The following is a 230686-nucleotide window of genomic DNA, read 5'->3' as shown; positions in this document are numbered from 1 at the left end:
CGACCGAGTTGCCCCTTGAGGACGAGGCTGCGTGCGGCATCCTGGTCGGTGCGGCCCGGGCGGCGCAGGACAGGCGAGTCCCGGTCGTCCCAGGACAGCCATCCGCCGTCCTGTTGCGCGATCCGCCCGAGGGGCTTGAGCAGTCCGGGTCCGTGGGCGTACACGTCGCCGGTCTTTCGGTCTATGTGGATTTCGATCTCGCTCGTATTGTCTGGCACGGCGCCCAGAGTAAGGCGTGGATGCTCGTTCCTCGGCCAACCGTCGGGTGGCTTGTGCACGCATCTGCCGCCAGCCGTTCCGTCTCCAGTCCCCCGCCGCACCACCTACCTCCGTGGTCCCGTCCGGTTCGCGCTCTGCCGCACTGGCGCCCCTGGCGTGCAGCCTCGACATATGGGGGCTGACGACGGTTTATCGCGGATCGACACGACGATGTTCACGTGCCCGCATTGCGGGCTGCCGCAGGAGCGGGTGGCGACACTGGACAACGACTGGGCGATGCTTGAGCCGGACATGGAGCCGCTCGCGCATACGGTGCCTGCGGAGCGCCGGTGGATCACCGTGGCGGACGGACGGGTGACGGTGTACGGGGTGTGTCCTCCGGTGGTGGAGCAGCGGTGCCGCATCGAGCATGAGCTGGCTTGCCCGGGGCGGGTGTTGCCGGACTTGTGGCCGTGGCTGACGTCGCTGCGGGAGGAGAACCGGCGGGCGTCAGAGCGACGGGATGAGCCAGAGCCGCCGACAATGCCTGCCGAGTTGCCGGCGACGGGTTGAGCTGGACGAGGGGCTCGCGCAGTGATGGTCGACCTTGTCTAGCGCGATTTGACTTGACTTGTCTATCCCGCCTAGACTTACACTCGTGAAGCACAGGGACCTGATCAAGAAGATCAGAGATGCAGCCAAGGCGAAGGGACTCTCCTTCGACAAGAAGCGGCAGAAGGGCAGCCACGAGTACTGGGTGTGCGGCTCAACCCCTGTGGTCATCCCCAAGCACAGCGAGGTGAACGAGATCACCTCCGAGGGAATCTGCAAGCATCTGGAAGAAGAGCTCGGAAAGGGGTGGTGGCGGTGAGTGCCTACCGCGTCACTGCACGACGCGTCGGCGAATGGTGGGCTCTTGAGGTGCCCGACCTTCCAGGAGTCTTCAGCCAGGCCAAACGCCTGGATCAGGCCGACGAATCCGCCCGCGAAGCGATCGCCGTCATGCTCGATGTAGAGCCTGAAGATGTGATCGTCGAGATCGAACCGGTACTACCCCAAGAGGCCAAGGACGTAGTGGCAGCTGCCAAGTCGGCGCAGCGAGAGGCACGCAAGGCGGCTGATCGCGAACGCGAGGCAATGCAGCGCGCTGCCGCAGTCCTCACAAAGCAGCTCAGCCAACGAGACGCCAGCCGCTTCCTCGGCGTCTCATTCCAGCGAGTCAATCAACTGCTCAAGTCGTACAGCCTGGCAGATCGCGGCCAGCCGGCACGCCGGAAAGCCACAGGCGGAAACGCAGCAAAGGCCCCTGGTCGCCCGAAGAACGAGCGGCGCACGAAGACTGCGGCGTAGCTAGACCACGCAAAAGAGCCCCACCCGACCGGGTGGGGCTTCGTCGTTTCGCAGCTACTCCTCAGTCCTCCTGCGCCGCGTGCAGCAGGCAGCCAGCAAGCCGCTTCAGTGCCCGGTCCGCGTTGGCGGGTACTTCGCGCATGTCTTCGTCGCCGCCCGCGGTGGCCACGTCAAGGAGGGCGCGGATGGGTGCCTGGAGTTCGAGCAGGGCTTCGCGGAGTTCGAGGATGACGTCCCGTGCGGTGGCGGCGTCGGCAGGTATGTCGGCGGCGTCGAGCCTGGCCGCGGCGGCACGGATCTGGGTGGCAAGTTCCTTGCTGAGGCGGATGTTGCGGGTCACTGCTGCTCCTTCTGCCGGTCGAGGTATGGCTTGAGCGCCGTGAGCACTGCGTCCACTCTCGTACCCCGTGAGCCCTGGAGGGCGGGCAGCCACTCCCCGGCTGGCGAAGGTAGCCGAGTGAGCGCTTCACAGCGCTTCAGCACGCGGTCCGGGCCACCGCCGTAGGCTCCGATCGTGGACTGGAAATGGACCGTGACGGCGGTGTTGTCCGTTGTGACCCTCGTACTCGGCGCATTGCTTAACCAGTGGACCGCCTCCAGGCTGGAGAAGGCGCAGCGGCGGCGGGAGCAAGAGCTCCGCGAGTTGGAACGCGCCCAGGCGCGACTGGATCGGCGCGAGGAATTTGAACTCGCTCACCTAAATGACCTGTACGCCGCCCTCGGCGAGCTTCAGGACGCGGCCTTGATCTACAAGGCTCATTTGGAATCTGAGTCTCTGCCCGAAGACCTTCGGGCAGCAGCCAGCAAGTTCAGCGAAGCCGACACGAAGGTAAAACGGCTCGGCGACCTCGTACTCGATGACGATGACCGGAAGCTCGTCGGCGACGCCCACGACGTTACTGTCCGCGCTTGCATGCCAGCAGCGCTGGGCGGCAGCGCCATCATGACCACCATGCACCAGGCGCGCTACCAACTCGGCCGGGCCCAGTACGCGGTAGCCGCCCGAATCCGAGAGGTCTACAAGACTGACGCCCCAGCGCTGCCCGCCAAGCCGGGGACGCACAACTAGCCGTCGCCCAGATGCTGCCGGGACGCACCTGCCGGGCAGGAGAGGCGTGCCAAGCGGGTGCCGTCAAGCCCGAAAAGTCGCAGGTCGAAGCCAGCACACCGCATGCTCTATGCGGTTAGGGGTGTCTTGAGGTCCGGGCCGCCCGTAGAGGGGGACAGGAGAATCTCGAATAGGCCTGCACCAGGCCAAGCGTGGCGGGAGGATCACGCCGTGATCCACTTTCTCAGCCTCGTCGGTACGACGATCCTCGGCTCGCTCCTCACATGGTTCGTGGCGACAGTCACCAGAAAGCGCGCGGAGGCGAAAGCAGAACGGGCTACCGTGCGGGCGCAGGCCGACGCGCTGATCGTCGCCGTCTCCGAGATACGCGCCATGGCCCACACCAGCAAGGCGCTATGGGGCAGTTGGCAGGAGATCGGCCGGACGTTTCTGCTGACCTTCGTGGCGGGCGCCGGCGGGCTGGCACGTACTGCCGCTGTCACTTCCTGGGACGACCGCGGAAAGCGGTTGGCCTTCTACGCCGGACTCGGCGCGGCAGCAGACATGATCGGCCTGGACCGGCGGGAGACCAAGCGCTTGGATGGTGCGCTGGCTCCGGCGATGACCCGGGTCATCGCCGCCGCCGCTCCGTTGCTCCGTCATCCTGATTCCCGGGTCGCCGAGGCCACGGAGAAGCTGTTCGCGGCCGTCACCGAGATCGAAGCCACGGAAGCCCTCGATACCGCGCTGAGCGAGTTCGGGCGCGCGGTCGTCCCAGCGACAACGGCGCCCCCACCCTGGTGGCGACGATTGAGGTCCGGAAGGAGCCGACAGGCCATCGGGAGCGCCCAAAGAGGACGCGCCGACTCGTAGCATCGCGACGGAAGATGCTGGCCCCGACCGCTCGCATACACCCCGACTCGGGCCGCATGTCACAAGACGGACACTCCGCCCCGCGTCCTTCCCGCTGCACGCCATGATGCCTCGTCAGCACTACCCCCGGGGGACTCATGCGCCGCACCACCGTTGCCCTGCTCGCCGCCGGCTCTCTCGCGCTCGCCGGCTGCTCCAGCTCGGGGGGCAGCAAGCCGCAGCCGACCGTCACCGTCACGAAGACGCCGCAGTTGTCCGCGGCCGAGCGGATGCAGAACTGCGTAGACGCCTGGGCGAAGGCCTACCACGCCGCCAAGGATCCGACCGAGACGCCCGCCCCGTGCAATGGCCTCTCCGAGGACGACCAGTTGAACGCTCAATTCAAGGGCCTCAACAAGCGCAACAGGGAGAACGTGCAGGCCGGGCAGGACTGCCTCGCCGATCCGACATGCACGAGCCTTCCGGTCCCGTAGACGCAACCCACTCTCGTCTGTACGCGAGGCATGCAGGTCGGGTCGCCGGTGGAGGCCCTACTGCGCGGAGGCGATGAGCGCGGTCACCGTCGGGCTGGCTGGTCGCAGGCCGGGATCCGCTATGGATCGCTACGCGTACTGTGCCGCTCACGTTCATCCGACTGGAGAGACATGCCCACTGCTGACTGGACACTTACGGCCGACGACGTCGTGGCCCTTCCTATCGACGATCTTGCACTTCGGGTACTGCGAGACGCCCTGCAGAACAACGAGTGGAACTACAGGAATTGGCTGCTTAGCGCTAAACAGCATGGCTACCGGGGCCGTAAGGACGCCGTGCAAGCACTCAGCGAAGCGTGGGCCTGGCTCATCAACCGCGGGCTAGTGGCCCCTGACATTGATCAGAGCGCCAATGAGGCTTTCTTCGTCAGTCGACAAGGACACGAGGCCCTGAATCGAGGGCTTCCGTGGATCCGTGCCGTCCAGAGGCTCGACATCCAAATGGTGCCTGTTCTCGAAGGAGCGGCACGTCCGCAGTATCTTCGCGGCGACTTCGAGGCCGCAGCCTTGATGGCAATGAAAGAGATCGAGGTCCGCGTGCGGGCGATGTCGGAGCTCCCGGCCGGTCTCGTGGGTACCGCGCTGATGCAGGCCGCTTTCAGGCCTGGGAAAGGAGATCAAGAGGGTGGTCCGCTCTCTGATCAGGACGCTGAAGGCGGTGAGGCGGTGGCCACAATGGAGCTCTTCAAGGGCGCCATCGGGCTCTTCAAGAACCCGGCCAGCCACCGACGGGTCGACTACACCGACCCCACAGAGGCGGCCGAGGTCGTTCTCCTTGCCGACCTGCTGATGCGGCTGCTCGACAAGATTGAAGCAAGCCGGGGCTGACCTGGGCATCTTGGCGCTACTCGGCCTTCGCGGCCTCGCAGTAGGCATCCCGGGCCGCTTCGTAGACAGCCTGGGCCTCGCGCTCTGCCTCCATGGCCTGAATCCACGCGGGAGAGATCGTAGGGACGGGTCCATTTCCAATGGGCCGCACCTCCCCGAGCTCCGCTCTCGTCTTCTCCGCACTGGTGGTGTACGCCTCAAGGGCAGTCAGGTACTTCTCTCGCAGTGCCTCAAGGTCAGCGACAGTCATGAGGGATCCCCTTCCGATTGAGCGGCGTGGTGCTATCTACCGCTATGCAACATCGCAGTCGAGCCGGGCGCGGGGCGACAGCCGTCCCGAGCGCCGACTGCTAGTTGAGCTTGTCCAGTGTGGCCTTGTACGCGGCGGCTTGAGTCGGTGTCAGGTAGTGCGACACCCTGACGAGAACAGGCCCACGCACGTAGTCGTACTCGGCCACCGCAGGCAGGGACTTCGCGATGGTCTGGATGTACTTGGCGCGTGCCTGAGCGCCGGACGGGTCCCCGAACACCTCGATGGCGCCGCCTCGTTCGACGTCGCCCTTGTCGGTGCCCTCGACGTCAGCCGCCTTGATGCGGGAGTCGGTGAACGTCACCTTCGACGTGTACTGGCCGGGCCGGCCGAGGAGATGATTCGGGTCATTCGCCGCGGTCACGGTCCCGGACAGTTTCGTCGTGGGTACTGCGTCGGCGAGTGCCTTGAATACGCCGGCGGCGTCCAACTTCTTGGATGCGGCCGGAGTCCCCACCGGGTCATCGGCGGTGACTACTGGCCGGGGTGTGCCACTACTGCAGGCCGCGGTCAGCAGAATGGCGGCGATAGGCAGGATGGTGCGGCGCACGAGGCTCCCCTAGGTGGTGCGGATATTGCGTGCGGCCACAGTGGCAGCCGTGCACGCAGTGCGTGCAGTCGTTGCCGGTCCGTGATGGCCCGTTCGGGTTCGTATCCCTACGCTGCCGCTCGTGAAGCACCTTCGAGACTCCCGCGCATGGGCCACAGTCATCACCATCATCGTTCTCGGGGCTGGCCCGGTCTGCCTGATCGGCATGGGCATCTGGGATTGGAAGCTGGGTCTGCACACGGAGGACCGGGTAGCCGTCGTCAACACCGTGATTGCCGCGGCCTCCTGGCTCCTCGTCGCAGTCGCCGGCGTTGTCGCCCTGCTCGCCTACCGCGACGCCAGTGGGCGCCCTGACCTCCACATCGAGATCACGTTCAACTTCAGCTTCCCGAACGAGCCCGTGTTCCTGGCAGGCGACGCCGTGACACCCGACCAGCACCGTCAAATTGAGGCCTTCAAGCAGGTATCGGCGACCGTCACGCTCAGCAACGCCAGCCTCTATGCGGCCAAGAACCCGGGCGTGCGCATCGAACTCGAAGGACTCAACGACATCGGCCAACAGTCCGGATGGCAGGACGAATGGGTCCACATGCTCGGGATCCACTCACTCCAATGGGAGGGCGGCACCGAAAACATCGTTCACGGCGAATGGTCACGCACGCTCCCGGCCCTGGACTTCACCGGCTTGACCGAGCTGGACCCCGGCAACGCCGCACTTGTCGTGACGCTGGTAGCCGACGGCGTTGCGCCCGCTCGCACCCGCATGCCGGTGCGCTTCCTCAACAGCGCCGAATACGACGCCTACAGCAGCGAACGGCTTGTCCGCCTCGGCGGAGATCCGCCAGCCACTGCCGCATGATGCGCACGCCGCACGGGCCTAGGGTGGGCGTCCTCAGCTGTTGTCTGGCCAGTCCTCCGGACCGCCACCGTCTCCTCGATCCCGGCACTGCGCAGAAAATCGGCACCCATCCGTGTGGGCGACGGCTACGAATGACGGGCGAGGGACAGGAAGCGGTGCCCTCACACGTCGCCCGGCTGCTGCCGGGACGCTCCAGCCGGGCGACGAGAGACAAGCCAAGCGTGTGCCATCAGGCCCGTAAAGCGCAGGTCCAAGCCGACGAACCACACCCTCTATGCGACTAGAGGCATGGCAAAGTTGCTGGTCAAATTACGGAGCATCACACCCAGTTGCCGCCATAGCATCCCTGGCATGAACAACGCGGACGCCGCTGCTCCTGAGCGGAACCCTTTCCTTGAGGCCGTCGGACGAGTGACCGTCGCCGGCGCGCACCTTGACCGCAGCCTGCACAGCCTTCTCGGGTCCATAGCCTTCGAGCCGACGCTGCTCGTGTACGCCAACGCCGCGAACACCGATCAACTGATCGACTTCTGCCGACTTGCCCTAACCGTGAGCACTATGGCTGACGCGGAAGCCGGGGAGATCACGGCATGCCTGAACCAGGCGAAGGCGCTGAAGAACAAGCGCAACACGATCGTGCACGCCATCTTCATGAGTGCCGGAGAGGGCGACGGCTACGAGGCGATGAAGCCCGCCCGCAAGACGTTGGGCCACTCCGTCACACCGCTCACGATCGAAGACATGGAGACTGTGGCCCAGCAAATCGAGGAGTTGCGGCACGAGTTGTTCCGGCTGGGCTGGAACGCCCGCTGCGCCCGGAGCGGTATGCCGCTCATGCCACCCCGAGGTGAGTCCGCTTAAGGAGCCAGGCCCGATCCGAGGCCCCTGACAGTCCCGAGCATCCTCAAGTCAGAGAGCTGGACGTTCGGGCCAGAGGCAGGAGCGCGTGTCGAGGTCGATGACTTCCTCCCACTCGGTGATCGGCACGGCCCGTTCGACGACGAACCACTCCTCCGGCGTCCCGTTCCACTGGTTAGGAACACTCGTCTTGCTCGGGTCGCTGGAGGCAAGCAGAGACCACTGCTCTTCCGGCCTCAAGTGCGAGGGCACCCAGTCGGGCCAGTAGTGCACCTCCGCATCGGGCACGCAGACGAGGATGCGGAGTCGCCGATCCCGCAAAGCCCACGGAAGTGCTTCGGGGTCGGGGTCGCGGCAGAGGTGAACGGTGGGCGGGCTGTTCCGGCGCTGCCACGTGGCGCGTATCTCGCCAGCCGCCAGGATGCCGTTCCAGTGCTCAGCGTCAGTGAAGTGGTACAGCAGCACGAGGCACACCCTACGTCGCACATTCGCGCCCCCGTTCGAGCTGTCAACCCGTCACGGATCAGAAGGGGGCTCGCCCCATGCCTTCGACGTCGATCAAGCCGTTCCGTCCGTTCGTCGTGACCCAATCGGCCGTGAAGCGGCCCTCCTGCCCATCCGACATGCGGAGTACAAGATCATCATTATCGTGCAGCGGGTAGAGGTCAGAACCATCGTCGGTGATTAGGGAGCCGGACCACACTTCGCCGAACTCCTCCGTGTAGTTCTTACTCAGCCGGGCGCGGACAGGTATCTCCGTCGAACCGGCAATGATGACCGCATCGTCTTCGCACAAGTTTGACATCATTCGCACATCATGCCGCTGAGTGCCCCGATTTACCCATCTCCTGGACGCACCGGTGCCCGGCCGCAATGAGGTACGACCGGGCACGGAGAGAACGCGTGAAGGTGACCGCATGGCCGGCGGATCCGTTCGCCAGCCCCACGGCCGCCCGACATGCGCCGCCCGCTCGGATTGGGAGCACGGACAGGGCCTTGGTCGGGCACCGGCGGCCGTGACAACCGCCGGAGGCTTCGTCAGTGGCGGCGCAGCTGGCGGACCAACTGGCAGAGAGCATCCGCAGCTTCCACGCGCCCCCGGTAGCCGGCCATGTACAGCCGGCGCCAGGCCATGCCTTCGGGCGAGTGGGTCAGCGCCTGCATCACACCCTCGAACACCTGCGGTGCCGTGGCCGGCTCGCCGAGACCCCGCGCGTGGTCGAACAGCGCCTCGCCGCGGCTGTCCATCTCGACGGCAACGGCGCTGAACGCGACCAACTCATCGGCGAGCGCGGCGAACCGGTCCACGAAGGCAGAGAGCTGCTCAAGGATCTCCGGCGTCGATCCGGTGTACGCGGCGGCCTCCTCGATGTGGGCGGCGCACTGCGCACGTACCCGCTCACGCACCCGCTCCGTCTCCGGGTTGACGGTGATGGCGTGCGTGATCTGCGAGGAGAGGGCGGCGGCGGTGGCGTCCCTGGCCGCTCCCTGCTCCTGCTCGGCGAACGCGGCGAGCTGCGCGGAGGCTTCGGCGAGACGCTCAACGGCCTCGCTGTAGGTGGGGGTGGCGGTGGTCATGGGGCAGTCCTTAGGTAGCAGTGGGAGGGAGCGGCGTGCGGGTGGTCAGCTGCCGTTCTCGCGCTGGTAGCGCACCTGGTCGCCGATCGTCCACTGCCGACGGCCCGCCAGGGCGTCCTGATAGTTGCGGTCCTCTTCGGCTTGGCGGGCCTGCTTGGCGATGGCGGCCTTGACGATGTCGGCCTGCAGCACGGCGACGGCCTGCGCCTTGGCCAGCTGCTCCGGCGAGGGGCGATATCGCACACGGCGCGGAGCGGGCGGGTTTGCCTGGCGGATCTCGTGCGCCTTGGTGATGCAGGCGGCAGCGTGCACCGACGTGTGGGCGTCGGCAGCCTTGACCATCCACTCCTGGGCCTGCTGCTCCGTCTCGTCACGGGGCGCGGCCTGGCAGATGATCCGGCCCATGTCCATGTAGCCGCGAGCCAGATCGGCGGGCGCGCTCTCGGCCTTCTTCCAGTAGTCGGCGGCCTGGTCGAGCCGGTCGAGGATTTCGTCTTCGTCTATTCGGGCGACGATGCCGGGCGGGATCCAGTCGGCCTGATGGCCGTACTTCTCGCGCATCTCCCCGGTGATCTGCCCCATCAGCCTGCCTTCCTAAGGTGGGTTCTGTCGGCCGTCCATGCCGCCACCGCGCCACCGTCGAGGACCCACTCGCCTCTGGGGCCCGACCGCGACGCTTGTACGTCGCCTCTGCGGGCCGCCCTTCGCAAGTACGAAGTGCTCAATCCAGTGAGCCGCGCAGCCTCTTGGACGCTCAGCCGTTCTGTCACCTCAGAAGATCCACCCTCGGAACCAGAAGCGGCGCACACGGTTCCGGAACCGGCCTCGACCAGCACCGACGCGCGGAACTCCTTCGCCACCTGGTGAATGTCCGCGACCACGTCCACCAGGTCGTGGGGGGCGGCACCGTCCCGCATGTGCAGATCCCGCAGGGCGCGCACCAGAACGCCGTCCAGCAGCGCGCAATCCCGCTCCGTCAGCAGCACCCCGCGCGGCACCGTCCGGGCCATCAGCCGCCGCCCTCGCCCCGGGCGGCCTCCCGCGCCACGCTCTCCCCGACGCTCCGCAGCATGGCCGCACCCAAGACCGGGGCGGTACCCACGGCGCCGGCCACGAGCAGGGTGAGTGTCGCCAGCGCCTCGTCCGCCGGGCAGCCGTCGAGAAGTTCAGCCTGCGACACCTCAAGTCCGGCGGCCTGCGCCGTGACCAGGGCGACCGCGGCCCGCAAACTGCGGATGGAGACGCTTCCCGAGCCCACGGCTAGGCACCGTCCCGCTCGGAGGCCGGCAGCGCGCGAAGCTGGCGGGCGAGCGCACCGCGCACCAACAGCTGCTGATCCGCGGACAGTCCGGCAGCCTGCAACGCTGCGGTCACCGCGGTGACCATCGTGTGCGCCTGCTGCTCACTGATCCGGGTCAGCCGCTCGTCGATGTTGAGCTTCGCGTAAGTCCCGAGGACCGTATTCGCCCGGTCCATCGCCCGCTCGTACAGCTGCACTTCCCCGCGGACCTGCTCCGCCGTCGCACCCCGGTACCGCGGACTCTTCACGTCGGCGAGCAGCTGTTCCATCAGGCCGAGCCACGCCATCACCCGGCCGGCGAACATCTTGTACGCCTCAAGAGGGTTGTCCACCGGAACGATCTCCGGCGCGACCTTCTCGAACAGGACCCGCGCCTTCACCTCCAGCGCCTCCCGCTCCGCCGCAACCGTCTGCGTCCGCGTCGACCCGCCATGCAGCTTGCACCGGCCCGTCCCCGGATGATCCGTCCCCCACCCCGGAGGCCGCTCGCACGTCCCTTCGGTCTGCCGTTTCTTCGCCCCGCACTTCGGCCGGTCATGACCATCACGGGCAGCAGGCCCGGTCATGACCTGTCCCCCGGTGCGGGCAGACCGAACGCCTCGGCGAGTGCCTGCTGTTCCATCTCGTCGAGGTCGCTTTCGGCGAGGACGCCGAGTGCGGCCACGGCGGCTTCGAGGAGGCGGCTTTGGGCTTCTGCCGTCTCGCCGCTGGACGCGGGATCGACGGCCGCGGACAGGTGGATGTCCGCCAGGGTCTCGGCGCCGACTTGCCGCAGTTGGCGGATGGGCTGCGGGCCGGGCACGTAGCCGAGTTCCCGCAGGGTGTTCGCCGCGGCCGTGGACGGGTCGTGGGGCTGATCGTCGGGGGCGCTCATGTGCTGGGCTCTTTCGGGCTGTTGGGGACGATGGCGTACCGGGTGCCGCACGGGCTTCGGCGCAGTCCGGCGTCGAGGTGCCTGTGGACACCGCCGCAGACCGGGCAGTCGACGAGCAGCTGTGTGCGGCCGGCGGTGACGAGGGGCCTGGCGGTCACCTCGGCGGGATGGTTCGGGGTCATGGGGGTTTCCAGGTGTTCAGGCGGCGGCCGGCATGATGCGGGGCCGCTCGGGGTGGACGCACCACAGCAGTTCGCACGACCGCACCGGGCAGCCGACGACGTCCATCTCGGCGCCGTTGACGGTGACGGTCGCGACGCGCTTCACGGTGCGCTGGACGCGGCATGCGGGGCATGGGGCTGCCCGGGTCAGGGCGCGCGGTTCGCGGGGCATGGGGTCCTCGGTGCGTTGCTGTTCGGCGTGGGCCTGGCGGTAGAGCTTCTGGGCATGTCTCTTGGCGACACCGGAGGCCCGTGCGGCGGCAAGTTCCTCGCGGCGCCGTTTCTGCTCCTCGGCCTTGCGGTGCGCGGCGGCTATTCGCGCGGCGACGGCCTGTTCGACGTGGGAGGTCATGACGACCCCCCATCGACGCGATAGGTCATGACGCTCTCTTCCTGGTGGATGCTGGACGGGTGGCCGGGCCCGAGTCCCGCGGGGCCGGCCGTTCGCGTGCGGGTCAGGTGGTGACGCCGGCGCTGGCGAGGAACTCGGCTCGCTTGACGGGGTCTTGCATCTCGCGGGCCGAGGCCACCCACACGTCGTGCATGCGAGGGGCGTCGTCCTGGTGGTCGGCGCACAGCGTGATCCGGAAGGTGCTGGTCTCGACGGGCCGTTGCTGGTCGATGGTGTTGCGGACGGCGACGACGCCGGGCTGCCCGCAGCTGCCGTTTTCGTGACTGCACTCGCCGGCGCTGACGGGGATGGTCTGCACGGTGTGTGTCGTGTTGCGGTCGTCGTAGAGCGGGATCGTGGCGATCGTCACGGGGTCTCCTTCGAGAGCTGGTCGGGGTGGTGGGTGGTGGGTTGTGGTGGGTTTTCCGAAACTCTCTACGCGTACAGGTATGGGGGATTAACGGAAAACCCACCACAACCCACCACCCCTAGCCGTTTATGCAGGTCAGGCGGCTTCGTCTTCCTTGTCCTCGGCATCGCCGGTGAGCATCAGGCCCACCCAAACCGCGCCGATCTTGCGCGACTTCTTCTCATAGCCGCGGGCCTTCATCGAGGCCGCGAACGACACCTCCGTGCCGATCTCCTCGGCACGGATCCCAGCGTCGTGGCACCACTTGGACCAAGCCGTGAAGAGCTCCCGCGCGCGCACCACGTTGTATGGCCCGGCGAGGGTCTGCTCGCCGAGGAATCGGCCGAGGCTGTCGCTCTCGTCGCGGTACTCCTGTGTTTTGACCATGACGGTTTGAGGGGGGTTGAGCCCGTGCCGCAGGTACTCCTGCCATCCGCGATATGCCCACGCGAGCACTGCGGGTGCCGCCTTCTTGAGGCGCTCGGGCAGGCTGCCGTCGCGCTCCTCGGGCGGGATCACGACGTCGAACGGAACGACCAACAGGCGGCGCCACACGGCGGGGTCGTCACCCGAGACGGCTGGCAGGTGGTTGGTGAGCATGACGAGCGTGTGTGACGGGTCGAAGGTGATCGGGTTCTTGTGCATGAGGTTCGCCTCGATCTGATCGCCGCCGACCAGTCGTTTCATGGTGGCCTCGGCGAACTTGCGTCCCTTCTCCGTCTCGGAGCAGAAGGCCAGACGGGCGCCGCGCAACCGCATCTTGAAGGCGCCGTGCCGCTCATGCTTGGACTCCATGAGGATCGCGGGGTCCACCTCGATGGCGTAGTCCCCGAAGGCGCTCATCACCGCGTCGCGCAGGGTGCCTTTGCCGTTGGCTCCGGTCCCGGTGAAGATCGGCATCACGTGTTCGGTGACCCTGCCCAACATCGCGTAGCCGAACAGCCGTTGCACGAAGTCCCGCACCTCGTCCTCGGGCAGGATCCGCTTGAGGAAGCTCTCCCATTCCTCGTCGGTCTCGTCGCCGAGCGGGGCGCCGGCGACCTTGGTGATCAGGTCCTCGCGGCGATTCTCGGTCGCCTCTCCCGTTCGGAGGTTGATGGTCCCGTCTGGGGTGTTGAACAGGTGCGGGTCGGCGTCCAGCGCCTTTGACGAGGTCGAGATCGGGGTGAGCGCCGAGGCGATCTTGAGCATGCCCTCGATGCCTGAGGCCGACTCCGACTTGCGGGCGTCCTGGTACAGCTCGTCGCGTTCGTCGCCGGTGAGTCCCGCCAGCTCGGCCAGGGCCGCCTTGACTGTCTCGACGGCCGCTTCGATATCGGCTCGCCTGTCATCCAGTTCCCAGCGCGCGCCATCCCACTGGTGCCAGCCGATTCCGTGCACGTGGCGCATACCGGTGCTGTGCTCGGCAACGAACCTCTCTGCCATGCGAAGGTGCCCGCGATGCCTGTTCCCGGCCAAGGGCGTCGGGACTGGAAGGCCGTTGTCCTCCAGAATCCGGCGCGCCTGCTCGTCGATGGACTGGTCGTTCACCGGGCGCTCCCCGTTCGATATGCAGAGGTGATCGTCTGTCGCGCTTCGGCCTCGCTGAGCCCGACCCCCACCGCTGCGTCAAGGAGCGCCGAGGCGACGTCCCGTCCCGCGAAGTCGGCCTCGTCGGCGCACTCGAACGCGCGGCAAGCTGCCCAGTAGAGACGGTTGTTGCGGTCGCCGTAGGAGGAGCTGAGGACGAACCGCAGGAGCCCCACGAGGCGCCCCCCTGCCTGCTTGGGTGACATCGGCGTGACCGTGGAACGCGGCGGCGGCACGGGCTGCTGTAGCGCGGCGAGGAGCCATTCGGGGGCGAACTCGGGGGGCTGGTCTGGGTCTTCGAGTTCGTAGATCACGCCCGTTGCGTGGACGCTGCCGACGCTGATCACGTAGGCATTCCCTGCGCGGACGTCGCCGTCGAACTTGCCCCGCAGGGAGCCGAGCCCGTTGCCGAACTTGGCGCCCGTCGGCGTCCAGTAGTAGTCGTGGGTGCCTTTGGCGGTCCGCACTCGCATGGTGGGTGTGTGGCCGTGGCCGAGCGCTTGGGCAGTGTCCTCGATGGCGCCAGGCCGGTCGGAGTCCACGACGAGCAGTCCGGCGCCGTCCGGCCCTGTGCAAGCGCCGACGAATACGCCGACGTTGCGCAACTGCCCGTCGAACCAGTTGAAGACCTGGCGTTCGTCGAGGGTGTGGGCCCGAGAGAAGGCGACGGTCGGGTGTTTGCCCCGGTCGGCGCATGTGGCTGCGTCGTGGCTGCGGCCCACGCCCGCGCATTGGGTCAGGCCGGGATGGTCGGCGGGGAAGACGACGAAGCCGTGGGATGTGAGCCACAGGGCGCCATCGAGTGACGTCTGCGAGGTGCTCACGCAGTCGCGCCGCAGTCGCGGTGAAAGCCCGGTTTGGCTCACTCTTCGTTCTCCGTGTTCATGGCGGCGATGACGCCGTCGGCGAGGTGGTTGATGTCGCTGATCCAGCGGCGGGCGCAGGCTCTGACGGCGCGACTGTTCGGCTGCTCCGCGAGGTGACCGCGGAGGCCGGCTGTCACGAATTCGCGCCGGGCCAGCTCCCGCATGTACTGCTCGCGGAGCCGGTCGTCTGCCGTGGTGTCCGGCCCTTCGCCGGGCCTGCGCTCTTGTACCTGCACGTCGTTGTCCGTTCGCGAGCGAGGCGGGAGGGTGCTCGTTTCCGAGCCGTCTCGCGAGCCGATGTGGTCTGGGTGGCCGCGCCCGTCGCCGGACGCGGCCGGGCCGGGTCAGGGGCTGCGTGGGTCGAGGGCGCCGAGCGGGCCGCGGCGGATCTGCTCGCGGGCGACTTCGGCGGATGTCAGCGGGCCCTCGGCGAGGATCACGTCGGTGAGGGATTCACCCGTGACCTGCGCTGTACCGTCCTCACCGATCCTGACGGCCTGGAATTCGTCGCCGAGTCCGGTCTCGACCATGATTCGGCGCAGCGCGGGCTGGGCGTTGGACATCAGCTCGTCGCCCCATGGCCCGTCGAGGGCGAGCATCAGCACCATCTGCCAGTTGCAGACGGGTACTTGGTGCCTGCTTCCGTCGGCGCAGTGGGTGGTGTACTCGTCGACGCGGGCGGGCCAGGTGCGGCCGCCTTCGCCCGCTTCGGCCTCGGCGATTTCCTCGTCCTTGAGCTGGTGCCACTGCTCGGCCGTGGCTCCTGTGATTTCCAGGGCCTCGTGGACGAAGTACCAGTCACCGTCTCCGTCGCGGGGGTCGGCGAGCACGGGGCGGAGGTTTCCGAGGCCCATGAAGCTGACGGGCTGGCGGATGTCGGCGAGGTGTCGGCTGTGGCGTTCGGCGAGGTCGCACACCGACAGCAGGGTGCGGGCGCGGTAGCGGGGCAGTCGGCCGGCGTCGCGATCGCGGCGTACTACGGCGCGGTAGGTCTTCGGGTCGGCGCCCGATGGCGTGGCGCCTGCTGGCGTTGGGGCCGTATCGTTGGCCATGGTGATGGATCCACTTCTGTGAAGCGAACGCCCTGGGTTCCGGTGGTACGAGGCCCGGGGCTTCGCGCTGTATGGGGTCTGTTGCTGGAGCCCCTCTCTCGTCGGTGCTGGAATCACCGGCGCGGGAGGGGCCGCTTCATGCAGCTTCGCTTCGGGGCTGGTCGAGGACGGGCGCGAAGACGTCGCGGAGTGCGACCTTCTCGGCGTCAGTGAGGGGTCCCCGAGCGCGAGCGGCGCGTTTGACGAAGTCGGCGATCGACTCCGCAGGTGCGGGGCGAAGCCAGAGGGTTCCGTCTTCGACCCACTCGTAGGCCTCTTCGTCAGGGGTGGGCGTTGGCGCCTGCATCAGGCGGCCTGCGCCGCGTTGCTGCCGATGCCGAGGAAGGCCAGCAGATCGGCGCGGCGGCATCGGTAGGCGTTGCCCACGCGGAGAACCGGGATCGGGTACTCGTCGCGTTTGGCAAGGGAGTAGCCGACGGTCCGGCCGAGGCCAATTGCCCGGTTCGTGTCTTCCAGGGGGATCGACACCGGAAGAGCGAGCACCTCGGCCTCCGACATGCCGCGAGTGGTCTTGGCGCGCCGGGTGCGGTGGGTCATGGAGCCTGCTCCAATCCAGGAGAGATGTTCCGCAGAGGTCGAAAATGCGGAGCTAATGTTCCGCTACGGTCAATCTAATAGTGGATGGCCCGGCATGAGCTGTCAAGGTCAGTTAGCCGCTGATACTGTTCCGCTGTGGAACAAGACCTTGACTGGAACCAGCGAATCGCCCACAGGGTCGGCCGGGAAGTGGCCCGTGCACGAGAGCGGCTCGTCGACGACCGTGGCCGCCGACTCAGCGCACAGGGCCTCGCGGACCGATGCGCCGAACTGGGGCACCCCCTCGACAGGTCGGTCATCGCCAAACTTGAGAAGGGGATCCGACAGACGGTGTCCGTCGCCGATCTCCTCGTCCTCGCCAAGGCCCTCGACCTGCCGCCGCTCGCACTGGTCTTCCCGGTCGGCTACGAAGAAGAGGCCGAGGTGCTGCCGGGGCGCAAGGAGCATCCGGTCACAGGGCTCCGCTGGGCCTCAGGGGAGGGCTTCCTGCCGGCAGAGGGTGAAGAAAACCGGCGCGCCGAATCCAACTGGGCCAAGACGGCAGTCGTCCGCGTCCGGCAATTCCTTCGGAACGAGGCCGTATGGCGGCGCACCAAGGGGCTGGCGCTTGATCAGCGGCTACGCGGCAACGAGGAGGCGGCGCGTGCAACCATGAGGCTGGCCGATCAGCAATGGGCCATGATCAACCAATGGCGCCAGGAAGCCGAGGCGTCCGGTCTCGTGATGACGCTGCCGCCACTGCATGGAGAAGTGATGAACTTCTTGATCGACCCCGAGAATCCCCGACCTAGCAGCTTCGACTAGCAGCAAGCCGCAATGAAGAGTTCCACTGCGATGAGCTACAGGGGAGGGCCCGCGCCATCACGGCGCGGGCCCTTTCCCGTCCCCGCCGCGAGAGATCCCTAGGGATCCCCCCTGGCTCCTGATAATCTTTATTCTCTGGAGTCAGAACAGGCCTGTAGCGAGGGGGAGTTCATGACCGACATCGAGCGGCGCCGGGAGCCGGGAGCCGTATCGAAAGACCGGCTCTCGCCCGAGGCGCAGGCAGCCCTCGCTGCCGGCCGCGCCGACTCGACCCGCCGCGCCTACCGAGAAGACCGCGAGGCGTACATCGCATGGTGCGCGACCCGAGGCGATCAGCCGGTGCCCGCCACCCAAGAACTGCTCATCGAGTACGCCACGCATCTCACGCTGACGCCCCGCCCGCGCACCGGGCGGCCGTCCGCCCCGAGTTCGATCGAGCGCATGCTGTCCGCCATCTCGACGATGCACGCCGAGTTGGAGCTGCCGAGGCCGGAGACGAAGGGCGCCCGCCTCGTCATCTCCGGGTACAAGGAGCGCCTGGCCAAGAGCAAGAGCCCCCGCGCCCGGCAGCAGCAGGCGAAGGCGGCTGTACCGTCCGCCCTGCGGCAGATGCTCGCCGTCCTCGACCGCGACACCCTGATCGGTAAGCGCGATGCCGCGATGCTGCTTCTCGGCTACGCGGGTGCGACCCGCTCGTCGGAACTGGTCGGCCTCGACATCGGTGACCTCGCCGAGTGCGAGGAGGGCTTCGAGGTGCAGATTTACAGGGCCAAAATGAAGGCCTTCACCGACACGGCCGTGCCCTACGGCAAGAATCCCGGCACGTGCCCCGTCCGCGCGCTTCGGGCCCTGATCGCCGCCATGCGGGAGGCCGGCCGTACCGAGGGGCCTCTATTCGTGCGCATCGACCGTCACGGCCGCATCGCCCCGCCGATGATGCGCCGCGGCAAGCCGATCGGCGACCCATCCGGCCGGCTCACCGCCGACGCGGCCTCGGATGTCATCGAGCGTCTGGCGGACGCCGCGGGCCTCGATGGGCGGTGGCGCGGCCACTCGCTACGCCGAGGGTTCGCGACCGCGGCCGTGCGGGGCGGCGCGACGATGGTCCGCACCGCCAGGCAGGGCGGATGGGCGGACAACTCGACGTCCCTGGCCCGCTACTACGAGGCGGGCGACCCGTGGGAGGACAACCCCGTCACCGGGCTGTGAGCGCGAAGGGTCCGCACTTGGCGCGGACCCTTTTCGTTTCGAATTCCGTTACGCCGCGGTGCGCGCCGGGTGGTTGTGTCCGGCGTCGTCGACCGCGCAGCCGAGCAGTAGCGCCGCCTCGTCGTCATCGAGGGCGAGCACGACGCACAGGGCCTGCGCCACAGCGAGGGATGGACACCGTGCGGAGTCCTCCAGCTTGGTGACATAGGCCCGCCGCACACCGGCGGCCGTGGCAACGGCGGACTGCGGCAGGCCCGCCCGTTCGCGAGCAGCGTGCAGCATCGGGCCGAGCGCGTCGGGCGGGGTACGCCTCTCTCGGATCATGGTCAACTCGGGCTCCACAGGTGCCGATTCGGAGGTACTGACTCCATTGTCCCCTCCGAATCCGCAGCCACACAGGCACCGAGACCGCCTACGCGGCGAGTTCCCGGCCGTGCCATCCGACGTCGATGGTGGTGTGGTCGAAGCCCGGCCCGCGGACCGAGGTCGGATGGATCCGCACCCGGAAGCTCAACGCTTCGAGCACTCGCCGCTTCCGCTGCACAGTCAGGGCCGGCCACTTCTCCCGCACCTGCTCGCCGATCAGCCCGTCGAGCGCGGTCAGGTCGACCGGCTGCAGCTTCTTTGCCTCCGCCTGCGCAGCCGTGATGTCGTCGGCCAGCTTCCGCGTGATCCGGTGCAGCTGCTCGCGGGTGATCCTGTCGGCCGCGTAGTCGTCGGCCGCCAGGCCCTGCCGGATCCGCAGCGCCTCGACCCGCTCCATCGCGGCCAAGGCGCCGGACCTGTCGCCGGCGAAGATGTCCGCGGCGGCCGGATCGGACAGCACCTCGACGACGATTCCGTCGATGTATCCGTTGAGGGCTTCCTCGTTGCGTCCGACGCAGCCCTTCCCGTCGCAGATGTAGGTGGGCTTCTTCGTGCCCCGCTTGGCGTTGCCCCGCAGGGCCACCCGGATCTGCTGGCCGCACGGCCCGCACGTCGCCACCTCGCCCCACGTCAGCAGGTGCTTCCGCTGCCCTGGGCTGGTGCTCGTCGCCTCGCCGCCGCTGAACATGTCCTCAAGCCGGGCGTGCTGCTCGATCGACAGCAGCGCCGGCCAGGCCGCCTTGTACTCGACGCCCTGGTGTATGCGGACGCCGATGTTGGCCTTCCGCAGGACCAGCTTCTTCACGCTGCCCTTGCCCCAGCGCCGGCCGTCTGCGCTCTGGAGGATGCTGCGCTTCTTCCGCTTCATGCCCGTCCCGGGGGCGGGCAGGTCCCGGTCGTTGAAGTCGTCCTCGACCGCCATCTGCGCCTCTCCGGACAGGAGTCGGCGGGCTGCTTCGCGGACGACCTTGGCCTGCTCGGGATGCTCGATGTCGTCGAAGCCGATGACCTTGCCGTCGTCGTCGTGCCGGTAGACGCGGCGCCAGCCGTAGGAGACGGGCCCGTTGGCGCGGCCTTCCTCGGCACGTTCGAGCGCGGCACGGGCAACGCGCTCGGACTTCACCTCGGATTCGGCGGTGTCGCTCTCGCCGAGGTTCGCCAGCTGCGAGCGGTCGCTGGCCTTGGCCATGTTGAAGTAGCCGCCGGACTCGAAGCCGACGAACGCCTTGACGCCCCGCAGGTCTTCGATGGCCTGCGCCCGCTCGACGCGCTGCCGCCACAGCCGGGAAGGGTGGTAGGCGCCGACGACGACCCGCACGCCCGGCTGTTGTGCGGCGGCGAGCGCGGCGGCCATCATCTTGTCGTACTCGGGACGCTCTTCCCCGCTGTGTGCAGAGCGGTCGTTCTCGATCCATTCGCCTGCGATCTCGCCGCCGATGTCCTCAAGGGCCCACCGGCGCAGATCCTTGATCTGCCGTGCGACGCCGCGCCGTTGGTCGAGAGGGTCTTCGCTGATCCGGGCATATAGGAAGACGAGGATGCGAAGCGCGGTGACGGTGGCGGCCATGTTCAAGTATTACCCGGCAAGTGCCTTTCGGATTCCCTGGCGGCGTGGGCAACACCCGCAAGGATCCAAAGGCGTTCGCGAGCCTGATCCACGACGTCGAGACGAAGATCTTCGGCACGCTCTCCGACGAGACCTGGGTCTACCCGGGGCACGGCAACGACACGACGCTGGGTGCCGAGCGCCCGCACCTGCCGGAGTGGCACGCGCGCGGGTGGTGAGGATCGGCCGGAGCGGTAAGCGTTCGGCGTGAACCGGTGCGTGCGCGCCCCGTGTGAATCCTTCGCACGCGCCGGTGTCCCACGCGCGCTCCCAACGCGCGTGGTTGCGCGGTCAACTGGAAGCAGCCCCGCTCAGGACGACGGCTCCTGCGCGGACGGGCCGCCGGTCCACCATTCCCCCGCCCTCGACCGGCGGCCCCGGCGAGCGGGCCGGAATCGGCGTCCCACAGGTGCTGTTCACAAGAGCGCAACAGGCGTTCCCACTATGCGGACAATCGGGGCTGTGACCTGGACAATCAGGACGTCTGACTGTCACTCTCCCGCCATGCACCTTGCCCCTCGCGTACTGCGACGCGCGATATCCGCCGCGACCATAGCCCTGCTCGCCACCGCCGTCGGCTGTGCTCCGCAGCCGGAGGAGAAGGCCTCCGACCAGGCCTCGGGTTCGACCGGGACCACCTGCGCCAAGGGCAAGTTGGCCACCCAGACCTCCGGCAAACTGACGATCGCGACGGACGAGCCGGCGTACGAGCCGTGGTTCGAGGACGACAAGCCCGCCAACGGCAAGGGCTTCGAGTCGGCGGTCGCGTACGCCGTCGCGAAGCAGCTCGGCTACGACAAGAGCGCCGTCGTCTGGCAGAGCGTCCCCTTCAACAAGGCCTTCGCGCCCGGCGTGAAGACCTTCGACTTCGACATCAACCAGGTGTCGATCAGCACCGAGCGCAAGAAGGCCGTCGACTTCTCGTCCGGCTACTACGACGTGCGGCAGGCCGTCATCGCGCTCAAGGGCAGCAAGGCCGCCAAGGCGACGAGCATCGCGGGTCTGAAGGGCCTCAAGCTGGGCGCCCAGGTCGGCACCACCAGCCTGAACTACATCAGCGACGTGGTGAAGCCGACGCAGCAGGAGGCCGCGTTCTCCAAGAACGACCAGGCCGTCTCCGCGCTCAAGAACGGCCAGGTCGACGCGATCGTCGTCGACCTGCCGACCGCCTTCTACATCACCTCGGCCGAGGTGACCAACGCCAAGATCGTCGGCCAGTTCGAGAACCAGGGCGGCACGCCCGAGCAGTTCGGGCTCGTCCTCGACAAGGGCAGCGACCTCACGTCGTGCGTCACGTCGGCCGTGGACGCCCTCCGCAAGGACGGCACGCTGGCCGCGCTGGAGAAGCAGTGGCTCTCCGACGCCGTCGACGCCCCAGTCCTCAAGTGACCGTGGTGAAGGACGAGTCGGGCCGGGAGGCCGCGGACGACAAGGGCGACATGCCCGGCGGGGGCGACGCGTACGTCCCCTCGCAGCGGCGTCTGGACCGCGAGCGGCACAAGCGCACGCGTGCCCGTCGCGCGACCGCGATCGCCGCGGTGTCGACTCTGATCACAGCCGTCGTCCTGTACGTGGTCGTGGTCAGCGCGCCGGGCTGGGAGCGCACCAAGGAGACCTTCTTCGACGGGCACTACGCGCGCGAGGCGTTCCCCAAGGTCCTCGAAGGGCTGTGGCTCAACGTCCGGCTGCTGCTGATCTGCGGCGTCCTGGTGCTGGTCCTGGGCATGCTGATCGCCATCGCGCGCACCCTGCGCGGGCCGGTCTTCTTCCCTCTGCGTGTGCTGGCGGCCGCGTACACGGACTTCTTCCGCGGACTGCCGCTGATCATCAACCTGATGATCGTGGTCTTCGGAGTACCCGCTCTGCGCCTCCAGGGCGTGACCGTCGACCCCGTATGGCTGGGCGGTGCGGCGCTGACACTCACCTACTCCGCGTACGTCGCCGAGGTGTTCCGTGCGGGCATCGAGTCCGTGCACCCCTCGCAGCGCGCCGCGGCCCGCTCGTTGGGTTTGAGCAACCGGCAGGCGCTGCGGCACGTTGTGCTCCCCCAGGCCGTACGCCGGCAGGTGCCGCCCTTGTTGAACGATCTGGTGTCCCTCCAGAAGGACACCGGGCTCGTGTCGATCGGCGGCGCGATCGACGCCGTACGGGCGTCCGACATCATCGCGCAGCGCGCCCTGAACTACACGCCGTACATCGTCGCGGGGCTCGTCTTCGTGGCGCTGACCATCCCGATGACCCGCTTCACGGACTGGGTGACCGCGCGGATGGACAAGCAGCGCGCCCAGGGAGGCACGACATGAGCACCGACACCACCTCACCCGTGCTGCGCATGGAGTCCGTCCGCAAGACCTTCGGTACGTCGGTCGTCCTGCGGGACGTCGACCTGGAGGTCCCGCAGCACACGGTGACCGCGCTGATCGGCGCCTCCGGCTCCGGCAAGTCGACGCTGCTGCGGTGCGCGAACCTCCTGGAGGACATCGACGACGGCGCGATCTGGCTGGACGGCGAGGAGATCACCGACCCGCGCGTCGACCCGGACGCGATACGGCGCCGTATCGGCGTGGTCTTCCAGGCGTACAACCTGTTCCCGCACATGACCGTCCTGGAGAACATCACCCTGGCCCCGCGCCGGGTGCACGGCGTGTCCCGTGCGGAGGCCGAGGCACACGCGCGTGAGCTGCTGGAGCGGCTCGGGCTCGGGGACAAGGCGGGCGCCTACCCGGACCGGCTGAGCGGTGGTCAGCAACAGCGGGTGGCGATCGTGCGTGCCCTGGCCGTACGTCCCCGGCTGCTGCTCTTCGACGAGATCACCGCCGCGCTCGACCCCGAGCTCGTCGGTGAAGTGCTCGCCGTGGTGCGGGACTTGAAGGACGAGGGCATGACCATGGTGCTGGCCACGCACGAGATGGGCTTCGCCCGGGAGGTCGCCGACCAGGTGTGTTTCCTGGACGGAGGCGTCGTCCTGGAGCGCGGCACGGCCCAGCAGATCTTCGGCGACCCGCAGCAGGAGCGCACACAGCGCTTCCTGCGACGGATCGTGGAGGCGGGCCGACTGTGACCGGCCGCCTGTGATGGGTCGTCTGTAACGGTTGGTCTGTAAGGGGCGGGCGCCAGGAGGCCGGTGCTTACGCGTCGGCCTTCCCCGCACCCGCCAGCGCGGCGACCCGCTCCACGCCGAACACGTACCCCTGCACACCGCACCCCGCGATGACTCCGTCGGCGCGCAGCGAGACGTACGAGTGGTGCCGGAAGGCCTCGCGCTGGTGGATGTTGGAGATGTGGACCTCCACCACCGGTAGCCCGTCACAGGTGTTGAGGGCATCCAGGATCGCGACCGATGTGTGCGAGTAGGCGGCCGGGTTGATCACGATGCCGCAGTGGTTCAAGCGTGCCTCGTGGATCCAGTCGACCAGTTCGCCCTCGTGGTTGGACTGCCGGAAGTCCACCGTGCCGCCGTGCCCGGCCGCCGCCTTGACGCACAGGGCCTCGACGTCGGCGAGCGTGTCGGAGCCGTAGATCTCCGGCTGACGCTGGCCGAGGAGGTTCAGGTTGGGGCCGTTGAGGATCATGATCGGGGCGTTGGCCAGGGTGCGGGGCACGGTTCCTCCGGTCCGTTCGGACATGTCGTTCGAGGCGGGGCCGCCGGTCGACGGCCACTGCTCGGACCCGGTTTATCACGCCACCTCCACACCTCCGCGCGCCCCCGTAACCGTTGCTCACTGTGGGTAGTTGACGCGGCATGCACGATGCACGCACCGTAAGGCCCCCGTCCATGCCGCGCCTCGCGGCCGCCTCGCTCGCCGGCACCGCGATCGAGTTCTACGACTTCTTCGTCTACGGCACGGCGGCGGCCCTGGTTCTCGGCCCCCTGTTCTTCCCGACGTTCTCGCCGGTGGCGGGGACGCTGGCCGCCTTCGGGACGTTCGGCGTGGGCTTCGTGGCGCGACCGCTGGGCTCGATCCTGTTCGGGCACTTCGGGGACCGGCGTGGACGACGGCCGGTCCTCGTCGCCTCCCTGCTGCTGACCGGTGCCTCGACGGTCGCGGTCGGCTGCGTCCCGTCGTACGGCTCGATCGGGGTGGCCGCTCCCGTGCTCCTCCTGGTGCTGCGTTTTCTGCAGGGGCTCGGGCTCGGCGGGGAGTGGGGCGGGGCGGTGCTGCTGACCGCCGAGCACGCGCCGGCCGGGCGGCGCGGACTGTGGTCGAGCTTTCCGCAGGCCGGGCCCGCGGTGGGGTTCCTGCTGGCCAACGGCGTGATGCTGGCGCTGTCGGCGACCCTGACGGACGCCCAGTTCGCGCAGTGGGGCTGGCGGGTGCCGTTCTGGGTGGCCGGGGTGCTGGCCCTCGGCGGGCTGTGGCTGCGCTCGTCGCTCACCGAGAGCCCCCGGTTCCTCGAAATCGACGACCACGCGCGTGTGCCGCTCGCCGAAGTCGTGCGCGGGCACTGGCGGTTGGTGCTGCTGACCGCCGGGGCGCTGTCGGTGGGGTACGCCATCTTCTACGCGGTCACGACGTGGTCCCTCGCCTACGGCACGGAGCGGCTCGGGGTGAGCCGTACCGTCATGCTGGCCTGCATCATGGCCGCCGTGGTGGTGAAGGGCTCGCTGACCCCGCTGGTGGCGCTGCTGAGCGACCGCTACGGGCGCCGTCCGCTGTGCCTGTTGGGGTGCGCGGCCGCCGCGCTGTGGATGTTCCCGATGGTCGCACTGCTCGCTACGGGAGCGCCGTTGCTGATGTTCCTCGGGTTCCTGGGGGCGCTGCTCGCGTTCGTGACGATGTTCGCCGTGCTCGGCGCGTATCTGCCGGAGCTGTACGAGCCGCGGGTGCGCTGCACGGGCGCCGCCGTGGGCTACAACCTGGGCGGCGTTCTCGGCGGCGCGCTCACCCCGATCGTGGCAACGGCACTCGCCGAGCACAGCGAGCGCGTGCCCTGGGGTGTGGGCGCCTATCTGACGGGGGTCGCCTTGTTCAGCCTGGGCTGCTTCGCGCTGCTGCCGGAGACCCGGCCGGTGGAGGTGGTGGCTGTGGAGACGGTCGCCGGGTAAGGGCTCGCGCGGCAGGGGACGTAAAGCTGCTGGCGAGGTACGGCAGCAAGGGACGTAAAGGTTTGCGCAAGCGTTTACGTCCCGTCCGGGCCGCCGCGCTTCACGGAATTCATCGCGTTGCGAAACCGCACACCCGGCGGGCGGGACGCCTCCCGCTACGGATTGATCGCCAGCTCCAAGTACGCCGCGAACAGCACCAGATGGACTCCACCCTGGAGCGGTGTCGCCCGGCCCGGCACCACCGTCAGCGAACTCACCACGATCGTCAGGGCGAGCAGCACCATGTGCGTGGAGCCGAGACCGAGGACGAGCGGCCCGGAGAGCCAGATGGACGCGAGGGCGACGGCGGGGATGGTGAGGCCGATGCTGGCCATCGCCGAGCCGAGGGCGAGGTTGAGGCTGGTCTGCACCCGGTCGCGGCGGGCGGAGCGCAGGGCGGCGATGGTCTCGGGGAGCAGCACGAGCAGCGCGATGATCACGCCGACGACGGCATGGTGCAGCCCGGCGGCCTCGACGCCGGACTCGATGGTCGGCGAGACACCCTTGGCCAGTCCGACCACGCCGATCAGGGCGAGGCCCAGCAGGCCCAGGCTGATCAGGGCGGTGCGGGCGGACGGCGCGTCCGCGTGGAGGTCCTTGGTGATCGTCTCGCCCTGGTGGGAGACGGGCAGGAAGTAGTCGCGGTGCCGCACGGTCTGCGTGGCCACGAAGAGGCCGTACAGGGCGAGTGAGGAGAGCGCGGCGAAGGTGAGCTGGGCGCCGGAGAACTCCGGGCCCGGCTTGCTGGTGGTGAAGGTCGGCAGGACCAGGCTGAGCGTGGCCAGGGTCGCCACGGTGGCGAGGGCGGCGCCGGTGCCCTCGGGGTTGAAGACCGCCGTGCCGTGGCGCAGCGAGGCGACGATGAGCACCAGGCCGACGATGCCGTTGCAGGTGATCATGACGGCCGCGAAGACGGTGTCCCTGGCGAGGGTCGAGCTCTTGTCGCCGCCGTCGGCCATCAGAGTGACGATCAGGGCGACCTCGATGATCGTCACGGCGACGGCGAGGACGAGGGAGCCGAAGGGTTCTCCGACCCGGTGGGCGATCACCTCGGCGTGGTGCACCGCGGCCAGCACGGCACCGGCGAGGACCACGGTCACCAGGGCGACGACCACGGCGGGCAGGTCCTTGCGCCCCCAGGTGAAGATCAGCAGAACGGCCGCGAGCACCGGTACGAGGGTCGTCCACCGGTTGGTGAGCGACCTGAGCCGAGTGATCATGAAGCGATCCTCGCAGAGGCGTACGGGCCCCGCATTCCGGCGGTGCGGGGCCCGTCCGGCGCTACTTGAACTCGGTCATGTCCAGTACGTCGCAGTCGGTGAACGACGGCGGCCTGGTACACAACGCGGCCATCCGCTCCGCCATTGTGCCGGTCTCGGGATCCTGGCTGTTGCGCATGGCGTCCTCGTACGAGTCGAACTCGATCACGACGAGGACATGGCCTGGATTGTTCCGGTCCCGCAGGACTAGGCGGTGCGTCGGCCCGCCGGCCCGGCCGGCCATCCGCTTGTCCGCCTCCTCGGCCACCGCCTGCATCTCGTCGAAGCGGTCGGTCTCGAAGTCGACGATCTGCACGAACTTCTTCGACACGTCCATGGATACCTCCACCCGGCCCTGGCGCTCCCGGACCGGTCGCGCTCGGTATCCAACGAAGCACCGGGAGCAGTGGTCGGCAATTCATCGTGCGGTGCTCCCGGTGATCGTTTCTCCTACGTCGGACGTGGTCAGGCGTCGATGCTGTCCTTCGGGGCGCCTTCGGTCCCCGTCCGCGCCGCCTCGGCCGCCGCCGTCCTCTTGTTGGCCATCAGACTGGTGATCGTGGTGACGATCAGGACCGCGCAGATCACACCCAGCGAGACCGGGATGGAGATCTCCGGGACATGGACGCCGGACTCGTGCAGCGCGTGCAGCACGAGCTTCACGCCGATGAACCCGAGGATGACCGACAGGCCGTAGCTGAGGTGGACCAGCTTCTTCAGCAGGCCGCCGATGAGGAAGTACAGCTGCCTGAGGCCCATCAGCGCGAACGCGTTGGCCGTGAACACGATGTACGGGTCCTGGGTCAGGCCGAAGATCGCGGGGATGGAGTCGAGGGCGAACAGCACGTCCGTCGTACCGATCGCGAGCATCACGACCAGCATCGGGGTCATGACCCGCTTGCCGTTCTCCCGGATCCACAGCTTGGTGCCGTGGTACCGGTCGGCCACGCCGAAGCGGCGCTCGGCGGCCTTGAGCAGCTTGTTCTCCTCGAACTCCTCTTCCTCCTCGTCGGCGCGGGCCTCCTGGATGAGCTTCCAGGCGGTCCAGATGAGGAAGGCGCCGAAGATGTAGAAGACCCACGCGAAGCTGGCGAGGATGGCCGCGCCGGCCGCGATGAAGATGGCCCGCAGGACCAGGGCTATGAGGACGCCGACGAGCAGCACCCGCTGCTGGTACTGCGAGGGCACGGCGAATTTCGCCATGATCAGGACGAAGACGAAGAGGTTGTCTACGCTCAGCGACTTCTCGGTGATGAAGCCGGCGAAGAACTCTCCGCCCGCCTGGCCGCCCCCGAAGAGGAGCAGGCCGAGTCCGAAGAGTCCGGCGAGGGCGATCCAGACGATCGTCCAGATTCCGGCTTCCTTGATCGACACGTCATGCGGCTTGCGGCCGATGAAGAAGTCGACCGCGATGAGGGCCGCCAGCCCCACGATGGTCAGGACCCACAGGGTCACGGAAACATCCACTACTGCTCCTCCGGCGGTATTAACGGCAAATGGTCAGCGTCGTCGCTACCGGAGGTCTCTTCCACCTTGGACGGGCGCCCAGGGCCGACGCCCCGGGATCTGGCCTGATCCGTATTGACGGGTACGCCGCAGCAGATAGGGAGTACTCCCCTCCGTACGGAAAAGCCTACCCCAACCACCAAGGAAAGGTAAAGCGATTGCCAAAGAAAGGATAAAAGCGCAGGTGGGAGCTCTTTACCTGAGCTTGGTGTGGGCCCTCGCGACCTCTGTCAGCACCTGTTGGAGCACCTGGCTGCCGGGCGGCACGAGCGAGGGCTCGTACGTCCAGGCGTGTCCGACCCACGGGTCGGCGAGGTGGTCGTCGGGCAGCGGAGTGAGTCGCATCAGCGAACGCCAGAGGGGGTCGAGCAACGGGCCGTAGCCCGCCGCGTCCTCGCGGTCCGCGACCATCATCAGATGGACGCCGACGCTCGGGCCCTCGTCGGCGAGGTAGCGCAGCTGGGTCACGGCCCGGTCGTCGAAGCCGTGCGGGAAGTCGTTGACGATCAGCAGTTGTTCGGCCGTGTCGAGGCCGGGCGGCAGCGAGTCGGCGGCGCCACCGCGCACCGCCATCTGCACCAGGTCCACCCGCTGCGTGAGCCGGGTCAGCACGTCGGTCACCCCGGCGGCGCCCACGGCGGGCGGCGCCGCGAGCACGCCGGTGTGCACCAGCGGGACCAGCGCCTGAGCCGCCGAACCGGCCGGGTCGATGACGTGCACGGCGAACTCGCCCGCCGGATAGACGGCGAGCAGCCGGGCCGCGTGCGCCACGGCCGTGTCCAGCGCGAGCCGCCGCAGTTCGTGCGAGTCGGTGAACGAGCCGTCGAGGGACTCCGCGCCACCGCTGTCGATCCACAGGCCGCGCTCCAACGGCAGCCGGACCAGCATCGGGACGCGCAGCTCGGGGCTCTCCGGGAGGTGGAGATCGCCGAGGCGCACGGCCATCGGGATCTCCATCGGGACGCGGTAACCGTGCCAGACGGGGTTGTCCCAGCCGGCGAACGCGGGCGGGAGCGCGGGTTCGACAACGTCGGACTCGGCGGCCAACTGGGCGAGGTCCCGGTCGAGGGCCGCCCGTGCCTGGTCGACGAGTTGGGCGTGCTTGGCCTGCGCCGCCTCGCGGGCCGCGTCCCCCTGACCGCCGATCCGGCTGCGCGGGTCGGACAGCGCCTGGTCGAGCTCCTTCTCCATGCGCGAGTCCGCGAAGTCGACCGCGCTGCGGTACGCGGCCATGGTGCGCGCCAGGTCCTCGAACATCCCCCACACCTGGTTGTACAGCCGCTCCTCCATCGACCACCCGGTCGCGTCCCCGGCAACAGGCCGCGCGGGCTGCCCGGGCGCAGCCGGGGGCGCGGTCGGCGCGGGCGACGGAGGCGCCCCGGTCTGCCGACGCGGGTGGCTGTAGTCGATCGGCCCGCCGGTGGCGGGGGTCGCGGGCTGGGTGGCGGCGGGGTCCGTGGGCGCGGCGGCGGAACCGGGGAATCCGGACTGCGGCGCTACGCCCCCCGGAGTGCCCTGCGCCCCGTACGGAGACGTCGGCTGCGGCGCTACGGCTCCGGGGGTGCCCTGTGTGGCAGGGCCGCTCCCCTCGGGGCCGAGGGCCGGTGTGGCCGCCTGGCGGGTGCGGTCGCCGTCCGGGGTGCGCGGTGGGGGTGCGGCCACGGAGCGGGCGAGGCCGTGAGCCACCGCTTCGTTGATGGTGCCCGCGAGGTGCGCGGCCTGGGGCAGGCCCTGGTCGGTGAGGAGTTCGGCGAGGCCACCCGCGTAGCCCTGGCCGACGGCGCGTACCTTCCAGGCGCCCTGCCTGCGGTACAACTCCAGGGCCACGACAGCGGATTCGGCGTCCAGGCCGGTGATCGTGTAGCTGGCGACCTCGGTGCCGTCGAGGCCGGTGACCGCGACGAAGGGCGCGGCGACGGCGCCGAAGCGGGCGGGCCCTTCGCCGCCGAGGGGCAGGGCGAGGAGGACGCTGACGCGGTGCACGGCCTCCGGCATGGCGCCCAGGTCGACCGCGAGGCGGTGGTCGGCGGCCGCCTGCTTGGAGACCTCCAGGCCGGGCAGGGTCGGGGTGCCCGGGTGGGCCACCCACTCGACGCCGTGGATCCTGCCGCGCTCGTCGCCGAGCGTGGCGGCGGCCACGACCGGCTGGCCTGCCGCGACCCGGATCTCCAGGCGCACTTGGGAGAGCGGGTGGTTCTGCCCTCGCACCAGCTCGGCTGCCATCGCTCGCGTCCCCCTGCTCAGCCGTGTCGTGTCGTGTGCGCCGGGCCGTCCTACAGGTGCGGCAGGATCGCCGGCATCAGGTCCTGGAAGGTGCGGCCGTTGGTCGGTGTGCCGAGGGCCGTCAGCGTCCAGCCCGAGCCGGTGCGGTGCACCTTCGCCATGATCTGGGCGGTGTACTGGCCGCCGCCCGCCAGCGTGTAGCGGGCCAGCTCCTGGCCGTTGGTCTCGTCGACCAGGCGGCAGAACGCGTTCTGCACCTCCTGGAAGGTCTGGCCCGTGAAGGAGTTCACGGTGAAGACGATCTGGTCGATGTGGACCGGCACGCGCGCGAGGTCGACGAGGATCGCCTCGTCGTCCCCGCCCTGGCCGACACCGCCGACGAGGTTGTCACCGGTGTGGCGCACGGAGCCGTCGTCGCTGACCAGGTGGCGGAAGAACACGACGTCGACGGGCTGCTTGTCTGCGAACAGCACGGCGGACGCGTCGAGGTCGATCTCCCGGGTGCGCGAGCCGAACAGGCCGCGCCGGGGTGCCGCCTGCCAGCCGAGACCCATGCGCACCGCGGTCAGGCCGGACCCGTCGTTCTTCTGCAGACTGATGGCCTGACCCTTGGTCATGTTGACCGTCACGGCTGTTCCCCTCTCGAACTGTCCCCTGTTGCCGCGGCATCCGCGGATGTTCAGAACCCTACGCAGCGCCACTGACAGTGCCGAACCCCGCATCGGACTTTGTGTCGGTCTTGCAACACAGAGCGCATACCCCGAGGTCCGGCGGTCCACCCGGGCGGTCAGGCCAGGCCGCCCTCCTTCATCTGACGCAGTTCCTTCTTCATCTCGTGGACCTCGTCGCGCAGCCGGGCCGCGACCTCGAACTGCAGGTCCGCGGCGGCGGCACGCATGCGTGCCGTCATCTCCTCGATCTGCTCGGCGAGTTCGGCCGCGGGACGGTCGGTCGGCACCGTGACCTGGGCCTTGCCCTTGGCGGACTTGGCGCTCTTCGCGGCCTTGCCTCCGAGCGCGGGCACGGGGGTCTTGGCGCCCTTGCCGTCCTTGGCCTTGCGGTAGCCCGAGCCGAGCAGCTGCTCCGTGTCGACGTCCTCGCGGGCGATCTGCGCGACGATGTCGTTGATCTTCTTGCGGAGCGGCTGGGGGTCGATGCCGCGCTCCGTGTTGTACGCGACCTGCTTCTCCCGGCGGCGGTTGGTCTCCTCGATGGCCTTCTCCATCGCCGGCGTGATCCGGTCGGCGTACATGTGGACCTGGCCGGAGACGTTGCGCGCCGCGCGGCCGATGGTCTGGATCAGGGAGGTGCCGGAGCGCAGGAAGCCCTCCTTGTCGGCGTCCAGGATGGCGACCAGGGACACCTCCGGCAGGTCGAGGCCCTCCCGGAGGAGGTTGATGCCGACCAGGACGTCGAACTCGCCGGAGCGCAGTTCGCGCAGCAACTCGATGCGGCGCAGGGTGTCGACGTCGCTGTGCAGGTAACGGACCTGGATGCCGAGCTCCAGGAAGTAGTCCGTGAGGTCCTCGGCCATCTTCTTGGTGAGCGTGGTGACCAGGACCCGCTCGTCCTTCTCGGTGCGCTTGCGGATCTCGTGCACCAGGTCGTCGATCTGGCCCTCGGTGGGCTTGACGACGACCTCGGGGTCGATGAGGCCGGTGGGGCGGATGATCTGCTCGACGGCGCCGTCCGCGCGCGAGAGCTCGTACTTGCCCGGCGTCGCCGACAGGTAGACGGTCTGGCCGATGCGCTTCTGGAACTCCTCCCACTTCAGGGGGCGGTTGTCCAGGGCGGAGGGCAGCCGGAAGCCGTGGTCGACGAGGGTGCGCTTGCGGGAGGCGTCGCCCTCGTACATGGCGCCGATCTGCGGGACCGTGTTGTGCGACTCGTCGATGACGAGCAGGAAGTCTTCCGGGAAGTAGTCGATCAGGGTGTTCGGCGCGGAGCCGGGCTCGCGGCCGTCGAAGTGCATCGAGTAGTTCTCGACGCCGGAGCAGGAGCCGATCTGGCGGAGCATCTCCAGGTCGTACGTGGTCCGCATGCGCAGGCGCTGGGCCTCCAGGAGCTTGCCCTGCTTCTCCATCTCGGCCAGCCGCTCGGCGAGTTCCTTCTCGATGTCGTTGACGGCCCGCTCCATGCGCTCGGGGCCGGCGATGTAGTGGGAGGCCGGGAAGACGTAGAGGTGCTCGTCCTCGCTGATGATCTCGCCGGTGAGCGGGTGGAGGGTGGAGAGTGCCTCGATCTCGTCGCCGAACATCTCGATGCGGACGGCCAGCTCTTCGTAGACCGGGAAGATCTCGATGGTGTCGCCGCGGACGCGGAAGGTGCCGCGGCTGAAGGCCACGTCGTTGCGTGTGTACTGGATGTCCACGAAGCGGCGCAGCAGCTGGTCGCGGTCGATCTCGTCGCCGACCTTGAGGGGGACCATGCGGTCCACGTACTCCTGCGGAGTACCGAGGCCGTAGATGCAGGAGACGGAGGCGACGACGATGACGTCGCGGCGGGTGAGCAGCGAGTTGGTCGCGGAGTGGCGCAGGCGCTCGACCTCCTCGTTGACCGAGGAGTCCTTCTCGATGTAGGTGTCCGACTGCGGGACGTAGGCCTCGGGCTGGTAGTAGTCGTAGTACGAGACGAAGTACTCGACGGCGTTGTTCGGCAGGAGCTCGCGGAACTCGTTGGCCAGCTGGGCGGCCAGGGTCTTGTTCGGCGCCATCACGAGGGTGGGGCGCTGGAGTTTCTCGATCATCCACGCGGTGGTGGCGGACTTGCCGGTGCCGGTCGCGCCCAGGAGGACGACGTCCTTCTCACCTGCCTCGACGCGTCGGGCCAGCTCGGCGATGGCCGCCGGCTGGTCGCCGCTGGGCTGGTAGGGGCTGACGACCTCGAAGGGCGCCACCGTACGTTCGATGTGAGAAACGGGCCGCATGGAACCAACCGTACGACCCACCACTGACAACGGGGTCGGATCAGCGGTTCTGCGGGGTGCGGGAGCGGCGGTGGCCGAGCTCGCGGGCGGCGCGGACGGGGGCGCGCCGGGGGTGCGGGACGAGGGCGCCGGCGGGGACGCCGGGCTTGTGCTCGACGGGGGCCTGGGCGGGCTTCCCCATGACCATCAGCGGGTCGAACATCACGACGACGCCGGCCAGGAGGAGGAAGGCGAGGGGACCGATCATCATGGGCGCGAGCAGGGAGGCGGCCGACACGCCGTCGGTGGTCGGGGCCGTGCCGTGGACGTGGACGCTGAGGGCGGCCATGCCGGTGTAGTGCATGCCGGCGACGGCGAGCCCCATGACGAGGCTCGCGCCCACGCTCCAGAGGAACCCGCGGACCTGTCCGGCGGCCCAGAGGGCGCTGATCGCGGCGACGACCGCTATGACGACGGACACGGCGACGGTGAAGGTGTTGTATTCGAGCTTTCCGTTGAGGCGCATGCCGGCCATGCCCAGGTAGTGCATCGAGGCGATGCCCAGGCCGGTGAGGGTGCCGCCGGTGAACAGCGCCGTCCCCTTCGCTCCCCTGTAGCCGACGATGAAGATCCCGACGCCCACCATGACGATGGCGACGGCGAGGCTCGCGAACGTCATCGGCTTGTCGTAGTGGACCGGTGTCTGGCGGACCGAGAACCCCATCATCGCGATGAAGTGCATCGTCCATATGCCGGAACCGATCGCCGCCGATCCCAGGGCGAGCCATCCGGGGCGCCAGGACTGGGCGACGAGCATCGATCTGGTGGTGCAGCGCAGGCCGAGGGCGCCGCCGAGGCACGCCATGAGGTAGGCCACCAGCGGTGTGACGAGTCCGTAGCTGAATCCGTCGACCGTGCCCTGCATGCGCAGTTGCCCTTCCGTCCTGTTCCATTCCGGAATTCCTGAAACGCGCCCAGCCCCAGGACCGCCGGAACGGTCAGGGTCGACGCAGAGAGTATGACCCCCACCGGAATGGTCGAACGATTTTCCGGCAAAGAAACACGGCCCTGCCCCAGTTGTGCGGCACCGGTGAGCGGACTTGGGCAACACCATTCATTCTGTGTCCATCCTGTACCCCACGGGTAGTGACGTTCCGCTGTCATCCTTGAGCCGTATGTGATCGCTCGATGCGAGGAGTACGCATGCACCTGCGCGCAGTTGCCGCCTCGACCACCGCGCTCCTGGGGGCCGCCGCCCTTCTGCTCCCCTCCCCCGCCGCCCTGGCCGGCGACGCCCCTGAGTGGCCCACGGTCGTCGCCCACCGAGGTGCGTCCTCCTATGCGCCCGAAAACACCCTGGCCTCCATCGACAAGGCGGCCCGGCTCGGCTTCCAGTGGGTCGAGAACGACGTCCAGCGCACCAAGGACGGCGAACTCGTCGTCATCCACGACGACAGCCTGAAGCGCACCACCGACGTCCAGAAGGTGTTCCCGGATCGAGCTCCCTGGAAGGTGAAGGACTTCACCGCCGCCGAGATCGCGCGCCTCGACGCGGGAAGCTGGTTCGGTCCCGCGTTCACAGGCACGCGCGTGCCCACGCTCACGCAGTACATGCGTGAGGTGGAGCACAACCACCAGAGCCTGCTCCTGGAGATCAAGAACCCCGAGCTGTACCCCGGCATCGAGCAGCAGACCCTGAAGCTCCTGGGCAACGAGGGGTGGCTGGACGAGGGACACCTCGACGACCGGCTGATCGTGCAGAGCTTCAGTGCGGACAGCATCCGCATCGTGCACGACCTGAAGCCCGCCATCAGGACCGCCTTCCTCGGGACACCCGCCGTGTCCGCCCTGCCGACGTACGCCACCTTCACCGACCTGATCAACCCGTCGTACGGCTCGATCTCGATGGGCTACGTCTCGGCCGTGCACGGGCACACGGGCCCGCACGGCCGTCCGATGGAGGTGTACGCCTGGACCGTCGACGACGCGCCCACGGCGTGGAAGGTCGCCGGGTACGGCGTGGACGGGCTCATCACGAACAAGCCGGACGTCGTGCGGTCCGCGCTGAACGGGTTCTGAGGCCGCTCGCGAGGCGTTGTCAGTGCCGGGTCGTACGGTGGGCGCATGGACAGCCATGGGCAGAACGAGCAGCGGGTGGTGTGGACCGTCGTCGGCACCGACATCGGTCCCCTGCTGCTGGCCGCGACACAGGACGGCCTGGTCAACGTCGTGTTCCACGCCACGGACGCGGTGCGCGACAAGACCCTCGACCGACTGGCGACCCGGCTGGGCACCGAGCCGGTCGAAGGGCCCGACTCCCCCTTGCTGGCCGAGGCGATACGTCAGTTCGAGGCCTACTTCGCCGGTGATCTGCGCGACTTCGAGCTGCCGCTCGACTGGTCCCTGATCTCCGGCTTCAACCGGCAGGTGCTGCGCGAGCTGGCGTCCGGTGTGCGGTACGGCTCGGTGGTCGGGTACGGCGATCTGGCCGGGCGGGTCGGGCAGCCGCTCGCGGCCCAGGCGGTGGGTGTGGCGATGGGGTCCAATCCGCTGCCGGTCGTCGTGCCGTGCCATCGGGTCGTCGAGAGCGACGGAGGGATCGGCGGGTTCGGAGGCGGTCTGGAGACGAAGCGGAAGCTGCTGGCGCTGGAGGGGGTGCTGCCCGAGCCGTTGTTCTGAGGGCTCGGGCGGACCGGGAATCGGGGGATGTCGTGCTGGTGAGGACCGGCTTCACGTGCGCGTGCGGCGACGGCGGTACCGGGTGCGCGCCGTGACCGCCGTCGAGGGGCGGGACGCACTGCCCGTCACCGCCGACCGGCTGCCCGCGCTGCGTCGCCGGGTGTCCGGTGTGCTGATCACGACCCAGATCCTGGGCGGGCTCGGTGTGGCCACCGGGATCGCGCTGGCCGCCGTACTGGCCAAGCAGGTCAGTGGGACCGAGTCGTTGTCGGGGCTGGCGCCCACGGCGACCGTGACGGGGACGGCGGTGCTGTCGATGCCGTTCGCGGCGCTGATGACGGCGCGTGGCCGGCGTCCCGGGCTGGTCCTCGGCTATCTGGTCGGGGCACTGGGAGCCGGGGTCGTGGTGCTCGCGGCGAGCATCGGGAGCTTTCCGCTGCTGCTGTGCGGCATGGCCGGGTTCGGGGCGGCCTCGTCGGCGAATCTGCAGTCCCGGTTCGCGGCCGCCGATCTGGCCGAGCCGGAGCAGCGGGGCCGGGCCATCTCCCATGTCGTGTGGGCGACGACCATAGGGGCGGTCCTCGGACCCAACATCGCCGCACCCGCGGGCCGTAGCGTCTCCGGGCTCGGGATACCCGCGGCGGCGGGGCCCTTTCTGTGGGCGGGCGGGATCTTCCTGGTCGCCGCGGTCGTGGTCGCCGTGATGCTGCGGCCCGATCCGTTGCTGACGGCGCGGGCGCTCGCGCCGGACGAGGACCGGTCGGCTGCCGCGCGGTCGCTGCGGGCCGGGTTCGCCGCCGTGGCGGCCTCACCGCGGGCGCGGCTGGCGCTGGTGACAGTGGCCGTTTCACACACGGCGATGGTGTCGGTGATGGCGATGACGCCGGTCGAGTTGGGGCACCACGGGGCGAGCATCGATCTGGTCGGGCTGGTGATCAGTGGGCACATCGCGGGGATGTACGCGTTCTCGCCGCTGATGGGGAGGCTGTCCGACCGGGTCGGGCGGCTGTCCGGGATAGGGCTCGCGGTGGGGCTGCTGGCCTGTGCCGCGTTCATCGCCGGTACGGCGGGCGGGAGTCACGGGCGGATCGCGCTGGGGCTGTTCGTGCTGGGCCTGGGCTGGTCGGCGGGGCTCGTCTCCGGCTCGGCGCTGCTCACGGACTCGGTACCGCAGCCCGCGCGGGCCGCCGCGCAGGGGCTGTCCGACCTCACCATGAACACCTCGGCGGGCATCGGCGGAGCGGTCGCCGGGCTGGTGGTCGCCGAGGCGAGTTACGGCTGGCTGAACCTCACCGCCGCCTGCCTGCTGATACCCCTGGCCGCGCTGGCCCTGTTCACCCGCTCCCGGAAGATCCCGGTTTCCGATGTCCCGCGAAGGGTGGCCGGGAGGCCCGGCCGGTAGCAGACTCCGCCGTGCGCGCGCACAGCCACTGGCATCCGGGGGATCGGAGCCGAAGGGACGGCGAACACGCATGAGTGGAAGCGGAAACAGGGCAGTCGCGTATCTCAAGCCGGGAGCGGTCGAGGTCAGGACCATCGACTACCCCACGCTTGAACTGCAGGACAGGCCGGGAGTCGCCCCCGCCAACGTCGGCCGCAAGGCCCGGCACGGGGTGATCCTGAAGGTGCTCGCCAGCAACATCTGTGGCAGCGACCAGCACATGGTGCGCGGTCGGACGACCGCGCCCGAGGGGCTGGTCCTCGGACACGAGATCACCGGAGAGGTCGTCGAACGGGGTCCGGACGTCGAGTTCATCGACGTGGGCGACATCGTCTCCGTGCCGTTCAACATCGCCTGCGGGCGGTGCCGCAACTGCAAGGAACGCAAGACCGGCATCTGCCTGAACGTCAACCCGGCCCGCCCGGGGGCGGCTTACGGCTATGTCGACATGGGCGGCTGGGTCGGCGGTCAGGCCGAGTACGCCATGGTCCCGTACGCGGACTTCAACCTGTTGAGGTTCCCGGACCGGGACGAGGCACGCGAGAAGCTGCTCGATCTGACCATGCTGTCGGACATCTTCCCGACCGGTTTCCACGGCGCGGTCACCGCGGGCGCCGGGGTCGGGTCCACGGTGTACGTCGCCGGGGCGGGCCCGGTCGGTCTGGCGGCGGCCGCATCCGCGCAGCTCCTGGGCGCCGCGGTCGTCATCGTCGGCGATCTGAACGCCGAACGCCTGGGCCAGGCAAGGAGTTTCGGCTGCGAGACCGTCGACGTCTCGCGCGGCGACATCGGGGAGCAGATCGCCGAGATCCTCGGCGAGCCCGAGGTGGACGCCGCGGTCGACGCGGTCGGCTTCGAGGCACGGGCACACGGCCCGGACGCCCCGGAGGCGCCGGCGACGGTCCTCAACTCGCTGATGGGCATCACGCGCGCGGGCGGTGCCCTGGGCATCCCCGGGCTGTACGTCACCGCCGACCCCGGCGGGGTCGACGAGGACGCGAAGAGCGGCACCCTGAAGGTGCGGCTCGGCCTCGGGTGGGCCAAGAGCCACGCGTTCACGACCGGTCAGTGCCCGGTGATGACGTACCACCGGAGCCTGATGATGGCGATCCTGCACGGGCGCGTGCACATTGCCAAGGCTGTCAACGCGACCCCGATCTCCTTGGAGGACGCACCGCGCGGCTACGCCGAGTTCGACCAGGGCGCCAGCCGTAAGTACGTGCTCGATCCGCACGGGACGCTGGCGGGTGTGAGCCCGGTCTGACGCACGGAAAGTGGGGGCCACGCACGCGTGGCCCCCTTTTTCCACGTCGGGTGGTGGTGTCCCCCACAGTCCGCGAGGGTTTGACCAGGCCCGGCACCCGCCAGGGATGAGGGAAGACCGAACGACAGGAGGCGCGTGGTGCTGGTGGTGTCCGAGGAAGTACGCGAGGCGATCGACGCGCGTCGACCCGTGGTGGCCCTGGAGTCGACGATCATCGCGCACGGGCTGCCGCGCCCGCGCAATCTCCAGGTGGCGCTGGAACTGGAGGCGGCGGTACGGCAGGAGGGCGCCGTACCCGCGACGATCGCCGTGCTGGACGGGCGGCCCCATGTCGGCCTGGACAAGGAGCAGTTGGAGCGGGTCGCCAACGAGGACGGGATCCGCAAGCTGGGCCACCGCGACCTGCCGCTCGCGGTGGCGGCGGGGGCCAGCGGGGCGACCACGGTGTCGGCCACGGCACTGCTGGCGGCGCGGGCGGGCATCCGGGTGTTCGCGACCGGGGGGCTCGGCGGGGTGCACCGGGAGTGGACGGTGACGCAAGACGAGTCCGCCGACCTGGGGCTGCTGGCGTCCACCCGGATCACGGTGGTGTGCGCGGGCGTGAAGTCGATCCTGGACGTGCCGGCGACCCTGCAGCGCCTGGAGACGCTGGGCGTGGCGGTCGCCGGGTACGGCACGGACCGCTTCCCCGGCTTCTACCTCTCCGACTCCGGGTATCCGGTGGACTGGACGCTGGAGACCCCCGAGCAGGTCGCGGCCGTGATGGGGGCGCAGGACGCGCTGGACGCCCCGGAGTCGACGCTGATCGTCGCCAACCCGGTGCCCGAGGACGAGCAGTTGGATCCCGGGCTGCACGCGCGTGTGCTCGCCGACGCGCTGCACGCGTGCGAGGCGGAGGGCGTCACCGGGCAGGCGGTCACCCCGTTCCTGCTCGGCTACCTGGTCGAGCACACCGACGGCGCCTCGCTGACCGCCAACCTGGCGGCGGTACGCGGCAACGTACGCCTGGCGGGGCGGATCGCGGCGGCCTGGGCCGAGGCGTGACGACCGAGCCGAACGGCGCGCTCCTGGTCGTCGGGGACGTCGTCACGGACGTCGTCGCCCGGCACCGGGGGCCGCTCGCCCCGGGCACGGACACCGCCGCCGCGATCCGCACCGTGCCGGGCGGCGCGGGCGCCAACGTGGCGTGCTGGGCGGCCCATTGGGGCTGTGCGGACGTACGGCTGCTCGGTCGCGTGGGTGCGGACGCGGCGGTGTGGCACGAGCGGGAGCTGGTCGCCTCCGGGGTGCAGCCCCGTCTCGTCGTCGACCCGGAGGCGGCCACGGGGACGGTGATCTGCCTGGTCGACACGGGGGCGTCGGCCGAGCGGACGTTCCTCACGGACAGCGGCGCGTCCCTTCGGCTCGATCCCGGCGACTGGTCGGACGCGCTGCTCGACGGCGTCGTACGGCTGCATCTGTCGGGCTATCTGCTGTTCTCGGAGCCGAGCCGGGCGCTGGTGGCCGTGGCGCTGGAGTCGGCACGCGCGCGTGGGGTGCCGGTGAGTCTGGATCCGGCGTCGGCGGGTTTCCTGGTGGAGCTGGGCGTGGACCGCTTCCTCACGCTCGTCGAGGGGGTGGACGTCCTGCTGCCGAGCCGTGACGAGGCATACCTGCTCACGGGGTTGCCCGATCCGGCGGACGCGGCGGCCAAGCTGAGCCGCCATGTCCCCCTGGTGGTCACCAAGCAGGGCGCCGAGGGAGCCCTGATCGCCCACTCCGGCACGGTCCACGCACGCGTATCGGCCGAGCCTGCCGTTCCCCTGGACACCACGGGTGCGGGGGATGCGTTCACGGGGGCGTTCCTCGCGACGCTGCTGACGGGCGCCGATCCCGAGGAAGCGGCGCGGGAGGGGTGCCGGGCGGGTGCTCGGGCCGTGGAACGGGTGGGAGGGCGGCCGCCTGGGCGGGGGTGAGGGGTGCGTGCGTCGGATGGTGGTGGGCGGAACAAGGACTGTCGACCGGCGCCAAGGGTACTGGGCGGAGGGTCAGCGGTGATTCGGCCAACGGCGCTGGATGCATGGCCAGTTGTGGACCGCCCGGCGATGTCGGGCGGAGGAGCGGCTGTACAGGGTTGACGGCCACCCGTGCCGAATGGCGGGCCCGCTTGCACCGGGCAGACACCCGCGGAGCCAGGCGAACGGCCGCCTCGACCGGGGCGCCTGCGGCCCCGAATACACAGCAGCTCCTACCGCACAGGCGACGACAGGGCCGAACGGAAGGGCACCCGATCCGGGCGAGCGGCGGAAGGGGCCGGGCCCACGGCACCCCGTCGGTGAAAGTCACCGGCGGCGCGCGCCGGACCGGCCGGAGACACACGCCTGACCGATCGTGAACGCGCGTCGAACCCATGAGGACCGGCGTCGAAGTCACCGGCGGCCGAGCCGACACCCAGCACTGGCGACCCAGCACTGACGACCCGGTACTGGCAACCCGGTACTGGCAACCCCGGTGCTGACTACCCCGCGCACCGGCAACGCGTCACCGCACCGGAAGCAGCCGCCTCCCCCGCCCGCCCACCATCAACTCCCGCCCCCGCCTACGCCTTCCGCCCCCACGCCGAGATCATCGGAGCCGTCGCCAGATCCATCGTGCCTGAGGCGACGTTGGCCAGGTGGCGGTCGATGTCCTCGTCCGTGGCGAGGCCCGCGGTGACGAGTTGGTCGCGGATCTGGCGGACCGTGGCGGACTCCAGCGCGGCGCAGGCCGGTGAGGTGACCGGGAAGTACGCGTCGGCCTCCACCCGGCGCAGGCCTGCCTCGCGGAGCAGGCGCGGGAGTCGGCGGCCGTAGGAGAGGTCGGCGCCGCGGTCCGCGAGGAGCTTGCGGAAGCCGTGGCGGAGGCGGTTGGCGAGTTGTTGCTCGGGGCCGTGTTCGTCGGGGCAGAGCAGGGGCTGGAGAGCGGGGTCCGCGTCCTCGATCAGGAGGCGGCCGCCGGAGCGCAGGGACTTGATCATCGAGTGCAACGCCCGTTCCCGGTCCGGCACATGGACGAGGACCAGCCGGGCGTGCACGAGGTCGAAGCCCTCCCCCGGCGGTTCCTCGGCGCCCACGTCATGGACGCGCACCTCGACCGGCGGGCGTGCGGCCGAGGCGACCTGCGAGGTGTCGATGTCGGTCGCGAGGACCTTTCCGGTCGGGCCCACCTTCTTGGCCAGCCAGGACACCACCGAGGTGCCGCCGACGCCGACCTCCCAGACGCGCCAGCCGGGTCCGACGCCGAACCCCTCCAGGTGCCGGAACGTCGTGGGGTCGAAGAGCGTGGCGAAGGCGTCGAAGCGCTGTCCCGCCTCGGACTGCCGGTTGTCGAGGAGATACCCGTCGGATCGCGTCATGCCGCGATCATCCCAGTTGCCCCGCTTGTCGACAGGGGGCGACGCTCCGGTTGTCGGGCGGGGCGAAACTCCGGTTCCGGCGCGGGCGAGGCTCCGGCCCACCGCACCCTTGTCGCGACCGTGCACCGGTTCGTCCACAGCCGGGAACAAAGCGGAGGATTCCGTTCCCACAGGCTTACCCACGGCTCACTTCGGCCTGGCAAACTGGCACGCCAAGGCGCAGAAATGCGATGTGAGGGGATCCACGCAAGGAGATCCGGATGTCCATGGCAGGGAATCTCAGGAAGGTCACGGGCCTCGGCAGGGTCGGCGGCCTCCGCAAGGTGGCGCGGCTGGCCCGGCGGCACCCGCGGGTCGACCTGAGCCACCATGCCCGGTCACCGCTGGGCTCCTCGGTGGTGAAGTGTGTCACGTATCAGGACGGCGTCCGTGTGCCGGTCGCCGGCGACCTGGTGGACACCGTCGAGCGGGTACGCAAGAAGGAGGACGGCTTCGTCTGGCTCGGCCTGCACGAGCCGACGAACGAGGAGTTCGCGGGCATCGCCGAGCTCTTCGACCTGCACCCGCTCGCGGTCGAGGACGCGATCGAGGCGCATCAGCGCCCGAAGGTGGAGCGCTACGGCGAGACGCTGTTCGCGGTGTTCAAGACGGTCTGCTACGTCGAGCACGAGAAGCTGACGGCGACGAGCGAGGTCGTGGACACCGGCGAGATCATGGTGTTCGTCGGCGCCGACTTCGTGATCACCGTGCGGCACGGGCGGCACGGCTCGCTGGGGCCGCTGCGCGAGGAGTTGGAGTCGAACCCGCGGCAGCTCGCCAAGGGACCGGCCGCGGTGCTGCACGCGATCGCGGACCATGTGGTCGACGACTACCTGAGCGTCACGGACTCGGTGCAGGCGGACATCGACCAGGTGGAGACGGACGTGTTCGCGGAGAACGGCGCGCGGGCGGACCCCGGCCGTATCTACCAACTCAAACGTGAACTCCTGGAGTTGAAGCGGGCGGTCGTCCCCCTCAGTCGCCCGCTGGAGGAACTCGCCACCCGGCCGATGCGGGTGATCGGACCGGAGATACAGGCCTACTTCCGGGATGTCTCCGACCACTTGCTGCGCGCGAAGGAGCAGATCGCGTCCTTCGACGAGCTGCTCAACTCGATTCTGCAGGCGCACCTCGCGCAGGTGACGGTCGCGCAGAACGAGGACATGCGGAAGATCACGGCGTGGGCCGCGGTGATCGCCGTACCGACGATGGTGTGCGGTGTGTACGGCATGAACTTCGACCACATGCCGGAGCTGCACTGGCGGTTCGGCTATCCCCTGGTCATCGGCGTCATATTCGTGTCCTGTCTGGCGCTGTACCGGGGCTTCCGGCGCAACGGCTGGCTGTGAACGGCAGCGGCAGCCGCTGAACCGGAAACGGTCCGGCGGTACAACGCCCGGAAACGGCCCGGCAGTTCGGCGCCCGGAACCGCCCGGCGGTTCAGCGCATGCCGCTGCGGGCGTAGACGCTCTCGACCCAGCCGGCGAGCTGTTCCTCCGTCAGATGCTGGGCCAGGTCGGCCTCGCTGATCATGCCGACGAGGCGCTTGTTCTCGATGACGGGGAGCCGGCGGATCTGGTGTCCCTGCATCTCCTGGAGCACCTCGCCGACATCGGCGCCGGAGTCGATCCAGCGGGGGGTGCCCTGGGCCATCTCGCCCGCGGTGATCTTGGCCGGGTCGTGGCCCATGGCCACACAGCCGACGACGATGTCCCGGTCGGTGAGGATGCCGCAGAGGCGTTCGTTCTCGTCGCTGATGGGCAGGGCTCCGACGCCCAGTTCGCGCATCAGCTGGGCGGCGCGGTCCAGGGTTTCGTGGGCGGGGATCCACTGGGCGCCCCGGTGCATGATGTCTCCGGCGGTGGTCATGTAGTACCTCCCGGTGCCGGACGGCCGGCGCGGCACAGAACGTTCCGCTAGTCCCGGCGCCCTACATTCTCGCCGCGCGGCCGGGTGAACGCACCCCGACGGTCACGACTTCCGGTGTGCCGACCGCGCCACCCCGGTCTCCGCAGGACCCACCGGGTCCGTGGATCAGCCGCTCCACGCCGGGTGACGTGGGTCGTCGGCCCGCACCAGGACGTCCGCCGTGCCGGCGGGGTCGGTCTCGTCCTCGTAGCGCTCGAAGGCGGGGAGGGTCCAGTGCTCGGGCTCGGGGGTACGGCGGCGCAGGGCGCCCGGTGAGAGGAGGACGTGGACGGTCAGGTCGAAGGGGAACCAGTGCCGGAGGAGGAGGGGGCCGTGCAGCAACAGGACGGCGCCGGGCGGGAGTTGGACGTAGGGGCTGCGGGTGGCCCGGTCGGCGACCGGGTCCCACAGGTCGGGCAGGACGCGGCCGTCGCCGTCCGGGTCGAGCGGGCCGAAGACCTCGCGCCACAGGGCACGGGTGTCGAACCAGCCGTCGTAGTACGACTCGACGTCCTGGCGCCCGTACTCCAGGCGCAGCGAGGCCGGGCGCAGGAACCCCTCGGTGCCGACGACGAGCGAGGGGCGGCCGCGGACGCGCAGCGCATCCGCGACGCGCTCGGCGAGCTCGCCGGGGTGGCCCGCCGGGGCGCCGTCGATGGCGACACGCGGCCAGGGGCTGCCGTCGGCCGGCTTCAGGTCGAGCAGACGCTCGGCGAGGAGGTCGCCGAGCCGGTCCCAGGTGATCGCTTCCAGTCGCACAGGGCCCATGATGCGGCAGGGCTCGATCAGGGTGTGTCGGGCCGGACCCCCCGGGGGGTCGGTGGGGCCCGGGTCGTGGCGGTACGGCGAGCCCGCCGCTGATGGGGCCCCGCTGTTTGTCCACGTGGCTGAACGGGTTGGTGCCGGGTACGCGGCGGGCTGCGCCGTACCGCCACGACCCGCTCCCGTCTCGTCGGCGGCTGCCGGCTTGTGGTCCATCCCGGGCGGTGGGCCGGTCGAGGGCGCACCGGGCGCCACCGCCTGGGAGGCGAGCGGGTGCCGGAGGGGGCGTCCGGGCTGTCGTACGCGGATCTGACGGAGGGGAGGTAGGAGAGAGATGCGCGGCCGGAGGGAATGCTTCTTCCATGGCTCGTATGGCACCGCTCGCTACTCCACCGGCCCGTGGTGGACCGCTCGTTGTCCAACCGCTCAGGAAGCGGCACTGTGCCGGGTGTCGTCGGGGGCCGTTGGCGTTGCTGGTTGTCGAGGGTGGTGTGCCGTGGTGTCTCGACTGTGTGGATCTCGGGCATCTGGTGTTCCTGTCGCGCGGCGACTCGGCGTTGACGCGTCGGGCGCGGGAGGAGAGCGCGCTGTCGGCGGTGGTGGTGCGGTTCGAACGGCGGCGGAGCCGGTACGAGCGGCAGGGTGTCCTCGTCGAGGAGGCGGGGCTCGCGCGGGCCGAGGAGCGGTGTCTCGCGGACGCGGAGGCGCGACGGCGGCGCCGGGCACGGGACGCGGTGCGGCGGGCCGCGGAGGACGTGCGGTTCACGGAGGCGTTCGCGGCGGAGATACGACGCCTGTTCCCGGGCTGCCCCGAGGCGCGGGCCCGGGCCGTCGCCGCGCATGCCTCGGTGCGGGGCAGCGGGCGGGTGGGGCGGAGTGCGGCGGGGCGGGCGTTGTCCGAGGGCGCGGTGGTCTCGGCGGTGGCGGCGTCCGTACGGCATGTGGACACGCCCTACGACCAGTTGCTGATGAGTGGGGTGCCGCGACATGAGGCGCGGCGGCGTATCTCGGTGGGGGTGGAGGGGGTGCTGCGGGAATGGCGGGAGGGCTGGGTTCGAACGGAGATGAGGGAGGAGGTGGAGGCGGATGTCCGGGCGACCGCGGAGGCCGGGTGAGGAGGTCGGCGGGGAACCCGGTCGCCCAGCACGCCGTCGTCACCCCGGACGGTGCCGTCACCGGCCCGGAGTGTGCCGTCACCGGCGGCCCGAAAGGCGTCGTCACCGGCCCGGAGTGTGCTGTCGTCGCCCCGGAGGGCCTCGTGGACGTCCGCTTATGCCCCGGCGATTCTCGGCCATGGTGACCCGGTCAGGGGCGGAGTTGACTTGTCCCGGTGGTCGGTGGTGGGCAGGATCTCGGCTCTACGGGCGGGAGTTGATGTCGGCATGATCGGTGAACCGTATGTGACCCTGACGGTTCTGGGCGTGCTCGTGACCGGGGTGATGGCCGGGGTCTTCTGCGCCTTCTCCGTGCTGGTCGTGCGGGGGCTGGCCGAGTTGCCGCCCGCGCAGGGGGTCGCCGCGATGAACGCGATCAACACGGCGGCGATGACGCCGGCCTTCATGCTGCTGTTCGCCGGTTCCGCGGTGGTGTGCGCGGTGATCGCCGTGGTGACGTTCGTGCTGTGGCCGGATCAGGGGACCGTGGAGCTGCTGCTGGGCAGCGCGCTGTATCTGTTCGGCGCGTTCGGGCTGACCCTCGTCGCGAACGTGCCCCGCAACGAGGCGCTGCTGAAGCTGGACCCGGGAACGCCGGAGGCCGCCGCGTACTGGCCGTCGTACGTGCGCGAGTGGACGATGTGGAATCACGTCCGCGCGATCGCCTCGGCCGCCGCCGCGCTGGTGTACATGCTGGCTCTCACCTGAGAGAAACCACATGATCACCTGAGCGGACGCTGGTGAGGGGCCGCGGAGCTGCCTGCGGGCCGCTCGAGAAAGCCGTCTCGTCCCACTCTGCGCGCCCGGCCCGGGGGCCTTATCGTGGCTGAAAGAGTGCCGCCCGATGACGCACGGCCTGTCGTACGCGGACGCAAGGAAGACGACCATGGCCGATCCCAAGGGTTTTATGACCACTCCGCGCGAGGAGTGGCCCCGCAGGCCCGTCGCGGAGCGCGTGCGGGACTGGGACGAGGTGTATGTCCCGGGCGCGCTGCTGCCGATCGTCACGAAGCAGGCCGACCGGTGCATGGACTGCGGTGTCCCGTTCTGCCACGACGCCTGCCCGCTCGGCAATCTGATCCCCGAGTGGAACGATCTGGTCAGCCGCGACGACTGGCGCGCGGCGGCCGACCGGCTGCACGCCACCAACAACTTCCCCGAGTTCACCGGGCGGTTGTGCCCGGCGCCGTGCGAGGCGGGGTGCGTGCTCGCCATCAACCAGCCCGCGGTCACCATCAAGAACGTCGAGGTCGCCATCGCCGACCGCGCCTGGGCCGACGGTTTCGCGCCACCTCGGCCACCGGACCGGCTGTCGGGGCGGACCGTCGCGGTGATCGGCTCCGGGCCCACCGGCCTCGCCGCGGCACAGCAGTTGACGCGCGCCGGGCACACGGTCGCCGTGTACGAGCGGGACGACCGGCTCGGCGGCCTGATGCGGTACGGCATCCCCGAGTTCAAGATGGAGAAACGGCATCTGGAACGGCGGCTCGAGCAGATGCGGGCCGAGGGCACCAAGTTCCGTACGTCGACGACGGTCGGGCGGGACATCGGGGCGGCCGAACTGCGGGCGCGCTACGACGCGGTGGTGATCGCCACGGGAGCCACGGCCTGGCGTGAACTGGACGTGCCGGGGCGGCAGTTGACCGGCGTCCATCAGGCGATGGAGTACCTGCCGCTCGCCAACCGGGTGTGCGAGGGCGACCTGGCGGCCTCTCCCCTGTCCGCCGCCGGGAAGCATGTCGTGATCGTGGGCGGTGGTGACACGGGAGCCGACTGCCTGGGTACGGCGGTGCGTGAAGGGGCCGCGTCCGTCACGCAGTTGGACATCTACGCCCAGCCGGACGCCGAGCGCGACGAGGACGCGGAGCCCTGGCCGACGTATCCGAAGATCTATCGGCTCTCGGCCGCGCACGAGGAGGCGCGGGACCTGGAGACGGCTCCGGCGGCGCACGCGGACGCGCGGATGTTCGCGGCGTCGACGCTCCACTTCGAGGGTGACGGCGACGGGCACGTGCGGTCCCTGCACCTGGTCGAAGTCGACGCGGAGCGGCGCCCGTTGGACGGTTCCGGGCGCGGCCTGCCCGCCGATCTCGTGCTGCTCGCCCTCGGCTTCTCCGGGCCCGACCGGGAGGACGGCCTCGTCGATCAACTGCGGTTGGCGATGGCGCCGCGCGGCACGATCACCCGGGACGCGGACTTCGCGACGAGTGCGCGCGGGGTGTTCGTCGCCGGGGACGCGGCGCGCGGGCAGTCGCTGATCGTGTGGGCGATCGCGGAGGGGCGGGCGGTGGCGGCGGCCGTCGACCGCTATCTGACGGGGAGTTCCCAACTCCCGGCCCCCATCGGGCCGTACGACCGCCCGATGACCGTGTGAGGCGGCGGAGGCGGGAGCGGCGAGGTGTCCCTGCTGCCGGATGAGCAGCCGTACGTCCGTGCTCACACCTGGGGATGAGGAGGGGCGTACTGCGCCGGTACGAGGCGTGGGGCGGGTTCTCCTCCCGGCTCACGAAATCGTTCGGAGGCGGGCCGGAAAGCGGCTTCCGGCCGACCTGTGGGCCAACTGCGGTGGGATCATCGGCGCAGGAGGCGAGTCGTGGTCGGCCCGGAGTGGGGTCGGGCGCGGCGGCGCCCCCATCCTTCGTTCCGTCGTCAGGCGCAGGGCCACCCCCGCGTGTCCCCCCTGTTGGCGGTCGGTCCTGGAGGGTGTTGATGACGACGCTCGACGAACGTCATGGCGAGGACGCGCGGGAGGCGGCGGGGGCGTACCGCCCGGACGCCGCCGTCCCCCTCGGTCAACTCACGGCGATACAGCCCCTGTTCGCCGGTTCCAAGGCGGCGAACCTGGCCCGCGCGGCCCGGGCCGGGCTGCCCGTGCTTCCCGGGTTCGTGATCCCCGAGGGCGCGGGCGACGACCCCGCCACCGTGCGCCGCGCCTGGCGGGACCTCTCCGAATCCGGTGCACTGCCCCTCGTCGTACGGTCCTCCTCACCGCAGGAGGACACCGAACAGTCCTCCCTGGCGGGGCAGTTCGCCTCCGTGCTCGATGTGCGCGGGTGGTCCGCCTTCTGTGCGGCCGTGCGGACCGTGCTCGATTCGGCGCACCGGCCCGACGGGTCCACCGCGCCGATGGCGGTGCTGGTGCAGCCGATGCTGACGGCTCGGGTCGGCGGGGTGATGTTCGGTGCCGACCCCGTCGAGGGGCGTGCCGACCGGATGCTGGTGAGCGCGGTGCGCGGCGGTCCGGACAGTCTGGTCAGCGGTGAACAGGCCGGTACCAACTACTGGTTGAGCCGACGAGGGCGACTGCTGCGCACCGATCCGCCGACCGCCGAGGCGCTGCTCACCCCCTCCGAGCTACGGCGGCTGGCCCGGCTCGCGCGCCGGGCGCGGCAGGTGTTCGGAGGGCCGCAGGACATCGAGTTCGGATTCGGGTTCGAAGAGGAAGGGGATCAAGTCGGGGTCGGGCGGCTGTGGTTGTTCCAGAGCCGGCCGATCACCGCCATGGCAGCGCGGCCGTCGCGCGGGGCTCGGTTGCTCGGGCCGGGGCCGGTCGCGGAGACACTGCCGGAGCAACTCCAGCCGCTGGAAGAGGACTTGTGGGTCACGCCGATGGCCCGCGGGCTGACCACCGCGCTCGACATCGCGGGCAGCGCGCCGCGTCGGCTGTTGCGGACGGTGCCCGTGGTCACGACGGTCGGCGGGTGGGCCGCGGCCGACCTACGGCTGCTCGGCGCGGCCCCGCCCAGACGCCGCTGGCTGGCCCTGCTCAACCCGGCGCCGGGAGCGCGGCGGCTCGGAGCGGCCTGGCGGGTCGGCCGGCTCACCGCGGCGCTGCCCGGGCTGTCCGCGGACCTCGTGGCGGACGTCGACCGCAGGCTCGCCCAGGTCCCGGCCCCCGGCGAACTACCCGGCCCCGACCTGGCCGCCCAACTCCGCTGGACCCGCGCCGCCTTGGTCTCCCTGCACGCCCAAGAGGCCCTCGCGGGCGCCCTGTTGCACGAGCCGCCCAAGTCCCGCACGGCAGCGGGGGCCGCCTTGACCGCCCTCGCGGAGACGCGGGCCCTCGACATCCCGGACGAGCAGGCAGCCGCCGCCGGCCCGATCATCCTGGCGCTCACGGCACCGAGCCTGCGGGGCCACGGGCGGGGGCGCTTGCCGCAGGACCCGGTGCCGGGTTCCGGAAACGCCGGCCCGGAACAGCGGCCGGTCGCGCCGCCCGAGCGGAGAACACCGGGCGCCCCTCCCGAGCGGCAGACACCGGATGCCCCTCCCGAGCGGCAGACACCGAACGCCCCACCCCGGCAACAGACACCGGCCGCCCGACCGAGCCGGGAGAACGACCCCGACGACCGGCCGCCGGAGTCCGCCCCCACACCGACACACGGCAGCAACGGCCCCTCTCCAACGCCCACACCCACGCCCACACCCTCACCTACACCCTCACCTACACCCGCACCCGCACCCGCACCCGCACCCGCACCCGCACCCGCACCAACGAACCACCGCTCCCCCATCCCCCTCACCGCCTCCCGCACCCCCTCCCTCCCACCCCGCGAATCCCTCCGCCTCCGTATCCGCTGGGTCCAAGAGCTCCAGGTACGCCTCGTGCGGGAGGCCGCGCGTCGGTTCGGCCCGGCCGCCGCGGACCGCGTAGGGCTGTTGCGCTGGCGGGAGTTGGCCGCCGTACTCGACGGTGAACCCCTGCCCGGCGATCTCCACGCGCGCGTGCCGCAGCCCGAGTCGCCGCCGTTGCCGGACGCCTTCCGGCTGGCGGCGGAGGGCACGGTGGTCGCCGAACGCACCGGCACCGGCGGCAAGGACGACGGCGACGGCCGGGGCGTGTCCGGTGGGCGGGCCGTCGGGACGGTCTGGGACGGGACCGGGCCGCGCCCCTCCGACGCCGTGCTCGTCGTCCGCACCCTCGACCCGTCGTTCGCCCCGCTCCTGCCCCAACTCACCGCGCTGGTCGCCCAGACCGGCAGCCCGTTGTCCCATCTCGCGGTGCTGGCCAGGGAGTTCGGGTTGCCTGCCGTGGTCGGCGCGACCGACGCGGTACGGCGCTTCCCACCCGGGTCACGCGTCACCGTCGACGGCACCACCGGCGACGTACGGACGGGCGAGGCGCGGACGAGTAACGAGCGGACGGAGGTCACCCGGTGAGACGCATCGCCTACGTCTTCGGAAGCCTGGCCGCCGCCGGAGCGGGGACCTACCTCGTCGTCTACCTGTACCGCTGGCAATGGCAGCGCGCCATCCTCTGCGGGATCCTCCTGCTGGTCGTCGAGGTGATGCTGCTCGGGATCGTGCTGCTGGCCCGGCTCACCCGGATCGAGGAACGGGTGAAGGAAAGCGACGCCAGGCAACGGGAGTTGACGGCACGTCAGGACGATGTGCTGGGTCGGCTGCGGCAGACGTCCGCCGAGCGCGACGGTGCCCGCTTCCGCTGGCTGGAGGACACCGCCGACCGTACGTACGTCTTCGTGCCCGTCCTCATGGTCACCGGGGTGCTGCTGTCCGGGCTGGCCTGGGTGGTCCAGCGGATCGCCTCCGCGACCGGGCGCCCGGCCGAACGGCGCCTCGCCGGACGACTGGCCGTCCTCGCCGTCCCCGAACCGGGCGCGGTGGTGGGTGAGTTGGAGGACCGGCCCGCGCTGGGCCGGCGTTCCAAGGGCCGCGTCGCCCGCACAGCCGTCGTCGGTGTCGTCGGGGCCGCGCTGCTCGCCGCACTGGTCGTCGGGCTCGCCGATCTCACCCAGACCCGGGAGCAGAGCGCGAGTGGTTCGGAAGCGACCTCGGTGCTCGTCCAAGTCGACGTGCGGGGCGGGGACATGACGGCCGAACGGCAGGCGCTCGCCGCGCAGCAGGTCTGGGAACGCTGCCGGGACTCCACCTCCGTGCCGCTGAACCACGCCACGCTCGGCAGCCTCGGCGACGGCATGTTCGCCGGGGTCGTACGGCCCGCGCTCGCCGAACACGACCGTATGCGGCTGCGCGGCTGCCTTGAGGACGCGGCCCTCGACCGCGCCCACCTCACTGTGATGGGCATGGGCGACACGGACGCGGACGACGACTGACCCGACGCGCAATCCGGACGTACGATGCCAAGGCGCCCCCGTCCCCGAGCACCCCGGGTCGCCCATGGCAACCGTTCTCACGCCCTCGCCCCAACTCCGCCTGCCCAGGCGCGCGATGAGACTTCTCCTCGTCGTCGCCCTCGGCTACCTCGCCCTGTGGGCCACCGGCGCGCTCGGCATCCTCGCGCTGTCGTACTGGGCACGCGAGGAGACCCCGCCACCACCGGGGACCCGTACCGTGCAGGGCATCCATCACTTCCAACCCGTCGACACCGAGGGGAAGTTGTGGCGAGGTGCCGCTCCCTCCCCCGGCGGCTACCGGGAGTTGGCCCGCCTAGGCTTCACCACGGTCGTGGATCTGCGGGCCGAGGACCTGAGTTCGGCGCAGCTCGCCGAACCGGGCAGGGCCGGCTTGGACGTCGTACGACTGCCCATTCGGGACGGGCAGACGCCAACTCCCGTGCAGGTGGGGCGGTTTCTCGATGTTGTCGCGGCGGCCGCCGGGCCGGTGTTCGTGCACTGCGGTGCGGGGGTGGGCCGTACGGGGACGATGGCGGCGGCGTATCTCGTGCGGACCGGGGAGGCGTCGTCGGCGCGGGCGGTCCGGCGGAATCTCGCCGTCGGGCCGCCGTCGATCGAGCAGATCTACTACGCGCTGAGCCTCGGCCCGGGCCCGGGCCGGCTGGAGCAACCGCCGTTGCCGGTGGTCGCCGTCAGCCGGCTGGTGGACGCGCCACGACGCATGCTGTCGTGGTTCTGAAGCCCGGCACCGGGCGGGGTCAGGGCTTGCGCCCCACCGCGCCGTAGCCGGGGATCGTGCCGTCGTCCTGGCCCGGCACCGGCTCGCCCAGCTCCGGGTGCCACCGGTCGACCACCGCCACCCCAGGCTCGACCAGGTCGAGGCCGGTGAAGAAACGGGCGAAGCCGGTGCGGGAGCGGAGGGTCAGGCTGATGCCCGCCGCCGTGAGCTTCTCGACCGCCGCCGTCGACTCCTCCGGGGTGAAGTCGGCGGTGGCGTGGGTCATCATCAGGTAGCTGCCGGTGGGGAGTTGGGACAGCAGGCCGTCGACCAGCTCGTGCGCGCCGTCCTCGTCGGGGACGAAGTGCAGCAGCGCGACGAGGGACAGGGCGACGGGCCGGGTGAGGTCGAGGACCGCTCGCGCGCCCTCGACGACGGCGTCGGGATCGCGCACGTCGGCCTGCACATACGCGGTCGCACCCTCGGGTGTGCCGTGCAGCAGGGCCGCCGAATGAGCCAGCACGACCGGGTCGTTGTCGCAGTAGACGACACGTGACTCGGGCGCGACGGCCTGCGCGACCTGGTGCAGGTTCGGCTCGGTCGGGATGCCCGTGCCGATGTCCAGGAACTGCCGTACGCCGTGCTCGGTGAGCCAGCGGGTGGCCCGGTGCATGAACGCGCGGTTGACACGTGCCATGACCGGCACCCTCGGGTCGAGGGCGAGCATCTGGCGGCCCATCTCCGCGTCGACGGGGTAGTTGTCCTTGCCGCCGAGGTACCAGTCGTACATGCGGGCGGGGTGGGGCCTGCTGGTGTCGATCTCGACGGTCTCGTCGATCCTGTCGGTGGGCCGCACGGTCATGGCGTGCTCCATAAGGTCGTACAGAGGATGGTGCGGCAATATGTGATCAAGTCAGTACCAAAATAAGGAGGTTCGGGAAGGAAAAAGCATTCAGCACAGGTCCGTCAGGAGAGCAGGAAATCCGCCTCGCCCGCTTTCGCCCCCTCGATGAAGGCCGTCATCTCGTCGGTCGTGTAGATCAGGGCCGGCCCGTCCGGGTCGGTGGACTGACGGACGGCGATCCGGCCGTCGGCGAGCTTCATCGCCTCCAGGCAGTTGCCGCCGTTGCCGCCGCTCCACGGCTTGTGCCAGCCTTCGCTTCCCAAGTCCCGCGCGGGCATGCCGTTGTAGACGCTCATACGCGGCTTGATGCGATCCATTCACAGCTCCTTGCGGAGATCCTTGAGGATCTCCTTCGTGCGATGTGCCGTAGCGGCCTGCGCCGCCATGCGGTCCATGACCTCGAGATGGGTCGCCACCTCTTCGCGCGCGTCCAGATAGACGGCGCCGGTCAGGTACTCGCTGTAGACCATGTCGGGCAGTTCTGACATGGCAAATCGGAACAGCACGAAGGGCCCGTACGTGCCCGGGTGCGGCCCCGAGGAGAACGGGGCGACCTGCAGGGTCACGTTGGGCAGCTTCGTGGCGTCGAGCAGTTTGTCGATCTGGGCCCGCATCACCTCCGGGCCGCCGACCGGGCGGCGCAGGGCGGTCTCGTCCATGACGACCCAGAAGCGGGGCGCGTCGGGACGGGTGAGCAGGTCCTGGCGCTGCATGCGCAGCGCGACATGGCGCTCGATGTCGTCGGGATCGGTCTGGCCGATGGCACCGGACTTCAGCACACCGCGCGCGTACTCCTCGGTCTGCATCAGCCCGGGCACGAAGTGCGGTTCGTACGACCGGATGAGCGCGGCCGCGCCCTCCAGGCTGACGTGCATCGAGAACCAGCCGGGCAGGATGTCGTGGAAGCGCTGCCACCAGCCGGGCCGGTTGGCCTCCTCGGCGAGCTGGACGAAGGCCTCGGCCTCCTCGTCGGAGACGCCGTAGGACTTCAGGAGGAGCTGGAGGTAGGGGATCTTGAGAGACACCTCCGCCATCTCCATGCGGCGGACCGTGGCGGGGGCGACGCGGAGGACGCGGGCGGCCTCCTCGCGCTTGAGTCCCGCGCGTTCCCGCAGGTCCAGCAGGCGCCGGCCGAGGACGACCTGGCCGACCGTCGGTGCGGACCGCGGCTCGCTCACGCTCCACCTCCACGAATGAGTACCGGGTAATGACCTGAGTGCCGACTGCTGAGTGACAAGTGCCGAGTAATGGGTTGAGTACGGACAGCGCATACGTCCGTACAGCCCGGCGAAAGGGTTCTCGCGGCCCGACGGACCGATCCCGGCGAACCGAATCCTGACAGCCCTGCGGCGCCATTCGAAGACTCATTCGAAGATCGGGACAGACCTCCGGAGATCCCAACTGGCGCCGCGCGACTTTCTGTTGCGAGCAGTGTGCCACGACCGTGCAGAGCGTCATACGGCACTCTGCATTTTTCATAGTGACACTTGCCAAGTGTTCACGGCGGGGCGATAGTGGCAAGCGTGATTCCGTCCGCGCCCTTAGGAACAGACGCCGCCGCAGGCCGCCTCGGTCTCGGTGCTGCTCCGGGAGCCGTCCCTGGTGGGGCCGCTGCCGAGCGCCGGTTCCGGTTCGAGCTGGCCGCACATCCGGGTTCCCCGGCCCAGGCGAGACGCCTGACGCGGGCCCGGCTGTCCGGCTGGTCCGTGTGCGAGGACACCTGCGACACGGCGGTTCTGGTCGTCTCCGAGCTGGTCACCAACGCGATCGTGCACACCGCGAGCAGCCACATAGTCTGCGAGCTCCACGATGGCGACGACCTGGTGCGGATAGCCGTCCGTGACGAGGGCTGCGCTCCCGGTGAGCCGCGCCCTTCCCCGCAGCGGCCCGATGAGGAGCACGGGAGGGGACTGCTTCTCATCGACGGGCTCTGCCGGGCCTGGGGCGCACAGGAACACGGACCCGGCCTGCTGGTCTGGGCCGACCTGCCTCGGCAGGCGGACCCGGCGCACGGCCACCACCCGGCCCCCGTCCACGACAGTTCCGTACCGCTCAACGACCTGGGTTGGGGCGCACGACCCAAGCCGGGTCCGTCGGGCGGTTCGGGCGACGAGGACGAGGCGACGGCACACTTCGGGGCATTCGAGGATCTGGGCGTATTTCCGGGGCGGGGGCATGGGGGTGCCTCCGGCAGCGGGCATGGGGGTGCCGGCGACTTCGGAGGTCTGGACCTCGGCGGCTTCGGGGGCCGGGAGCACGAAACCGGAGGTGGCCCTGCTCGTGGGTCCGCCTCCGGTACGCGGGGCCGGGAGGGCGCGGGCCACTTCGGGGGCCTCGGTCAGGAGACCACGGGTCTCTTCAGGGGCCGGGGACACCAGGACGCCGGCGACCTCCCGGACTCCGCGGAGACGGGGGAATCGGCCGGGTTCGTGGATTCCGGCGGGTTCGCGGATTCCCGTGGGCTCGGCGATTCCAGTGGCTTCGGCGACTTCGGTACGGGGGTCGAATGGGTGTGAGCGGCGGGTCTCGTCCCGGCCAGGTGCTCAGTCTCGACACGCTGGTCCGGCTGGGGCGTGCGCTGCACGGGCCCGGTGCGCCGCGCCGTCTGGCGGTCCCGGAGGGCATGACGGCGCCGCTCGGCTGTGACGCGGTGGCGGTGCCGGCGCGTTTCGGACCGCTGGTTCTGCCCCGGCTGCCGCGCGTCGGTTGTGTCTACGCCGACGAGGCGCACTGGTGGTGGATCGTTCCGTCCGACTCCGATTACGCGCTGGACTGGCCTGCGCCGGCGCGGTACACCACGGGGGCGTTGGTGCCGGACTCGCCTCGCGCGCCCGGTCTCATCCACAAGCCGGACGGGAAGCTGCCGTATACGCCGCCGATTCCGTTGTACCTGGCGGTGTGTCGGGTTACGGGGACTACGCCGTCCTGGTCGCGGCCCATCAGCGCGTAGCGCTCCGCGGGTTGAGCGGTTTTGTCTGCGGGTTCGGTGGGGGTTCTCCCCGCGGGTTCGGTGGAGTTTTGACTGCGGGTTCGGTAGGGGGTTCCCTGCGGGTTCGATGGAGTTTTGGCTGCGGGTTCGGTGGGGGCTGGTCGCGCAGTTCCCCGCGCCCCTTTGGGGCGCGATGCGCCCGGCCCGCGCGGCTGCGCCGCACATCGGCAGGGTCCCGCCTTGCTCTCGACGAGCGTCACCCCCTCCCCGCGCACAGCCACACTCCGACAAAACCCCGCCACGTTTTCGACGGGCGGCGCCCCCTCCCCGCGCCATCCCAACGCGGCGGAGCCGCGCACCCGCACGACCCCGCCCCTCCGCCTCCCGGCGTACGCCCGCGCGTCCCCGCCCCACCTTCCCGCGCTCTCCCCCGTACCCCTCCCACCCCGCGATAGTGGCCGTTCGTCCACGATCGGGGGAGGTCGGCGGTGGGGAGCAAGGGCAAGGGGGACTCGGGGCCGGGGGAGCCGTCCGCGTCGGAGCGGCTGCTCTTTGGTGGGCCCCTGCGGTACGACACGGGGTGGAGTCAGCACAACGACGCGTTTCTGGAGCTGAGCTTCCGGTCCATGGTGACGCGGTTGCCGGCGATGCTGAGGTCGAGTTTCCGGCTGGCCTGGCAGGCCGATCCGCGGGCCGCGCGGGTGGTGCTGGGCGCCGAGGCGTGCCGGGGTGCGACGCAGGCGGTGAGTCTGCTCGCGGTCAACAGCGTGCTGGGGCGGCTGATCACCGGCGGTCCCATCGCGGACCGGCTGCGCGGTGCCGTCCCCGCGCTGGTCACGATGGCCGCGGTGATGCTGGTGGGCGCGCTGCTGCGGGCCGCGTCGACGTACGCGACCGGGCGACTCGAACCGAAGGTGGAGCGGGTCGCCACCGAGCTGTATCTGGAGCGGGCGGCGGCCGTGGAGCTGGCCGCGATCGAGGACCACGCGTTCCACAAGCTGCTGGACACCGCGCAGTACGGCGCCATGTCGGCCCGCCGCATGATCTCGTACGCGACGAACGTCATGAACGCGCTGATCTCGCTGATCGCGGCGGCGGGCGTGCTGACCGCGCTGCACCCGGCGCTGCTCCCGCTGCTGGCGACGATGACGCTGCCGAGCGCGTGGGGCGCGCTGACGAACGCGCGGCGGCACTACGAGTCGTTCCACACCTGGGTGCAGCACGTCCGGGCCGGCCGTCTCATCGGTTCGCTGCTCACCGAGCCGGAGGCGGCCCCGGAGATCCGGGTGCACGGCGTCGGGCCGTTCCTGTTGCACCACTTCCACGAGATGTCGGAGAGCGCGGAGGCGGAACAGGCCCGGCTGGCCCGGCTCACGGCCCGCACGGGGCTGATCGCGGCGACCTGGACGGGCCTCGCGACGGCGGCGACGTACGCGACGCTGGGCGGGCTGCTGCTGTCCGGGGCGATGGCGCTCTCGGTGGCGGGTACGGCGGTGATCGCGATCCGCACCGGTTCCGCGAGCCTCGACACGCTCGTGCTTGCGGTGAACCAGCTGCACGAGGAGGCCCTGTTCGTGGGCGATCTGCAGAAGCTGTACGAGGAGGCGACCGAGTGGGCGATCCCGGTCGGCGGGGCGGCGCTGCCCGAGGAGCCGCGGGAGATCCGCTTCGAGAACGTCACGTTCAGCTATCCGGGCGAGGCCACCCACCCCGCGCTCGACGACGTCTCCCTCGCCCTCCCGCTCGGCCGGATCATCGCGCTGGTCGGCGAGAACGGTTCCGGCAAGACGACCCTGGTGAAGCTGCTGGCCGGGCTGTACCGCCCGGACCGGGGCCGGATCCTGTGGGACGGCGTCGATGCGGCCACAGCCGATCGGCAGCAACTGGCCGACCGGATCGCGATGGTGGCGCAGAACTTCAAGCGCTGGCCGTTCACCGCCCGCGTCAACGTGGCCGTCGGGCGGTCAGCGGCGCCGCTCACCGAGGAGCGGCTGACGGCTGCCGTCGCCGAGGCCGGTGCTCAGGACGTGGTCGCGGATCTGCCGCGCGGCCTGGACACGCTGCTGGCCCGCAACTTCAGCGGCGGGCACGAGCTGTCGGGCGGTCAGTGGCAGCGGCTCGGGATCGCGCGGGCCGCCTATCGCAGGGGCCGCATCCTGATCGTGGACGAGCCGACGGCGGCCCTCGACGCCCGGGCCGAGCTGGAGGTCTTCGAGAAGATCCGCGCACTGGCCGGCACCGGGCAGACGGTCGTGCTGATCACGCACCGGCTGGCGTCCGTACGCCACGCGGATCTGGTGCATGTGCTCGATCAGGGGCGGCTGGTGGAGTCCGGGACGCCCGACGAACTGCTCGCGAGCGGCGGGGTGTACGCGGAGCTGTACGCGCTCCAGGCGGACCAGTTCACGGCGAAGGTGCCCGCCCCGAAGGCGGGCTGACCTCTCAGGCGGCGACGTCCACGACGTCGCCGCTGCGCACGATGACCAGGAACGCGTCGGTCGCGATGTCCATGACGACCTCAGCCTGCAGGCCCTCCAGACGGCGCGCCTGCGCGAACTCCTCCGCCGGCCACGAGCCACGCGGCCCGCCGGCGGGAAAGCTCTCAAGCACCGTTCGCCCGTTCACCTTTTACCTCCCTGTCGTGCTGAACTCGCAGAGCTTCATGACGCCTCGCAGAGGAGACCGTCGTGAAGCCTCATAGAGTTAAACGCCGACAGTACGGTGAACGGCTCGCGAAGTGACGGTACTGAGACATAGTCGACACCCGGTCGCGTACTTTCCCCGCACTTTCCGTATCAGTCCTCGTACTCGTCGTGATAAAGCACGCGCGCGCTGCCGGCGGGCGCCCCCAGCGCAGACGCGCGCCCCTTCGGCTCCTCCCACTCCTCCTGCCGCCCCAGTGCGGTCAGGTCCAGGAAGGTGGTGGTCGAGCCGAGCCCGTCGAGCCCGCGCTCGTACGTCGAGTAGGTGTGGAACACCCGGTCGCGGTCCCGCAGGAAGCAACTGACACCGGGCCGCTCGACAGGTTCCCCGTCCCCGACGAACGTGACCTCGAAGTCCCAGTTGAAGTCCCCGCCGAAGGACGAGTACCAGGGCAGCGTCCACCCCATCCGCGCCTTGAACGGCAGGATCTTCGTGTACGGCGCCCTCGACACGGCGGCGAACGTGGTGCCGCGCGCCTTCAGGTGGGCGAGATGCCCGATCTGGTCGAGGAACGCCGAGCAGCTGCTGCAGCCCGCGTCCCACTCGGGCGCGAACATGAAGTGGTAGACGACGAGTTGGCCGCGCCCCTCGAAGAGGTCGAGCAGGGTGGCCTTCCCCTCGCCGCCCTCGAAGAGGTACTCCTTGTCGACCTCCACCATGGGCAGCCCGCGCCGCTCGGCGTTGAGCGCGTCCCGCGCGCGCGTGGCCGCCTTCTCCTTGACCAGCAGTTCCTCGCGCGCCGCGCGCCACTGCGCACGCGAGACGATCTCCGGAAGCGACATGGGGCCCTCCTGTGACAACGGTCCGTTGAGGGGTGGACCGGAGGGAGGACCGGAACTCATCGCCGCGTCGGAAAGTTTCTCGGAGAGATCTTCAGCGGGGGGCGGATGTTCAGAGGGATTTCGTCGCGTACGTCACCGGAAGCGCGAGCAGTCCCCGGGCACGCAGCGAAGGCCGCCACCGCACCTCGCTCTCCCCCACCCCCAACTCCAGCCGCGGGAACCGCTCCAGCAGCGCGGCCAGCGCGATCTCCGTCTCGGCACGGGCGAGCGGCGCCCCCAGGCAGTAGTGGATGCCGTGCCCGAGCGCGAGATGCCCGGAGGTGTCACGGGAGAGGTCGAGCCGGTCGGGCTCGGGGAAGCGCTCCGGGTCCCGGTTCGCGGCGGACGCGGACACCCACACTGTCTCACCGGCGGGGATGGCGACCCCGCCGATCGTGACGTCCTCGACGGGGAAACGCCGGATGGCGAGCAGCGCGGGCCCTTCGTACCGCAGGAACTCCTCTACGGCGGCCGGGAGTTGGGCGGGGTCCGCACGCAACGCGGCCAGCTGCTCGGGGTGTTGCAGCAGGGCGAGCACGGCGTTGCCGATGAGCTGGACGGTGTTCTCGTACCCGGCGAAGAGGATGAGGAAGGCGAGGGACATCAGCTCGTCCTCGCTGAGCCGGTCCCCTTCGTCGCGCACGACGATCAGGTCGGACAGAAGATCATCGCCGGGCTCTTCCCGTTTGTCGGCGAGGAGTTGGGTGAAGAAGCCGAGCATCGCGACGACCGCGTGCTTGCCGGCCTCGGGCGGTGTCCCGGGGGCGGGTGCGACGAGGGTGTCGGTCCACACCCGGAAGTCCCGCCGGTGCCGGTCGGACACGCCGAGCAGGTCGCAGATGACGGTGACCGGGAGGGGCGCGGCGTAGGAGGCGATGAGGTCGGTGTCGCCCGACTCGCCCAGCGCGTCGAGGAGTTGGTCGGCGGTGCGCCGGATCGGCGTACGGAGCTGCTCGGTTCGGCGCGGGGTGAACGCGCGGCCGACCAGGCGCCGGATGCGGGTATGGTCCGGCGGATCCATGTTGAGGAGGTTCGCGTCGAGCGCGGGCGGCAGCGAGAACCCCTGGTAAGTCCCGGCCGTGGCGTGCCTCTTGTCCAGCGAGAGCCGCGGATCTGCCAGCGCCGCCCGCACGTCGTCGTACCGGGTGACGAGCCAGGCGGGGGTGCCGTCGGGGCCGGCGATGCGGTGCACGGGGGCGCTGTCGCGCAGGCGCCGGTACACGTCGTACGGGTGGTCGAGAAGGCCGTCCGCGAGATCCATGGGAACAGCCTAGAGGCGCGGCTCAGGTGTCGTATTCCTGGATGCGACGGCCGTGACTCCGGTCGACGAGAGCCGGCAAACGCTCCTCCAACTCCCGTACGACAGCGGGCACATCGAGTGTGAGCAGCTCGCGGTCGCGCATGAGGACCCGGCCGTCGACGATCGTGGTGCGGACGTCGGCGGAACGGGCGCTGTGCACGAGGGTCGCTGCGAGGTCGTGCACGGGCCGGGTGTGCGGCCCGGTGAGGTCGACGAGGACGATGTCGGCCCGCCGCCCCGGCGCGATGCACCCGATCGAGTCCCCCAGCCCGACCGCCCGCGCACTCTGGAGGGTTGCGTGGTGCAGGGCTTGACGGGACGTCAGCCACCGCGGATCGCCTTCGACGGACTTCTGTACCAACGACGTGAGGGCCATCGACTCCCACACATCGAGGGAGTTGTTGGAGGCGGCACCGTCCGTGGCGAGCCCGACCGGCACGCCGATGGAACGCAGGGCGCGGATCGGAGTGGTGTCCGGCCAGGCGAACTTGAGGTATCCCCGGGGCGCGGTGGCCACCGCCGTACGGCCGCTCGCGCGCTCCAGGACCGGGAGGTCGCGGTCGATGATGCCGGTGCCGTGGGCGATGAGCAGGTCGGTGGCCAACAGGCCCGCACGGTCGAGGACTTCGACGGGGGTGACGCCGTGGCGGGCGAGGCTGGTGTCGGTCTGGTCGCGGTTCTCGGCGGCGTGGATGTGGACGGGGAGGCCGTGTTCCAGGGCGAGTCGGGCGGTGGCCGCGAGGTCGGCTTCGGTCACCGTGTAGGGGGCGTGCGGGGCGAGGGCGGTGGTGATGCGGCCGTCGGCCGTGCCCCGGTGCCGTAGCGCGAACTCCAGGGATTTCTCCCGGCCTTGAGGACCTTGGGAGGAGAAGTAGGCCTCGCCGAGGTGCGCGCGGATCCCGCACTCGGCGACGACCGCGGCGACCGTGTCCATCGAGAAGTAGTGGTCGGCGAAGCTGGTGACCCCGGCGCGGATCATCTCGGCGCAGGCGAGCCGCGCCCCCAACTCCACGTCTTTTTCAGTGAGGTTGGACTCGACGGGCCACACGACGTCGTTGAACCACTCCTCCGTGGGCAGGTCCTCGGCGAGCCCGCGCAACGCGACCATCGGCGCGTGGGTGTGGCAGTTGATCAGCCCCGGCAGGGCGATCTGCCCGCGCGCGTCGATGCGTTCGACGGCGGCGAGGCCGACCACGTCCGCCGCGCTTGTCACCGACTCGACGCGCCCGTCCCGTACGACGATCGCCGCGTCCTGTTCGAAGCCGATGCGCTCCTGGTCGTCGTGGACGAGGACGGTGCAGCCGGTGACGAGGAGATCGACGGGAGAGTGGCTCACACTCCCAACGTACGACGCCGTCCTCGCCTCGCGTGAGCCGAACCGCGCATCCCGGCGTGGCGCTGTCGCGAGCCGCCCCGGACCAGCACGCTTGCCTCACCGCCCAGGCTTCTGGCGCACGAACAAACCTTCACGACCAAGGCTTCTGGAAGGGGCCCGCATGCTCCTCGGCACCTGGAATCTGGAGAACCTGTTCCGTCCCGGCGGCCCGTCAGGCCCGAAGGACAAGGCCACCTACGAGACGAAGCTCGCCTCCCTCGCCGCAGTGATCACGGAACTGGACCCGGTACTGCTCGGCGTCCAGGAGGTCGGCGACCCGGCCGCTCTGGACGACCTGGCCGGGATGCTGGACGGCGAGTGGCACACCGCCACCTCCGCGCATCCGGACGTCCGGGGCATCCGGGTCGGCTTCCTCAGCCGTACGCAGCCGCGGGTCGTCGCCGACACGAACACGTTCCCGCCCCACCTGCGCCCGGTGCAGTCCGACGACTCGGGCGCCGAGGAACCGGGCGCGGGCCGGGGTTTCCTGGCGGTGGAGGTCACGACGGCGACCGGCCCGCTGACGGTGGCGGTCGCCCACCTGAAGTCGAAGCTGCTGACGTACCCGGGCGACCGTTTCTTCCCGCACGACGAGGGCGAACGGGCCCGCTACGGCGCCTACGCCCTCTACCGCAGGGCCGCCGAGGCGGCGACCCTGCGCGCGCTGGCCGACGAACTCCTCGCCGGTGAGGGCCGTACCCGGGACGTGGCCGTGCTCGGCGACATGAACGACGAGGTGCAGGCCGCGACCACCCAGATCCTGCTCGGCCCGCCGGGTTCGGAGATCGGCACGCCCGGCTACGACCGCGCCGACCAGGGCGACGCGGTCCGCCTGTGGGACGTGGCCCCGCTGATCCCGGCCGACCAGCGCTACTCCCGGATCAACTCCGGGCGCCGCGAGCTGATCGACCACCTCCTCCTCAGCCATCACCTGGTCCACCGGGTGGCGGCGGCGGGGACGGGACTGCCGGGTGAGGGAGCTCCTCAACTCCCGTCGGTGGGACCGGATCCGGCGAAACGGCGGGAGGCACCGGGGTCGGACCACGCGCCGGTGTGGGTGCGGATGAACTGACCGAGCCGGTCCAAGTACCTAGACGGCGATGGTCAGTTCGATCGCACGCAGCCCGACCCGGCCCCGCCCCCGCTCGAACTCCTCCAGCAGCTGGGTGAGTTGCTCAATGTGGCGGGACGTGAGCCGTCCCGTGTCATCGAGATGGACGGCGCAGGCAGTGGTCGTATCGACGAGCCGTTCGAGGACGGCCGCGACCTCGTCCGTGCCCTCGGTGTGCCGGGCGAGGGCGGGGAGTTCGGCGGCGGAGACGGCGATGGCGCCGCGGGCCTCGGCGAGGGTGCGATAGGCCTCGCGGCGCAGGGTCCAGCGTTCGGCGCGGTCGTCGGACTCGCTCAGGACGTGCACGAGGTAGGCGTGCGCGGCGACGCCCGCGGCCCCGAGCCGGGCGCGTACGCCCCCGCCGCGCTCCCCCGGCATCGGCAGATGCCCGACGATCAGCACGATCGCGCAGGCCAGCAGCGTCTCCCCGATCCGGCCGGCGGAGGCCTGCGGTTCCCCGCCCACCATCACCAGGGACAGCACCAGAACGGTGACGACGGCGGTCTGCGCGGCGAAGTGCCGGGTGGCGACCGGAATGAGCGCACCGCTGAGCGCCACCAGCGCGACCAGCCCTTCGGGCCGGGGCAGCACGGCGGCGAACCCGGCGAAGACCAGCGCCCCCAGCACGGTCCCCGCCGCCCGGCTCAGCGCCCGCGAGGCGAGCGGCCCGAGGTCGGGCTTGACGAGGAACACGGCGGTGGCGGGCAGCCAGTACCAGTGCTCGTGCTGCCCGTACCAGCGGGCCTGATGCAGTGCCTGGGCGACGGCGACACTGGCCCCGAAGCACAGAGCCACCCGCAGCCCGTACTCCCTCCCTCCGGCCCCAAAGGCCTTACGGAGCAGATCAGTTGGCGTACGCCGACGCGTGTGCAGACTCGATTCGCTCCCCTCCGCCTGGTCGAAGGCGTCGGCGGCGTGCAGCAGGGCGTCGTCGAGGGCGCGCAGCGCGGGCGCGGAACGGTTGGGCGCGGGCAACGGCCCGGTGGGCGCGTTGTCCCGCACGGCGGCGGCGAGCCGACGCGGCCCCTCCCCCGCCCGGGCGGACACCGCCTCCCCGGCCCAGGCGATCGCGGTCGCGGCCTCGGCGAGCGGCAGCGCGGCGGCGTACTGTCCGTGCAGCCGCCGCTCGGCCGACGAACTGGCGTACCGCCGCAGCCGCGGCCCGGCGAGCGCGTCCTGCGCGTGATCGAGCGCGGCGGTCAGCGCGGCGCGCCGCCCCGTCGCCTCCGGCCCACCGCTGGCGTCGAGCAGCGCGGCGATCGCGTCGTACACGGCGGCTATGGCGTGCCGCTCGCCGTCGAACCGGTAGTCACCGGCGATGGCCCCGGGCGTGGGCAGCGCGAGCCGCAGCAGGACCAGCCAGGCGGCCCCGGCGAGGAAGGCGAGGGCCCGCTGCCATCCCGGTTCGGGCAGGGGCATGCCGGCGCCGATGGCGGAGGCGACAAGCAATTGCGTACCGGCACCGGAAGCGACGGGCCCGATGGCACTGAAACCGCCGGCGACCAGCCCGATCCCGGTGAAGAGAAGCGTCAGCACGACAGCCCCGACATGGGCCCCGGCGTACGTCCCGATCAGCAGCCCCGCCGCACCCGCGAGCGCGGGCCCGCCCAGCCGCTTGACCGAGGCCCGCCGGCTGCCGGGCCGGTCGTTGATCCCGGCGAGCATCGCCCCGAGCGCGGCCAGCACCCCGAGAGACGTCCGCCCCACGAGCACGGCCACCGTCAGCAACGGCCCGGCGGCCAGCGCCCCGCGCGTGACCGCGCTCCAGGGAACCGGCCCGCGCTGGGCACGGAGCGTGTGGGCGAGCCAGGGCGGAAGCGAGAACGCGGCGGTACGACGGGACACAGGGCTCCTGTCCTGACGAGGGCGGGGTGTGCCTTCGGGCGACGGTGGCCGGGGCGGTAGCTGGAGCGGGTGCTGAAGCCGGTGCGGGCGGCTGGGGTGGTAGCCGTGGTGTCCACGGTAGTTCGCGACCTTGTGCGGAACGGGCCGCGCGCATTTCGGCGGTGTGAAGGTTGGCCGTAAAGCCGCTTTCTTTATGAACGCAACGCCGAGAACAGCGCCCCCACGTCGGAAACCGCACGGTCGAGCACATCCGGTCCGGGGCGCAGCCCGGCCACGATCCCGTCGACCGACCGCAGCCCGGTCCGCTCCAGCAACCGCTTCTCGTTCGTCACCCACTCCCCCCCGCCCCGCCAGCACCGCGTGCCCGGCCTGTACGGCGGCCACGGCGATCGCACCGGCGACCTCGGTGAGCCGCCCCTTCGGGACGTGGTTGGCCCGCGCGTACGCGAGGGTGGCATCGGCGGTGCCGTGCCAACGCTCGGCGGCGGAGTGCCGCAGCTTCGCGGGATAGCCGTCCGGGCGGGGCAGTTCGCCTCGCAGGACCCGGTTGATCGCCAGCTCCGCGACCACCAAGTAGCTGGGAATCCCGGCGAGATGGAACAGCAACGGCTCCACCCGGAAGCGCCCCTCCTCCGCCTCCGCCAACTCCCGCTCCACCACGTCGAGATCGCGATAGTGCACGTCGACGTGCCGCCCCTCGACGGTCAACCAGGCACCCCCGTTGAAGACCCCGCCACCCCAACCGCCGACCTCGGAGACCTCGCCGTCCCACCCGAGGTCGCGGAGGCCGGAGGGGTCGAAGGGCCCGCGGTAGTAGACCGCCAAGTCCCAGTCGCTGTCGGGGCGTTGAGTGCCCTGGGCGCGGGAGCCACCGAGGGCTACGGCCTGGACGGTGGGGAGCGTGGCGAGGCGGTCGGCGGTGGCGTCGAGGAACTCCGCGTCGTCGGTGGACGTGGGCGTGGGCACGGCTGCGGCTCCAACTGGTCGGCCGGGGGCGGGAATCGCCGGAAGCGTACGCAGGGAGCGGGCAGGCCGCCACGCGTTAAGGCGCGCCCCTTCGCCCCGGCGCCCCGCATTGCCGCGCCGCCCCTCAGCCCGTCGCCGCCATCCCGAAGTCCGCCCCCGAGATACCGCCCAGCGCCTCCGCGATGCGCCGCAACGGCTCACGCAGGGCGGTCAGTTCGGTACGCATCGGCTCGGCCTGCGGCCAGGCGACCTCGTGGTCGAGGGGGGCCGTGCCCGCCGGGCAGCGCGCTTCGTAGGCGGCGAGGCGGGGGTGCCAGGTGCTGGTGAAGGGGCGGATGGTGTCGTTGATGAGTGTGTAGGCGAGGCTCTGGACGGTCGGTGCGCCGGAGCCGCGTTCGAGGCCGATGCTGTACGTGTGCAGCGTCCCGCGCGTGAAGTCGATCAGTGACTTCAGGGACGCCAGCGCCTCGCGCAGACTGCCCGTGCCCGGTGCCAGTTCCTGCACCCCGATCCGGGTGACCAGTTCGACCTGGATGTCGAAGGCGGCCATCCGCTCCGATTCACTGGGTGCTGCCATGGGTGCCTCCCTCCGGCTGCCGGGGAAGGTCAGCGTAACCGGGTCGCGGCGGCCGCACAGGGTCCGCAGGGCCGCGTGCCGCAGGGACTCGGTGCGGGCGGGCGCCGGGTCGTGGTGGTGCCACGCGTGCAGGGTGACCGGGTGGAGCCGCCAGCCGCCGTCGGCCACCGGCGCCAGCAGGCTGCGCACCCGCAGTTCGCCGACGCCGTTCCCGGCCCGCCGGGCGGCGACGGCCCTGGGCACCCGGTCGACGGCGGCGAGCACACGTTCCGCGTCCTCCACCGTCAGCGGCAACGGGTGCAGTACCGCGGCGCAGCGCAGGACGTCGGCGGCCTCCGCCGTGTCCACGTCCCGTACGAGGGCGCCGGTCACGTCCGTCCCGGCGAGCGTGTCGAGAAGCGAACCCCCACGCGCGTGCAGCCGGTCGTACAGTTCGCGCGGATGATGCCCGGCCCGGATCGCGCGCCCCAGAAGCCCGAGGGCGAGCGGATGACCTTCGACCGCCTCGGCCAGTGCCTCGTCTCCGCCGACGAGCACGCGCGCGTGAAGGGCGTCGAGCGGTTCGAGGTCTACGGGGGTGCCGATTCCGGCGTAGGCGCGGCTGCGCAGGGTGAAGACGGTGCGGCCGAGCGGGTGGGGTGCCGCCATCGCGGCGATGTCGCGGGCGGTGAGCCGATCGGCGGGGACGGAGTCGACGATCCACAGGAACGGTCCGTCGGCGCCGACGGGAGTGACGTCGGAGTCGGAAAGGGCCCGCACGGAGTCGTCGTAGGCCTGCCCGCTCACCCAGAAGACACCGCCCGGGTAGGCCGCCTCGAAGCGGAGGGCGTACTCCTGGGCGAGCGCGGACTTGCCGATGCCGGCCATGCCGCGGATCTGTACGGCGCGCGGGGCGTCGCGGCCGGTGACGAGGGGCGCGGAGTGGGCGTGCAGGGCGGAGTGCACCTGCCAGAGCTCGGAGAGACGGCCCAGGAAGTCGAGGCGCGGCTCCGGGGAGCCCAACAGCCAGCGTCGTACGGCACGTTCCTGGATGGCCATCGGGCCGTCGAGGCGGGCGACGTGCTCGCGTACGTCGGCCACCAGGGCGGCGGGGTCGTCGGCCGAGGCGTGCCGGGCGTCGCGGAGTTCGACGGGGTGGATGTGGTCGGAGGTCGGCTCGGGGTTGACGACCATGACGCGGCCGCGTGGATCGCCCTCCGCCAGGCCCGCCAGATAGGCCGTGGTCAACTCCCACTGGCAGGCCTCGCGTTCGGGGTAGCCGGTGGAGTAGTAGGCGAGCAGCGCCTTGGAGCGGGCCAGTTCGCGCCGGATGGTGTCGCTGATACCGGCGAAGGAGGCGACCCCGGTCTCGTCGGTGAACACCTCGAGCCCGCCGTCGCGCAGCACCTGCACGAGCGGTCGGACCCGCTCCACGTCACCGCGGCTGTAGCTGAGGAAGACATCCCACACGACGGCTTACCCTACTGTGGGTACCGGGGAGGTCGATCATGAGACACAGGCAGCGCAGGCGGCGGGGTCCGGGCGGTCCGTCACAGATCACGGCCAGGCTGACGATCCCGTTCGTCGGCGAGATCTCCGGCACCTGGGAACCTGCCGACGCGGAGCGCAGCGCGGCCTGGGAGCTGTACCTGCAGCTCGTCACCCGCGTGTCGGTCGAGGAACTCGCCGCCGACGAGGGCTTCCTGCGCGAGGCGCTGTCCTCCTTCTACACGTTCTTCGGCACCACCCGTGACATCCTCCACCGCCACGGGCCCCAGATCGCCCCGCCCGTACCCCCTGGTCACGTCAGCTTCGCCGTCCTCGCGGTCACCGTCCTCAACCGTGTCCTGCGCCCCCTCCTCGCGACCTGGCATCCCCGCCTCGCCGCCTACGAGTCCCAGCGGCCCGAAGGGCGCGATCCGGTGGCGTGGGAGCGGGAGTGGGAACACGCGGACGCCCTGCGCGGTGCGATCGCGGAGGTGCGGGGTGTGCTGCGGTCGTTGGCTCGGACCTTGCAGGAGGTGGCCGAGGTCGGCGACCTCATCGACCTGCCGGCACCGCGCGCTCCCGAGGACGCGGCGACAGGGGCGAATCGGGGCACCCCCCCCCCGGCGGTTCAAACAGGTCCTGATGCTTCGAACGCCCCTGACGCTCCTGACGCTTCCGGAGTCTGAGGTCGCTCTCGCCGCGTGAGGCCGTCGGGCCGATTGTCAGTGGTGTGCGCTTCACTGGAGTGGTCACTGAGAGTCACCACGGGGGAGCGGGCGATGGCAGCGCACGAGACGCATGAGAGTGGGCAGGAGCGGGAGCAGGGGCGGGACGCGGAGGGCGGCGGCGACGCGCATGCCGCTCGTACGCATCTCTCGGCCGCCGGGTTGCGCGCTCGGGGATGGACGGCCGGGATGGTGCGTCAACTGCTCGGTGAACCCGATCTGTTGCGGGTCAATCCGCATTCCCGGGCGGCTCCGCGGATCCGGCTGTACCGCGTCGAGCGGGTCGAGGCCGCCGAACGGAGTGGGGAGTTCCGGGCCGTTTCGGCGGCTGCCGCGCGGAGGTCGGCCGCGGCGCGGGGCGCCGCTCGGCGCAGGCGGCGGGAGGTGCTGACGCGGATCGCGGCCGAACCGATCGACGTGCCGCGGCTGGCTCCGCACGAGTTGGCGGCGCTGGCCGTCGAGCACCGCGATCGGCGGGACGAGGGGCGCGTGTACGAGCGGCGGGAGTTGCCGCCGGAGGGTGCCGTCGTGCTCGATCGGTGGAAGGTCGACTACCTGCTGCACCAACTTGCCCGCTACGACGAGTTGTTGAGCGGGCTGCACGGGAGTGCCGGGCAGGTCGCGGCCGAGGAGTTGCTCCGGCGGCGGGTCTACGCGACCATCGCCGAGGCGTACCCGTTCCTTGCACGGGAGTGCGAACGCCAATTGTCTGGCGGAAATTCGGATGCGGGCGCCTCGTCCATGTGATCGGCTGACGCCCGCACTGCGCCGACCGCCGACCGCCAACTGCCTGCCGGCGGTGGCCGATCGACCGATCTCTGGGAGACCCCGTGCTCGAACGCGTCACCGTCCCCGCCCTCTTCCCGCCGCCCACCTACTCCCACGCCACCGTCGTCGAGGCCGGTACGAAGCTCGCCTTTCTCGCCGGGGCGGTTCCGCTCGACGTCGACGGCAAGGTGGTCGGTATGGGGGACGCGGTGCGGCAGGCCGAGCAGGTGGTGGTGAATCTCGGGGAGCAACTACGGGCGGTCGGGAGCGACTTGGGGCATGTCGTCGCGACGGACGTGTACGTCGTGAGCAGCGAGCCCTCGGTCTTGTCCGCCGTGTGGGAGGTGGTCGAGGCGTCCGGGCTCAGTGCGGGGCCGCATTCGTCCACGCTCATCGGCGTGGCCTGCCTCGGGTACACCGGGCAGCTCGTGGAGATCACGGCGACCGCCGTCGTACCGGAAGAAGCGCCGGCAGAGGAAGAGGTGGCGCAGTCGTGAATCCCGACTCCGAGGTCGTCGTCACGCTGCGGCGGGCGGCCGCACCCGATGCGCGCCCCGCCGCCGACGTGTGGCTGCGTTCGTTCGCCGCCGCGCTGCCGACCGTTGTCAGTCCACGGTCCGCCGACGACGTGCGGGACTACTTCCGGGACGTCGTCGTGCCGTTGCGGGAGATCTGGGTGGCCGATGCGGGGGACGGCGGTGGGATCGTCGGGCTGATGGTGATCAACGGGGATGAGGTGTCGCAGCTGTATCTCGAACCCGACTGGCGTGGGCGGGGGCTCGGGGACCGGTTCGTCGGGCTCGCGAAGGAGCGGAGCCCGGGGGGCCTGGAGCTGTGGACGTTCCAGGTGAACAAGCCGGCGCATCGGTTCTACGAGCGGCACGGCTTCGTCGCCGTCGAGTTCACGGACGGCAGCGGCAACGAGGAGCGGGAGCCGGACGTTCGGTATGTCTGGGAACCCAAGCCGTAAGCCACGAGCCCTGAGCCCTGAGCCCTGAGCCACAAGTCGTGAGTCAGGGGCGGGCGTTGCGGGCCAGTTCGAGGGCGTTCGACGGCCACCACTGGCCTGCCGCCGGGCCGCCTCGGCAGGTGCCGTCGGACTCGCCGGGGCGTTTGATCCACAGGTAGGCGTCGAGGAGGGGGTTGTCCGTGCGGGTCGTCGGCGGGGTGCCGAGGGCGCGGCCGGGTGGATTGCACCACGCGTCGGTGCCGGTGCCGGTGTAGGGGCCGTTGCCGTTGCGGCTGGTGTCGATGACGTAGTGCTTGCCGGCGAGGTCTTTGGAGAGCTGGTCGCCGTACGTCGAACTCGCCTTGTTCGTTTGGTAGTTGGAGACGTTCAGGGCGACGCCGTCAGCTCGGTCGACCCCGGACGCCTTGAGCGCGGCGACCAGTCGCCAGGCCTCGGGGATCCAACTGGAGTTGCCGGCGTCGACGTAGACGTGGGTGTTCGGTTGGCGTTTGAGGCGGTCCACGGCGTGGGCGAGCAGGGAGTAGCGCTCGCTCGGCGTGACCCGGGTGCAGCCGGCGACCACCTGGGCGACCGCGTCCGGTTCGACGATCACATAGGCGCCCCGGTCGCCGAGGGCGGTCGCGAACTCGTCGATCCAGGTGCGGTAGGCGGCCGCGGTGGGGGCACCGCCGAGGGAGTACTGGCCGCAGTCCCGGTTCGGGATGTAGTACGCCACGAGCACGGCGGTGCGGCCGGCCTGGGCGGCGGCGGTGGTGCGGGCGCGGACGACCGGGCCGGGGTCGGGTCCGTTGAGCCACTCGGCCTCGGGCCTCGCGGCGATGCGGTCCATCAGCGTGGCGTCGGCTGTCCGGCCGGCCTCGCGCCAGGTGGCTGCCTGCTGGGCGGCCCGGGAGTCGGGGGCGGTCCAGAACGGTTCCGGTACGTCGCGTGTCGCCCCGGCGCAGCAGAATCCTGCGAGGAGGGTGGCGAGGACGGCTCGGCGTACCGGGGTGGGCAAGGTGACTCCGTTCTCGCCGCGGGTGGGAACTGGGCGGCGGCTTGTCCTTCCCGGAGTCTGCGGGGCGCCCTGGGTTGGTCCAGCACGTGACTTGGCAGGGCGGGGGAAGATCACCCCGACGGGGGTGCGGTGCGGCGGGGGGTGCGGCGCGATAGGGGTGCGGCGCGATAGGGGGTGCCGGGATCTGTCGTTGCGCGGCTGCTGCGCCGTCGTGGCTGGTCGCGCAGTTCCCCGCGCCCCTTAAAAGCGCCTCAGCTGGGCCGGGCTTCAGGGATGCGGGGGCAACGTTCCAAGGGGCGCGAGGTAGTGCCTTTGAGGGGCGCGGGGAACTGCGCGAGCAACCCCCATCCACCCGCACTCCGAACTCAAACCGGCAGCCCCACCCCCGTCAGGACCGCCGCCCCCACCCCCTCCGCTTAACCACCGGCCTCGCAAAACTCCCCACCCTGCTTGTCCTCAGCCCCAACCCCACCAACGACTCCGCAAGCTTCACCGCCGCCCCCACCCCGTCCACCACCGGCAACCCCAGCTTCTCCCCCACCACCCGCTGCAACCCCGTCATCCCGGCACACCCCAGCACCAACACCTCGGCCCCCGCCGCACACACCCGTTCCGCCGCCGCGAGGAACGCCGCCTCCGTGCGGGCCTCGTCGCCGCCCAGGTCGAGGACGCTCAGCCCGGTGCCGACCACCGCCGCACAGTTCCGGCCCACCCCCGCCAGCTCAAGGCTGTCCTCGATCTGCCCGCAGGACCGTTCCAGCGTGGTGACGACCCCGTACCGTCGGCCCAGCAGACAGGCCAGGTGGGCGGCCGCCTCGGTGATGTCGACGACCGGTACGTCCACCAACTCCCGGACGCCTTCCCGCCCGTGCTCCCCGAAGCCGGCCATGACGACGGCGTCGTACGCAGGGCCCTCGTACGTCCGGAGGAGGTCCATGACGGCCGCCGCCGACAGGTAGCTGTCCAGCCAGCCCTCCGCCGACTCGGGGCCCCACGCCGGGGTCAGGCCGGTCACGGCGGTGCCCGGGCCTGCGGCGGCCCGGGCACCTCGTACGATCTCCTCGGTCATCTCCTGCGTGGTGTTGCAGTTGGTGACGACGATGCGCACGCGGGTCAGACCTCCAGCGGCTCGGGAGCGGGCGCGGCGGCGGCCCGGTCGGTGCGGCAGATCAGTACGTACAGGCCCGCGCCCAGTGCCGTACCGATGAACCACGAGTACGGGGCCACATCGCTGAACGTCTTCACCAGCGCGAGCACCGCCGCGACCCCCGCCGAGGGCAGAAACGCCCACAGGGCCTTGGGGTTGACGCCCTTCCGGTAGTAGTAGCGGGAGCCGGGGGTCGCGTCGAAGAGTTCCTGTACGTCGACCCGGCCGCGCTTCACCCAGTAGTAGTCGACCATGATCACGCCGAACAGCGGGCCCAGGAAGGCACCGAGGCCGCCGAGGAAGTAGTTGACGACGGTCGGGTTCGAGAAGAGGTTCCACGGGGTCACGACCAGCGCCGCCACCGTGCTGATCATGCCGCCGATCCTGAACGTGATCTTCTGCGGCCAGACGTTGGCGAGGTCGTACGCGGGTGAGACGAAGTTGGCGACGATGTTGACGCCCATGGTGGCGACGGCGAACGTGAAGGCGCCCAGCACCATCACCCAGGTGTTGCCGACCTTGGCCACCAACTCCGCCGGATCCGTGATGGCTTGGCCCCAGACCTCCAGCGAACCGGCCGTCACGATCACCGAAACGACCACGAACGCCGTGGAGTTGATGGGCAGGCCCCAGAAGTTGCCGCGACGGACGGTCTTGTAGTCCGGCGCGAAGCGGGAGAAGTCGCAGAAGTTGAGCATCAGCGTGCCGTACGTCGCGAGGATCAAGCCGATCGCGCCGAACCACTGCCGCCACTGCTCGCCGAACGAGACCGGGTGCGGGGTCGAGGTGAGCGAGATCGACCAACCCGCCTTCGCCAGCACCCAGATGGCCAGCGCGATCATCACCAGCCAGATCGCGGGACCGCAGAAGTCCTGGAACTTCCGTACGGATTCCATGCCCTGACTGATGATCACCGCCTGGATCAGCCACAGCGACACGAAGGAGACCCAGCCGAGGGCGTCAAGTCCCAGGAAGGAGTGGTGAGTCCAGGACTCCAGGCCCGGCCAGGCCGCCAGCAGCATCACGTTGACGGCGACGGACGCGAGGTAGGTCTGGATGCCGTACCACATGATGGCGATCACGGCCCGGATGAGCGCCGGGATGTTGGCGCCCCACACGCCGAAGCTGATGCGGCTGACGACCGGGAACGGGACGCCGTGCGCCTGCCCGATCCGCCCCATCCAGTTCATGCCGACGTAGATGAGCACGAAGCCGACGAGCAGGGAGGTGAAGACCTGCCAGACGTTCATGCCGAGGACCAACAGGCCTGCGGCGAACGTGTAGTTGCCGAGGTTGTGGACGTCGGACATCCACATGGCGAAGAGGTCGAAGACCTTCCAGTTCCGCTTGTCGGCGGGGGCGAGGTCTTCGTTGGTGAGCCGGGGGTCGGGGACGAACGCTGGTGTGCCGGTGGCTTCGGCACTGTCGGCGAGGGACACGGGGCCTCCAGGGCGAGGGGACGAAAGGGGCGGGAGGGGCGGACAGGACGGCTTCCGGTGTCGTTTGGTATACCAAACTGCCGTCATAGTCCTCCCGTCAACCGTTCCGACCGATGTCTCCGTTGTTAACGCTCCGTAAAACACCCCCGGAGTCGGCGAAGATAAACCCCATGAGCTCCATGTCAGCGAAGATCGAACCCCTCGGAGCGGTGCGCGAGCGCGTCCTGGCCACCCTGCGGCAGGACGTCATCGCCGGTCGCCTCCGCCCCGGTGACCGGCTGGTCGAGCGCGAGCTCGCCGAGCGGTTCGGCGTCTCCCGGGTGCCGGTCCGCGAGGCGATCCGCGCGCTGGTCGCCGAGGGGTTCGTCCACTTCGAGACCCCGCGCCGCACGGTCGTACGCCGTCTCACCCCGAACGACGTGCAGGAGCTCTTCGAACTGCGCGAGGCCCTGGAGGTCTACGCGGCCGGGCTCGCCGCGTCCCGCGCGACCCCGGAGGAACTGGCCGAGGTGGAGGAACTCCTCGACCGCGCGGCCGCCGCGACCGAGGCGGGGGACGCCGAGGTGATCACGGACATCAACAGCCGCCTGCACGACAGCATCGTGACGATGGCGGGCAACACGCTGCTGACCGCCGCCCTGGAACCCGTCGCCGGCCGCCTGCGCTGGATGACCCGACGGAACGAGGAGTGGCCCCAACTCCTCGTGGAACACCGTGAGTTGTACGAGGCGATCGCATCCGGCGACCCGGACCGCGCCCGCGCGCACGCACTGGCCCACGTGCGGACCAACCACCGTTCCACGGTCCGGCATCTGTTCGGGGACGACGCGCAGCCGTAGGCGGAGGGAGTGAACGTGGTCAGCAGACGTGGCCTGTTGGGCGGAGCCGCCGCCTTCGTGGGGGTCGGGACGATGACTGACGTGGGGATGGCCGTGGCGGACGTGGCGCTGGACACCCCGTTCACGCCGGTCGGCACTCCGCATCTGGCGCAGGCCGAGCAACTGGTGGGATATCAGCGGCTGTTGGCGGCCGGGTATCTGGTGGACGGGCTGGCGGGGCACTGGCCGCTGGACGGCTCGGGCGCGGACCGTTCCGGCCACGAGCACCCCGTCACGCTCGGCTCCGGCTCCGGCGCGACCTGGTCGGCGCTGCGCGCGGGCGGCGAGCTGAGTCTCGACGGCACGTCCGGGGCGTACGCCGCCACGGACTCCGTCCTGGACACGACCGCCCCCTTCACCGTCTCCGCGTGGGTGCGCCTGGCGAGCGACGCCGACCCGGCCACCATGTACACGGCGGTGAGCCAGGACGGCTCGACGACCAGCCGCTTCCTCCTCCAGTACGACAACACCGTCTCCACCTGGGCCTTCAAGGTCCGCAGCGAGGACCAGACGACCAAGGTGTCCGCCGTCGCCACGTCACCGGTAGGTCTCGGCATCTGGACCCATCTGACCGGCCTCTGGGACGGCACACAGATCCGGCTGTACGTCGACGGGCAGGCGCAGGGCAGCGCCGCGACCACCCTGTCCTGGGTCGCGCCCGGCGGCTTCTCCATCGGCCGGGCCCGCTTCGACGGCGCGCCCGTCAACCGCTTCAAGGGCGCGATCGACGACGTCCGCGCGTACGCCCGCGCCCTCACCGCCGACGAGATCGCCCTGGTCAGCGGCCGTACGGCCCGCCTGAACAACGTCTACCGGACGGACCCGGGCGCCACCCTCACCTGGGGCACGCCCGACGACCCGGCGAGCTGGGTCGCCCGCGCCCGCTGCGCGTCCTTCGTCACCGGCGTCCTCAGGCACACCTACGGCTGGGCGGGCGACGACTACTTCCTCCAGTACTTCCAGGAGAAGGTCCCGGAGGCCGCCGACTACTGCGCCGCCTTCCTGAACGGCACCGCCGGCCCCCGCTTCCGGCGCGTCCGCAAGGTCGCCGACCTCCAGCCGGGCGACATCATCGCCGTCGATTACAACGGCAGCGACCCCGACAACACCGGCCACATCGTCATGGTCCGCGAGGTCAAGGGCGTCTTCAGCGGCACCGCCGACTTCACCGGCGAGACGCAGTACGCCGTCGAGATCATCGACTGCACCTCCGACCCGCACGGCGTCTACGCCCTGACCAACTACCCCAAGTACCCGGACACCCGCATGGTCGGCAACGTCACCGGCGAGAACCTCCAGGGCGTCGGCATCGGCCACATGATGTTCTACGCCTCCGACACCACGGGCGAGTTCTCGCGGTACCGGTGGAGCGTCAACTCGTCGAAGAGCACCGGGACTTACGACGTGACGGCACGGCCGGTGGCGGCGGCGCGGGTCGGCTGACCAACTGGTCCGGCGGCGGGCGTACTCGGCCGTCGCCGCCACCAGCGCCTCCGCGAGACCGGGCACGCTCGCGTTGTGCCCGACGGTTCGCTCTCCGGACACGGGCCCATCCCGCAACCAACCCTGACTTCACTACGACACCGGCGCCCCTGACCTCGCTACGGCGCTGTCGGCAGCCCTGCCGCCCCGGCCGCCGTGCGCAGTACGTCCCGCAGCATCGCGGGGGTGAGTTTGCCGGTGAAGGTGTTGCGCTGGCTGACGTGGAAGCAGCCGAAGAGGTCGAGGCCGTCGAGAGAGACCCGGGCGCCGTGCCCGAACGCGGGCCGTGGGCGCGGGACTTGCCGGCCCGCCGCCGCGAACGCGGGCAGCGCCGCCTGCCAGCCGAAGGCGCCGAGGACGACGACGGCCCTCAACGTCGGCCGCAGCAGGGTGAGTTCGTCGACGAGCCAGGAACGGCAGGTGTCGCGCTCCTCGGGGGTGGGCTTGTTGGCGGGCGGGGCGCAGCGCACCGGTGAGGTGATGCGGACGCCGTACAGCTCCAGGCCGTCGTCGGCGCTCACGGCGGTCGGCTGCGAGGCGAGGCCGACGTCGTAGAGGGCCTCGTACAGGACGTCTCCGGAACGGTCACCGGTGAACATGCGGCCGGTGCGGTTGGCGCCGTGCGCGGCCGGGGCGAGGCCGATGATCAGGAGCGACGCGTCGGCGGGGCCGAAGCCGGGTACCGGGCGGCCCCAGTACGTCCAGTCGGCGAAGGCGGCGCGTTTGGTGCGGGCGACCTCCTCGCGCCAGGCGACCAGGCGGGGGCAGGCCCGGCAGCCGGTGATCCGCCGGTCGAGGTCGGACAGGTTCATCCCCTCACCGTACGGTCCGGATGAGGAACGCGACGGTCCGGGTGAGGATCGCGACGGCTCACGTGAAGACCGCACCGAATGCCACGAACCCGCAGATCATCAGGAACAGCAGCGCCAGCAACGGCCATACGAACCGCAGGTACTTGTCGTAGCCGACCTTCGCCAGCGCCACCCCGCCGATGGTGACGGCGGTCGTCGGCACCCAGAGGTTCATCCAGCCGCTGGCGGCCTGCCAGGCGGTGACGACGACCGCGCGGGAGACGCCGGCGAAGTCGGCGAGCGGGGCGAGGATCGGCATGGCGAGGGTCGCGTGGCCGGAGGTGGAGGGGATCAGGAAGGCCAGCGGCAGGTTCACGACGAAGACGATGATCGCGAAGACACCGGAGGAGGTGCCCTTCACGATGCCCTCGATGGAGTGCAGCACGGTGTCCGTGATCTTCGAGTTGTTCATGATGACGGTGACCCCGCGCGCCAGCACGATCACCAGCGCCGGCGAGATGAAGTCGGCGGCACCCTGGATGATCATCGAGCTGAGCTTCTGCTCCCCCATCCGCGCCACCAGCCCGATCAACACGGCCGCGCACAGGAACAGCGCCGCCAACTGCGGGAAGGACCAGCCGAGTTCGAAGCCGTACGGTTTCGCGTCCGCGTCGCCGGTGAGCGCGCTCGCCCACGGCACCACCGAGAAGATCATGAAGGCGAAGACGAGGCCCATGGTGATCAGAACCGCCTTGTGGAGCCCGGTGAGTCGGGGTTCTTCGGCGGATTCCGGAACGTCCTCCTGGTTGTTGTCCCGGTCGCCGGGCAGGAACCCGGTGATCGACCGCTCCGGGTTGCGCTGCACGCGGCGCGCGTACCGGATGACGTACGCCACCGTCACCGCCGTCAGCACCACCCACATCACGAACCGCAGCACGATGCCGTCGCCGAGCGAGATGTCCGCGGCGGAGGAGGCGACGCCGGTCGCGAAGGGGTTCACCGTGGAGCAGAGCACGCCGATCCCGGCGCCGAGGATGATCGTGCCGACGGCGACCATCCGGTCGTAGCCGAGTGCCAGCATCAGCGGCACGATCAGACCGTAGAAACCGAGGGTCTCCTCGGCGAAGCCCTCGACCGTGCCGAGGACCGAGAAGACCACCATGATCCCGGCGATGAGCAACGCGCCGCGGTCGCGCAGCCGGTGGGCGAGCCGGCCGATGCCCCGGTCGAGGGCGCCGGTCGCGAACACCACGGTGATGAACGCCCCGATGGCGAGCACGAACAGGAACACGCCCGCGCTGCCGTACAGTTCACCGGCCAGGTCCGGGCCGACCTGGCCGGTCTTCTCGTCCTGGACACCGTAGAGACCGTTGACGGGCGCGAGGAACAGGTCGTTGAGCCGGTCGACGAAACTCTGGCCGGAGTCGACGCGGTGGTAAGTGCCTTGGATCGGGGCGCCGGAGGCGTTGCGGTCGTACTGCCCGGACGGGACGAGGAACGCGAGCAGCCACACGGCGATGGTGACGACCGCGAGGACGGTCAGCGCGCTGGGGAAGGTGAACTTCGGCTTGTGCGGCGGCTGTTGGGTGGTCTGCCGGCTGTCGGTGTCACTCATACGACCTCCGCCGCCCCGTCCTGACCACGGCTCCGGAAGTCGGCCGCGTATCGCTCGACGAACGCGCACATCGCGACGACCGTGTTCCGCAACTCCGAGAACAGCACGCGTTCGTTGGGCGCGTGCAGATTGCACATGCTGTCCTGCGCGCCGAAGAGCAGCACCTCGGCGTTGGGCGCGGCCCGCGCGAGCCCGTTGACCAGCGGGATCGAGCCTCCCGTAGCGACGTACGACGGCTCGGCACCCCACGCCTCCTTGAGCGCGGCGAGGGCGGCACGGTAGGCGGGCCCGCCGGTCGCGGCCTCGTAACCAGGGCCGGTGTCGCCCGGGGTGACGGTGAGCGGAACACCGAAGGGCGTAAGGGAGTTGAGGTGATCGACAAGCCGCGCCTGCGCCTCGTGGGGGTCCTGGAGCGGGTGAAAACGAAGGTTGAGCTTGGCCCGCGCGTACGGCACGACCGCCGAGGCCGCGTGATCGACACCGGGCGCGTCCAGCCCGATGACGGTGATCGCCGGCCCGCTCCACAACCGCTCCCCGAGACTCCCGGTCCCGACGAGCGGCACCCCGTCCCGCACACCGGCCAGCTCGCGGAACTCCTCCTCCGTGTAAGTCGCCCCGCCCCACTCCTCCCGCCGCAACCCTTCCACGGCCACATCACCGTGCACGTCGTGCAGCGTCGCCAGCGCCTTGAGCAGCACGAGCAGCGCGTCGGGGGCAGCACCGCCGAACTCCCCACTGTGACGCGGCTCTTCAAGAGTCCGCACCTCTACGAACACCTCGGCCGCCCCGCGAAGCCCGGTGGTCAGGGTCGGGGTGCCGGGGCGGAGATTGCCGAGGTCGGCGATGACCATGGCATCGCAGGCGAAGCGGTCGGCGTCGGTCGGCGGATAGGTGTCGAAGGGGCTGCCGTACTCCTCCTGTCCCTCGAACACGATCTTCACGCCGACCGGCGGCCGCCCCTCGTACGCGCGCAGCATCCCGAGGTGCGCGATCACGTTCGACTTGTCGTCCGCGATACCGCGCGCCCGCAACCCGCCCTCCACGGCGGTCGGCTCGAAGGGCGACGAGTGCCACAACTCCTCGTCCCCGGGCGGCTGGACGTCGTAGTGGGAGTAGAGAAGAACGGTCGGGACGTCGGGGTTCGGCGGCGGAATCTCCGCGAAGATCACCGGCGCGGTGCCGGGCAGATCGATCCGCTCGATGTGCTCGACACCGGCCCCGCGCAACAACCCGACGAGCAGCTCGTGCGCCTCCTGCACCGGCTCGGCCGGAAACCCGGGAAACGCCACGGAGGGAATCGCGGCGAGCCGCACGAGGTCGGCCCGCAGCCCGTCCATCAGCGCGTCGACCTTCGCTGCCCTGTCCTCCACGTCCGACCCCTCGTCTCTACCCCGGCTGCGGCCGCTACGACCTCGGGAAACAGCCTCTGCGGTACGGCGTGGGGGTGCATCCGGGGTGGGCCAAGGGGGGTGGTGGGCGGGGTGCTGGACAGGGGGCGGAGGTTGAGGGCCGGGGCTGGGCGTGGTGGTTGAGGGAAGGCAAGGGGCGCAAGCCGCGGGGAGCCCCCTCAGGTCGGCGGCCGAATCCCGCCGGAGCCTCCCGCCCTGAGGTACTAAAGTCGGGGCATGGCTTCCGAGGGTGCGGACGAGACCGACGGCGAGAACGGAACCGGCGCGACCACGACGAGCCGGAACACCGACGCGCCCCAGAGCCCGGCGGACGAGTCACAGAGCGATGCCGTGGCCGCAGCCAAGGCCGCCGGTCCCGCCGGCGGTGCGGGCGTCCGCGTCGACAGTTGGATCTGGTCCGTCCGTCTGGTCAAGACCCGTTCCATGGGCGCCGCCGCCTGCAAGGGCGGCCACGTCCGGGTCAACGGTGAGCGGGTGAAGCCCGCCCACTCCGTCCACGTCGGCGACGAGGTGCGCCTCCGCCACGAGGGCCGCGAGCGCGTCGTCATCGTGAAGCAGGTCATCCGCAAACGGGTCGGACCTCCGGTCGCCGCCCAGTGCTACGTGGACAACTCCCCGCCGCCCCCGCCCCGCGAAGCCGTCGCCCCGGCCGGCATCCGCGACCGCGGCACCGGCCGCCCCACGAAACGCGACCGCCGCGACCTTGAACGCCTGCGCGGCGTCCCCGGCGCCAGCCCCGACCCCGCCGCCGCTCCCGACACCCACCGTGACCGGGACACCCGTCGCGACGCACGCCGCAGTACCCGACGCGACCCGCAACGGTGACATCCGACCCCAGCCACGCCACCGCTCCCGATATCGCCCACGACCACGACGACACCCACCGCGCCTCGCACCGCAGCACACACCGCGACCCGCAACGATGACATCCGGCCCGGGCCCCTCGGCCCACCGGATGTCACCGTCACCCCGTGCTCAGCCATAGCGACAGCCACAGCCGTCGCTGTTATCCGTACCGCACGGATCACGCCCGTCGTCGTACCACTCGCAGCAACTCCGCGTTCTGCCCCCGCCGTGCCCAGGCGATCAGGGCGAGCGGAATGATCAGGATCAACGGTGTCGCCGCGTTCACACCGTGGAACACCGTCATCTGCACGACGAACGCGCCCACCATCAGCGCACTGAGCGCCGTCGCCGCCACCGACTGCAGCAGCGGGACCAACAGCCCGACCGCACCGGCCAGTTCGAGCGCTCCGATGGTGTACATGGCGCCGCTGCCCCAGCCGATCTTGTCGAAGGACTCCACGGCCGACGAGTTCGCGATCAGCTTCGGCAGCGCACTCGCGACGCCGTAGAACAGGGCGAGCAGCACCTGGAGGGCGCGCAGCGCGATGCGGGCACGACGGCCGCGCGTGGTCGCGGACTCGGCGACGACGACGGTACGGGAGGTGGCGGAAGCGGCGGTCTCGGACATGAGGTTCTCCTGTGGGAAGCGGTCCGTGTTGCTGTCACAGGGGTAGACCGGACCTCGTCCTCGAACTCATCGCCGCCGCACGGGATTTCCTCCGCTAGTCGGTCGCGTCCGCCACCGCCCTCACCCATATCCGGTCCGGTGTCAGATAGCTGTCCACCGTCAGTCCCGCCTCCGCCAGCGCCTCCTCGAACTGGTCCTGCGTCAACGGCCGGGACAGGAACGTCTGGGTCCAGACCGCGTCCGGGAACACATACTCCGCACGCACCGAGTCGACCCCGTCCCCGACCGGCTCCGCCGACACCATCCGCACGGTGAAGCCACTGGGGTCGATCCGCTCGCGCGGCAGGTTCGTGTGGTAATCCTCGCCCTCCCGCTGGATCAGCACGCGGCCGCCCGGCGCGACATGCCGCACGCAGGTCCGCAGAAGCCCCCGCCGCACCTCGATGTCCCCGGCGTGCACCAGGAACGACGCGAGCATCACCACGTCGAAGGTCTCGCCCAGATCGAGGTTCTCGATCGGGCTGCATATCGTGCGCGCGCCCTTGACCCGCTCCAGCATCTCGGCGGATTCGTCGACCGCCGTGACCGTGAAGCCGCGCTCCAGGAGGGGGTGGGTCATCCGCCCCACCCCGCTGCCCAACTCCAGGATGCGGGCGCCCGGCGGCACGGCCGCGGCGATGATGTCCGGCTCCTGACCGATCGACAGCCGCGAGTACAGCTCGACCGCGCAGCCGTCCGGAGTGATCGCCCCGGGTCCTGTCCCCTCGTACCCCTCACGCATTTCGATTCGCATGCCCGTCCAACGGTCCGCGTCCGCACGCCCGTTCCCGACTCGCACTGGTTCACCCGTACGAGTCAATTCCCTTCAGGCAGGCAACTGTTGGCGGCTGTCGGAGGTCGGAGCCGGGATCAGAGCGGAAACCACCCGTGCCCGAGGTACCAGTGGCCGCCTGCCCGCAGATGATCCCCGACGGCCCGCTCCACGGACGTACGCCTCGGCAGGCTCTCCACCGCCAGGTCGGGATGCCCGAAGACGAACTGCACCGGCTCGGTGTCGGCCGGCTCCGTGTCCTCGCGGATCACCCGGAACCGTTCCTGGAAGCGGACGATGTTGGACTCGGCGGAGAGGTACCGCTTCAGCTGTGGGTCGAGCAGCCAGGAGTGGCAGGTCGCGACCTCGTGGCGCTCCTCGGGGAAGTGCCGGGCGAAGAACGCGCGGGCCGGCTCCAGCGAGCGCTCGCACGCGGCCGGCGTGAGCGGCCCGGAGAAGTCGGGGATGTGCAGGTTGAGGCAGGGCGTCCCGGGCTCCACGTCCAGCCCCGCCTCCGTGAGCGCCTTCGCGCTGCGCTCGCCGAGCCGTGCCCGTTCGAACTGCAGCCGCCCCAGCTGGTACAGCTCGCCGCGGAAGTGCGGGACGAGCCACTGCGGGAACGGCAGCCCTGCCCCGCCGAACCGCTTGTGGTGCACCGCGATGTTGCGTCCCAGGTCGGCGAGGGTGCGCCGGGAGACGTCGGCGGGGATGCCGCGTTCGCGGTGGTACGCGCGCGTGGCGGGCAGCGCGGCGACGAACACGTACACAGGGAAATACGCGCGGATCTCGGGCGGGGCCTCGGGCAGCCGGGCCAGGAGCAGCTCGGTGAGCCGGGTCCAGTGGCCGTGCTCCCCGATGTCCTTGACCAGTTCACCGACGCACTCCTCCAGGAGCCGCGTCGCGTCGGTGTCCCGCGTCAACACCCGGCGCAGTCGCACCAGTTCGTTGATGTCCTCATGGGGTACGGCGAGGTCGAGCAGGACCTCGGGCAGTTCGTCGGCGTCCGGCAGCACGATGCGCTTCCCCTCCCTGTGGAGCCTTCTGGAGCCCTGTGGAGAACGTCCGAGCCGAAGAGTACGTTGCAAGGAGGAGTAGTGATCCCGATGCGTACAGGCAGTGAGCCGACAACCGCGCGCAGTCCGCTGCGGACGCGGTTCTGGCTGAGCGTGTGGGGGCTGGTCTGGACGATCTTCGGCACGGTGGCGTTCGCGATCGCGGGCCGCCCGGGGTGGGCGGCGGCCTGCGCGGTGCTGTGGCTGATCGTCACGATCGACATGACCATGATCCTCAGACACATGCGCCAGGGCCCGCACTACCAGCCGGGCCCGGACGTCCCGCCGTACCGGCCACCGGAGCACCGCCACCCCTGACGTGCACGAGCGCGCTCCGGAGGCGTGCGGCTACTCCTCGAACCGGGCCGCCTTCAGGTACTGCGGTTTCGGGTCGAGCGCGGCGGCCAGCCGGAAGTGGCGCTTGGCCTGGTCGGCACGGCCCTGTCGCTCGTAGGTGCGGGCGAGCGCGAAGTGCGCGAAGGCGTTGTCCGGCTCGCGCTCCAGGACGATGGTGAACTCCAGCTCGGCCGGCCGCAGTTGCGCGGCCGCGAAGAAGGCACGCGCGCGCAGCAGGCGCGCTGCCGTGTTCTCCGGGTGCGCGTCGATGACGCGGTCGAGCAGCTTCACCGCGCCCCGCGGGTCCCGCGCGTCGAGCAGTTGCTCGGCGGCGCGGAAGTCGATGACATGCGTCTCCGGAGTACGTCCGGTCGTTCCGCTGTTCTCGGGCACGGCAAAGTCCTTCCCTCACTCGGACGTTTCAACGCCCGCAGAAAGGGCCGCTATTCCTGAGGGGGCTGCTGGGGCGCGTGCGCCCTGCGCACGAGTTCGGCCCATACGTCCCGCACGCGCCGCTCCAGCGCCTCCAGGGGTACGTCGTTGTCGATGACGATGTCCGCGATGGCGAGCCGTTTCTCGCGCGTCGCCTGGGCGGCCATACGCGCGCGTGCGTCGTCCTCGCTCATCCCCCGCAGCCGGACCAGCCGGTCGAGCTGGGTCTCGGGGCTCGCGTCGACGACGATCACCAGGTCGTAGAGCGCGGTGAGGGCGTTCTCGGCGAGGAGGGGGACGTCGTGGATCACTACGGAGTCGTCGGCCGCGGCCGTTTCGAGCTCGCGGGACCGCCTGCCGACCAGGGGGTGGACGATCTCGTTGAGGACGGCCAGCTTCTCGGGGTCGGCGAAGACGATGGAGCCCAGTTTCGGCCGGTCCAGGGCGCCGTCCTCGCCGAGCACGTCCTCCCCGAAGGCCTCGACGACCGCCGCGAGCCCGGGGGTTCCGGGCGCGACGACCTCGCGCGCGATGCGGTCGGCGTCGATCAGCACGGCGCCGTACCCCACGAGCAGCCGTGACACTTCACTCTTACCGGCACCGATGCCCCCGGTGAGGCCGACCTTCAGCATGGACCGAAGCCTACGGCCTGTCACCGACAGGGCACGCGGTGACCGGCGGCAACCGCCCTCGCGCTAGTTGTCGCCCTCGCGCTCCGCCAGGAAGCGCTCGAACTCCTGCCCGATCTCGTCCGCCGAAGGGATCTCGACCGGCTCGGCGAGCATGTTGCCGCGGCTCTCGGCGCCCGCGGCGGCGTCGTACTGGTGCTCCAGGCCCTGGACGAGCGCCACGAGCTCCTCGTCGCCCTCCTGGATCTGGCGGTCGATCTCGGTCTGGGTGCGGTGGGCCTCGGTGCGCAAGGAGTGCGCGATGCCCGGCAGGACCAGTCCGGTGCCCGCCGTGATGGCCTCCAGGACGGTCAGAGCCGCGTCCGGGTACGGGGACCGGGCGATGTAGTGCGGGACGTGCGCGGCGACGCCCAGGACGTCGTGACCGGCCTCCATGAGGCGGTACTCGACGAGCGCCTCGGCGCTGCCGGGGACCTGCGCCTCGTCGAAGGGGCTGCGGTGGCCCGGGACGAGGTCGTTCCGGTTGCCGTGCGGGGTGACGCCGACGGGCCGGGTGTGCGGGACGCCCATGGGGATGCCGTGGAAGTTCACGGACAGGCGGACGCCGAGCCGCTCCACGATCTGCTGGACGGCCGCGGCGAAGCGCTCCCACTCCACGTCCGGCTCGGGGCCGGAGAGGAGCAGGAAGGGGGCTCCGGTGGCGTCCTGGACCAGTCGTACGTCCAGGGTGGGCTCTTCGTAGTCGGTCCAGCGGTCCCGCTTGAAGGTGAGCAGCGGGCGGCGGGCGCGGTAGTCGACGAGCCGGTCGTGGTCGAAGCTGGCCACGAGCTGGTGGGGCAATGTATCGAGCAGACGTTCGACGATCTGGTCGCCGGTCTCGCCCGCGTCGATGTATCCGTCGAAGTGGTAGAGCATGACAAGACCGGCCGACTCCTGTGCGAGCGCCATGTCGACGACTGCCAGGCCCTTCGGCTCCCATGCGTACAAACCCTGCGGATCAAGCACAGTGACCGCTCCTCCTCGTGTTCGTACTGCACAACGCCCTCCAGGGCATGGGCATTCCCGCCCATGCCCCTGATCAGGCACCTCTTACTGGCTTTTCATGCGCCGCTCCCCTGTGTCACCAGGTGGGCGTCCACGTCATGCGGACAGCACGCGCGCGTGGAGTGCGGTCACGGCCTTGCGGGCGGAGGAGAACGCGCCGTGCTGCCAGGCGTCGGTGTAGCTGAGCCAGTCGCCGGCGAAGTAGACGCGTCCGGTGGGGTCGTTGAGCGGCTTGTAGCGGGCGTCGTCGGGGCCACCCGGGGTGTCGTGCCACGCGGCCTCCAGGTGGGGCGTCTGACGCCAGTGGTGGGAGAAGGACGATGCCAGTTCGCTGCGGTACTTCTCGCCGTAGATCTTCACGCCCACGGCCACCGCCCGCTCTTCCCGCCCCTTGGGGGTGAGCTTCGCGTACGAGTCCGCGTCGTCGTCGTAGTTGTAGTACCCGATCAGGACGCCCCGCTCACCGTGGAATCCGTAAGAAGGGTGCCAGATGTGGGTGACGTCCTGGTCGGTCTCGGTGATACCGCCGTAGATCCGGTGGTCCAGCTCCCACCAACGGGACTTGTACTCCAGGCCGATCTTCGCGGCGGACGAGGGCGTGATCGCCTCCAGCGCGGTCTGGACGCCGGTGCCGAGGTTGTGCGGGATCTTGGAAAGGATGTTGGGCGGCAGGGCGCCGACGCAGTAGTCGGCCTCGATCACCTTCGTACGGCCGCCCTGGGTGTAGGTGACGGAAACGCCACTCCCCTTGTCGGTGATTTTCGAGACGGCCGCTCCGGTACGGATGCGGTGCGCGCCGATCGCCCGGGTGAGGGCCTTCGGTATCTGGTCCATGCCACCGACCGGCTGGAACATCAACATGGCCTGGTCGAAGCCGAATTCGAAGGAGAAGTAGCGGCCGACACCGCTGGCGAACACTTCGGAGGCCGTGGGCACGTCCCCGAGCAGCACACCAGGAGTACCCGCGGCGGCCGGAATGGTCGAGTACCCGCGGAAGTCACCGCCTCCATAGGTGAGTTTGTCCCCGAGCTCGCCCCAGCCCTTGAGGAACTCGACGAGCCTCTCCTGGTCGGTGGCGGTCAACTCCTTGTCCAGGGCGCCCTTGTCGGTGGCCTTGGCGAGCAACTCCGAGACATAGCCGTAGACATCGGCTTTGGCGGTGCGGTAGCGCTCGGGCTTGGTCATGCCGGTGGACTCGTTGTAGATGTACGCGTCCGCGTTGACGTTGGTGAACACCTGGATGGGGACGCCGAGTTCACGGCAGTAGTCGAGAGTGATCATCCACTGCGGGATCCGCGCGGGGCCGCAGTTCATGTAGTGCCCGTCGGCGAAACGGGCGGTCTGCCGGTTGCCGTACAGGTCGGTCGTCGTATCCCCACCCCGGACGGTGAAGTTACGGCCGCCGGTACGGTCCCTGGCCTCCAGGATCGTACAGTCGTAGCCGGCCTTGCCCAGTTCGTACGCCGTGGTCAGTCCGGCGATGCCACCGCCGACGATGACGACCTTCGCCGCGCCGCGTCCGGTGAGGTGGAAGTCGCTCGCGGTCAGGGCGCGGAAGGGCTGTTCCCGCTGGGCGGCCTGTGCGGTGGGAGCGAGTCCGAGGGCCCCCATGGTGGCGAACATCGTGCCCGCGCCACCGGTGAGACCCACGTTCCGTAGAAATGCACGTCGGCTCTGGTTCCTTGCCATGGTCCGGCTCCCCTTCTCCGATCATGAATGACCGAGGCAGGGTCCCAACAGCCGGTTACGGCACGGCAGTTACTGATGTATCCCACACGTTTCTACAAGGCCGGGGAAAAGCGCCCCTTGGGGGCGCCCCCAAGGGGCGCGGGGAACTGCGCGACCAGCCACATGCGGCCCGCACCCGAAACACGACTGAGGGACCGCACCCCGAAAGGTACGGCCCCTCAATCAAGAGCTAGTGCTCAGTGGGCGTTCAGCTCTGCCCACCCGCCAGCTTCTCACGCAGCGCAGCAAGCGCCTCGTCGGACGCCAGCGCGCCAGACGTGTCCGCACCCTCGGAGGAGTACGAACCGCCGCCGCCACCACCGGCCGCGGCCGGAGCCGCACCCGCCGTGTCGACGCCCTCGGCCGCCGCCTGGGCGTCGGCCTCGCGGGACTTGATGACCTGCGCCTGGTGCTGCTCGAAGCGCTGCTGCGCCTCGGCGTACTGGGTCTCCCACACCTCACGCTGGGACTCGAAGCCCTCGAGCCAGTCGTTGGTCTCGGGGTCGAAGCCCTCGGGGTAGATGTAGTTGCCCTGGTCGTCGTACGACGCGGCCATGCCGTACAGCGTCGGGTCGAAGTCGACCGTCGCCGGGTCGGCACCGAAGGCCTCGTTGGCCTGCTTCAGCGAGAGGCTGATGCGGCGACGCTCGAGGTCGATGTCGATGACCTTGACGAAGATCTCGTCGTTGACCTGGACGACCTGCTCCGGGATCTCCACGTGGCGCTCGGCCAGCTCGGAGATGTGCACCAGACCCTCGATGCCCTCGTCCACGCGGACGAACGCACCGAACGGAACCAGCTTCGTGACCTTTCCGGGCACGACCTGGCCGATCTGGTGGGTGCGGGCGAACTGCTGCCACGGGTCTTCCTGGGTCGCCTTCAGCGACAGGGAGACGCGCTCGCGGTCCATGTCGACGTCGAGGACCTCGACGGTGACTTCCTGGCCGACCTCGACAACCTCGGAGGGGTGGTCGATGTGCTTCCAGGACAGCTCGGAGACGTGGACCAGACCGTCGACGCCACCCAGGTCCACGAAGGCACCGAAGTTGACGATCGAGGAAACCACGCCGGAGCGGACCTGACCCTTCTGGAGGGTCGTGAGGAACGTCTGGCGGACCTCGGACTGGGTCTGCTCCAGCCAGGCACGGCGGGACAGGACCACGTTGTTGCGGTTCTTGTCCAGCTCGATGATCTTGGCCTCGAGCTCCTTGCCCACGTAGGGCTGGAGGTCGCGGACACGGCGCATCTCGACGAGAGAAGCCGGCAGGAAGCCACGGAGGCCGATGTCGAGGATGAGTCCACCCTTGACGACCTCGATGACGGTACCGGTGACGATGCCGTCCTCTTCCTTGATCTTCTCGATGGTGCCCCAGGCGCGCTCGTACTGGGCGCGCTTCTTCGAGAGGATCAGGCGGCCTTCCTTGTCCTCCTTCTGGAGAACAAGGGCTTCGATCTCGTCGCCGACCTTGACGACCTCGTTCGGGTCGACGTCGTGCTTGATCGAGAGCTCGCGGCTCGGGATGACACCTTCGGTCTTGTAACCGATGTCGAGCAGGACCTCGTCCCGGTCGACCTTCACGATGACGCCGTCGACGATGTCGCCGTCGTTGAAGTACTTGATCGTCTCGTCGATCGCGGCGAGGAAGGCTTCCTCGTTACCGATGTCGTTGACCGCTACCTGCGGGGTGGTGGCGGTGGTCTCGGTGCTGCTCGTCATGTGGGAAAGGGCTCCGGTACGGACATTGAAGTCGTAGGTACTGCTCACGCCGAGAGCCTTTTTCGCTTCGCTCTGCAGAAGGCCGGACAGCCAAGGAAGCGCCAGTCCAGAACACCATGGTGTCCGGTTGGCGCCTCGAAAACCGAGGGGACATACATACAGATGCGAGCGCAACCTGCTACGTCTGAGGTGCGCAGGCCCGCAGCGCAACTTGTAGCATACGGGGGCAGCCAGGCAGGGTCAATGCGCGAAGGCGCACACCCGGGGCGGATCGCCGCATACCCGGCACAAAACGTGTCCCGCGAGGCCACGCAGGCCTGAACCACCCCTTCAGTGACGCCGCCGGGGACAGCCGCACCGTAGAGGTGACGGAAGAGTACGACGAGGGAGCCGATCATCCAAGAGCCCGATGCGTTCGAGCCGGAAGCCACCCGACGTGACGCCGACGTCACCGAGAGTTCCCGGGCCAACCGGGGCTGGTGGGACCGGAACGCGGACGACTACCAGGTCGAACACGGCACGTTCCTCGGCGACGACCGCTTCGTGTGGGGCCCCGAGGGCCTCGACGAGGTGGAGGCCGAACTCCTCGGCCCGCCCGAGGAACTGAAGGGCAAGGACGTCCTGGAGATCGGCGCCGGCGCGGCCCAGTGCTCGCGTTGGCTGACCGCCCAGGGTGCCCGCCCGGTCGCCCTGGACCTCTCCCACCGCCAGCTCCAGCACGCGCTGCGGATCGGCGGATCGTTCCCTCTGGTGTGTGCCGACGCCGGCGCGCTGCCCTTCGCGGACGAGTCCTTCGACCTGGCCTGCTCGGCGTACGGCGCGCTGCCGTTCGTCGCCGACCCGGTGCTGGTGCTCCGCGAGGTGCGCCGGGTGCTGCGGCCCGGCGGCCGGTTCGTCTTCTCCACCACGCACCCGATCCGCTGGGCGTTCCCCGACGAACCGGGCCCCGAAGGCCTGACGGTCTCCGCCTCCTACTTCGACCGCACTCCGTACGTCGAGCAGGCCGACGACGGCAGCGCGGTCTACGTGGAGCACCACCGCACCCTCGGTGACCGCGTCCGGGACATCGTGGCGGCGGACCTGCGCCTGGTGGACCTGGTCGAGCCGGAGTGGCCGTCCTGGAACACGGCCGAGTGGGGCGGCTGGTCGCCCCTGCGCGGCAACCTCATCCCCGGGACGACGATCTTCGTGTGCGAACGCGACCGGTAAAACCGCTTAGGGGCTGAACGGAACGCGGGCACGCGCGCGTAGAGGTCGTTCCGCACGGCGTACGACACTGGGGTCGTGATCCGCTACGACGCCCTCGACGCGCTGCCCGTCCGCAGTGCCCTGCCCGGACTTGACGCCGCCCTGGAGGCGGGCGGTGCGGCCGTGCTCGTCGCGCCGCCCGGCACCGGCAAGACGACGCTGGTGCCGCTCGCGCTGGCCGGGCTGCTCGGCGAGGGGAACGAGGGTCCCGCGCGGCGGGTGGTCGTCGCCGAGCCGCGGCGGATCGCGGCGCGCGCGGCGGCCCGGCGCATGGCGTGGCTGCTGGGCGAGAAGGTCGGCGAGAGCGTCGGCTACACCGTGCGCGGCGAGCGAATCGTCGGACGGCACGCACGCGTGGAGGTCGTCACGACCGGAGTGCTGCTCCAACGGCTGCAACGGGACCAGGAGTTGGCGGGCGTCGACGCCGTGATCCTGGACGAGTGCCATGAGCGGCACCTGGACGCGGACACGGTGGCCGCCTTCCTGGTCGACGTACGGGAGGCCCTGCGGCCCGAGTTGCGGCTGGTCGCGGCGTCCGCGACCACCGACGCGCAGGGCTGGGCCCGGCTGCTGGGCGATGCGCCGGTGGTCGAGGCGGAGGGTGTCGCGTACCCGGTGGAGGTCGTCTGGACGCCTCCGGTAGGTCCCGTACGGCCGCCGCACGGGATGCGCGTGGACCCGGCGCTGCTCACCCACGTGGCGTCGACGGTACGGCGGGCGTTGGGCGAGCGGGACGGGGACGTGCTGTGCTTCCTGCCCGGGGTCGGGGAAATCGCGCGTGTGGCCGGGCAGTTGGGCGACCTGGGCGGGACCGAGGTGCTCCAGGTGCACGGACGGGCGCCGGCCGCCGTGCAGGACGCGGTGCTGTCGCCCGGGGCGCGGCGGCGGGTGGTGCTCGCGACGTCCGTGGCGGAGTCCTCGCTGACGATTCCCGGTGTACGGGTGGTCGTCGACTCGGGGTTGGCGCGGGAGCCGCGGGTCGATCACGCGCGCGGGCTGAGCGCGTTGGCGACGGTTCGGGCGTCACAGGCGGCCGGGCGGCAGCGGGCGGGGCGAGCCGGGCGTGAGGCACCGGGGGCGGTGTACCGGTGCTGGGCCGAGGCCGAGGATTCCCGTCTGCCGCGTTTTCCGGCGCCGGAGATCAAGGTGGCCGATCTGACGGCGTTCGCCCTGCAGGCGGCGTGCTGGGGGGATCCTGGGGCGTCGGGGCTGGCGTTGCTGGACGCGCCGCCCTCCGGGGCGATGGCTGCGGCGCGGGGGGTTCTGGCGGCCGTGGGTGCCGTCGACTCGGGTGGGCGTGCGACTGCTCGGGGTGTGCAGTTGGCTCGGCTGGGGCTGCATCCGCGGCTGGGGCGGGCCCTGTTGGACACGGGGGCGGCGGGCGCCGAGGTTGTCGCGCTGCTGAGCGAGGAGGCGCCGCGGGCGTACGGCGATGATCTTGCCGGGGCTTTGCGGAGTGCCCGGCGTGGAGGGGACGCCTATGCGGGGCGTTGGCGTGCGGAGGTTCGGCGGCTGCGGGCCGTGGGGGCAGAAATTTCCCGCCCACCCACCCGTTACGGCCCTCAAGAAGTGGACGTCACAAGCGATGACCGTGCCGTCGGACTCGTCGCCGCCCTCGCCTACCCCGAACGCGTCGCCAAAGCCGACGGTGGTTCCTACCTCCTCGTCTCCGGCACCCGTGCCGAAGTCGGCGAAGCCAGTGCCCTGCGCGGGGCGCCCTGGATCGCTGTCGCCGTGGCCGACCGGCCGATCGGCAAGGGGCACGCACGCGTGCAGCTCGGCGCCGTGGTCGACGAGGACATCGCCCGGTTCGCGGCCGGGGCGCTGCTCAGCGAGGTGGACGAGGTCCACTGGGCCGGCGGCGATGTCGTGGCCCGGCGCGTCGAGCGGCTCGGGGCCGTCGAGTTGGCGGTGCGGCCTTTGAAGAACGCCGACCCCGTTGCCGTACGGGATGCGCTTGTTGAAGGGCTGCGGCAGGAAGGGTTCGGGCTGTTGCGGTGGTCCGCGGATGCCCAAGTGCTGCGGCAGCGGCTGGCGTTCCTGCATGTGAATGTCGGGGAGCCTTGGCCCGACGTGTCCGACGATGCGCTCCACGCGCGTGTGGACGAGTGGTTGGAGCCGGAGTTGGGGCGGGCGCGGCGGCGGGGGGATCTGGGGCGGATCGAGGCGGGGCAGGGGCTGCGGCGGTTGTTGCCGTGGGCCTCGGGGGACGCGGGACGGTTGGACGAGTTGACTCCGGAGCGGTTGCTCGTGCCGAGTGGGTCCAGGATCCGGATCGACTACGGGAATCCCGAACAGCCCGTGCTCGCCGTGAAGTTGCAGGAGATGTTCGGACTGCACGAGTCGCCGACCGTCGCCGGGGTGCCCGTGCTCGTGCATCTCCTCTCCCCCGCCGGGCGGCCCGCCGCCGTCACCGCCGATCTCGCTTCCTTCTGGAAGGACGGCTACAAGGGCGTGCGGGCCGAGTTGCGGGGGCGGTACCCGAAGCATCCGTGGCCGGAGGATCCGGCAAGCGCCGAGGCCACGCGGTTCACCAACGCGCGGCTCAGGCGGTGACCGGTTCGGGTTCGTGGATCTCGGTGGGGGCGGGGTCTCCGGGGCGCCTGCTGCGGGCCTCCAGGTAGAGGGAGAGGGCCAGCAGGAGCAGGCCGAGGGTCAGGAAGCCCCAGGGGAGGTAGGAGACCATCAGCAGGACGAGGGTGCGGTTGGACTTCACCAGGGCGACGGTGTGCTTGATGTAGTCCTCGCGCATCTTCACGTCGCCGGCGAACGCCGTCACCTTGTCCCGGCCCCCCAGGAGGGTGCCGCCGCGCAGCTCCTCCTTGTGGATCTCCTCGCCGTAGACCGGTGCCCCGGTGACGGGTTCGACCCAGAACTTGCGGACCGTGGTGTACCAGCGGGTGGTGCCCGTCTTGGCGACGGACTCCGGGGTGATGCCCTTCACGGGCATGGTCTTGGGGAAGGGGACCTTGGTCCAGGGGATGGTCTGCTCGAAGTAGTAGACCTTGACGCCGCGGAAGTTCTGGGTGCCCTTGTAGTGGATGGGGTTGGTGGTGCGGGTCTGCGCGTCGAAGTACTCGTAGTCCCGTTTCTGCGTCAGGAACGGCCACTTGAACTCGATGCCGTCCCGTTTCACCGGGTCGCCGTCGACCATCTCGCCGGTGGCGTGGACGGGGTCCTGGGTGTGCGCGTCGAAGATGTACCGCTCCGGGATGGAGGAGACCATCTTGCCGTCGGGGCCCTGGACGTAGGACAGACCGTCCCAGACGACGACGTCCCGGCCGGCCGTCTTGTCGATCTTCTTGGCGGCTTCGACGTTGCCCTTGAGGGTCTGCACGATGGTGACCTTGGGGACCGTCTTGGCCTGCATGGTGCCGTAGTCGAGGAGGGTGGCGTTCTTCGCCTCCAGGACCATGTCCTGGTACTGGTTCGCCGGGATCTTGGCCAGGCGCGGGAAGGCGTACCAGCGCAGCAGCGGGGACAGCGCCGTGAAGAACACGGCGAGGGCGAGCAGGATCAGGCTGGCCTTGCGGCGCATCTCGGCCTCCATCCCAGGGAGTCAAACGCTTGCGCAAGCGTTTACGGGTGCGCGGGCACCGTCGTCAGCAGCGGTTTCGGGGAGGTCTTCCCCATCGGTGAGCCCATCGCGGTGATGGTCAGGACCAGCGCGAACGCGAGCACGAGTCCGGTCGCGGCGGCGATCAGGGCACGCATGCCGGGCCTCCCGACAGACAGAAACCGAATGGATTCAGGAACTGATAGGTCGTCAGGTCGGGCACCGTAGCAACGCGCGGGCGAGATGAGAACACGTTGCACACGCATGACGTAGGGACACGACGAAGGCGCCCACCCGCCGAAGCGGAGGGCGCCCTCGTCCTACGGTCGTGCGGCCGGACTACGCGCTCGGTGACGCGGACGGGCTCGGGCTCGCGCTCGCGCTCGGGCTGGACGACGAGGTGTCTGCCGCCGTCACGGTCAGTTCGACCGTGAGGGTCGCGCCGCCCGTGGTGGTGATGCGGAGCAGGAAGGTGCCGGTGGTGTCGTCGGCGTACAGCTTCGGCAGCTTCAGGAGACCGTCGGCATCCGTGGCCAGGCCCGTGAGGGTGCGTACGGTCTTGCCGTCCGCGTCCTTGAAGTAGGGGCCCTTGTCGTTCTCGGTGGCGTCGTCGGCGGCCTTGATGAGGGTCGCGGTGGCGGCGACCTTGTCGGCGACCGCGCCGTTCTCCGTGGCCTTCACCTCGACCTGGTCGGCGAACTCGCCGCCCGCCGTGCAGGTCAGCGCCGTGGTGCTGGTGCGGACGAGGGTGTCGGCGACGCGGGGCGTGACGCTGGCCCCGTAGTCGAGACCGGCGATCGTGCGGCCGACGACGGTCGCGCGGACGGTGAAGTCACCGGTCGTCTCGCCGGCTTGGAGGGCAGGGGCGACGGCCACACCGGAGGCGTTGGTGTTCACCGCGGCGACCTTCTCGCCGCCGACGAACGTGGCGTCCGTGGTCCCGACGATCGTGAACCGGATCCTGACCTTGGCGACGGTCTTGCCCGCCGAGGTCTCGGCCTTGGTGCTGATCTTCTTGCTGAACTGGTCGCCCGCGACCGCCGTGAGCTTCGCCGTGCCCGCGTCCGCGAGCTTGGCCACCGTGTCGGTGGGGGTCGGCGTGGGCGTGGGCGTCGGGGTGGGGGTCTGCGTCGGGGTGCCCGGCGTGGAAGGGGTCGACGGAGTGCTCGGCGTGGAAGGGGTCGACGGGGTGCTCGGAGTCGACGACGAGGGCGAAGTCGTAGGAGTGGACGGGGAGTTGTCGTCGCTGCGGCCCGACGGGACTGTGCCCGTGCCGTCCGGGACCGAGTGGGTGCCCTTGCGGTAGTACTCCAGCCAGGACAGGACCGTGTTCAGGTAGTCCGTCGAGTTGTTGTAGCTGAGGATCGCGCTGCGCAGGCCCGCGTCGGTCGACAGGTTCCAGTCGTTGCGGCACAGGTAGTGGCCGGCGGCGAGTGCGGCGTCGTAGACGTTGTTGGGGTCCTTGACCCCGTCGCCGTTGCCGTCGCGTCCCGCCCAGGCCCAGGTGGACGGGATGAACTGCATGGGTCCGACGGCCTGGTCGTACGTGCTGTTGCCGTCGTACAGACCGTGGTCGGTGTCCTTGATGAGCGCGAAGCCGTTGCCGTCGAGCGCGGGGCCGAGGATCTTGGAGGTCGTGGTGCCGTCCGCGTCGACCTGGCCGCCGCGGGCCTGGCCGGACTCCACCTTGCCGATGGCGGCGAGGAGTTGCCAGGGCAGGTTGCAGCCGGGCTTGGAGGAGGCGAGTTCGGTCTCGGCCTTCTTGTAGGCGTCGAGGACGGTCGCCGGGATGCCGGCCTCGGCCTCGCCCACCGAGACCGGGGTCCCTATGGACGGCGACTGGCTGTCGCTCGGGCTCGGGACGGGGCTGCTCAGGGGCGGGAGGTCCGTGTAGTACGGCGAGTCTCCGGTGGCGCTGTGGTCGGTGCTCCCGTCGGGCGTCGCCTGGCCGGTGGCGAGCGTTCTGTGGCCGCCGGTCACCGCCGGAGCCTGGGACGCGGACAGTGCCGCGACCGCTGCCGCGGCCACCGCCGTCGTCGCCGCACCCTTGCGCAGCCGCCTGCCGAAATGCGCCGTCATGGAGTGAACCCCTCCCAGGGACGCCCGAGCGCCCGTCTTTGTCTGTTGCCTCTGCGCCTGTTGTGACGATCGACCCGCGTCACAGGTTGCCCTCGCGATGCTTTTCGGTTGTTCTGTACGCTTGTTCCGCTCTTCCGTTCGACCGCGTTCCCCCTGCGCGGGGACCCAGGCGACCCTACGACAACTTGCTTTGCACGGGCACCCGTTCGTGACCGTTATTCACCGCCTGGCCATATGCCGATGTCTCCTACGGGGAGCCCCGTTGCCGTTCACCTTGAGTCATGCCGCCGCCGTACTGCCCGCCGTGCGCGGCGACGGACGGGGGCGCGGGCGTCTCGTACCGGCGGTGCTGGTGGCGGGTTCCTTCGCTCCCGACATGACGTACTACGCGGCGAGTGCGGTCCCCGGGGCGATGGAGTTCGGTGAGGTCACGCACTCCTTCCCGGGCGTCTTCACGGTCGACGTCGCGATCACCTGGGCGACGGTCGGCCTGTGGCTGCTCCTGCGCGAGCCCCTGGTGGCCCTGCTCCCGCGCGCCCGCCAGGCCCGGACGGCGACCCTGTTGCGCTGCGGCGCTCCACGCGCGCGTGCGACCCCGTCACTGGCCGCGTGGTGGTACGTCTCGGCGGTGCTCGGCGGCCTGACCCACGTCGTCTGGGACGCGTTCACGCACCACGACCGGTGGGGCGTACGGCTGTTCCCCGTCCTCGACCGGGAGTTGGGCGGCAGGCCGCTGTTCTCGGCCCTGCAGTACGGCAGTTCGGCGCTCGGCGCGCTGCTGATCACGGCCTTCGTGGTACGTGCGCTACGACGGGTTCCGGCCACCGAGCCGGTGGGGGTGCCCGAGCTGTCGGTACGGGACCGGTGGGCGGCCGGAGTCGTCCTGGCCGCCTGCGCCCTGACCGCGGCGGCGGAACGGGCGTCGACCTGGTGGGCCTACTGGGGCTCGACGGCAACCCCCTGGGACCTGATCCCGACCCTGTGCTTCGGCGCGGGGGCGGGACTGGTTCTGGGCGTGCTCCTTTACGCGGTCGGCGTCCGCGTGTGGCGCCCGGCGACGGCCGGGGTGCCTGGAGATCCGGACGGGGTCAGCGCGGAGCGGGACCGTAGCGCCGGCTCACGCTGAGCATGACCAGGGGGCGGCGGAGGGCCGAGGGGACGCGGTCACGCCGAGCCGTCCGGCGGGGTCGCGATGAACACCGTCATGGTGTGCGCGGAGGGTGACCTCGGGATCCGGGTGAGGACGAGGTCCAGGTAGCTGCGCCCCAGCTCGGCCCAGAGCCGCCAGACGGCGGTGCCGGTGGGGGTGGTCGCGGGTCCCTGGGGATGTCTGGCCTGTTCTCGGGGGTCTACGGCCGTGTCGTCCCGGAACGTGAGGCGGCGCCGGAGGCCTGCGGCCGTGTGCCGGACGGCCATCGCGAGGTCGGCGGGGATGCGGGCGGTGCTTGCGCCGGCCGCGAAGGCCGGAACCGGCGGTCGAAGCGCACCCTGGGCGGCAGCGGCACCCGCTGCCTGCGCCTGAGCCGTCCGGCGGTGAAGCGTGCGTATACCCATGCCCGCATCCTTACGGTCACCGGAGCCGGGAGGCGCTTCCGCGGGGGCCACGCGAGTGACGGGCCCTCCGGGGGTTGGGCGGGGGTTGTGCGGGGGTTTCTGTGGCCGGGGCGGGTGTGTGCCGGGCGGGGTGGGGTGCGGGGCGGGTGCCTTGCGGGGCGACCGAGGGAGGGGTGTGCGCTGGCTGAGGTGGGAAGCGGTGTGGGTGCCCTGCGGGGCGGCCCAGGAGGGGGTGTGCCCTGGCCCAGGTGCGATGCCGCGCGGGTGCCCTGCGGGGCGGCCCGGGAGAGGGTCTGCGCCGGCTGAGGCGGGAAGCGGTGCGGGCGGCCTGGGAGGGGCGGGGGTGGGGTCGGCACCGCCGGGACGGGTTGTGGTGGGTGCTCGCCGTTGCGGCGGGAATCTCTTGCGGGGCGGATCTCAGAACCGGGGCAGGTGCTGCGGTGCCGGCAGGCATGTCGTGGTGGGCGTTCGCGGCATCGCGGCGGAGTTCTTGTGCGGGCCGGATCAAAGAACCCCGGGAAGGCACGGCGGTACCGGCGGCTGTGCCGTGGTGGGCGTTCGCGGCGGGATTTCGTACAGGGGGACTGCAAGGGCAGGGTCTACAGGCGGTGAGGGTGGACTGCAAGGGCGGGCCCCACAGTCGGTGGGGAGGGACGAAGGTGAGCCCAGGCGTCCGGGCTCTCCAGCGGCGCGGCACCTCTCTGCCGATCTTCCGCAGCCCGCCCCGGCAACACACCTCGGCCGACCCTCCACAGCCAGCCCCAGCGACATCCCGTAGCCACTCACGCGAGCCACGGTTCCCCGTCACCCACCCTCGCCGTGACTCACCGCAGCACGCCCCCAGCCGGGACTCGCCACCGCTCGCCACGCCAGCCGCAGAGCTCGCCGCCCACCACCCCGGCCGGCACGCACCCCGGCCTCTCCCAGACCGCCCGCAACCCATCCCACCCCGGCCGGCACACCCCACCCCCGGCCGGAGCGACCCCCCGCACAATCCCCGCTCAACCGCCGGAGGCTAGTGCGCGGCGGACTCCCAGTCCGGTCCCACTCCCACCGAGACGTCCAGCGGGGCCCGGAGGTGGACCGCGCCGGCCATCGCGTGGCGGACGAGTTCCTCTGTGGCCGCTCGTTCCCCTGGGGCGATCTCCAGGACGATTTCGTCGTGGACCTGGAGGAGCATGCGGGACTTGAGGTCGGCCTCGCGCAGGGCGGTGTCGACCTTGAGCATGGCCATCTTGACGATGTCCGCCGCGGTGCCCTGGATCGGGGCGTTGAGGGCCATGCGCTCGGCGGCCTCGCGGCGCTGGCGGTTGTCGCTGTTGAGGTCGGGGAGGTAGCGGCGACGGCCGAAGAGGGTCGCCGTGTAACCCGTCGCCCTCGCCTCGTCGACCGCGCGGCGCAGATAGTCCCGTACGCCGCCGAAGCGCTCGAAGTACGTGTCCATCAGGACCCGTGCTTCGCCCGCGTCGATGTTCAGCTGCTGGGAGAGGCCGAAGGCGGACAGGCCGTAGGCGAGGCCGTACGACATCGCCTTGATCTTGCGGCGCATCTCCGCGTCGACCGCGGAACCCTCGACCGAGAACACCTGGGAGGCGACCGTGGTGTGCAGGTCCTCGCCCGAGGTGAACGCCTCCAACAGGCCCTCGTCCTCGGAGAGATGGGCCATCACGCGGAGTTCGATCTGGCTGTAGTCCGCGGTCATGAGCGATTCGTAGCCTTCGCCCACCACGAAGCCCCTGCGGATCGCCCTGCCCTCGTCCGTGCGGACCGGGATGTTCTGCAGGTTCGGGTCCGTCGACGACAAACGACCCGTCGCCGCCACCGTCTGGTTGAACGTGGTGTGGATGCGGCCGTCCGTCGCGATCGTCTTGATCAGGCCCTCTACGGTGACGCGCAGTTTCGCCTGTTCGCGGTGGCGGAGCATGATGACCGGCAGTTCGTTCTCGGTCTGGTTGGCCAGCCAAGCAAGGGCGTCCGCGTCCGTCGTGTAGCCGGTCTTCGTCTTCTTCGTCTTGGGCAGGCCGAGTTCGCCGAAGAGGACTTCCTGGAGCTGCTTGGGCGAGCCGAGGTTGAACTCGTGCCCGGCCGCCGCGTGCGCCTCCTTCACCGCCTGCTGGACGGCGCCGGCGAACATCTGCTCCATGGCTTCGAGGTGGGCCTTGTCGGCCGCGATGCCGGAGCGCTCCAGGCGGGCCAGCAGGATCGAGGTGGGCAGCTCCATGTCACGCAGGAGGTCCGCCGCGCCGACCTCCTGGAGGCGCTCCCCGAAGGCGTCCCCGAGGTCGAGGATCGCGCGGGCCTGCACCATCAGGGCGTCCGCCTCGGCGCCGTCGTCCGCGCCGAAGGCCAGCTGACCGTCGGCCGTGGCGGCGGGGGCCAGTTCGCGGCCGAGGTACTCCAGGGACAGCGCGTCCAGGTCGAAGGAGCGGCGGCCGGGCTTGACCAGATAGGCGGCGAGCGCGGTGTCCATGGAGATGCCGGCGATCGTCCAGCCGTGCTCGGCGAAGACCCGCATCGCGCCCTTGGCGTTGTGGAACACCTTGGGGCGGTCGGCGTCGGACAGCCAGGCCGCGAACGCGTTCTCGTCGCTCTCGTCCAGCTCGGCGGGGTCGAACCAGGCGGCCGCTCCCCCGGCGGTGGCGAGCGCGACCTCGGTCACCGAACCCGAGCCGAGCGCCCAGGTGTCGACGGTGGCGACGCCGAGCGGCTCGGTACCGTAGTCGGCGAGCCAGCCGGTCAGTTCGCCGGTGCCGAGGACCGAGCCGTCGACTGCCACGCCGCTCTCGGCGGGCGGGGTCGCCTCGGCCTCCTCGTTGCCCGGGTCGACGGCCAACAGGCGCTCGCGCAGGGAGGGGTTGCGGATCTCCAGGGTGTCGAGAACCATCGCGAGGGCCGTGCGGTCGTACGGAGCGCGCTCCAGGTCGGTCACCGTCTTGGGCAGCTCGACGTCCTTGACCATCTCGGTCAGGCGGCGGTTGAGCTTGACGGCGTCCAGGTGGTCGCGGAGGTTCTGCCCGGCCTTGCCCTTGACCTCGTCGACGCGCTCCACCAACTCGTTAAACGAACCGAACTGGTTGATCCACTTCGCGGCGGTCTTCTCACCGACACCCGGGATGCCCGGGAGGTTGTCGGACGGGTCGCCGCGCAGTGCCGCGAAATCGGGGTACTGGGCGGGCGTCAACCCGTACTTCTCGACGACCTTCTCCGGAGTGAACCGGGTCAGCTCGGAGACGCCCTTCGTCGGGTACAGGACCGTGGTGTGGTCGGACACGAGCTGGAACGAGTCGCGGTCGCCGGTGACGATCAGCACGTCGAAGCCCTCGGCCTCGGCCTGGGTGGCGAGCGTGGCGATGACGTCGTCGGCCTCGAAGCCGTCGACCGCGAACCGGGACACGTGCATCGTGTCGAGCAGCTCGCCGATCAGCTCGACCTGGCCCTTGAACTCGTCCGGGGTCTTGGAGCGGTTCGCCTTGTACTCGGTGAACTCCTCGGAGCGCCAGGTCTTGCGGGACACGTCGAAGGCCACCGCGAAGTGTGTGGGCGCCTCGTCACGCAGGGTGTTGGCCAGCATCGACGCGAAGCCGTAGATCGCGTTCGTCGGCTGGCCCGTCGCGGTCGTGAAGTTCTCCGCGGGCAGCGCGAAGAACGCGCGGTAGGCCAGCGAGTGCCCGTCCATCAGCATCAGCCGTGGACGGTCTCCGCCGGAGGTGTTCCCGGAGGTCTTGTCGGTCTTCTTCGATGCTGTCTCTGCCACGACCCCGATCCTGCCACGCCCCACTGACAGTCGGAGTCACGGCCGCCGCGTCGGAGGTCACGGTCGCGACGGCGGGTTCGCACCAAGGGTGCCGGAACTCGCCGCCGCAGCAACGGGAGGAGCGGCCGAAATCGCCGTGACCCGCGGCTCGGAGGCGAATCCGAACCTCGGGGGTGAAGGCAGTCCGCGGAAGGCGAAGGCGGTGAGCCCGGTCGCGTCGCGGCAACGGTCGTAGGAGAACCCGTCTCCGTGACGGTCGTAGGAGAGAACCCGTCCCCGTGGCCGCCCCGTCACGTGCGCGTGGCAACGGCGCGCGTGACAACGGCCGGGGCATCAACCGCCTCGCCTCCGGCGAACACCGCTCTGAATCACACGCGCGTGGCAACGGCCCCGCGCGCGTGCCAGGGTCACCGTCGTCGCGACAGGGGACGCGGACTCGGGAGGACGCGTCCCAGCTCGCCCCCGTGCACACCGGACGGACGACCGACACCGCCCGCCGCCACACAGGCCGGCCGGGCGGCGGCACCCGCGGCGGCGAAGACCAGCCGGACCAGCGGCACCGGCCGCGACGAGGAGCCGGGCAGACCCACCCCGCGCCTCGGCCCCGCGCCCACGCCGGACCCCTCGTAGCCGCCGCCCGCCGAGAAGAAGCCGTTGCCCCGCCGCACATACGCCGGACCCCCGCTCGTCGCGACCTGGACCGAGGCCCGCCCCGCCTCACCCAGCGCACACACCGCACCCCCCGAATCCATAGATCCCACGAACCGACCTCGGCGTTGTCACTGCCCCGTGCGAGGATCGAAGGTGTAGCGCACATGTGCCAGTGAAGGAGGGCCCGCGATGGCCACGAAGCCGCCCAAGGGTGATCCCGTCCAGGACGCCCCGCAGGTCACCGAGCCGAAGCACGCCGCGGCCGGACTCCCGGCGATTGGGCACACGTTGCGCATCGCCCAGCAGCAGATGGGGGTCAGGCGCACCGCGTTGACGCTGCTGCGGGTCAATCAGAAGGACGGCTTCGACTGCCCGGGCTGCGCCTGGCCGGAGCCGGACCACCGGCACGCGGCGGAGTTCTGTGAGAACGGCGCGAAGGCGGTCGCCGAGGAGGCCACCCTGCGCCGGGTCACCCCGGAGTTCTTCGCGGCCCATCCGGTGGCCGACCTCGCGACCCGCAGCGGGTATTGGCTGGGGCAACAGGGGCGTCTGACGCATCCCATGTATCTCCCCGAAGGGGCCGAGCGCTACGAACCGGTCTCCTGGGAGCGTGCCTTCGACATCATCGCGGAGGAGATCGCCGCCCTCGGCTCCCCCGACGAGGCGCTGTTCTACACCTCGGGCCGCACCAGCAACGAGGCCGCGTTCCTGTACCAGTTGTTCGCAAGGGAGTTGGGCACCAACAACCTGCCCGACTGCTCCAACATGTGCCACGAGTCCAGTGGTTCGGCGCTGAACGAGACGATCGGCATCGGCAAGGGCAGCGTCCTCCTGGAGGACCTCTACCAGGCCGACCTGATCGTCGTCGCCGGCCAGAACCCGGGCACCAACCACCCGCGCATGCTCTCCGCCCTGGAGAAGGCCAAGGCCAACGGCGCGAAGATCATCAGCGTGAACCCGTTGCCCGAGGCGGGCCTGGAGAAGTTCAAGAACCCGCAGACCCCGCAGGGCATGCTCAAGGGCGCCGCCCTCACCGACCTGTTCCTGCAGATCCGCATCGGCGGCGACCAGGCCCTCTTCCGCCTCCTGAACAAGCTCATCCTCGAGACGGACGGCGCGGTCGACCAGCCTTTCATCGACGAACACACCCACGGCTACGAGGAGTTCGCCGCCGCCGCGCGGGACGCCGACTGGGACGAGACGCTCCTCGCCACCGGGCTGACCCGCCCGGAGATCGAGAAGGCCCTGGAGATGGTCCTCGCCTCCGAGCGCACCATCGTGTGCTGGGCGATGGGCCTCACGCAGCACAAGCACGCCGTCCCGACCATCCGCGAGGTCGTCAACTTCCTTCTGCTGCGCGGCAACATCGGCCGCCCCGGCGCCGGCGTGTGCCCGGTGCGCGGCCACAGCAACGTGCAGGGCGACCGCACTATGGGCATCTTCGAGCGCCCCGCACCCGCGTTCCTGGACGCCCTGGAGAAGGAGTTCGGCTTCGCCCCGCCGCGCGAGCACGGCTACGACGTCGTCGCCGCGATCCGCGCCCTGCGCGACGGCGCCGCGAAGGTCTTCTTCGCCATGGGCGGCAACTTCGTGTCCGCGTCCCCCGACACCGAGGTCACCGAGGCCGCCATGCGGCGCGCCAGCCTCACCGTGCACGTGTCGACGAAGCTCAACCGCTCGCACGCCGTCACGGGCGCGCGTGCCCTGATCCTGCCCTGCCTGGGCCGCACCGAGCGCGATCTCCAGGGCGGCGGTGAGCAGTTCGTGACCGTCGAGGACTCCATGGGCATGGTGCACGCCTCCCGCGGCCGCCTGGAGCCCGCGGGCGCCGAGCTGTTGTCGGAGCCGGCCATCGTGTGCCGCCTCGCCCGCCGTGTCCTCGGCGACCGATCCCGCACGCCCTGGGAGGAGTTCGAGAAGGACTACGCGACGATCCGCGACCGCATCGCGCGCGTGATCCCCGGCTTCGAGGACTTCAACGCGCGCGTGGCCCACCCCGGGGGCTTCGCCCTCCCGCACGCCCCGCGCGACGAACGCCGCTTCCCCACCGCCACCGGCAAGGCCAACTTCACCGCGGCTCCCGTCGAGTACCCCGAACTCCCGGAAGGGCGCCTGCTGTTGCAGACGCTGCGCTCGCACGACCAGTACAACACCACGATCTACGGCCTCGACGACCGCTACCGGGGCATCAAGAACGGCCGACGGGTCGTCATGGTCCACCCCGACGACGCCGCCCGGCTGGGGATCGCCGACGGGTCGTACGTCGATCTGGTCGGCGAGTGGAAGGACGGCGTGGAGCGGCGGGCGCCCGGTTTCCGCGTCGTTCACTATCCGACGGCCCGGGGCTGCGCGGCCGCCTACTACCCGGAGACGAACGTCCTGGTCCCCCTGGACGCCACCGCCGACACCAGCAACACCCCGGCCAGCAAGTCCGTCGTCGTACGTCTGGAACAATCGGCCACCGACTGAGCGTTCGCTCAGCCGACAGGCAGGTCCACCAGCCGGACGCAGGACGAACGGAGTCGGCCCCATGGGCGAGCAGCAGCACGGGAAGTTCCCGCAGGACGTCATCGACGAGTACTCGGCCCTCGGCGTCGATCTGGTCGCCCTCTTCTCCGCCGGGCACCTCGGCACCCGGATGGGCGTGGAGATCGTCGAGGCGTCCGCCGAGCGCGTCGTCGGCACCATGCCCGTCGAGGGGAACACCCAGCCGTACGGACTGCTGCACGGCGGCGCCTCCGCCGTCCTGGCCGAGACCCTCGGCTCGCTGGGGTCCATGCTGCACGGCGGCAGCACGAAGCTCGCCGTCGGCGTGGACCTCAACTGCACCCACCACCGCGGCGCCCGCTCCGGCCTCGTCACCGGCGTCGCCACCCCCGTCCACCGGGGCCGCTCGACGGCGACGTACGAGATCGTGATCAGTGACGAGGACGGGCGACGGGTGTGCACCGCGCGGCTGACCTGCATGCTGCGGGACCTGAAGCCGGGCGACCCGATCCCCGCGAACACCGCGAGCTGAATCTCCGCGCGCGCCGCGAACCGGCCCCGGACCGGCGGATCTTGACCCCGTCTTCCGCACCCCCGTCCACTCCCCTACCGTTTCCCCATGAGGCTGCCGGCATGAGCGGTATCGGGCCCGTCGAATCCGTCGACTCAGCGGAGAGAGACGGGAGTTACGAAGTCATCGGGGGTGACTCACCCCGCCTGGGCGACCATTGGCACACCCTGCCGCGGCGCACCCGCAGGGCCGTGCTCGCGGCGGGCACGGTCGCCGCCGTGGGCGTCGGAGCCGTCCTCCTGCCGCCCTTCCACGACGGGCGGCAGGAGAACCCCACCCCGCCCGTGCCGTGGCCCGCGAACATCACCGAATGGCGCTACACCGGGCTCGCCCAGACCACCGACACCCCCACCACGACCGGCTTCTTCCGCTTCGCCGTCACCGTGGACAGCGGACCCCCCGTCGCCATCCGGGTCACCGGCGCCGCCTTCGACGGGCTCACCGCCCAGGCCGTCCCCGCCCCGTCCTTCACCGTCCACACCGGGGCGACCCGCCGCGTCACGGTGGAGATATCGGTTTCCGACTGTTCGGGACTGCCCCTGAATGCGGACCTCGCCTTTCTGGACGTAACGCTGCGTAACACGCGCGCAATACAACACCACAGTTTCATCTTCGGCAGCGCCTACTCCAAGGACCTTTCCCAGCTCCTCCACAGGGCCTGCGGCACGACAAACGCCAGGCCAGGCCCACGGCCAAGCGGAAGTGCAGGTTCTCAAAATGTGGACCGCGGCTGAATTCCGCCAAACCGGCTGAGACCCACCCTCCACGATCCCCGCCAACCTGCACGTCATAACAAGAAAGTCACAAGCCAGCGCACGACGATGCCCATGCCTACAGACCGGGCTTAGAGTCACGGCCAGTCACCGCTCCATCGGGAGTTGGGTACCAGCGCAGCACCTTGCCGCTCCATACCGGGGCGACGGTGTCTGCGGAAAGGACTGATTGTGCGACAGCGTTCTTTGGTGATACTGACCTCCGTTCTCACGACCGGAGCTCTGACCCTCACCGCGTGCGGCTCCCGGGACAGCGGCAGCAAGAGCGACAGCGGGTCGACCACCCTGACCATCGGTGTCGACGCCCCCCTGTCCGGCGAGAACTCCACCACCGGCCTCGGCATCCAGTACGGCGTCCAGATCGCCGTCGACGACGCCAACAAGAACAACTGGGTCCCCGGCGTCAAGTTCAAGGTCAAGGCCCTGGACGACAAGGCCCAGCCCGCCACCGGCCAGTCCAACGCCACCGCCTTCACGGGCGACAAGAGCGTCGTCGGCGCCGTCGGCCCGCTGAACTCCGGCGTCGCCCAGTCGATGCAGCAGGTGTTCGCCTCGGCCAACATGGTCGAGATCTCCCCCTCGAACACCAACCCCGCCCTGACCCAGGGCAAGGACTGGCAGACCAGCAAGACGCGGCCGTACAAGACGTACTTCCGCACCGCCACCACCGACGCCCTGCAGGGTGCCTTCGCCGCCGACTACGCGTACAACGGCCTCAAGAAGAAGAAGGCCTTCGTCGTCGACGACAAGCAGACCTACGGCGCCGGCCTGGCCGGGATCTTCAACGGCGCCTTCAAGAAGCTCGGCGGCTCCATCGCGGGCACCGACCACGTCAACACCGGTGACACGGACTTCAGCACCCTCGTCACCAAGATCAAGAACTCCGGCGCCGACCTGCTCTACTACGGCGGCCAGTACGACGAGTCGGAGAAGATCACCAAGCAGCTCAAGGGCGCCGGCGTCAAAATCCCGCTGTTCGGCGGTGACGGCATGTTCGCCACCACCTACATCCAGACCGCCGGCAAGTCCGCCGAGGGTGACCTCGCCACCTCCGTCGGCGTCCCCGCGGACACCCTGCCCGCCGCCAAGGCGTTCATCGCGACCTACAAGGCCAAGGGCTACAAGGGTGACTACGGCGCCTACGGTGCCTACGCCTACGACGCCGCCAGCGCCATCATCAAGGCCGTGAAGGCCGTCAAGGACGGCAACAGCGACAAGCTGCCCTCCGGCGACGACCTCCGCTCCAAGGTCGTCACCGCCGTACAGAAGTCCGACTTCGAAGGCATCTCCGGCAAGGTCGCCTTCGACGAGTACGGCGACACCACGAACAAGCAGCTCACCGTCTACCAGGTCACCAACGGCGCCTGGAAGGCCGTGAAGACCGGCACCTTCAACGGCAGCTGACCTCGGTCGGCGCACACAGCACCACCGCACCACGGGCCGCGCGGAAGGAGGATCCCGACCGCGCGGCCCGTTGTCACACCCCCCCACCCCAGGCACGCGATCTGTGCACACGACCACCAGCGACAATGGAGGCCACGCGGTGAACACCCTGCCGCAGCAGCTGGCCAACGGGCTGCTCCTAGGCTCGATGTACGGGCTGATCGCCATCGGCTACACGATGGTGTACGGCATCGTCCAGCTCATCAACTTCGCGCACGGCGAGATCTTCATGACCGGCGCCTTCGGCGCCCTCACGGTCTACGCCTACATCCTGCCCGACGGCACCTCGATGGTGGTCGCCGTACCACTCATGCTGATCGGCGGCGGAATCGTCTCCGTCCTCGTCGCGGTAGGGGCCGAACGCTTCGCCTACCGCCCCCTGCGGCAAGCACCACGGCTGGCCCCCCTCATCACCGCCATCGGCCTCTCCCTGTCCCTCCAGGAGCTCGTCCGGAACTTCTACCCGGGCGCCGACAAGGCCCGCTCCTTCCCCAGCCTCGACGGCAACCACGACATCGGCTCCGTCACCATCTCCGACGCCGACATCTTCCTGGTCATCGCCGCCATCGTCTGCATGTCCGGCCTCGCCTGGTTCGTCCGCAAGAGCCGCACCGGCCGCGCCATGCAGGCCACGGCCCAGGACCCGGACACCGCGCAGCTCATGGGCATCGACACCAACCGCATCATCGTCATAGCGTTCGCCATCGGCGGCTTCTTCGCCGCCGTAGCAGCCGTCTCCTACGGCCTCAAGTACGGCAACATCGACTACCGCATGGGCTTCCTGATGGGCCTCAAGGCCTTCACCGCGGCCGTCATGGGCGGCATCGGCAACATCTACGGCGCCATGCTCGGCGGAGTCGTCCTCGGCGTGGCCGAGACCCTCGCCTCCGCCTACATCAGCAAGATCCCCGGCATGGAACAGCTCGGCGGCTCCAGCTGGGCCAACGTCTGGGCCTTCTGTCTCCTCATCCTCGTACTGCTGTTCAGGCCACAGGGCCTGCTCGGCGAACGCGTCGCGGACAGGGCGTGATCACATGACCGAGACGACCAAAACCCCGGCCACCCCGCCCGCCGACGACGCCACCCCCGCGCCCGGAGCACAACGCGGCATCATCCCGCTGCCCCTCGCAGCCGCCCGCGCCCTCCTCCTGGCCGGTGGCGTCCTCACCGCCGCCTCCACGTTCCTGCGCTGGACCTGGACCTCCGACTTCCCCGGCGACCTCACCGTCAACGGCTACCCCGGCGGCCTCCAGGTCCTCACCCTCGTCGCAGGCATCATCACCGCGCTCTTCGCCCTCTCCACCTACGGCGTCCGAGGACTCGGCTGGCTCCGGCCCGCCCGCAACAACGCACCCCTCGTCCTCACCGCCCTCGGCGGCTTCGCCGTCACCTGGTACACGGTCATCGCGATCGCCGCCGAACTCGGGGGCATCGTCAACTGGGAACCCGGCACCTACATCGCCGCCGTAGCCTCCCTGCTCCCCGTCATCGGCGCCCTCGCCCTCCCGCAGGACGCCACCGACACCACCAAGGAAGCGCTCAAGGCGTACATCGCCAAGGCCGACCGCATCCCGGCCCCCCAGGCCACCGCACCCTGGATCCAGCGACTCGTCATCACGATCGTCGCCGCCCTCGCCCTCACCGTCTTCGCCTACGGCATCGACGCCGAGGACGAACTCTTCGTCGGCTTCCTCATCGTCGTCGTCTTCACCGCCTGGGCCCTGCAGACCGCCGGCCTCTTCGACCGCTTCAGCCACCTCACGGCCAACAACCGCAGCTTCGCCCTCGCCATGGGCTTCGTCGCCGCGATCGGCTTCCCCTTCACCCAGACCAACGACCACTACGCCAACCTCGGCGTCAACATCCTCATCTTCGGCACCGTCGCCCTCGGCCTCAACATCGTCGTCGGCCTCGCCGGACTCCTCGACCTCGGCTACGTCGCCTTCCTCGGCGTCGGCGCCTACACCGCCGCCCTGGTCTCCGGCTCCGAGTTCTCCAAGTTCTCCGGCGTCCAGTTCCCCTTCTGGGCCGCCGCCCTCACCGGCGCCGCCGCATCGCTGGTCTTCGGCGTCCTCATCGGCGCCCCCACCCTGCGCCTGCGCGGCGACTACCTCGCCATCGTGACCCTCGGCTTCGGAGAGATCTTCCGCATCGCCGTCAACAACATGGACGGCGTCTCCGGCCCCGACATCACCAACGGCCCCAACGGCATCCCGTCCATCCCCGACCTGTCGTTCTTCGGCTTCAACTTCGGGGACACCCACGACATCGCCGGCTTCACCATCGGCCGCTTCGCCAACTACTACCTGCTGATGGTGGTGATCATGGCGCTCGTGGTCACGATCTACCGCCGCGCCTCCGACTCCCGCATCGGCCGCTCCTGGATCGCCATCCGCGAGGACGAGACCGCCGCCACCGCCATGGGCATCAACGGCTTCCGCGTCAAGCTCATCGCGTTCGCCCTCGGCGCCACCCTCGCCGGCCTCGCGGGCACCGTCAGCGCCCACGTCACCTACAGCGTGGTGCCCAACCCGTACCAGTTCGCCGGAGCGGCCCCGCCCAACTCCGCGTTCCTCCTGGCCGCCGTCGTCCTCGGCGGCATGGGCACCGTCTCCGGACCCTTCCTCGGCGCCGCCCTGCTCTACCTGCTCCCGGAGAAGCTCGTCGCCCTCCAGGACAAGTCGCTCCTCGCCTTCGGCATCGCGCTCATCCTCCTGATGCGCTTCCGCCCCGAAGGCATCATCCCCAACCGCCGACGCCAGCTCGAGTTCCACGAGACCGGCCAGCTCGACGTACCGGACACCACGACCCTGACCGACGAACCGGCCATCACCAAGGCAGGGGCGTAGAGAGCCATGACGACACCAGTACTCGAAGCCCGTGACGTCACCATGCGCTTCGGCGGCCTCACCGCCGTCCGCTCCGTCGACTTCACCGTCAACTCCGGCGAGATCGTAGGCCTCATCGGCCCCAACGGCGCCGGCAAGACCACCTTCTTCAACTGCCTCACCGGCCTCTACGTCCCCACCGAGGGCACGGTCTCCTACAAGGGCACGGTGCTACCGCCGAAGCCCCACCTGGTGACCATGGCCGGCATCGCCCGCACCTTCCAGAACATCCGCCTGTTCTCCAACATGACGGTCCTGGAAAACGTCCTCGTAGGCCGCCACACCCGCACCAAGGAAGGCCTCTGGTCGGCCCTCCTCCGCGGCCCCGGCTTCAAGAAGGCCGAAAAGGCGAGCGAAGAACGCGCCATGGAACTCCTGGAGTTCATCGGCCTCGCCCACAAGCGCGACCACCTGGCGAGGAACCTCCCCTACGGCGAGCAGCGCAAGCTGGAGATCGCCAGGGCGTTGGCATCCGAGCCCGGTCTCCTCCTCCTGGACGAGCCGACGGCCGGCATGAACCCCCAAGAGACCCGCGCCACCGAAGAGTTGGTCTTCGCCATCCGCGACAAGGGCATCGCCGTCCTCGTCATCGAGCACGACATGCGCTTCATCTTCAACCTCTGCGACCGCGTCGCCGTCCTCGTCCAGGGCGAGAAACTCGTCGAAGGCACCTCCGACGTCGTCCAGGCCGACGAACGCGTCGTAGCCGCCTACCTCGGCGAACCGTTCGAAGGCACCCCCGACGACACGGCACCCACAGCCGGGACCACGGAAGCGGAGAGCACCACCAGCACCAAGGGAGAAGCCCAGTGACCGCACTGCTAGAGGTCGAGGACCTCAGGGTCTCCTACGGCAAGATCGAAGCCGTCAAGGGCATCTCCTTCAGCGTCGAAGCCGGCCAGGTCGTCACCCTCATCGGCACCAACGGCGCCGGCAAGACCACGACCCTGCGCACCCTCTCGGGCCTGCTGCAGCCCTCGGGCGGCAAGATCACCTTCGACGGCAAGCCGCTCAACAGCGTCCCCGCCCACAAGATCGTCGCCCTCGGCCTGGCCCACTCCCCCGAAGGCCGGCACATCTTCCCCCGCCTCACGATCGCGGAGAACCTCCAACTCGGCGCCTTCCTCCGCAAGGACAACGCGGGCATCGAGAAGGACATCCAGCGCGCCTACGACCTCTTCCCCATCCTCGGAGAACGTCAGAAGCAGGCAGCGGGCACGCTGTCCGGCGGCGAGCAGCAGATGCTGGCGATGGGCCGCGCGCTCATGTCCCAGCCGAAGCTCCTGATGCTGGACGAGCCGTCCATGGGTCTCTCGCCGATCATGATGCAGAAGATCCTGGCGACGATCGTGGAGCTCAAGGCGTCAGGCACGACGATCCTCCTGGTCGAACAGAACGCCCAAGCGGCGTTGTCGCTGGCCGACCAGGGCCACGTCATGGAGGTCGGCAACATCGTCCTCTCCGGCACAGGCGAGGACCTCCTGCACGACGAGTCGGTACGGAAGGCGTACCTCGGCGAGGACTGAGGTCCCTGTCACCGTCTCCGTTTTCTACGACGAGGCCCGCGCCCCCGAAGCTGGGGGCGCGGGCCTCGTCGTGCGTACCGTCGCGGGGTGTCAGCCCTTCGAGGACTTCTTCTCATCGGCGTCCTGGATGACCGCCTCGGCGACCTGCTGCATGGACATACGACGGTCCATCGACGTCTTCTGGATCCACCGGAACGCGGCCGGCTCCGACAGCCCGTACTCGGTCTGCAGGATCGACTTCGCACGGTCGACCAGCTTGCGGGTCTCCAGACGGAGCGTGAGGTCGGCGACCTCCTGCTCCAGCTGCTTGAGCTCGGTGAAGCGGGACACCGCCATCTCGATCGCGGGCACGACGTCACTCTTGCTGAAGGGCTTCACGAGGTACGCCATCGCACCGGCGTCCCTCGCCCGCTCGACGAGGTCGCGCTGCGAGAAGGCGGTGAGCATCAGCACGGGCGCGATGCCCTCCTCGGCGATCTTCTCGGCCGCGGAGATACCGTCCAGCTTGGGCATCTTCACATCGAGGATCACGAGGTCGGGCTTGTGCTCACGGGCCAGCTCGACGGCCTGCTCACCATCACCGGCCTCACCGACGACGGTGTACCCCTCCTCCTCCAGCATCTCTTTGAGGTCGAGCCGGATCAGGGCCTCGTCCTCGGCGATGACGACACGGGTCGTCAGCGGAGGCACGTGCGACTTGTCGTCGTCGGGCGCGTCTACGGGCTGGGGCGACTCGGGGGCGGTCACGGGGGCTCCTCGTTCAGGGCACGGGGGTAGTGCTGACAAGAGCCTACCTAGCTGCGATAAGGTAGGGGCACAGCGGGAGACCGCTGACCTTGGTTTCAAAGGGGCCCCGGTAGTCCAGCGGTAGAGACAATGGATTCAAAACCCATCAAGCGTCGGTTCGAATCCGACTCGGGGCACTTTTCCTTCAAATCGAAGGCAAACATTTAAAGCGGAGGTTCACGTTCGCGTGAACCTCCGCTTTCTGCTGCGTGTCACGACGATCACTCTCACAGAGTGTGCACATGTACGACATCAGTACACGCAAGCGAGCACTCGCGCTGCTCGAACAGGGCCGCAGCCTCAACTCCGTAAGTCGCGAGACCGGCATCTCCCGCGCCACGATCCGCTCCTGGCAGGACCGACTCGAACCCCTGCCCAGCATCACGACTCCGGCCCCCGGGCCACCCGCCGACGATCAGGCCTACGCCTACCGCCTGGGCCTCTGTCTCGGCGACGGCTGCGTCAGCGCCCACCCTCGCGGCACCGGCACTACCTCGGGATCGCGTGCGCCGACACATGGCCCGGGCTCATCCAACTGTGCCGCGAGGCCATAGCGAAGGCGCGCCCGGGCATCGGCGTCTTCGCACTCCAGAAGGAGGGCTACGTGATGGTGACCAGCTACTACCGACACTGGCCCCATCTCTTCCCCCAGCACGGCCCCGGCAAGAAACACGATCGCCGCATCGCCCTCGAACCCTGGCAACAGGACATCGTCGACGCCCACCCCTGGGAGTTCATCCGGGGTCTCGTCCACTCCGACGGCTGCCGTATCACCAACTGGACGACTCGCCTCGTCGGCGGTGAGACAAAGCACTACGAATACCCCCGGTACTTCTTCACCAACCTGTCCACGCACATCAGGCAGCTCTACACCGACACCCTCGACAAGGTCGGCGTCAGCTGGAAGCAGGCGAACGCCCACAACATCTCCGTCGCCCGCAAAGCCTCAGTCGCCCTCATGGACACCCACGTAGGCCCCAAACACTGACCCCGCAACATGACACGTCCCAACCCACCCCCACCCCCTTTGTGACCTGCCCCAATTCCCCGCACGACCGTTGACCAGCACAAACCCCACCCGCGATGTTCGGCCGCATGACACCCCTGAACAGACGAGGTTTCGTCGCGGTCGCCGCCGGTGCCGACGCTGCAGCCGTAGCGATGAGCCCGGAGTCCGCCACAGCCCTGAGTCAGGAACAAAGCCCCACAAACATGAACGAACTCAATTTCTCCAATAAAGACGACTTCGCAGCCGCCGACAAGGGATTCATCGCCGCCCTGAAACCCGGCATCGTCAAGAACGCGGCCGGAGACACCATCCGGGACAACGACGCCTACGCCTTCCTCAAAGGCAGCGCTCCGAAAACGACCAACGCGAGCCTCTGGCGTATGTCTCAACTCACCCGGAAACAGGGCCTGTTCAAGGTAACCGACCGGATCTATCAGGTCCGCGGACTCGACCTCTCCAACATGACGATCGTCGAGGGCGACACCGGCGTGATCGTCATCGACCCGCTGATCTCAGCCGAAACCGCCGCCGCAGCACGGCAGTTGTACCGGGACCACGTCGCCGACAAAGAAGTGACCGGCCTCATCTACACGCATCCGCACGTCGATCACTACGGCGGCTGCCGAGGCGTCCTCCCGGACGGTGCCGGTGACGTACCGATCATCGCGCCCGAGGGTTTCATGGAGCACGCGGTCTCCGAGAACGTATACGCGGGGACGGCGATGACCCGCCGTTCCGTCTGCATGTGCGGCGCCCAGCTCCCCAAGAGCCCTGCCGCACAAGTCGGTTGTGGGCTCGGGCAGAACATCTCCACGGGGACGATCGGGCTCCTCGAACCCACCCGGTACGTCTCGACCACCGGGCAACGCCTCACCGTCGACGGCGTCGTCGTGGAGTTCCAGCTGACGCCGGGGACGGAGGCCCCCGCCGAGATGAACTTCCTGTTCCCGGACCTCCGTGCCGTCTGCATGGCCGAGAACGCCACCCACACGATGCACAACATCATCACGCTGCGCAGCGCCCAGGTCCGCGACGCCAAGCAGTGGGCCGCGTATCTGACCGAGTCGATCGGGCTCTACGGCGGCCAGGTCGACGTCGCGTTCGCGTCGCACCACTGGCCGACGTGGGGGAACGACGAGATCGTCGAACTCCTCGAAGCGCAGCGGGACTTGTATGCGTACATGCATGACCAGACCCTGCGGATGCTCAACTCCGGTCTCACCGCGCGCGAAATCGCGGAGGAGTTCCAACTGCCGCCCGCGCTAGCGGAAGTGTGGGCGAACCGGAGTTATTACGGGTCGATCAGCCATAACGTGAAGGGCATTTATCAGCGGTACATGGGCTGGTTCGACGGAAATCCGGCTCATCTCCGGGAGCATCCGCCGGTCGCGGAGGCGAAGCGTATGTCAAAGCGTTGGGCGGTCCGGAATCCGCCCTCGCGAAAGCCCGGGCATTCGTCCGTGACGGCGATCTCCGTTTCGCCGCCACTCTCCTCAACCATTGTGTATTCGCCGAGCCCGATCGGAAGAAGCCCAGGCAACTTCTCGCGCAGGTCTATGAAAAGCTGGCGTACGCGACGGAGAACGCGGTCTGGCGGAACTTCTATCTCACGGGTGCGATGGAGTTGCGGGACGGGGTGAAGGCACCTTCGTCCACCTCCGACAGCACCGACGCAAAAGCGGCTCTCTCCGTCGATCAGCTCATCGATGCCATGTCGGTGCGGATCGACGAGCCCAAGGCGTGGGATCTCGATCTCGCCATCGACTGGTATCTCCCGGGGCAGGGCACGTACTGGCATCTCCGGCTGAAGCACGGTGTGTTGACGCGTACGTCGGGTGCCTCGCCCAACCCCTCCGCCGGGCTGACGCTCACCATGAACAAGGTGCAGTTGCTGCAGCTGTTGGCCGGGAAGGGGTTGGGGGCGATCCAGATCTCGGGTGACGTCACTCTGCTCACCACGTTGTTCTCGGTGATCGTGGCTCCTGCGGCGGACTTCCCGATTGTCACGCCGTAGAAGCAACTCGGCTCCGTTTGGCGGTACTTGGCGCTACTTGGGGCTGTCGTCCTCGCCGACGTGGTGGACGCGGACGAGGTTGGTCGAGCCGGCGACTCCGGGGGGTGAGCCGGCCGTGATGACGACGATGTCGCCCTTCTGGCAGCGGCCGTACTTGAGGAGGAGTTCGTCGACCTGGTCGACCATCGCGTCGGTGGAGTCGACGTGGGGGCCGAGGATGGTCTCCACGCCCCAGGTGAGGGTGAGTTGGGCGCGGGTCGCCGGGTCGGGGGTGAAGGCCATGACCGGGATCGGCGAGCGGTAGCGGGAGAGACGGCGGACCGTGTCGCCGGACTGGGTGAAGGCCACCAGGAACTTCGCGCCGAGGAAGTCGCCCATCTCCGCTGCCGCTCGGGCCACCGCGCCGCCCTGGGTGCGGGGCTTGTTGCGTTCGGTCAGTGGGGGCAGGCCCTTGGCGAGGATGTCCTCCTCGGCCGCTTCGACGATGCGGGCCATGGTGGTGACGGTGGCGATGGGGTATTTGCCGACGCTGGTCTCGCCGGAGAGCATCACCGCGTCCGTGCCGTCGATGACCGCGTTCGCCACGTCGCTGGCCTCCGCGCGCGTGGGGCGGGAGTTCTCGATCATCGAGTCGAGCATCTGGGTGGCGACGATGACCGGTTTGGCGTTGCGCTTGGCCAGTTTGACGGCGCGCTTCTGGACGATCGGGACCTGTTCGAGGGGCATCTCCACGCCGAGGTCGCCGCGGGCCACCATGATGCCGTCGAAGGCCGCGACGATGTCGTCGATGGCCTCGACCGCCTGGGGTTTCTCGACCTTGGCGATGACGGGGAGGCGGTGGCCTTCCTCGTCCATGATGCGGTGGACGTCGTCGATGTCATTGCCGCTGCGGACGAAGGAGAGGGCGATGACGTCGAAGCCGGTGCGCAGGGCCCAGCGGAGGTCGTCCTCGTCCTTGTCGGAGAGGGCCGGGACGGACACGGCGACTCCGGGGAGGTTCAGGCCTTTGTGGTCGGAGACCATGCCGCCTTCGACGACCTTGGTGTGGACACGGGGGCCGTCGACGGCGGTGACTTCGAGGCAGACCTTGCCGTCGTCGACGAGGATGCGTTCGCCGGTGGTGACGTCGGTGGCGAGGCCGGCGTAGGTGGTGCCGCAGGTCTGGCGGTCGCCTTCGGCGCCTTCTTCGACGGTGATGGTGAAGGTGTCTCCGCGTTCAAGGAGTACGGGTCCTTCGGTGAAGCGGCCGAGTCGGATCTTCGGGCCTTGAAGGTCGGCGAGCATTCCGACGCTGCGGCCGGTCTCCTCGGAGGCCTTTCGGACGCGCTGGTAGCGCTCCTCGTGTTCGGCGTGGGTGCCGTGGCTGAGGTTGAAGCGGGCTACGTCCATTCCGGCTTCGACCAGGGCTTTGATCTGGTCGTACGAGTCGGTGGCGGGGCCCAATGTACAGACGATTTTTGCTCGGCGCATGGTTTGAGCCTAGGCCTTACCGACGGGTAGGGAATTGGCCGTGCATGACTACTCAACAACCTTTGGGTGAAGGGTTATTGACAAGGCTTGAATGTGCGGCGGGGTGCTCCAATGAGCGTTCGAATCGTCGAATTGCGGATGCATGTCAAAGGCGCGGGGGTGCCATCGTGAAGCGTGCGTTGACCTGGGCGTAGATGTGCTGCCGTTGGGGTTCGAGGTCGAGGGGGGCTGCGGTGGTGTCCTCGCCTCCGCCGCCGGCGAAGGACATGGAGCGCATGCGGGTCTGGGGGGCACCGTAGGTCTGGGCGTTCTCGGCGCCGATGTCGGCCAGTTCCACCAGTGCGGCGAGTGTCGTGCCGAGTGCTTCGGCGTATTCGCGGGCGCGTTGGACGGCTTCGTGGACGGCTTGCTGGCGGGCCTGGCGGTGGACGGGCGAGTCGGGGCGCAGGGCCCACCAGGGGCCGTCGACGCGGGTGAGGTCGAGGTCGGCGAGGCGGGTGGTGAGTTCGCCGAGGGCGGTGAAGTCGGTGAGTTCGGCGGTGATGTTGACCCTGCCGTGGTAGCGGTGGACGCGTTCGCCGCGGCCGTGCTTGGTGAGTTCGGGGGTGATGGAGAAGCCGCCGGTCTCGAGGCGTTCGACTGCTTCGCCGTAGCTTTTGACGAGGTCGAGGACGGTGGCGTTGCGGCGGGTGAGGTCGTCGAGGGCGGTGCGGCGGTCGGTGCCGCGGGCGGCGACGGTGATGCCGATGCGGGCGATCTCGGGGTCGACTTCGAGGCGGGCCTCGCCGCGGACGGCGATGCGGGGGGCGTCGGGGGTGCCGTAGGGGACGGGGGTTTGTTGGTCGTCCGGGGCAGGGGTGGTCATACGTCCCACTCTGTCAGGTGTGCCGCCTGGTGGTCATCAGATCGAAACCTGCGGGACCTGTCGCGTGCGGTAAGAAGCGAGTAAGAATCTACGCGCGTTGTTGACCGTTTCCCGAGGAGATCCAGAGATGCCCTTGAACCGTCGGAAGTTCCTGAAGAAGTCCGCTGTGACGGGCGCGGGGGTCGCGCTGGCCGGTGCGGCGGCGGCTCCGGCGGCGCAGGCCGCGGAGAAGAAGAAGCCGGGCAGGCACGCCAAGCGGTATTCGCTGACCGTGATGGGCACGACGGATCTGCACGGGCATGTCTTCAACTGGGACTACTTCAAGGACGCGGAGTACGCGGACGCCGCGGGCAACGCGATGGGTCTGGCGCGGGTCTCGACCCTCGTGAACCAGATCCGCGACGAGAAGGGCCGTCGCAACACGCTGCTGCTGGACGCGGGCGACACGATCCAGGGCACTCCGCTGACGTACTACTTCGCGAAGGTGGACCCGATCACCGCCAAGGGCGGTCCGGTGCACCCGATGGCGCAGGCGATGAACGCGATCGGGTACGACGCGGCGGCGCTGGGCAACCACGAGTTCAACTACGGCATCGAGACGCTGCGGAAGTTCGAGGACCAGTGCCGTTTCCCGCTGCTCGGGGCGAACGCGCTGGACGCGAAGACGCTGAAGCCCGCGTTCCCGCCGTACTTCATCAAGAGGTTCCAGGTGCCGGGCGCTCCGCCGGTCAAGGTCGCGGTCCTCGGGCTCACGAACCCGGGTATCGCGATCTGGGACAAGGCGTATGTGCAGGGGAAGTTGACGTTCCCGGGGCTTGAGGAGCAGGCGGCGAAGTGGGTGCCGAAGCTGCGGTCGATGGGCGCGGATGTCGTCGTGGTGTCGGCGCACTCCGGGTCGTCGGGGACGTCGTCGTACGGTGACCAGCTGCCGTACGTGGAGAACTCGGCGGCGCTCGTCGCGCAGCAGGTGCCCGGCATCGACGCGATCCTCGTGGGCCACGCGCACGTGGAGATCCCGGAGTTGAAGGTCACGAACAAGGCGACGGGGAAGACCGTCGTGCTGTCCGAACCGCTGTGCTACGCCGAGCGGTTGAGCGTGTTCGACTTCGAGTTGGTCTTCGAGAAGGGGCGTTGGTCCGTCGAGTCGGTGGCGGCCTCGCTGCGGGACGCGAAGACGGTCGCGGACGATCCGAAGATCACGCGGTTGCTGAAGGACGAGCACGCGCTGGTCGTGGAGTACGTCAACCAGGTGGTCGGTACGGCGACGGCGACGCTGACGACGGTCGACGCGCGGTACAAGGACGCGCCGATCATCGACCTGATCACCAAGGTCCAAGAAGACGTGGTGAAGGCCGCGTTGGCGGGTACGGCGTACGCCTCGCTGCCAGTGATCGCGCAGGCGTCGCCGTTCTCGCGGACGTCTCAGATCCCGGCGGGCAACGTGACGATCCGGGATCTGTCGGGTCTGTACGTGTACGACAACACGCTGGTGGCGAAGTTGCTGACGGGTGCTCAGGTGCGGGCGTATCTGGAGTACTCGGCGGAGTACTTCGTGCAGACGGCCGCCGACGCGGCCGTGGACACGGAGAAGTTGACGAACGCTGGTGGCCGTCCGGACTACAACTACGACTACGTGTCCGGGTTCTCGTACGACATCGACATCGCGCAGGCGGCCGGTTCGCGGATCAAGAACCTGACGTACAACGGGGCGGCGCTGGACGACGCGCAGCAGTTCGTGCTGGCGGTGAACAACTACCGGGCGAACGGCGGCGGTGCGTTCCCGCATGTGGCGTCGGCGACCGAGGTGTGGTCGGAGTCGACGGAGATCCGGACACGGATCGCGGAGTGGGTGACCGCGAAGGGCGTGCTGGATCCGGCCGACTTCGCCTCGGTGGACTGGAAGTTGACGCGGAACGGGACGCCGGTGTTCTGAACCGGTTCCTGAGCTCGTCTTCCGGGGCCCGGCGACTCTGGTCGCCGGGCCCCTTCTCAGCGTTCTACGAGCGGGGTGAGGGTGCGGGTGGCCTGGCGGGCCGTGGGGATCTGGGCCTGGGGGTCAAGTCCGAACGTGGTGAAGGCGGTTCGGCCGGGGAGGGGGTAAGGCTCCTTGCCCGTGAGGGAGTTGAGGATGGTGGCGCTGCGCCAGGCGGCGAGGCCCAGGTCGGGGGCGCCGACGCCGTGGGTGTGGAGTTCGGCGTTCTGGACGTAGACCTGGCAGCCGGAGCCGGTGACGGAGGGGTCGAGGACGAGCCTGAACTGGTCGTCGATGCGCGGGCGTTCGGCGCTGTCGCGGCGCAGGTAGGGGTCGAGTCCGGCGAGGATGCGGCCGAGGGGGCGTTCGCGGTAGCCGGTGGCGAGGACGACGGCGTCGGTGGTGAGGCGGGAGCGGGTGTTCTGCTGGAGGTGTTCCAGGTGGAGCTCGACCTTGGTGGTCGCGATGCGTCCTGCGGTGCGGACGCGGACGCCGGGGGTGAGGACGGCGTCGGGCCAACCGCCGTGCAGCGTACGGCGGTAGAGCTCGTCGTGGATGGCGGCGATGGTGTCGGCGTCGATGCCCTTGTGGAGTTGCCACTGCGAGGTGACGAGGCGGTCACGGACGGGTTCGGCGAGGGCGTGGAAGTAGCGGGTGTAGTCGGGGGTGAAGTGTTCCAGGCCGAGCTTGGAGTACTCCATGGGCGCGAACGCCTCGCTGCGGCCGATCCAGTGGAGTTTCTCGTGGCCTGCGGGGCGGTGGCGGAGCAGGTCGAGGAAGACCTCGGCGCCGGTCTGTCCCGAGCCGATGACGGTGATGTGCTCGGCGGCGAGAAACGTTTCGCGGTGGGCGAGGTAGTCGGCGGCGTGGATGACGGGGACGCCGGGGGCTTCGACGAGGGGCCTGAGCGGGTCGGGGACGTAGGGGGCGGTGCCGACGCCGAGGACGATGTTCTTGGTGTACGTCCGTCCGAGGGCTTCGGCTTCTCCGTCGCTGTCGAGCTGGGTGAAGTCGACCTCGAAGACGTCGCGTTCGGGGTTGAAGCGGACGGCGTCGACCTGGTGGCCGAAGTGGAGTCCGGGGAGGCTGTCGGCGACCCAGCGGCAGTAGGCGTCGTACTCGGCGCGCTGGATGTGGAAGCGCTCGGCGAAGTAGAAGGGGAAGAGGCGGTCGCGGGCCCTCAGATAGTTGAGGAAGGACCAGGGGCTGGCGGGGTCGGCGAGGGTCACCAGGTCGGCCAGGAAGGGGACTTGGACGGTGGCGCCGTCGATGAGCAGGCCGGGGTGCCAGTCGAAGCCGGGGCGCTGTTCGTAGAAGGCGGTGTCGAGTTCGGTGAGGGGGTGGGCGAGCGCGGCCAGCGAGAGGTTGGACGGTCCGATGCCGATGCCGACCAGGTCGCGGGGTGAATCGGGTTCGTGGTGTGGGGGGTTGGGGGTCTTGGGGTGACCCGTCGGGGGGTGGTTCATCGGGGGGTGTTTCCTTCCACCAGTTTCAGGAGGGCGGCCAGGTCGTCGGGCCGGGTGTGGGGGTTGAGGAGGGTGGCCTTGAGCCAGAGCCGGCCGTCGAGCGCGGCCCGGCCGAGGACGGCCCGTCCGTCGTGGAGGAGTCGGCGGCGTACGGCGGCCACGGCGTCGTCGGTGGCGTCGGCGGGCCGGAACAGGACGGTGCTGATGACGGGCGGGTCGTAGAGCTCGAAGCCGGGGTGGTCGCGGACCAGGGCTGCGAACTCCCGTGCGCGGGCGCAGACTTGGTCGACGAGGGTGCCGAGTCCGTTGCGGCCGAGGGTTTTCAGGGTGACGGCGAGCTTGAGGACGTCGGGGCGTCGGGTGGTGCGCATCGAGCGGCCGAGGAGGTCCGGGAGGCCGGCTTCGGTGTCGTCGTCGGCGTTGAGGTAGTCGGCGCGCTGGGTGAGGGCGGCGAGGTCGCGGGGCCGGCGTACGGCGAGGAGGCCGGCGGCGACGGGCTGCCAGCCGAGTTTGTGCAGGTCGAGGGTGACGGTGTGGGCACGGTCGAGGCCGGCGAGTTTGTCGCGGTGGCGGTCGCTGAAGGTGAGGCCTCCGCCGTAGGCGGCGTCGATGTGGAGGCGGGCGCCGTGCGCGGCGCACAGGCCGGCGATCTCGGGGAGCGGGTCGATGAGTCCGGCGTCGGTGGTGCCGGCGGTGGCGGCCACCAGGACGGAGCCGCGCGCTCCCGGGAGTGCGGTGAGGGCGCCGTCGAGGGCGGCGGGATCGAGGGTGCCGGTGGGGGCCGGGACGACGACGGGGTCGGGCAGGCCGAGGAGCCAGGCGGCGCGGGGCAGGGAGTGGTGGGCGTTGCTTCCGCAGACCAACTGCACGCTGCCGCCCTGGGCTTCGCGGGCGAGGAGCAGGGCGAGTTGGTTGGCTTCGGTGCCGCCGGTGGTGACGAGGGCGTCGGCGAGGCCGATCTCGTGGGCAAGGGTGCGGGTGACGAGGGCTTCGAGGGCGGAGGCGGCGGGGGCCTGGTCCCAGGAGTCGAGCGAGGGGTTGAGCGCGCTGACGGCGAGGTCGGCCGCGGCGGCGACGGCGAGCGGCGGGCAGTGCAGGTGCGCCGCGCACAGCGGGTCGGCGGGGTCGGCGGCGCCTTCCGCGAGGGCGTGCACGAGGGTGCGCAGGGCGTCGGGGTCGCCGTCGTCGGGGAGTACGTCCCCGACGGCGTCCCTGAGCCGGGCGGCGACGGCGTCGGGGCCGCCGGCGGGGAGCGGGCCGCCGCGGGCCCGGCGGCCGGTGCCGAGGGCGTCGAGGACGGTGTCGAGCAACGGCCGCAGGGCGTCGGGTCCTTCGGGGCCTGAGGCGAGGGGGGCGCTGCTCATGCTGTCCTCCGGGGCGCGTGGCAGGGGGAGTTCCAGCTTGTACCTGGATGAGTCGACGCGCCCGGGGTGAACAACGATCAGAACCCGAAAGTGTTGTGTGAGCGGAGTGGGAGGGTCAGCGGAAGTCGTCCGCGTGGTCCTTCGCCCAGGTGCTGAACGGGCGGGCCGGTACGCCGGTGATCTCCTCCACCGTGGTGGTGATCTCCGGGGTCGTGCCGACGCTCCCGCCGAAGGCCTTGAGGAGACCGGGGAGCATCTCCGGGGGTACGTGGGGGAAGAGTTCGGGGCCGACCTCGTCCACGGGGATCTCGGTGAAGCGCAGGTCGCGGCCGGTCGCGTGGCCGATCGCGGTGATCTGCTGGGCCGTGGTGACCGCTTCGGGGCCGGTGAGGCGGTGGGCCGCTCCCTCGTGGCCGGGGTCGAGGAGGGCGCGTTCGGCGACGGCGGCGATGTCGTCCTCGTGGATCGGTGCCGAGACGCCGTCGGCGAAGGGGCCGCGAACGGTGTCGCCCGCGCGGATCTGCGGGGCCCACTGGAGGGCGTTGGCCGCGAAGGCGTGGGGTCGCAGGACGGTCGCCGCCAGGCCGCTGTCGCGTACCTGTTGTTCGGCCCTGGCGTGCCAGATGTGGATGGGGTGGCTGGTGTCGGCACCCTCTCGGATGACTCCGGAGGAGAGCATGACGACGTGCCGGACACCGGCCGCGCGGGCCGCGTCGAGCAGTACCGGGATCGTCTCACCGGTGGCCTGGAGGTTCAGGAAGAGCTGGGTCGCGCCGCTGAACAGGGCAGCGGGGTCGTCGAGTTGGTGGCGGACGACCTCCGCCTGCTGCGGTAGTCCGGCCCGCTGGGGGTCGCGCGTCAGTGCCCGCACGGGCCGGCCCGCGGCGGTGAGGCGTGCCACCAGTGCGCGGCCGACGTTGCCAGTGGCGCCTGTCACTACGATCACGGGTTCCTCCTGGGGCTGACCGTCCTTGGCGGCATCGAGCCTAGGAAGGACGATCAGCCCGCCGCATCGTCGGCGGGGACGAGGTGTGCCCGGGACGGCGTAGGGCCCGGGTCCTACGCCTCCCGTACCCGCAACGCCCGTGCCAGGTCGTCGAGTTGGTCGACGAACTTGCGGCGCAGGGACGGGATGAGGTCGGCGTCGCGCAGGCACTCCTCGCCCAGGCGCAGGGTTTCGGCGTCGACGGCGTGGGTGGGGAAGGCCCAGCGGCCGGCGGCGTCGGCCATGGCGGGGCCCCGGCGGGTGGCGAGGGCTACCGCGTCCGTGAAGAAGCGGGGCACGTACTCCCGTACCAGGTCGGCCTGTTCGGGCTGCCAGAAGCCCTGGGCGGTGGCGGTGAAGAGGTAGTTGGAGAGGTCGTCCGTGGTGAACATCGCCTCCCATGCCGTGCGCTTGGCCTCGGGGTCGGGGAGGGCGGCCCGGCAGCGGGCGGCGCCCTCCTGGCCGGTGGCGGACGGGTCGCGCTCCAGCTCGGCGGCGATGGCGGGTTCGTCGGTGGCGCCGAGGACGGCGAGACGGGCCAGGACGCGCCAGCGCAGCTCGGGGTCCAGCTCCGGGCCGCCGGGGACGGTGCCTTCGGTGAGCCAGGCGGCGATGGTGTCGGGGTGGGCGGCGACGTCGATGAAGTGCCGTACGGCGATGAGGCGCAGGCCGGGGTTGGAGCCGTCCTCGGTGCGGCGGATGAGGTCGCGGCACAGGGCGGTGAGGGTGGCGAGGGCGACCGGGCGGGCCTCGGGGGTGAGGTAGCGGTCGGTGACCTGGGCGGAGGCGAAGGCGAGGACGCCCTGGACGAGGGCGAGGTCCGTCTCGTGCGGGAGGTGGGCGCGGGCGGCGTCCAGGTAGGCGGAGGCGGGGAGTTGGCCGTCGCGGACGGTGTCGCGCAGGGCGTTCCAGACGACCGCGCGGGTGAGGGGGTCGGGGAGGCCGGAGAGGCTGGTGCGGACGGTCTCGAAGGACTCGGGGTCGAAGCGCACCTTGGCGTAGGTGAGGTCGCCGTCGTTGAGGAGCAGCAACGCCGGGCGCTTGCCGAGGGGTTGGGGCTCGGTCTGCGGCACGTCGAGGTCGATGCGCTCGCGCAGGGTGAGGCGGCCGGTGTCGCCGGGGTCCTGGTCGTACAGGCCGACGGCGATGCGGTGCGGGCGGCTGCCCGCGCGGTCGACGGTCAGGGTGTACGTGCCGTCGTCGGCGCGGGTGACGGCCGGGGTGAGGGTGTCCACGCCCGTCGTGCTCAGCCACGCGTCCGCCCACGCGTGGACGTCGCGTTCGGTGCCGGAGGCGAGGGAGTCGATGAAGTCGGCGAGGGTGGCGTTGGCGAACTTGTGGCGGGCGAAGTGGGTGTTGATGCCGGCGAGGAAGTCCTTCTCGCCGAGCCAGGCCACCAACTGCCGTAGTGCGGAAGCCCCCTTGGCGTACGAGATGCCGTCGAAGTTGAGGAGGGCGGAGGCGGTGTCGTCGACGTTCTCCGGGGCCACGGGGTGGGTGGAGGGGCGCTGGTCGGCGTCGTAGCCCCAGGCCTTGCGGACGACGCCGAAGTCGGTCCAGGTGTCGGTGAAGCGGGTGGCCTCGGTGAGGGTCTGGTAGCCCATGTACTCGGCGAAGGACTCGTTCAGCCAGATGTCGTCCCACCACTGGAGGGTGACGAGGTCGCCGAACCACATGTGGGCCATCTCGTGGGCGATGACCATGCCGCGGGTCTGCCGCTCGGTGTCGGTGACGGCGGAGCGGTAGATGAACTCGTCGCGGAAGGTGACGAGGCCGGGGTTCTCCATGGCGCCCGCGTTGAACTCGGGGACGAAGGCCTGGTCGTAGGAGTCGAAGGGGTAGGGCTCCTCGAACTTCTCGTGGTAGCGGTCGTAGCACTGGCGGGTGATGTCGAGGATCTCCTCGGCGTCCGCGTCGAGGTGGGGGGCCAGGGAGCGGCGGCAGTGGATGCCGAAGGGCAGGCCGCGGTGTTCGGTGCGGACGGAGTGCCAGGGGCCGGCGGCGACGGCGACGAGGTAGGTGGAGATGAGCGGGGTGGGGGCGGCCTGCCAGCGGCCTTCGCCGAGGTGTTCGGTGATGCCGTTGGCGAGGACGGTCCAGCCTTCGGGGGCCGTGACGGTCAGGTCGAAGACGGACTTGAGGTCGGGCTGGTCGAAGGCGGCGAAGACGCGCTGGACGTCCTCCATGAAGAGCTGGGTGTAGACGTAGGTCTCGCTGTCGGTGGGGTCCGTGAAGCGGTGCATGCCCTCGCCGGTGCGGGAGTAGCGCATGCTCGCGTCGACGCGCAGTTCGTGCTCGCCCGCGGTGAGGCCGGGCAGCGGGAGCCGGTTCTCGACGAGGTGCTCGGGGTCGAGGGGGCGGCCGTCGAGGGTGACGGAGCGCAGCTCGGCGGGCTTGAGTTCGACGAAGGTGTCCGCGTCGGCACGAGCGGTGAACGCGATGACGGTGCGGGAGTCGAAGGTGTCCTCGCCCGTCGTCAGATCGAGTTCGATCGTGTAACGGTGGACGTCGAGGAGCCTGGCACGGGTCTGCGCTTCGTCGCGCGTCAGTACGGACATGCAGGACATGCTGCCTGATGGCACCGACATGGCACAGGGGTGGTTCCGTACGCGGCTTATGTCCGGTCGGGTGCGGGGGCGGGCGCAGGTGTGGGTGCGGTGTTCCGGTCGTCGCGCTGGTAGGGCACGCGCGCGTCCGGGTGGGGCAGGGCGGGGCGGGGTTCGTGCGGGTCCTTCAGGAGGGCTCGGAGTTCGCGGACCTCGCGTTCGAGGGCCTGGTGGCGCTGGTGGGCGTCGTAGAGGTAGCGGACCTTGGTGCGCAGGGCCCAGGGGTCGACGGGTTTCATGACGAGGTCGGCGACGCCGAGGGTGAAGGCGGCGGAGGTCGTCTCGGGGTCGGGGCCGAAGCCGGTGAGGAGGAGGACGGGGATGTGCTGGGTCTGCTCAAGGCGGCGCAGGTAGCGGACGACGTCCAGGCCGCCGACGCCAGGCATCCGCACGTCGAGCAGGAGGAGGCCGACCCTGCCGCGGAGCACCTGCTTGAGCGCCTCGTCGCCGCTGGTGGCGCGGGCGAGCCGGTGGCCCAGCGGGGCCAGGGCGCTCTCCAGCGCGTACAGCGTGTCCTCATGGTCGTCGACGATGAGGATCTCGGCATCCGACGGCATGGCCCGACGTCCCTCCCGCGTGGGACAACCAGCTTATGACGCAGGTGTTGACGGGGCGTGCCCGTCGGCTGACATGGAGTGCACAAGGAGCGCACAGCGCAGCATGGCCCCGAACTCGCCCCGCTGTCACGCCCCTTACCGGACGTGCGAGGTCAGTTCGCCGTGGGTGAACCGCCGTTCACGGCGTCCTCCGCGATGCGCTCGTGGTGGCGGATGACCTCGCCGATGATGAAATTGAGGAACTTCTCAGCGAACGCCGGGTCCAGCTTGGCGCTTTCGGCCAGCGCGCGGAGTCGTTCGATCTGGCGGGCCTCGCGGGCCGGGTCGGCGGGCGGCAGCCGGTGGGTGGCCTTGAGGACGCCGACCTGCTGGGTGGCCTTGAAGCGTTCGGCGAGCATGTGGACGACGGCGGCGTCGATGTTGTCGATGCTGTCGCGCAGCCGGGCGAGCTCCTCGCGCACGGCGGGGTCGACGTCACCGGTTCCGTTGGTGCTGGTGGTCATGGGCGACAACCCTACGTGGCGTGCGGGCACTCGGTGTTCGGGCCCTGTGTGGCGTGCGGCCGCTTGAGGAGCGGGGCTGTGTGGTGTGGGGCCACGCGAGCGCCGGAACCACGTCGGCGCGCAGCCATCCGGCGCTCAGTCCTCCTGTCAACGGACCCATGTGGCGCGCAGCCACACGACCAGCAGCCCAGTGTGGCGCGCGATCACACGGTCGTCGGCCCTACGTGGCGTGCGGCCACTCGATGATGGGTGGATCGGCCGGATCGGGGACCTGGTCGCTCCAGCCGCCGGGGACGGTACGGCCCTGTTGGGCGCGGAAGCGGACGGGGGGCATGCCGACGCGGCGGGTGAACAGGCGGCTGAAGTAGGCGGGGTCGTCGTAGCCGACGCGGCGGGCGACGGCGGCGACGGGGAGTTCGGTGGCGGCGAGGAGTTCCTTGGCGCGGCCCAGGCGGATGCCGAGGAGGTAGTCCTTGGGGCTGCATCCGGCGCCCTGGCGGACGGCGGTGCGCAGCGCGGCGGGGGTCATGCCGTGCCGGGCCGCGTGGTCGGCGACGGTCAGCGGCAGGCAGGCGTCGCGGGCGAGGGCCTGGAGGACGGGGTCGCCGTCGGGGGCGAGGTCGGCGCGGGCGCGGCGCAGGGCGACCAGGAGTTCGTGGACGGCGGCGCCGGTCTCCACCTCCAGGAGGGGGTTTCCGCGCCGTGCGGCGCGCGCCATGCGCCCGATCACCGCACGGGGGCCGGCCGCGTCCGAGAGGGGCACCACGGGCCGTTCCGGCTCGATGTAGCCGAGTTCGGTGTACGTCGTCGTCGCGGGCCCGGTGAAGTCGACGAACCCCTCGTCCCAGCCGCCGCCGGGGTCGGGCGCGTAGTGGTGCGGCACGCCGGGGGTGAGCCACAGCAGCGCGGGCGCGGTGACGGTCGTACGGCGGCCGTCGGGGCTCAGGTACCAGCCGCCGCCCGCGCTGATCACGACGGCGACGTGGTGGTCGAGGGTGCGGGGCCCGACGGTGGGCAGGGCGCCGTACTGGAGGCCCACGCCGAGGCAGGCGAGGCCGAGGCGGTGGTGGGCCGGTGTGGGCGTGAAGAACCGCATCCAGGTGTGGTACATCGACGCCCCCTCACACGGTGCTCGGTCCGCTCGGTCCAAGTAGCGGTGATCTTTGTCCATGGACGTGATCGCCGCCAAGGGGAGAGAGTCGTCGGCATGAGTGAGTTCACCGTGGGCGACAGGGACTTTCTGCTGGACGGGCGGCCGGTGCGGCTGCTGTCCGGGGCACTGCACTACTTCCGGGTGCACGAGGCGAGCTGGGGGCACCGGCTGGCGATGCTGCGGGCGATGGGCCTCAACTGCGTGGAGACGTACGTCCCGTGGAACCTGCACGAGCCGGCGCCCGGGGACGTGAGGGACGTACAGGCGCTGGGCCGGTTCCTGGACGCGGCGCGGGAGGCGGGCCTGTGGGCGATCGTGCGCCCGGGGCCGTACATCTGCGCGGAGTGGGAGAACGGCGGCCTGCCGCACTGGCTGACGGGCGAACTGGGGGCACGCGCGCGTACGCGTGACGCACGCTTCCTGGGCCACCTGGAGCGCTGGTTCCGTCACCTGCTGCCGGAGATCGTGTCCCGCCAGCTCGACCGCGGCGGCCCGGTGATCATGGTGCAGATCGAGAACGAGTACGGGAGCTACGGCTCCGACGCGGTGTATCTGCGGCGCGTGGAGGAGTTGCTGCGGGACCAGGGGGTCACGGTCCCGCTGTTCACCTCGGACGGTCCCGAGGACTTCATGCTGGGCGGCGGCTCGGTCCCCGGTGTGCTCGCGACGGTGAATTTCGGGTCCCACGCGCGCGTGGCCTTCGAGACGCTGCGGCGGCACCAGCCTGATGGACCGCTGATGTGCATGGAGTTCTGGTGCGGCTGGTTCGACCACTGGGGCGGCGAGCACGTCGTCCGCGCTGCCGGGGACGCGGCGGACGCGCTGCGCGAGATCCTGGAGTGCGGCGCGTCGGTCAACCTCTACATGGCGCACGGAGGCACCAACTTCGCCGGCTGGGCGGGCGCCAACCGGGGCGGCGGCGCGCTGCACGAGGGCCCGCTGGAGCCCGATGTGACGTCGTACGACTACGACGCCCCGATCGACGAGTACGGGCGCCCCACGGACAAGTTCTGGCGCTTCCGCGAGGTGCTCGCCGCGTACGCGGACGGCCCGCTGCCCGAACTCCCGCCCGCACCGGTCGTGTTGGGCGGCCCGGCCGAGGTGAGCCTGACGGGCTGGGCGTCCCTGGCCGACGTACTGGAGGCACGCGGCGGGCCGGAGACGGCGGGTCCGGTGCCGCCGACCTTCGAGGAACTGGACGTGGACCGCGGAATCGTCCGCTACGAAGTGACCGTTCCGGGACCGCGCGCACCGTATCCGCTCACCGCGCGCGGGCTGCGGGACCTCGCGGTGGTGTACGTCGACGGGGAGCGGGCCGGGGTCCTCATGGAGGGCGACGAGCAGCTCAAGGAGCCCGTCGCCGGGCACGCGCGTGTGCAGCTGTGGGTGGAGTCCCTGGGGAGGGTCAATTACGGGCCGCGGCTCGGGGAGGCGAAGGGCATCACCGGGGGGTTGTTGCACGAACGGCAGTATCTGCACGACGTACGCGCGCGTGGGCTGCGGTTGGACGCGCTGGACTCGCTGGACGACGTCGAGCGGGTTCCGCTGCGGGAGCTGCCCCCGGACGGCTCCCGCGGGCTGTACCGGGGCAGTGTCGAGGTGCGCGGCGCCGGGGACGCCCTGCTCGAACTGCCGGGCTGGACACGGGGGTTCGCGTGGGTCAACGGGTTCAATCTGGGGCGGTACTGGTCGGAGGGGCCGCAACGGGAGTTGTACGTCCCCGGTGCCGTCCTGCGGGAGGGCGTGAACGAGGTGTGGGTGCTGGAGCTTCAAGAGGCGCCTCCCCTTTCGGAGTTGGCCCTCGCGCTGAAGAGCTGCTGAGGGATCACCGGGCGATGGGGGCGGACCCGATCTCGACCACCCGGGCCCAGCCGGGCGGTGTGTCCGGCACGTAGTCGGGGTTGTTCTCGGCGTACTCCCCGGTCTCGTAGCGGCGTGGGAAGAGGCCCACCACCGTGCGGCAGGGCGGTCGGGTGTCCGGCCAGCGGGTCTGCCCGTCGGTGAGGACCACGACCGCGTCGGGCGGTGGCTGGGTGCGCAGGGCCTTGGCGAAGCCGGTGCGCAGGTCCGTGCCGCCGCCGCCCAGCAACTCGATGCCCTCGGCGCGGCACAGCGGTTGGGCGACCCGCGCCGCCGCGTCGCAGGGCACCACGGTGACGAGGTCGCGGCGGCCGCCCACCGCCCGTGCGATCGCGGCGACTTCGAGGAGCGCGCTGCCCAACTCGGCGTCGCTGACCGACCCGGAGGTGTCGATGACCACGCACACCCGGGGCGGTCGGCGGCGCAGGCTCGGCAGCACGATGCCGGGCAGCGACACCGAGCGGCGCGAGGGCCTGCCGTAGGTGTAGTCCTCGCCGGCTCCGGGCGCGGAGACCGCCGAGCGGATCGCCGCGCCGAGCAACTGCCGCCAGGGCTGCGGCGGATGGAACGCCTCCTCCGCCCACCGCCGCCACCCGCTGGGGGCGCTGCCGGGGCGGCCGGTGATGCCCTGCGCCACGCGGAAGCGGACGGCGTCGCGCTGCTGCTCGCTGAGTCCGTGCGCGCCGTCCGCGCCCAGGTCCCACTCCCGGTCGAGCCCGTCGGCGCCGCTGCCGCAGTCCAGCCAGGCCAAGTCCTGGGTGCGCGCCCCCAGTTGGAACCAGCGCAGGTAGTCCTCCATCAGGTTCCCGACGGGCAGCCCCAACAACCCCGGCTGGACGGCGCCTTCGGGGGTGACGAGGCCGTCGCCGAACGCGTCGTCGTTGATCTCGAAGTCGGCGGCGATGTTCATCCGCAAGCGCTCCCCCGGGCCGGTCAGTCCGCGCTCGCGGGCGACACGGTCGCTGCGGCCGTGGTGGTCGCGGAGGAGGTGCGAGACCTCGTGGACCCAGACACCGGCCAGGTCCTCGACGGACATGCGGTCCACGAAACCGGGTGAGACGTAGCAGCGCCAGTGCCGGTCGACGGCCATCGTCGGTACGTGCCGGGACTCGACCGTGTGGAGGGCGAAGAGGGCCGTGGCGAGGTAGGGGCGGACGCGGGCCGCGTAGAGGCGGGCGGCGAAGAGCTTGTCGAGGTCGAGGGCGCCCGCCCCCTTGGCCGCGGAGGTGTTCATCGGCCGCCCTTCGTGGCCGCGGCGGCGCGGTCCGCCCGCTGCGACAGGGAGACCACTCCGGCGAGTCGCTCGATGGACGCGGGTACGTCCCAGTCCTCGCGGCGCAGCGAGGCGAGGGTGGTCGCGGGGACGACGACCAGGTCAGGGGCGCCGGTCTCCAGCGCCCGGACCAGCAGCGCCCATGCCGCGTCCCAGCGGGCCCGGCCGGGACGGTTGCGGACCGCGGCCACCACACCGTCGAGCACGGCCTGCCGCAGATCCCCGCGCTCGGGCAGCTCGCCGGCCGTCGGGTTGGCGAGGAAGATCTCGGGGTCGGGAAGGTCCATCCGGTCCACACTGGCGAGCAGTTCCAGCCCGGGACCGTCCCCCACCGTGCCCCTGACCAGCAGGGACAGCACCTCCCGCGAGGAACCGGCCGCCGTCGCGAACGCGATCAGGCTCATCGCCATCTCCCAGCTCCGGGGCGAGGGCCAGGCGCCCCCGCGCCGCGTCTCGTTGCCGGGGAGTCGGTGGACGAGCTTGGGCCGCCCGGTGAGCAGCCCGCACACCGCGCGGCGCGCGAAGTCCACGGCCTCGGGCAGCTTCTCCGGGTCGAGCCGCGGCAGCGTCGCCCGCGGCCAGGTGCCACCGAGTCCGCGTACGACGACCTCGTGGTCGTGGGTCCACTGGAGGTGCACGAAGCGGTTCGCGAGCGGCGGGCTCAGCTCCCAGCCGTCGGCCGCCGAGGACCGCGGGTTGGCGGCGGCCACGATCCGCACCCCCGGCGGCAGCCGCAGCGCCCCGATCCGCCGCTCCAGCACCAGCCGCAGCAGCGCGGCCTGCACGGCGGGCGGCGCGGTGGACAACTCGTCCAGGAACAACAGCCCCTTGCCCGCCCGCACGAGTCGTACGGCCCAGTCCGGCGGGGCCATCGGAACGCCCTGCTCGGCCGGGTCGTCGCCCACGACGGGCAGCCCGGAGAAGTCGGACGGCTCGTGCACGCTGGCGATCACCGTGGTCAACGGCAGGTCCAGGGCGTCGGCGAGCTGCGTCAGGGCGGCCGTCTTCCCGATCCCCGGCTCGCCCCACAGCAGCACGGGCAGGTCGGCGGCCACGGACAGGGTCAGGGCCTCCAGCTGGATGTCGGGGCGCGGTTCGGTGGTGGTGTCGCGCAGGAGGGTCAACAGCTCCCCGGCGACGTCGAGTTGAGTGGGCGAGAGGGTGAGGTTGAGGGCGGCGTACAGCGTGCGTGTGGGCATGGCGGATCACCTTTGGGGTCGAGGCGGGACATGGGTGAGGGCGACTTCAGCGGTCGACTGCGGCGCCCGGTGCGGTCAGCGGGCGATGGTGTGGCGAGGGCGCCAGGCGGAAAGGCGCCGGACATGCGGGGACTGCGGGCCGAAGTGGCCTGTTCGCGGGCCGGGATCGGCCAGGCCCGCCCTGAACAGCCCGTACGCGAGCCGCCGTTCGGCCGCAGCCCGCAGTTCGTCCCGCAACGCGCCACCGCGCAGCACGGCCTCGGGCCCGAGCAGCCCTTCTACGACGGCCAGCGCACCGGCGGTGTCGCCGTGGACGAGCCGTTCGCTGACGCCGGTGAGGCAGTCAGGGCGGCGGTGGGCGTCGTCGATGGCCTGCAGGCAGGGCAACGGGGTACCGGTCAGCGCGACCAGCAGTTCCTCGCGCCCGATCTCGGCCGGATCGTGGTCCAGGGGCGCCAGTACGCCGTCCACGAGACCGATGCGGTGCAGGGCGCCCCGGCATTCGACCAGGTGCGGCTGGACCGCCCGGTCCGGCACCGGCGCGGAATCCTCCGGCGGCGGACGGTCCGGTACGAGCGCGGCGGCGACCAGCGGATGCAGCCGGCCGGCGTCGATCGCACCGGTGCGCAGCAGCTCCAGGTCGGGCAGGACCCAGGTCGCCGCGTCGGGCAGGACCGGTAGGGCGGCGGCACTGCCGTCCGTCGGCGCCGGTGCGAGCCGCAGGGTGTCCGCGACCGGATCGGGGGTCAGCGCGAGCCGGTGCCGGGAACCGAGCCGTACGACGACGGGACCGGGCGTCCGCCCCTCCGCGCGGAGCAGGATCGCCGCCTCGGCCGCCCACCGGTCGACGGCGCAGCGGAGCCCCTCCGGCACCGGCTCCGGCACCTCCAACTGGTGCGGAATTGCGGGCCGTTCGGCCCCGGACCGGGCCCGCAGCTCACCGCTCCTCCACGCGTCCCACAGATGCCGGTGCAGGTCGAGGCGGAACGAGCGGCTGGGCCGGGGATGGGGGTGCCGGCGGGCGTCGGCGTCACGGCGGGTGCCGTCCCACAGGGCGAGGCTGATCCGCTGGCCGCCGTCCGCCCAGGCCGGTGGTGTCCGGACCACCAGGTGCGGCGGGCCGGTGGCGTCGTCGCCGTAGCGAGCGAGGGCGATGGTCAGTCCCGGGCGCAGCAGGCCGTCCGGGGCGATCCTCGGGAGGTGCCAGCGGAGCAGGTCGGGGGCGAGTCGGCGGAGGTCGGCGCGGACGCGGGCGGCGAGTTCCCGGCCGTGGGCGCGCGCTACGGAACGCAGGTCGAGATCGATGTCGACCCGGGCGGCGGCGCAGGCGCCCGCCCAGTCGCCGACAGCGCGGCGGGCCGTAGCCGTCTCGATCATGGAGGGCGGCACGGCGAACTCGCGCACGCGCGGCCAGAAGGAACGTCGGGAATCCTCGTTCGCGGGGTGAAGGTGCATCAGCACTCACCTTGCGCGGACGGGACCCCCATTCTGTGAACAGAGTGAGTGGTCATCGCCGGGAGCATAACCGCCCCGTCCGCGATCTGCCAGGGAAATACGGGGGCGTGCTTCGGCGGGCACCGGCATAGAGTGGATGGGGGTTCAGGGCGTCTCTGGGGGTTGTGGACGTGGCGGACGACGGACCGGTCGAGCACGGCTACCCGCACCTCGCCACGGTGCGGGACGCCATCACCGCGCTCTACAAGCGGTTGTCCTACGACACCGTCCAGACGTTCGCGACCAGCGTGGCCCCCGTCGACGTGGCGTTCGGCGACACGGACGACCTGCACCTGGGCGCGCAGCGGGTGGCCCGCGAGATGGTCCGGCACTACCGGCTCCCCGATGCCCGGCCGATCATCAGTTTCCGTGAGATGACCCATGCGGCGAACGTCGAACTCACCGCCGGGCCCGAGTACTTCATCGAGTTGAACGACCGGTTCCGTACGCATCGGCGGGACATCGGCGCGGCTCTCGCGCACGAGGTCATGCACGTCTATCTGCACCGGCTCGACCTGTCCTTCCCGGGGACCCGCGAGAACGAGATCCTCACGGACACGGCGGCGACGTATCTGGGCGCGGGGTGGCTGCTGCTGGACGCGTACCGGGAGGACTCGGCGTCCTCGCAGAAGCTCGGTTATCTCACGCCGGAGGAGTTCGGGTACGTCCTCGCCAAGCGTGCCCTGGTCTTCGGCGAGGATCCCTCCGTGTGGTTCACCAGTCCGCAGGCCTACACGGCGTACGTCAAGGGAATGGCCCAGGCCCGGCGTGACGAGCAGCAGCCGCCGTTGACCGCGGCGGGGTGGGCCGGGCGGCGCCGGTACGCCCATGACCGCCGGCATGCACCCGGGCCGGTTTCTCAGTCAGGCGTGCCGTATGCCTTCAGCGGGGACCGGGGCGGCAGCCTTCGGGTGTCCTTCCCCTGCCCTACGTGTCATCAGCGGATCCGGGTGCCGGTGCGGGGGCGGGTACGGGCGAGGTGTTCGTTGTGCCGGACGGTGTTGGAGTGCGACACGTAAGTCCCTTTCACGTGACCGGCGTTGGAGCGCACACCCTGGGGGCTCCGCCCCCAGACCCCCGGCCTGTGCCCACCCACCACCCGTCTCGGTTGGCCAAGAAGTGGACGTACAGCCCTTCCCCTACGCCCCATACACCGCCCCCGGCACCCCCGCCTCCCCCAACAACTTCAGCAGCGTCTCCCCAACCTCCCCCACACCCCACCGCTCCCCCTTGTCCACACTCGGCCCCGCCCGCCACCCCTCCATCACAGTGATCCGCCCACCCTCAGCCTCGAAAACCCGCCCGGTAACCCCAGCGCTGGCCCCCGACCCCAGCCACACCACCACCGGCGACACGTTCTCCGGCGCCATCACATCGAACCCGGAGCCGGGCGCGGCCATGGTCTCCGCGAAGGCGTGTTCCGTCATGCGGGTCCGCGCCGCGGGGGCGATCGCGTTGACCTGGACTCCGTAGCGGGCGAGTTCGGCCGCCGCGACCAGGGTCAGGCCGATGATGCCGGCCTTGGCGGCGCTGTAGTTGCCCTGCCCGACAGAGCCCAACAACCCTGCCCCGCTACTGGTGTTGACGATCCGGGCGACGGGGGTGCGGCCGGCTTTCGTCTCCGCCCGCCAGTACGCCGCCGCATGCTTCAGGGGCAGGAAGTGCCCCTTCAGATGGACCCGCATCACCGCGTCCCAGTCGTCCTCGTCGAGGTTGACGAGCATCCGGTCGCGCAGGTAACCCGCGTTGTTGACAAGGGTGTCGAGCCGCCCGTAGGCCTCCAGCGCGGTCGCGATCAGCGACGCGGCACCGGCGGCCGTCGCGATGTCGGCGCCGTGGGCCACCGCCTCGCCGCCCGCCGCGCGGATCTCGGCGACCACCTGCGCGGCGGGGCTGTCAGGGTCGGGGGTGCCGTCGAGGCCGACGCCGAGGTCGTTGACGACGACCCGGGCACCCTCGGCGGCGAAGGCGAGGGCGTGGGCGCGGCCGAGCCCCCGCCCCGCGCCGGTGACGACGACGACCCGCCCGTCACAGATTCCGCTCATCTCGATCACCCTTCAACTCGCTTCCCTTTGTTGGCAGTTGCCGCGTCCAGGAACGCCGGCCGCTCCCCGCCCCCGTGGACGAGAAGACTCGCCCCGCTGATGTAGGCGGCCGCGTCGGAGGCGAGGAAGACCGCCGCCGCGCCGATGTCGAAGGGGGCGGCGAGGCGGCCGAGCGGGACGGTGCGGGAGACGGCCTCGATCGCGTCCTCGCCGCCGTAGTGGAGGTGGGCCAGCTCCGTGCGGACCATGCCGACGACGAGCGTGTTGACGCGGATGTCCGGCGCCCACTCCACGGCCATCGAACGCGCCAGGTTCTCCAGTCCGGCCTTGGCCGCCCCGTACGCCGCCGAACCGGGCGAGGGGCGGCTGCCGCTGACGCTGCCGATCATCACGATCGAGCCCTGGGCGCGCTTGAGGTGTTCGTACGCGGCGAGGGACGCGGTGAGCGGGGCGAGAAGGTTCAACTCGATGATCCGCGCGTGGCGTTCGGCCTCCGCGTCGACGAGTGGGCGGTACGGCGCGCCGCCCGCGTTGTTGACGAGCACGTCGAGTCGGGGCAGCGCGGCGAAGAACTCCCGTACGGCGTCCGGGTCGCGCAGGTCCAGGGGCCTGAACTCGGCTCCCTTGACCGGGTCTTCGGGCGGCCGGCGCGCGCAGGTCAGCACCTCGGCACCGGCCTCGACGAAGGCCCGTGCGATACCGGCGCCGACGCCTCGGGTGCCGCCGGTGACGAGGACGGTTCTGCCGGCGAATGGCTGGTCGTGCGAGTTGTCCACAGGGCCTCCCGCTCGGATTGTCCGGCTGCTAGCTTCGAAGCCTCGCACCTAACAAATGTTTGGTGGAAAGGTAGCTGATGCGTCCATGGGTGTCTCCACCTCAACCTCGACAAAGGCGATTTCCGTAGTCACGGTCGACTACCCGCCGGTGAACGCGCTGCCGGTGGACGGCTGGTTCGCCCTGGCCGACGCCGTGCGCACGGCCGGGCGCGACCCCGATGTGCACTGTGTGGTGCTGGCGGCCGAGGGGCGGGGGTTCAACGCGGGCGTGGACATCAAGGAGATACAGGCGCGGGGCCAGTCGGCCCTGGTCGGGGTGAACCGGGGCTGTTTCGAGGCGTTCGCGGCGGTCTACGAGTGCGAGGTGCCGGTCGTGGCGGCGGTGCAGGGGTTCTGCCTGGGCGGGGGCATCGGTCTTGTCGGCAACGCGGACGTGATCGTGGCGAGCGAGGACGCCACCTTCGGCCTGCCCGAGCTGGACCGGGGCGCCCTGGGTGCCGCCACGCATCTGGCCCGGCTGGTCCCCCAGCACCTGATGCGCGCCCTGTACTACACCTCGCGCACGGCGACGGCGGCCGAGCTGCACGCGCACGGCTCGGTGTGGCGGGTGGTACCACGCGCTGAACTCCTCCCGTCCGCCCTGGAGTTGGCGGCCGAGATAGCCGCCAAGGACGGCGAGCTGATCCGCCTCGCCAAGTCCGCGATCAACGGCATCGACCCCGTCGACGTCCGCCGCAGCTACCGCTTCGAACAGGGCTTCACCTTCGAGGCCAACGTCAGCGGCGTGGCCGACCGGGTCCGCGACACCTTCGGCACAGCAGAAACACCTTCGGTACAGCAGAGAGAGGAGGCGTAGGTGAGCGACAAGACGATGACGGCCGACGAGGTCGTCGCCCGGCTGCACAGCGGCATGACCCTCGGCATCGGCGGCTGGGGCTCACGCCGCAAACCCATGGCCCTGGTACGGGCGTTGCTCCGCTCGGACCTCACCGACCTCACCGTCGTCTCCTACGGCGGCCCGGACGTCGGCATGCTCGCGGCGGCCGGCCGCATCCGCAAGCTGGTGGCCGCCTTCGTCACGCTCGACTCGATCCCCCTCGAACCGCACTACCGCGCGGCACGCGAGAGCGGGGCGTTCGAGCTGACGGAGGTCGACGAGGCGATGTTCATGTGGGGGCTGCGCGCCGCCGCGAACCGGCTGCCGTTCCTTCCGGTGCGCGCGGGGATCGGCTCGGACGTCATGCGGGTCAACCCCGACCTGCGGACGGTGACTTCGCCGTACGACGACGGGGAGACGTTCGTCGCGATGCCCGCGCTGCGGCTGGACGCGGCCCTGGTGCACGTCAACCGCGCCGACCGGCTGGGCAACGGCCAGTACCTGGGCCCGGACCCGTACTTCGACGACCTGTTCTGCGAGGCGGCGGACGCGGCTTATGTCTCCTGCGAACGGATCGTGGACACGGCCGAGTTGACGAAGGAGGGACCTCCGCAGTCCCTCCTCGTCAAGCGTCTGAACGTGACCGGGGTCGTCGAGGCCCCGGGCGGTGCCCACTTCACGTCCTGCGCTCCCGACCACGCCAGGGACGAGGACTTCCAGCGGCTGTACGCGAGCACCCCCTGGGCGGAGTTCTCCGAGCGCTTCCTGTCCGGTGACGAACAGGCCTATGAGTCGGCGGTGCGGAACTGGCAGGAGGAGCAAGGGTGATGGACGTACTGCGCACGGACGCACGGCGTTCCGAGTACTGCGTGATCGCCTGTGCGGAGGCGTGGCGTGACGCCGGGGAGATCCTGGCCAGCCCGATGGGGTTCATCCCGTCCGTCGGCGCGCGGCTGGCCCGGCTCACGTTCTCGCCGGATCTCCTGCTGACCGACGGCGAGGCGATGCTCGTCCGCCCGGACGGGACACCGGAGGGCTGGTTGCCGTACCGGCAGCATCTGGCACTGGTGGCGAGCGGGCGGCGGCACGTGATGATGGGCGCGAGCCAGATCGACCGGTTCGGCAACCAGAACATCTCGTGCATCGGCGACTGGGCGCGGCCGAAGCGGCAGCTGCTCGGGGTGCGCGGGGCATCGATCAACACGCTGAACAATCCGACGAGTTACTGGGTGCCCCGGCACTCGCCCCGGGTGTTCGTGGAGAAGGTCGACATGGTGTGCGGGGTGGGGTACGACCGGGTCGCCGAGCACCCGGGGACGGCCCGCTTCCACCGCATCCCCCGGGTCGTCTCCGACCTCGGTGTCTTCGACTTCGCGACCCCCGACCACTCGATGCGGCTGGCCTCGCTGCATCCGGGGGTGAGCGTGGAGGAGGTACGGGAGGCGACGGGTTTCGAACTCGCCATCCCTGATGAGGTGCCGTCGACCCGCGAACCAACTCCGGACGAGTTGCGGCTGATCCGTGAGGTGATCGACCCGGCCGACACCCGGCGCAGAGAAGTGAGTTCGTGATGGAGACCGCGTTGACCCGGCTGGTCGGGGTCCGGCATCCGATCGTGCAGACGGGCATGGGGTGGGTGGCGGGACCGCGTCTGGTGTCGGCCACGGCGAACGCGGGGGCGCTGGGCATCCTGGCCTCCGCGACCATGACCACCGACCGGCTCCGGGACGCGATCCGCGAGGTCAGGTCCCGTACGCGGGAGCCCTTCGGGGTGAATCTGCACGCGGACGCGACCGACGCCGGCGACCGGGTGCGGATCATCATCGAGGAGGGCGTCCGGGTCGCGTCCTTCGCGCTCGCGCCGTCCGCCGAGCTGATCGCCGAGCTGAAAGAGGCGGGGGTGGTCGTGATCCCGTCGATCGGGGCGCGGCGGCACGCGGAGAAGGTCGCGGCGTGGGGCGCGGACGCGGTGATCGTGCAGGGCGGGGAGGGCGGCGGGCACACCGGGGAGGTGGCCACCACGGTGTTGTTGCCGCAGGTCGTGGACGCGGTGGACATACCGGTCATCGCGGCCGGCGGCTTCTTCGACGGGCGGGGTCTGGTCGCGGCGCTGGCCTACGGGGCGGCGGGCGTCGCCATGGGCACCCGGTTCCTCCTCACCTCGGACTCGACGGTCCCGGACGCGGTGAAGGCGGCGTATCTGGCGGCGACGGTCAAGGACGTGACCATCACGAGAGCGGTCGACGGCCTCCCGCACCGCATGCTCCGCACGGAACTGGTCGACGCCCTGGAGAACTCCGGCCGTACGAGAACCCTGTTCCAGGCGATACGCCGGGCGGCGGGCTTCCGCCGGCTGTCCGGCCTGACGTGGCGGCGGATGATCCGCGACGGCCTCGCCATGAAGCACGGCAAGGAGCTGACCTGGAGCCAGGTCCTGCTCGCCGCGAACACGCCGATGCTGCTGAAGGCGTCGATGGTGGACGGCCGCACGGACCTCGGGGTGATGGCCTCCGGGCAGGTCGCCGGGGTGATCGAGGACCTGCCGTCGTGCGCGGAACTGGTGGCACGGGTGATGAAGGAGGCCGAGGAGGTGGTGTGGACGCTGGTTCGGGCCGACTCCTGAACTCAGGGGGCGAGGGGGGCGGGGAGCGGGGGCGGGAGGGGGAGGGGGAGGGGGAGGGGGAGGGGGAGGGGGAGGGGCCCCCGGTGACAAACAGCCAGGACGTGGCCCCCGTCGATCAGAGCCGTTCGATGATCGTCACGTTGGCCTGGCCGCCGCCCTCGCACATGGTCTGGAGGCCGAACCGGCCGCCGGTGCGCTCCAGTTCGTGCAGGAGGGTGGTCATGAGTTTGACGCCGGTCGCGCCGAGGGGGTGGCCGAGGGCGATCGCGCCGCCGTTGACGTTGACCTTCTCCGGGTCCGCGCCCGTCTCCTTCAGCCACGCCAGGACGACCGGCGCGAAGGCCTCGTTGATCTCGACGAGGTCGATCGCGTCGATGGAGAGGCCGGTCTTCTTCAGGGCGTGGGCGGTTGCCGGGATGGGGGCCGAGAGCATACGGATCGGGTCCTCGCCCCGGACGGAGAGGTGGTGGACGCGGGCGCGGGGCGTCAACCCGTGTTCACGGACGGCCCGTTCCGAGGCGAGCAGCATCGCCGCCGCGCCGTCGGAGACCTGGGAGGAGCACGCGGCGGTGATGGTGCCGCCGTCGACGACCGGTTTCAGGCCGGCCATCTTCTCCAGCGAGGTGTCCCGGCGCGGGCCCTCGTCGACAGTCACCGCGCCGTAGGCCACCGTCTCCCGTTCGAAGCGGCCCTCGTCGATCGCGCGCAGGGCACGCCGGTGCGAGCGGAGGGCGAACTCCTCCTGGTCCTGCCTGCTGATGCCCCACTTCGCGGCGATCATCTCGGCCCCGGCGAACTGGTTCACCGGCCGCGTCCCGTACCGCGCCCGCCAGCCCTCGCTGCCCGCGAAGGGGCCCTCCGTGAGGCCGAGCGGTTCGGCGGCCTGGCGGGAGGCGAAGGCGATGGGGATGAGGGACATGTTCTGGACGCCGCCCGCGACGACGAGGTCCTGCGTGCCGGACAGCACGCCCTGCGCCGCGAAGTGCACGGCCTGCTGGGAGGAGCCGCACTGCCGGTCCACCGTCACGCCCGGCACCTCCTCGGGCAGCCCGGCCGCCAGCCAGGCGGTCCGCGCGATGTCCCCGGCCTGCGGCCCCACCGCGTCCAGACACCCGAAGACGACGTCCTCGACGGCGGCGGGATCGATCCCCGAGCGGGCGACCAGCTCCTTGAGGACATGCGCCCCGAGGTCGGCCGGGTGCACCCCGCTCAGCCCTCCCCGGCGCCGCCCGACGGGCGTACGGACCGCTTCGACGATATAGGCCTCGGCCATGTCAACTCCCCATACAGACCCGTGGGTTACGTGCGTACGGCGATCCCGTCCAGCACCATCGACAGGTACTGCCGGGCGATCTCCTCCGCGCTGTGCTGTCCGCCCGGCCGGTACCAGGACGCGGCGACCCACACCGTGTCCCGGACGAACCGGTAGGTGAGCCGGACGTCGAGGTCGGCCCGGAAGACCTGGGCGGCGACCCCGCGCTCCAGCGTGGACAGCCACGCCTTCTCGAACTTGCGCTGCGACTCGGCGAGGAACGCGAACCGCTCCTGCGCGACCAGGTGCTTGCTCTCCTTCTGGTAGATCGCGACGGCGGCGCGGTGCCGGTCGATCTCCCGGAAGGACTCGGTGACCAGGGCCCGCAGCGTCTCGCGCGGGTCCAACTCGGCGTCCAGGACGGTGTCGTAGCCGCCCCACAGTTCGTCGAGGAAGGTGCGCAGGATCTCCTCCAGCATCGATTCCTTGGAGTCGAAGTGGTAGTAGAGGCTGCCCGCGAGCATGCCCGCGTGGTCGGCGATCTTCCGTACGGTGGTGGCGTTGTACCCCTGCTCGGCGAAGACCTCGGCCGCCGTGTCGAGGAGTTCACGACGGCGGGCCGGAGCGGCGGTCACCGGGGGCTTCTTCTTGGTCGGCACGGACCCATTGTCGTGCCCCGGCCCGTGCCCCCTGTGCGGCCCCTCGCCCACGCTCTCGCGCCGCTAGGCATGCTGGCTGCTCACGGCCACGACCTCGCCGGTCATGTACGAGGAGTAGCCCGAGGCCAGGAACACGATCACGTTGGCCACCTCCCAGGGCTCCGCGTACCGCCCGAAGGCCTCGCGCGCGGTGAGTTCGGCCAGCAGCTCCGGCGTCGTCACCTTCACCAGGTGCGGGTGCATGGCGAGGCTCGGCGAGACCGCGTTGACGCGCACCCCGTACTCGGCGGCCTCGATCGCCGCGCACCGGGTCAGCGCCATCACGCCCGCCTTGGCCGCCGCGTAGTGCGCCTGCCCGGCCTGGGCGCGCCAGCCGACGACGGAGGCGTTGTTGACGATCACCCCACCACCCCCGCTCTCGCGCATCGCGCGCAGGGCCGCCCGGGTGCACCGGAACGTGCCGTTCAAGGTCACGTCCAACACCTTCGACCACTGCTCGTCGGTCATGTCGATGAGGTCCGAAGTCCCGCCCAGGCCGGCGTTGTTGACGACGACGTCGAGCCGCCCGTGCGCGGCGACGGCCGCGTCGAACAACCCCTGCACCTGCGCCTCGTCGGTGACATCGCACGGCAGCGCGGCGACCGCCTCCGCGCCGAACTCCCCTGCCAGCTCGGCCTCGTACTCCTTGAGTCGCCGTGCGTGCGCGTCGCTGATCAGCACGCGCGCGCCCTCTTCCAGGAAGCGGCGCGCGGTCGCGCCGCCGATGCCCGCGCCGGCGGCGGCGGTGACGACGGCGGTGCGTCCCTTAAGCAGCCCGTGCCCGGGGACGTATGCCGGAGTCTCGACGCCTGTCATGGGCCCACGCTAACCTACCAAACACTTGTTAGGGAAGGATGGGCGGTCAATGGACCTGGACTTCACGCCTGACCAGGAGGCGTTCCGCGCCGAGGCCCGCGCCTGGCTGCGCGCACACGTGCCGGCCGTGCCCCTCCCCTCCCTCGAGACCGAGGAGGGCTTCGCCGCGCACCGCGCGTGGGAGGCCCGACTCGCCGCGGACCGCTGGTCGGTGGTGTCCTGGCCCGAGGAGTACGGCGGCCGGGGTGTGGACATCGTGCGGTGGCTGGTCTTCGAGGAGGAGTACTACGCGGCGGGCGCACCGGGCCGGGTCGGCCAGAACGGCATCAACCTGCTCGCCCCGACCCTCTTCGACCACGGCACGCGTGAGCAACGCGCGCGCGTGCTGCCCTCGATGGCGACCGGCGAGGTGGTGTGGGCGCAGGCATGGTCGGAACCGGAGGCGGGTTCGGACCTCGCCTCCCTCACCTCACGGGCCGTGCGCACGGGCGGGGGGTGGCTGCTGAGCGGCCAGAAGACGTGGTCGTCGCGCGCGGCCTTCGCGGACCGCGCGTTCGGCCTGTTCCGCAGCGAGTTGGACACCCCGAGGCCCCATCAGGGCCTGACCTACCTGATGTTCGACCTGCGCGCCCCCGGCGTCACGGTCCGCCCGATCGGCCGCCTCGACGGCAAGCCCGCCTTCGCGGAACTGTTCCTGGACGAGGTGTTCGTCCCCGACGAGGACGTCATCGGCGAGCCGGGCCAGGGCTGGCGGGTCGCCATGTCGACCGCCGGCAACGAACGCGGGCTCACCCTCCGCTCCCCCGGCCGCTTCCTCGCCGCCGCCGACCGCCTCCTCAACCTCTGGCAGGCGCGAGGGAGTTCACCGGAGCTACGGGACCAGGTGGCCGACGCCGTGATCGGCGCCCGCGCCTACCAGCTCTTCACCTACGCCAACGCCTCCCGTTTCCTCGACGGCGAGTCCATCGGCCCGGAGTCCAGCCTGAACAAGGTCTTCTGGTCCGAGTACGACATCGCCCTGCACGAGACCGCCCTCGAACTACTCGGCGAGGAGGGCGAGTTGGCGGACACGGACTGGGCCGAGGGCTATGTCTTCTCCCTCGCGGGCCCCATCTACGCCGGTACGAACGAGATCCAGCGCGACATCATCGCCGAGCGCCTGCTCGGCCTGCCGAAGGGCCGCCGCTGATGCGCTTCCTCCTCGACCCCGAACAGCGGGCCTTCGCCGACTCGTTGAACGCGATGCTGACGGCGGCGGACACCCCGTCGGTCGTACGGGCATGGAGTCGCGGCGAGCATACGAGCGGGCGGGCATTGTGGCGCCGTATCGCGGAGGCCGGGGTGTTCGCGCTGGCGATACCGGAGGCGTACGAGGGGTTGGGACCCCGGCCCGTCGAACTCGCCGTGGCGTTCGTGGAGTTGGGGCGACACGCGGTTCCGGGACCGGTGGTGGAGACGGTCATGGCGGCCGCGCTGCTGGCCGAACCCGGCCCAGCCAAGCGCCTGTTGCCCGCGTTGGCCTCGGGTGAGGTGATGGCGACGGCGGCACCGGCGGGGTCGTACGCGCTGGACGGTGACGTGGCGACGACTCGCCTGGCCTGGGACGCCGACGGTCTGCGCAGCGCGCCCGGCCCCAGCGGACCGGTACGCGCGTCGCTGGACCCGGCGCGCCGCCTCACCCGTCTCCTCCCCGGCGGTGAACTCCTCACCCGGGAACCACCCTTGGCGCACGCCCTCACCTGGGCCCGTCTCGCCACCGCCGCCCAAGCCCTCGGTGTCGGGCTCGCGTTGCTCGACAGGACCGTCGCCTACGTCAGGCAGCGCACCCAATTCGGGGTGCCCGTCGGCTCGTTCCAGGCGGTCAAGCATCAACTGGCCGATGCGAAGATCGCGTTGGAGTTCGCGCGCCCGCTGCTCTTCGGCGCCGCGCTCACCATGACGGAGTCGGACGTGGCCGCGGCGAAGGTCACGGCGTGCGAGGCGGCGTACAGGACCGCCCGTACAGCGCTTCAGTTGCACGGCGCGATCGGGTACACCGCCGAGTACGACCTGTCGCTGTGGCTGACCAAGGCCCGTGCCCTGCGCATGAGTTGGGGCAGCCCGGACGAGTGCCGGGCCGCCGTGCTCAACGGCGTCAGTGGTGGTGGTCGCCGCTCGTGAGTTCCTTGTACTCCTCCGCCGTCGGCTTGGGGATACGGGCCTCGGGGCCGAACATCGCCTTCGCCAGCCGGGCCCGTACCCGCTGACCGCCCTTGACCTGCCGCTCGACGCCGTTCGCGTCGACGAGGGGGCCGATCGCGTACGGCTGTTCCTGTTCGTGCTGGGTGAGCCTGAACCGCTCGTCCGGGGTGAGGGGTTCGTGGACCTCGACGTACTCGCCGTGCGGCAGCATCTTGATGAGCCCGGACTCCCGGCCGTGCAACACCTTGTCCCGGTCCCGGCGTTGAAGCCCGAGGCAGACGCGTTTGGTGACCAGGAACGCGGCGACCGGCATGACGAAGAAGGAGATCCGCACGAACCAGGTGATCGCGTTGATGGAGAGATTCAGATGCGTGGCCACGACGTCGTTGCCGCCGCCGATCAGCAGCACTCCGTACAAGCTGAGCCAGGCCACCCCGAGCCCGGTGCGCACGGGCATGTTGCGCGGCCGGTCCAGGATGTGGTGTTCGCGTTTGTCGCCGGTGATCCAGGCCTCGATGAAGGGGTAGGCGCCGATGGCGGCGAGGATCAGCGGGAAGAGCGTGAAGGGGATGAAGACGCCCAACTCCAGTGTGTGGCCCCAGGCGTTGAGCTCCCATCCCGGCATCACCCGGATCAGCCCCTCGGAGAAGCCGAGGTACCAGTCCGGTTGGGCGCCGGTCGTCACCAGGTCCGGCCGGTACGGTCCGAAGGCCCACACGGGGTTGATGCTGGCGATCCCGCCCATGATGGCGAGGACGCCGAAGACGAGGAAGAAGAAGCCGCCCGCCTTGGCCATGTAGACAGGCAGGAACGGCATGCCGACCACGGACTTCTGGTTGTGGCCGGGCCCGGGATACATGGTGTGCTTGTGGTAGAAGACCAGGATCAGGTGCGCGACCACCAGGCCCAGCATGATCCCCGGCAGCAGCAGGACGTGGACCGGGAAGAGCCGCGAGATGATGTCGTGGCCCGGGAACTCCCCGCCGAACAGGAACATCGACATGTACGTGCCGACGATCGGCACGGACAGGATCGCGCCGTCCGCGAAGCGGATGCCGGTGCCGGACAGCAGGTCGTCGGGGAGCGAGTAGCCGGTCAGCCCGGTGATGATGCCGAGGAACAACAGGGTCCAGCCGAACACCCAGTTGATCTCGCGCGGCTTGCGGAACGCGCCGGTGAAGAACACCCGCATCATGTGGATGAGCATGCCGGCGATGAACACGACGGCCGCCCAGTGGTGGATCTGCCGGATCAGCAGCCCGCCGCGCACGTCGAAGCTGATGTCGAGCGTGGACTCGAACGCCCGGGTCATCGGGATGCCGTTCAACGGCGCGTACGAGCCGTGGTAGATGACCTCGACGCCGCTCGGTTCGAAGAACAGGGTGAGATAGATGCCGGTGAGGATCAGGATGATGAAGCTGTAGAGGCAGATCTCGCCCAGCATGAAGGACCAGTGATCCGGGAAGACCTTGCGCATATTGGACTTGGCGATCGCGTACAGCCCGAGTCGTCCGTCCGCCCAGTCGGCGAGCTTCTCCCCTTTGCCGGCCTCGCCCGGCCGTCCTGTGCCCACCGCTCCGTTCACCGATCGTGCGCCGTCCATACGTTGGCCGCCCTCCCCGTCGGATCACCCCACAGGGTGCCACGAGGTCCGGGCTAAGCCAACGGTGCGTCAGCGGGCAATGGCAGCCCGATCACGGCGGTACGACCCCGGGCGTGCAGCACCGCCTCCTCATCGCCCAACTGCACGGCGTCGTAAGGCCCGAGGGTCAGTCCACCCACCTCTGCGGTCCCGTCGAGTGCCACGACCAGGGTGCCCCCGCCCAGCCGCAACCGCCCCCGCACGACAGCCACTGTAGGAACAACAGCCGTAGAGACCGCGCCCCTGCGCCACATCACGTTGAGGTTGACGACGGGCCCGTCCAGCAGTCGGCAGTCGGTCGGTACGTCGCCTCTGAAGTCCCGTGGAACGTAACGGGTGTTGACCAGCCACCGTTCGCCGCCCACCGTGAGATCCATGCCCGCGCCCTCGACGACGGTCAGGGTGCGGTCGACCTCCGGGAAGGCCGAGAACGGTCCGTCCGCCGCGACCTTGGCGAGGCTCACCCGCCACGCGAAGTCGTCCATGCCCGAGCCCTCGGGCCAGGCGGCGATCTCGCGCGTGACACCGCCACCGTTCTTCCAGGGCACGGCAGTTCGCGCCGAGGCGGGCAGAGCCCGGATCACTGGACGAACCCCCGCTCCCGCGCCGTCGCCAGCCATTGCGGGAACTCGCCCACCAGCCGGTCGTAGAGCTCCGCGTCGGACATCTTCAGCGGATCCGAACCGGCGTGGAAGAAGCCCGCGTTGTCGATCTCCCGCTTCTGCGGCACCGCCAACTCGTCGAGTCTGCGCAGGAATTCGAACTGCTTGCTCTTCGCATCGCCGAAGCCGACGAACTGCCAGAACAGCGGGAGCTTGGCCGCCTTGCACAAGTACCGTTCCGCGGCGAGCTTGTTGATGGGTCCGCCGTCGGTCTGGAAGACGACGAGGGCGGGGTCCTTGGCGCCGCTGTCGAGGTAGTGGTCGATGACGGCGTCCATGGCCAGGTGGTAGCTGGTCTTGCCCATGTGCCCGAGCCCGGCCACGATCCGCTCGATCCGGCCCTGGTGGTCGGCGAGGGCGATGTCCGTGACGGCGTCGACGTCGGTCGAGAAGAATATGACCGGCACGGTCCCGTCGTCGTCGAGGTGCGCCGACAGGCCCAACACCCGGTCGGCCAGCGCCTGGACGCTGCCGTCCTTGTAGTACGGCTTCATGGAGCCCGAGTGGTCGACCACGAGATAGACGGCGGCCCGCTGCCCGTCCAGGCCGTGCTTGCGGAGCGAGACCCCGGCGCTCTTGTACAGGCTGACCAGCGCGGGCGCGGTCTCCTCGACCTTGCTGAGAGAGATCGCGGCCACGGAGGCTCCCTTCGGATCACGGCGAAAAGGCTGAGATTACGCCACGGCGGTGCCGCGGGAGCAATGTCCCCCCAACCCCGGAATAAGGGACGTAAGCCCACTTACGCTGGGCCCCATGAAACGCGCCGGCGTCCTGATGCTCGCCGCCGTGCCCGTCGCCATCGCCGCGACGGCCTACGGCTTCTCGTCCACCGCCCACACCGACCCGCGGACCGCGCACCCGTCCGCCGCGCCCGAACGCAGAGCGCCCGAGGGCCTGGCCGCGCCGGCCATGAAGAACCTCGCCCAGGAACTGGTGGCCAGCGCCGAGAACTCGACGCTGGACTGGCGCAGCGCGTACGGCTATGTGCAGGACATCGGCGACGGACAGGGTTACACCGCGGGCATCATCGGCTTCTGCACCGGCACCCACGACCTGCTCGTCCTGGTCGAGCACTACACCGCGGCCCACCCCGACAACGGCCTCGCCCGTTACCTCCCCGCCCTGCGCAAGGTCGACGGCACCAACTCCCACGAGGGCCTGGACCCCGGCTTCCCGGCCGCCTGGCGCGCCGAGGCGAAGGTCCCCGCCTTCCAGGCGGCGCAGGACGCGGAGCGCGACCGCATCTACTTCGACCCGGCGGTCAGCACCGCCAAGCGCGACGGGCTGGGCCCGCTCGGCCAGTTCATCTACTACGACGCGATCGTCTTCCACGGCCCGGGCACGGACGGTTTCTACGGCATCCGGGAACGCGCGATGCGGCAGGCGAAGACCCCGGCCGAAGGGGGCTCCGAGAAGGCCTACTTGAGCGCCTTCCTCGACATCCGGCGCGCCACCATGCGGGCCAAGCACCCCGGCATCGACACCACCCGCATCGACACGGCCCAGCGGAAGTTCCTGGAGGAGGGGAACCTGAGCCTGCGGACGCCGTTGGTGTGGAAGGTGTACGGGGAGACGTACAAGGTGCCGTAGGAGAGCGGGAGTTGGGCCCGGACATGCGGCGGCGCCTGCCGTGTCCGGTCGGGGACGAGGCAAGCGCCGTCGGGGGGTCCGAGGGGAGGTCCCCTCGGATGACCCGCCCGCACGCCTTTGTGCGGGACGTTTTTGATGGGCCGTCAGGCCCGTGACCTCTCAGACCATCAGTGCCCGGTCCGTCGGCCGGATCGGGGCCGGCAGCTCGCTGACGCCGGTCAGGAAGCGGTCGACTCCGCGGGCGGCCGAGCGGCCCTCCGCGATGGCCCAGACGATGAGGGACTGGCCGCGGCCCGCGTCACCGGCGACGAAGACGCCGGGGACGTTGGTCTGGAAGTCGGCGTCGCGGGCGATGTTGCCGCGCTCGTCGAGGCCCAGGGCGAACTGGTCGACCAGGCCGTTCTCGCGGTCCGTGCCGGTGAACCCCATGGCCAACGTGACCAGTTGGGCCGGGATCCTGCGCTCGGTGCCCGGCTTCTGGGTCAGCTTGCCGTCGACGAACTCGACCTCGACGAGGTGCAGCCACTGGACGTTGCCGTCCTCGTCGCCCTCGAAGTGGGTGGTGTTGACGGAGTAGACCCGCTCACCGCCCTCCTCGTGCGCGGAGGTCACCTTGTAGAGCATCGGGAAGGTCGGCCAGGGCTGCGCGACCGCGTTCCGCTCGTCGCCCGGGCGGGGCATGATCTCCAACTGCGTGACGGAGGCGGCCCCTTGGCGGTGTGCCGTACCGACGCAGTCGGCGCCGGTGTCGCCGCCGCCGATGACGACGACGTGCTTGCCCTCGGCCGAGACCGGGGCGGTGACGTAGTCGCCCTCCTGGACCTTGTTCGAGAGGGGCAGGTACTCCATCGCCTGGTAGACGCCGGTCAACTCCCGTCCGGGAACGGGGAGATCACGCGCGGTGGTGGAGCCGGCGGCGATGACGACCGCGTCGTAGCGCTTGCGCAGGTCGGTGGCCTTGAGGTCGACGCCGATCTCGATGCCGGTGCGGAAGCGGGTGCCCTCCGCGCGCATCTGCTCGATACGGCGGTTGATGTGCCGCTTCTCCATCTTGAACTCGGGGATGCCGTACCGGAGAAGGCCCCCGATGCGGTCCGCGCGCTCATAGACGGCGACGGTGTGGCCCGCCCGGGTGAGCTGCTGGGCGGCGGCGAGGCCCGCCGGACCCGAGCCGATGACCGCGACGGTCTTGCCGGAGAGGCGCTCGGGAGCCTGCGGGGCGACGTCGCCGGTCTCCCACGCCTTGTCGATGATGGAGACCTCGACGTTCTTGATGGTGACCGGCGGCTGGTTGATGCCCAGCACACAGGCCGCCTCGCACGGCGCGGGGCACAACCGCCCGGTGAACTCGGGGAAGTTGTTCGTCGCGTGGAGGCGCTCCGACGCGGCCGTCCAGTCCTCGCGGTAGGCGTAGTCGTTCCACTCGGGGATGAGGTTCCCCAGCGGACAGCCGTTGTGGCAGAACGGGATACCACAGTCCATGCAGCGGCCGGCCTGCTTGCCGATGATCGGCAGCAGCGAACCGGGGACGTAGACCTCGTTCCAGTCCTTCAACCGGACGTCCACGGGGCGGGACTTGGCGACCTCGCGCCCGTGGTTCAGAAAGCCCTTCGGGTCAGCCATTGATCGCCGCCTCCATCATCTTCTCGGTGATCTCGGTCTCGGAGAGACCCGCTTGCTCAGCGGCGTCCTTGGCGGCGAGCACTGCCTTGTAGGCGCTGGGGATGATCTTGCTGAAGCGCTCCACGGACACGGTCCACTCGGCGAGCAGCTTCTCGGCGACCGTGGAAGCGGTCTCCTCGGCGTGCCGGCGCACCACGTCGTGCAGCCACTGCTTGTCGGTGTCGTCCAACTCCTGGACGGCGCCCGCGTTTCCGACGTTCACGTTGTCGGGGTTCAGGTCGATGACGTAGGCGATGCCGCCGGACATGCCCGCCGCGAAGTTGCGGCCGGTCTCGCCCAGGACGACCGCCCGGCCGCCGGTCATGTACTCGCAGCCGTGGTCGCCCACGCCCTCGGAGACCACCGTGGCACCGGAGTTGCGGACACAGAACCGCTCACCGGTCCGGCCGCGCAGGAACAGTTCGCCGCCGGTCGCGCCGTAGGCGATGGTGTTGCCCGCGATGGTGGAGAACTCGGCGAGGTGGTCGGCGCCCCGGTCGGGACGGACGATGACCCGGCCGCCCGAAAGGCCCTTGCCCACATAGTCGTTGGCGTCGCCCTCCAGGCGCAGCGTGACACCGCGCGGGAGGAAGGCTCCGAAGGACTGGCCGGCCGAGCCGGTGAAGGTGATGTCGATGGTGTCGTCGGGCAGGCCCGCGCCGCCGAACTTCTTCGTCACCTCGTGGCCGAGCATCGTGCCGACCGTGCGGTTGATGTTGCGGATCGCGACCTGGGCGCGGACCGGCTGGGCGTCGGTGGCGCTGGATGCGGCCAGCGCGTCGGCGGCGAGCTTGATCAGCTCGTTGTCGAGCGCCTTCTCCAGGCCGTGGTCCTGCTTGATGACCTGGTGGAGGGCTGCGCCGTCCGGGAGTTCGGGGACGTAGAAGAGGGGGGCGAGGTCGAGGCCCTGCGCCTTCCAGTGGTCCACGGCCCGCTCGACGTCGAGCGTTCCGGCCTTGCCGACGGCTTCCTCGATGGTGCGGAAGCCCAGCTCGGCGAGGATCTCGCGGACCTCTTCGGCGATGAACTGGAAGAAGTTCACGACGTATTCGGCCTTGCCGGCGAACCGGTCGCGCAGCACCGGGTTCTGGGTGGCGATGCCGACCGGGCAGGTGTCGAGGTGGCAGACGCGCATCATGACGCAGCCGGAGACGACGAGCGGCGCGGTCGCGAAACCGAACTCCTCGGCGCCGAGCAGCGCGGCGATGACGACGTCACGGCCGGTCTTGAGCTGACCGTCGGTCTGCACGACGATCCGGTCGCGAAGTCCGTTGAGCAGCAAGGTCTGTTGGGTCTCGGCGAGGCCCAACTCCCAAGGTCCACCGGCGTGCTTCAACGACGTGAGAGGAGAAGCGCCCGTACCGCCGTCGTGGCCGGAGATGAGGACGACGTCCGCGTGCGCCTTGGAGACACCGGCAGCGACCGTGCCGACACCGACCTCGGAGACCAGCTTCACGTGGATCCGCGCCTGCGGGTTCGCGTTCTTCAGGTCGTGGATCAGCTGGGCGAGGTCTTCGATGGAGTAGATGTCGTGGTGCGGCGGCGGCGAGATGAGACCGACACCCGGCGTCGAGTGACGCGTCTTGGCGACCCACGGGTAGACCTTGTGGCCGGGCAGCTGGCCGCCCTCGCCGGGCTTGGCGCCCTGGGCCATCTTGATCTGGATGTCGTCCGCGTTGACCAGGTACTCGGAGGTGACGCCGAAGCGGCCGGAGGCGACCTGCTTGATGGCGCTGCGCCGGGCCGGGTCGTAGAGCCGGTCCGCGTCCTCGCCGCCCTCACCGGTGTTGGACTTGCCGCCCAGCTGGTTCATGGCGATGGCGAGGGTCTCGTGCGCCTCCAGGGAGATGGAGCCGTACGACATGGCACCGGTGGAGAAGCGCTTGACGATCTCGGAGACGGGCTCGACCTCGTCGATGGAGATCGAGGGCCGGTCCGACTTGAAGCCGAAGAGCCCGCGCAGCGTCATCAGCCGCTCGGACTGCTCGTTCACGCGGTCCGTGTACTTCTTGAAGATGTCGTAGCGGTTGGTCCGCGTCGAGTGCTGGAGGCGGAAGACCGTCTCCGGGTCGAACAGGTGCGGCTCGCCCTCGCGGCGCCACTGGTACTCGCCGCCTATGTCGAGGGCACGGTGCGCGGGCGCGATGCCGCTCGCGGGGTACGCCTTCGCGTGGCGGGCGGCGACCTCCTTGGCGATGACGTCGATGCCGACACCGCCGATCTTGGTGGCCGTACCGCTGAAGTAGCTGTTGACGAACTGCTCGTCCAGGCCGACCGCTTCGAAGACCTGGGCGCCCCGGTAGGAGGCGACGGTCGAGATGCCCATCTTCGACATGACCTTGAGGACGCCCTTGCCGAGCGCGTAGATCAGGTTGCGGATGGCCTGCTCGGCCTCGATGTCGGTGAGGAAGGTGCCCGCGCGGACGAGGTCCTCGACGGACTCCATCGCCAGGTACGGGTTGACGGCCGCGGCGCCGAAGCCGATGAGCAGGGCGACGTGGTGGACCTCGCGGACGTCACCGGCCTCGACCAGCAGGCCCACCTGGGTGCGCTGCTTGGTGCGGATGAGGTGGTGGTGGACGGCGGCGGTGAGCAGCAGCGAGGGGATCGGAGCGTGCTCGGCGTCGGAGTGCCGGTCCGAGAGGACGATGAGGCGGGCGCCGTTCTCGATCGCGGCGTCGGCCTCGGTGCAGATCTCGGCGAGACGGGCGGCGAGGGAGTCGCCGCCGCCGGAGACCCGGTAGAGGCCGGAGAGGGTCGCGGCCTTCATGCCGGGCATGTCGCCGTCGGCGTTGATGTGGATGAGCTTGGCCAGCTCGTCGTTGTCGATCACCGGGAAGGGCAGGGTGACGCTACGACAGGACGCGGCCGTCGGCTCCAGCAGGTTGCTCGCCGGGCCGAGGGACGAGCGCAGGGAGGTCACGAGCTCTTCCCTGATCGCGTCCAGCGGCGGGTTGGTGACCTGCGCGAACAGCTGGGTGAAGTAGTCGAAGAGCAGCCGCGGGCGGGCGGACAGCGCGGCGATCGGCGAGTCGGTGCCCATCGAACCGATCGGCTCCGCACCGGCCTTGGCCATCGGCGCGAGGATGACGCGCAGCTCCTCCTCGGTGTAGCCGAAGGTCTGCTGGCGGCGGGTGACCGAGGCGTGCGTGTGCACGATGTGCTCACGCTCGGGCAGGTCGGACAGCTCGATCTCACCGGCTTCGAGCCAGTCGGCGTACGGCTTCTCGGCGGCGAGGCCGGCCTTGATCTCGTCGTCCTCGATGATGCGGTGCTCGGCGGTGTCCACGAGGAACATGCGGCCGGGCTGGAGGCGGCCCTTGCGGACGACCTTCGCGGGGTCGATGTCGAGGACGCCGACCTCGGAGCCGAGGACGACGAGGCCCTCGTCGGTGACCCAGTAGCGGCCGGGGCGCAGGCCGTTGCGGTCGAGGACCGCGCCGACCTGGGTGCCGTCGGTGAAGGTGACACAGGCCGGGCCGTCCCAGGGCTCCATCATCGTGGCGTGGAACTGGTAGAAGGCACGGCGGGCCGGGTCCATGGAGTCGTGGTTCTCCCACGCCTCCGGGATCATCATCAGCACGGAGTGCGGCAGCGAACGCCCACCGAGGTGGAGCAGCTCCAGCACCTCGTCGAAGGACGCGGAGTCGGATGCCTCGGGCGTGCAGATCGGGAAGATCCGGTCGATCTTGTCCTGGTCGCCGAACAGGTCGGAGGCGATCTGGGACTCGCGGGCCGCCATCCAGTTGCGGTTGCCCTTGACCGTGTTGATCTCGCCGTTGTGCGCGACGAAGCGGTACGGGTGGGCGAGCGGCCACGACGGGAAGGTGTTCGTGGAGAACCGGGAGTGCACGAGGGAGATCGCGGAGGCGAAGCGCCGGTCGGACAGGTCCGGGAAGAAGGGCTCCAGCTGACCGGTGGTGAGCATGCCCTTGTAGACGATGGTCCGCGCGGAGAGCGACGGGAAGTAGACACCGGCCTCGCGCTCGGCGCGCTTGCGCAGCGCGAAGGCCTTGCGGTCGAGGTCGATGCCCTGGCTCTGCCCGTCGCTCACGAAGAGCTGACGGAACAGCGGCATGGTGGAGCGGGCCGTAGCACCGAGGAGTTCGGGCGCGGTCGGAACCTCGCGCCACCCGAGAACCGTGAGGCCTTCCTCTACGGCGATCGTCTCAACCTGCGAGACGGTCGCGTCGGCGCCGTCCTCGGGCAGGAAGGCGATGCCGACCGCGTATCCACCGGCGGCGGGGAGGTCGAATCCGGCCACCTCGCGGAAGAAGGCGTCCGGCACCTGGGACAGGATGCCCGCGCCGTCGCCGGAGTCGGGCTCGGCACCCGTCGCACCGCGGTGCTCCAGGTTGCGCAGCACGGTGAGCGCCTGCTCGACCAGCGCGTGGCTCGCCTCGCCGGTGAGGGTGGCCACGAAGCCGACGCCACAGGCGTCGTGCTCGTTGCGGGGGTCGTACATACCCTGCGCGGCAGGGCGAGCATCCATGAAGGACCAGTTCTGGCCATTCGCGGTGTGCTGGGACGGCTGGCGCGGCGTACGCATCGGCTCTCCCGTCGTCGTCGTGGCATATGCATGGGCATAGGGACGACGTTGGCCCTCTGCGGGTAAGCGCAAAATTTCGTGCAGGTTACATGATGGAACGGTTCTCGGGAACCGGATACTCCGTTCCAACATGCGGACGCCGCGGGGTCGCGGCGGTGCACCGCACAAGCGGTGAAGGTGAAGGGGACCAAAGCGGACAGATCGATGTCCGTCGGTCCATGGCAGAGGGAGCGTCGTAGCCCATCCCGCGGGTGCGCCGCGAGCGTCATTGCCCACAGCGCTTACGGCTCATGCCCAGTGGTTAAGCGTTCGAAACCAGCGAGTAACGGCTACTTATGCGACCCAACGCATAAGTGCGCGTCGAGCTATCCTACGACCGTTCCGAACAGGGTGCCCAGGGCGTACGTCACACCGGCCGCCGCGCCCCCCAGCGCGAGCTGCCGCAGCCCGCTGAACCACCAGGTCCGCGCGGTCACGCGGGCCACCACGGCACCGCACCCGAACAACCCGACGAGCGCGAGCAGCAGCGCCGGCCAGAGCGCGGTCGCCCCGAGCAGGAACGGCAGCAAGGGAAGCAGCGCGCCCAGCGCGAACGCCCCGAAGGACGAGACGGCGGCGACGAGCGGGGAGGGAAGATCACCGGGGTCGATCCCCAGCTCCTCCCGGGCATGTATCTCAAGGGCCTGCTCAGGATCACGGGACAACTGCCGGGCGACTTCACGGGCGAGCGCGGCCTCGACCCCACGACTCTCATAGAGGGCGGCGAGTTCGCCCTCCTCGTCCTCCGGGTGCTTGCGCAGCTCGCGCCGCTCGACTTCGAGCTCGGCCTCGACCAGCTCGCGCTGGGAGGCGACGGAGGTGTACTCGCCGGCCGCCATGGAGAAGGCACCGGCGGCGAGCCCGGCCAGCCCGGTGATGACCACGGTCTGATGACTGACGGCACCGCCGACGACACCGGTCATCAGGGCGAGGTTGGAGACGAGACCGTCCATCGCGCCGAACACCGCGGGGCGCAGCCAACCGCCGTTCACATCCCGGTGGGTGTGGTTGTCGCGGTGCGCCTCGTGGAGCGTCGCTTCGGTCTCGATGATGGCCATGCGGTGATCCCCCTGGAGGCTGAGAGTCAGCTGACGGATAGCTGACAAGCAGCTAAGGCGAGGCTAACTTTAGACAAGTTCCACTCTTTGACAACGCTCAACATACGCCTTTCATTTCCCGCCCTCCAGCAAGGAAAGGCTGCGCTAACCTGCGGGTTTACCCTCGAACGCTCATCCGTGACGGAGGCGGTTCAGATGTCGACCGGGTGACGCTGCGCTCCGTCAGGCTCTACCGAAGGCCTCCCGTGGGAGACATCCGCAAAGGGTTCCGCGCCCTGAGGCGCTCTGAGGGAACCCCGTAGGAGAGGCCGCGTATGGCATCGATCGCCTGCATTCCCCCGGTCCCGGCGCCCAAGAACGCCACCGAACTCCGCGAACGGGCGCGCGGCGCGCTGCTCGGCCTGGCGGTGGGAGACGCCCTCGGCGCACCGGCGGAAAACATGAAGCCGTCCGAGATCCGCGCCCGTTGGGGCCGCATCACGGGATACGTGGCCGAGAACCCGGCCGGCACGGACGACACGGAGTACGCGATCTTCTCCGGCCTCCTCCTGGCCCGCCACGGCTCGGCCCTCACGCCGACCCACGTGGAGGCGGCCTGGCACGAGTGGATCGCGGACCGGGACGAGGGCCCGTTCCGGGGCGCGGGCTTCAGCGAACGCGGCACCCTGGAGAACCTCCGCCGAGGCCTGGCCGCCCCCATCTCCGCACAACACCGCCACGCCTGGAGCGACGGCCTGGCCATGCGCGCGGCCCCCTTCGGCGTCTTCGCGGCAGGCCGCCCGGCGGAAGCGGCCCGTCTCGTCGCGATCGACGGTTCGGTGAGCCACGACGGTGAGGGCATCTACGGCGGCCAGGCGGTCGCGGCGGGCGTGGCGGCGGCGATGGCGGGAGCGCCGACGATCGCGGTAGTGGCATCAGCCCTTGCGGTGGTCCCCGACGACTCCTGGACGGCGCGCTCCCTCCGCCGAGCGGTGGCGGTGGCCCACCGGGGCGAACGAGCGGTCCGCTCCGCGGTGGTCATCGGCGGCTACCCCTGGACCGACCTGGCCCCGGAGGCGGTGGCCCTGGCCTTCGGCGCATACGCGGCGGCGGACGGCGACTTCACGGAGTCGGTCCTCACAGCGGTGAACATGGGCAGGGACGCGGATACGACGGCCGCGGTGGCGGGCGCCCTGGCGGGCGCGACCCGGGGCGCGTCGTCGATCCCGGCGGACTGGGCGTCGGCGATCGGCCCAGCCCGGGGGAGCTGCCTACCGGCGATGGCCGGCCACCATGTGCTGGACATCGCGGAGTTGCTGGTTCCGGGGGAGGGCGGGAAGTGGGGCCGCCAAGGGGAGTACGTGCTGGCCGCGGATGAGGACGAGGTACAGCTGTGAGCCACGACGAGACCGAGGGCAACGGGCCGGCACCGAGAGCGCATCGGATCGAACCTACGGTCACGGACAGCGAGTTCGCCGGTCAGGGGCTACCCGCACCCAACCTCCCACTCCACCCCGAGCCGCCCCAACTCGCCCCCACCGACAGCAAGTTCGCTCCACAGGAACCAACCGCAGCCGCCGACGGCGATCCCGCTCCGCAGGGGCTACCCGCACCCAACGTTCCACTCCGCCCCGAGCCGCTCCAACACACAGCGGCTGACGGCGAATCCGCCCTGCGGGAACCACCTGCGGCCGCCGACGGCGAACCCGCCCCACAGGGGCCACCCGCACCCGACGACGGAAGTCGCACGGGCGGTGCGGGTGGGGACAAAAGAGCCGATGGCGGAGCCGAGGCGAGGCGGATCGAGGGGCTGCTGCTCGGGCTCGCCGCAGGGGACGCCGCCGGTTGGCCGGCCGCACGGCACCGCGCCGCTCGCATGCCCGAGTGGACCCGCCGCCTCACCCGCGAGCTGGACACCTTCGCCGAACAGAACGCGACCACGACACTCCCCGTCCCCATTGCCCTGAACCAACCCCCCGAGCCCCTACGCCTCGGCCCCTCCGACGACGCCGAATGGGCAGCCTTCGCCGCAGAAGCCGTACTACGAGCCGGTGACGACACAGTCCTGGGCGACCTGAGCCGCGAACGCAGAACCCGCGCCGCCATCGACCTCACCTGGAACGCCATCGCGAGCGAGGTCGCCGCCGCAGCGGACCGCGCCCCCGAGGTCGAATCCGCCGTACTCCCCCTCCGCGCCCGCATCTCGGTACGGGCAGGCCTGGGAAACCTCGCCGCAGGCCTGCGCCCACCCGCAACCGGCCACGACAACCCCCACTACTTCGACGACGCGGCCTGCGTAAGAGCCTGCGTACTGGCCGTGGCACACCCCGGCGACCCCCAACGCGCCGCCGCCCTCGCCGAGTTCGACGCCCACTACACCCAGGACGGCGACGGAGTCCACGGCGCCAGAGCCATGGCGGCAGCCCTCTCCCTCGCCCTGGTCGGCGCGCCCGTGGACGAGTGCGTAGCAGCAGCCCTCGCCGAACTCCCCGAAGCCACGGAGATCGGCCGCAACGCCCGCCACGCACTGAAGTTGGCCCAGGACAGCGACAACGCCTTCGCCCTGATCCCCCTCCTGGAACACCAGATCGTCGACCACGTCTACAGCTACGGCATCGCAGCCGCCGAAACCGTCCCGGTGGCCCTCGCGTTGGCGACAGCCGCCCGCGGCCGTATCGCGGAAGCGGTCCCCGCCGCGGCCTGCCTCTCCCGCGTAGCCGACTCGGCCCCGGCCCTCGTAGGCGCCCTGACCGGAGCGCTCAGCGGCGGACAGGCGATCCCGGCAACCTGGCGGGACGCCTGCCGCACCCTCTCCGGCTGCGCCCTCCCCCGCCTCACCGGCACGGACCTCGTAGAACTCGCCGAACTCCTGGAAGCCACACAACCGCCCCCACCAGGAGGATGATTCGGTGCATGCCACCCAAAGAACTCAAAGACCCTAAAGAACTTAAACAAGCCACCCAAGCCAAAGCCGCAGAGACCGGCCTCGATGAAAGGATCACCGGAGCCCTGGTCGGCGCGGCGGTCGGCGACGCCCTCGGCGGCCCCGTCGAGGGCTACTCCCCCGACCAGATCCTCGAACGCCACGCCGGCCGCGTCCACGGCATCGTCGGCCCCTGGAACGGCGACGCCTGGCGCACGGCCCGCCCCATCGCCCCGTACCACAAGGGCGACGGCCACGTCACCGACGACACCTTGATGACCCACGCACTGGTACGGGTCTACGCCCGGGTCCGCGACCACCTCGACGCGTACGCCATCGCCGACCACCTCGTCCCGGACCTGATGCAAAACCCGCGCTGGATCCCGGAGTTGGAGGCGGAGGCCATCCCCCTCCAGCGCGTCTTCCTCGCGGAGAAATGGCTCGCGACCCGCCTCCACTACGGCCACGTCGACCCCCGGGAAGCCGGCGTCGGCAACATCGTCAACTGCGGTGCCGCGATGTACATGGCCCCGGTCGGCCTGGTCAACGCGGCCCATCCGGCGGGCGCTTACGCCGAGGCCCTCGACATCGCGGGCGCGCACCAGTCGTCGTACGGCCGAGAGGCAGCCGGTGTCTTCGCGGCGGCGGTGGCCGCGGCCTGTGTCCCGGGCGCGACCCCCGACTCGGTCGTGGCCGCCTGCCTCGCCCTGGCCAAGGACGGCACCCGCACCGCCATCGAGCAGGTCTGCGAAGTGGCCGCCCGTTACTCGGACTTCGAGTCGGCGCTGGTTCCGCTACGGGAGGCGATCACGCCGTACGACACGGTGGGCCCCGACTATCGCGCGCCCTCCCTGGACGCCCGCCGCCCCTCCCGCACCAAATCGATCGAGGAACTCCCCGTCGCCCTGGGCATGTTGGTGGTCTCCGGCGGCGACTACCGCCACGCGGTGCTGGGTTCGGTGAACTACGGCCGGGACTGCGACTCGATCGCGACGATGGCCGGTGCGGTGGCGGGCGCCCTGGGTTCCCCTGCCCCGCAGGACTGGTCGAAGACGGTCGCGGAAGCCAGCCGCCTGGACCTCTGGGAACCGGCGACCACCCTCACCGCCGTCACCCGCGAACTCTTCGAGCGCGATGTCCTCCGACGCCGGGCCCACGAGGCGGCGTTCACCGAGATCGGAGGGCTGAAGTGCTCCGACTGACCTGGGTCCAGCCGGAGGACCTGCTCGGCCACGAGCTGCGCCAGGCCACCCAGGACGGACGCGAACCGTCGGCGATCGCGGCACGGTGGCGGGCGGCGGGCGGTGCGGAGGCGCCGGAACGGGCGGGTTCATCGCCCCAACCTCCCACCCGTTACCTCCGGTTGCTCGCCGAGGACCTGCTGGACGAACTGGCCGACCTGCCCAGCTCGTTGGCGGACCAGGAACCCACCGACCTGGCACGCATCCGCGCCCTCTGCCCCAACTGGCCCACCCCACAAGCCACTTCCCCACCCCGCCCGGCCCGCTTCGAGGCCGCCTGGCTGGGGCGGGCCGTCGGCTGTCTCCTCGGCAAGCCCGTGGAGAAGCTCCCCCTCGACGGCATCCGCCAACTCGCCCGCGCCACCGGCAACTGGCCCCTCAACTCCTACTTCACCGCCCGGGGTGTCCCCGCCGAACTCCTCGCCGCACACCCCTGGAACCGCCGCTCCGCCCCCACCTCCCTCGCCGAGAACATCGACGGCATGCCCGAGGACGACGACCTCAACTACCCCCTGTTGAACCTCCTGTTGCTGCAGCGCCACGGCAAGGACTTCACCACCGCCGACGTGGCGAAGCTCTGGCTCGACGAACTCCCCGCAGGCCGCACCTTCACCGCCGAACGCATCGCCTACCGCAACCTCCTCACCGGCCTGGAACCCCCGCGAACGGCCCGCCACCGCAACCCGTTCCGCGAGTGGATCGGCGCCCTGATCCGCGCCGACGTGCACGGCTGGACCAACCCCGGAAACCCGGCCGCCGCTGCCGAACAGGCGCACCGCGACGCGGCGTTGACCCACACCGCGAACGGCGTCTACGCGGCGATGTTCACGGCCGCCGTCATCGCCACCGCGACCACCGGCACCCACGACATCCACGCCTGCCTGCGCACCGGCCTGACGGTCGTCCCGCCCGGCTCCCGCCTGGCCAAGGCGATCCAGCACGCCCTCCAACTGGCCCGGACACACCGGGACTTCGACGAGGTGGTGGACCAACTCCACGCCACCTACAGCGGAACCCACCACTGGGTCCACGCCATCCCGAACACCGCCCTGATCGCCGCCGCCCTCACCCACGCGGACGGCGACTTCGCCGGATCCATCTGCCGTGCGGTGTCCGGGGGTTGGGACACCGACTCGAACGGAGCGACGGTCGGCAGCATCGCCGCCCTCCTCTCGGACACCGCGCTCCCCGACCGCTGGACGACCCCGCTCAAGAACCGACTCGCCACCTCCGTAGGCGACTTCAACGGCATCGGCTTCGACACCCTCGCCCGGCTCACCCATCAGGAGACCGCCCGCCCATGACCCACATCGCCGTGCTCGGCAGCACGAACATGGACCTCGTCGCCTACGTCGCGAAGGCCCCGCAGCGCGGAGAGACCGTGACGGGACGGGAGTTCCGCACGATCCCCGGCGGCAAGGGCGCCAACCAGGCGATCGCCGCCGCCCACGCGGGCGCGACCGACGTCACGATCGTCGGCGCGGTCGGCAACGACGCCTACGGCGCCCAACTCCGCGCCACCTTCGAACACTCCGGCGTCGACACCGACCATCTGCGCACCGTCGAGGGCCCGTCCGGCACCGCGCACATCGTCGTGGACGACGAGGGCGGCAACGCGATCGTCGTGATCCCCGCCGCGAACGGCACCGTCGACCACCTCGCCCCCGGCGACGAGGCCACGATCGCCACGGCCGACGCCCTGCTCCTCCAGCTGGAGATCCCCCTCGCGGCGGTGATCGCGGGCGCGGAGGCGGCCCGCCGCCACGGCGTCCGTACGATTCTCACGCCCTCGCCCGCCCAACCCCTGCCGGCCGAACTCCTGGCCGCCGTAGACCTGTTGGTCCCCAACGAGCACGAGGCCACCGCCCTCACCGGCCGCACCGACCCGCGCGAGGCGGCGGCGGCCCTGCTCGACCAGGTGCCCGAGGTGATCGTCACCCTTGGTGCGGCGGGCAGTCTGTACGCGGCCCGGGGCACCGAGCCGTTCACCGTGCCCGCGCCCCGAGTGACCGCCGTGGACTCGACCGGCGCGGGCGACACCTTCGTCGGCGCACTGGCGGTCGCGCTCGCCGAAGGCCGCCCGATGCGCGACGCGCTGGCCTGGGCGGCAGCGGCGGCGGCGCTGTCCGTGCAGCGGCCCGGGGCTACGGCGTCGATGCCGTTCCGCGCGGAGATCGAGAAGCAGTACGCCTCATGACCGAGACGACGACCACAACTCCCCTGTCAGGGCTGCGCGTTCTCGACCTCGCGACACTCTTCGCCGGTCCCCTCGCCGCCACCATGCTCGGTGACTTCGGCGCCGAGGTCATCAAGGTCGAGCACCCGACCAGGCCCGACCCGTCCCGGGGCCACGGCCCGTCGAAGGACGGCATCGGCCTGTGGTGGAAACTCCTGGGCCGCAACAAGCGCGCGATCACCCTCGACCTGTCGAAGCCGGGCGGGCGCGACACCCTGCTCCGCCTCGCCGCGACCGCCGACGTGATCATCGAGAACTTCCGCCCCGGCACCCTGGAGAAATGGGACCTCGGCTGGGCCGAACTCTCCGCCGCGAACCCGAAGTTGGTGCTCGCCCGGGTCACCGCCTTCGGCCAGTTCGGGCCCTACGCCCACCGCCCGGGCTTCGGCACCCTCGCCGAGGCGATGAGCGGTTTCGCCGCGATCACCGGTGAACCGGACGCGCCCCCGACCCTCCCGCCGTTCGGCCTCGCCGACTCGATCGCGGGCCTGGCGACGGCGTACGCGGTGATGACGGCCCTCGCAGCCCGCGACCGCACGGGCGAGGGCCAGGTCGTCGACATGGCGATCATCGAACCGATCCTCACCGCGCTGGGCCCCCAACCGCTCTGGTACGACCAGCTCGGCCACGTCCAGCCGCGCACCGGCAACCGCTCCCAGAACAACGCCCCGCGCAACACCTACCGTACGGCGGACGGCAGTTGGGTCGCCGTCTCCACCTCGGCCCAGTCGATCGCCGAACGCGTGATGCGCCTGGTCGGCCGCCCGGAACTGATCGACGAACCGTGGTTCGCTACGGGCGCGGACCGGGCCCGGCACGCCGACGTCCTGGACGCGGCGGTCGGCGGCTGGATCGCAACACGCACCCGCACGGAGGTGCTGGCCGCCTTCGAGAAGGCGGAGGCGGCGGTCGCCCCGATCCAGGACGTACGGGACGTCATGGAGGACCCGCAGTACCAGGCCCTCGACACGATCACCACCGTCGACGACCCCGAACTCGGCCCCCTCCGCATGCAGAACGTCCTCTTCCGCCTCTCCGCCACCCCCGGAGCGATCCGCTGGACCGGCCGCCCCCACGGCGCCGACACGGACACGGTCCTGTCCGAACTCGGCCTGACCGAAGCCGAGTTGACCACGCTCCGCCAGGCGGGCGCCCTGTGACCCCGCACCCCCTGACCTGGCTCTACGTCCCCGGCGACCGCCCCCCGGTCGTCGCCAAGGCCCTCGCCGCCGGCGCGGACGTGGTCGTCGTGGACCTGGAGGACGCGGTCGCCCCGGACCGCAAGGAGTATGCCCGCGCGGCCACGGCGGAACTCCTCTCGGAGCCCCAACTCAACGTCCACGTCCGCGTGAACGCCCTCGACACCCCCTGGGCCGCCGACGACCTCCGCACCCTCGCACCCCTCCCGGGCGTATCGGGCCTACGGCTCCCGAAGGTGACATCGGCGGAGGAGGTGGTAGCCGTAGCGGAGAAGGCCGGCGGCCTCCCCCTGTACGCCCTGCTGGAAACGGCCCTCGGGATCGAGCGGGCCTTCTCGATCGCCGCCGCGCACTCCTCCGTGCACGGCATCGCGCTCGGGGAGGCGGATCTACGGGCCGACCTGGGCGTACGCGAGGACGCCGGCCTGGACTGGTCCCGCTCCCGGGTGATCGTCGCCGCCCGGGCCGCGGGGCTGGCCCCGCCGCCCCAGTCGGTCCACCCGGACATCCGCGACCTGGAGGGCCTTGCCGCCTCCTGCGCACACGGCCGCGCCCTGGGTTTCCTGGGTCGCACGGCCATCCACCCCCGCCAACTCCCCGTCATCGAGCAGGCTTACCTCCCCACCATCCAGGAGATCGAACAAGCCGAAACGATCATCAAGGCGGCTGCGGAGGAGGAAGGCGCCCAAGCGCTCCCGAACGGCCAGTTCATCGACGCGGCAGTGGTGACGGCAGCCCAGCGCACCTTGTCCCTGGCCCGCCGAACCTGAAAACAACGAGGGCGCCCCGTCGGACATGGGGCGCCCTCATCGTCGTAAAACCAGCCGTCAGCTCTTTTTCGCCGACTCGGGCTCGTCTTCCTTGACGTCTTCCGTCGCTTCCGCGGCGTCGTCCTCAGCCTCGGCCTTCGGCTCCTCCTCCGATGCCGCTGCACTGTCACCGTCGGTTTCACCGCCGGAGGCATCGGCCGGTGCGTCCGTGTCCGGTTCGACGACCTCTTCGCGGCCCGGGCGCTTCTTCGCCGAGATCACGAAGTAGAGGACCGCGAGCAGGAAGACGATCATCGCGGTCCAGTCGTTCAACCGCAGGCCCAGGAAGTGGTGGGCGTCATCGACGCGCATGTACTCGATCCAGCCGCGGCCGACGCAGTACGAGGCGACGTACAGCGCGAACGCCCGGCCGTGGCCCAGCTTGAAGCGGCGGTCGGCCCAGATGACGAGGAAGCCGACGCCGACGCACCACAGGGACTCGTACAGGAAGGTCGGGTGGTAGTAGCCGGGGACGCGGCCGTCCGTCGAGGACGTGATGTGCAGCGCCCAGGGGAGATGCGTCTCGCGGCCGTACAGCTCCTGGTTGAACCAGTTGCCCCAGCGGCCGATGGCCTGGGCGAAGGCGATGCCGGGGGCCAGCGCGTCGGCCCAGGCGGGCAGCGGGATGCCACGGCGGCGGCAGCCGATCCACGCGCCCACCGCGCCGAGCGCGATCGCGCCCCAGATGCCGAGGCCGCCCTGCCACACCTTGAAGGCGTCCACCCAGTCGCGGCCCTCGCTGAAGTACAGCTCGTAGTCCGTGATCACGTGGTACAGGCGGCCGCCGACGAGGCCGAACGGCACGGCCCAGACAGCGATGTCGGCCACCGTCCCGACCTTGCCGCCGCGGGCGACCCAGCGTTTGTTGCCGAGCCAGACGGCGACGAAGACGCCGATGATGATGCAGAACGCGTAACCGCGCAGCGGAATGGGGCCGAGGTGGATGACCCCGCGCGACGGGCTGGGAATGTAGGCAATGGTTTCCATGGCAGGGTTGACGCTACCGTGCCGGACCGCGACCTCGGCAAGCGGCCCGGCTACGGCTCCATAACGGGCCGGTATGAAAACCGGCCCGCCCGCTTACCCCTCGCTACCCCTTGTTCGCCGCCTGGACCAGCTGCTTCAGCTTCGCCGGGGTCATCGTCTGGTCCGCGTAGATGTTCTTGCCGTCGAAGAGGACGGTCGGGGTGCCGGTGAATCCGCCGGCCTGGAACGCGGCGGCGGACTTCAGGACCCAGCTGTCGTGCGTACCGCTGTTGACGCACTTCTGGAAGGCGGGCGTGTCGAGGCCCTTCACCTTGCCCGCCAGCTCGATCAGCTTGGCGTTGCTGGAGTAGGCGTCGTCCGTCTCCTTGGGCTGGTTCTCGTACAGCACGTCGTGGTAGTCGCGGAACTTTCCGGCGTCCTGGGCGCAGGCCGCCGCGTTGGCCGCGCGCTTGGAGCCGGTGCCGCCGAGGTTGCCGTCGATGATCGTGACCAGGTGGTACTGCACCTTGAGCTGCCCGGAGTCGGTCAGCTCGTGGATCGTCGAGCGGTACGCCGTCTCGAAGGCCTGGCAGGCCGGGCAGCGGAAGTCCTCCCACACCGTGAGCGTCGGCTTGGCGCTGTCCTTGCCGACCTGGATCGCCAGGCTGTCCTTGCCGGTCGCCCCCGAGGGTGCCACCAGGGGGCCCGCGCTGCTGCTGCCGCTGTCGTCCTTGCCGTGGTTCGCGGCGAGGACGCCGATCACCGTCGCCAGACCCAGCACGCAGACGACGCTGGCGGCCACGATCAGCGTGCGCCGCCGCCTCTCCGCGGTCTTCTGCTTCTCACGCTCGACCGCCAGCCGCTCGCGGGCGGTGCGCTTTCCGTCACGGTTCTTCTCGCTCACACCCCGCAGAACGAACCGGGGAGGCGCAGCGCGCCTCCCCGGTCCCAGGTCCACCCATACGAGGGACCAGGTGTTCTGTTATGCCGGTTGCTCCGTGACGCCCGGCGCTCTGTTACGCCTGTCCGCGCACGCCCTTCGCCAGCTCGCCCGCGAGTGCGCGGACCGCCTCGACGCCGGCCGCGTCGTCCGGCGCGTCCAGCATCCCCTTGACGAAGGCCGAGCCGACGATCACGCCGTCCGCGAAGCGGGCCACCTCGGCGGCCTGCCGGGCGTTCGAGACACCGAGTCCGACGCACACGGGCGTGTCGGTGGTGGCCCGGGTGCGTTCGACGAGGTCCTGCGCCTGCGCGCCGACCGACGCGCGGGTGCCGGTGACGCCCATGAGGGAGGCGGCGTAGACGAAGCCGGTGCCGACCTTGGTGATCTCGGCGAGGCGGGCGTCCTTGCTGCTGGGCGCGACCACGAAGACCGTGGCGAGCCCGTGCTTCTCGGCGTGCTCCCTCCACAGCCCCGCCTCCTGGACGGGCAGGTCGGGCAGGATGCACCCGGCGCCGCCCGCCTCGGCCAGCTCGGCGGTGAAGCGCTCGACGCCGTAGCGGTCGATGGGGTTCCAGTACGTCATGACGAGTACGGGCTTGCCGGTCGCCGTGTGCGCCTCGCGGACCGTGCGCATCACGTCCGCGATCTTGACGCCGCCGCGCAGGGCGATGTCGTCGGCGGTCTGGATGACGGGACCGTCGAGGACGGGGTCGCTGTGCGGGAGGCCCACCTCGACGATGTCCGCGCCGCCGTCGAAGGCCGCCTTGATCGCCTCGATGCCGCCGTCCACGGTCGGGAAGCCGGCCGGGAGGTAGGCGATGAGCGCGGCCCGTCCCTCGGCCTTCGCGGCGGCGAGGGTGTCGCTCAACAGCCGGATGTTGCCGCTCACTTGGCGTCCCCCTCGATCTCCGCGACGTCGGCCGCGTTGGCCGCGACTTCGGCATCGGTGTCGTACAGGCCGAAGTACCGCGCGGCCGTGTCCATGTCCTTGTCGCCGCGCCCGGACAGGTTGACGACGATCAGCCCGTCCTTGCCCAGCTCCCTGCCGACCTCCAGCGCGCCCGCCAAGGCGTGGGCACTCTCAATCGCCGGGATGATGCCCTCCGTACGCGACAGCAGGCGCAGGGCCTGCATGGCCGCGTCGTCGGTGACCGCGCGGTACTCGCCGCGACCGCTGTCCTTGAGGTAGGAGTGCTCGGGGCCGATGCCGGGATAGTCCAGTCCGGCCGAGATCGAGTACGGCTCGGTGATCTGGCCCTCCTCGTCCTGAAGGACGTAGGACCGCGAACCGTGCAGGATGCCGGGCTCGCCCGCGGTGAGGGTGGCCGCGTGCTCGCCCGTCTCGACGCCGTGTCCGGCGGGCTCGCAGCCGATGAGGCGTACGTCCGCGTCCGGGATGAAGGCGTGGAAGAGGCCGATGGCGTTCGAGCCGCCGCCGACGCACGCGATGGCCGCGTCGGGGAGGCGTCCGGCGCGCTCCAGGATCTGGCGGCGGGCCTCGACGCCGATCACGCGGTGGAAGTCGCGGACCATGGCGGGGAAGGGGTGCGGGCCCGCGACCGTGCCGAAGAGGTAGTGCGTGCGGTCGACGTTGGCGACCCAGTCGCGGAACGCCTCGTTGATCGCGTCCTTGAGGGTGCGGCTGCCGGACTTCACGGCGATGACCTCGGCGCCGAGCATGCGCATCCGGGCCACGTTCAGCGCTTGGCGTTGGGTGTCGATCTCGCCCATGTAGATGGTGCATTCGAGGCCGAACAGGGCGCAGGCGGTGGCGGTCGCGACGCCGTGCTGGCCGGCGCCGGTCTCCGCGATGACCCTGGTCTTGCCCATGCGCTTGGTGAGCAGGGCCTGACCGAGGACGTTGTTGATCTTGTGCGAACCGGTGTGGTTCAGGTCCTCGCGCTTGAGGAAGATCCTCGCGCCGCCCGCGTGCTCCGCGAAGCGGGGCACCTCGGTGAACGCGCTTGGCCTGCCGGTGTAGTTGAGGAGGAGGTCGTCCAACTCACGGGCGAACTCGGGGTCGTGCTTGGCCTTGTCGTACTCGACGGCTACCTCGTCCACGGCGGCGACGAGGGCCTCCGGGATGAACTTGCCGCCGAACGCGCCGAAGTAGCCCTCGGGGCTGGGGATTTGGCCGTCGGGGTCTGGGATGAAGAACTCGCTGGGCATGCGGAAACCTCACGGTGAGTGTGTGGGAAGACACTGAGCGCCGTGGGGCGGGGGGTTGTTAGTTGGCTGCGGGCCGGCCGTGGCTGGTCGCGCCCGCGCGGCGGTAGCCGCAAATCAAATACAGCCCCGCGCCCCTAAAGGCCTCGTGCCATCGCATGCCGTTCACTTGCCCCGGCTCGTCTCCGATGACATACCGCACCCTGCGGCCGTGCACCCGGCGTGCGGGCGCACGACAACCACGAGGACGGCAGCCGCGCGCCAAGCGGGCGTACCGATCCGTGGGTGTCAGGGTGAGAGTCATCGGAGCGAAGCCTAGCGGGTGATCAGCCGCGGCCGTGGCGGAGTGCGGGGTGTTCGCCCGCCGCCACCAGATCCGAGACCGCCGACTTCGGGTCGCGGCCGGTGACCAGGGACTCGCCGACGAGGACCGCGTCGGCGCCGGCGTTGGCGTAGGCGATGAGGTCGTGGGGGCCGCGGACGCCGGACTCGGCGATCTTGACGATGTGGGCCGGGATCTCGGGGGCGACGCGCTCGAAGGTGCCGCGGTCGACCTCGAGGGTCTTGAGGTTGCGGGCGTTGACGCCGATGATCTTCGCGCCGGCGTCGACCGCGCGGTCGACCTCGTCCTCGTCGTGGACCTCGACGATCGGCGTGAGGCCGATCGACTCGGCGCGCTCGATGAGGGACTCCAGGGCGGGCTGGTCCAGGGCCGCGACGATCAGCAGGGCGAGGTCGGCGCCGTAGGCCCGGGCCTCCCAGAGCTGGTACGACGTGACGATGAAGTCCTTGCGCAGAACCGGGATGTCCACCCGCGCGCGGACGGCCTCCAGGTCGGCCAGGGAGCCGCCGAAGCGGCGCTGTTCGGTGAGGACGGAGATGACGGCGGCGCCGCCCGCCTCGTAGTCCGCGGCGAGGCCCGCCGGGTCGGCGATCGCGGCCAGGGCCCCCTTGGAGGGACTGGAGCGCTTGACCTCGCAGATGACCTTGACGCCGTCGCCGCGCAGCGCGGCGACACCGTCCTTGGCAGCGGGAGCCTTCGCCGCGCGCTCCTTGAGCTCGTCGAGGCTGACGCGCGCCTGCCGTTCCGCCAGGTCGGCACGGACTCCGTCGATGATCTCGTCGAGCACACTCACGCGAGCGGCCCCCTTCCGGACGGTGGAAAAGCCATGGTCACATCTGACCTCGATGGTATCCGGAGGAAGGCGTAGGCCTCGCATCCGGTTGACGCCGGTCCCACTACCTGGACATGTGCCGGTTGATCAAGGATGTAGCCAGCCACCGAACGGCAGGTTCCGGACAACCGTGAAGACCAGCACCAACGCGCCCAGACCCCACAGCTGGACCCGGCCGAGTTCGATCCGCGCGGGCCGGCCGCGCGCCGCACGGACCACCCAGACGGTCCATACGACCGTGAAGGCCAGATAGCCCACTACGGCGATCGCGTTGTCCTGGAGCGCCGCCAGGAAGTCGCCGTGGATGAACTCGTGCGCGCTGCGCAGGCCACCGCAGCCGGGGCAGTACAGGCCGGTGAAGCGGTACAGGGGGCAGACGGGGTAGTGGCCCGGCTGATTCGGGTCGACCGCGCCGACGTAGGCGAAGGATCCGGCCACGGCCGCGAGGACGGCGGCGGGTACGGCGACGCGGTTCATCAGCACGGAGGCGGAACCGGGGGCGCGTGTCTTCGGCACGCTCTGGCTGTCGGCGTTCACGTCTCGCATTGTGCCCCCTGGCCCTTTCGTGCGGCACGCGCGCGTGAGGGGCGGTTCCCGGTGCCGGTGCACCAGGGCCGCCCCTCCACGAAGTGGTGGCTGACAGCCACGTCTCAGCTGTCGGCGTGCGCCGTCTTGCCGAGCAGCTCGGTCAGGTCCTGGGGACGGTCCTTGGGCATGCCCATTCCCATCGCGCTCATGACCCAGCCGACGATGCCGCCGACGACCGCGATGCCCATTCCGGCCCAGAAGCCGGCCGGCTGCGCCATCACCATGAAGGCGCCCGCGACCAGGAACCCGATGAAGACGATGGTCGTACCGGTCCAGGCGGCCAAAGTGTGACCGTGGCTGTTGCCCGCCATGACGTGCTCCTCGTTGCTGTGTACGTGTGTGAGCAGACGCTCACGCTTCATTGTTCCGCACGCGTGCGTGTGCAGTGCTTCGGGGTGGTCCCGCGCGCCGCGCGCTGAGTCGGCCCGGAGATGGCAGCTGCGGTTCGGCAGCGCCCTGTAAGGGGCGCGGGGAACTGCGCGACCAGCCACGACGGCGCCGCAGCCAACCGACGGCCCGGCGCGTCGCCTGCTCTCCCAGCGGAGCGCTTACGCGCCGGTGGGGTCCTCACCCCGGTCCAGGGCCTTCCAGATGTCCTCGGGGCGATCGGGGTCGACCACAGGGGCGCGGCGGGCCCGGGGGGCGCCGTTGCGTTCGTAGCGCCCGGACATAGCGGGCCAGCGCCGGCCGTAGAGGAGGGCGAGCAGACCGGCCAGCAGGATCAGACCGCCACCTACCGCAGCCACGTACGGCCACGCGGTGTGGTCGAAGGCGTGCACGACGGACGAGGTGTCGCCGGAGGCCTGCGCGGCCTTGTCGTCCAGCGCGGAGCTGTCGGTGGCGCCGAGGAGCGCCGCGGCGACGATGCCCGCGCCGGAGAGCGCGAGGAGGGCGGAGACCGCGAAGCGGCCCGTCCTGCGGACCGCGAAGACGGCGACGAGGGCGGCGAGGCCCACTATGGCGAGCGCCGCGGGCACGCCCGTGACGTCGCTGCCCTTGGCGGACAGCGGAAACGCGTCGCCGGCCACCGTCGCGGTCCCCATCGACCAGCGCTGACGGGTGGCCAGCAGGGCCACGGCCGCGCCGAGCGCACCGCTCAGCAGGGCCACGGCGAGGCTGCGGCGGCCGGCACGCGCGGGGCCTTCGCCTTCGGAACGGGGGTGAGGAACAGCAGCAGTCACGAGGTCCACTATCGCTCCAACCCCGGGCGAACCGTCACCCGGGGTTCATATGACCCTCGTCCTATTGCCCGAGCCGGTTCGCCGTGTGCACGGCGCGGAGGACCGCCGCCGCCTTGTTGCGGCACTCCTGGTCCTCCATCTCGGGGTCCGAGTCGGCGACGATGCCGGCGCCCGCCTGGACGTAGGCGGTGCCGTCGCGGAGCAGGGCCGTACGGATGGCGATGGCGGTGTCGGAGTCGCCCGCGAAGTCGAGGTAGCCGACGCAGCCGCCGTACAACCCCCTTCTGGACGGCTCCAGTTCGTCGATGATCTGCATCGCGCGGGGCTTGGGCGCGCCCGAGAGGGTGCCGGCGGGGAAGCAGGCCGTGAGGACGTCGAAGGCGGTACGGCCGGGAGCCACGCGGCCGGTCACCGTCGAGACGATGTGCATCACGTGGGAGTACCGCTCGACGGACATGAAGTCGACGACCTCGACCGAGCCGGGCTCGCAGACCCTGCCCAAATCGTTACGCCCGAGGTCGACCAGCATGAGGTGCTCGGCGCGTTCCTTGGGGTCGGCGAGGAGTTCGTCGGCGAGGGCCTGGTCCTCCTGCGGGGTCGCGCCGCGGTGCCGGGTGCCGGCGATCGGGTGGACCATCGCGCGGCCGTCCTCGACCTTGACCAGGGCTTCGGGAGACGAGCCCACGACGTCGAAGCCGTCGAAGCGGAACAGGTACATGTACGGCGACGGGTTGGTCGCCCTCAGCACCCGGTACACGTCCAACGCGCTTGCCGTGCACGGTGTTTCGAAGCGCTGGGAGGGGACGACCTGGAAGGCCTCGCCCGCGCGGATGCGCTCCTTGATGTCCTCGACGGCCTCCTTGAAGTCGGGGCCGCCCCACAGCGCGGTGTACTCGGGGAGCTCGGAGGGCGGGAGCTGGGCGGGCGGCTGGGCCACCGCGCGGGAGAGGTCCGCCTCCATGGCGTCGAGGCGGGCGATCGCGTCCGCGTGGGCCTCGTCGACGCCGGTGTCGAGGTCGTTGTGGTTGATCGCGTTGGCGATCAGCAGGACCGAGCCCTCCCAGTGGTCCATCACGGCGAGGTCGCTGGTGAGGAGCATGGTCAGCTCGGGGAGTTTCAGGTCGTCGCGCTCGCCGGGGCCGATCTTCTCCAGGCGGCGGACGATGTCGTAGCCGAGATAGCCGACCATGCCGCCGGTGAAGGGCGGCAGGCCCTCCTGGTGGGGGGTGTGCAGGGTCTCGATGGTGGCGCGCAGGGCGGCCAGGGGGTCGCCGTCGGCCGGGACGCCGACGGGCGGGGTGCCGAGCCAGTGGGCCTGGCCGTCGCGGGCGGTGAGGGTGGCGGCGCTGCGGACGCCCACGAACGAATAGCGGGACCAGGAGCGGCCGTTCTCCGCGGACTCCAGGAGGAAGGTGCCGGGGCGCTCCGCGGCCAGTTTGCGGTAGAGCGCGACCGGGGTGTCGCCGTCGGCGAGGAGCTTGCGGGTGACCGGAATGACGCGACGGTCGGTGGCCAGCTTGCGGAACGTCTCGAGGTCCATGGCGGCTGACCCTACTGATCCGAGGCGGGGGTGCTGGAATCAGCACCTTCTTCAAGAAGGCCTTCGTTGAGGTCTTCTTCGAGGTCTTCCTTGAGAAGCACGTCCGCGTCGAAGCAGGTGCGGTCGCCGGTGTGGCAGGCGGCGCCGACCTGGTCGACCTTCACGAGGACCGTGTCGGCGTCGCAGTCCAGGGCGACGGACCTGACGTGCTGGAAGTGGCCGGACGTGTCGCCCTTGACCCAGTACTCCTGGCGGCTGCGGGACCAGTACGTGCAGCGGCCCGTCGTCAGGGTGCGATGCAGCGCCTCGTCGTCCATCCAGCCGAGCATGAGCACCTCACCGGTGTCGTACTGCTGGGCGATCGCGGGGACGAGCCCGTCGGCGCTGCGCTTGAGGCGGGCGGCGATTTCGGGATCGAGGCTGCTGGGTGGGGGCGTGCTGGTCATGGGGCCATTGTGCCGCGCTCCACTGACAGTCCTGGCCGGGCGTCCACTGTGCGGACCCCGTGCACGGTCGTAGGCTGACGGTATGTCGACCTTCGCGAAGCGTGAACGACTTCTGCTCGCCGATCTCCTGGAGACCGCGGGCCCGGACGCCCCGACTCTCTGCGAGGGGTGGCGGACCCGTGATCTCGCCGCGCACGTGGTGGTGCGCGAGCGCCGCGCCGACGCCGCCGGCGGCATCATGATCAAGCAGCTCGCGCCGCGGCTGGAGCGGGTGATGACGGAGTTCGCGGCGAAGCCGTACGACGAGCTGATCCAGCTGATCCGTACGGGCCCGCCGCGCTTCTCGCCGTTCCAGCTCAAGCAGCTCGACGAGGCCTCCAACACGGTCGAGTTCTACGTCCACACGGAGGACGTACGGCGGGCGCAGCCGGAGTGGACGCCGCGCGAGCTGGACCCGGTGTTCCAGGACGCCCTGTGGTCGCGGCTCGAGCGCATGGCCCGGCTGATGGGCCGCAGCGCGCCGACCGGGCTGGTGCTGCGCCGCCCGGACGGCCAGACGGCGGTCGCCCACAAGGGGGCGCCGGTCGTGACGGTGACCGGTGAGCCCTCGGAGCTGCTGCTGTTCGCGCACGGGCGGCAGAGCGTGGCCAAGGTGGCGCTGGACGGCGACGAGAACGCGATCGCCAAGCTCCAGGAGGCCAAGCAGCTGGGGATCTGAGCCCCGCGGTTGCCAACAGGCCGGGTCAACCGGGCAGTTCGGCCCGCCGCAGCTCGCGGACGCACAGCGCGATGGCCCCGCCGAGACCGCAGACCACCGCGCTGACCACGAACACCGGGCCCGTGCCCCAGGCACCGATCGCCGCGGCCGACAGCGGCATGCTCAGCGGGGCGAAGCCGAGGCTGACCAGGCTGGACACGGCGGTGACCCGGCCGAGGTAGGCGGGGTCGGCCTGGGTCTGCAGCAGGGCCCCGCACATCGCGCCGCTGAGGCCGGCGAGCAGCCCGATGAGCAGGGCGACGCCGACCGCCCCGAGGACGCTCGGGACGAAGGCGAGGGCGCCGATGGCCACGGAGCCCGCGAGGCACGCCCAGCCGACGACGTGCCCGGCGTGCGGGAGCCGTCCCCGCACGGCCAGCAGCAGTGCCGCGGCCCCGGCGCCCGTCCCGAAGCCGGAGAGCACCCAGCCCATGCCCGACGCGCCCCACCCGCGCTCGTCCGCGAGCAGGGTCAGGCCCACGTTGAGCGGGCCCACGAAACCGAGGTCGCCGAGCGCGATGGCCAGCATCAGCGGGGCGAGGACGCGGTGGCCGCGGATGTAGCGGAGGCCGGCCCGAAGATCGTCGAGCGGGCTGGTCGCGCGGGCGTGGGCTGGGTGCTCTCCGGCTTCGGGGTCGACGGCGCCGACGACTCCTGCGCCGGGAGCCGTGCCACGACCGCCCGCGCCATCGCCCGCATCGGCGGTCCCGCCACGCGTGCAGGTCTCGTCGTCGGCGGGCAGTTCCCGTATCCGTACGGAGATCAGCAACGGCACCGACACCGCGATCAGGAGCCCGGCGAACGCGAACGCCGTCGCCGCGCCGCCGATCGCGACGCCCAGGCCGCCGAGCGGGGCGCCGACGATGCTCGCGAAGCGGATGCCGATTCCCCGCATGCCCTGCACGCGCGCGAGCTGGTCGCGGCTCGTCACGCGCGCGGGGAGTGCGCCCACCGCCGGCATGAACACCGCGTCGACCGTCCCGAACACCACGGCGAGCAGTGCCAGCGGCCACAGCCCCGGGCACGTCAGGAACAGCAGCGCGGCCACCGCCAGCACCGCCGCGCAGCGCACCGCGTCACTCCCGATGACGACCCTGCGCGGCCCGAACCGGTCGGCGACCACTCCCCCGCCCAGCATCAACAGAGCACGCGGCACGGCACTGACCGCCATCACGGCACCGGCCTGCGCGGGCGAGCCCTGCTGTACGGCCGCCCAGGACAGGGCGATGTAGTACACGCTGTCGCCGACCATCGAGGACGTGTAGGCCGCGAGCCAGCGCAGGACGTTGGGGTCGCGATGGGCGGGTCCATGGGTGACTGTGCCGGGGGTTATGAGGGTGCCGGTCACGGGAGATCGTCCTCTCAGGTGCGGAACGGGAAGCCGTACAGGTGGATGGCGACGTTCTCGCGGCCCTGGGTGTCACCCGCCGCTTCGGCGGCCCGCCCCCTGGCCTGGTACTTGTTGATCAGGGTGTCCAACTCGCCCTGGAGTCCAGCGAGTTCGGACGCGTTCAGACGCGGGAGGTACTCGCCCTCGAAGCCGGCTGAGCGCCACTCGTCGCTCCACGACTCGGACTCGTCGAGGTGGCGCCGGTAGAGGTCGACGCGCTGCTCCAGCAGGATCCGGGTGAGCGCGCCCTGGGCCGCGAGCTTCTCGGGGGCGTCCTTGACGTCCTCGTGCCGCACGGTCAGGCCCTCCGAGACCGGCCGCCACCAGCGCTCCCGGCCGTCCTCGCCCTGCCGCTCGGCCTCCTCGATGAGTCCGTGCTCGGCGAGCTTGCGCAGGTGGTAACTGACCAGCGACACGGCCTCGTCGACCTGGTCGGCCAGCTGCGAGGCGGTCGCGGTGCGGGCCACGTGCAGTGCCCGGTACAGCTTGATGCGCAGCGGGTGCGCGAACGCCTTGAGCGTCCCCAGATCGGTGATGGCACGGGTCTCTTTCGAGGTCATGCACCCCACGCTAGATGCGAAAGAAACGTTGCGCAACATATTTTGCGCAACTTCTCTTTCGCATCTCCCCACAAGTAAGCCCCGACCACCAGGCAGCCGGGGCTTACAACACATCTCAGAGGATCACCGCACCGGGTGACCCGCTTCCCGCAGCGCCTGCTTCACTTCCCCGATCCGCAGATCCCCGAAGTGGAAGACCGAAGCCGCCAGCACCGCATCCGCCCCCGCCGCCACCGCCGGCGGAAAGTCCGCGAGCTTGCCCGCGCCCCCGGAGGCGATGACCGGCACGGTCACGTGCTTGCGTACGGCCGCGATCATCTCCAGGTCGTAGCCGTCCTTCGTACCGTCCGCGTCCATCGAGTTGAGCAGGATCTCCCCCGCCCCCAACTCGGCCGCCCGGTGCGCCCATTCGACGGCGTCGATGCCGGTGCCCTGGCGACCGCCGTGGGTGGTCACCTCGAACGAACCCGACTCCGTACGCCGCGCGTCCACCGACAGGACCAGCACCTGCCGGCCGAACCGCTCCGCGATCTCCCGGATCAGCTCGGGGCGCGTGATCGCCGCCGTGTTGACGCCGACCTTGTCCGCGCCCGCCCGCAGCAGCTTGTCCACGTCCTCGGCCGTGCGGACGCCGCCGCCGACCGTGAGCGGGATGAAGACCTGCTCGGCGGTGCGGCGGACCACGTCGTACGTCGTCTCGCGGTTGCCGGAGGAGGCGGTGATGTCCAGGAAGGTCAACTCGTCGGCGCCCTCGGCGTCGTAGACCTTGGCCATCTCGACGGGGTCGCCCGCGTCGCGCAGGTTCTGGAAGTTGACGCCCTTGACGACCCGGCCGTTGTCCACGTCCAGGCAGGGGATGACTCGTACGGCGAGGGTCATGCGGACCCCCCGGCTTCCCCGGATTCCCCGGCTTCCCCGCCGGAGCGGTACGCCTCCACCTCGACCTCGACGACCAGGCTCGGGTCGACGAAGCCGGAGACGATGATCATCGAGGCAGCGGGGCGGATCGCGTCGAACAGCTCCTTGTGTGCGCGGCCCACGTCCTCGACGTCTCGGGCGTGGGTGATGTACATACGGGTGCGCACCACATCGGCGGGGCCGAGACCCAGTTGCTCCAGCGCCGAGAACGCGACGTTGAACGCGTTGACCGTCTGCTCGTAGGGACCGCCCCCGGCGATCTCGCCGTCCACTATCGACGTGCACCCGGAGACCAGCACCAGGCCGTTCGGCAGCTCCACCGCGCGGGAGTAGCCGAAGGCGTCCTCCCAGGGGGCGCCGGTCGCGACGCGTCGTAGCTCGGTCACCGGGCCACCGCCTCCAAGGCCTCTTCCAGGGTGAACGCCTTCGCGTACAGGGCCTTCCCGACGATGGAGCCCTCGACACCGAGGGGTACCAGCTCGGAGATGGCGCGGAGGTCGTCGAGCGACGACACGCCGCCGGAGGCCACGACCGGGCGGTCGGTCGCCGCGCAGACGTTGCGCAGCAGCTCCAGGTTGGGGCCCTGGAGGGTGCCGTCCTTGGCGATGTCGGTGACGACGTACCGGGCGCAACCCTCGGAGTTGAGGCGGTCCAGCGTCTCGTAGAGGTCGCCGCCGTCACGGGTCCAGCCACGTCCGCGCAGGGTCGTACCGCGTACGTCGAGGCCGACCGCGATCTTGTCGCCGTGCTCGGCGATCACCTTGGCGACCCACTCCGGGGTCTCCAGCGCGGCGGTGCCGAGGTTCACCCTGGTGCAGCCGGTGGCGAGGGCGGCGGCGAGGGTGTCGTCGTCGCGGATGCCGCCGGACAGCTCGACCTTGATGTCCATGGCGCCGGCGACCTCGGCGATGAGCTTGCGGTTGTCGCCGGTGCCGAAGGCGGCGTCCAGGTCGACGAGATGCAGCCACTCGGCGCCGGAGCTCTGCCAGGCGAGGGCGGCCTCCAGGGGGGAGCCGTAGGAGGTCTCGGTCCCGGACTCGCCGTGCACCAGGCGGACGGCCTGGCCGTCGCGGACGTCCACGGCGGGGAGGAGTTCGAGCTTCGAAGGCATCAGAGGGTTCCGATCCAGTTGTTCAGCAGCTGCGCTCCGGCGTCGCCGGACTTCTCGGGGTGGAACTGGGTGGCCCACAGGGCGCCGTTCTCCACGGCGGCCACGAAGGGCTTGCCGTGGGTCGACCAGGTCACCAGGGGGGCGCGCATCGCCGGGTTCACGACTTCGAGGGACCAGTCGTGGACGGCGTAGGAGTGCACGAAGTAGAAGCGCGCGTCCGCGTCGAGGCCCGCGAAGAGCTGGGAGCCCGCCGGGGTGTCCACGGTGTTCCAGCCCATGTGGGGCACGATCTCGGCCTGGAGCGGCTCGACCGAGCCGGGCCACTCGTCCAGGCCCTCGGTCTCGACGCCGTGCTCGATGCCGCGCGCGAACAGGATCTGCATGCCGACGCAGATGCCCATCACCGGGCGCCCGCCGGCCAGTCGACGCCCGACGATCCAGTCGCCGCGCGCCTCCTTGAGGCCCTGCATGCAGGCGGCGAAGGCGCCGACGCCGGGCACCAGCAGGCCGTCCGCGTTCATGGCCTTGTCGTAGTCACGCGTTATCTCGACCTCGGCACCCGTGCGCGCGAGGGCACGCTCGGCGGAACGGACGTTCCCGAAGCCGTAGTCGAAGACCACGACCTTCTTGGAGGCATTCCCTGCGCTCAACTCCACACCGCCAACCGCATGACCCCCGCGACCAGACACATCGCCGCGCCGATGGAAACCAACACGATGAGCTGACGCGGCATCTTCTGCTTGACGAAGGAGTAGACCCCGCCGAGGAGGAAGAGTCCGACGACGATCAGGAGGCTGGAGAGGCCGGTCACAGCGCGCCCTTCGTGGAGGGGAGGATGCCGGCCGCGCGCGGGTCGCGCTCGGAGGCGTAGCGCAGGGCGCGGGCGAGGGCTTTGAACTGGCACTCCACGATGTGGTGCGCGTTGCGCCCGTACGGCACGTGCACGTGCAGCGCGATCTGGGCCTGCGCGACGAAGGACTCCAGGATGTGCCGGGTCATCGTCGTGTCGTACTCGCCGATCATCGGCGCCATGTTCTCGGGCTCGGTGTGCACGAGGTACGGGCGGCCGGAGAGGTCGACGGTCACCTGGGCGAGGGACTCGTCCAGCGGGACCGTGCAGTTGCCGAAGCGGTAGATCCCTACCTTGTCGCCGAGCGCCTGCTTGAAGGCGGCGCCGAGCGCGAGGGCGGTGTCCTCGATGGTGTGGTGCGAGTCGATGTGCAGATCGCCCTCGGTCTTCACGGTGAGGTCGAACAGACCGTGCCGGCCGAGCTGGTCGAGCATGTGGTCGTAGAAGCCGACCCCTGTCGACACGTCGACCTTGCCGGCGCCGTCGAGATCGATCTCGACGACGACCGAGGTCTCCTTGGTCACCCGCTCCACACGTCCTACGCGGTTCATGCGTTCTGCTCCTTCATCAACTCACGGACCGCGTCGAGGAACGCGTCGTTCTCTTCGGGGGTTCCGGCGGAGACCCGCAGCCACCCCGGGATGCCGTTGTCCCGGACCAGGACGCCCTGGTCGAGGATCTTCTGCCAGGCGGTGTGCGAGTCCGCGAACCGCCCGAACTGCACGAAGTTCGCGTCGGACTCGACGACTTCACACCCGAGGGCCCTCAACTCGCCCACCAGCCGGTCCCGTTCGGACTTCAGCTGCTCGACATACCCCAGCAGTGTGTCGGTGTGCTCCAGGGCGGCCAGCGCGGTCGCCTGGGTCACGGCCGACAAGTGGTAGGGCAGCCGTACGAGTTGGACGGCGTCGACGACGGCCGGGTGCGCGGCGAGATAGCCGAGGCGGAGCCCAGCGGCCCCGAAGGCCTTCGACATCGTCCGCGAGACGACGAGATTCGGCCGACCTTCGAGCAGCGGCAGCAGCGAGTCGCCGTGGCTGAACTCGATGTACGCCTCGTCGACGATCACCATCGACGGCTTGGCGGCCTGCGCGGCCTCGTACAGCGCGAGGACCGTCTCGGGCGGAACGGCGTTGCCCGTGGGGTTGTTGGGGGTCGTGACGAACACGACGTCGGGCCGGTTCTCCGCGATCCACCGCTCGGCGGCCGGGAGGTCGATCGTGAAGTCCTCGTTGCGGGGACCCGCGATCCAGCCCGTCCCCGTGCCGCGCGCGATGAGCGCGTGCATCGAGTACGACGGCTCGAAGCCGATCGCCGTACGGCCGGGCCCGCCGAAGGTCTGGAGCAGTTGCTGGATGACCTCGTTCGAGCCGTTGGCCGCCCACACGTTCTCGACGCCGACCCGGTAACTCCCGGTCTTCGTCAGGTAGTTGGCCAGCTCGGTGCGCAGCTCTACGGCGTCCCGGTCCGGGTAGCGGTTGAGATCGCGGGCGGCTTCACGAACCCGCTCGGCGATGCGCTCGACCAGCGCCTCGGGCAGCGGGTAGGGGTTCTCGTTGGTGTTCAGCCGTACGGGGACGTCCAACTGGGGCGCGCCGTAAGGGGACTTGCCGCGCAGCTCGTCCCGTACGGGAAGATCGTCGATTCCGAAGCTCACTTGCCGGGCACCTTCCAACCGAACCTGGCCTTGACCGCCGCGCCGTGCGCGGGCAGGTCCTCCGCCTCCGCCAGCGTGACCACGTGATGCGCCACGTCGGCCAGCGCGTCCTTCGTGTAGTCGACGATGTGGATGCCGCGCAGGAAGGACTGCACGGAGAGCCCGGAGGAGTGGCAGGCGCAACCCCCGGTCGGCAGCACGTGGTTGGAGCCGGCCGCGTAGTCGCCCAACGACACGGGCGCCCAGGGTCCGACGAAGATCGCGCCCGCGTTCCGCACCCGGTCGGCCACGGCAGCCGCGTCCGCCGTCTGGATCTCCAGGTGCTCGGCGCCGTACGCGTCGACGACCCGCAGGCCCTCGTCGATGCCGTCGACGAGGACGATCGCGGACTGCCTGCCCGCCAGCGCCGGGGCGATCCGGTCCTCGATGTGCTTGGTGGCCGCGACCTGCGGTTCGAGTTCCTTCTCGACGGCGTCCGCGAGCGGCACGGAGTCCGTGACCAGGACGGCGGCGGCGAGCGGGTCGTGTTCGGCCTGGCTGATCAGGTCGGCGGCGACGTGCACCGGGTCGGCGGTGTCGTCCGCGAGGATCGCGATCTCGGTGGGACCGGCCTCGGTGTCGATGCCGATCTTGCCCGCGAAGTAGCGCTTGGCCGCGGCGACCCAGATGTTGCCGGGGCCCATGACCATGTTCGTGGGGGCACACGACTCGGTGCCGTACGCGAACATCGCGACGGCGGTCGCGCCACCGGCCGCGTACACCTCGTCGACGCCGAGCAGCGCGCAGGCGGCGAGGATCGTCGGGTGCGGCAGACCGTCGAAGTCGGCCTGCGCCGGGGAGGCGAGGGCGATCGACTCGACACCCGCCTCCTGCGCCGGAACGACGTTCATGACCACGGTCGACGGGTACACGGACCGCCCGCCGGGCGCGTACAGCCCCACCCGGTCCACCGGCACCCACTTCTCGGTGACCGTGCCGCCGGGCACGACCTGGGTGGTGTGCGTCGTACGGCGCTGCTCGCGGTGGACGAGCCGGGCGCGCCGGATGGACTCCTCCAGGGCCGCGCGCACCTCCGGGTCGAGCTGCTCCAGCGCGTCGCTGAGCGCCTGCGCCGAAACCCGTACCGATTCCAGCCGCACGCCGTCGAACTTCTCGGCGAAGTCGATCAGCGCCGCGTCGCCCCGATGATGCACGGCCTCGCAGATCGGACGCACCTTCTCCAGGGCGGCCGAGACGTCGAAGTCGGCTCGGGGCAGCAGGTCGCGCAGGGCGGGTCCCTCGGGGAGGGCGTCGCCGCGCAGATCGATTCGGGAGATCACGGGGCCAATTCTCTCAGACTGAGATCGGGCACCGTTCGCGTGTATCAATGGCTGATACAGAACGTGGCCGGAACCCGGAAGATCAGGGGGTGTGGGGGGTGTCCCCCCACAAAGCACAGTACGTCTAGTGTTCCGGGCGTCACGGAGCGGGCATGAACAGCTGTGCGAAACCCGTGAGTAGTCGAGAGGGATGAAAGAGCAGTGACCGAGGGTGCCGGCCTCCGCGCGGGGGATGTGCCGGACGATGCGACCGCCGCCGAGGCCGGCATGTGGCAGGCCTTCCGCAACGGCAGCGTGTACGACCTGAGCAGCGGCGACAGTGTCGTCGACGATCCGCACGGCGGACATCCGTGGGGCCCGGAGCGGACCGTACGGGCGCGGTTCGTGTGCTGGCTGCTCCTCGACGGACCGCCCGCCCTCTCCGGCCGGGTGGCCTCCCTGAAACTCACCGGCGTGCAGATCAGCGGCGTCCTGGACCTGGCGGGCGGCACCGTCACGCCGTACGTCGAGCTGAAGGGCTGCCGTTTCGAGCGGGAGGTGCTGCTGCCGGAGGCCCGCTTCCAGACCGTACGGCTGGTGGACTGCTCGGTGCCGCGGCTGGAGGCGGCGCGGGTACATACGGAGGGTGACCTGCATCTGCCGCGCTGCCGATTCCACAACGGTGTCCGGCTGACCGACGCGCACATCGGCACCGACCTGCTGCTGAACCAGGCGATCGTCTACCGGGACCGCACCGGGCGTTCGATCGCCGCCGACGGCATGACCGTGGGACAGGATCTGCAGGCCGAACTCCTCGAATCACACGGCGAGTTGAGCCTGCGCAGCGCCAAGGTCGGGGTCTCGCTGAGTCTGCGCGGGGCCCGGCTGGCGAACCCGTACAGCCGACTCGCCCTGAACGCGCCCCAGTTGACCGTGGGGCGCACCCTGTACCTCACCCCGGCGGGCGTCGGCGGTCCCTGGCTGAGCGGCACAACTCCCGCGCGCGGGACCCGGATTCAGCGTTTCTCGTGCCAGGGCGGGATGCGGCTGGACGACGGGCGGTTCGGGGACGCGGTGGATCTGGAGCGGGCCCGGTTCACGTTCACGGACGACCAGGAGCTGTCGCTGCTGCGCATCCAGGCGCCGGAGTTGCGCTTCCTCGGGGAGCGGCCGCAGCGCGGGAAGGTGGTGCTGTCGGGGGCGCGAGTGGTCAACCTCATTGACCGGGCGAGCAGTTGGCCGGGTCCTGGCAACCTGCACATGGGCGGCTTCGCGTACGAGAACCTCGTACCGCAGGGCCCGTTCCCGCTGGACGACCGCCTCGACTGGGTGGCCGCGGCGACCCCCGAGTACGCCCCGGAGCCGTACGAGCGGCTCGCGACCGTGCTGCGCAACGCCGGTGAGGACGAGGACGCGCGCGAGGTGCTGCTCGCCAAGCAGCGGCGGCGCCGGGAGAGCCTGCCGATCGCGGCCAAGGTGTGGGGGGTCGTGCAGGACTGGACGGTCGCCTACGGGTACCGGCCGGGCCGGGCCGCCGTATGGATGGCGGTGCTGTGGGCGGCGAGCTCGCTGGCCTTCGCGCACGCCGACCACGCGCCGGTGAACGGGAACGGGCATCCGCCGTGGAGCCCCGCCCTGTTCGCGCTGGACCTGCTGCTGCCGGTGATCGACCTGGGGCAGGCGGGCCAGTGGCAGCTGCACGGCGGCTGGCAGTGGCTGTCGGTGGCGCTGATCCTGCTGGGGTGGATCCTGGCGACGACGGTCGCGGCGGGCGCCACACGGCTGCTCAGACGCGGCTAGAGGGCCCCTCGGAAGCCCGCGCGCACAGCACTCGAACAGTTGAGCAACAGTCACCTTTTACCTGGGCTTGACCGAAGCGCGTACAACTTTCAGCCGGGTGGTCAAACGGTCTGGCGTACTCCGGATCGGCGGTCTTTCAATGGTCGACACCATGGCTCTGCTGCGCGCGTTCATCCGCACCGCCCGGATGGCAAGGAACACCTCGCGGCTCGCCGCCGGGCTGCCGGCCGACGACGAGGTCCTCCTCGACGCGCCCGACGACCGGCTCGGCCCCGCACTGGTCGCGGCCGGGCGCGGCGAGTACGGACCCGCCGCCGAACTGCTGGCCACCACCCGCGCCGCCGCCGAGTGGGAGGACCGCGACCGCCACACACGCCGGCTCGCCGCGTTCGCCCGCAGCCGCCCCGAGTGGCTGGACGACTGGTGCGCGGCCGCCCCGCGGAACCCGGACGCGCTCCTCCTCACGGCACAGCTGGCGATGGACCGCGGCTGGGAGTCGCCGGCCCGCGCCGAACTGCTCCGCGAGCTGAGCCCACTGATCACGGCGGCGGCCGAGGCCGAACCGCGCGACCCGGTGCCGTGGCGGATCGCGCTGGACCGGGCGCGGGGCACGAACGCCGGGCACGCCGAGTTCGAACGGCTGTGGGGCGAGGCGATCCGCCGCTCCCCGCACCACTACGGCTGCCATGTGGCCGCCCTCCAGTACCTGTCGGCGGCCTGCTGCGCACAGTGGGGCGACACGCCCCACACCGCCCGCTGCTCCCACCGCGAGTGCTTCGACTTCGCCGAACCGGCCGCACAGGACGCCCTCCCGGGCTCACTCGTCCAGGCCCTGCCGGTACGCGCGGCCTTCGCGTGCCTGACCGACGGCTGCGCTCCTACGGTCCCCCGCGCCCGCCTGGACGCGGCGGCCGACCTGGCGATCGCCCTCTCGGCCACGTACGCGGCGGCCGACCCGTGGCCCGCCGAGGTCCGCAACCTCCTGACCTACGTCCTCATCCGCCTGGAACGATGGACGGACGCGCTGGACCAGCTCCGCCTGATCGGCCCGTACGCCACGTCGTTCCCCTGGGACCGGATCTCGGACGACCCGCTGGGCCAGTTCCTCGAAATCCGGGACGGCGTACGCATAGCGGTGGCCTCGGACGTCCCCCTCGGCGGCCCCGTTCCCCCCGCCCTGCGGGCGATTCCGACCCAGCCGTGGGCGTTCGAGGACGCACCCGGGTATCCACGGAGTGAGCACGACGGACGTGCCCGCTCCGGCGACCATTAGGCTTTTGCGCCGTGACCACCGTCCGGCTGCCGCTCTTCCCCCTGAACTCTGTTCTGTTCCCGGGGCTCGTGCTTCCTCTGAACATTTTCGAGGAGCGCTATCGCGCCATGATGCGCGATCTGCTCAAGACCCCTGAGGAGGAATCGCGCCGATTCGCCGTCGTGGCCATCCGCGACGGCCACGAGGTGGCATCGACCGCCCCGGGCATGCCCGACCAGACGGCCGTGCCCGAACGCGGCCCCACGGCAGGCTTCGGCCCCGACCCGCTCAAGGCCTTCCACTCGGTGGGCTGCATCGCCGACGCGGCAACGATCCGCGAGCGCGCCGACGGCACCTTCGAGGTACTGGCGACGGGCACGACCCGCATGCGCCTGCTCTCCGTGGACGCCTCGGGCCCGTTCCTGACGGCCGAACTGGAGGAGCTGCCCGAGGAGAAGGGCGACGAGGCGGGCGCGCTGGCTGAGGGCGTGCTACGCGCGTTCCGCCAGTACCAGAAGCGCCTGGCGGGCGCCCGCGAACGCACCCTGTCCACGGGCGAGGCCGAGCTCCCCGACGAGCCGGCCGTGGTCTCGTACCTGGTCGCGGCGGCGATGATGCTGGACACGGCGACCAAACAACGCCTCCTCCAGGCCCCCGACACCGCCTCCCGCCTGCGCGACGAACTGAAACTCCTTCGCTCCGAGACGGCCATCATCCGTAACCTGCCGTCCCTACCGGCATCGGACCTGACCCGGGGCCCGACAAGCCTGAACTGAGGCGGAAGTTCCCTGATGGCCAAGAAGCAGAAACAGCAGCAGTCGGGCGGCACCCCGGCGACGGTCGCCCTGACGACCGCGGGGGTGCCGTACGAACTCCACGCCTACGACCACGACCCGTCCCACCCCTCCTACGGCGAGGAGGCGGCCGAGGCGATGGGCGTCTCCCCGGAGCGGGTCTTCAAAACCCTGCTGGCGGACGTGGACGGCGCCCTGACGGTCGCGGTCGTCCCGGTGGCAGGCCAACTGGACCTCAAGGCCCTCGCATCGGCGGTGGGCGGCAAACGCGCCACGATGGCCGACCCGACCCTCGCCGAACGCACCACGGGCTACGTCCGAGGCGGCATCTCCCCCCTGGGCCAACGCAAAAAACTCCGCACGGTCCTGGACGCCTCGGCCACCACCCACCCCACGATCTGCGTCTCGGCCGGCCGCCGCGGCCTGGAGGTGGAGCTCTCCCCCGATGACCTGAAAACCCTCACGAACGCGGTACTGGCTACCATCGGCCGTGCGTAGCCTCTCGACGCCGCGCCTGTCCTCGGTTAAGCACAAGGGGCATGTCGAAGAAAACGCGGAAACGAAAGTGGCGCGTACGGAAGCACAGGGCTAATCACGGGCGCAGGCCGGCGTAGACGTTTCCGGGGGGCCGCCACTCCTCAACACAGGCCGGCTGCATCCAGCCCGTCCGGCGTTTGAGGACGAGGCCGTTCAGGCCGAAGGGGGTCTGGGGGCGCAGCCCCCAGGCGGGGCGGAAGGGGCGGCAGCCCCTGGGGATGGGACGGGTAGGGGCGGCGGGGGCGAAAAAACCTAGGACAGAGGAGCCCCGTACCCATCCGTAGGCCCAACCCCCTGCTGCACATACCCCGGCTCAGGATCCCGAGGCCCGAACAACGCCGTCAGCCCCAGATGAACGACCAGCGCGGCAACCGGCCAGGCCAGCAACGCCCCCTTCGCCCCCAACTTCAGCGGCGCAGAAAACGTAACCCCCTTACCCGCAGCCTTCGCGTGGGCGAGCACATCCTTGGTCGGCCCGAACCACATCCCCAGCCGCCACGCGATGAACGAGGCGAGCAGCCCACCCAGGGTCAGCGCGGCGACCAGCGCCACTCCCCCACGCCGCCGCAGCAAAAAGACAACAAGCGCGCTCACGACCCCGAAAGCCACGGCAAGCAGAGTGAACGTTCCGTCCACCCCCACGGCCTGCTCACCCTCGGAGTCCTTGAGGTAGACGACCCAGCTCTTGTCGACCAGGTCCCCGACGAGCGGCACATGCGGCGCCAGCCACCACCACAGCACCCCGAGCAACACCCCACCGACCGCCGAGGCGACCGTGACGACGACGGCCTCGATCAGCTCGGTCTTGATGCCGGGCCCGTCCTGGCCGTAGGACGCTTCCTGCGGGGGATACGCGGGATACCCGGCACCAGAGGCACCCGGGTCGGCCGAGGCGCCGGGGGCACCCGAGGTGCCCGGGTCACCCGGCGGCTGCCACGCATCGTGCGGGGACTGGTCACGCGGCGGCGGAGGCGGAGTCAGCGGTGCGGTCACGATGCCATCGTGCCAGGCCCGGCTGTGCGGCGCGTCACCGGACGGCAGCCCGACGGTACGCCCAGGCGGCGACGGCCAGCGAAACGACCCCGACCCCGGCGCATACGGCGAGGTCACCGAGGACGAGCGCCCAGTCCGGATGCGCCGCGAAGGTCTGCGCGAACGCCTCCACGCCGTACGTCGAGGGCACCAGATCCCGCAGGAACCGCACCGCGTCGGGCATCCGATCAGCAGGCAGCACACCCAGCAACAAAGCCGCGGACATGCCCAACTGCCCGAGCAGCGTGGCGAGTTCAGGCCGAGGCGCCAGCAATCCCAGCGCCGCCCCGAGCCCCGCGAGCGCGGCGCCGGCGAGCGGGATCACCGCCGCCAGGATCCAGATGTTCCCCATCGGCAGTCCGAACAGCACGCATCCGAAGACGGCGGTGAGCGCGGTCCCCGGCACGGTGAAGGAGGCGTACGCCCCCGCCGCGCCCAGCACCACGGCCGCGGGCGGCACCGGCAGGGTGGCGTAGTGGTCGAGCCCGCCGCTGCCGCGCAGCTGCCCGAAGTACTGCGCGAGGAGGTTGAGCCCGACGTAGGCGACGACGAGCACGGACGAGCCGGCGACCACGAACCGGGCGTCGTGGCTGCCGCCGTCGACGACCCCGCGCATCATGATCAGGATGCCGACCGACTGGAAGGTCGCCACGAACAGTAGCGGGATCCGCGCGACCCGCGCCCGGGACAGCTGCGCCCGGTACACGGCGGCCATGGACGGCCACAGCCTGGCCTTCGGCCCCAGCTCGGCCGCGCCCGAGGCGGTGGCCTCCGGCACGGCCAGGGGGCCACTCGGCAGAACATCGGCGGATACGACACTCACGTCGCGCTGCTCCTCTCGACGCCGGAAGCCGGCCTGTCCCCTACGGATACAACGGCAGTCGCCCTGTCCCATACGGATACGACGGCCCGTGTACTCATGCCTTCACCAGCCCCTGCGCGTTTCCGCCCAGCGTCAGATACACGTCCTCCAGGCTGGGCGTGGCCAGGGTGAAGTCGTCCAGGGCGGCGAACGCGGCCCCGCCGGTCACCGTGGCAACGGCCACCCGGGCCTCCTCGGGGGCGAGCCTGAGCGTCCAGCGGCGGCCGGACTCGACGGCCCGGTCCCGCAGCGCGGCGACCTCCGGGACGTCCAGCGGCGGCTTCTCCCGCCACACCAGCTCGACCCGCACCTCGCCCGCGACCTGTTCCTTGAGCCCGGCGGGGGTGTCACAGGCGATGACCTTGCCCTGGTCGAGGACGGCGACCCGGTCGAGGACGGTCTCGGCCTCGATGACGTTGTGGGTGACGAGCAGCACGGTGGACCCGCGCTCGGCCCGGCGCCGGTCGACGGCGGACCACACGGCCCTGCGCGCCACCGGGTCCATCCCCGTGGTCGGCTCGTCGAGCACCAGCAGCGGCCGCTCCCCGACCAGCGCGGCGGCCACACACGCCAGCCGCCGCTGCCCGCCGGACAGCTTCTTGAGCGGCCGCCCGGCAATGGCCGTGAGCCCCAACTCGTCGAGTACGGCGTCCCGTTCGGCCCGTGCGTCGCGCAGATCCAGGCCGCGCAGCCGGGCGGTGGTCTCGGCGGCGAGCGACACGGTGAGTTCGTCGAGGGCGGAGGACTCCTGGCCGAGGTAGGCGAGGATCCGCGCGGCCCGCTCCGGGTGGCGGACGATGTCGTGGCCGAGGATCTCGACGCTGCCGGCGTCGGGCCGCATGAGCCCGGTCAGCTGGCGTACGAGGGTGGACTTGCCGGCGCCGTTCGGCCCGAGCAACCCGAAGATCTCGCCCCGGCGGATGTCGAGGGTGACGTCGTCGGTGGCCCGCACCTCGGGGGTGCCAGGCGCACCGCGCCGTCCGCGCACCGCCGGATAGGTCTTGCTGAGCCCGCGCACCGCGCACACGACATCATCACCGTGTCGAAGTGCCTGTCCCGCGCGCGTACTCACGGGACGAGACTACGGGGTCCGGGAGCCCTGCCCGTTCGCGGGTCGGTCGAGAACGGCATATCCGCCGGTAAAGACAATCCCGTCACAAGTCGGTTCGACAACCGGACCGACCGCGTCCGCTCACTCTCCGGCGGGCGCGTGCTCCGCGGCCGTCCGTACGTCGATCTCGCGCCAGAAACCGGCCCGGATCGCGTACCGGTCGTGCTCGTCGATCTGGTCGTCCTTGTGCGCGAGGAGGCCGAACCGGGCGGCGTAGCGCAGCAGTTCGCCGTCGATGCGGTGCGGGACGCGGGGGTACATCCCGGACAGTTTCTGCAGGTGGCTGCCGTGGTCGCCGAGGCGGCCCATCCAGCGGCGGGCGAAGACCTGGCCGACCTCGTACGGGTCGCCGCCGACCGTGGTGATGTCCTCCTCGCGGTCGGCCCAGCGCTGCTCGGCGGTGGTCAGCTGGGCCAGCGTCGGCATCGAGGCGACCTCGGGCGACTCGGCGGCGCCGCCCGGCCGGTCGACCCACCCTTTGTCGGAGGACCAGCGCAGGGTCGCGCTCGCGGGCTGCTGCGCGGGGGCGGCGGCACCGGGGGCCTTCAGGCTCGCCAGGTCCTTCGGGGTGGGCACGCCCTTGGGCGCGGGCACCCGCTCCTGCGTGCCGTTCTCCGAGCCGGCCTCGGCAGTCGCGTGCTCGCTCTCCTGGGCCGGCCGCTCGCGCGTGGCCGGCGCGGACTCGGGCAGCGGAGCGGACAGGATCGCGGCGATCTCCGGACGCGGCACGGGCGGCGGCGCGCACACCCCGCCGAGGTCCTTCGCCCGTACGGCCTTGGTGATCCAGGTCCGGTCCAGCACCCGCCGCTCGTCGGCCTCGGCGACCAGGTCCTCGGACTGGTTGTAGTCCCCGTCCGCGGCCTGCACGGCCCACAGGTGTACGGCGACGCCGTGCTCCTTGGCGGCCATCATGCCCGGCAGCAGATCGCCGTCACCGGTGACGAGCACGACGTCGGAGCAGGCGCGGTTGCGGGCCAGCTCGGTCAGCTCGGCGTGCATGGCGGCGTCGACACCCTTCTGCGCCCAGCGGCCGTCGCTGCGGGTCAGGGCGCCGAGGCGGACGGTCACGCGGGGCATCACGCGGAGCCTGCGGTGCTCGGGCTGCGGGACGCGGTCGGGGGCGCCGTCGAACCAGTAGATGCGTAGCAGGGGTCGTTCGGTGTCGGACTCGGCGCGCTCGCGCAGGCCCTGGATGAGGGCGGCGTGATCGACGGTGATCCTGGAACGCGAGGGCTCTCCGGCGAGGAGACTTGCTGCGGCCCCCAGCAGATACCCGGCGTCCACCAGGACGATGCAGCGGTCCACGCGACTCACCCTCTTCCCGGTCGGTTCACTTCGGGCTTGCTTCGAGTCTGCCCGACCGCGCAGGGGTTAACGGCCCGAACTCGATCTTCGGCGTGGCGTTTCGGGACTTCTCTCTCGTACCAACCATGTCACACACGGTAATTATCCGAAATGCGTTCTTCGTCAGGCTATGTGAATCTGGTCGCGGCCCTGGCCCCTAGATCCCCCTCAGGAGGCAGATCACCATGGCCAAGAACAAGAACCGTGACCGTAAGCAGCCGCAGTCGGAGCGCGCCCAGGAGCAGGCCACGTCGTCCTCGATGGAGGCACAGGCCGAGCAGCGCATATCCCAGGTGACACCCGGCGACATGGCCCGCAAGGGCAAGCAGAAGCGCTTCGGCCACAACTGAGGCCTGCTTTAAGGGTTGTTGAACGACTGAGGGGCGCATCCGTCGACGGATGCGCCCCTCAGTCCTGTCTGTACGCCTGGTGCTCAGCCCGCCAGGCAGGCCGCGCCGAGCAGCACCTTCAGGTCGCCGAACAGCGCCGGGTCGGGCTTCACCCGGTGCTTGTCCAGACGCAGGATCGTGGTCTTGGTCGGGCCCTGGAGCTTGATGCGGACCTCGCTGTCGCCCCGGTGGTGGCTGAGGATCTCACCGAGCCTGCTGACCATGGGCGGAGTGACCCTGGTCGCCGGGATGGTGAGGATCACGGGTGCGTTGGTGCCCACGTTCGACACGTCCGGGACCTGCATCTCCATCGCGACCAGGCGCGGCACGTCCTCGCGCTTGTCGAGGCGGCCCTTGACGAACACGATGGTGTCCTCGACGAGCTGGGTCGACACCAGCTGGTAGGACGCCGGGAAGAACATGCACTCGATGGAGCCCGCGAGGTCCTCGACGGTGGCGATCGCCCAGGCGTTGCCCTGCTTGGTCATCTTGCGCTGGAGGCCCGAGATGATGCCGCCGATGGTGACGACCGCGCCGTCCCCGTGCTCACCTCCGGTGAGCTGGGCGATGCCCGCGTCGGCCTTGTCGGACAGCACGTGCTCCAGGCCGAAGAGCGGGTGGTCGGAGACGTACAGACCGAGCATCTCCCGCTCCTGGGCGAGGAGATACGTCTTCTCCCACTCGTCGGTGGTGAACTCCACGTCGAGTCCGAAGCCGGGCTCGCTGGTGTCCTCCTCGCCCATACCGCCGAAGAGGTCGAACTGCCCCTCGGCCTCCTTGCGCTTGACCGCCACCACGTTGTCGATCATCGGCTCGAAGTGCGCGGTGAGGCCCTTGCGGGTGTGGCCCAGGGTGTCGAACGCACCGGCCTTGATGAGGGATTCGGTGGTGCGCTTGTTGCAGGCGGCGGCCTCGACCTTGTCCAGGTAGTCGGGGAAGGAGCCGTACTTCCCCTTCGCCTTGCGGGACCTGATGATCGAGTCGACCACGTTCGTGCCGACGTTGCGCACGGCCTCCAGGCCGAAGAGGATCACGTCGTCGCCCTGGGCGGCGAAGTTGTGCACCGACTCGTTGACGTTCGGCGGGAGCACCTTGATCTTCATGCGGCGGCACTCGTTCAGGTAGATCGCGGACTTGTCCTTGTCGTCCTTGACCGAGGTGAGCAGCGCCGCCATGTACTCGGCCGGGTAGTTGGCCTTCAGGTAGGCGGTCCAGTACGAGACCAGGCCGTACGCGGCGGAGTGCGCCTTGTTGAACGCGTAGCCGGCGAAGGGGACCAGGACGTCCCACAGGCCCTGGATCGCCTCGTCGCTGTAGCCGTTCTTCTTGGCGCCCGCCTGGAAGATGGTGAAGTTCTTCGCCAGCTCGTCGGGCTTCTTCTTGCCCATCACGCGGCGCAGGATGTCGGCCTCGCCGAGCGAGTACCCGGCGACGATCTGGGCGGCCTTCTGCACCTGCTCCTGGTACACGATCAGGCCGTAGGTCACCGCGAGGACCTCCTCGAGAGGCTCCTCCAGCTCCTTGTGGATCGGGGTGATCTCCTGGCGCTTGTTCTTGCGCTCGGCGTAGTTGATGTGCGAGTTCATGCCCATCGGGCCGGGGCGGTACAGGGCCGAGACGGCGGAGATGTCCTCGAAGTTGTCGGGCTGCATCTGGCGCAGCAGTGAGCGCATCGGGCCGCCGTCGAACTGGAAGACGCCCAACGTGTCGCCGCGGCAGAGGAGTTCGAAGGTCTTGGGGTCGTCCAGCGGGAGGGCGAGCATCTCCAGGTCGATGCCCTTGTTGGACTTCACCATCTTGATGGCGTCGTCCATGATCGTGAGGTTGCGCAGGCCCAGGAAGTCCATCTTCAGCAGGCCGAGCGACTCGCACTGCGGGTAGTCCCACTGCGTGATGGTCACGCCGTCGGTGTGCCGCACCCACACCGGTGCGTGGTCGACGATGGGCTCGCTGGACATGATGACGCCGGCGGCGTGCACGCCCATCTGCCGGACCAGGCCCTCGACGCCCTTGGCGGTGTCGATGACCTTCTTGACGTCCGGCTCGTTCTCGTACATCCCGCGGATCTCGCCCGCCTCGCCGTAGCGGGGGTGCTTGGGGTCGGTGATGCCGGAGAGGTCGATGCCCTTGCCGAGGACGTCGGCGGGCATCGCCTTGGTGAGCCGGTCGCCCATCGCGTACGGGTAGCCCAGCACGCGCGCGGAGTCCTTGATCGCGTTCTTGGCCTTGATCTTGCCGTAGGTGCCGATCATGGCGACCTTGTCGGCGCCGTACTTCTCCGTCACGTACCGGATCACCTCGACGCGCCGACGCTCGTCGAAGTCGATGTCGACATCGGGCATGGAGACGCGCTCGGGGTTGAGGAACCGCTCGAAGATCAGGCCGTGCGGGATCGGGTCGAGGTCGGTGATGCCCATGGCGTACGCGACGATCGAACCGGCCGCGGAACCACGGCCGGGGCCCACCGCGATGCCGTTGTTCTTCGCCCACATGATGAAGTCGGCGACGACAAGGAAGTAGCCCGGGAACCCCATCTGGATGATGACGTCCATCTCGTAGTCCGCCTGCTTCTGGCGGTCGTCGGGGATGCCGCCCGGGAAGCGGCGCTCCATGCCGCGGCGGACCTCCTCCTTGAACCAGGTGACCTCGGTGAAGCCGTCCGGGATGTCGAACTTCGGCATGAGGTTCTTCGCCTCGAACATGCCGGTGGTGTCGATCTGTTCGGCGACCAGGAGGGTGTTGCGGCAGCCCTCCTGCCAGGCGTCCGAGGAGTCCACGGCGTACATCTCGTCGGTGGACTTCAGGTAGTAGCCGGTGCCGTCGAAGCGGAAGCGGTCCGGGTCGGAGAGGTTCTTGCCGGTCTGGATGCAGAGCAGGGCGTCGTGCGCCACCGACTCGTGGGCGTACGTGTAGTGCGAGTCGTTGGTCACCAGGGGCGGGATGCCGAGCTTCTTGCCGATGTCCAACAGGCCGTCACGGACCCGGTGTTCGATCTCGATGCCGTGGTCCATCAGCTCCAGGAAGTACCGGTCCTTGCCGAAGATGTCCTGGTACTCGGCGGCCGCCTTCAGTGCCTCGTCGTACTGCCCGAGGCGCAGCCGGGTCTGGAGCTCACCCGAGGGACAGCCCGTGGAGGCGATGAGCCCCTCGGACCACTGGGAGATGGTCTCCTTGTCCATGCGCGGCCACTTCTGGAGCCAGCCCTCGGCGTACGCGTCCGAGGACAGCTTGAAGAGGTTGTGCAGGCCCGTCTTGTTCGCCGCCCAGATCGTCTTGTGGGTGTAACCACCGGAACCGGACACGTCGTCGCGCTTCTGGTGCGGCTGGCCCCACTGGATCTTGCGCTTGTTGCGCCGCGACTCGGGGGCGACGTACGCCTCGATGCCGATGATCGGCGTGACGCCCGCCTTCTTCGCCGTGTGGAAGAAGTCGTAGGCCCCGTGCAGGTTGCCGTGGTCGGACATCGCGATATGGGTCATGCCCATCTCGTTGCACGCGTCGAACATGTCCTTCAGCCGCGCGGCACCGTCCAGGAGCGAGTACTGGGTGTGGACATGCAGGTGCGTGAACGGCGGCTTTGACACGGCTTGGCCTCCAGGGATAACAGGGGAAACGATCGACAAAGAGCAGCGGACGGTCTGGGGGGACGAGACCGAATCCTATGCCTCGGGACTGACACACGGCGGGCACTCCCACGTACCTTCGAGCGTTGGAAGGTGACGACAGACCCGTCACATGTCACGCACCACCCGTACCAGGAGGCACAGAGCGATGTCGGTTCCGCAGCTCAACGACGAGCACCGCGGCGAGGAGATCCTTGCCGTCTTCGACACCGCCTTCGGCGAGCTCCTGGCCGCCGACCCGGCCGCGTTCCGCGTGAAGTTCCGGAAGATGGCAGCCTCGGCGTTCGCGTTCTACCGGGGCACGGCGTGCCTCTTCTACCACGACCTCGATGCCGAGAAGCGGGGCGGCCCGTACCTGGACGACCGCACCTCGCGTGTGTGGATCCACGGCGACCTGCACGCCGAGAACTTCGGCACGTACATGGACTCGAACGGCCGCCTGGTCTTCAACGTGAACGACTTCGACGAGGCCTACGTCGGCCCCTTCACCTGGGACCTCAAGCGCTTCGCCGCCTCCGTGGCCCTGATCGGGTACGCGAAGGCGCTCAGTGACGAGCAGATCACCGAGCTGGTGCAGGTCTACGCGGGCGCGTACCGCGAGCGGGTGCACGCGCTGGCGACCGGCGCGAAGAGCGACGAGGTGCCGCCGTTCACGCTGGACACGGCCGACGGCCCGCTGCTGGGCGCGCTGCGCACGGCCCGCTCGCTGACCCGCTTCGAGCTGCTGGACTCGATGACGGAGATCCGTGACTTCGAGCGCCGGTTCGCGCCGGGCGGCGGCTCCATCGAGCTGGACGCGGCGACCCGCTACAAGGTCCTCGCGGCCTTCGACGGCTACCTGGAGACGCTCCCCGAGTCCTCCCTGGACCGCCCCGACTCCTACCGCGTCAAGGACGTCGTCGGCCGCCGGGGCATCGGCATCGGCTCGGCCGGGCTGCCGTCGTACAACATCCTTCTGGAGGGCAACAGCGACGCCCTGGAGAACGATGTGGTGATCTACATCAAGCAGGCCCAGACGCCGGCCGTCTCGCGGCACATCACGGACGCGGGGATCCGGGACTACTTCCAGCACGAGGGCCACCGCACGGTGATCTCGCAGCGCGCCCTCCAGGCGCACGCGGACCCGTGGCTGGGCTGGACCGAGCTGGGCGGGACCGGGCAGCTGGTCGCCGAGGTGTCGCCGTACGCCGTGGACCTGGACTGGAGCGACATCGACGACCCGGAGGAGATCGCCGCCGTCGTCGCGGACCTCGGGCGGGCCACGGCGACGATGCACGCGGCGGCCGACGACCAGTCCGGCGAGTCCCTGGTGCCGTTCTCCACGGAGCGGGCCATCGACGCGGCGATCGCGGCCGACGAGGACGGCTTCGCGGGCGTGCTCGTCGACTTCGCGCACAGCTACGGCGCACGCGCGCGTGCCGACCACCAGACCTTCGTCGACCTGTTCCGCAACGGCCGGATTCCGGGTCTGTAACCATCCGTACGCTCACAGGAACCCTTTAGCGGTGCCTTACCGGAGCACGTGACAGACTCTCTCCGCTATGGACATATCCGGGATCCAGCTCAGGGCCGTACGCGCGGCGCTGTTCACGGCACTGGTCGTGACGCTCAGCACCGCGTCGCACGTGCTGCTGTCCCGGGTCCCGCTGCCGCTCGGCACGGTGGCGGCGATCGCCGCCACCGTGTTCGTGATCGCGTACGCGCTCGCGGGCCGCGAGCGCGGCTTCGGCCGGATCGCCGCACTGCTGATCCCGCTGGAGCTGGCCGCCGACACGGTCTTCACCACCGGCCAGCACGCCTGCTACGGCAGGGCGGGCGGCCCGGTCGCCGGACCGCTGCGCGCGGTCGGCCTGGACGTGCTGTGCAGCGGCGGCGACGTGGGCACCTCGCTGGCCCGCGTGACCGGCGATCCCCATCAGGCGGCGGCGCTGCTCACCCACACCGACGCCACCGCCGCCTGGCTGCTGCTCGGCGCGCACATCGGCGTGGGCCTCATGGCCGCCGCCTATCTGCGCCGCGGCGAGCGCGCGCTGTCCGAACTGCTGCGCGCGGCCACGGTGGTGGGCTTCCGCCCGCTGCTCCTGGCCGTCGCCGCGGTGTCGGCCCGACGCACCGCGCCGGTCCGCCGGCTGCCGCGCGTCACGCACCGCATGGCCACCGCCCGTGAGCGGCTCCTGGTGCACTCCCTGGGACGGCGTGGACCGCCGTGCTCGGTCCTGCCCGCGGTCTGAACACCCCACAGGTACCTGAGCACACATCAGTCCCCCACACGTATTCCGCGTACGACGTATACGCGTCCCATATGGAGATCACCAACATGAGCAAGCGGAACAGCGCGGCGGCGAAGACGGCGGCCCGTGAGCGGCTGCGCGCCGAGCGCGAGCGCCAGGCCAAGCGCGCCAAGGTCAGGCGGCAACTCATAGTCGCCGCCTCGGTCGTCGGCGTCCTCGCGATAGCCGGCGGCATCGGCTACGCGGTCGTACAGAACAACAAGCCCTCCTACTGGGAGTCGGCGAAGGACGACAAGCTCGTCAAGCCGGCCAACACCACCGGCACCAACGGCACGACGGTCGTCCTCGGCAAGAGCACCGCCAAGAAGACCCTGGTCATGTACGAGGACCCGCGCTGCCCGATCTGCGCCCAGTTCGAACAGACCGTCGGCTCGACGGTGAAGAGCGACTTCGACGCCGGCAAGTTCAAGATCCAGTACGTCGGCGCCACGTTCATCGACAACAAGGACAACGGCGAGGGCTCCAAGAACGCGCTGAGCGCCATGGGTGCCGCGCTGAACGTCAGCCCCGAGGCGTTCCTCGAGTACAAGACCGCGCTCTACTCGACGAAGTACCACCCGGACGAGACGACCGACAAGTTCAAGGACGACTCGTACCTGATCAAGGTCGCGAACACGGTCCCCGCCCTGAAGAACAACGCGGCCTTCCAGAAGGCCGTGAAGGCCGGCACCTACGACAAGTGGGCGCTGGACATGTCCGCGACGTTCGACAAGAGCGGGGTGACCGGCACCCCGACCCTGAAGATGGACGGCAAGACGCTGACCGGCTCGGACGGCACGAACGCGCCGATGACGGTGGCCGACTTCACCACGGCGATCACGGCGGCCCTCAAGGCCTGAGCCTTGTAGGACGCTGTTGCAAGACGCGCAGCCGAAGAGCGGGCGAACTTTTACGAGTTCGCCCGCTCTCGTTAATACTGATCAGTAACCTGGTCGCTCGTGACCAGTCGATACAGAGCACCCGAGAGCGTCAACTCGCCCTCCCCGCGCCGCCGTACGGTCGTCAAGGCCGCGGCCGCCACCGCCGTCCTGGCCGGCCCACTGATCGCCACGCTGCCCGCAGGGGCCGCCACCGACACCCCCTCCTTCCTGCACGGGATCGCCTCCGGGGACCCGCTCCCGGACGGCATCCTGCTGTGGACCCGGGTGACGCCCACCGCCGAGGCGGTCCCCGGCTCCGGGCTCGGCCCGGACACCGAGGTGAGTTGGACAGTCGCCACCGACAAGGCGTTCACGAACGTCGTCTCCCGGGGCTCCCTCACCGCGACCGCCGCCTCCGACCACACCGTGAAGGCCGACATCCGCGGCCTGGCACCGGCCACCGACTACTGGTTCCGCTTCTCGGCCGGCGGCACCGACTCCCCGGCGGCGCGCACCCGCACCGCGCCGGCGGCGGACGCGAGCGTGACCGGCCTGCGCTTCGGCGTCGTCACCTGCGCCAACTGGGAGGCCGGCTTCTTCTCGTCGTACCGCCATCTCGCGGCCCGCAACGACCTCGACGCGTGGCTGCACCTGGGTGACTACATCTACGAGTACAAGTCCGGCGAGTACGCGGCGCGCGGCACGGTCGTACGGCAGCACGCGCCCCTGAACGAGATCATCACGCTCGCCGACTACCGCACCCGGCACGGCAAGTACAAGACCGACCCGGATCTCCAGGCGCTGCACACCAAGGCACCGGTCATCGCGATCTGGGACGACCACGAGTTCGCCGACAACGCCTGGTCCGGCGGGGCGGTCAACCACACCGAGGGCGCCGAGGGCACCTGGACGGCCCGTCAAGCGGCCGCGAAACAGGCGTACTTCGAGTGGATGCCGGTCCGCCCGGCGATCGCGGGCACGACCTACCGCCGTCTGCGCTTCGGCAAGCTGGCGGACCTCTCGCTCCTCGACCTGCGCTCCTTCCGTTCGCAGCAGGCGAGTTCGGGCAGCGGTTCGGTCGACGACCCGGACCGTACGATCACGGGACGCGCCCAACTCGACTGGCTGAAGGCCGGGTTGAAGGCGTCGGACACCAAGTGGCGGCTGGTCGGCAACTCGGTGATGATCGCGCCGTTCGTCATCGGCTCGCTCACCGCCGACCTGCTCAAGCCGCTCGCCAAGCTGCTGGACCTGCCGCAGGACGGCATAGGCGTCAACACCGACCAGTGGGACGGCTACACCGACGACCGCCGTGAACTCCTCGCGCATCTGCGCTCGAACGCGATCGGCAACACGGTCTTCCTCACCGGCGACATCCACATGTCCTGGGCCAACGACGTACCGGTGGACGCCGGCACATACCCCCTGTCGCCGTCCGCGGCAACGGAGTTCGTGATCACTTCGGTCACCTCCGACAACCTCGACGACATCGTGAAGGTCCCCGAGGGCACGGTCTCCGCGCTCGCCGCACCGGTGATCCAGCTCGCCAACCGGCACGTGCACTGGGTCGACACGGACCGCCACGGCTACGGCGTCCTGGACATCACGGCCGACCGCGCGCAGATGGACTACTACGTCCTGTCCGACCGCACCTCGGCGACCGCGACCTCGTCCTGGGAGCGGTCGTACCGGACGCGGAGCGGCACGCAGAAGGTGGAGCGGACGTACGACCCGGTGTAGGCAAGGCTCTTCACCGGTGCAGGTAGGGCTTTAGAGGGTCTCCAGGAAGCCGAGGGCCACCCGCCAGGTGGCCTCGGCGGCCTCCTCGTCGTAGTCCGGGAGGTCGGGGTCGGTGTAGAGGTGGCCGGCTCCGGCGTACCGGTAGATCTCGACGTCCGCGCCGGCCTTGCCCATCTGCAGGTACCAGGAGCTGAGCCAGTCGTCGGTCTCGAACTGGTCGGGCTCGGCGACGTGCAGTTGCACCGGCAGGTCGTCGACGGAGGCATTGGCCGCGATGTCCGAGGTGCCGTGCAGGAGGAGCAGCCCGCGGGCCTTCTCGTCGCCGAGGGCGAGGGTCTGCGCGACGGAGGCGCCGAGCGAGAACCCGGCGTAGACGAGCCCGCGCTCGGAGTAAGGGGCGGCAGCCAGCACGGCCCGCTTGAGCACCTCGTCCTTGCCGATCCCGTCGTTGAAGGCCATGCCCTCCTCGACCGTCTCGAACGTATGCCCCTCGAAGAGGTCCGGGGTCCACACCTCGTGGCCCGCCGCGCGCAGCCGCTCGGCGGCGTCGCGCACCGCCGGCCGGAGACCGTACGTGGAGTGGAAGAGCATGATGTTCATGAAGCCATCGTGCCAGTACGGTCGGACACATGGAGAACGTACTGCGCCCGCTGATCGTCATCGGCGGCTCCGTCGTCCTCACGCTGCTCATCGGCTGGGTCACCGACCTGCTGCTGCGCAAGGCGGACGCCCGGCACGACGACACCACCCTGTGGGGCCTGCTGCGCCGAGGACGGGTCCCGTACCAGCTCGTACTCTGCGCGGCCTTCCTCAGAGCTTCCTACGACCAGGCACAGCTGCTGGAGGAACACCGGATCGGCATCGGTCAGACCCTGACCCTGGTGCTGATCGGCGCCACCGCGTGGCTGATGATCCGGGTCGCGGCGGCGATCGTGGAGTCGTCGTACGCCCGCTACGCCCGCGCCTCCCGCGACGCGGCCCGGGTCCGCCGGGTCCGGACCCAGGTGACGCTGATCACGCGGGTGGTGGCCGCGATCGTCGGCGTGGTGGCGGTCGCCGCGATGCTGCTGACGTTCCCCGCGATGCGCGCGGCCGGCGCGTCCCTGCTGGCCTCGGCGGGTGTCCTGGGCATCGTCGCCGGTGTCGCCGCGCAGTCGACCCTCGCCAACCTCTTCGCGGGACTGCAGATCGCCTTCGGCGACATGGTCCGCATCGGCGACACCGTGGTCGTGGACGGCGAGTGGGGCACGATCGAGGAGATCACCCTGACCTTCCTGACGGTCCGTACCTGGGACGAACGCCGGATCACCATGCCGGTGTCGTACTTCACGTCCAAACCCTTCGAGAACTGGTCCCGCGGCACCCCCCAGATGACCGGCATCGTCTATTTCCAGGTGGACCACTCGGCTCCGGTCGACGCGATGCGCACGCAGCTCCGCGAGATCCTCCGCGCCTGCCCCGCCTGGGACGGCCGCAGCTACGGCCTCGTCGTCACCGACACCACCCCGAACACCATGGAGGTCCGGGCCCTGGTCACGGCGAAGGACGCGGACGACATCTGGACGGTACGGGTCACCGTCCGCGAGCAGATGATCCGCTGGCTGTACGTGGAACACCCGTACGCGCTCCCTCGCGTGAACACGGCGGACGCGGCGCCGATCCCGGGGGAGGATCCGTCGCCGAACGGCGGGGGTGGGGCCCGCGCGGCGCATGAACCTCCGGGAGGTAACCGGGGGTGAGGGTTGGGCGGGGCAGGGCATGCCGGTCGGCTGACGGCCGTCGGCTACGGCCTGAATTGCCCACCCACGCACCACCCGTTCACCATCGATCGGGGGGTGGGCGTTTGCCATTGGGGTACGTCGCCGTCGGCGGCTGAGCGGCTCTGGAGCCTCAGCGTCCTTGCCGGGCAGGGCTGTTGATCGGGGTGGGGAAGCTGCGGGGTGATCGGGAGCGGCCGGGGGTGAGCGGAAGCAGCCGGGGGTGAGCGGCTCCGGGTACCTCAATGCCCATGCTGGGCAACGCCGTTGGACTGGGCGACCTTCGAAGAGACCGGGGCCCGGCTGCGGCTACGGCTGAACAGCTCCGGGCACCGTAACGCCCGCGTCGGGCGACACCGTTGAACCAGGCACCCTGGCACCCCTCGGGGCGACCGGGCCCCGGCCACGACCAAGCAACTCCGAACACCGTAACGCCCGCGCACAGCCCCGCCGTTGACTCGGACGACTTGTAAGGCGAGCGGAACCCGGCGGCCGACGAGGCCAGCCGGCCGAGGTCGCAACGCCCAGGCCCGGCAAGAACCCCTCCCCCACCCCGAACGCCCGGGCCCGAACGCCCGGCCCCGAGCCGAGGTCAGTGCCCGGTGCCTCAATCCCCGCACACGGCAACGCCGTTGACCGGAACCGAACCCGGGCCCATCAGCCCTAGCGCCTCAACGCCCGCGCTCAGCCCCGCCGTTGACCTGGATCACCTGGGAGGTGACGTGGCCCGCCGCTGGTGAGGCAAGCCAGTGCAAGGTCGCGGCGACATCCCCAGGGGTACCGGCCCGCCCGGTCGACGTGTCGTTGATGAGCCGTTCACGCCGGGCGGGATCGATCTGCGGCCCGAAGAACTCGGTGTCCTCGATGTACCCGGGCGCGACCACGTTCACGGTGATGCCGCGCGGGCCGAGATCCCGGGCCAGGTCATAGGCGTACGGATGCAACGCGGCCTTGGCCCCGCCGTACGCCCCGCTCCCCGAACCCCGGTACGCGGCGATGGAGCTCACGAACAGCACCCGCCCGCCCGGTTCCGCGAGCCGCGGCTTCAGCGCCTCGGTGAGCAGCGCGGCGCTCAGGGTGTTGATGCGGAAGTTGACGGTCCAGTCGTGCGCGACGCGGTCCAGCGGGTCACTGCTCGCGCTCCCCGGCTCCAACGCCCCGGTACCGCCCGCACCGTGCACCAGCACATCCACGGTGCCGAACTCCTCGGCGACGAACCGCCCGACCCCGCGCACCACTTCGGGCTCGCTCAAGTCCCCGGCGTACGTCAACGCCCCCGGCACCCCGGCCTTCTCCAACACCTCGCGTCGTCGCCCGAGGAGCAACACCCGATCCCCGTCAGCCGCGAAGGCATGCGCCGCCGCGAGCCCAATTCCCGTACCGCCACCACTGATTACGACGTTGCGAGCCATGGGACGAGCCTACAAAGAGGGCGAGGACAAACACGAGCCAATTCAACCGGTGGCCGCCAACGGCGCCGAGCCCCCACAGGAGACGTCCACCCTTCAATCGCCCGTAAACGGGCGGTGCACGGGTGGGCAAGCATTTCGACCCGCAGCCGCCAACGGCGCCCCGCCCCCACGACAAACGCCCACCCTCCAGCCCACGGTGAACGGGCGGTGCATGGGTGGGAGAGCACTCACCTCAAGCTACGAACATCCAGATGCCGAAGCACCCGGTCCACGATCTCCGGATCCGCCCCCGGCTCACTCCGCGCCGCCAGCACCTCATGCCGAGCCGCGCTCATCATCTCCCCCTGGATCCGCCGCATCCGCTTCACCCGCTTCACCCGCTTCTCGTACGCCTCCCGCCGTTCCCCGTCCCCCACCTCGGGAGAGATCCGCACCCCGATGTCGAACGCCCGCCGCAACAACTGCTCGGACACCTCCTCCGGCAGCTCCTCGACATCCTCGATCTCTCGCAGCCTCCGCTTCGCGGCCTTCGCCGCCCGCACCGCCAGCTCCTTCTCGAACGCCTTCTCGCTGTCGGTGTCGGCCCGCACACCGAGCCGCTTCACCAGCCACGGCAACGTGAGCCCCTGAAGCACCAGCGTCGCCATGATCACCCCGAACGCGATGAACACGATCTCGTCCCGGTCGGGGAACGCCGACCCGTCGTCCATGGTCAGTGGAATCGCCAGCGCCAGCGCCACGGACGCCACCCCCCGCATCCCCGCCCACCACATGATCACGGTCTCCCGCCAGGACGTCGGGATCTCCTCGTCGTAGTCCCGCTTGGCGTGCAGCCGTTTCGTCAGCCAGGTCGCCGGCAGCAACCACGCCAGCCGTACGACGACGACGACACCCACGATCGCCGCGGCCCAGCCGAGCATCTCGCCCCACCGCCCGGACGCCGTACGGATCGCGTTGTGCAGTTCGAGCCCGATGAGCCCGAACGCGACCCCGGTCACCAGCGTGTCCACCACGTCCCACACGGTCGCCCCGGCGAGCCGCGTCAGCACGTCGTCGGCACCGAGCGAGTACTCGGCCAGGAACAGCGCGGTGGTCAGCACGGCAAGCACCCCGGAACCGTGCAGCTCGTCGGCCAGGACGTACGAGGCGTACGGCACCAGCAGCGTCAGCCCGATCTGCAGGGTGGCGTCGTCGAGGGCCGACATCAGCTTGTTCGTGGCCCACCCCAGGGCCACTCCGACCGCCACGGCGACGACGGCGGACAGCACGAAGTCGAGCCCGGCGCGCCAGAACTCGAAGCTTCCGCTGACGGCCGCGGCGATCGCCACGTGGTACAGCACGATGGCCGTCACGTCGTTGAAGAGACCCTCGCCCTCCAGGATCGACACCAGCCGGCGCGGCAGTCCCAGCTGCCCGGCGACGGCGGTCGCGGCGACCGGATCGGGCGGCGCCACCAGCGCGCCGAGCGCGACGGCGGCCGCTATCGGCAGCCCCGGCACGATCGCGCTCGCGACGGCGGCCACGGCGAGGGTGGTGACGAACACCAGCGCCACGGCCAGCAGGAAGATGGGCCGGATGTTCGCGGTGAACTGCCGCCAGGAGGTGCGCCGTACGGCCGCGTACAGCAGCGGTGGCAGCAACAGGGGCAGGATCAGGTCGGGCGGGACGTTCACGTTCGGCACGAAGTCGGCCACCGCGAGGACTATCCCGAGGAGCGTCATGAGCACCGGCGCCGGCAGACCGAACCGGTCCCCCAGCGGGACGCTCACCACGGCCCCGAGCAACAGGACGAAAAGCAGGGCCAATTGATCCACGGTCAGGGCTCCGGCGGGATCTCGACGTTCAACTAGCGGACGCCCAAGCCTGCCATGCCGCCCACCCGACCAGCACTTTCGACGCCCGTCGGTTACAGAGCCCCTTACCGAGCCCGCTTACGGAGCCGGTGTCAGCGCACGCCGCATCGCCCGGTGCGGAATCCCGGCGTCCGGAAACTCCGGCCCGTACGCCTCGTACCCGAGCCGTTCGTAGAACCCCAGCGCATGCGTCTGCGCATGCAGGTCCACGGCGGCCAGCCCACGCGCGCGTGCCGCGTCCTCGATGGCCCGCACCAGCGCGACCCCGACCCCGAGCCCCCGCGCCTCCTTGGTCACGGCCAGCCGCCCCAGGGATCCCACAGCCGGATCCCCGCCGGTCTTCGCCGCGGCCGCCTCGCCGTACAACAGCCGCCCGGTCCCGAGCGGCGTCCCGTCCTCCCGCACGGCGAGAACATGCGTCGCCACGGCGTCGTAGTCGTCGTACTCGATCTCCTGGGCCACGCCCTGCTCGACGACGAAGACCTCCTTGCGCACCGCGAAGCAGGCCTCACGGTCGGCCGGGTCCTCGGCGACGCGTACCGCGTTGGGCACCGGACTCATGCGTACGTCTCCTCGCGCACCAGGTCCAGGGCCTGCTGGAGGTCGTCCGGGTAGCCGCTCTCGAACTCGACCCACTGGCCGTCGGCGGGGTGCTCGAACCCGAGCCGGACGGCGTGCAGCCACTGGCGGGTCAGGCGCAGCCGCTTGGCGAGTGTCGGATCGGCACCGTAGGTCAGGTCACCCACGCACGGGTGGCGGTGGGCCGCCATGTGCACGCGGATCTGGTGGGTGCGGCCGGTCTCCAGCTTCACATCGAGCAGGGAGGCCGCGCGGAACGCCTCGATGAGGTCGTAGTGCGTGACGGACGGTTTGCCCTCGGCGGTGACCGCCCACTTGTAGTCGTGGTTCGGGTGCCGGCCGATGGGGGCGTCGATGGTGCCGCTGGTCGGGTCGGGGTGGCCCTGGACCAGCGTGTGGTAGCGCTTGTCGACCGTGCGCTCCTTGAACTGGCGCTTCAGGGAGGTGTACGCCCGCTCCGACTTGGCGACGACCATCAGGCCGGACGTGCCGACGTCGAGGCGGTGCACGATGCCCTGGCGCTCGGCGGCACCGGACGTCGAGATGCGGTACCCGGCAGCGGCGAGCCCGCCGATGACGGTCGTGCCGGTCCAGCCGGGGCTGGGGTGGGCGGCGACGCCGACCGGCTTGACGATCACGATCACGTCATCGTCGTCGTAGACGATCTCCATGCCCTCGACGGGCTCGGCGACGATCTGCACGGGCGCGGGCGCCTGCGGCATCTCGACCTCGAGCCAGGCCCCGCCGTGCACGCGCTCGGACTTCCCGACCACCGAGCCGTCGACCGTGACCTTCCCCGCCGCGGCCAGCTCGGCGGCCTTCGTACGGGAGAAGCCGAACATGCGGGAGATGGCGGCGTCGACACGCTCGCCCTCCAGGCCGTCGGGCACGGGCAGGTTTCGGATCTCGGGAACTGTACTCACCCGGTCGAGTATGCCGGACGGGTCCGACACCGCCTTACCGAAGCCCCTACGGCGGCCCGGACAACGGCCCGCGCGGTCAGTCCTTGTGGACGGTGCCGTCCGGGTCCAGGCCGCGGAAGGAGAGCAGCACGATCAGGATGCCGCCGCACACGATCGCCGAGTCGGCGAGGTTGAACACGGCGAAGCCCTTGGGCGCGATGAAGTCGACGACCTCGCCCTGGAAGATGCCGGGCGAACGGAAGATCCGGTCGGTGAGGTTGCCGAGCGCACCGCCCAGCAGCAGGCCGAGCGCGATCGCCCACGGCAGGCTGTAGAGCTTGCGCGCCAGCCGGGCAATGACCACGATCACGGCGGCCGCGATCATCGTGAAGATGACCGTGAAGGCCGCGCCGAACCCGAAGGCGGCACCCGGGTTGCGGATCGCGTGGAACTCCAGCCAGTCCCCGAAGACCTCGATCGGCGCGTGGTGCTCCAGCTTGGCGACCACGAGCAGCTTGCTGACCAGGTCGAGGGTGTACGCGAAGGCGGCCACCACGAACAGCACGGCGATCCGGCGCTTCCCCCTGGGGGGCGACGCGGTGTCGCCCTGCTCCGGCTCTGCCCCCGCCGCCTCTGGGGTATCCGGCGTACCGATGATGCGCTCCGCCTCTGCCACGTGAGTCCCTCGACCTAGGTGCCTAACTCAGGATGAGGGTACGGCACACCTGTCGGGGGCTTCAGTACCGGCGTCAGTACCGTCGTTCCTGCTTCTGCTTGCACTCGACGCACAGGGTGGCCCGGGGGAAGGCCTGCATGCGGGCCTTGCCGATCGGGTTGCCGCAGTTCTCGCACAGGCCGTAGGTGCCGGCGTCCAGCTTCCCCAGGGCGCGCTCGGTCTGGATCAGCATCTCGCGCGCGTTGGCGGCCAGCGCCATCTCGCTCTCGCGCGTGATGTTCTTGGTGCCGGTGTCGGCGTCGTCGTCGCCCGCGCCGTCCCCGGAGTCCCGCATCAGACCGGCGAGGGCCTGCTCGGTGGACGTGATCTCCTCGCTGAGCCGCGCGGCCTCGGACTGCAGCTCGGTGCGGGCCTCCTCGACCTCCTCGGGCGTCCAGGGATCCTCGCCGGGGCGCACCGCGAGCTCGCCGGGCACCGCCGCGACCCGTGCCTTCGGAACGGCCGTCTTCGCCGCCGTGGCCGTGCCAGGAGTCTTCTTCGCAACCACCGTCGTGGCTCCCGTCTGCTCCGCGGCCTGCGCCGCGCCCGCCTTTGCCTTCTTGGCCGCGCTCTTCTTCGTGCCGGCCGTGTTCTTCTTCGTGCCGGCCGTGCTCTTGGTTGCCGTGGTGCGTTTGGTTTCTGCCGTGCTGTTCGTGCCGGTGGCGCTCGTCGTGTCTGTGGCGCTATTCGTGCCCGTCGAACTCTTCGTAGAACCGCTCTTCGCGCTGGTGGCGCTCTCCGTAGGGCTGCTCTTCGCAGACGTGCTCTCCCGGGCGACGGTTTCCTTCACAGCTGTTTTCTTCACGGCCGCTTTCTTCGCGACCGTCTTCTTCACGGCCGTTTTCTTCGTCTCCGTGGCCTCAGGAGCGGCAGCCACCTTCGTAGCCCCCGTCCCCGTTTCCGTAGCCGTAGCCGCCCTCTTCGTAACGGTCGTCTTCGTAGCCGTCGCCTTCTTCGTTGCCGTGGCTTTCGCGGCGCTCTTCCTGACCGCCGCCCCCTTCGCGGCCCCCGGTCTCTCGGCCCCTTCCCCGGTCGCCTTCTTCGAAGAAGCCGCCTTCGTAGCGACCGCCTTCTTCGCCGCGGTCTTCTTCGTTGCGGTCTTCTTCGCCACCATGGCCGCGGCCCCTTCACATTTTGTGATCACGCACGCGAATCGTGCTGGGACGATAAATCGACTTGAGTCCCGCGGCAACGGGGCACGCCGCCCGATTCGTCCACCCCCCTGGCCTCGTGCGGCAAGCCTTCAAGCGTTGTGCCCAGCTCCCCGCCGGGTAATCCGCCGAGTCCGACACCTCGAACATCGAACGCGTGTTCAGCGCCATTCGAGTCACGCAACGGGTTGGCAAGCCTCCCGCCCAGGCCCCCGCAAAACCGGTCGGCCGCTGTCCGTGCGGCCCCGTACACTGGGCGGAGCGAGAAGCGTGGATGGGGACGAGTAGCGGCGTACGCAGCCCAGAGCGACCCGGGGACGGTGGAAGCCCGGGGGTGAGCGCGACGTGAAGATCACCCCGGAGCCGCCGGAAGAAAGCCGCAGCCCACCAGCCGCGGCCGGTAGACCCGGTATCGCGACCCCAATGAGGGGGCTCACTGGTGTGCTGGACGCACCAGGGAGCCAAGGAGGGTGGTACCGCGGGAGCGCGCCGCACACGGCGTACGGAAAGTCGTAGCTCTCGTCCCTCCGGACGGAAGGCAGAAAGTCCGCCGGAGGAAGCTCGCTGATGACAACGCCGACGTACCGCCAGGTGCCCGCCCAGGTCGACCTGCCCGCGCTGGAGCACGCCGTGCTCGACTTCTGGCGCGAGCAGAAGATCTTCGCCAAGACCCTGGACCAGTCCGAGGGGCGCCCCGAGTGGGTGTTCTACGAGGGCCCGCCCACGGCCAACGGCATGCCGGGCGCCCACCACATCGAGGCGCGCGTCTTCAAGGACGTCTTCCCCCGCTTCCGGACCATGCGCGGCTACCACGTGGCCCGCAAGGCCGGCTGGGACTGCCACGGCCTCCCGGTGGAGCTGGCGGTCGAGAAGGAGCTGGGCTTCACCGACAAGCAGGACATCGAGGCGTACGGCATCGCCGAGTTCAACGCCAGGTGCCGCGAGTCCGTGACCCGGCACACCGACGCCTTCGAGGCGCTCACGACCCGCATGGGGTACTGGACGGACCTCGAGAACCCGTACCGCACGATGGACCCCGAGTACATCGAGTCGGTGTGGTGGTCCCTCAAGGAGATCTTCAACAAGGGCCTGCTGGTCCAGGACTACCGCGTGGCCCCCTGGTGCCCGCGCGACCAGACGGGCCTCTCGGACCACGAGCTGGCGCAGGGCTACGAGACGGTCGTCGACCCCTCCGTGTACGTCCGTTTCCCGCTCACCTCCGGTCCGCTGGCCGGCCGTGCCGCACTCCTGGTCTGGACGACGACCCCCTGGACGCTGGTGTCCAACACGGCCGTCGCCGCCCACCCCGAGGTCACCTACGTCGTCGCGACGAAGGGCCCCGACAACGCAGAGCAGCTCGTCGTCGCCGAGCCGCTGCTCGCCAAGGCCCTCGGCGAGGGCTGGGAGACCACCGGTGAGTCCTTCACCGGCGCCGAGATGGAGCGCTGGACGTATCAACGTCCGTTCGAGCTGGTTGAGTTCCCGGAGCCCGCCCACTACGTGGTGAACGCGGAGTACGTGACGGTCGAGGACGGTACGGGTCTGGTCCACCAGTCCCCCGCCTTCGGCGAGGAGGACCTCAAGGTCTGCCGCGCGTACGGCCTGCCGGTCGTGAACCCGGTCCGCCCGAACGGCACGTTCGCCGAGGACGTCCCGCTCGTGGGCGGTGTCTTCTTCAAGAAGGCCGACGAAAAGCTCACCGAGGACCTCAAGGACCGCGGCCTGCTCTTCAAGCACGTGCCGTACGAGCACAGTTACCCGCACTGCTGGCGCTGCCACACCGCGCTGCTCTACTACGCGCAGCCCTCCTGGTACATCCGCACCACCGCCGTCAAGGACCGCCTCCTCCAGGAGAACGAGAACACCAACTGGTTCCCGGACACGGTCAAGCACGGCCGGTACGGCGACTGGCTGAACAACAACATCGACTGGGCGCTGTCCCGCAGCCGCTACTGGGGCACCCCGCTCCCGATCTGGCGCTGCGAGGACAACCACCTCACCGTGGTGGGCTCCCGCGCGGAGCTGACCGAGCTGACGGGCACCGACCAGTCGGGCCTGGACCCGCACCGCCCGTTCATCGACGCGGTCACCTTCGCCTGCCCCCAGTGCGGCGAGAGCGCCACGCGCGTGCCCGAGGTCATCGACGCCTGGTACGACTCGGGTTCGATGCCGTTCGCGCAGTGGGGCTACCCGCACAAGAACAAGGAACTCTTCGAGTCCCACTACCCGGCCCAGTTCATCAGCGAGGCCATCGACCAGACCCGCGGCTGGTTCTACACGCTGATGGCCGTCGGCACCCTGGTCTTCGACAAGTCGTCGTACGAGAACGTCGTCTGCCTCGGCCACATCCTCGCCGAGGACGGCCGCAAGATGTCCAAGCACCTGGGCAACACCCTGGACCCGATCCCGCTGATGGACCGTCACGGCGCGGACGCCGTGCGGTGGTTCATGGCAGCGGGCGGCTCCCCGTGGGCGGCACGCCGCGTGGGCCACGGCACGATCCAGGAGGTTGTCCGCAAGACCCTCCTGACGTACTGGAACACGGTCGCCTTCCAGGCCCTGTACGCGCGCACGTCCGACTGGGCGCCCAGCGCGGCGGACCCGGCCCCGGCCGACCGCCCGGTCCTGGACCGCTGGCTCCTGTCCGAACTCCACGCGCTCACCGACCAGGTGACGCAGGCTCTGGAGTCCTACGACACCCAGCGCGCCGGCAAGCTCCTGTCGGCGTTCGTCGACGACCTCTCGAACTGGTACGTCCGCCGCTCCCGCCGCCGGTTCTGGCAGGGCGACAAGGCCGCGCTGCGCACCCTGCACGAGGTCGTCGAGACGGTGACCCAGCTGATGGCCCCGCTGACCCCGTTCATCACCGAGCGGGTCTGGCAGGACCTGATCGTCCCGGTGACCCCGGGCGCCCCGGAGTCCGTCCACCTGTCCTCGTGGCCGGAGGCGGACCTGTCCGTCATCGACCCCGAGCTGTCCAAGCAGATGGTCCTCGTACGGCGCCTGGTGGAGCTGGGCCGGGCCACGCGCGCGGAGTCGGGCGTCAAGACCCGCCAGCCGCTGTCCCGCGCGCTGATCGCGGCCACGGGCTTCGCCGCCCTGGACCGCGAGCTGCACGCGCAGATCACGGAGGAGCTGAACGTCGAAGGGCTCGCCTCGCTGAGCGAGGTCGGTGGCTCGCTCGTCGACACCACGGCGAAGGCCAACTTCCGCGCCCTGGGCAAGCGGTTCGGCAAGCGCGTCCAGGACGTCGCCAAGGCCGTCGCGAACGCGGACGCGGCCGCGCTGTCCCTGGCCCTGCGCGAGGGCACGGCGTCCGTCGAGGTGGACGGCGAGACCATCACGCTGGCCCCGGATGAGGTGATCATCACAGAGACCCCGCGCGAGGGCTGGTCCGTGGCCTCCGACTCGGGGGCGACGGTCGCCCTCGACCTCGAGATCACCGAGGAGCTGCGGCAGGCGGGCCTGGCCCGTGACGCGATCCGCCTGATCCAGGAGTCCCGCAAGAACAGCGGCCTGGACGTCGCCGACCGGATCGCCCTGCGCTGGACATCGACCGACCCGGCGGTCATCGCGGCCCTGTCCGAGCACGCGGCCCTGATCGCCGACGAGGTCCTCGCCACGGACTTCGCCCAGGGCGAGGCCGACGACACCTACGGCACCCCGTTCACCGACGAGGGCCTGTCCCTGGTGTTCCGCCTGCACAAGGCGTAAGCCGCACCACCGGTACAGGAAAGGGCCCGGTCTCCTTCGTGGAGGCCGGGCCCTTTCCGCGCGCCCGACGGCGGCCACCTCACCTGAGCCAACGGTCAACTCACGTGATCCAGCGCTCAACCCGCGTAAAAAGGGCGGGGCCCCGGATCGAAATCCGGGGCCCCGCCCTGAACGCTGCCGACGCCGAAGGCGTACTAAAGGCCGGTCAGTTGTCGTCCTCGTCGATCAGGAACCCGCGCATCGGCGAGGGAGCCTGGCCCATCGGCGACGGGCCCTGCGGCCGTACCGGCGCCATCGGCTGGGTCATGGCCGGGGACATCTGCTGCTGGCCGCCGTAGGACGGACCGGCGGGCGGCGGGCCACCCATGCCCTGGTTGCCGCCGTACGACGGGGCACTGGCGCCTGCCGGGGCCATGGAAGGCGCCGGGGACGGCGGAAGCGACGCGGTCGCCGGAGTGCGCGGCGGGGCAAGCGAGTCGTCGGCCTGGGTCTCCAACTGACGCAGCTGGGACTCCAGGTAGGACTTCAGACGCGTGCGGTACTCGCGCTCGAAGCCGCGCAGGTCCTCGACCTTGCGCTCCAGCGTGGCGCGGGCGGACTCCAGGGAGCCCATCGCGACGCGGTGCTTCTCCTGCGCGTCCCGCTCCAGGGCGTCGGCCTTGGCACGGGCGTCACGCTCGAGACCCTCGGCGCGCGAACGGGCCTCGCCGACGATCTTGTTGGCCTCGGAACGGGCCTCGGCGATCGCCTGGTCGGCGGTCTGCTGGGCCAGCGAGAGGACACGGGCGGCACTGTCGCCACCGGGGCCCTGCTGCGGCATACCGCCACCCATGGGACCGCCCATGGGGCCGCCCATCTGCTGCTGCATGGGGGGCTGGCCGCCCATCTGACCCTGCATCGGGCCCTGACCCATCTGCTGCATCTGACCCTGCATCGGGCCCTGGCCCATCGGACCGCCCATGGGGCCCTGGCCCATCGGACCCTGACCCTGCGGGCCGCCCTGACCCTGGCCACCGGGGCCTGCGGGCAACTGCGGGGCACCGCTCGGCAGCTGGGGCGGGCCGCCCATGGGGCCGCCCATCTGCTGCTGCGGCGGGCCCGATATGCCGGCGGGCACCGGGCCACCCGGACCGCGCATGCCTTGCGGGGGCATGCCCTGCTGGGGCATCCCCTGCTGCTGCATGCCGCCTTGCTGCATGCCGCCCTGCTGCTGGTCCTGTTCGGGGGGCTTGCGCATGTTCTGTTGGTTCTGCGCCGCGGCGCGCGTGGCCGCGGCCAACTTGGCGCGCAGGTCCTCGTTCTCGCGGAGCAAGCGCGTCAGTTCGGCTTCGACCTCGTCGAGGAAGGCATCAACCTCGTCCTCGTCATAGCCTTCTCGGAGGCGGACGGTCGTGAACTGCTTGTTCCGCACGTCCTCGGGGGTCAACGGCATCTCTTCACCTCAACGTAGTCATCGGCAGTCGGCAAGACCGTATCGTCCACTGTCACCCCGCGAGTTTGCCCACGATAGAGATCAAGATGTAGACGATGATCATCAGGACGAAGAAGGACAGGTCGAGCGCCACGCCCCCGAGACGCAACGGCGGAATGAACCGCCGCAGAAGCTTCAACGGTGGATCGGTGACAGTGTAGGCGGCCTCCAGAACGACCACCATCGCCTTGCCGGGTTGCCATGAGCGGGCGAACTGGAAGACGTAGTCCATGACCAACCGGAAGATGAGCACGATGAGGAACACCATCAGCGCGATGTAGATCACCTGCGCGAACACGCTCATGGTCTGTCTTTCCCTCTCCCCTGTTCCGTGCTTACTAGCGGCTGCCTGTCTCAGCTCTGATTGAAGAACCCGCCCTCTGCGATGCGGGCCTTGTCCTCCGCCGTGACATCGACGTTAGCAGGCGACAACAGGAACACCTTCTGCGTCACCCGCTCGATGCTGCCGTGAAGACCAAACACCAAACCGGCCGCAAAGTCGACAAGTCGCTTCGCGTCTGTGTCATCCATCTCAGTCAGATTCATGATCACCGGGGTGCCTTCACGGAAGTGTTCCCCGATGGTACGGGCCTCGTTGTAGGTCCGGGGGTGAAGTGTGGTGATCCGGTAAGGCTCTCGTTCCGACACGACCTTGGGCATGATCACCGGTGCGTTCTTCTCCAGGGACTGGCGTTCTTGTGTGATGGATGCCACGGGCACGATACGCGCCGGACGCCCTGATTCCGCACCCAGTGAAGCGGAATGGGACACCGGTTCACGAGGAGCCGGAGGCTGCACCACTCGTACCGGTTCGTCCCTTTGAGACTGATGTGGGGTGTGCGACTGGTGCGACGGCTCGTGCCGTCGACGGTCCCGCTCGGGCTCCGGGTCCAGTTCGGGTTCGAAGTCGTCATCGGGGTCGAAACCCCGGCCGTCGTACCCATCGTCCTCCACGAGGCCGAGGTAGACCGCCATCTTGCGCATCGCGCCGGCCATGCTCTGAGTCCTCCGCTCTGTGGTGGATCGGCTGACGACTGCCAAGTGCCCGCGATCCACGAGGTCGTTATGCCCGCCTTCAGCGGCATTGACCATATTTTCTGCTGTGGTCCGACTTCCTGGCGACGTTACCCGAGCCTGGGGCGCACGCCGAGTACCGCAGTGCCGACGCGTACATGTGTCGCTCCGGCTGCCACGGCCTGTTCGAGGTCCGCACTCATCCCTGCCGACACCATGTTCGCAGCAGGATGGGCTCGGCGCAGGTCAGTCGACAAATCCATCAACCGCCCGAACGCCTCCAGTTGGCGTCCCGCGTATTCACCGGTGAGCGGAGCGACGGTCATCAGCCCGTCGAGCCGCAGTCCCGGCGCCCCGGCGACGAGATCGGCCAACTCCCCGATTCCGCCCGGTCCGACGCCGCCCCGCTCGCCCCGCCCGCTCACTCCCGCGTCGAGCGCGACCTGGATGAGACAGCCCAGTTGGCGTCCGGACCGCTCGGCCTCCTTCGACAGCGCGGTGACGAGCCGGGACCGGTCGACCGACTGCACGACGTCGGCGTAACCGACCACGGATCGCACCTTGTTGGTCTGCAACTGACCCACGAAGTGCCAACCCAGCGCCAGATCCGCGCATTCGGCGGCCTTCGGGGCGGCGTCCTGGTCCCGGTTCTCGGCGACATGACGCACACCGAGTTCCGCCAACATCCGCACGTCACTCGCCGGATAGGTCTTGGTGACCACGATCAGGGTCACTTCTTCACGCTTCCGCCCGGCCGCGGCACAGGCGGCGGCGATGCGCTCCTCGACTTTCGCCAGATTTACGGCGAGTTCGTCCCTACGGTCCGTCATGTCCCGTCAGTCCAGCCAGACATAGCTCGCCAGCCGCCCGGTCGTCCGGTCGCGGCGGTACGAGAAGTGGTCGTCCGATTCACGGGTGCACACCGGCGACTGCTCCCGGTCGCGCACCCCGAGCCGGTCGAGTTGCGCGTGCGCGCCGGCGGTCACGTCGACCGCGGGAGTGCCCCAACTCGTCTCGGCGTACGCCGCCGGTTCCACGGCGGCGACGTCGGCGCGCATGTCCGCGGGCACTTCGTAGCACCGGCCGCAGACGGCGGGTCCGGTGCGGGCGACGATCCGGGCGGGATCGGCGCCGAGTTCGACCATGGCCGCCACGGCGGCGGGGACGACCCCGGCGACCATGCCCGGGCGTCCGGCGTGGGCCGCGCCCGCGATCCCGGCGACCGGGTCGGCGAGCAGGACCGGCGTACAGTCGGCGGTCAGCACGGCGAGGGCGAGGCCGCGCCGGGCGGTGACGAGCGCGTCGACGGAGGGGATGTCCGAGGCGCCCCAGGGCTCCTCGACGACCGCCACGTCCGCGCCGTGCACCTGGTTCATCCAGACCACCAGGCCGGGGTCCAACCCCAGTGACTTGGCGGCCAGTTCGCGATTGGTACGGACCGCGTCGGGGTCGTCGCCGACCGCGCCGCCGAGGTTGAGCCCCTCGTACGGAACGGCGCTCACCCCGCCCCACCTGTCGGTGAAGGCGAAGTGCGCGCCGCTCACGGTGTCGAACTGTCCTATCACTTCAGGAAGTCCGGTACGTCCAGCTCCTCGGCGGCGCTGTCCGAGTACGTCCGCGACGGCGGGACCGGCGGGGCGACCGGGAGGTCGGCGACCGGCTCCGGGGCGGGCTCCGGCTCCTCCTTGGGCTTGACGCTGCCCAGCGAGCCGAAGGACGGACGGCTCTCCTGCCGTACCGGGGTCGGCTCGTCGCGGCGGGCCGACGACGAGCTCGTGCCCGTCTCGCGGCGGGTCGGCGGCTGGCCGCCGTCGAAGCCGGCCGCGATGACCGTGACCCGGACCTCGTCGCCGAGGGCGTCGTCGATGACCGCGCCGAAGATGATGTTGGCCTCGGGGTGGGCGGCCTCGCTGACCAGTTGGGCCGCTTCGTTGATCTCGAACAGGCCGAGGTCGGAGCCGCCGGAGATGGAGAGCAGGACGCCGCGGGCGCCGTCGATGGAGGCTTCGAGGAGCGGCGAGGAGATCGCCATCTCGGCGGCCGCCACCGCGCGGTCGTCGCCGCGGGCCGAGCCGATGCCCATGAGGGCCGAACCGGCCTCGGACATCACGGACTTGACGTCGGCGAAGTCGAGGTTGATCAGGCCGGGCGTGGTGATGAGATCGGTGATGCCCTGCACACCGGAGAGCAGGACCTGGTCCGCCGACTTGAAGGCGTCGAGGACCGAGACCTGGCGGTCCGAGATGGACAGCAGCCGGTCGTTCGGGATGACGATGAGGGTGTCGACCTCTTCGCGGAGTTCGGCGATGCCGTCCTCCGCCTGGTTCGCCCGGCGCCGTCCCTCGAAGGTGAACGGGCGGGTGACCACGCCGATGGTGAGGGCGCCCAGGGTGCGCGCGATGTTGGCCACGACGGGGGCGCCGCCGGTGCCGGTGCCGCCGCCCTCTCCGGCCGTCACGAAGACCATGTCGGCCCCCTTGAGGACCTCCTCGATCTCCTCGCGGTGATCCTCGGCGGCCTTGCGGCCGACGGCCGGGTTGGCGCCGGCGCCGAGTCCGCGGGTGAGTTCGCGGCCGACGTCGAGTTTGACGTCGGCGTCGCTCATCAACAGCGCCTGCGCGTCGGTGTTGATGGCGATGAACTCGACGCCCTTGAGACCGACCTCGATCATCCGGTTGATGGCATTGACACCACCGCCGCCGACACCGATGACTTTGATGACTGCGAGGTAGTTCTGCGGTGCTGCCACGTCGAAGGCCTCTCGCCTCGAGTTACGTGTCGTCGATCGCGGTGTTCCGCGACCCGACGACGGATGCCGAATGGGACGGTCCGTAGCGCCGACCCGAACCCTAACGTTGAAGTTTAGGGTTACCAGTGTGTCCGTTCCTTGAAGTCTTCTGAACAGGACACTAAGTCGACAAGTGGCGCACGTTCAACGAACACGCCGAACCTCCCGTTTTTCTTTTCACCCTATGTGATCAGCCGTAGCGCTGCCCAACCAGGGTGCTGGCCTGCGCGAATGTGCGTCAACTCCCGGCTGACGCAGGGGCGGTGGGAACACTTACGTCGAAGTGCCGGGCGCCGGAAGCTGCTTTCATGAGAGCGGTGAGCGTACGCGCCTTCGCTGTGCCCTTCTCACCACTTCCCCATGCGACGGTACGGCCGCCGGTCAACTCCAGTGAGATGTCGTCGTAGGAACGGACCTTGACGACCTGGGTGACGCGTGCGACCGCGGCCGGAATGTCACCCGCTACGCGCACCGCCTCGCGCACGAGCCGGTCCTCGCCGAAGCGGCGCAGGCCCGCCGCGGACGAACTCGATTGGGAGAGCGTCAATTCGAGGGTGGGGACGGACTTCGGGGGCGTGAAAACGGTGGCGAATCGCACGCCCTCGTCGTCCACTTCGACGAAGTTTCCGCCCTTTTTCACCACCAGGACCGGACTGCGTTCGGTCACTTTCAGCCCGATTCCGTGGGGCCAGGAACGGACTACGTCAACGGTGTCAATTCGGGGCAATTTACTGCGGAGTCGGGCTTCGATCGCATCGGTGTCGACGGAAATCAGCGGTCCGCCGACCGGAACGCCGGCGGCTTCGCGCACCTGCTCCGGCGTCAGGACCTTCGTGCCGGAGACCGACACCTTCTCGACCCGCAGCCACTGCGAGCCGTAGAGCAGCCAGACCGTGGCGGCGCCCAACAGGACTGCGGCGAGGGCGAGTACGACAATCAGACGAAGGCGCCTCGGTCCAAGGCGCCGGACAAGGGGCGGGCCGGACGACTCCTGTTGGCGTTCACCGCGCTCGGCGGTCGTCGGTCCGGCCACGATCCCCTGCCTCTCTCACATATGGCTAGCGGTGCCGCGAGGCGATCGCCTCGTACACCATGCCGACGAGCAGGTCGTCGGCGTCCCGGCGGCCGAACTCGCTTGCCGCGCGCGACATTTCGTACAGCCGGTGCGGGTCGGCGAGCACGGGCAGGACGTTGCCCTGGACCCACTCGGGCGTCAGTTCCGCGTCGTCGACCAGGAGTCCGCCGCCGGCCTTGACCACCGGCTGGGCGTTCAACCGCTGTTCGCCGTTGCCGATGGGCAGCGGGACGTAGGCGGCCGGGAGTCCGACGGCGGAGAGTTCGGCGACGGTCATCGCGCCCGCGCGGCAGAGCATCATGTCGGCCGCGGCGTACGCGAGGTCCATCCGGTCCACGTACGGTACCGGGATGTAGGGGGGCATCCCCGGCATCTGGTGCACCTGCGGCAGTTCGTTCTTCGGGCCGACCGCGTGCAGGATCTGGATTCCGGCCTGTTGGAGGTACGGCGCGACCCGCTCGACCACCTCGTTCAGGTGCCGGGCGCCCTGCGAGCCGCCGGAGACCAGCAGCGTCGGCAGGTTCGGGTCGAGCCCGAACGCGGCCCGGGCCTCGGGCCGTACGGCCGCGCGGTCCAGGGTGGCGATCGTGCGGCGCAGCGGGATGCCGATGTACCGGGCGTCCCGCAGCTTGCTGTCCGGGGTCGAGACGGCGACCCGGGCCGCGTACCGCGAGCCGATCTTGTTGGCCAACCCGGGCCGGGCGTTGGCCTCGTGGATCACGATCGGCACGCCGAGGCGCTTGGCCGCGAGGTAGCCGGGCAGCGCGACATAGCCGCCGAAGCCGACGACACAGTCCGCCTTGGTGCGCTCCAGGATCTGCTCGGCCGCCTTGATCGTGCCGCGCAACCGGCCCGGCACGGTGATCAGTTCGGGGGTGGGCTTGCGCGGCAGGGGTACGGCGGGGATCAGCGCGAGTTCGTAGCCCCGCTCGGGTACGAGACGGGTCTCAAGGCCGCGCTCCGTGCCCAGGGCCGTGATCCCCACGGTGGGGTCCTGCCTGCGCAGGGCGTCCGCGAGGGCGAGCGCCGGCTCGATGTGGCCGGCGGTCCCCCCACCGGCGAGTACGACATGCACCGAAATTCACCGCTCTCCGGACGAACGCGCCGCCGAGGCACGCCGTCTCATCGTGTTCCATCTCCGGGGCCGTTGGCCGGAACCGGTACCCCTGGCCCCCCGCTTTCTACCAAAGCGGGGTTGCCGCATCGCAAGCGCCGCCCGCGCAGCGGGGTCGTCGCGCGCGAAGGCGATCAGCAACCCGATGGCGAACATGGTCGGCAGCAGGGCGGAACCCCCGTAGGAGAACAGCGGGAGCGGGACGCCGGCGATCGGCAGCAGGCCGAGCACCGCACCGATGTTGATCACCGCCTGAGCGATGATCCAGGTGGTCACGCCTCCCGCGGCATACCTCACGAAGGGGTCCTCCGTGCGTCCGGCCACGCGGATACCCGCATAGCCTAGAGCCGCGAAGAGGGCGAGCACCGACAGTGTGCCCGCCAGACCCAGTTCCTCACCGGTGACGGCGAAGATGAAGTCGGTGTGGGCCTCGGGGAGTTGACCCCATTTCTCCACACTCGCCCCGAGCCCGGAGCCGAAGATCCCGCCGGATGCGAGCGCGTAGATCCCGTGCACGGCCTGCCAGCAGTCGGCGACCCCGGTCTTGGGCTCGGTGGCGCCGATGCAGGCGAGCCGGGCCATGCGGTTGGGGCTGGTCTTGATGAGGATCACACCGATCGCGGCCGCGATCGACAGCACGCCGACGAAGAGCCGGGTCGGGGCGCCGGCCAGCCACAGCAGGCCGAACAGGATCGCGGTGAGGATGATCGCCGTACCCATGTCGCCGCCGAGCATGATCAGCCCGAGCAGCATGAACGCGACCGGCACCAGCGGCACCAGCATGTGCTTCCACTGGGACAGCATCGCCTTGTCCTGCTTGCGGGCGAGCAGGTCGGCGCCCCACAGGACCAGGGCCAGCTTGCCGAACTCGCTGGGCTGGATCTGGAAGGAGCCGCCGAGCGAGATCCAGTTGCGGTTGCCGTTGACCGACATCCCTATCCCCGGCAGTTGCACCAGCGCCATCATGAAGACGGCGCCCGCGAGGATCGGATAGGCCAGCGCCCGGTGCAACTTGACCGGCATCCGCGAGGCGGCGAGCGCCAAGACCCCGCCGATACAGGCCGCGAGGAACTGTTTGCGGAAGAAATACGAGCCGGGCAGCGAGAGTTGGAGCGCGGTGATCTGGGAGGCCGAGTAGACCATCACCAGACCCAGCACGGTGATCAGCACGCTGCCGCCGGCGATCAGGTAGTAGGCGGTCAGCGGCCGGTCCCAGGCCCGGCGCGCGTTGGCGTACAGCCGTCGTACGGGGTTGTCGCGGACGGTCCTGGCGGCGGCGGGACGTCTGGGGGTCCGCTGCTGCACGGGCGGCCGGCCGGTACGGCTACTGGGCATCAGCGCCTCCGCTTGCGTCGGTCAGGCGCCGAGTTCGCGAACCGCCGTGGCGAACGCGTCACCGCGCTTGTTGTAGTTGGCGAACATGTCCATGGAGGCGCAGGCCGGGGCGAGCAGCACCGTGTCGCCGGCGGCGGCGAGCCGCTGTGCCTCCTGGACAGCCGCGAGCATCGCCCCAGTGTCGGTCCGGTCGAGGTCGACGACGGGTACTTCCGGCGCGTGTCGCGCGAGGGCTTCGCGGATCAGCGCGCGATCGGCGCCGATCAGCACCACGCCCCGAAGGTGCTTCGCCGACTTGGCGACGAGTTCGTCGAAGGTGGCGCCCTTGGCGAGCCCGCCCGCGATCCACACGATCGACTCGTAGGCCGCCAACGAGGCTTCCGCCGCATGGGTGTTGGTGGCCTTGGAGTCGTCGATGTACGCGACGCCGTCCACATCGGCCACGTGCGCGATGCGGTGCGCGTCGGGCGTGAAGGCCCGCAGCCCGTCCCGTACGGCCTTGGCGGGCACCCCGAAGGCGCGCGCGAGGGCAGCGGCGGCAAGGGCGTTGGCGATGTTGTGCGGGGCGGGCGGATTGACGTCGGAGACCTCCGCCAACTCCTGCGCGTTCTTCTGCCGGTCCTCGACGAAGGCACGGTCCACCAGAATGCCGTCCACGACGCCGAGTTGGGACGGCGCGGGACTTCCGAGGGTGAACCCGATCGCCCGGCAGCCCTCTTCGACATCGGCCTCGCGGACGAGGTCCTCGGTGGCCTTGTCGGCGACGTTGTAGACGCAGGCGACCCGATTGCCTTCGTAGATACGGCCCTTGTCGGCGGCGTACGCCTCCATCGAGCCGTGCCAGTCGAGGTGATCGGGCGCCAGATTCAGTACGGCGGCGGAGTGGGCGCGCAACGAGGGCGCCCAGTGCAGCTGATAGCTCGACAGTTCCACGGCGAGGACGTCGTACTGCTCGTCCCCGAGTACGGCGTCCAGGACCGAGACGCCGATGTTGCCGACCGCCGCCGTGCGCAGGTCCGCCGCCTTCAGGATGGAGGCGAGCATCTGGACGGTGGTGGTCTTGCCGTTGGTGCCCGTGACGGCGAGCCAGGGGGCCGCATCAGGGCCACGCAGACGCCAGGCGAGTTCTACGTCGCCCCAGATCTCCACCCCGGCCGCCCGGGCCGCCGTGAACAGCGGCTTGTCGGGCTGCCAGCCGGGGGTGGTGACGATCAGTTCGGTGGCGTCGGGCAGGGTCGCACCGTCGCCGAGGCGCACGGTGATGCCGAGCGCCTCCAGGTCGGCCGCCTGGGCCCGGGAGCGCTCGTCGGCGCCGTCGTTGACGACCGTGACGAGCGCGCCGAGGCCGTGCAGGACCTTGGCCGCCGGGATGCCGGAGACACCGAGCCCGGCGACGGTGACGTGCTTGCCCGCGAAGGAGAGCCCCTGCCCATCGGTCACTTTTCCGCTGCCCATCCCGCGTAGAAGAGGCCCAGGCCGACGATCACGCAGATGCCCTGGATGATCCAGAAACGGACCACCACGAGCACTTCGGACCAGCCCTTGAGTTCGAAGTGGTGCTGGAGCGGGGCCATGCGGAAGACCCGCTTGCCGGTGAGTTTGAACGAGCCGACCTGGATGACCACCGACATGGTGATGAGGACGAACAGACCACCCATGATGGCGACCAGCAGCTCGGTGCGGGAGAGGATCGCCAGACCCGTCAGCACACCGCCGAGGGCCAGTGAACCGGTGTCCCCCATGAAGATCTTGGCCGGCGAGGTGTTCCACCACAGGAAGCCCAGGCAGGCACCCATCAGCGCGGAGGCGATGACCGCGAGGTCGAGCGGATCGCGCACTTCGTAGCAGGCGTTCGGGTTGGTCAGGGTCGTCGCGTTGGCGCAGGACTCCTGGAACTGCCAGACACCGATGAAGGTATAGGCGCCGAAGACCAGCACGGAGGCGCCGGTGGCGAGGCCGTCCAGACCGTCCGTCAGGTTCACGCCGTTCGACATCGCGAGGATCATGAACAGCGCCCAGATCACGAACAGGATCGGGCCGATCTTCCAGCCGAAGTCCGTGATGAACGACAGCTTCGTCGAGGCCGGGGTGTTGCCGCGGGCGTCCTGGAACTGCAGGGCGAGCACCGCGAAGCTGATGCCGACGATCAGCTGACCGGCCATCTTCGCCTTGGCCCGCAGACCCAGCGAACGGCGCTTGACGATCTTGATGTAGTCGTCGAGGAAGCCGACCAGGCCCATGCCCACCATCAGACCGAGCACCAGCAGACCCGAATAGGTCGGCGTGTAACCGGTGATGACCTTGGACAGGAAGTACGCGGCGACCGTCGCGAAGATGAACGCGATACCGCCCATCGTCGGCGTACCGCGCTTGCTGCCGTGCGTGCGCGGGCCGTCGTCACGGATGTACTGGCCGTAGCCCTTGCGGGCCAGCAGCTTGATCAGCAGCGGGGTGCCCACCAGGGTCAGGAACAGGCCGATGACTCCTGAGAACAGGATCTGCTTCATCATCGGACGGCAACCTCACCCTCGGTACCGGCCTCGACGAGCGCCTGCGCCACGCTCTCCAGACCGACCGAACGGGACGCCTTCACGAGAACGACGTCTCCCGGGCGCAACTCGCTGCGCAACAGGTCGACCGCCGCCTGTGCGTCGGACACGTGCACCGACTCCTCACCCCACGAACCCTCGTTATATGCGCCCAGTTGCAGCCAGGACGCTTCCCTGCCCCCGACCGCGACGAGCTTGCCGACATTGAGCCGGACGGCCAGCCGTCCGACCGCGTCGTGCTCGGCGAGCGCCTCGTCCCCTAGCTCGGCCATCTTGCCGAGCACCGCCCAGGTCCGCCGCCCCTTGCCCATGGCCGCGAGCGCGCGCAAGGCGGCTCGCATGGACTCGGGGTTCGCGTTGTAGGCGTCGTTGACGATGGTCACGCCGTCCGGTCGCTCGGTGACCTCCATCCGCCAGCGGGAGAGGGAGCCCGCCTCGGAGAGCGCGGTGGCGATCTCGTCTGCGGACATGCCCAGCTCATGGGCGACGGCGGCCGCGGCGAGCGCGTTCGACACGTGGTGCTCACCGTACAGGCGCATGGTCACTTCGCTGCACCCGGAGGGTGTGTGAAGGCTGAAGGCGGGCTGTCCGCTGTCCGTGAGTCTCACGTTCTCGGCCCGTACGTCCGCTTCGCCGGACTCTCCGAAAAGGATCACCTTCGCCTTCGTACGGGACGCCATGGCCCGTACGAGCGGATCGTCCGCGTTGAGGACCGCGACGCCGCCGTCCTCAACTGAAGGGAGCGCTTCTACGAGTTCGCCCTTTGCCTGTGCGATCTGCTCCCGGCCGCCGAACTCGCCGATGTGGGCGGTGCCGACGTTGAGGACGAGGCCGATCTGCGGGGGCGTCAGATCCGCGAGGTAGCGGATGTGACCGATGCCGCGGGCGCCCATCTCCAGGACGAGGAACCTCGTCTCGGCGGTGGCGCTCAGCGCGGTCAGCGGCAGCCCGATCTCGTTGTTCAACGATCCCGGCGTGAACACCGTGGGCGCCTTGCGCGCGAGCACCTGGGCGATGAGGTCCTTGGTGCTGGTCTTGCCCGCCGAGCCGGTGAGGGCCACGAGGGTCGCGCCGAGCCGTCGTACGACATGACGGGCGAGGGCGCCCAGGGCGCTCTGGACGTCGTCCACGACGATCGCGGGGACGCCGACCGGGCGGGACGCCAACAGGGCCACCGCGCCCGCCTCGACGACCGCGTCCGCGAAGTCGTGGCCGTCGACGTGCTCGCCGGCGAAGGCGACGAAGAGGCTGCCGGGTTCCACTTCCCTGGAGTCGCGGACCACCGGGCCGGTGACCTGGACGGACGGATCCGGTATGTCGTGCGTCTGCCCGCCGACGACTTCTGCGATCTCGGCGAGGGAGAGGGCGATCACAAGTTCATCCCTGGGTCTTCTGGATAGCTTCGCGAAGCACCTGGCGGTCGTCGAAGGGACGGACCACTCCGGCGATGTCCTGGCCCTGCTCGTGGCCCTTGCCCGCGACCAGCACGGTGTCCCCCGGCTGTGCGCGGGCGACGGCGGCGGCGATGGCTGCGGCCCGGTCCTCGAAGACCTGGACCTCGCCACGCTCGTGCGCGGGCACGGAGGCCGCGCCCTGGAGCATGGTGGCGAGGATCGCGAGGGGGTCCTCGGAGCGGGGGTTGTCGGAGGTCAGTACGGCGGTGTCGGCGAGCCGGGCGACAGCGGCGCCCATGGGCTCACGTTTCGTCTTGTCGCGGTCCCCGCCGCAGCCGAGCACGACGTGCAGCTTGCCGTCGGTGACCTTGCGCAGCGCGCGCAGGACCGATTCGACGGCGTCCGTCTTGTGGGCGTAGTCGACGACCGCGAGATACGGCTGACCGACGTCCACGCGCTCCAGGCGGCCCGGCACCCCCGGCACCGCGGCGATGCCGTCGGCGGCGAGCTGCGGGTCGAGGCCCGCGGTGGCCAGGGCGGCGATCGCGGCGAGGGTGTTGGCCACGTTGAAGGAGCCGGCGAGCGGTGAACGGGCGGTGATCAGCTCGCCCTTGGGGCCGACCGCGGTGAACGTCGAGTCCATCGGGCCGACTTCGACGTCCTCGGCGCGCCAGTCGGCGTCCGGGTGGCCCTCGGCGGAGTAGGTGACCACGGGGACCGTGGCCTCGGCGGCGAGCCTGCGGCCGTACGCGTCGTCGAGGTTGACCACGCCCTGCCGGCTGCGCAGCGGGGTGAACAGCTGCGCCTTGGCCTGGAAGTAGTCCTCCATGCCCGAGTGGAACTCCATGTGTTCCGGGCTGAGGTTGGTGAAGACCGCGATGTCGAAGATGCAGGCGTCGACCCGGCCGAGGACCAGCGCGTGACTGGAGACCTCCATCGCGACCGCGTCGACCCCGCGCTCCAGCATGACCGCGAACAGTGCCTGGAGATCGGTGGCTTCGGGAGTCGTGCGCTCCGACTTGATGCGCTCGTCGCCGATGCGCATCTCGACCGTGCCGATCAGACCGGTGGAGCGGACCGTCTTCAGGCCGCCCTCCACGAGGTACGCGGTGGTGGTCTTGCCGGACGTTCCGGTGATGCCGATCTGGAGCAGATCGCGGCCGGGGTGACCGTAGATGGTCGCCGCCAGCTCGCCCATCTGCCCGCGCGGATCGGCTACGACCAGCACCGGCAGGCCCGTCGCCGCCGCGCGGTCGGCGCCGGCCGGGTCCGTCAGGACGGCTACGGCACCGAGGCCGGCCGCCTGCGTGACGAAGTCGGCACCGTGCAGACGGGCGCCGGGCAGCGCGGCGTACAGGTCGCCGGGGCGGACGGCGCGCGAGTCATGGGTGATGCCCGTGACCCCCTCTGTCGTCGGCGCTGTCGTATTCGGCACAGCGGCGCCCAGTTCGTCGGCGAGTTCCGCGAGGGGTGTGGCGGAGATCTGCGCCGGCCTGGGCGGCCCCGGGTAGGTCACGGATGCGCCCTTCTGGGGGGTTTGGGAGTGGTCGGCGGATGGCACGGCGGTGAGCGTACCGGGCGCACCCGCCCCGGGGCGAAGCGAGGGGGCGGGCCTGCTGTCCTGCTGGCCCTGGTTCCCGGACTGGGAGGTGATCATGGTCACGGATCGGTTCCTGGCTGTTGCGCTGATCAGGGCGTGAAGGTCACGGGCAGATTCGCGGCCTTGGCCCCGGTGGGCGGGACCTGGAGGGTCTTGAGGGCGAACTCCATCACCTGCTTGTAGATCGGTCCGCAGATCTGACCGCCGAAGTAGCTTCCGCTGGTGGCGTTCTGGATCGCGCAGTAGACGGTGATGCGGGGGTTGTCGGCGGGCGCGAACCCGGCGAACGACGAGGTGTAGCCCTTGTACTTGCCGGTGGCCGGATCCACGCGGTTGGCGGTGCCGGTCTTGCCCGCAACCCGGTACCCGGGAATCGCGGCCTTACCGCCCGTGCCCTGCTCGTCGTCCACCACGGACTCCAGCATCTGGGCGAGGGTCTTCGCCGTCTTCGCACTGATGACCCGGGTCTTCTTGGGCGTCGCCGCGGGCGTGAAGCGGCCGTCGGGCCCCTTCGTGCCGCGCACCAGGGTGGGCTCGACGCGGACTCCGCCGTTGGCGACCGTCGAGTAGACGGAGGCCGCCTGGAGGGCGTTGAGGGACATGCCCTGGCCGAAAGGAATCGTGTACTGCTGCGAGGTCGACCACTTGTCGGCGGGCGCGAGGATGCCCTTGGTCTCGCCGGGGAAGTTCAGCCCGCTGTAGCTGCCGATGCCGAACTTGCGCAGATACGAGTACAGGACCTGGTTGGCCTCGGGCTGGGTCTTGCCGAGCTGGCCGGCCGCCTCGATGGTGCCGATGTTGCTGGACTTGGCGAGCACGCCGTTGAGGGTCAGGTTCCAGGTCGCGTGGTCCACGTCGTCCTGGAAGAGCCGGTCCCCGCGGTGCAGCCGGTTCGGCACGACGACATGCGTCAGCGGGGTCGCCGCGTTCTCCTGGAGTACGGCGGCCATCGTCATGACCTTGGCGGTGGAACCGGGCTCGTAGGCGTCCTGGACGGCCGCGTTGCCAAGGGAGGCCGCGTTGGCCTGCGCGAGGTCGTTCGGGTCGAAGCCGGGCGCGTTGGCCATGGCGAGGATCTCGCCGGTGCGGGTGTCCTGCACTATCACGTACCCGCGGTCCGCCTTGGACTTCTTCACCTGCTCGGTGATGGCGTTCTGCGCGGCCCACTGGATGTCGCGGTCGATCGTCAGCTCCACGTCGGACCCGGGCACCGCCGGTGTCTCCGTGGAGCCCGCGGTGGGCACCTGGAGACCGCCGGACTGGGCGTAGCGGACCTTGCCGTCCTTGCCGGTGAGGTCCTTGTTCAGCTGCTGCTCGACCCCGCCGCCGCCCTTGCCGTCGGCGTTGACCCAGCCCAGTATCCCGGCGGCGAGATCGCCGTTCGGGTACACACGCTTGGTGGTGGGGACGGCGAGGACACCGGCGATGACGTTGACCGTGGTCGGGTCGGTCGAGGCCTTGGTGTTCAGCGCGCTCTTCAGGTCCTTGATCTGCTTCCAGACCTGCGGGGTCTGCCGGTTGGCGAGCACTACGTAGCGCAGGTTCTTGTTCGCGGGCCTGAGCTTCTTGACGAGGGAGGCCTGGTCCACGCCGAGGATCGGGGCGAGGAGGGCGGCCGCCTGTTCGGGCCCGTCGTCGATCTTCAGCTGCTTGCGGGTGAACAGCGTCGGGTCGGCGGTGATCGTGTACGCGTCCACGCTGGTCGCGAGCGCCACCCCGGAACGGTCGGTGATCTCACCCCGCTCGGCGGCCAGGACGTAGTCGACGTACCGGTTCTGCGCGGCCTTGGCGGCGTACGCGCTCGCGTCGACCGCCTGCACCTGGAGCAGTCGTACGACGAACGCGATCAGGACGAGGGTCAGCGCGAGGCTGATCATGCGCAGCCGGGGGCGGGGGCTGCCGAGCCTCAGGGAGCGCGGGCCCGCCGGGCGGCCGGCTCCGGCTGAGGGAGGAGGTGAGGCCGGGCGGCGGGCCGGACGGGCACCGGGCCCGGGGCGGCGCCGGGGGGCGTTACCGCCCTCGGGGCGTTCGGGCCTGGCCGGTCCTGGCACTCGGCGGCGCGGCGGTTCCCTGTCGGACACTTCCGTCACCTGCCGGGGGTTGTCGGGGTGGAGGACTGTGCTGTGGATGACTGTGCTGTGGATGACTGCGCGGTGGAGTTATGGGTTGTAGAGGTCTGGGTTGTAGAGGTCTGAGTTGTAGCGGTCTGTGCTGCAGCGGTCTGTACGGGCCGGGTCGCGACCGGGGTGGCCGCGGGGGCCGGTGCCGGTACGGCGGTCGTGGGGCTCGGGCTCGAACTGGGGCTCGGGCCCGGCCTGCTGACGAGTGCTTCGGGTGCGAGGACCGCCGGTGTGCTCACCGTCTTCGCGGCAGCCTGCTCCGGGACACCCTTCACCGTGCCATTGGGGTCGAGGAAGGCGGGGTCCCCGCCGGGCACCATGCCCAGCTCGTGGGCGCGGCGCTGGAGGGCGTCGGGGGCGGAGTAGGCGTCGACGTCCCGCTGGAGGGCCTGTTCCTCGTCGGTGAGGCTCTTCGTCTGCTTCTGGAGGTCGTCCAGCTTGAACTGCCCTTCGCTGAGCGCGGAGTTCAGCACGAGCAGTGCGATCAGGCCGCCGCCGAGAAGCAGCACGACAAGGAGGACGAACGGGGTCCGGGCCGCCTGGATCCCGCCTGTCTGTGCAGGTCCGGTCGGGAAGAGCCGCGCGAGTCGGGCAGCCCTGCCCCTCAGTTCGGGTTTCCTACTCACTCACGCCCCCGAGTTGGTTTTCCAGACCCACCCACACGCGATACGCCCTCACCCCGTGCCCAATCGCCCTCACCCCGTGCCCAATCGACACCCCGTACTCAATCAACGACGTCCTCCCTGATGCGCTGAGCCCCCCGCAGCCGCGCGGGTGCTGCTCGTCGGTTCTCGGCGACCTCTTCCTCGGTGGGAAGTTCGGCACCGCGCGTCAGGAGCTTGAGCCGGGGCTGGTACTGCTCGGGCACGACCGGCAGCCCAGGAGGCGCGGTGTTG

Annotated in this window: 214 protein-coding genes, 1 tRNA gene and 5 pseudogenes (2 of these 220 only partly in view); 84 read left to right on the top strand and 136 right to left on the bottom strand. The window is 70.2% G+C overall.

Annotated features, from left to right (window positions below; genetic code table 11):
* A protein-coding gene (locus OG504_RS39355; protein ID WP_388109611.1) for a hypothetical protein crosses the window boundary here: on the bottom strand, window positions 1-218 show its 5' portion. 25 nt of this gene lie to the left of the window's left edge; 218 of the gene's 243 nt are visible here — the first part of the coding sequence; its start codon is at window positions 216-218; its stop codon lies off the left edge, out of view.
* Between the two features lie 172 nt (window positions 219-390).
* Between OG504_RS39355 and OG504_RS39350 the strand changes: the two genes are divergently transcribed.
* From OG504_RS39350 to OG504_RS39340, 3 genes are all read left to right on the top strand, one after another.
* Window positions 391-771 carry a DUF6083 domain-containing protein gene (locus tag OG504_RS39350; RefSeq protein WP_388109609.1) on the top strand — a complete coding sequence of 127 codons (381 nt, stop codon included), beginning with the start codon at window positions 391-393 and terminating at the stop codon, window positions 769-771.
* An 85-nt stretch (window positions 772-856) separates the two neighbouring features.
* Window positions 857-1069 carry a hypothetical protein gene (locus OG504_RS39345; protein ID WP_388109608.1) on the top strand — a complete coding sequence of 71 codons (213 nt, stop codon included), beginning with the start codon at window positions 857-859 and terminating at the stop codon, window positions 1067-1069.
* On the top strand, window positions 1066-1548 hold the full coding sequence (locus OG504_RS39340; protein WP_388109606.1) for a type II toxin-antitoxin system HicB family antitoxin: 483 nt from the start codon (window positions 1066-1068) through the stop codon (window positions 1546-1548). The genes OG504_RS39345 and OG504_RS39340 overlap by 4 nt, the downstream gene beginning before the upstream one ends.
* A 61-nt stretch (window positions 1549-1609) precedes the next feature.
* On the opposite strand, the gene OG504_RS39335 is transcribed toward OG504_RS39340, so the two are convergent.
* On the bottom strand, window positions 1610-1888 hold the full coding sequence (locus OG504_RS39335; RefSeq protein WP_388109604.1) for a hypothetical protein: 279 nt from the start codon (window positions 1886-1888) through the stop codon (window positions 1610-1612).
* A gap of 174 nt (window positions 1889-2062) precedes the next feature.
* On the opposite strand from OG504_RS39335, the gene OG504_RS39330 reads away from it, so the two are divergent.
* The 4 genes from OG504_RS39330 to OG504_RS39315 all read left to right on the top strand — a co-directional run bounded on the left by OG504_RS39330 (window position 2063) and on the right by OG504_RS39315 (window position 4830).
* Window positions 2063-2617, top strand: a complete 555-nt coding sequence (locus tag OG504_RS39330) for a hypothetical protein (RefSeq protein WP_388109602.1) — start codon at window positions 2063-2065, stop codon at window positions 2615-2617.
* A gap of 210 nt (window positions 2618-2827) precedes the next feature.
* Entirely contained in the window at window positions 2828-3469 is a 642-nt protein-coding gene (locus OG504_RS39325; protein ID WP_388109601.1) for a hypothetical protein, read from the top strand.
* A gap of 137 nt (window positions 3470-3606) precedes the next feature.
* Window positions 3607-3942 (top strand): hypothetical protein, encoded by a 336-nt coding sequence (locus OG504_RS39320; protein WP_405994056.1) that lies wholly within the window; start codon window positions 3607-3609, stop codon window positions 3940-3942.
* A gap of 171 nt (window positions 3943-4113) precedes the next feature.
* Window positions 4114-4830, top strand: a complete 717-nt coding sequence (locus OG504_RS39315; protein WP_388109597.1) for a TIGR02391 family protein — start codon at window positions 4114-4116, stop codon at window positions 4828-4830.
* A gap of 16 nt (window positions 4831-4846) precedes the next feature.
* Here the strand turns inward: OG504_RS39315 and OG504_RS39310 are convergent, their stop codons facing one another.
* Both OG504_RS39310 and OG504_RS39305 read right to left on the bottom strand, forming a co-directional pair.
* Window positions 4847-5080 carry a hypothetical protein gene (locus OG504_RS39310; RefSeq protein WP_388109592.1) on the bottom strand — a complete coding sequence of 78 codons (234 nt, stop codon included), beginning with the start codon at window positions 5078-5080 and terminating at the stop codon, window positions 4847-4849.
* Between the two features lie 100 nt (window positions 5081-5180).
* The gene (locus OG504_RS39305) at window positions 5181-5690 is read right to left on the bottom strand and encodes a hypothetical protein (RefSeq protein ID WP_405994055.1); all 510 of its coding nucleotides are present in this window, start codon (window positions 5688-5690) and stop codon (window positions 5181-5183) included.
* Between the two features lie 121 nt (window positions 5691-5811).
* On the opposite strand from OG504_RS39305, the gene OG504_RS39300 reads away from it, so the two are divergent.
* On the top strand, window positions 5812-6549 hold the full coding sequence (locus OG504_RS39300; protein WP_405994054.1) for a hypothetical protein: 738 nt from the start codon (window positions 5812-5814) through the stop codon (window positions 6547-6549).
* A gap of 351 nt (window positions 6550-6900) precedes the next feature.
* Window positions 6901-7410 carry a hypothetical protein gene (locus OG504_RS39295; RefSeq protein ID WP_388109587.1) on the top strand — a complete coding sequence of 170 codons (510 nt, stop codon included), beginning with the start codon at window positions 6901-6903 and terminating at the stop codon, window positions 7408-7410.
* A 48-nt stretch (window positions 7411-7458) separates the two neighbouring features.
* Here OG504_RS39295 and OG504_RS39290 read toward each other — a convergent pair whose 3' ends face one another.
* The 16 genes from OG504_RS39290 to OG504_RS39215 all read right to left on the bottom strand — a co-directional run bounded on the left by OG504_RS39290 (window position 7459) and on the right by OG504_RS39215 (window position 16264).
* Window positions 7459-7872 (bottom strand): hypothetical protein, encoded by a 414-nt coding sequence (locus tag OG504_RS39290; RefSeq protein WP_405994053.1) that lies wholly within the window; start codon window positions 7870-7872, stop codon window positions 7459-7461.
* Between the two features lie 58 nt (window positions 7873-7930).
* Window positions 7931-8203 (bottom strand): hypothetical protein, encoded by a 273-nt coding sequence (locus OG504_RS39285; protein WP_388109583.1) that lies wholly within the window; start codon window positions 8201-8203, stop codon window positions 7931-7933.
* 242 nt (window positions 8204-8445) lie between these two features.
* Window positions 8446-8985, bottom strand: a complete 540-nt coding sequence (locus OG504_RS39280) for a hypothetical protein (protein WP_405994052.1) — start codon at window positions 8983-8985, stop codon at window positions 8446-8448.
* Between the two features lie 45 nt (window positions 8986-9030).
* Entirely contained in the window at window positions 9031-9567 is a 537-nt protein-coding gene (locus OG504_RS39275; RefSeq protein ID WP_405994051.1) for a hypothetical protein, read from the bottom strand.
* Window positions 9567-9995: a helix-turn-helix domain-containing protein gene (locus OG504_RS39270; protein WP_405994050.1), complete on the bottom strand. Its 429-nt coding sequence runs from the start codon at window positions 9993-9995 to the stop codon at window positions 9567-9569. Before OG504_RS39270 ends, OG504_RS39275 begins: the two co-directional genes overlap by 1 nt.
* The gene (locus OG504_RS39265) at window positions 9995-10243 is read right to left on the bottom strand and encodes a hypothetical protein (protein ID WP_388109576.1); all 249 of its coding nucleotides are present in this window, start codon (window positions 10241-10243) and stop codon (window positions 9995-9997) included. The genes OG504_RS39270 and OG504_RS39265 overlap by 1 nt, the downstream gene beginning before the upstream one ends.
* 2 nt (window positions 10244-10245) lie before the next feature.
* On the bottom strand, window positions 10246-10665 hold the full coding sequence (locus tag OG504_RS39260; protein ID WP_388109574.1) for a hypothetical protein: 420 nt from the start codon (window positions 10663-10665) through the stop codon (window positions 10246-10248).
* A 182-nt stretch (window positions 10666-10847) separates the two neighbouring features.
* Window positions 10848-11159, bottom strand: a complete 312-nt coding sequence (locus OG504_RS39255; RefSeq protein ID WP_405994049.1) for a hypothetical protein — start codon at window positions 11157-11159, stop codon at window positions 10848-10850.
* The gene (locus OG504_RS39250; RefSeq protein WP_388109570.1) at window positions 11156-11341 is read right to left on the bottom strand and encodes a hypothetical protein; all 186 of its coding nucleotides are present in this window, start codon (window positions 11339-11341) and stop codon (window positions 11156-11158) included. Before OG504_RS39250 ends, OG504_RS39255 begins: the two co-directional genes overlap by 4 nt.
* A 16-nt stretch (window positions 11342-11357) precedes the next feature.
* Window positions 11358-11732: a hypothetical protein gene (locus OG504_RS39245; RefSeq protein ID WP_405994048.1), complete on the bottom strand. Its 375-nt coding sequence runs from the start codon at window positions 11730-11732 to the stop codon at window positions 11358-11360.
* A gap of 103 nt (window positions 11733-11835) precedes the next feature.
* A complete protein-coding gene (locus OG504_RS39240) occupies window positions 11836-12141 on the bottom strand; it encodes a hypothetical protein (RefSeq protein WP_405994047.1) in 306 nt (101 codons plus the stop codon).
* Between the two features lie 135 nt (window positions 12142-12276).
* Window positions 12277-13710: a phage/plasmid primase, P4 family gene (locus tag OG504_RS39235; RefSeq protein WP_405994046.1), complete on the bottom strand. Its 1434-nt coding sequence runs from the start codon at window positions 13708-13710 to the stop codon at window positions 12277-12279.
* Complete coding sequence (locus OG504_RS39230) at window positions 13707-14573, bottom strand: bifunctional DNA primase/polymerase (RefSeq protein ID WP_405994045.1); 867 nt, start codon at window positions 14571-14573, stop codon at window positions 13707-13709. Before OG504_RS39230 ends, OG504_RS39235 begins: the two co-directional genes overlap by 4 nt.
* A 38-nt stretch (window positions 14574-14611) precedes the next feature.
* Window positions 14612-14851, bottom strand: a complete 240-nt coding sequence (locus tag OG504_RS39225) for a hypothetical protein (protein ID WP_405994044.1) — start codon at window positions 14849-14851, stop codon at window positions 14612-14614.
* Between the two features lie 108 nt (window positions 14852-14959).
* Window positions 14960-15667, bottom strand: a complete 708-nt coding sequence (locus tag OG504_RS39220) for a hypothetical protein (protein WP_405994043.1) — start codon at window positions 15665-15667, stop codon at window positions 14960-14962.
* A 345-nt stretch (window positions 15668-16012) separates the two neighbouring features.
* Window positions 16013-16264 (bottom strand): hypothetical protein, encoded by a 252-nt coding sequence (locus tag OG504_RS39215; RefSeq protein ID WP_405994042.1) that lies wholly within the window; start codon window positions 16262-16264, stop codon window positions 16013-16015.
* Window positions 16265-16399: 135 nt separating this feature from the next.
* Here OG504_RS39215 and OG504_RS39210 point away from each other — a divergent pair, with 135 nt between their 5' ends.
* Together OG504_RS39210 and OG504_RS39205 are read left to right on the top strand one after the other, a co-directional pair.
* Entirely contained in the window at window positions 16400-17068 is a 669-nt protein-coding gene (locus tag OG504_RS39210; protein ID WP_405994041.1) for a hypothetical protein, read from the top strand.
* 171 nt (window positions 17069-17239) lie between these two features.
* A complete protein-coding gene (locus tag OG504_RS39205; RefSeq protein WP_405994040.1) occupies window positions 17240-18277 on the top strand; it encodes a tyrosine-type recombinase/integrase in 1038 nt (345 codons plus the stop codon).
* Between the two features lie 48 nt (window positions 18278-18325).
* On the opposite strand, the gene OG504_RS39200 is transcribed toward OG504_RS39205, so the two are convergent.
* The gene (locus OG504_RS39200; protein ID WP_405994039.1) at window positions 18326-18601 is read right to left on the bottom strand and encodes a helix-turn-helix domain-containing protein; all 276 of its coding nucleotides are present in this window, start codon (window positions 18599-18601) and stop codon (window positions 18326-18328) included.
* An 88-nt stretch (window positions 18602-18689) separates the two neighbouring features.
* Window positions 18690-20210 (bottom strand): recombinase family protein, encoded by a 1521-nt coding sequence (locus OG504_RS39195; RefSeq protein ID WP_405994038.1) that lies wholly within the window; start codon window positions 20208-20210, stop codon window positions 18690-18692.
* 32 nt (window positions 20211-20242) lie between these two features.
* Here OG504_RS39195 and OG504_RS39190 point away from each other — a divergent pair.
* The 4 genes and pseudogenes from OG504_RS39190 to OG504_RS39175 all read left to right on the top strand — a co-directional run.
* A pseudogene (locus OG504_RS39190) lies at window positions 20243-20428 on the top strand (MBL fold metallo-hydrolase); the annotation flags it as partial.
* A gap of 325 nt (window positions 20429-20753) precedes the next feature.
* The gene (locus OG504_RS39185) at window positions 20754-21638 is read left to right on the top strand and encodes an ABC transporter substrate-binding protein (RefSeq protein WP_405994037.1); all 885 of its coding nucleotides are present in this window, start codon (window positions 20754-20756) and stop codon (window positions 21636-21638) included.
* On the top strand, window positions 21635-22552 hold the full coding sequence (locus OG504_RS39180; protein ID WP_405994036.1) for an amino acid ABC transporter permease: 918 nt from the start codon (window positions 21635-21637) through the stop codon (window positions 22550-22552). The genes OG504_RS39185 and OG504_RS39180 overlap by 4 nt, the downstream gene beginning before the upstream one ends.
* Complete coding sequence (locus OG504_RS39175) at window positions 22549-23310, top strand: amino acid ABC transporter ATP-binding protein (protein ID WP_405994035.1); 762 nt, start codon at window positions 22549-22551, stop codon at window positions 23308-23310. The genes OG504_RS39180 and OG504_RS39175 overlap by 4 nt, the downstream gene beginning before the upstream one ends.
* Before the next feature lie 67 nt (window positions 23311-23377).
* On the opposite strand, the gene aroQ is transcribed toward OG504_RS39175, so the two are convergent.
* Window positions 23378-23851, bottom strand: coding sequence for a type II 3-dehydroquinate dehydratase (aroQ, locus tag OG504_RS39170; protein WP_033283218.1), 474 nt, complete (start codon window positions 23849-23851; stop codon window positions 23378-23380).
* A 173-nt stretch (window positions 23852-24024) separates the two neighbouring features.
* Here aroQ and OG504_RS39165 point away from each other — a divergent pair, with 173 nt between their 5' ends.
* Window positions 24025-25296, top strand: a complete 1272-nt coding sequence (locus tag OG504_RS39165; protein ID WP_405994034.1) for an MFS transporter — start codon at window positions 24025-24027, stop codon at window positions 25294-25296.
* Between the two features lie 155 nt (window positions 25297-25451).
* Here OG504_RS39165 and OG504_RS39160 read toward each other — a convergent pair whose 3' ends face one another.
* From OG504_RS39160 to OG504_RS39130, 7 genes are all read right to left on the bottom strand, one after another.
* Window positions 25452-26555 (bottom strand): calcium:proton antiporter, encoded by a 1104-nt coding sequence (locus tag OG504_RS39160; protein WP_405994033.1) that lies wholly within the window; start codon window positions 26553-26555, stop codon window positions 25452-25454.
* Between the two features lie 61 nt (window positions 26556-26616).
* Window positions 26617-26931, bottom strand: coding sequence for a hypothetical protein (locus OG504_RS39155; protein ID WP_405994032.1), 315 nt, complete (start codon window positions 26929-26931; stop codon window positions 26617-26619).
* Window positions 26932-27059: 128 nt separating this feature from the next.
* Complete coding sequence (locus OG504_RS39150; protein WP_405994031.1) at window positions 27060-28061, bottom strand: TerC/Alx family metal homeostasis membrane protein; 1002 nt, start codon at window positions 28059-28061, stop codon at window positions 27060-27062.
* 234 nt (window positions 28062-28295) lie between these two features.
* Window positions 28296-30323, bottom strand: coding sequence for a TerD family protein (locus OG504_RS39145; RefSeq protein ID WP_405994030.1), 2028 nt, complete (start codon window positions 30321-30323; stop codon window positions 28296-28298).
* Window positions 30324-30373: 50 nt separating this feature from the next.
* Complete coding sequence (locus tag OG504_RS39140; protein WP_033283094.1) at window positions 30374-30952, bottom strand: TerD family protein; 579 nt, start codon at window positions 30950-30952, stop codon at window positions 30374-30376.
* A 158-nt stretch (window positions 30953-31110) separates the two neighbouring features.
* Window positions 31111-33249, bottom strand: a complete 2139-nt coding sequence (uvrB, locus tag OG504_RS39135; protein WP_405994029.1) for an excinuclease ABC subunit UvrB — start codon at window positions 33247-33249, stop codon at window positions 31111-31113.
* 40 nt (window positions 33250-33289) lie between these two features.
* The gene (locus tag OG504_RS39130; RefSeq protein WP_405994028.1) at window positions 33290-34153 is read right to left on the bottom strand and encodes an MHYT domain-containing protein; all 864 of its coding nucleotides are present in this window, start codon (window positions 34151-34153) and stop codon (window positions 33290-33292) included.
* Between the two features lie 278 nt (window positions 34154-34431).
* Between OG504_RS39130 and OG504_RS39125 the strand changes: the two genes are divergently transcribed.
* The 6 genes from OG504_RS39125 (at window position 34432) to OG504_RS39100 (ending at window position 40567) form a co-directional block, all read left to right on the top strand.
* A complete protein-coding gene (locus OG504_RS39125) occupies window positions 34432-35307 on the top strand; it encodes a glycerophosphodiester phosphodiesterase (protein ID WP_405994027.1) in 876 nt (291 codons plus the stop codon).
* Window positions 35308-35352: 45 nt separating this feature from the next.
* Window positions 35353-35907 carry a methylated-DNA--[protein]-cysteine S-methyltransferase gene (locus tag OG504_RS39120; RefSeq protein WP_405994026.1) on the top strand — a complete coding sequence of 185 codons (555 nt, stop codon included), beginning with the start codon at window positions 35353-35355 and terminating at the stop codon, window positions 35905-35907.
* Window positions 35908-35998: 91 nt separating this feature from the next.
* Window positions 35999-37309 carry an MFS transporter gene (locus OG504_RS39115; protein ID WP_405996552.1) on the top strand — a complete coding sequence of 437 codons (1311 nt, stop codon included), beginning with the start codon at window positions 35999-36001 and terminating at the stop codon, window positions 37307-37309.
* A gap of 70 nt (window positions 37310-37379) precedes the next feature.
* Window positions 37380-38612 (top strand): formaldehyde dehydrogenase, glutathione-independent, encoded by a 1233-nt coding sequence (gene fdhA, locus OG504_RS39110; RefSeq protein WP_405994025.1) that lies wholly within the window; start codon window positions 37380-37382, stop codon window positions 38610-38612.
* A gap of 135 nt (window positions 38613-38747) precedes the next feature.
* On the top strand, window positions 38748-39656 hold the full coding sequence (locus OG504_RS39105) for a pseudouridine-5'-phosphate glycosidase (RefSeq protein ID WP_405994024.1): 909 nt from the start codon (window positions 38748-38750) through the stop codon (window positions 39654-39656).
* Window positions 39653-40567, top strand: a complete 915-nt coding sequence (locus tag OG504_RS39100) for a carbohydrate kinase family protein (RefSeq protein WP_405994023.1) — start codon at window positions 39653-39655, stop codon at window positions 40565-40567. The genes OG504_RS39105 and OG504_RS39100 overlap by 4 nt, the downstream gene beginning before the upstream one ends.
* A gap of 623 nt (window positions 40568-41190) precedes the next feature.
* On the opposite strand, the gene OG504_RS39095 is transcribed toward OG504_RS39100, so the two are convergent.
* Complete coding sequence (locus OG504_RS39095; RefSeq protein ID WP_405994022.1) at window positions 41191-41985, bottom strand: methyltransferase domain-containing protein; 795 nt, start codon at window positions 41983-41985, stop codon at window positions 41191-41193.
* A gap of 260 nt (window positions 41986-42245) precedes the next feature.
* Between OG504_RS39095 and corA the strand changes: the two genes are divergently transcribed.
* The gene (gene corA / locus OG504_RS39090) at window positions 42246-43373 is read left to right on the top strand and encodes a magnesium/cobalt transporter CorA (RefSeq protein ID WP_390158633.1); all 1128 of its coding nucleotides are present in this window, start codon (window positions 42246-42248) and stop codon (window positions 43371-43373) included.
* A 91-nt stretch (window positions 43374-43464) separates the two neighbouring features.
* On the opposite strand, the gene OG504_RS39085 is transcribed toward corA, so the two are convergent.
* Together OG504_RS39085 and OG504_RS39080 are read right to left on the bottom strand one after the other, a co-directional pair.
* Window positions 43465-43893 carry a CBS domain-containing protein gene (locus tag OG504_RS39085; protein ID WP_019060469.1) on the bottom strand — a complete coding sequence of 143 codons (429 nt, stop codon included), beginning with the start codon at window positions 43891-43893 and terminating at the stop codon, window positions 43465-43467.
* Window positions 43894-44058: 165 nt separating this feature from the next.
* A complete protein-coding gene (locus tag OG504_RS39080) occupies window positions 44059-44700 on the bottom strand; it encodes a uridine kinase (protein ID WP_405994021.1) in 642 nt (213 codons plus the stop codon).
* 365 nt (window positions 44701-45065) lie between these two features.
* Here OG504_RS39080 and OG504_RS39075 point away from each other — a divergent pair, with 365 nt between their 5' ends.
* The 6 genes from OG504_RS39075 (at window position 45066) to OG504_RS39050 (ending at window position 52682) form a co-directional block, all read left to right on the top strand.
* On the top strand, window positions 45066-45809 hold the full coding sequence (locus tag OG504_RS39075; RefSeq protein ID WP_405996551.1) for a DUF2293 domain-containing protein: 744 nt from the start codon (window positions 45066-45068) through the stop codon (window positions 45807-45809).
* 267 nt (window positions 45810-46076) lie between these two features.
* On the top strand, window positions 46077-46556 hold the full coding sequence (locus OG504_RS39070) for a DUF1772 domain-containing protein (RefSeq protein WP_405994020.1): 480 nt from the start codon (window positions 46077-46079) through the stop codon (window positions 46554-46556).
* A 178-nt stretch (window positions 46557-46734) separates the two neighbouring features.
* Window positions 46735-48222 carry a glutamate synthase subunit beta gene (locus tag OG504_RS39065; protein ID WP_405994019.1) on the top strand — a complete coding sequence of 496 codons (1488 nt, stop codon included), beginning with the start codon at window positions 46735-46737 and terminating at the stop codon, window positions 48220-48222.
* A gap of 335 nt (window positions 48223-48557) precedes the next feature.
* The gene (locus OG504_RS39060; RefSeq protein WP_405994018.1) at window positions 48558-51008 is read left to right on the top strand and encodes a PEP/pyruvate-binding domain-containing protein; all 2451 of its coding nucleotides are present in this window, start codon (window positions 48558-48560) and stop codon (window positions 51006-51008) included.
* Window positions 51005-51922: a hypothetical protein gene (locus tag OG504_RS39055; RefSeq protein WP_405994017.1), complete on the top strand. Its 918-nt coding sequence runs from the start codon at window positions 51005-51007 to the stop codon at window positions 51920-51922. Before OG504_RS39060 ends, OG504_RS39055 begins: the two co-directional genes overlap by 4 nt.
* A 64-nt stretch (window positions 51923-51986) precedes the next feature.
* The gene (locus OG504_RS39050; RefSeq protein WP_405994016.1) at window positions 51987-52682 is read left to right on the top strand and encodes a fused DSP-PTPase phosphatase/NAD kinase-like protein; all 696 of its coding nucleotides are present in this window, start codon (window positions 51987-51989) and stop codon (window positions 52680-52682) included.
* Window positions 52683-52701: 19 nt separating this feature from the next.
* Here OG504_RS39050 and OG504_RS39045 read toward each other — a convergent pair whose 3' ends face one another.
* The 3 genes from OG504_RS39045 to OG504_RS39035 all read right to left on the bottom strand — a co-directional run bounded on the left by OG504_RS39045 (window position 52702) and on the right by OG504_RS39035 (window position 54743).
* Window positions 52702-53523, bottom strand: coding sequence for an SAM-dependent methyltransferase (locus tag OG504_RS39045; protein WP_405994015.1), 822 nt, complete (start codon window positions 53521-53523; stop codon window positions 52702-52704).
* A 104-nt stretch (window positions 53524-53627) separates the two neighbouring features.
* A complete protein-coding gene (locus OG504_RS39040) occupies window positions 53628-53882 on the bottom strand; it encodes a DUF397 domain-containing protein (RefSeq protein WP_019060458.1) in 255 nt (84 codons plus the stop codon).
* A complete protein-coding gene (locus OG504_RS39035; RefSeq protein ID WP_352183810.1) occupies window positions 53883-54743 on the bottom strand; it encodes a helix-turn-helix transcriptional regulator in 861 nt (286 codons plus the stop codon). It lies immediately after the preceding gene.
* A 336-nt stretch (window positions 54744-55079) separates the two neighbouring features.
* Between OG504_RS39035 and OG504_RS39030 the strand changes: the two are divergent.
* From OG504_RS39030 to OG504_RS39020, 3 genes and pseudogenes are all read left to right on the top strand, one after another.
* Window positions 55080-55688 (top strand): annotated as a pseudogene (locus OG504_RS39030) (ATP-binding protein); the annotation flags it as partial.
* Between the two features lie 383 nt (window positions 55689-56071).
* A complete protein-coding gene (locus tag OG504_RS39025) occupies window positions 56072-56515 on the top strand; it encodes a hypothetical protein (RefSeq protein WP_327404868.1) in 444 nt (147 codons plus the stop codon).
* 605 nt (window positions 56516-57120) lie between these two features.
* The gene (locus OG504_RS39020) at window positions 57121-58932 is read left to right on the top strand and encodes an ABC transporter ATP-binding protein (protein WP_405996550.1); all 1812 of its coding nucleotides are present in this window, start codon (window positions 57121-57123) and stop codon (window positions 58930-58932) included.
* 4 nt (window positions 58933-58936) lie between these two features.
* Here OG504_RS39020 and OG504_RS39015 read toward each other — a convergent pair whose 3' ends face one another.
* From OG504_RS39015 to OG504_RS39000, 4 genes are all read right to left on the bottom strand, one after another.
* Window positions 58937-59119 carry a hypothetical protein gene (locus OG504_RS39015; protein WP_033287136.1) on the bottom strand — a complete coding sequence of 61 codons (183 nt, stop codon included), beginning with the start codon at window positions 59117-59119 and terminating at the stop codon, window positions 58937-58939.
* A 170-nt stretch (window positions 59120-59289) separates the two neighbouring features.
* Window positions 59290-59979, bottom strand: coding sequence for a DUF899 domain-containing protein (locus OG504_RS39010; protein WP_405994014.1), 690 nt, complete (start codon window positions 59977-59979; stop codon window positions 59290-59292).
* 109 nt (window positions 59980-60088) lie between these two features.
* Window positions 60089-61279 carry a cytochrome P450 gene (locus OG504_RS39005; RefSeq protein WP_405994013.1) on the bottom strand — a complete coding sequence of 397 codons (1191 nt, stop codon included), beginning with the start codon at window positions 61277-61279 and terminating at the stop codon, window positions 60089-60091.
* A gap of 22 nt (window positions 61280-61301) precedes the next feature.
* Window positions 61302-62654 (bottom strand): amidohydrolase, encoded by a 1353-nt coding sequence (locus tag OG504_RS39000; RefSeq protein ID WP_405994012.1) that lies wholly within the window; start codon window positions 62652-62654, stop codon window positions 61302-61304.
* A gap of 160 nt (window positions 62655-62814) precedes the next feature.
* Here OG504_RS39000 and OG504_RS38995 point away from each other — a divergent pair, with 160 nt between their 5' ends.
* Complete coding sequence (locus tag OG504_RS38995; protein WP_405994011.1) at window positions 62815-63765, top strand: endonuclease/exonuclease/phosphatase family protein; 951 nt, start codon at window positions 62815-62817, stop codon at window positions 63763-63765.
* 18 nt (window positions 63766-63783) lie between these two features.
* Here the strand turns inward: OG504_RS38995 and OG504_RS38990 are convergent, their stop codons facing one another.
* The 3 genes and pseudogenes from OG504_RS38990 to OG504_RS38980 all read right to left on the bottom strand — a co-directional run bounded on the left by OG504_RS38990 (window position 63784) and on the right by OG504_RS38980 (window position 68641).
* Window positions 63784-65649, bottom strand: a complete 1866-nt coding sequence (locus OG504_RS38990) for an FUSC family protein (RefSeq protein ID WP_405994010.1) — start codon at window positions 65647-65649, stop codon at window positions 63784-63786.
* A gap of 191 nt (window positions 65650-65840) precedes the next feature.
* Window positions 65841-66615 (bottom strand): annotated as a pseudogene (locus OG504_RS38985) (nucleotidyltransferase domain-containing protein).
* Between the two features lie 124 nt (window positions 66616-66739).
* A complete protein-coding gene (locus tag OG504_RS38980; RefSeq protein ID WP_405994009.1) occupies window positions 66740-68641 on the bottom strand; it encodes a TIR domain-containing protein in 1902 nt (633 codons plus the stop codon).
* 38 nt (window positions 68642-68679) lie between these two features.
* On the opposite strand from OG504_RS38980, the gene OG504_RS38975 reads away from it, so the two are divergent.
* From OG504_RS38975 to OG504_RS38960, 4 genes are all read left to right on the top strand, one after another.
* The gene (locus OG504_RS38975) at window positions 68680-69345 is read left to right on the top strand and encodes a hypothetical protein (protein ID WP_405994008.1); all 666 of its coding nucleotides are present in this window, start codon (window positions 68680-68682) and stop codon (window positions 69343-69345) included.
* Window positions 69346-69438: 93 nt separating this feature from the next.
* The gene (locus OG504_RS38970; protein ID WP_405994007.1) at window positions 69439-70131 is read left to right on the top strand and encodes a hypothetical protein; all 693 of its coding nucleotides are present in this window, start codon (window positions 69439-69441) and stop codon (window positions 70129-70131) included.
* A gap of 83 nt (window positions 70132-70214) precedes the next feature.
* Complete coding sequence (locus tag OG504_RS38965; protein WP_405994006.1) at window positions 70215-70649, top strand: RidA family protein; 435 nt, start codon at window positions 70215-70217, stop codon at window positions 70647-70649.
* Window positions 70646-71122 (top strand): GNAT family N-acetyltransferase, encoded by a 477-nt coding sequence (locus OG504_RS38960; RefSeq protein ID WP_405994005.1) that lies wholly within the window; start codon window positions 70646-70648, stop codon window positions 71120-71122. Before OG504_RS38965 ends, OG504_RS38960 begins: the two co-directional genes overlap by 4 nt.
* Before the next feature lie 43 nt (window positions 71123-71165).
* Here the strand turns inward: OG504_RS38960 and OG504_RS38955 are convergent, their stop codons facing one another.
* The 3 genes from OG504_RS38955 to OG504_RS38945 all read right to left on the bottom strand — a co-directional run bounded on the left by OG504_RS38955 (window position 71166) and on the right by OG504_RS38945 (window position 74705).
* Entirely contained in the window at window positions 71166-72119 is a 954-nt protein-coding gene (locus OG504_RS38955) for a glycoside hydrolase family 6 protein (RefSeq protein ID WP_405994004.1), read from the bottom strand.
* 388 nt (window positions 72120-72507) lie between these two features.
* Window positions 72508-73227, bottom strand: coding sequence for an aspartate/glutamate racemase family protein (locus OG504_RS38950; RefSeq protein WP_405994003.1), 720 nt, complete (start codon window positions 73225-73227; stop codon window positions 72508-72510).
* Window positions 73228-73232: 5 nt separating this feature from the next.
* Window positions 73233-74705 carry an NCS1 family nucleobase:cation symporter-1 gene (locus OG504_RS38945; RefSeq protein ID WP_405994002.1) on the bottom strand — a complete coding sequence of 491 codons (1473 nt, stop codon included), beginning with the start codon at window positions 74703-74705 and terminating at the stop codon, window positions 73233-73235.
* Between the two features lie 170 nt (window positions 74706-74875).
* On the opposite strand from OG504_RS38945, the gene OG504_RS38940 reads away from it, so the two are divergent.
* The gene (locus OG504_RS38940; RefSeq protein ID WP_405994001.1) at window positions 74876-75544 is read left to right on the top strand and encodes a GntR family transcriptional regulator; all 669 of its coding nucleotides are present in this window, start codon (window positions 74876-74878) and stop codon (window positions 75542-75544) included.
* Between the two features lie 15 nt (window positions 75545-75559).
* Entirely contained in the window at window positions 75560-77026 is a 1467-nt protein-coding gene (locus tag OG504_RS38935) for a LamG domain-containing protein (protein WP_405994000.1), read from the top strand.
* Window positions 77027-77184: 158 nt separating this feature from the next.
* Here OG504_RS38935 and OG504_RS38930 read toward each other — a convergent pair whose 3' ends face one another.
* The 3 genes from OG504_RS38930 to OG504_RS38920 are packed head-to-tail and all read right to left on the bottom strand — an operon-like array spanning window position 77185 to window position 80841.
* Window positions 77185-77877 (bottom strand): uracil-DNA glycosylase, encoded by a 693-nt coding sequence (locus tag OG504_RS38930; protein ID WP_405993999.1) that lies wholly within the window; start codon window positions 77875-77877, stop codon window positions 77185-77187.
* A gap of 58 nt (window positions 77878-77935) precedes the next feature.
* Window positions 77936-79471 (bottom strand): YfcC family protein, encoded by a 1536-nt coding sequence (locus tag OG504_RS38925; RefSeq protein WP_405993998.1) that lies wholly within the window; start codon window positions 79469-79471, stop codon window positions 77936-77938.
* Window positions 79468-80841 (bottom strand): M20/M25/M40 family metallo-hydrolase, encoded by a 1374-nt coding sequence (locus OG504_RS38920; RefSeq protein ID WP_405993997.1) that lies wholly within the window; start codon window positions 80839-80841, stop codon window positions 79468-79470. Before OG504_RS38920 ends, OG504_RS38925 begins: the two co-directional genes overlap by 4 nt.
* Before the next feature lie 255 nt (window positions 80842-81096).
* Here OG504_RS38920 and OG504_RS38915 point away from each other — a divergent pair, with 255 nt between their 5' ends.
* A complete protein-coding gene (locus OG504_RS38915) occupies window positions 81097-81705 on the top strand; it encodes an RNA-binding S4 domain-containing protein (protein ID WP_405993996.1) in 609 nt (202 codons plus the stop codon).
* A gap of 199 nt (window positions 81706-81904) precedes the next feature.
* Here OG504_RS38915 and OG504_RS38910 read toward each other — a convergent pair whose 3' ends face one another.
* The 3 genes from OG504_RS38910 to OG504_RS38900 all read right to left on the bottom strand — a co-directional run bounded on the left by OG504_RS38910 (window position 81905) and on the right by OG504_RS38900 (window position 84178).
* On the bottom strand, window positions 81905-82354 hold the full coding sequence (locus OG504_RS38910) for a DoxX family protein (protein WP_405993995.1): 450 nt from the start codon (window positions 82352-82354) through the stop codon (window positions 81905-81907).
* 94 nt (window positions 82355-82448) lie between these two features.
* The gene (locus tag OG504_RS38905) at window positions 82449-83147 is read right to left on the bottom strand and encodes a class I SAM-dependent methyltransferase (RefSeq protein WP_405993994.1); all 699 of its coding nucleotides are present in this window, start codon (window positions 83145-83147) and stop codon (window positions 82449-82451) included.
* Window positions 83148-83263: 116 nt separating this feature from the next.
* Window positions 83264-84178: an acyltransferase domain-containing protein gene (locus OG504_RS38900; RefSeq protein WP_405993993.1), complete on the bottom strand. Its 915-nt coding sequence runs from the start codon at window positions 84176-84178 to the stop codon at window positions 83264-83266.
* Between the two features lie 90 nt (window positions 84179-84268).
* Here OG504_RS38900 and OG504_RS38895 point away from each other — a divergent pair, with 90 nt between their 5' ends.
* A complete protein-coding gene (locus OG504_RS38895) occupies window positions 84269-84535 on the top strand; it encodes a DUF6343 family protein (RefSeq protein ID WP_405993992.1) in 267 nt (88 codons plus the stop codon).
* A 30-nt stretch (window positions 84536-84565) separates the two neighbouring features.
* Here the strand turns inward: OG504_RS38895 and OG504_RS38890 are convergent, their stop codons facing one another.
* From OG504_RS38890 to rpsA, 5 genes are all read right to left on the bottom strand, one after another.
* On the bottom strand, window positions 84566-84946 hold the full coding sequence (locus tag OG504_RS38890) for a tetratricopeptide repeat protein (RefSeq protein WP_033287221.1): 381 nt from the start codon (window positions 84944-84946) through the stop codon (window positions 84566-84568).
* A 50-nt stretch (window positions 84947-84996) separates the two neighbouring features.
* Window positions 84997-85617, bottom strand: coding sequence for a dephospho-CoA kinase (gene coaE / locus OG504_RS38885; protein ID WP_405993991.1), 621 nt, complete (start codon window positions 85615-85617; stop codon window positions 84997-84999).
* Window positions 85618-85680: 63 nt separating this feature from the next.
* The gene (locus OG504_RS38880) at window positions 85681-86619 is read right to left on the bottom strand and encodes a PAC2 family protein (protein ID WP_033287219.1); all 939 of its coding nucleotides are present in this window, start codon (window positions 86617-86619) and stop codon (window positions 85681-85683) included.
* 135 nt (window positions 86620-86754) lie between these two features.
* Window positions 86755-88347, bottom strand: coding sequence for an NAD(P)/FAD-dependent oxidoreductase (locus OG504_RS38875; RefSeq protein ID WP_405993990.1), 1593 nt, complete (start codon window positions 88345-88347; stop codon window positions 86755-86757).
* Between the two features lie 247 nt (window positions 88348-88594).
* Entirely contained in the window at window positions 88595-90103 is a 1509-nt protein-coding gene (rpsA, locus tag OG504_RS38870) for a 30S ribosomal protein S1 (protein ID WP_366091943.1), read from the bottom strand.
* Between the two features lie 393 nt (window positions 90104-90496).
* Between rpsA and OG504_RS38865 the strand changes: the two genes are divergently transcribed.
* Together OG504_RS38865 and hrpB are read left to right on the top strand one after the other, a co-directional pair.
* Window positions 90497-91312, top strand: a complete 816-nt coding sequence (locus OG504_RS38865; RefSeq protein ID WP_106971246.1) for a class I SAM-dependent methyltransferase — start codon at window positions 90497-90499, stop codon at window positions 91310-91312.
* Between the two features lie 75 nt (window positions 91313-91387).
* Window positions 91388-93907, top strand: a complete 2520-nt coding sequence (hrpB, locus tag OG504_RS38860; RefSeq protein ID WP_405993989.1) for an ATP-dependent helicase HrpB — start codon at window positions 91388-91390, stop codon at window positions 93905-93907.
* On the opposite strand, the gene OG504_RS38855 is transcribed toward hrpB, so the two are convergent.
* From OG504_RS38855 to OG504_RS38845, 3 genes are all read right to left on the bottom strand, one after another.
* Window positions 93897-94889 carry a DUF3068 domain-containing protein gene (locus tag OG504_RS38855; protein ID WP_405993988.1) on the bottom strand — a complete coding sequence of 331 codons (993 nt, stop codon included), beginning with the start codon at window positions 94887-94889 and terminating at the stop codon, window positions 93897-93899. The genes hrpB and OG504_RS38855 overlap by 11 nt on opposite strands.
* 41 nt (window positions 94890-94930) lie before the next feature.
* The gene (locus OG504_RS38850; protein ID WP_106437209.1) at window positions 94931-95065 is read right to left on the bottom strand and encodes an SPW_0924 family protein; all 135 of its coding nucleotides are present in this window, start codon (window positions 95063-95065) and stop codon (window positions 94931-94933) included.
* A 181-nt stretch (window positions 95066-95246) separates the two neighbouring features.
* A complete protein-coding gene (locus OG504_RS38845; RefSeq protein WP_405993987.1) occupies window positions 95247-96986 on the bottom strand; it encodes a lytic transglycosylase domain-containing protein in 1740 nt (579 codons plus the stop codon).
* A 262-nt stretch (window positions 96987-97248) separates the two neighbouring features.
* Between OG504_RS38845 and OG504_RS38840 the strand changes: the two genes are divergently transcribed.
* Entirely contained in the window at window positions 97249-98112 is an 864-nt protein-coding gene (locus tag OG504_RS38840) for a DUF4184 family protein (protein ID WP_405993986.1), read from the top strand.
* A gap of 38 nt (window positions 98113-98150) precedes the next feature.
* Here the strand turns inward: OG504_RS38840 and OG504_RS38835 are convergent, their stop codons facing one another.
* The 3 genes from OG504_RS38835 to OG504_RS38825 all read right to left on the bottom strand — a co-directional run bounded on the left by OG504_RS38835 (window position 98151) and on the right by OG504_RS38825 (window position 103055).
* Window positions 98151-98540 carry a hypothetical protein gene (locus tag OG504_RS38835; RefSeq protein WP_405993985.1) on the bottom strand — a complete coding sequence of 130 codons (390 nt, stop codon included), beginning with the start codon at window positions 98538-98540 and terminating at the stop codon, window positions 98151-98153.
* A gap of 1015 nt (window positions 98541-99555) precedes the next feature.
* On the bottom strand, window positions 99556-102294 hold the full coding sequence (gene polA / locus OG504_RS38830) for a DNA polymerase I (RefSeq protein WP_405993984.1): 2739 nt from the start codon (window positions 102292-102294) through the stop codon (window positions 99556-99558).
* Window positions 102295-102701: 407 nt separating this feature from the next.
* A complete protein-coding gene (locus tag OG504_RS38825; protein WP_405993983.1) occupies window positions 102702-103055 on the bottom strand; it encodes a hypothetical protein in 354 nt (117 codons plus the stop codon).
* 79 nt (window positions 103056-103134) lie between these two features.
* Between OG504_RS38825 and OG504_RS38820 the strand changes: the two genes are divergently transcribed.
* The 8 genes from OG504_RS38820 to OG504_RS38785 all read left to right on the top strand — a co-directional run bounded on the left by OG504_RS38820 (window position 103135) and on the right by OG504_RS38785 (window position 112633).
* Window positions 103135-105414, top strand: a complete 2280-nt coding sequence (locus OG504_RS38820) for an FdhF/YdeP family oxidoreductase (protein ID WP_405993982.1) — start codon at window positions 103135-103137, stop codon at window positions 105412-105414.
* 61 nt (window positions 105415-105475) lie between these two features.
* Window positions 105476-105964 (top strand): PaaI family thioesterase, encoded by a 489-nt coding sequence (locus tag OG504_RS38815; protein ID WP_405993981.1) that lies wholly within the window; start codon window positions 105476-105478, stop codon window positions 105962-105964.
* A gap of 101 nt (window positions 105965-106065) precedes the next feature.
* Window positions 106066-106737, top strand: coding sequence for a hypothetical protein (locus OG504_RS38810; RefSeq protein WP_405993980.1), 672 nt, complete (start codon window positions 106066-106068; stop codon window positions 106735-106737).
* A gap of 225 nt (window positions 106738-106962) precedes the next feature.
* Window positions 106963-108180 (top strand): branched-chain amino acid ABC transporter substrate-binding protein, encoded by a 1218-nt coding sequence (locus OG504_RS38805; RefSeq protein WP_405996549.1) that lies wholly within the window; start codon window positions 106963-106965, stop codon window positions 108178-108180.
* 139 nt (window positions 108181-108319) lie between these two features.
* The gene (locus tag OG504_RS38800) at window positions 108320-109249 is read left to right on the top strand and encodes a branched-chain amino acid ABC transporter permease (protein WP_033286784.1); all 930 of its coding nucleotides are present in this window, start codon (window positions 108320-108322) and stop codon (window positions 109247-109249) included.
* Window positions 109250-109253: 4 nt separating this feature from the next.
* Entirely contained in the window at window positions 109254-111068 is a 1815-nt protein-coding gene (locus OG504_RS38795; RefSeq protein ID WP_405993979.1) for a branched-chain amino acid ABC transporter permease, read from the top strand.
* Between the two features lie 6 nt (window positions 111069-111074).
* Window positions 111075-111920 carry an ABC transporter ATP-binding protein gene (locus OG504_RS38790; protein WP_405993978.1) on the top strand — a complete coding sequence of 282 codons (846 nt, stop codon included), beginning with the start codon at window positions 111075-111077 and terminating at the stop codon, window positions 111918-111920.
* Complete coding sequence (locus OG504_RS38785) at window positions 111917-112633, top strand: ABC transporter ATP-binding protein (protein WP_033286781.1); 717 nt, start codon at window positions 111917-111919, stop codon at window positions 112631-112633. Before OG504_RS38790 ends, OG504_RS38785 begins: the two co-directional genes overlap by 4 nt.
* Window positions 112634-112723: 90 nt before the next feature.
* Here OG504_RS38785 and OG504_RS38780 read toward each other — a convergent pair whose 3' ends face one another.
* Window positions 112724-113380: an ANTAR domain-containing response regulator gene (locus OG504_RS38780; RefSeq protein WP_019062225.1), complete on the bottom strand. Its 657-nt coding sequence runs from the start codon at window positions 113378-113380 to the stop codon at window positions 112724-112726.
* 103 nt (window positions 113381-113483) lie between these two features.
* Between OG504_RS38780 and OG504_RS38775 the strand changes: the two genes are divergently transcribed.
* The 3 genes and pseudogenes from OG504_RS38775 to OG504_RS38765 all read left to right on the top strand — a co-directional run bounded on the left by OG504_RS38775 (window position 113484) and on the right by OG504_RS38765 (window position 116442).
* Window positions 113484-113556: transfer RNA gene (locus OG504_RS38775), tRNA-Leu, on the top strand.
* A gap of 105 nt (window positions 113557-113661) precedes the next feature.
* Window positions 113662-114407 (top strand): annotated as a pseudogene (locus tag OG504_RS38770) (helix-turn-helix domain-containing protein).
* Between the two features lie 107 nt (window positions 114408-114514).
* Window positions 114515-116442: pseudogene (locus OG504_RS38765) on the top strand (alkyl/aryl-sulfatase).
* Between the two features lie 33 nt (window positions 116443-116475).
* On the opposite strand, the gene pyk reads toward OG504_RS38765, so the two are convergent.
* Window positions 116476-117912, bottom strand: coding sequence for a pyruvate kinase (pyk, locus tag OG504_RS38760; protein WP_405993977.1), 1437 nt, complete (start codon window positions 117910-117912; stop codon window positions 116476-116478).
* Window positions 117913-118057: 145 nt separating this feature from the next.
* A complete protein-coding gene (locus tag OG504_RS38755) occupies window positions 118058-118777 on the bottom strand; it encodes an SIMPL domain-containing protein (RefSeq protein ID WP_405993976.1) in 720 nt (239 codons plus the stop codon).
* Window positions 118778-118904: 127 nt separating this feature from the next.
* Between OG504_RS38755 and OG504_RS38750 the strand changes: the two genes are divergently transcribed.
* Window positions 118905-120710, top strand: coding sequence for a bifunctional metallophosphatase/5'-nucleotidase (locus OG504_RS38750; protein ID WP_405993975.1), 1806 nt, complete (start codon window positions 118905-118907; stop codon window positions 120708-120710).
* 56 nt (window positions 120711-120766) lie between these two features.
* Here the strand turns inward: OG504_RS38750 and OG504_RS38745 are convergent, their stop codons facing one another.
* The 7 genes from OG504_RS38745 to OG504_RS38715 form a co-directional block, all read right to left on the bottom strand.
* Window positions 120767-122215, bottom strand: coding sequence for a lysine N(6)-hydroxylase/L-ornithine N(5)-oxygenase family protein (locus OG504_RS38745; protein WP_405993974.1), 1449 nt, complete (start codon window positions 122213-122215; stop codon window positions 120767-120769).
* On the bottom strand, window positions 122212-123579 hold the full coding sequence (locus OG504_RS38740) for a pyridoxal phosphate-dependent decarboxylase family protein (RefSeq protein ID WP_405993973.1): 1368 nt from the start codon (window positions 123577-123579) through the stop codon (window positions 122212-122214). Before OG504_RS38740 ends, OG504_RS38745 begins: the two co-directional genes overlap by 4 nt.
* A gap of 115 nt (window positions 123580-123694) precedes the next feature.
* Window positions 123695-124525, bottom strand: a complete 831-nt coding sequence (locus OG504_RS38735; protein WP_405993972.1) for an NmrA family NAD(P)-binding protein — start codon at window positions 124523-124525, stop codon at window positions 123695-123697.
* A 113-nt stretch (window positions 124526-124638) separates the two neighbouring features.
* Window positions 124639-127122, bottom strand: a complete 2484-nt coding sequence (gene pepN, locus OG504_RS38730; protein WP_405993971.1) for an aminopeptidase N — start codon at window positions 127120-127122, stop codon at window positions 124639-124641.
* A gap of 56 nt (window positions 127123-127178) precedes the next feature.
* The gene (locus OG504_RS38725) at window positions 127179-127727 is read right to left on the bottom strand and encodes a two-component system response regulator (RefSeq protein WP_405993970.1); all 549 of its coding nucleotides are present in this window, start codon (window positions 127725-127727) and stop codon (window positions 127179-127181) included.
* A 152-nt stretch (window positions 127728-127879) separates the two neighbouring features.
* Window positions 127880-128230, bottom strand: a complete 351-nt coding sequence (locus OG504_RS38720) for a chorismate mutase (RefSeq protein ID WP_033286773.1) — start codon at window positions 128228-128230, stop codon at window positions 127880-127882.
* A 220-nt stretch (window positions 128231-128450) separates the two neighbouring features.
* Window positions 128451-129341 (bottom strand): helix-turn-helix domain-containing protein, encoded by an 891-nt coding sequence (locus tag OG504_RS38715; RefSeq protein WP_405993969.1) that lies wholly within the window; start codon window positions 129339-129341, stop codon window positions 128451-128453.
* A gap of 96 nt (window positions 129342-129437) precedes the next feature.
* Here OG504_RS38715 and OG504_RS38710 point away from each other — a divergent pair, with 96 nt between their 5' ends.
* Window positions 129438-131204, top strand: coding sequence for a glycoside hydrolase family 35 protein (locus tag OG504_RS38710; RefSeq protein WP_405993968.1), 1767 nt, complete (start codon window positions 129438-129440; stop codon window positions 131202-131204).
* Between the two features lie 4 nt (window positions 131205-131208).
* Here OG504_RS38710 and OG504_RS38705 read toward each other — a convergent pair whose 3' ends face one another.
* The 3 genes from OG504_RS38705 to OG504_RS38695 all read right to left on the bottom strand — a co-directional run bounded on the left by OG504_RS38705 (window position 131209) and on the right by OG504_RS38695 (window position 135170).
* Window positions 131209-132477 (bottom strand): DUF2201 family putative metallopeptidase, encoded by a 1269-nt coding sequence (locus OG504_RS38705; RefSeq protein WP_405993967.1) that lies wholly within the window; start codon window positions 132475-132477, stop codon window positions 131209-131211.
* Complete coding sequence (locus OG504_RS38700; protein WP_405993966.1) at window positions 132474-133715, bottom strand: AAA family ATPase; 1242 nt, start codon at window positions 133713-133715, stop codon at window positions 132474-132476. Before OG504_RS38700 ends, OG504_RS38705 begins: the two co-directional genes overlap by 4 nt.
* Window positions 133716-133790: 75 nt before the next feature.
* Window positions 133791-135170, bottom strand: coding sequence for a hypothetical protein (locus OG504_RS38695; RefSeq protein ID WP_405993965.1), 1380 nt, complete (start codon window positions 135168-135170; stop codon window positions 133791-133793).
* A 170-nt stretch (window positions 135171-135340) separates the two neighbouring features.
* Here OG504_RS38695 and OG504_RS38690 point away from each other — a divergent pair, with 170 nt between their 5' ends.
* Complete coding sequence (locus tag OG504_RS38690) at window positions 135341-136228, top strand: hypothetical protein (protein WP_405993964.1); 888 nt, start codon at window positions 135341-135343, stop codon at window positions 136226-136228.
* 120 nt (window positions 136229-136348) lie between these two features.
* On the opposite strand, the gene OG504_RS38685 is transcribed toward OG504_RS38690, so the two are convergent.
* The gene (locus OG504_RS38685) at window positions 136349-137254 is read right to left on the bottom strand and encodes an SDR family oxidoreductase (protein ID WP_405993963.1); all 906 of its coding nucleotides are present in this window, start codon (window positions 137252-137254) and stop codon (window positions 136349-136351) included.
* A gap of 5 nt (window positions 137255-137259) precedes the next feature.
* A complete protein-coding gene (locus OG504_RS38680) occupies window positions 137260-138030 on the bottom strand; it encodes an SDR family oxidoreductase (protein WP_405993962.1) in 771 nt (256 codons plus the stop codon).
* 85 nt (window positions 138031-138115) lie between these two features.
* On the opposite strand from OG504_RS38680, the gene OG504_RS38675 reads away from it, so the two are divergent.
* From OG504_RS38675 to OG504_RS38660, 4 genes are read left to right on the top strand one after another with little or no spacing between them, the layout of a single operon-like run.
* Window positions 138116-138886 (top strand): enoyl-CoA hydratase family protein, encoded by a 771-nt coding sequence (locus tag OG504_RS38675; RefSeq protein ID WP_405993961.1) that lies wholly within the window; start codon window positions 138116-138118, stop codon window positions 138884-138886.
* Window positions 138887-139735, top strand: a complete 849-nt coding sequence (locus tag OG504_RS38670; RefSeq protein ID WP_405993960.1) for a CoA transferase subunit A — start codon at window positions 138887-138889, stop codon at window positions 139733-139735.
* Window positions 139735-140478, top strand: a complete 744-nt coding sequence (locus OG504_RS38665) for a CoA-transferase subunit beta (RefSeq protein ID WP_405993959.1) — start codon at window positions 139735-139737, stop codon at window positions 140476-140478. Before OG504_RS38670 ends, OG504_RS38665 begins: the two co-directional genes overlap by 1 nt.
* Window positions 140478-141530: an NAD(P)H-dependent flavin oxidoreductase gene (locus OG504_RS38660; RefSeq protein ID WP_405993958.1), complete on the top strand. Its 1053-nt coding sequence runs from the start codon at window positions 140478-140480 to the stop codon at window positions 141528-141530. Before OG504_RS38665 ends, OG504_RS38660 begins: the two co-directional genes overlap by 1 nt.
* A gap of 115 nt (window positions 141531-141645) precedes the next feature.
* Here the strand turns inward: OG504_RS38660 and OG504_RS38655 are convergent, their stop codons facing one another.
* The 3 genes from OG504_RS38655 to OG504_RS38645 form a co-directional block, all read right to left on the bottom strand.
* Entirely contained in the window at window positions 141646-142803 is a 1158-nt protein-coding gene (locus tag OG504_RS38655) for an acetyl-CoA C-acetyltransferase (protein ID WP_405993957.1), read from the bottom strand.
* Between the two features lie 26 nt (window positions 142804-142829).
* Window positions 142830-143441, bottom strand: a complete 612-nt coding sequence (locus OG504_RS38650; protein ID WP_405993956.1) for a TetR/AcrR family transcriptional regulator — start codon at window positions 143439-143441, stop codon at window positions 142830-142832.
* A gap of 63 nt (window positions 143442-143504) precedes the next feature.
* The gene (locus tag OG504_RS38645; protein ID WP_405993955.1) at window positions 143505-144296 is read right to left on the bottom strand and encodes an SDR family oxidoreductase; all 792 of its coding nucleotides are present in this window, start codon (window positions 144294-144296) and stop codon (window positions 143505-143507) included.
* Between the two features lie 49 nt (window positions 144297-144345).
* On the opposite strand from OG504_RS38645, the gene OG504_RS38640 reads away from it, so the two are divergent.
* Both OG504_RS38640 and OG504_RS38635 read left to right on the top strand, forming a co-directional pair.
* Window positions 144346-145485 carry an acyl-CoA dehydrogenase family protein gene (locus OG504_RS38640; RefSeq protein WP_405993954.1) on the top strand — a complete coding sequence of 380 codons (1140 nt, stop codon included), beginning with the start codon at window positions 144346-144348 and terminating at the stop codon, window positions 145483-145485.
* On the top strand, window positions 145485-146456 hold the full coding sequence (locus OG504_RS38635) for an acyl-CoA dehydrogenase family protein (RefSeq protein ID WP_405993953.1): 972 nt from the start codon (window positions 145485-145487) through the stop codon (window positions 146454-146456). Before OG504_RS38640 ends, OG504_RS38635 begins: the two co-directional genes overlap by 1 nt.
* Here OG504_RS38635 and OG504_RS38630 read toward each other — a convergent pair.
* Genes OG504_RS38630 through OG504_RS38620 form a run of 3 tightly spaced genes read right to left on the bottom strand, consistent with a single transcriptional unit; the run spans window position 146431 to window position 149419 of the window.
* A complete protein-coding gene (locus OG504_RS38630; RefSeq protein WP_405993952.1) occupies window positions 146431-148080 on the bottom strand; it encodes a cytochrome bc complex cytochrome b subunit in 1650 nt (549 codons plus the stop codon). The two genes, OG504_RS38635 and OG504_RS38630, sit on opposite strands and share 26 nt — an antisense overlap.
* 53 nt (window positions 148081-148133) lie before the next feature.
* A complete protein-coding gene (locus OG504_RS38625; RefSeq protein ID WP_405993951.1) occupies window positions 148134-148703 on the bottom strand; it encodes a HutD family protein in 570 nt (189 codons plus the stop codon).
* Window positions 148700-149419 carry a vWA domain-containing protein gene (locus tag OG504_RS38620; protein WP_405993950.1) on the bottom strand — a complete coding sequence of 240 codons (720 nt, stop codon included), beginning with the start codon at window positions 149417-149419 and terminating at the stop codon, window positions 148700-148702. The genes OG504_RS38625 and OG504_RS38620 overlap by 4 nt, the downstream gene beginning before the upstream one ends.
* A gap of 115 nt (window positions 149420-149534) precedes the next feature.
* On the opposite strand from OG504_RS38620, the gene OG504_RS38615 reads away from it, so the two are divergent.
* Window positions 149535-150371 (top strand): chitosanase, encoded by an 837-nt coding sequence (locus OG504_RS38615; protein WP_405993949.1) that lies wholly within the window; start codon window positions 149535-149537, stop codon window positions 150369-150371.
* Window positions 150372-150530: 159 nt separating this feature from the next.
* Here OG504_RS38615 and OG504_RS38610 read toward each other — a convergent pair whose 3' ends face one another.
* The 3 genes from OG504_RS38610 to OG504_RS38600 form a co-directional block, all read right to left on the bottom strand.
* Window positions 150531-151994 carry a glutamate synthase subunit beta gene (locus OG504_RS38610; RefSeq protein WP_405993948.1) on the bottom strand — a complete coding sequence of 488 codons (1464 nt, stop codon included), beginning with the start codon at window positions 151992-151994 and terminating at the stop codon, window positions 150531-150533.
* Window positions 151987-156582 carry a glutamate synthase large subunit gene (gltB, locus tag OG504_RS38605; protein ID WP_405993947.1) on the bottom strand — a complete coding sequence of 1532 codons (4596 nt, stop codon included), beginning with the start codon at window positions 156580-156582 and terminating at the stop codon, window positions 151987-151989. The genes OG504_RS38610 and gltB overlap by 8 nt, the downstream gene beginning before the upstream one ends.
* Window positions 156583-156947: 365 nt before the next feature.
* Window positions 156948-157679, bottom strand: a complete 732-nt coding sequence (locus tag OG504_RS38600) for a VIT1/CCC1 transporter family protein (RefSeq protein ID WP_405993946.1) — start codon at window positions 157677-157679, stop codon at window positions 156948-156950.
* Between the two features lie 314 nt (window positions 157680-157993).
* On the opposite strand from OG504_RS38600, the gene OG504_RS38595 reads away from it, so the two are divergent.
* From OG504_RS38595 to OG504_RS38565, 7 genes are all read left to right on the top strand, one after another.
* Complete coding sequence (locus tag OG504_RS38595) at window positions 157994-159055, top strand: ADP-ribosylglycohydrolase family protein (RefSeq protein WP_405993945.1); 1062 nt, start codon at window positions 157994-157996, stop codon at window positions 159053-159055.
* Window positions 159056-159330: 275 nt separating this feature from the next.
* Window positions 159331-160563 (top strand): ADP-ribosylglycohydrolase family protein, encoded by a 1233-nt coding sequence (locus tag OG504_RS38590; RefSeq protein WP_405996548.1) that lies wholly within the window; start codon window positions 159331-159333, stop codon window positions 160561-160563.
* Window positions 160564-160571: 8 nt separating this feature from the next.
* Window positions 160572-161783: an ADP-ribosylglycohydrolase family protein gene (locus tag OG504_RS38585; RefSeq protein ID WP_405993944.1), complete on the top strand. Its 1212-nt coding sequence runs from the start codon at window positions 160572-160574 to the stop codon at window positions 161781-161783.
* Window positions 161771-163126 (top strand): ADP-ribosylglycohydrolase family protein, encoded by a 1356-nt coding sequence (locus tag OG504_RS38580; RefSeq protein ID WP_405993943.1) that lies wholly within the window; start codon window positions 161771-161773, stop codon window positions 163124-163126. The genes OG504_RS38585 and OG504_RS38580 overlap by 13 nt, the downstream gene beginning before the upstream one ends.
* On the top strand, window positions 163123-164019 hold the full coding sequence (gene rbsK / locus OG504_RS38575; RefSeq protein ID WP_405993942.1) for a ribokinase: 897 nt from the start codon (window positions 163123-163125) through the stop codon (window positions 164017-164019). Before OG504_RS38580 ends, rbsK begins: the two co-directional genes overlap by 4 nt.
* Window positions 164016-165218, top strand: a complete 1203-nt coding sequence (locus OG504_RS38570; protein WP_405993941.1) for a CaiB/BaiF CoA transferase family protein — start codon at window positions 164016-164018, stop codon at window positions 165216-165218. Before rbsK ends, OG504_RS38570 begins: the two co-directional genes overlap by 4 nt.
* The gene (locus tag OG504_RS38565; RefSeq protein WP_405993940.1) at window positions 165215-166027 is read left to right on the top strand and encodes an HpcH/HpaI aldolase/citrate lyase family protein; all 813 of its coding nucleotides are present in this window, start codon (window positions 165215-165217) and stop codon (window positions 166025-166027) included. The genes OG504_RS38570 and OG504_RS38565 overlap by 4 nt, the downstream gene beginning before the upstream one ends.
* A gap of 57 nt (window positions 166028-166084) precedes the next feature.
* Here the strand turns inward: OG504_RS38565 and lgt are convergent, their stop codons facing one another.
* From lgt to hisI, 11 genes are all read right to left on the bottom strand, one after another.
* Window positions 166085-167053: a prolipoprotein diacylglyceryl transferase gene (gene lgt / locus OG504_RS38560; protein ID WP_405993939.1), complete on the bottom strand. Its 969-nt coding sequence runs from the start codon at window positions 167051-167053 to the stop codon at window positions 166085-166087.
* Window positions 167054-167156: 103 nt separating this feature from the next.
* Window positions 167157-167936 (bottom strand): DsbA family protein, encoded by a 780-nt coding sequence (locus OG504_RS38555; protein WP_405993938.1) that lies wholly within the window; start codon window positions 167934-167936, stop codon window positions 167157-167159.
* A gap of 112 nt (window positions 167937-168048) precedes the next feature.
* The gene (gene trpA, locus OG504_RS38550; protein ID WP_405993937.1) at window positions 168049-168864 is read right to left on the bottom strand and encodes a tryptophan synthase subunit alpha; all 816 of its coding nucleotides are present in this window, start codon (window positions 168862-168864) and stop codon (window positions 168049-168051) included.
* On the bottom strand, window positions 168861-170144 hold the full coding sequence (trpB, locus tag OG504_RS38545; RefSeq protein ID WP_405993936.1) for a tryptophan synthase subunit beta: 1284 nt from the start codon (window positions 170142-170144) through the stop codon (window positions 168861-168863). The genes trpA and trpB overlap by 4 nt, the downstream gene beginning before the upstream one ends.
* 58 nt (window positions 170145-170202) lie before the next feature.
* Window positions 170203-170445, bottom strand: coding sequence for a tryptophan biosynthesis modulator TrpM (trpM, locus tag OG504_RS38540; RefSeq protein ID WP_405993935.1), 243 nt, complete (start codon window positions 170443-170445; stop codon window positions 170203-170205).
* Window positions 170446-170467: 22 nt separating this feature from the next.
* Window positions 170468-171277 (bottom strand): indole-3-glycerol phosphate synthase TrpC, encoded by an 810-nt coding sequence (gene trpC, locus OG504_RS38535; protein ID WP_352183724.1) that lies wholly within the window; start codon window positions 171275-171277, stop codon window positions 170468-170470.
* A 126-nt stretch (window positions 171278-171403) separates the two neighbouring features.
* Window positions 171404-171862, bottom strand: a complete 459-nt coding sequence (locus OG504_RS38530) for a DUF2752 domain-containing protein (RefSeq protein WP_405993934.1) — start codon at window positions 171860-171862, stop codon at window positions 171404-171406.
* A gap of 104 nt (window positions 171863-171966) precedes the next feature.
* On the bottom strand, window positions 171967-172215 hold the full coding sequence (locus OG504_RS38525; RefSeq protein ID WP_365307686.1) for an HGxxPAAW family protein: 249 nt from the start codon (window positions 172213-172215) through the stop codon (window positions 171967-171969).
* A gap of 237 nt (window positions 172216-172452) precedes the next feature.
* Window positions 172453-173094 (bottom strand): TIGR02234 family membrane protein, encoded by a 642-nt coding sequence (locus tag OG504_RS38520; protein ID WP_405993933.1) that lies wholly within the window; start codon window positions 173092-173094, stop codon window positions 172453-172455.
* A 52-nt stretch (window positions 173095-173146) separates the two neighbouring features.
* A complete protein-coding gene (locus OG504_RS38515) occupies window positions 173147-174625 on the bottom strand; it encodes an anthranilate synthase component I (protein WP_318015746.1) in 1479 nt (492 codons plus the stop codon).
* Window positions 174626-174636: 11 nt separating this feature from the next.
* Window positions 174637-175071: a phosphoribosyl-AMP cyclohydrolase gene (hisI, locus tag OG504_RS38510; protein WP_405993932.1), complete on the bottom strand. Its 435-nt coding sequence runs from the start codon at window positions 175069-175071 to the stop codon at window positions 174637-174639.
* An 82-nt stretch (window positions 175072-175153) separates the two neighbouring features.
* On the opposite strand from hisI, the gene OG504_RS38505 reads away from it, so the two are divergent.
* Entirely contained in the window at window positions 175154-175789 is a 636-nt protein-coding gene (locus OG504_RS38505; protein WP_405993931.1) for a TIGR03085 family metal-binding protein, read from the top strand.
* Window positions 175790-175814: 25 nt separating this feature from the next.
* Here OG504_RS38505 and OG504_RS38500 read toward each other — a convergent pair whose 3' ends face one another.
* From OG504_RS38500 to hisD, 10 genes are all read right to left on the bottom strand, one after another.
* Window positions 175815-177176, bottom strand: coding sequence for an MFS transporter (locus tag OG504_RS38500; protein WP_405993930.1), 1362 nt, complete (start codon window positions 177174-177176; stop codon window positions 175815-175817).
* Between the two features lie 14 nt (window positions 177177-177190).
* On the bottom strand, window positions 177191-177778 hold the full coding sequence (locus tag OG504_RS38495) for an ArsR/SmtB family transcription factor (RefSeq protein ID WP_405993929.1): 588 nt from the start codon (window positions 177776-177778) through the stop codon (window positions 177191-177193).
* Between the two features lie 123 nt (window positions 177779-177901).
* On the bottom strand, window positions 177902-178657 hold the full coding sequence (gene hisF, locus OG504_RS38490) for an imidazole glycerol phosphate synthase subunit HisF (RefSeq protein WP_405993928.1): 756 nt from the start codon (window positions 178655-178657) through the stop codon (window positions 177902-177904).
* On the bottom strand, window positions 178654-179082 hold the full coding sequence (locus OG504_RS38485) for a RidA family protein (protein WP_405993927.1): 429 nt from the start codon (window positions 179080-179082) through the stop codon (window positions 178654-178656). The genes hisF and OG504_RS38485 overlap by 4 nt, the downstream gene beginning before the upstream one ends.
* Window positions 179079-179807, bottom strand: a complete 729-nt coding sequence (gene priA, locus OG504_RS38480; RefSeq protein ID WP_328683917.1) for a bifunctional 1-(5-phosphoribosyl)-5-((5-phosphoribosylamino)methylideneamino)imidazole-4-carboxamide isomerase/phosphoribosylanthranilate isomerase PriA — start codon at window positions 179805-179807, stop codon at window positions 179079-179081. The genes OG504_RS38485 and priA overlap by 4 nt, the downstream gene beginning before the upstream one ends.
* The gene (gene hisH / locus OG504_RS38475; protein WP_405993926.1) at window positions 179807-180457 is read right to left on the bottom strand and encodes an imidazole glycerol phosphate synthase subunit HisH; all 651 of its coding nucleotides are present in this window, start codon (window positions 180455-180457) and stop codon (window positions 179807-179809) included. Before hisH ends, priA begins: the two co-directional genes overlap by 1 nt.
* Window positions 180454-180618 carry a hypothetical protein gene (locus OG504_RS38470; RefSeq protein WP_327404766.1) on the bottom strand — a complete coding sequence of 55 codons (165 nt, stop codon included), beginning with the start codon at window positions 180616-180618 and terminating at the stop codon, window positions 180454-180456. Before OG504_RS38470 ends, hisH begins: the two co-directional genes overlap by 4 nt.
* A complete protein-coding gene (hisB, locus tag OG504_RS38465; RefSeq protein WP_033284488.1) occupies window positions 180615-181208 on the bottom strand; it encodes an imidazoleglycerol-phosphate dehydratase HisB in 594 nt (197 codons plus the stop codon). The genes OG504_RS38470 and hisB overlap by 4 nt, the downstream gene beginning before the upstream one ends.
* Window positions 181205-182314 carry a histidinol-phosphate transaminase gene (locus OG504_RS38460; protein WP_405993925.1) on the bottom strand — a complete coding sequence of 370 codons (1110 nt, stop codon included), beginning with the start codon at window positions 182312-182314 and terminating at the stop codon, window positions 181205-181207. The genes hisB and OG504_RS38460 overlap by 4 nt, the downstream gene beginning before the upstream one ends.
* Window positions 182311-183633, bottom strand: a complete 1323-nt coding sequence (gene hisD / locus OG504_RS38455) for a histidinol dehydrogenase (RefSeq protein WP_405993924.1) — start codon at window positions 183631-183633, stop codon at window positions 182311-182313. The genes OG504_RS38460 and hisD overlap by 4 nt, the downstream gene beginning before the upstream one ends.
* A 201-nt stretch (window positions 183634-183834) precedes the next feature.
* On the opposite strand from hisD, the gene OG504_RS38450 reads away from it, so the two are divergent.
* The 4 genes from OG504_RS38450 to ybaK all read left to right on the top strand — a co-directional run bounded on the left by OG504_RS38450 (window position 183835) and on the right by ybaK (window position 187956).
* Window positions 183835-185412, top strand: coding sequence for an oxidoreductase (locus OG504_RS38450; protein ID WP_405993923.1), 1578 nt, complete (start codon window positions 183835-183837; stop codon window positions 185410-185412).
* Window positions 185413-185551: 139 nt separating this feature from the next.
* Window positions 185552-186685 carry a hypothetical protein gene (locus OG504_RS38445; protein WP_405993922.1) on the top strand — a complete coding sequence of 378 codons (1134 nt, stop codon included), beginning with the start codon at window positions 185552-185554 and terminating at the stop codon, window positions 186683-186685.
* A gap of 11 nt (window positions 186686-186696) precedes the next feature.
* On the top strand, window positions 186697-187440 hold the full coding sequence (locus OG504_RS38440; RefSeq protein WP_405993921.1) for an LON peptidase substrate-binding domain-containing protein: 744 nt from the start codon (window positions 186697-186699) through the stop codon (window positions 187438-187440).
* Between the two features lie 15 nt (window positions 187441-187455).
* Window positions 187456-187956 carry a Cys-tRNA(Pro) deacylase gene (ybaK, locus tag OG504_RS38435; RefSeq protein WP_405993920.1) on the top strand — a complete coding sequence of 167 codons (501 nt, stop codon included), beginning with the start codon at window positions 187456-187458 and terminating at the stop codon, window positions 187954-187956.
* A gap of 291 nt (window positions 187957-188247) precedes the next feature.
* Here the strand turns inward: ybaK and OG504_RS38430 are convergent, their stop codons facing one another.
* The 4 genes from OG504_RS38430 to OG504_RS38415 all read right to left on the bottom strand — a co-directional run bounded on the left by OG504_RS38430 (window position 188248) and on the right by OG504_RS38415 (window position 192305).
* The gene (locus OG504_RS38430; RefSeq protein WP_405993919.1) at window positions 188248-188988 is read right to left on the bottom strand and encodes a DUF2567 domain-containing protein; all 741 of its coding nucleotides are present in this window, start codon (window positions 188986-188988) and stop codon (window positions 188248-188250) included.
* 34 nt (window positions 188989-189022) lie between these two features.
* Window positions 189023-189850 (bottom strand): ABC transporter permease, encoded by an 828-nt coding sequence (locus tag OG504_RS38425; RefSeq protein WP_033284481.1) that lies wholly within the window; start codon window positions 189848-189850, stop codon window positions 189023-189025.
* A 94-nt stretch (window positions 189851-189944) separates the two neighbouring features.
* Window positions 189945-190916, bottom strand: a complete 972-nt coding sequence (locus OG504_RS38420; RefSeq protein ID WP_405996547.1) for an ABC transporter ATP-binding protein — start codon at window positions 190914-190916, stop codon at window positions 189945-189947.
* Between the two features lie 165 nt (window positions 190917-191081).
* Window positions 191082-192305 carry an NYN domain-containing protein gene (locus OG504_RS38415; protein WP_405993918.1) on the bottom strand — a complete coding sequence of 408 codons (1224 nt, stop codon included), beginning with the start codon at window positions 192303-192305 and terminating at the stop codon, window positions 191082-191084.
* Window positions 192306-192529: 224 nt separating this feature from the next.
* On the opposite strand from OG504_RS38415, the gene OG504_RS38410 reads away from it, so the two are divergent.
* Complete coding sequence (locus OG504_RS38410) at window positions 192530-192694, top strand: hypothetical protein (protein ID WP_019062300.1); 165 nt, start codon at window positions 192530-192532, stop codon at window positions 192692-192694.
* 83 nt (window positions 192695-192777) lie between these two features.
* On the opposite strand, the gene dnaE is transcribed toward OG504_RS38410, so the two are convergent.
* Window positions 192778-196317: a DNA polymerase III subunit alpha gene (dnaE, locus tag OG504_RS38405; protein WP_405993917.1), complete on the bottom strand. Its 3540-nt coding sequence runs from the start codon at window positions 196315-196317 to the stop codon at window positions 192778-192780.
* 187 nt (window positions 196318-196504) lie between these two features.
* Here dnaE and OG504_RS38400 point away from each other — a divergent pair, with 187 nt between their 5' ends.
* The 4 genes from OG504_RS38400 to OG504_RS38385 all read left to right on the top strand — a co-directional run bounded on the left by OG504_RS38400 (window position 196505) and on the right by OG504_RS38385 (window position 201247).
* Window positions 196505-197830 carry a DUF2252 domain-containing protein gene (locus tag OG504_RS38400; RefSeq protein WP_405993916.1) on the top strand — a complete coding sequence of 442 codons (1326 nt, stop codon included), beginning with the start codon at window positions 196505-196507 and terminating at the stop codon, window positions 197828-197830.
* Window positions 197831-197897: 67 nt separating this feature from the next.
* Window positions 197898-198587 (top strand): hypothetical protein, encoded by a 690-nt coding sequence (locus tag OG504_RS38395; protein WP_405993915.1) that lies wholly within the window; start codon window positions 197898-197900, stop codon window positions 198585-198587.
* Between the two features lie 86 nt (window positions 198588-198673).
* Window positions 198674-199486, top strand: a complete 813-nt coding sequence (locus OG504_RS38390; RefSeq protein ID WP_405993914.1) for a thioredoxin domain-containing protein — start codon at window positions 198674-198676, stop codon at window positions 199484-199486.
* 99 nt (window positions 199487-199585) lie between these two features.
* Window positions 199586-201247 (top strand): alkaline phosphatase D family protein, encoded by a 1662-nt coding sequence (locus OG504_RS38385; RefSeq protein WP_405993913.1) that lies wholly within the window; start codon window positions 199586-199588, stop codon window positions 201245-201247.
* 30 nt (window positions 201248-201277) lie between these two features.
* On the opposite strand, the gene OG504_RS38380 is transcribed toward OG504_RS38385, so the two are convergent.
* The gene (locus OG504_RS38380; protein WP_405993912.1) at window positions 201278-201847 is read right to left on the bottom strand and encodes a dienelactone hydrolase family protein; all 570 of its coding nucleotides are present in this window, start codon (window positions 201845-201847) and stop codon (window positions 201278-201280) included.
* Between the two features lie 29 nt (window positions 201848-201876).
* Between OG504_RS38380 and OG504_RS38375 the strand changes: the two genes are divergently transcribed.
* On the top strand, window positions 201877-202986 hold the full coding sequence (locus OG504_RS38375) for a mechanosensitive ion channel family protein (protein ID WP_405993911.1): 1110 nt from the start codon (window positions 201877-201879) through the stop codon (window positions 202984-202986).
* Between the two features lie 689 nt (window positions 202987-203675).
* On the opposite strand, the gene OG504_RS38370 is transcribed toward OG504_RS38375, so the two are convergent.
* From OG504_RS38370 to OG504_RS38345, 6 genes are all read right to left on the bottom strand, one after another.
* On the bottom strand, window positions 203676-204416 hold the full coding sequence (locus OG504_RS38370; protein WP_405993910.1) for an SDR family NAD(P)-dependent oxidoreductase: 741 nt from the start codon (window positions 204414-204416) through the stop codon (window positions 203676-203678).
* Window positions 204417-204643: 227 nt separating this feature from the next.
* On the bottom strand, window positions 204644-206230 hold the full coding sequence (locus OG504_RS38365) for a Na+/H+ antiporter (RefSeq protein WP_365309929.1): 1587 nt from the start codon (window positions 206228-206230) through the stop codon (window positions 204644-204646).
* 117 nt (window positions 206231-206347) lie between these two features.
* Entirely contained in the window at window positions 206348-206830 is a 483-nt protein-coding gene (locus OG504_RS38360; protein ID WP_405993909.1) for a GNAT family N-acetyltransferase, read from the bottom strand.
* The gene (locus tag OG504_RS38355; RefSeq protein ID WP_033284519.1) at window positions 206827-207771 is read right to left on the bottom strand and encodes an RluA family pseudouridine synthase; all 945 of its coding nucleotides are present in this window, start codon (window positions 207769-207771) and stop codon (window positions 206827-206829) included. The genes OG504_RS38360 and OG504_RS38355 overlap by 4 nt, the downstream gene beginning before the upstream one ends.
* A gap of 76 nt (window positions 207772-207847) precedes the next feature.
* On the bottom strand, window positions 207848-208426 hold the full coding sequence (gene lspA, locus OG504_RS38350; protein WP_327404744.1) for a signal peptidase II: 579 nt from the start codon (window positions 208424-208426) through the stop codon (window positions 207848-207850).
* Window positions 208427-208499: 73 nt separating this feature from the next.
* Complete coding sequence (locus OG504_RS38345) at window positions 208500-209579, bottom strand: TraR/DksA family transcriptional regulator (RefSeq protein ID WP_405993908.1); 1080 nt, start codon at window positions 209577-209579, stop codon at window positions 208500-208502.
* A 604-nt stretch (window positions 209580-210183) separates the two neighbouring features.
* Between OG504_RS38345 and ileS the strand changes: the two genes are divergently transcribed.
* On the top strand, window positions 210184-213330 hold the full coding sequence (gene ileS / locus OG504_RS38340; protein WP_405993907.1) for an isoleucine--tRNA ligase: 3147 nt from the start codon (window positions 210184-210186) through the stop codon (window positions 213328-213330).
* Between the two features lie 205 nt (window positions 213331-213535).
* Here ileS and OG504_RS38335 read toward each other — a convergent pair whose 3' ends face one another.
* The 16 genes from OG504_RS38335 to rsmH all read right to left on the bottom strand — a co-directional run.
* On the bottom strand, window positions 213536-214762 hold the full coding sequence (locus OG504_RS38335) for a DivIVA domain-containing protein (RefSeq protein ID WP_318015774.1): 1227 nt from the start codon (window positions 214760-214762) through the stop codon (window positions 213536-213538).
* 52 nt (window positions 214763-214814) lie between these two features.
* The gene (locus OG504_RS38330) at window positions 214815-215105 is read right to left on the bottom strand and encodes a YggT family protein (RefSeq protein WP_200712994.1); all 291 of its coding nucleotides are present in this window, start codon (window positions 215103-215105) and stop codon (window positions 214815-214817) included.
* Window positions 215106-215155: 50 nt separating this feature from the next.
* Window positions 215156-215797 carry a cell division protein SepF gene (locus tag OG504_RS38325; RefSeq protein WP_405993906.1) on the bottom strand — a complete coding sequence of 214 codons (642 nt, stop codon included), beginning with the start codon at window positions 215795-215797 and terminating at the stop codon, window positions 215156-215158.
* A gap of 128 nt (window positions 215798-215925) precedes the next feature.
* Complete coding sequence (locus OG504_RS38320; protein ID WP_405993905.1) at window positions 215926-216645, bottom strand: YggS family pyridoxal phosphate-dependent enzyme; 720 nt, start codon at window positions 216643-216645, stop codon at window positions 215926-215928.
* A 6-nt stretch (window positions 216646-216651) separates the two neighbouring features.
* Window positions 216652-217380, bottom strand: coding sequence for a peptidoglycan editing factor PgeF (gene pgeF, locus OG504_RS38315; RefSeq protein ID WP_405993904.1), 729 nt, complete (start codon window positions 217378-217380; stop codon window positions 216652-216654).
* Window positions 217377-218564 carry a cell division protein FtsZ gene (gene ftsZ, locus OG504_RS38310; RefSeq protein WP_405993903.1) on the bottom strand — a complete coding sequence of 396 codons (1188 nt, stop codon included), beginning with the start codon at window positions 218562-218564 and terminating at the stop codon, window positions 217377-217379. Before ftsZ ends, pgeF begins: the two co-directional genes overlap by 4 nt.
* A 277-nt stretch (window positions 218565-218841) precedes the next feature.
* On the bottom strand, window positions 218842-219636 hold the full coding sequence (locus OG504_RS38305) for a cell division protein FtsQ/DivIB (protein ID WP_405993902.1): 795 nt from the start codon (window positions 219634-219636) through the stop codon (window positions 218842-218844).
* A gap of 25 nt (window positions 219637-219661) precedes the next feature.
* Complete coding sequence (murG, locus tag OG504_RS38300) at window positions 219662-220753, bottom strand: undecaprenyldiphospho-muramoylpentapeptide beta-N-acetylglucosaminyltransferase (RefSeq protein ID WP_033284460.1); 1092 nt, start codon at window positions 220751-220753, stop codon at window positions 219662-219664.
* A gap of 6 nt (window positions 220754-220759) precedes the next feature.
* On the bottom strand, window positions 220760-222127 hold the full coding sequence (gene ftsW / locus OG504_RS38295; protein WP_405993901.1) for a putative lipid II flippase FtsW: 1368 nt from the start codon (window positions 222125-222127) through the stop codon (window positions 220760-220762).
* Between the two features lie 21 nt (window positions 222128-222148).
* Window positions 222149-223582, bottom strand: coding sequence for a UDP-N-acetylmuramoyl-L-alanine--D-glutamate ligase (gene murD / locus OG504_RS38290; protein WP_405993900.1), 1434 nt, complete (start codon window positions 223580-223582; stop codon window positions 222149-222151).
* The gene (gene mraY / locus OG504_RS38285) at window positions 223564-224637 is read right to left on the bottom strand and encodes a phospho-N-acetylmuramoyl-pentapeptide-transferase (RefSeq protein ID WP_405993899.1); all 1074 of its coding nucleotides are present in this window, start codon (window positions 224635-224637) and stop codon (window positions 223564-223566) included. The genes murD and mraY overlap by 19 nt, the downstream gene beginning before the upstream one ends.
* Window positions 224634-226049 (bottom strand): UDP-N-acetylmuramoyl-tripeptide--D-alanyl-D-alanine ligase, encoded by a 1416-nt coding sequence (gene murF / locus OG504_RS38280; RefSeq protein ID WP_405993898.1) that lies wholly within the window; start codon window positions 226047-226049, stop codon window positions 224634-224636. Before murF ends, mraY begins: the two co-directional genes overlap by 4 nt.
* Window positions 226050-226053: 4 nt before the next feature.
* Window positions 226054-227586, bottom strand: a complete 1533-nt coding sequence (locus tag OG504_RS38275; protein ID WP_405996546.1) for a UDP-N-acetylmuramoyl-L-alanyl-D-glutamate--2,6-diaminopimelate ligase — start codon at window positions 227584-227586, stop codon at window positions 226054-226056.
* A 173-nt stretch (window positions 227587-227759) separates the two neighbouring features.
* Complete coding sequence (locus OG504_RS38270; protein ID WP_033284456.1) at window positions 227760-229547, bottom strand: penicillin-binding protein 2; 1788 nt, start codon at window positions 229545-229547, stop codon at window positions 227760-227762.
* Between the two features lie 209 nt (window positions 229548-229756).
* Window positions 229757-230416 (bottom strand): septum formation initiator family protein, encoded by a 660-nt coding sequence (locus OG504_RS38265; RefSeq protein ID WP_405993897.1) that lies wholly within the window; start codon window positions 230414-230416, stop codon window positions 229757-229759.
* A 98-nt stretch (window positions 230417-230514) separates the two neighbouring features.
* Window positions 230515-230686, bottom strand: partial view of a 16S rRNA (cytosine(1402)-N(4))-methyltransferase RsmH gene (rsmH, locus tag OG504_RS38260; RefSeq protein WP_405993896.1) — the final stretch only. 788 nt of this gene lie beyond the right edge of the window; 172 of the gene's 960 nt are visible here — the last part of the coding sequence; the start codon falls outside the window, past its right edge; it ends in the stop codon at window positions 230515-230517.

It is taken from the genome of Streptomyces sp. NBC_00986, from assembly GCF_045162565.1.
Taxonomy (GTDB): domain Bacteria; phylum Actinomycetota; class Actinomycetes; order Streptomycetales; family Streptomycetaceae; genus Streptomyces.
Note: the sequence above shows the minus strand (reverse complement) of the source record. Positions and strands in the feature narration are given on the sequence as shown.

Coding starts and splice junctions, on each gene's coding strand:
- OG504_RS38710 (WP_405993968.1), top strand. CDS start 129,438: ATGAGTGAGTTCACCGTGGGCGACAGGGACTTTCTGCTGGACGGGCGG.
- OG504_RS39200 (WP_405994039.1), bottom strand. CDS start 18,601: ATGATCCGAGAGAGGCGTACCCCGCCCGACGCGCTCGGCCCGATGCTG.
- OG504_RS38820 (WP_405993982.1), top strand. CDS start 103,135: ATGGCCACGAAGCCGCCCAAGGGTGATCCCGTCCAGGACGCCCCGCAG.
- OG504_RS38875 (WP_405993990.1), bottom strand. CDS start 88,347: ATGGCAAGGAACCAGAGCCGACGTGCATTTCTACGGAACGTGGGTCTC.
- OG504_RS39120 (WP_405994026.1), top strand. CDS start 35,353: ATGGACAGCCATGGGCAGAACGAGCAGCGGGTGGTGTGGACCGTCGTC.
- OG504_RS39130 (WP_405994028.1), bottom strand. CDS start 34,153: ATGCAGGGCACGGTCGACGGATTCAGCTACGGACTCGTCACACCGCTG.
- hisB (WP_033284488.1), bottom strand. CDS start 181,208: ATGAACCGCGTAGGACGTGTGGAGCGGGTGACCAAGGAGACCTCGGTC.
- OG504_RS39205 (WP_405994040.1), top strand. CDS start 17,240: ATGACCGACATCGAGCGGCGCCGGGAGCCGGGAGCCGTATCGAAAGAC.
- OG504_RS38855 (WP_405993988.1), bottom strand. CDS start 94,889: ATGCGCCGCAAGGCCAGCCTGATCCTGCTCGCCCTCGCCGTGTTCTTC.
- OG504_RS39320 (WP_405994056.1), top strand. CDS start 3,607: ATGCGCCGCACCACCGTTGCCCTGCTCGCCGCCGGCTCTCTCGCGCTC.
- OG504_RS38815 (WP_405993981.1), top strand. CDS start 105,476: ATGGGCGAGCAGCAGCACGGGAAGTTCCCGCAGGACGTCATCGACGAG.
- priA (WP_328683917.1), bottom strand. CDS start 179,807: ATGCCTTCGAAGCTCGAACTCCTCCCCGCCGTGGACGTCCGCGACGGC.
- OG504_RS38930 (WP_405993999.1), bottom strand. CDS start 77,877: ATGAACCTGTCCGACCTCGACCGGCGGATCACCGGCTGCCGGGCCTGC.
- OG504_RS38755 (WP_405993976.1), bottom strand. CDS start 118,777: ATGACCACCCCTGCCCCGGACGACCAACAAACCCCCGTCCCCTACGGC.
- OG504_RS38975 (WP_405994008.1), top strand. CDS start 68,680: ATGAGACACAGGCAGCGCAGGCGGCGGGGTCCGGGCGGTCCGTCACAG.
- OG504_RS39160 (WP_405994033.1), bottom strand. CDS start 26,555: ATGATCACTCGGCTCAGGTCGCTCACCAACCGGTGGACGACCCTCGTA.
- OG504_RS38745 (WP_405993974.1), bottom strand. CDS start 122,215: ATGAACCACCCCCCGACGGGTCACCCCAAGACCCCCAACCCCCCACAC.
- OG504_RS38410 (WP_019062300.1), top strand. CDS start 192,530: ATGGCCAAGAACAAGAACCGTGACCGTAAGCAGCCGCAGTCGGAGCGC.
- OG504_RS38685 (WP_405993963.1), bottom strand. CDS start 137,254: ATGAGCGGAATCTGTGACGGGCGGGTCGTCGTCGTCACCGGCGCGGGG.
- OG504_RS38395 (WP_405993915.1), top strand. CDS start 197,898: ATGGACATATCCGGGATCCAGCTCAGGGCCGTACGCGCGGCGCTGTTC.
- OG504_RS39280 (WP_405994052.1), bottom strand. CDS start 8,985: ATGACCACCGCCACCCCCACCTACAGCGAGGCCGTTGAGCGTCTCGCC.
- OG504_RS38715 (WP_405993969.1), bottom strand. CDS start 129,341: ATGTACCACACCTGGATGCGGTTCTTCACGCCCACACCGGCCCACCAC.
- OG504_RS38810 (WP_405993980.1), top strand. CDS start 106,066: ATGAGCGGTATCGGGCCCGTCGAATCCGTCGACTCAGCGGAGAGAGAC.
- pepN (WP_405993971.1), bottom strand. CDS start 127,122: ATGTCCGTACTGACGCGCGACGAAGCGCAGACCCGTGCCAGGCTCCTC.
- ftsW (WP_405993901.1), bottom strand. CDS start 222,127: ATGCCCAGTAGCCGTACCGGCCGGCCGCCCGTGCAGCAGCGGACCCCC.
- OG504_RS38505 (WP_405993931.1), top strand. CDS start 175,154: ATGTCGACCTTCGCGAAGCGTGAACGACTTCTGCTCGCCGATCTCCTG.
- OG504_RS38720 (WP_033286773.1), bottom strand. CDS start 128,230: ATGACCACCAGCACCAACGGAACCGGTGACGTCGACCCCGCCGTGCGC.
- OG504_RS38635 (WP_405993953.1), top strand. CDS start 145,485: ATGCGCTTCCTCCTCGACCCCGAACAGCGGGCCTTCGCCGACTCGTTG.
- OG504_RS38740 (WP_405993973.1), bottom strand. CDS start 123,579: ATGAGCAGCGCCCCCCTCGCCTCAGGCCCCGAAGGACCCGACGCCCTG.
- rbsK (WP_405993942.1), top strand. CDS start 163,123: ATGACCCACATCGCCGTGCTCGGCAGCACGAACATGGACCTCGTCGCC.
- OG504_RS38925 (WP_405993998.1), bottom strand. CDS start 79,471: ATGAGTGACACCGACAGCCGGCAGACCACCCAACAGCCGCCGCACAAG.
- OG504_RS38615 (WP_405993949.1), top strand. CDS start 149,535: ATGAAACGCGCCGGCGTCCTGATGCTCGCCGCCGTGCCCGTCGCCATC.
- OG504_RS38660 (WP_405993958.1), top strand. CDS start 140,478: ATGGAGACCGCGTTGACCCGGCTGGTCGGGGTCCGGCATCCGATCGTG.
- OG504_RS39060 (WP_405994018.1), top strand. CDS start 48,558: ATGACGACGCTCGACGAACGTCATGGCGAGGACGCGCGGGAGGCGGCG.
- OG504_RS38600 (WP_405993946.1), bottom strand. CDS start 157,679: ATGGCCATCATCGAGACCGAAGCGACGCTCCACGAGGCGCACCGCGAC.
- OG504_RS38795 (WP_405993979.1), top strand. CDS start 109,254: ATGACCGAGACGACCAAAACCCCGGCCACCCCGCCCGCCGACGACGCC.
- OG504_RS38995 (WP_405994011.1), top strand. CDS start 62,815: ATGCTCCTCGGCACCTGGAATCTGGAGAACCTGTTCCGTCCCGGCGGC.
- OG504_RS39010 (WP_405994014.1), bottom strand. CDS start 59,979: ATGTCGCTTCCGGAGATCGTCTCGCGTGCGCAGTGGCGCGCGGCGCGC.
- coaE (WP_405993991.1), bottom strand. CDS start 85,617: ATGCTGAAGGTCGGCCTCACCGGGGGCATCGGTGCCGGTAAGAGTGAA.
- OG504_RS39045 (WP_405994015.1), bottom strand. CDS start 53,523: ATGACCGTGCGGCCCACCGACAGGATCGACGAGACCGTCGAGATCGAC.
- OG504_RS38835 (WP_405993985.1), bottom strand. CDS start 98,540: ATGGGTATACGCACGCTTCACCGCCGGACGGCTCAGGCGCAGGCAGCG.
- OG504_RS39220 (WP_405994043.1), bottom strand. CDS start 15,667: ATGGCCAACGATACGGCCCCAACGCCAGCAGGCGCCACGCCATCGGGC.
- mraY (WP_405993899.1), bottom strand. CDS start 224,637: ATGATGAAGCAGATCCTGTTCTCAGGAGTCATCGGCCTGTTCCTGACC.
- OG504_RS39065 (WP_405994019.1), top strand. CDS start 46,735: ATGGCCGATCCCAAGGGTTTTATGACCACTCCGCGCGAGGAGTGGCCC.
- OG504_RS39080 (WP_405994021.1), bottom strand. CDS start 44,700: ATGGGCCCTGTGCGACTGGAAGCGATCACCTGGGACCGGCTCGGCGAC.
- fdhA (WP_405994025.1), top strand. CDS start 37,380: ATGAGTGGAAGCGGAAACAGGGCAGTCGCGTATCTCAAGCCGGGAGCG.
- OG504_RS39005 (WP_405994013.1), bottom strand. CDS start 61,279: ATGGATCTCGCGGACGGCCTTCTCGACCACCCGTACGACGTGTACCGG.
- lgt (WP_405993939.1), bottom strand. CDS start 167,053: ATGGAAACCATTGCCTACATTCCCAGCCCGTCGCGCGGGGTCATCCAC.
- OG504_RS38665 (WP_405993959.1), top strand. CDS start 139,735: ATGGACGTACTGCGCACGGACGCACGGCGTTCCGAGTACTGCGTGATC.
- OG504_RS38380 (WP_405993912.1), bottom strand. CDS start 201,847: ATGAACATCATGCTCTTCCACTCCACGTACGGTCTCCGGCCGGCGGTG.
- hisI (WP_405993932.1), bottom strand. CDS start 175,071: ATGACCAGCACGCCCCCACCCAGCAGCCTCGATCCCGAAATCGCCGCC.
- OG504_RS39275 (WP_405994051.1), bottom strand. CDS start 9,567: ATGGGGCAGATCACCGGGGAGATGCGCGAGAAGTACGGCCATCAGGCC.
- OG504_RS39215 (WP_405994042.1), bottom strand. CDS start 16,264: ATGACCCACCGCACCCGGCGCGCCAAGACCACTCGCGGCATGTCGGAG.
- OG504_RS38360 (WP_405993909.1), bottom strand. CDS start 206,830: ATGAGTCCGGTGCCCAACGCGGTACGCGTCGCCGAGGACCCGGCCGAC.
- OG504_RS38655 (WP_405993957.1), bottom strand. CDS start 142,803: ATGGCCGAGGCCTATATCGTCGAAGCGGTCCGTACGCCCGTCGGGCGG.
- OG504_RS39165 (WP_405994034.1), top strand. CDS start 24,025: ATGCCGCGCCTCGCGGCCGCCTCGCTCGCCGGCACCGCGATCGAGTTC.
- murD (WP_405993900.1), bottom strand. CDS start 223,582: ATGGGCAGCGGAAAAGTGACCGATGGGCAGGGGCTCTCCTTCGCGGGC.
- OG504_RS38940 (WP_405994001.1), top strand. CDS start 74,876: ATGAGCTCCATGTCAGCGAAGATCGAACCCCTCGGAGCGGTGCGCGAG.
- trpB (WP_405993936.1), bottom strand. CDS start 170,144: ATGCCCAGCGAGTTCTTCATCCCAGACCCCGACGGCCAAATCCCCAGC.
- gltB (WP_405993947.1), bottom strand. CDS start 156,582: ATGCGTACGCCGCGCCAGCCGTCCCAGCACACCGCGAATGGCCAGAAC.
- trpM (WP_405993935.1), bottom strand. CDS start 170,445: ATGACTCTCACCCTGACACCCACGGATCGGTACGCCCGCTTGGCGCGC.
- OG504_RS39175 (WP_405994035.1), top strand. CDS start 22,549: ATGAGCACCGACACCACCTCACCCGTGCTGCGCATGGAGTCCGTCCGC.
- OG504_RS39185 (WP_405994037.1), top strand. CDS start 20,754: ATGCACCTTGCCCCTCGCGTACTGCGACGCGCGATATCCGCCGCGACC.
- OG504_RS39075 (WP_405996551.1), top strand. CDS start 45,066: ATGGCACCGCTCGCTACTCCACCGGCCCGTGGTGGACCGCTCGTTGTC.
- OG504_RS38640 (WP_405993954.1), top strand. CDS start 144,346: ATGGACCTGGACTTCACGCCTGACCAGGAGGCGTTCCGCGCCGAGGCC.
- OG504_RS38725 (WP_405993970.1), bottom strand. CDS start 127,727: ATGCCGTCGGATGCCGAGATCCTCATCGTCGACGACCATGAGGACACG.
- OG504_RS39295 (WP_388109587.1), top strand. CDS start 6,901: ATGAACAACGCGGACGCCGCTGCTCCTGAGCGGAACCCTTTCCTTGAG.
- OG504_RS38370 (WP_405993910.1), bottom strand. CDS start 204,416: ATGGCTCGCAACGTCGTAATCAGTGGTGGCGGTACGGGAATTGGGCTC.
- OG504_RS38345 (WP_405993908.1), bottom strand. CDS start 209,579: ATGGTGGCGAAGAAGACCGCAACGAAGAAGACCGCGGCGAAGAAGGCG.
- OG504_RS39040 (WP_019060458.1), bottom strand. CDS start 53,882: ATGGATCGCATCAAGCCGCGTATGAGCGTCTACAACGGCATGCCCGCG.
- OG504_RS38905 (WP_405993994.1), bottom strand. CDS start 83,147: ATGCGAATCGAAATGCGTGAGGGGTACGAGGGGACAGGACCCGGGGCG.
- OG504_RS39245 (WP_405994048.1), bottom strand. CDS start 11,732: ATGACCTCCCACGTCGAACAGGCCGTCGCCGCGCGAATAGCCGCCGCG.
- OG504_RS39195 (WP_405994038.1), bottom strand. CDS start 20,210: ATGGCCGCCACCGTCACCGCGCTTCGCATCCTCGTCTTCCTATATGCC.
- OG504_RS39125 (WP_405994027.1), top strand. CDS start 34,432: ATGCACCTGCGCGCAGTTGCCGCCTCGACCACCGCGCTCCTGGGGGCC.
- OG504_RS38895 (WP_405993992.1), top strand. CDS start 84,269: ATGCGTACAGGCAGTGAGCCGACAACCGCGCGCAGTCCGCTGCGGACG.
- OG504_RS38675 (WP_405993961.1), top strand. CDS start 138,116: ATGGGTGTCTCCACCTCAACCTCGACAAAGGCGATTTCCGTAGTCACG.
- OG504_RS38845 (WP_405993987.1), bottom strand. CDS start 96,986: ATGACGGCGCATTTCGGCAGGCGGCTGCGCAAGGGTGCGGCGACGACG.
- OG504_RS39250 (WP_388109570.1), bottom strand. CDS start 11,341: ATGACCCCGAACCATCCCGCCGAGGTGACCGCCAGGCCCCTCGTCACC.
- OG504_RS39155 (WP_405994032.1), bottom strand. CDS start 26,931: ATGGACGTGTCGAAGAAGTTCGTGCAGATCGTCGACTTCGAGACCGAC.
- OG504_RS38325 (WP_405993906.1), bottom strand. CDS start 215,797: ATGGCCGGCGCGATGCGCAAGATGGCGGTCTACCTCGGCCTCGTGGAG.
- OG504_RS38630 (WP_405993952.1), bottom strand. CDS start 148,080: ATGGACGGCGCACGATCGGTGAACGGAGCGGTGGGCACAGGACGGCCG.
- OG504_RS38515 (WP_318015746.1), bottom strand. CDS start 174,625: ATGGACCTCGAGACGTTCCGCAAGCTGGCCACCGACCGTCGCGTCATT.
- OG504_RS38270 (WP_033284456.1), bottom strand. CDS start 229,547: ATGATCAGCCTCGCGCTGACCCTCGTCCTGATCGCGTTCGTCGTACGA.
- OG504_RS38645 (WP_405993955.1), bottom strand. CDS start 144,296: ATGACAGGCGTCGAGACTCCGGCATACGTCCCCGGGCACGGGCTGCTT.
- OG504_RS38390 (WP_405993914.1), top strand. CDS start 198,674: ATGAGCAAGCGGAACAGCGCGGCGGCGAAGACGGCGGCCCGTGAGCGG.
- OG504_RS38750 (WP_405993975.1), top strand. CDS start 118,905: ATGCCCTTGAACCGTCGGAAGTTCCTGAAGAAGTCCGCTGTGACGGGC.
- OG504_RS38495 (WP_405993929.1), bottom strand. CDS start 177,778: ATGACCTCGAAAGAGACCCGTGCCATCACCGATCTGGGGACGCTCAAG.
- OG504_RS38375 (WP_405993911.1), top strand. CDS start 201,877: ATGGAGAACGTACTGCGCCCGCTGATCGTCATCGGCGGCTCCGTCGTC.
- OG504_RS38530 (WP_405993934.1), bottom strand. CDS start 171,862: ATGCGAGACGTGAACGCCGACAGCCAGAGCGTGCCGAAGACACGCGCC.
- OG504_RS39095 (WP_405994022.1), bottom strand. CDS start 41,985: ATGACGCGATCCGACGGGTATCTCCTCGACAACCGGCAGTCCGAGGCG.
- OG504_RS38570 (WP_405993941.1), top strand. CDS start 164,016: ATGACCGAGACGACGACCACAACTCCCCTGTCAGGGCTGCGCGTTCTC.
- OG504_RS39350 (WP_388109609.1), top strand. CDS start 391: ATGGGGGCTGACGACGGTTTATCGCGGATCGACACGACGATGTTCACG.
- OG504_RS38400 (WP_405993916.1), top strand. CDS start 196,505: ATGTCGGTTCCGCAGCTCAACGACGAGCACCGCGGCGAGGAGATCCTT.
- OG504_RS39315 (WP_388109597.1), top strand. CDS start 4,114: ATGCCCACTGCTGACTGGACACTTACGGCCGACGACGTCGTGGCCCTT.
- pyk (WP_405993977.1), bottom strand. CDS start 117,912: ATGCGCCGAGCAAAAATCGTCTGTACATTGGGCCCCGCCACCGACTCG.
- OG504_RS39020 (WP_405996550.1), top strand. CDS start 57,121: ATGGTGACGCGGTTGCCGGCGATGCTGAGGTCGAGTTTCCGGCTGGCC.
- OG504_RS38850 (WP_106437209.1), bottom strand. CDS start 95,065: ATGCGTGCCCTGATCGCCGCCGCGACCGGACTCGTGCTCGCGTTCGCG.
- OG504_RS38320 (WP_405993905.1), bottom strand. CDS start 216,645: ATGACGGACCGTAGGGACGAACTCGCCGTAAATCTGGCGAAAGTCGAG.
- OG504_RS38695 (WP_405993965.1), bottom strand. CDS start 135,170: ATGCACCTTCACCCCGCGAACGAGGATTCCCGACGTTCCTTCTGGCCG.
- OG504_RS39085 (WP_019060469.1), bottom strand. CDS start 43,893: ATGACCACCGCCGGAGACATCATGCACCGGGGCGCCCAGTGGATCCCC.
- OG504_RS39070 (WP_405994020.1), top strand. CDS start 46,077: ATGATCGGTGAACCGTATGTGACCCTGACGGTTCTGGGCGTGCTCGTG.
- OG504_RS39145 (WP_405994030.1), bottom strand. CDS start 30,323: ATGGCAGCCGAGCTGGTGCGAGGGCAGAACCACCCGCTCTCCCAAGTG.
- OG504_RS38700 (WP_405993966.1), bottom strand. CDS start 133,715: ATGCCCACACGCACGCTGTACGCCGCCCTCAACCTCACCCTCTCGCCC.
- OG504_RS39310 (WP_388109592.1), bottom strand. CDS start 5,080: ATGACTGTCGCTGACCTTGAGGCACTGCGAGAGAAGTACCTGACTGCC.
- uvrB (WP_405994029.1), bottom strand. CDS start 33,249: ATGCGGCCCGTTTCTCACATCGAACGTACGGTGGCGCCCTTCGAGGTC.
- OG504_RS38610 (WP_405993948.1), bottom strand. CDS start 151,994: ATGGCTGACCCGAAGGGCTTTCTGAACCACGGGCGCGAGGTCGCCAAG.
- OG504_RS39255 (WP_405994049.1), bottom strand. CDS start 11,159: ATGAGCGCCCCCGACGATCAGCCCCACGACCCGTCCACGGCCGCGGCG.
- OG504_RS38915 (WP_405993996.1), top strand. CDS start 81,097: ATGGCTTCCGAGGGTGCGGACGAGACCGACGGCGAGAACGGAACCGGC.
- OG504_RS39025 (WP_327404868.1), top strand. CDS start 56,072: ATGGGTGTGAGCGGCGGGTCTCGTCCCGGCCAGGTGCTCAGTCTCGAC.
- ybaK (WP_405993920.1), top strand. CDS start 187,456: ATGGCCAAGAAGCAGAAACAGCAGCAGTCGGGCGGCACCCCGGCGACG.
- corA (WP_390158633.1), top strand. CDS start 42,246: ATGTCCATGGCAGGGAATCTCAGGAAGGTCACGGGCCTCGGCAGGGTC.
- OG504_RS39050 (WP_405994016.1), top strand. CDS start 51,987: ATGGCAACCGTTCTCACGCCCTCGCCCCAACTCCGCCTGCCCAGGCGC.
- rpsA (WP_366091943.1), bottom strand. CDS start 90,103: ATGACGAGCAGCACCGAGACCACCGCCACCACCCCGCAGGTAGCGGTC.
- OG504_RS38335 (WP_318015774.1), bottom strand. CDS start 214,762: ATGCCGTTGACCCCCGAGGACGTGCGGAACAAGCAGTTCACGACCGTC.
- OG504_RS38595 (WP_405993945.1), top strand. CDS start 157,994: ATGGCATCGATCGCCTGCATTCCCCCGGTCCCGGCGCCCAAGAACGCC.
- hisF (WP_405993928.1), bottom strand. CDS start 178,657: ATGACCCTCGCCGTACGAGTCATCCCCTGCCTGGACGTGGACAACGGC.
- OG504_RS38790 (WP_405993978.1), top strand. CDS start 111,075: ATGACGACACCAGTACTCGAAGCCCGTGACGTCACCATGCGCTTCGGC.
- ileS (WP_405993907.1), top strand. CDS start 210,184: ATGACAACGCCGACGTACCGCCAGGTGCCCGCCCAGGTCGACCTGCCC.
- OG504_RS39270 (WP_405994050.1), bottom strand. CDS start 9,995: ATGGCCCGGACGGTGCCGCGCGGGGTGCTGCTGACGGAGCGGGATTGC.
- OG504_RS38705 (WP_405993967.1), bottom strand. CDS start 132,477: ATGAACACCTCCGCGGCCAAGGGGGCGGGCGCCCTCGACCTCGACAAG.
- OG504_RS38910 (WP_405993995.1), bottom strand. CDS start 82,354: ATGTCCGAGACCGCCGCTTCCGCCACCTCCCGTACCGTCGTCGTCGCC.
- OG504_RS38525 (WP_365307686.1), bottom strand. CDS start 172,215: ATGGCGGGCAACAGCCACGGTCACACTTTGGCCGCCTGGACCGGTACG.
- OG504_RS38445 (WP_405993922.1), top strand. CDS start 185,552: ATGGTCGACACCATGGCTCTGCTGCGCGCGTTCATCCGCACCGCCCGG.
- OG504_RS38330 (WP_200712994.1), bottom strand. CDS start 215,105: ATGAGCGTGTTCGCGCAGGTGATCTACATCGCGCTGATGGTGTTCCTC.
- OG504_RS38970 (WP_405994007.1), top strand. CDS start 69,439: ATGGCAGCGCACGAGACGCATGAGAGTGGGCAGGAGCGGGAGCAGGGG.
- OG504_RS38585 (WP_405993944.1), top strand. CDS start 160,572: ATGCCACCCAAAGAACTCAAAGACCCTAAAGAACTTAAACAAGCCACC.